The following is a 230,686-nucleotide window of genomic DNA, read 5'->3' on the forward strand; positions in this document are numbered from 1 at the left end:
TACATCCATGCCATAAAAGGCATCAAGAACAGACTTTGCAGCTTTTTCGCTATCAACTAAAACTACACCAACACCTTGTGTTCCTTCTAATATTTTCAAAACTAAAGGTGCTCCACCTGATAGTGCTATTACATCTTTTGCACTTGATTTATTTGAAGCAAATACTGTTTTTGGCATATCAACATCATTTTTTGAAAGAACTTGTAAACTTCTTAGTTTATCTCTACTTCTTGTAATTGCTAAATTTCCAGAAGTACTAAATACATCCATCATCTCAAAGTGTCTTACCATTGCTGCACCATAAAAAGTTCTACTTGCTCCAATTCTTGGAATAATTGCATCAGGAGTTGGTAATACTTTACCTAAATAATTTATGATAAGTTCACCTTTCATTATCTCAATAGTACATTTTAAATAATCAATTACTTTAACTTCCCAATTCTTTGCTTGGGCTGCTTCCACTAATCTTCTTGTTGAATACAACTCTTTATTTCTTGATAATATATAAACTCTCATTATTATTTTTCCTCTTTTTTATTACATAAATACTCTTGTGAAACATCAACTAAAAACTTATCTTTTAAAAATCTTCTTCCAATTAACATTGGAAATTTCATATCAGCTCTATTTGTCAGAGAAATGATACTTTTATATTTTTTACCAAAAAATTCTACACTTACTTTTATGGATGGTCTTATTTGAACTGTTCCATTTGAACTTTTTACACGTTTTATTTTATATATAGGTAAAGTTATTCTTTTACCATGATATGAAGCATGCACTTCATCAAGTAAAGTAAAACTTACTTTATTTTCTTCGATTTCAATATCATCACAATGTAAAGCATTTGAATCAGCACCCGTATCTACTTTAGCATCTAAATCAAACAATTCCAAGTCAAGTATTGAGATACTTTCTTTTCTGCCAACTATCTTTTTTTCGATGAAATATCCTTTATAGTTTTAAAAATTATATCATACTTTGGCATTAAATTATTAGGTGAATTTATTTGAAGAATTTTTGATTTAGAATTTTATTGTGAAATATTGAAAATGAAGTAATAGCAACTTTTAAATTTAAAGTTCTATTACTTCATTACTAAGTTCATTTATGTCATTTTCTTTTATTGGAAAATTTTCTATTAAGATTTCACTACAACTTTTTATTGCAGTTTTGTATCCTTCTTCAAATTCTTTATTTTTGACATCTTTTATAAATTGGTTTACTATTTCTTGCCAATATGTATCATCTATTTTTTCTTTTACATTTTTATCTGTAATTATTTCTACATATTTTTCTTCAATTGATACAAAAAACATGATTGTTAGTTTTGTTTGAGTGTCATAAAGTCCTTGATTAATAAACTCTTCTTTGGCCTTTTTTGATGCTTTGTTATACTTATATTTTTTTGGTAAAAGATATAAAAAGTACTGTTTAAAATTATGAAACATAAGTATAAAAAATGCAAAAGTTGATAATTGTATCTCAAAAAACATTATCGTACTTGCATTAAAATATAAACTAATAAGTGAAATCAAAAATGTAAAAACTAAAGAAAATATTAAAATCAATAGATTATAAGAAGATGAAAAGTCTGTAATAACAGCAACAAGTTCTGCTGAACTTTTCTCTTCAAGTTTTTTTATTTGTTTTTCTATAGATTCTTTTTCATCGTTATTTAAATACATTACCATCCTCCACTAGCGCCACCGCCACCAAAACTTCCACCGCCTCCACCGAAGCTGCCACCAAAACTACTAGAACCTGAACTAAAGCCACCACCAAAACCAGTTCCAAAACCAATACTATTATCGTATCTAGAACTATGATTTGAATTACTTGTTGAATTGACTATTTTACTATTTACTCTAAAGATTGTTAATGTAAAAAAGATAAAAGCAATAAGTGAAATGATAAAGCTACCTGTACCAATTGTAATAAAAAGTCCAGCAAACCCACCAAATATCATTGATTGAAAAACTCTTGATGTCTTTTTTAAGTTCATTTTAGCAAATATTGTACCAATAAATGGAGCTAAAAATATTATCATAAAGTATAAAATAAATAGCGGGAATATATTCCCACTACTACTAGTATGTGTTTTTTGTTTATATTCACCTTTTATTGAACTAATAATTGCATTAGTTCCTTCTAAAATCCCTTTATAATAATCACCTTTTTTAAAATATGGTTTGATTTTATATTCGATTATTTCGTGGGATCTAGCATCTGTTAAACTCCCCTCTAATCCATATCCAACTTCGATTCTGATTTTTTTTTCTTTCATTGAAACAATTAATAAAACACCATTATCTTTATCTTTTTGTCCGATTTTCCAATATCTTCCTATTTGATAACCATAATCTTCTATTTGATTACCATCAAGAGATTTTAATGTCAAAATAACTATTTGATTTGAAGTCTTTTTTTCTTGGGTATTTAATATATTTGTTAAAGTCTCTTTTTGATTTGAAGTTAAGATTCCTGCATTGTCAACTACTCTTCCTGTAAGTTTAGGAAAAGCAATATCTGCTACAAGTAGGCTTTGTAAAAGTAAGATACTAAAAAGTATAAAAACTATTTTTTTCATTTTAGAAGTTTACTTTTGGTGTTTCTTGTTCTTTTTGAGTAGCTGTAAAATTCTCTTTTACTTTAGCTTCAGGATAAAGAATTGCTGCAATAATTTTTCCAGGGAAAGTTCTTAATTCCATATTATATTTTTTTACACTTTCTATGTAATCTCTTCTTGCAACTGATATTCTATTTTCAGTTCCTTCAAGTTGAGATTGTAGTGCTAAAAAGTTTTTATCAGCTTTTAAATTTGGGTATTTTTCAACAACAACCATAAGTCTAGAAAGCGCAGAACTTAACGCCCCTTGTGCTTGTTGGAATTGTTGAACCAATTTAGGGTTTGATAACATCTCAGGAGTCAAAGATATTTTTCCTACATTTGCTCTTGCTTGAGTAACTTCAGTTAGAGTAGATTTTTCATGATCTGCATAACCTTTTACTGTTGATACTAAGTTAGGAATTAAATCTGCTCTTCTTTTATATTGATTTTGAAGTTGTGAAAAAGATGCTTTTACATTTTCATCTAAGGTTGGGACATTATTAACATTTGCAAATAAAATTCCAACAAATGCCAAAATAACAACACCTATAACTATTAAAAACGCTTTCATATTAAACCTTTATTTTAAAGTATTAGTATGGTATTGAAATTTTAATTAACAAGCAATGAAAAGAGTTTTTATTTTATTAATTAAAGTGTAAGAATAAGTTATACAATAAAAATAATTGTACATAAGTTTTTTGGTGCAGATGATGAGATTTGAACTCACACGACTCTCGCCACGAGCCCCTCAAGCCCGCGTGTCTACCATTCCACCACATCTGCATTTAAAATATCTAAATCTTTAATATATGATTATTTATTTTAAGTGCGGAATTATAGCAATAAAACCTTATAGATTTAATTAAAAAGAAATTTTTATGAAACTACTTGTTAAAACAATATTTGTCTTGACAAGTAATTTCAAAAAATGTATAGTAATGCATAAGGAGTGTATATGAATTTTGATATGAATAATTCCTTGGGTTTTGTTTTAAATAGAACTGCATTAGCTATGAAAACAGGGTTTAATAAGCAAATAAAAGAGTTTGATATCTCTCCTGAACAGTGGTCCTTGATTTTTAGGATTGTTGAAAATAATGGATTGACCCAAAAAGAATTGGCAAGTAGTACATATAAAGACCAAGCTAATATTACAAGAAGTCTTGACAGGCTTGAAAAAAAAGGCTTTTTGACTCGATTAGTAAATAGTAAGGATAGAAGAATTATAAATATTTTTTCAACATCAAAAGCAAAAGAGTTGGTTGAAATAATAGTTCCCATATCTAAACAATATAATCAACTGCTTTCAGCAGGTTTGAGCCAAGAAGAATATGAAAGTTTAATTGGCTTATTAAATAAAGTTTATACAAATATTGAAGAAGAAGGAGACTAGATGAATTTAGAGAATAAAACTGTATTTATTACAGGTGCAAATGGTGGTTTAGGTAGTGCATTTGTAAAAGAATTTTTAAATTATAATGTTAAAAAAATATATTGTAGTGCAAGAGATATAAGTAAATTGGATTCTATAAAAAAATTATCTAATAAAATAGAATTAATAGAATTAGATATTACTAATAAAGAACAATTTAAAAGTTTAGCATTAACTATTGGGGAAATAGATATTTTAATAAACAATGCAGGTGCAAATAGTGCTAAAAGATTGTTTGATAATGAAACTTTAGATTTTGATGTAAATTTATTTGGTACTTTGAATAGTTGTAGAATTTTATCAGAAAATATAAATAATGGTGGGATTATTATTAATATATCCTCTGTATTGGCACTAATAAATCTTCCTATTATGGCTTTATATTGTGCTTCAAAAAGTGCTTTACACTCTATAACACAAGCTTTAAGAGCAGAGTTGAAAACAAAAGATATATCAGTATATGAAGTATTACCAGGTCCTATTGATACAACTATGTCAAAAGATTTACAAATGCCAAAGACTTCCCCTAATGATATTGTAAAGGCGACTATAAATGGTCTAAATAGTGACGAATATGAAATATATCCTGATTCGTTTGCAAAAGTTATAAGACAAAGATTAGAAGAAGATAGAATAAATTTAGAAAATGAATTTGCTCAATCTATAAATTATTAGAAATAAAAAAAGGGTCAAGAGAAAAACTCTTGACCCTTTTTAGATTTTATTAAATCTGTAGATTTAAATATTAACCTAGGAATGGATTTGCATATAATGCAATCATTGCAACAACAAGTGCATAAATAACTTGTGCTTCGATCATCGCTAAAGCAATGAACATTGTTGTCATTAATTTTCCACCTAAACCTGGGTTTCTAGCAGTACCAGCAATAGTTGCAGCAGCAGTATTACCCATACCAATAGCACCACCAAGTGCAGCAAGACCTAAACCAATACCAGCAGCTACTACAGAGTAAGCTTTTAGTGTTTCATTTGCAACTTCACCGTCAGCAGCGAAAGCAGCACCAGCGATAGCTAGCATTAAAAGAACGATTTTTTTCATTCTATATCCTTATAATATATTTTGTTTACAAAGTCTGTTCGGATAGCGTAACCAATCTATAAATAGACTAGCAATACTTACATAAATGCAAATATTTCCCTACTTGTCACTTTGTTGGGGTGTATTGTACACTCTCTTAGGTTAAATTTTCTTTATAATGAGTTTTAAAATAATTAAATTATTACATTATGTAACAAAGTTTAAATTAAATGTTCAGGCTCATGCAAAAAATAGCCTTGTGCACAATCAATATCCAATGATTTTATTGTTTCAAATACTTCTTGTGAATCAACAAATTCTGCAACAACTTCTAATCCTAATTGTTTAGCAAAGTTTACAATAGTAGAAACAGTAATAAAAATATTTTTATCTTTATGTATATTTCTAATCAAAGAACCATCTATTTTTAAAATATCTACATTAAGTTTAATAATATATTCAAAGTTTGAATATCCTGTTCCAAAATCATCAATTGCAATTCTAACACCTAAGCTTTTCATCTTTTTTATAAAAGCTGTAACTTTTTCAAATTCATTTATCTGTTCAGATTCAACTATTTCTAATATAATTCTTTTATTTGTTTTAGTTTCAAGTAATACATTAGTAAGATACTCTACTGTTTCTTCATTTGTAATATCTTGTATTGTAAGATTAATAGAAAAAGAGTTTTCCTTGTCTTTAAAATAATCACAAGCTAGTCTTATCATTTTTCTTGTCATATCGTGATAAAGTCTTGCTTTTTTTGCATGCTCTAAGAAGAAGAAAGGAGATAGTATCTTATCATCTACTTCAAGTCTCATTAGCACTTCATATTTTATTTTACCGGTTATATTATGTATGATCTTTTGGCCATAAATTAAAAGATTATCATTTTTTAAGGCATATTTTATTTTATTTGTTAATTCTACTCTTTTTTTCAAAGTATCTTTATTTTTATTTTCTAGATTCATTACAAGAGTTTTGTTCTTATCTTTTGCTTCTTGCAGAGCCATTTCTGCTTCAACTAATAACCATTCTCTTCCAGTTGAAATACCAATAGTAAAGGATAAGTTTAATTCTTGATCTTTATATGTAATAGGATTTATTTTTACTTTATCTAAGAAATCTAGGCATAAGTTTTTTAAAGACTCTGTTGAGTAGTTTCCAGAAGCCAATATCCCAAAAATATCTCCACTAATTCTGTAAACATTAATATTGTAATCATTAAAAACTGATAATACATTTGAAAGTTCTTTTAGTATAAAATCTCCAACATCTATCCCATATACATCATTTATATCTCTAAAATGATTGATATTAATCATGGCTAGTTTAGGAAATAAAAGAATTTTAGAATCTTCTACAAGCTTTTGTCTATTTGGTAAACCTGTTAGATTATCAGTAAATTGTTTTGTGATTATTTCATCTTTTTCAAATAATGAAGTAACATCATTTCTAATGCCAATATATTCTTTTATTTCATTATTTGAATCTAAAATAGGAATAATTGTTGAGTTAACATAATAGATACTTCCATCTTTTTTCTTATTTGATATAATGCCTTTGTAAATATTTTTGCTTTCTAATATTTCCCACAAATTTTTAAAAAATTCTTTTGGAGTTTCAGGATTTCTAATTATGTTATGATTTTTACCTATTAACTCCTCTCGTGAATATCCAGAAATATAACAGAATTTATCATTTACATAAGTGATTATTCCCTTTGTATTTGTTTTTGAAACAATTGAACTCTCATCTAAGGCTTTTTTATATTCTTCTAAAAGCATTAGGGCTTCAGCTAAATCAGAATCTTTTATATCATTTAAAACATGATTTAAACTCTCAATTTGGCTATATTTTTCTTTTAATTCTTTGTTTTTATTCTCAATTGTTTTTTCTTTTTCTTTTTCTTTTGATATATCTCTCCATCCAGCAATAAAAATAATTTCATCATTTAAAGTAGATTTTTTCAGTGTCACTTCAACCCAAAACTCTTTATTATTTGAATCCGTATGCAACCATTCAAATCTTGAAAATCCATTATTAGAACATTCTTGGATGAGTAATTTTTCTTTTTCTGTTGATAATCTTCCATCAGGTTGATACTTTGGAGAAATTTGTGAAGGGTGAATATTGAATAGTTCGTCTTTATTTTTCATTTTAAGTATATCAATAGCAGCTTGATTGCAATCAATAAATTTATTGCCTTTTAAAAATAAAATGGGGTCTATAGAATTTTTAAAGATAATTTCATAATAATCTATATTTTTTAGATTCAATTCAAATTCCTATTTTTATATTAAAGTAATATAACAAAATAAATATAATAATATATTAAAGTGAAAAATAATAGTAATAATCAGTTCTGAAATTTAATTTGATTATAGTTTAAACATAGTAGTGTATAATTTAATAAATAAAATATTAAGGCTTCATAATGAAAAAACTTTTTTTTGGATTAACATTTTTAATTATTATTGTTCTTGTAGGAGCTTATGCTTTATTATTTACAACAACTGGTAATGGGATAGTCTCTTCATTAATAGAAAATAAAGTAAATGAACAAAAAGATTTAAATTTTAAAATAAATAAGTTTGTATTAACTACAAAAAATATTGAGTTCGATGCCTCATTAGATAAAAACTCAAATATAAAAATCATCGGTGATTTATTAATATTCTCAAAATCTGTTGATATCAAGTATGATATAAATATTTTGGACTTATCAAAGTTAGAAAAATACACAAAACAAAAATTAAATGGCAATTTCAGTACAAGTGGAACACTTAAAGGTGATAGTTCTTTAGCTACACTTGAAGGTATTAGTGATATTTTTAAAAGTAGTACGGATTATAAAGTACAATTAATAAATTTTGAACCTTCTAATATCTTATTTAATGTAAAAAATGCAAAAATAGATGAGATATTACATCTAATAAATAAACCTAAATACGCTATGGGAAACATAACAATTAATGGTGATATAAAAAATGCAAAATTAGATAAATTAAATGGAAATATAGATACAAAAATCGTAAATGGACTTGTAACAAATAGTTTAGTTAATAAAGATTTTAATACAAAATTAGTAGATAGGTTAACTTTTCGTGGAGATGTGCAAACAGATTTAGAACCAAATAAAGCTTTATCTAAAATTGATTTTTATTCAACAATGGCAAATCTTTTTGTAAAAAAAGCAGATGTTGATTTAAAAGATATGGTTATAAAAAGTGATTACTTTTTAAATATTGATGATCTTTCAAAGCTTTTTGATGTTACACAAACTAAGATAAGAGGGAAAATTGATGTTGCAGGTGATATCAAAAAAGACAAAGATTTACTTGTAAATGGTTATTCTGAATTATTAGACGGTAAATTAAGATTCAAACTATTAAATGATGACTTTTCAGCTAATATTGATGATATTGAAATTCTAAAAGTACTACACATGCTTTATTATCCAGAAATTTTTACCTCAAAATCAAAATTGAAATTGGATTATAATCTTGCAAAACAAGTAGGTGATTTAAAAGGTGATTTATTAAATGGGCAATTTAAGAAAAATGAATATTCGACTATAATAAATAGTTTCGCAAAATTTGATCTTACCAAAGAAGTTTATGAAAATATATCATTAGCTAGTAATATAAATAAAAATATAATCAAGTCTACGATTAATATGAAAAGTAACTTAACAACAATTAATGTTGATCCTTCTGTAATTGATACAAAAACAAAAGTAATAGATGCTTTGGTACAAACACAAATAAAAGGAATAACTTTTGATACAAAGATATCTGGAGATATATCAAATCCAAAAGTTAAAGTTGATACTAAAAAGCTTTTAGAAAGTGGCATAAAAGAAAAAGCCAAAGAGAAAATAGAAAAAACAATAGAAAAAAAGCTTGGAGATAAAGCAGGAAATTTATTAAAAAGTCTTTTTAAATAGATTTAATTTGACAAAATTAAATCTATTATCTCATTACTATCTTTTGAATTAGATAGTGCAATCTGTACTATAGTTTGTTCTTTGTTTAATATTTTAATATTATTATCAGTTAGTTTCTTTATAATATTTTTCGTATCAATTTTAAATACTTCTGATAAATCTATAAGAGAAGTGTTGATAATCTTTGAATAGAGTTTTTCATCTATCTTTGTATCTTTATTTAAATAAGATGAAGAAGCAAGAGTAATAATTGTAAAAATTGTTAATAGTAAAAATTTTATTTTCATGTAATATCCTATGTATAATTGAATTATATAGGCTAATATTTAATGAATAGTGTTGAAAAGTTAATAAATAGTTAATTGAAAAGGAAAAAAATGGAACAATTAAAAAAAGTATTAATAACAGGTGGAAATAAAGGAATAGGGCTAGCAGTTGTAAAAAGATTCATTGAACTTGATTATGAAGTTGTAGTAGTAGCAAGGGATTTTTCAAATTTTGAATTTAAAGATAATAAAAAAGTTAGATGCATAGAGTATGATTTATCAAATATGGCTGGGCTAAAAGATTTAGCAAAAGAAGTAGGAGAAATCGATACATTGATTAATAATGCTGGATATATGCAACCAAAATACTCTTATGATAACTATCCTCTTGAAGCAAAAGAGCATATTATGAATGTGGATTTGTATGCTCCTGTTGAACTTATAACACTATTTAGTGAAGATATGAAAAAAAGAAATTATGGAAGAATAGTAAACACAGCATCAATAGCTGGACAAATTGGACATCCTGATATTTGGTATGGGATTGCAAAAGCAGGGCTTATAAATGCAACTAAAATTTTTGCAAAACTTTTAGGTGGACACAATATTACAGTAAACTGTATATCTCCAAGTCCTGTTGAAACAGATATGCAAAAAGATAACTCAGAAGAGAGAAAAGCAGAATTTAAAAAAGCAGTTCCTTGTGGAAGATTTGCAGAGCCAGAGGAAGCAGCTGAAGTTATCGTTTGGTTAGCTACAGCTTGTCCTGAGTATGTAAATGGAAGTACAGTTGACTTTAATAATGGGTCATATGTAAGATAAAAAAGTCTTTTGACTTTTTTATTGGTTGGTTTTTTATAAATTCTAAATACATTATTTCAATCTTTTTTTCTCAAAAATTTTTTACTACTTCTTAAAATAAGTAAAAATAAAAAGTCCTAATATTGTAATTAATATAAAAATATTAGAAAATAAAAGAATTATGAAGAATAATAAAGTTAATAAAATAGAGCTAGTTTTTAAGAAACCTTTTTCAAAAATTATCATTGCTGTTATTAATCCAATTATTGCATTTGATATAAAAAATCCGTCTGCAAATGCTACAAGATTATCCAAACTTATGTATTTAAAATATACTAAAAATAAGATAGATATGATAATTAAAGATAAAAAATTTAAAGCCCCAATTGGTGTTCCATTTTGCATATGTTTACTTGTGCAAGATAAAAATTTAAGTGATGAAATAAGTCTTGCTGTACCACCAATAAAAAGTATTAATGTTCCAACACAGAGTATCATAGAAACAGTAGCCAATATTATATCTGAATAGCTTCCAAAAATTGGTTCAATAATCCAAACCAACTTAAAGTCAGTATCTTTTGGAAAATCACCAAAACATATAGAAATAGTTGTAAGTATATATACACTTGAAACAATTATTGCTGATAACTTAACTGCATTTGTAAGCATTTTTGTTTCTTTAACTTCTTGTGAATAGTTTCCAATAACTTCCCATCCAACTATTGCCCAAAAAACAAGTATAAGTGAATATCCGAACTCTTTAAATGATATAGTAGGTATAAAGAATATAAATTTATCTATGCCTAAAAGTATATTTATACTTGATATAAAAAATATAAATGTAATAATTGAACTAACTGTTAACATTAATTTTCCAAGAAAGTCTATTTTAGTAAGTAGTAATATATAAGTTAAAATATAAATATAAAATCCTAAAAGTTCTAAAGGAGTATTGGGAAAATATGCTTGAATAAATTGACCAGCAATCAATAAAACTGCGACAGACCCAAAAAATACAGCACATATAAGATAAAAAGAAGTTAGAAGTTGATACTTTTTACCTATGGTTTCTTTTGTTGCAAGACTTACCCCTCCATCACCTGGATAAAGAATAGCAAGTCTTCCAAAGATAAGTGCAAATATAAATCCAAGACTCAAAATAATAAGCCATATAATTAAAGAAAAATTTCCAACCATATTATATAAAAGAGGGGGAAGCAGTATAAGTCCAGAGCCTAAAATTGGACCAATAATAAGTCCTGATAAAGTAAAGGTATTTAATTTTTTATTTTCTATATGCACATTACTTTCTTTTAAATTTAATATTATTTAATATTTTTACTGCTAGTAAAGTAAGAGTTGTACCAATTATGATTGACAGACTTATTTTTTCATCTAAAAATATAACACTTAAAACAATAGCAAATAGTGGAACTAGGAAAATAAATGAACTAACTTCATTTGTTCCTAATTTTTCTATTCCTACAAAATAAATAGTTGTAGCAAAAGTTGTAGAGATAATTGAAATAGATAGAATATTTAACCAAAAAATCCAATCAAAAGCTTTATAATCAATATTTGGTAAATCAACAAAAAATATCATAACCAAAATGGTTGAAATAACATACATGTAAAATGTAAATACCATAGGTGAGATTTTTGTAGCCTTTGAACTTACAATTGTCAGTATTGGCCAAAGAATTGAAGCTAATACAAAATAAATATTTTTTTGTGAAAATATTTGTTCATGTGAAAAAGACCAAATATTAAGCATAGTTAGAACTCCAAGAGCTCCAAGAACTAAGGCAAAAATATCTTTTTTTTCTATTTTTCTTCCAAAAAACATTGCCATAATTAAAAAAGTATTTATTGGAATCATAGTAGTTACTAAAGCTCCACCAAGGCTTGCTGTTCCAAATTTTGTCCCTAAAAAATAGCATTTCATATAAGCTATCATTACAATTGAAGCTATAACAACTAAAATAAAACTTTTTAGATTTATATGAAAACTTTTCTTTGAATATAACAATACGGGAAGAAGTGTAATAATTGTAAATACATTTCTAAAAAACACTAATTCATATTCATTAATATAAGCACTTAAAACTTTTGCACTAACCCAAGATGCTCCCCATCCTGCCATGGCTAGGAACATTAGAGCATAAAAAATATTTTTACTTTTGTCTGTCATATCTCATCTTTTTTATTTGATAAGTAAATTGTATATAAATAAACTAAAAATTTATAGAATAAAATTGCTATTTTTTTGTAAATAAGAAGGTGTATATCCAAAATATTTTTTAAAATTACGAGTAAAATGGGATTGGTCATTGAATCCCACTTGAATACTTGCTTCACAAATGGATAAACCATTTTGAATTAGAGAGTTTGCTCGATTAAGTCTTTCATTTACAATAAAAGCATGGGGTGTAAGTCCAATATCTTTTTTAAACAATCTTAGAAAATGGAATTTACTAAGATTAACATTTTTTGCAAGTATATCAAGGGTAAAGTTTGTATCTATTGAATCATTTATAAATTCATAGGTCTGTTTTATAATTTTTTTATCTTCAAAAATTTTTTTATAATCTTTTGTATATAAAGTTGAATCTAAAATTAAACTAGATAGCGCTTCTATTAAATAAGCTTCAATCAATAATTCATCTTCTTTTTTAAAATATGCATCAAAGAAGTTGTGGACTTTTAGGAATAATATTTTGTTATCAACTATATGTCTTTGAAAATAGGGTATTTTCTTTTCATAAAATATTTGTTCATAAATATTTGAAATAATTTCTACCGTTGGATAAAAATTTGCGTGAGACCACTCTTTAGCTTTTCCACCATGAACTTCACCTGGATTATTTATTCTTATTGAATATTCATATGAATAATAACTTTGGTGTACATTAAAAGTTTTAATAAATCCTTTATAGGTTATTCCAATAGTGTATGTATCATGGTAATGTTTTGTAAAGTCTTCATTGGAATGGCTTACATTTTCAAATAGAATATTATTTAATATTTTTGACATGGCAAAATTATATCTAAAATAAAAAAGAAATATAGAAGAAAATTGCTATTTTACTATTTCTTCTAATGTTTCTTTTATTTTAGCTGGGTCTGAAAAATGGTCAACTTTTGCTCTAAACTTACCATCTTTATCAAAGATATAGATAAAAGAAGTATGTGAAACTGAATAACCCATTGCTGAATCTTTTAAATTTATTTTTTTATAGTATGTTTTATATCTAGATGTAATATCATCAATATTTTTTTTTGTTGAAGTTGCACCTATAAAATTTGGATGAAAATAATGTGCATACTCTTTTAGATTTTTAAGGGTATCTCTGTCTGGGTCTACACTTATAAATAATCCCACAAAGTCTTTAGCTTTTTCTTTTGGTAGTCTGTTTATTGCTTGTGCTAGCGAACTTAATGAAGTAGGGCAAACATCAGGACAAAATGTATATCCAAAATAAATAGCTAGATACTTACCTTTGAAGCTATCTTTTGTAATTTCTCCATCAATTGTATTTACTTTGAAAGCATATTGTTTATGCTCTTTATAATCTCGTACATAAGGTCTAGCTATTATAATTATCACAATTGCAATTGTTATTGCAATGAAAATTTTAAAAATCTTACTCATTATTTACCTGTTTTAAATTGGAATCTAGCTCCAATAGTTTTATTTATTTTTTCTACTCTTATATCTGCATTCCATATCATATTACCAACTGGACATGTAGGAAGAGTACCTATTGCTTCATAGTTTCCATTTCCTAGATTTTTAATTGGTAAATTAAAATCACCCATGAACATATTTGTTGCATATATATTTAAATGTAAACCTTTTAACTCTTTATTGTTACTTTTGATTTCAAATTTAAGGGCTTGCATAAGTGGAATTGATTTTGGATTTATGCTTAATTCAAAAGTTGTACCATCTTGAATTTTTACAATACAAGAATTTTGGTGTAAGTCACAGTTTGAATCTTGTGTTACAAATTTTGCTTCACCTTTAAAAGATTGATAAAGTGAAGAAAAGTCTATTAAAAAATATCCTGCAACAATAAAAAGTACAATTGCTACTTGTAGTATTGCACTTTTTAAATTGTTAGTTTTTTTTTCTTGTGGCATTAGTTAGTTACTTCCACATTTCCCTGTACCACAACTCATACCTTTTTTCTTGTCAGCACCACATTTGCCACTACCACAACTTCCCTTTTTCATATCTTTTTTCATCATTCCTTTCATTACACTTTTTACAGGAATAGTTATAGTTTTATTTTCTCCATTTGAAAAATTAAGAGTAATAGTTACTTTTTCTTTTTCTTTTAATGGTTTATGAAGTCCTATTAACATAACATGAAATCCACCTGGTTTAAGTGCTGTTTCCCCATTTGCAGGAATATCTATTTTAGGAACTTGATACATCTTCATTACGCCATCTTTCATACTATGTGTATGAAGTTCAACTACTTTTGAAATATCAGATGTAGCCTTTGTAAGAGCTATGTTTTTATCTGTTTTATTCTCAATAGTCATAAATGCAGCCGAATTCGGAAGTCCAGGAGGTGTTGCTCTAACATATGCATCTTTAACTTCAATATCTGAAGCAAATAGTGTTGATGCGCTAAGTAGTGCTAAAAGAAGAAATTTTTTCATTTTATACCTTTTTTTGATTTCCTAAATTTTATAATTTAAGTGTTAATTATGTGTTAAATCTTTTTTTAATAATATTAACAACACTCCAATTATAGCTGCAATAAATGAAGCTACAAATATCCCTAATTTTACAGCAGAAATTATGCTTTCATCAAGAAAAGCAAGGTGTGTTATGAAAATAGACATTGTAAATCCAATTCCCCCTAAAAATCCAACTGCGATAATTTCATACCATGAAATATTATCTGGTTTTTTAACTAGTTTTAGTTTGGTTGCTAGATATGTAAATCCAAATATTCCTATTGGTTTTCCAATAATTAAACCAAAGACAACACCTAATACAATCATTAAGTTTGCGCTTATTCCTGAGAAGTCTATTAGTACTCCAGCATTTGAAAATGCGAATAAAGGCATAATAAAATATGCAGATAATCCATGTAAACTATGTTCTAATCTCATAAGAGGATTTTGTACCTTATCATAGTTATCAGCAATATTTTCCAAAGCATCAATTTGATGATGGTTTAAAATAGATGTAGGTTCGATATTGTTTTCAAAAGTAGCTATGTCTTTTTTTGTATCTTCAACAAATGCATTTTCACCAATTTTTGATCTTATAGGAATAGCCAAAGCTAATAAAACACCTGCAACAGTTGCATGAATCCCAATTGCATGAATATATATCCATAAACCAATACCAAGAATTAAGTAAGGTAATAATTTAGTTACACCTTTTATATTTAATGCCCAAATTAAAGCGTAAATTACGCCTGCATGTAAAAAATACTGAGTATGAATTTCACTTGTGTAAACAGTAGCGACAACTAAAACAGCACCTAAGTCATCTACAACAGCAAGGGCAACTAAAAATAATTTTAAAGCTGGATTTACTTTTTTTCCTAAAAGCATCAAAATACCTAATGCAAATGCAATATCTGTGGCCATTGGAATACCAAATCCTAGTGGATTATCAGTATTTAATGCTACATATATCAATGCTGGAATAATCATCCCCCCAAGAGCTGCAATAATAGGAAATAAAGCCTTGCTTACAGATGAAAGTTCCCCAACACTCATCTCTCTTTTTATCTCTAATCCTACCATTAGAAAAAATAATGCCATAAGTCCATCATCAATCCAATAAGTCAAGGTCATAGAAATACTATGTTCACCAAGATTTATTCCTAATGGCATATGCCATAGATCATAATATGCTTGTCCTAAACTAGAATTTGCAGTTATTACTGCTGCTACAGTTGCTAAAAAAAGAAGTATTCCACTAAGTGCTTCTTTATTTATAAATTTGTCTAAGGTGACAAGTTTTTTTATCATAATATTCCTTTTTACAAACAATTTGGACATATTCCTTTAATAATTATATTCTCGATTTTGTGATTTTTTAAATTAAATCTAAAGTCCTCATGAAGGCATTCGATTTTAGAACAATTAGTACATATAAAGTGTGCATGTTTACTTTTTTTTATTTCAAAATATCTTTTTTTATCATTTGATTCAAAAGAATCAATAATATCTTCTTCTTCAAATCTAGTGATATTTCTGTAAAAAGTAGCCTTATCCATATTGATTGAAAATTTTATTTCTTCATAACATAAAGGTTTAGAAGAGTTTGATAGTACTTCTAGTATCTCTTTTCGTGAGCTTGTTAGTTTAATATTTCTATCTTGAAATAATTTGTTTATATTGTCCATATATAATTATAACACATGAAGCTTGCAACTAAGTTGCGTTAAAGCGAAATATCACTAAAATTCTAAAAATGCAACTTGGTTGCAATAAATAGGAGTTCTCTAAATGAAAAAAATCTTTTATATATTTTTAATAATATGCTCATCACTTTATGCACAAAAAACTGTTACTGTAAGTATTTTACCTCAGAAGTATTTTGTAGAAAAAATAGCAAAAGACAAAGTAAAAGTAAATGTTATGGTTCAACCTGGTTTTTCACCTGCTACATATGAACCTAAAACTTCTCAAATGAAAGAATTAATAAATTCTGATATTTATTTCTCTATTGGTGTTCCTTTTGAAGAATCTTGGTTGAGTAAATTTACAGATATTAATAAAAACATGTTACTTATAGATACCTCAAAAGGTATTAAAAAAAATAAAATGCTTGGACATCACCACCATGATGAAGTTAAACATGAAGAACAAGAACATCATGAAGAACATCATCATGATGAAGAGTCTTTAGATCCACATATTTGGTTAGATCCAATATTAGTGAAAACACAAGCAAAAAATATTTTAGACGCTCTAATAAAAGTAGATACAAAAAATAGAAAATTTTATTATGATAATTATAAAATTTTTTTAACAGAACTTGATAATTTAAATATGAACTTATCTAATATTTTAAAACAGATAAAAGGCAAAAAGTTTATGGTTTTTCATCCTTCTTGGGGATATTTTGCTAAAAGATATGACTTAGAACAAGAAGCAGTTGAAAAAGAAGGAAAAGAACCTAAACCAAAAGAGATGATAGCTCTTATAGAAGAAGCAAAAGATGAAGGTATAAAAGTATTATTTGTAGCTCCTCAGTTCTCAAAAGTAGCAGCAACTACAATTGCTGAAAATATTGGTGGAAGTGTTATTGAAATAGATCCTTTATCTTACAAATGGGAAAAAAGTTTACTTGACATCTCAAATAAATTGGTGAATACATATAAATAATGAAATTAATATTTATTCTTCTTCTAATAGCTCAAACAGTTTTTGGTTGTGCTTTATGTGCAGTATATTCTCCAAAAACTAGAGTTGTGCTTGATGTAAAGACAAATGATAGTTTAATAAAAGAAATTGATGTAAAATGGATAGTTACAAAAGCTTTTACAAAGACTTTAAATAATGTATACGATACGAATTTAAATGATAAATTAGATAAAGATGAGTTAGAAAATGTAAAGATAGCTTTTCGTAATTATGTTGAACCAAGAGATTTTTTAGTAAATATATCTTATGGAAAAAAAATAAATAAACTAAGATCAAATAGAATAAGAGTAAATGATTTAAAAGTTGATATTGAAAATGGTCTTTTGCATATTCAGTATAAAATATTATTAGATTACAAATTAGTAAAAGATGATATTTTATATTTTAATACAGATGATAAAGAAGGTTATTTTATTGTTACTATTGCAGAAAATGCTGTTAAGTATGATCCTACTGTATTTAAAAAAGAGACAATCGATGCAAATAGTGTAAGTTTTCATATTATTAAAGATATAGAAGAGCAAAAAAAAGAAGAAATTACTCCTGTTAAAAAAGTTGAAGTAAAAGAAGAGTTAAAAAAAACGCCTAAAGTTCAAGATGAGAACTACTTAACAAAGTTTTCAAAGCAAATAAAACAAAATCTTTTAAAAATAGAAAAAGGTGATAATTTTGCTTTATTTACACTTTTATTTATATCATTTATTTATGGAATTATTCATGCTATGGGACCAGGTCATGGTAAATCATTGGCATTTTCATATTTTATGAGTAACAAAAGTTCTTATACAAGAGCTTTAATTATCTCTCAATTAACTGCATTTATTCATATACTTGGAGCTTTGATTCTTGTTTTGATATCAGTATTTTTAATAACTACTTTTTTAAATAGTTTTGTAGATGATTCTATTAAAATTATTACAAAATTATCTGCTATATTTATTATGCTATTGGCAGTATTTATTTTGTATAAAAAAGTAAGAAAGAAAGAATCTTATTGTAATGTTTGTTGTTCTTCACACGCACATGATCACAATCACGAACATAATCATAATGAACATAAAAAAATAAAAAAACAAGATTTATTTTTTGTTTTAACAGCAGGAATTATTCCTTGTCCTGGTACTGTTATATTATTTTTATATGCTTTTGTATTGAAAACTTACTTTGCAGTTATTTTAGCATCTATTGCTATTAGTTTTGGGATGGGATTAGTTATTTTTGCTTCTTCATTTTTGAGCTTAAATTTAAACAAAGTGTCAAGTAAAGTAGAAAAATTTAGAAATTTTGTGGAAATAATCTCACCAATATTTATTTTCTTATTAGGGTTGTTATTATTTTTCAATGTAAATGTAATATAAATTATTAAATAAGGAGAGGTTAAATACTCTCCTCTTTTTCATTGTCTTTTTTTAGTTCTACTTTTTTAGCTTTTATATCATCTTTGCCTAAAAACTCTTTTTCATTTGCATTTTTAACTATTAGTTTTGATATATTGTCTGTAATTGCTGCTACCTCATGTGTATTTGCTGCAACCATCGCATTTTGCTGTGTTTGTCTATCTAGGATAGTAACAGTGTTATTAATTTGTTCAATTCCTTGATATTGCTCTTTACTTGCTGTTTCAATGTCTGTTATTAATTCTATTGTTTGAGAAATATTTGTATTTAATTCTCCATACCCATTAATCATATCAGAAGCAATAGTTTTACCTTCATTAGCTTTTTCCAATGCATTTTCAACTAAAGCCTTTATTTCACGAGCTGCTTCTGCACTTCTTGTTGCTAGGTTTCGTACTTCTTGTGCAACAACTGCAAAACCTTTTCCAGCTTCTCCTGCTGTTGCTGCTTCAACTGCTGCATTGAGTGATAAAATATTTGTTTGAAAAGATATTTGATCTATAACATTAATTGCCTCATTTATAGCAGTTACTTGTTTATTAATATCTTCCATTGCAATAGATGTGTTTGAAGCTAATTCTTGACCTTTTTCAACTGATACTGTAACGCTACTAGAAAGTTTAGACATTTTTTCTATATTTTCTGTATTATTTTTAATATTGCTTGTTATTTGTTCTAGTGCTGCTGAGGTTTCTTCTAAACTTGCAGCGGTTTGATTTGAACTTTGATTTAATTTATCAACATTTACTAATAATATATCAGAACTTTCATCTAGGGTTAAGCCATTTGATTTATTTTCACATAACATTTGTGTAGTTACATTTCCTAAATGATTAATTCCTGATGCAAGTTTTAAAAGATGCTCTTCTAGTCCCTCTTCATTTATTCTACCAAGATAGTTATATTTTGAATATTCTTCTACTATAAATAATACATTATTTATATTTGTTTCTATAGTTTGGGCCATATCATTAAGTACATCTTTTAATTTATTTAATGAAGGATTTGAAACATTCATTTGTATTCTTTGATATAAATCTCCTTGTTCAAATTTAGCTAAAACGCTTATTGCTTCATCAATTAATGCATTATCTTCTTCAAGACCTTTTTTTGTATTTATAATACTTACATTTACAACTTTTGCCATCTCTCCAAATTCGTCTTTCTTTTTATCATCAAGAAGTTCTATTTCATCTGTTTCTTTATTTAAATATGCAAAAAATGAAATTAAACCATTTTTAAAATTTTTTAAAGATTTAACAATTGTTTTTGAGATTAGAAAAGATATTAAACTAAATACAAGTATAGAAACACTAGCTAATATAATTAGTACAATATCTTGAAGGTATAAAGACTTTTCTTTAAATAACATAGCTTGGTCATGAATTTCACTTAATCCTCCTTCTATTGATTGAACTTTACTAATCATCACTCCTAACATTGATTGAAGTTCATTTGAATCATTAGTTACACCATTATCAAGATTATCAATTTTTGCCATTGAATACTTCTCAAATATATTTTGATATTTTTTAATATCAATAAGTAATTCATTAATTTGTTCAGAATCTTTTTGTAAAAAGTCTATTTTGATATTTTTTAATTCACTTACATCTTTATATAGATTTTTAAAAGAATCTATTACCATATCAGCTGTATCTTCATCCAAATCACTTGAAAATTGTTTTGAAGTGATTCTTGCGTGTAAAACTCTTATTATAATTTTGTCGATTTCCATTGCAGTATTTATACTTAATTTGGCTTTAGCAGAAAAATATCTATTAGTAAGACCAGATATTATAATAATGATTAAAAATAATAAAGGGAAAAAAAGAAGCTTTCTATTTGTAGAAATTGTTGGCATTATATGTATCCTCAGTTATAAAATAATTTATAAGGTAACATATAATATTTACAGAATGGTTACACTCCATAAAGTATAAAGAAAAATAATATTGATGAAAGGAGAGTTTAAAAACTCTCCCATTCATCATCATTTTTACTATTTGAAGTTATTACTTGTGGTTTATTATTAGATTGAACTTTTGGAGTTGTTGTTTCTTTCTTTTCAGTTTTTTCTTTAGGCGTTGGAACTTCTACTGTTTTATTTACTTTTTTAGGAGTAGGCGTAGGAGTTTGAACAGTTGATTTTGAACTAATGTTTACTTCTTTACTTTTTACACTCTCTTTACCCTCAAAATCTTTTTCATCAGCATCTCTTACAATCGCATTTGCAATATATTGTGTTTCATCAGCTATATCTTTTGTTTGATTTGCAATTGATGCATTTTGTTGAGTTTGTCTATCTAATAGACCAACTGCGCTATTAATTTGCTCAATACCCATTTGTTGTTCTTTACTGGCAGATTCAACTCCACCAATTAACTCTAATGTTTTAGAAATATTTTCATTTAATCCAAGATAACCTTTTATCATCTTATCAGAGATAGCTTTTCCATCATTTGCTTTTGTTGTAGCATTTTCAACTAACGATTTTATCTCTTTTGCTGCTTCTGCACTTCTTGATGCTAGATTTCTAACTTCTTGAGCAACAACTGCAAATCCTTTTCCTGCTTCTCCTGCCGTTGCTGCTTCAACAGCTGCATTAAGAGATAGAATATTTGTTTGAAATGCTATCTGGTCGATGACTGAAATAGCTTCATTTATTGCTGTAACTTGTTCATTAATACTATCCATTGCAACTGTAGTTTGAGATGCAAGATTTTCTCCTTCATTTGCTGACTTTTTAAGTTCATTTGCATTGGTTGACATTGCAATTACATTTTGAGTATTTGATGCAATATTTGAAGTAATTTCTTCTAATGCTGCAGCAGTTTCTTCTATACTTGCAGCAGCTTCATTTGATGAACGACTTATTAAATCAACACTTGATAATAATTTACTTGAACTTTTTTGAAGTGTTAAACCATTTGATTTATTCTCAACTAACATTTCATTAATTATTTTTGCTAAAGTATTCAATCCATCAACTGTTTTACCAGTTGCTGCTGTAATTCTATGTCTAAAGTTTAGTTTTTGATACTCTTGTAGTGCTTTCTCAATTGCATTTGTGTCATTAGAAATATTTTCAGAAATAATTTGTATCATTTCATTGAAGATTGTTTTTAACTCTTCTAAACCTTGATTATGGGTACTTTTTTCTATTTTTTTACTAATATCCCCTGTTTTTATAAGTTCAACTACTCTTTTAACATCATTGATTAATATCTCATCTTTTTCCAAAAGAGATTTAGTATTTGTAATATTCTCATTTACAATCTGAGCAATTACTGCTATTTCGTCATTGGCACTTGTGTCTAGTAGGTCTGCATTTGAAGACTCTTTATTCAAGTATTTGAAAAAATTTAAAAGACCATCTTTAAAGTTATTAATTGAATTATTGATATTTCTACTAAGTAAAAATGTAAATAATATCGCAAGAGCTATACTAATAATTGTTATGATAACAAAAGAAGCTAATGAGTTATCAATTAATTCAGTTGTTTCTTTTTCTTCATTTGCAATTACTTTATATGATTCTCCTGTAAAGAAATCAATTATATCTCTCATTTTTTCATAATCAACAAGATATGTATTAAAATAAAAAGTTTGAGCATTAGCATAGTCATTTGCTTTTACTAATTGAACAAGTTTTTGAGTATTTTTATTAGTTAAATCATATAATTTTTCAAACTCTTCAAATTTTGCACTATTTTCAGGCATTAACTTCTCTAGTAAATTTCTAAACTTTTCAAATCTTTGTTTAACTTGTTGGATATTATCATTTACACCTTTGTCAAGTAATTTTTGAGTTGCTGAATGATCAGGTGAACCAACTATTTGGGCTAAAGCAGCATTAGACTGATAAGAATCTCTATCAGCTTCTAATAAATAAGTTATCCCCGCTAAATTTATTGTTTGTGAAAGTGCTACATTTGATTGATAAGAATCTCTATCAGCTTCCAAAAGTACTGCAACCCCTGCAAAATCTCTTTCACTTAAGTCTTTTACATTTTTTTGCATGTGATTAATATTGTATGCTACATATGTACTTGAAACTAAGGTAACTATTATTAATACGAGAAAAGCCCCAATTATCTTGTGTTTAATTTTCATTTCTTTGATCTCCTTATTAGAATAAGTTAATATTCCGTTAATTAATTCTATTCTTTTTAGAATAAATTGAATCTTAATTTATTTATTAATAAATAATTGTTACAACTATTTAACTCAAAGGGAATACAATTTGCAAAAATCATTATAAAGATTTATAGATGAAATTAAATGAAATAAAATTAGAAAATGATTACTTTGAATTTGATGAAAAATTTTATCAAAGAATTAATCCAACTCCACTAAATAATCCTTTTTTAATCTCTTATAATAAACTTATGTTTGATGAAATATCTTTAGATTATGATGAAGCTAATAGTAAAGACTTTGTAAAGTTTGTAAATGGTGAAAAATTACTTGAAGGTTCAGAACCATATGCAAGTGCATATGCTGGTCATCAATTTGGATATTTTGTTCCCCAATTAGGTGATGGTAGAGCAATAAATCTAGGAAAGATTAATTCTTGGCATCTCCAAACTAAAGGTTCTGGCTTAACACGTTATTCAAGACAAGGTGATGGTAGAGCAGTTTTAAAATCTTCAATTCGTGAATATATTATCTCAGAAGCAATGCATGCTTTAAATATTCCTACAACTAGAGTACTTGCTCTTATTGGTTCTACTCATCCGGTTCATCGATACTATGGAGTAGTTGAAACAGGAGCAATTGTATTAAGAATGTCACCATCTTGGATTAGAATAGGTACATTTGAATATTTTACTAGAAGTAAAAATGCAAAAGAAAATGTTAAACAACTTGCAGATTATGTTATTAGAAACTCTTATGCCCACTTAATTAATGATGAAAATAAATATGAAAAGATGTATTATGAAATGGTTGATAAAACTGCTATTTTAATGGCTAAATGGCAAACTTATGGTTTCATGCATGGAGTGATGAATACTGACAATTTTTCAATGGCAGGACTAAGTATAGATTATGGACCTTTTGCTTTTATGGATTATTTTAATATTAACCAAATTTGTAATCATACCGATAGTGAAGGAAGATACTCTTATCTCAATCAACCATATGTTGGAAAATGGAATTTAGAAGTTTTAGCTAATAGTTTAAAAACAATTTGTGAAGTGGATAAATTAAATGAGTATTTAAAAACGTATTTTCATATTCAAGAAAAAGAGTATTTAACTCTTATGACACAACGACTTGGACTAAATATAGATAAAAGTAGTGATTCTTATGCTACTTTGATTATATCACTTTTGAAAGCTTTACAAACATCTAAAACAGATTATAATCAGTTTTTTTATGAATTAACAAAGTGTAAAAACTATGATGAAATTACAAAAGTAATTGATATCTCAATTTATAGACAAACTTTAGATAAATGGCTTGAAAAGTATATAAAGTTAAGAGAATTAGAGAATCAAGATTTTGAAAAAGTTCAGGAGAGAATCAAAAAAGTAAATCCAAAATATGTGATTAAAAACTATATGCTTCAAGAAGCAATTGACAAGGCAGAAGAGGGTGATTTTACTTTAGTAAATGATTTGCTAAATATTGCACAAAATCCATATGATGAGCATAATGAGTATGAAAGATACTCAAAAGCTACACCACTAGAATTTTCAAATATAAAACTTAGTTGTTCCTCATAAGATAAGTGCTTATCTTATTTAAATGGGATAATAAATTCAATATCCACATCAGAAAATGATTTGTTTTGGTGTAAAGCAGCACATTTTTTACTAAAAGCTATAAATGAATTTTTCATTCCAAAATCTAAAATATCAATACTCCCTTTTGCAACAATATTTCCATTTGTCATTTCATATTTCATAGGAATAGATTTAGATACTTCATTCATTGTAACATTTAATGTCAATTCTTTTGTAGATTCATTAACCTTTGTGATTGTTCCTTTTATCTGTTCTGCACTTACAAGTGAAAACAATGTAGAGGTTATATTTTTATTTCTAACTGGATTTTTAGACTCTAAAGAACTAGTTTGAATTGTAACCATAGCACTTTTTAGAAAAGTAGATAAATTATCAGATGATTTTATATCTGTTTTTATATCATTAAAGGTACCAGATACAGGAACTTTCTTTTCTGTTTTAAAGCCTGTCCATTTCACAGTTAAATTTCCGTTTAATTCATAGGCATTTAAGGAACATAATAATCCAACTGATAACAGTAAAGTTAAAAAAATCTTTTTCATAGGTAATCCTTTATTAATATTTAGCATAAAAGTACATCAATAAAAGTGAAACCTAAATTACAAGCTAAAATTAATATAATTTATTAAAAAAGAATCAAGTTTTCAATGGGTTATATTATACCGCTCCCATTAGAGCTTTTTTAGTATTTCCCATAAGAGCAATCATTTCATCATAACTTTTATCAATAGTATCTAGTGGAGTTGAAAGAATTTCCTCATAAACTTTTTCTATTTTCTCTTCGCTAGACAATTTTTTTAAATCGCTTTTCTCTAAAGAAGCAAAATCTAAAACTTCATTCCAGACAGAACTTTCATCTAACATAAAAGCTGAAAATTTAATACCTTCATATTCAAAAGTGCCATTTGCATCTAAATCAATTACATAAAGTAAGTTGATAGAATCTTTATCAAAGAACTCTCCATATTTTGAAAAAAAATCTTTAAAATATCCAAATGTTTCAAGTTCACATGCAAAGAATTTAATCTTTTCATTTTCACTTACCATAATAACTTGTCTTGCTTGAGATTTTGGGGGCATAACTCTTGTTTCAGATAATCGTTTACCCTCTTCAATAATTAAAGCACCTCTATATCCATGTAATGAAGAAGTAATATTTCCACTAAATGATGGTTGCCATTCTAGATTATTTTCTTTGATGTATTCAATTGGTGTCATTGAGTTTCCTTTTTTAAATATGGAACTTTATATACATTTATCGTTCCTTTAGATAAAAAGAGTTTAGACTTTTTTAAGCTTCTTCAACAAGAACTTTATTTCTTCCTTCATTTTTTACTTTGTAAAGTAATTTATCAGCAAGTTTATATATTTTTACACTAGTTGCATTTTTTGTACTAATTACGATACCTCCAATTGATACAGTGATATTTTTTGATGCTTCACTTTTAGAATGTTCTATATTCAAATCTTCAATATTTGTTCTTATTCTTTCTAATATTTTCCTAAAATTAGTAGTTGTAATATCCGTTGTCAATATTCCAAACTCTTCTCCTCCCAATCTAAAAGCAAAGTCATTAGCTCTAAAAATAGTCTCCCTTAAACATAAAGCAACACTTTGCAAAGCATAGTCACCTTTATCATGTCCGTAAGTATCATTGTATTGTTTAAAAAAGTCAACATCTAAAATAGCAAAAGCAATTGTTTTGTTATCCCTTTTTGCTCTTAGGATTTCTTTTTCTATTGTCAAATTAAAATATCTTCTATTGTACGTTTGAGTTAGTTCATCTGTAACTGACATTTTTTCGATTCTTTTTTTATCTGTTATATCTATAGCTACTAATGCATATCCCGTAATTGTATTGAGATTATTATACATGGGCGAAATTTTAGTATGGACATAATAAGTCTCACCATTTTTTTTAATATTTTTAATCTCACCTTCCCATTTTTTCCCTGAATAAATAGTATCCCACATTGAAAAATAGAATTCATTTGGTGTTTCTGGATGTCTTAAAATATCATGATTATGTCCAATTAGTTCTTCCTTTGAATAACCACATATCAAACAAAAAGCATCAGAAACATCTAAAATTTTGCCATTTATATCAACTTTTAAAGTAATCAAATAATCATTTATGATTTCAAGATATGTTTTGTTTTCTTCAAGTTTATCTTCAATCATTTTTTTGTTTTTTTTACTTTCTGTAAAATCAACAAATGATGCAATATAGAAAAAATCGTTAGCTTCTGTATATATTTTTGAAATACTAAGTTCCTCAGTATAAGGCATACCATTTTTTCTAATATTTGTTATTTCACCTTCCCAATGGAGATGTTCATTTAGATTATCCCAAATATTTTTATAAAATAACCTAGTATGGTATCCAGTTGATTTTAGTATCTTAGGAGTTTTATTTAAAATTTCTTTTTCTTCATATCCTGTGATTTTTGTAAAAGATTTATTAACTCTTTGAATTTTATTATCTTTATCTGTAACTAGAATTCCATCATGAGAGTTTTCAAACATCTTATCTGAAATTTTAAGTCTGAGTCTTGTCTCTTTTTCTCTAGTATTATAATTTGCAAAGATTATTGAAATAATCATTGCAATAAAAAAGTATAAAAATGCTAACCACATGATTGTTTTTAGATAAGTATTTACTCTATTTTCAATTAGATTATTATCAATTATTGTAATTAACTTTAGTGTTAGTGGTTGTATTTTAGGGTTTTTATTAATCCACGAAGTAAGATTAATCTCATTTACATTGACATGAAAATTATCAGTTTTAAATGTTCCTTTTAAATTGTCATTCAAATTATTAGATATTTCAATTGATAAGTTTTTGTAAATATTATCAAATGCAGAGTTTTTATCAAATATAAATTTAGAACTTAATTTTTGATTTAGTATATAATTATCTTTGTTTATAATTAGAGTTTCTAAATCAAAATTTGAATTTGAGAAGATACTAAATAATTCAGTTAAAGGATAATTAATTACCAAAAATCCATCAGGTTTATTTTTATCAAAAAGTGGTGTTATGACATTTAGAAATGGTATTTTAAAAGTAGTACGATTATTGCTTTCTTTTTCTATTTTTATTGGTGAGAGGTAAATATCACCTTTTTTTAGTTGTTTTATAATAGATGGATACTTATTATTTATAAGTTTACTCGTCGTCTTATTTCTTATTTCTAATAGTTTTGTTCCATCATTTTTTAAAAAACAAATTTCCAAATAAGAATTTTTTAATGCAAGTAAAGTTGATAACTCTTTTTTTATAGTTGAATAATCTTTGTTAAGTTCATACACTTCTGAAATATATAGTAAGTCTTTTTTTAAAGTCACAAAATTATTTTTTGCAGTTGTTATTTTCAAGTTTAATTCTGATTCTATGGAATTATTTATCTCTTTTTTATAAATATTTTCTAAGTTTTTTATATAAGTGATTGAAACTAATAAAAAAATAAAACTAAAAAATATTAAACTTTTTAAAAAAACATAACTTACATTTTTATTCAAATTGCCAATTCCTAATCAAAAGTTATTTATTATATCACTAAATTAATAATTTTTGATTAAGCCAATTTATTTTGTATCTATAGAATATCTCCCTGGTCCCATTATCATCAAAATAAAAGCATTGAACATATAGAAAAATTGTAATTCTAATGCTAATCCACCACTTTTGCTTAATGAAAATAAATCTGCACTATGAACTAGATATATTGCGAATACTATATTAATTATAATTACAAATGAAAAAAACCTAGTGTAATATCCAATTATAATAAAGATAGGAGCAACGATTTCTCCTATATAGACTCCATAAACAAGAAACTGTGGAAGGTTATTTCCTAATAAAGTAGATTCAATAAAAGATGTTCCATGAATAAGTTTTGCATATCCATGAAATATAAATAAAAAACCTAAAAATAGTCGTAAAAATAATTTTGCTAAATTTTCATTCAAAGAATTATCCATTGTTTGTCCCTTTTTAGTATAATATTTAAAATTAGTTAATGAATGGTTAATTAACTTGACCTTTGGTCAACCTTAAGACTAAATAAAGATTTTAAAGATATACTTTCAAACTTGACCGACGGTCAGTCAAATTATTTAAGGAAGTTTATGAGTCCTAAAAAAATCAATAAAGAAATTAAAAGAAGAGAAATTGCACTTGCGTGTTTTGATTTAGTTCATGATGCGAGAATGAGAAACTTAACAGTTGCAGATGTCGCAAAAAAAGCAGAGATAGGGAAAGGAACTATATATGAATATTTTGAAAATAAAGATGACATAATTTTTGAAATAATAAATATGCATATTGAGTTTCAACATAATGAGATAATAAATAATATTAAAAAAGAAAAAATTATAAAAAATAAGGTACTTCAACTTTTTAAGTTTGTAACAAATAGTTCAGAAGAAAATTTAAAGCATTTCAATGGATATAGAGAATACTTATCAATTGTATTAGCTGAAGAAAATATCAAAAGATGTAAGTTTAATAACTCATGTACAAATTTTTTTAGAAATCAATTAAGTTTGATAATTGAAGAAGGGATAAAAAATGATGAACTATTACCTATTGCTAGAAATTTTATAGATGGAATTATGATTTTTGAAAAAGGTCTTACTTTGATGAAAATGACACAGTTGGAATTTAATGCAGTAGATGCTTGTGAAAAGTTTTTAGATAATATTTTTGAAGTTATGGAGAAAAAAGATGATAAATAAAAAATATGCAAGAATAGTTTTTGCATTTTTTATGGCGCTAATAATGAGTTTTATAATGAGTTTTGTAATTACATTTATAAACTTAGATTTTGTAGAAGGATTTGTGTCCAAATGGATGGAAGCATTTGTTAAAGCATTTATCTGTGCTTTTCCTATTGTCTTTGTTGTAGCACCTCTTGTGCATAAAATCACTAATAAATTAATAAAAATAGAAGGATAGTAAATGTTTAAAAAATTAGTAATTGTAGTTCTTTCATCAATAACATTATATGCAGCTGGTGGACCCTCATTAGTTGAAACTACAAAGATAATAAAAGGGGAAGTAAATCCTTTGCAAGAGTTTGTAGGAACATTAAAATTTGATAGAAATTCTGTTTTAGCAGCACAAAACTCTGGGGTTGTTCAAAAAATAAATTTTGAAGTAGGGGATATAGTTAAAGAAGGTAAGACATTAGTTCAAATTGATGCTGATATCTTAAATGCGCAAGTTGAATCAGCAAGAGCAAATGCATTAAATGCACAAAGAGATTATCAAAGATATACAAAATTATTAGAGACAAAATCTATTTCGCAAAAACAATATGATGATATTAAATTAAACGCAATTACTACAAAAAGTACTTTGAATGAACTAGAAATAGAAAAAAAGAAAAAAAGTATTAATGCACCATATAGTGGTATAGTAGTTGAAAAATCAATAAACTTAGGAGAGTGGGTAAATGCTGGAACGGCATTACTTTCAATAGTAGACACATCAAAAGCTGAGATAACTTTTAATGTTCCTTTAAATATTTTTAATGGCTTAAAAAAAGGTGCTATTTATGATATTAATGTGGGTGAAAATATTTTAAAAGGAAAAATGAGTGGAGCAATTCCAAGTGGTGATAAATTAACTAGAACTTTCCCCGTTAAATTTAAAGCTAATACTAAAAATGTGTTTGTATTTGATGGGCAAGAAGCAAGTGTGAGTTTATCAAAGAATGCTAAACAAGAATCTCTTATAGTTCCAAGAGATGCCGTAATAAAAAGATTTGGAAAAAATATTGTCTTTATTATAGATGATAAAATGATTGCTCAAATGATTCCTGTACAAGTTATTGCATACTTAGAAAGTAAAGTTGCTATTAAAGCTGAAGGATTAACTGTTGGTCAAGATGTTGTTACTAAAGGAAATGAAAGAGTTTTCCCTAATTCACCTGTAAAAATAATAAACAACTAGAGATACTTGTTGTCTCTTTTAGGACTTGTTTCTTAAATGGAATTTTTCCATTGCTAAAAGAAATTAGAAATGAAAATGTTCCCTTAATCATGGGAACAATTAAAGGAATAAAAAATGGATTTAATTAAGTTTTCGATTAAAAATCCTGTAACAATTATTGTTTCAGTTTTAATCGTAGTATTGTTTGGTTTTTTATCACTTTCTAAATTACCATATCAATTAACACCTTCAGTTACAAAACCTGAAATTAAGATTACAACAACTTGGGCAGGTGCAACTCCTCACGAAGTTGAAAGAGAAATAATTGAAGAGCAAGAAGATGCTCTTAAAAGTTTGAATAATTTGGAAAAATATGAATCGTCAGCTAGTGATAATCAAGGTGAAATTACTTTAACTTTTAAATTATCTACTGATATTAGAGTTGCTTTGCAAGATGTTTCAAATAAATTAAATGAAGTAAGTTCATATCCTGATAATGTTGATGAACCAATAATTGAAACAGCAACAGCAAGTCCTGTTATTTGGATGATGTTGCAAACTATTGATAATAACCCAAGACATATAGATGAGTATAGAACTTTTTTTAATGATGAAATAAAGCCAGTTATAAAAAGAGTAAATGGTGTTTCAGGAACTATGGATATTGGTGGTAGAGAAAAACAAATGCAGATTGTATTTGATACCAATAAACTTGCTTCTTATAGTTTGACTATTTCACAAGTAATTTCAATTATTCAAAATGAAAATATTGATGTTTCTGCTGGTATTCAAAATATAAATAGAAGAGCCTACCGAATTAGAACTGTGAATAAATTTACATCACCTACAGATATTGAGAAAGTAGTTTTAATCTCAACAAGAGATAAAAAAGTCACTATTAAAGATATAGCAAAAGTTGATTTTGGTTATGAAACTGCAAATGGTGTTGCAATGTATTTAGGTGAAGATGGAATATTTTTAGGAGTTCAACCAAGTGCAGATTCAAATGTTGTTGAGCTTACAAATGAAGTTGAAGAAGTTGTAAATAGACTTAATGCTGGAATTTTAAAAGATAAAAAACTAAAAATACAATGGATATATGATCAAAGACCATATATAGTTGGTTCTGTTGACTTAGTACAGAAAAATATTATTATAGGTGGAGTTCTTGCAATATTTATTTTAATTTTATTTTTAAGAAGCATTTCTCCTACTGCTGTTATTTCTGTGGCTATTCCAATATCTATTATTGGTACATTTATTATATTAGATGCTATGGGGAGAAGTTTAAATACTATTTCTTTAGCTGGTATCTCCTTTGCTGTTGGTATGTTAGTAGATAGTGCTATTGTTGTTTTGGAAAATATTGACAGGCATAGAAAAGAGGGAATGAGTGTGGCAGATGCTGCATATAAAGGTGCAAGTGAAGTTTGGGGTGCGTTGATTGCTTCTGCACTTACAACTATTGCAGTATTTTTGCCAATTGTATTTTTGCAAGATGAAGCTGGACAATTATTTAAGGATATTGCTATTGCAGTAACAGCATCTGTTACATTCTCATTATTTGTCTCTATTTCAGTTATTCCAATGCTTTGGAAAAAATTTGCAGGAATGTCAAAAAGAGAGCCAAAAGATGCTGGTGCAATAGCAAATTTTGGTCATAAAATGGTTGATTTAATTATGTCTATTGTTACATTGTCATTAAGAAGTACATTTACAAAAGTAGTGACTATTTTATCATTAACAATATTTTCTATTGGTGCTATATATGTTCTTTTCCCAAAACTTGATTATTTGCCAAAAGGGAATAAAAATTTGATTTTTAATATTTTAATTACTCCTCCTGGTCTTTCATACGATGAAAGATATGGAATGGGAACTTATTTAATGAAACAAGTTGAACCTTATATAAATAAAGATGTGGGGAATACTCCAGGGCTTAATAGAGCTTTTTATGTCTCTTTTGGAGACTTTACTCTTTTTGGTGGAACTTCAATGCATGAAGATAGAGCGGCTGAACTAATACCAATGTTTATTCCAATAGTCAATTCAATGCCATCTGTTTTTGGAGTTTCTCTTCAATCAGGTGTATTCGAATCAGATATAGGTGAGGGGAATAGTGTTGATATTGATATAAGTGGTGAAAAGATTGAAGATATTGCAAATATTGGGGCACAACTTTTTGGAGCTACTATGGGAGCAATTCCAGGTAGTCAAGTTCGACCTGTGCCATCTATAGAATTACTTTATCCAGAAGCTAGAATCAAACCAGATAGAGATGCTTTAAAAGCATTAGATCTTAGCTCTCGAGAATTGGGTATTGCAGTTGATGTTCTTATGAGTGGAAGAAAAGTGGGTGATTTTGAACAAGATGGTAAAAAGAAAATTGACTTAATATTAAAAGCAGATGAAAATATCATCAAAACACCTGAAGATATTATGGTAACACAGCTTGCTTTACCTAATGGAATGGTTCTACCAGTCTCTTCTTTAGCTGAATATATTTCAACAACTGGAATTTCAGAAATTAGACATTTAAATGGGAAAAGAACAATTACTTTACAAGTTACACCACCAGAAGGTATGACAATAGACGAAGCTATGAAAATAATTGGTGGAATGTTAAAAGGAATGAAAGAAAAGGGAATTGTTAAAGATAGTGTTAAAATTGGTATTTCTGGAACAGCTGACAAGTTAACTGAGACCATAAAACTTTTAATGGATAATTTTATTTTAGCTTTAGTAATTGTGTATTTACTTATGGCTTCATTATTTGGTAATTTTTTATATCCTATAGTTATTATGTTCACTGTTCCTTTGGCAACAGCAGGTGGATTTATTGGATTAAAACTTACAAATACATTTATTGCTCCCCAACCCTTGGATATATTAACAATGTTAGGGTTTATTATTTTAGTTGGAATTGTTGTAAACAATGCAATTTTAATAGTTCACCAAAGTTTAAATTACATAAGAGATGAAGGAATGGAACATAAAAAAGCAGTAATAGAAGCTACAAGAACAAGAATTAGACCTATTTATATGAGTTCCTTAACTTCTGTATTTGGTATGTTACCTTTAGTCTTAATACCAGGGCCAGGAAGTGAATTTTATAGAGGTTTAGGTTCTGTTATAACAGGTGGGTTAGCATTTTCAACAATATTTACAATATTTGTTACTCCTGCGCTTTTAATGTTTTTTATAAAATTAGAACAAAGAGTAAAAAGAGGTAATAATAAGGGACCTGTTGATGTTAGTAAATCTTAAGGATAAAAATGAAAAGAATTAAATATTTAGTATTGTCATCTTTAGTTGCAACAAATTTATTTGCAATATCACTCGATGAGGTTTTAAATATCTCATTGGAAAAAAACTTAGATATTGCAATAAGTAATTATGAATATAAAGAGACAAAAGAAGATTATAATAAATCAAAATCGGCTTTTTTGCCAAAAGTTGATTTGTCATATTCTTATAATAATAGTAATAACCAAATACCTGGACAAATAAAAGAAGATTCAACTGCAAGTGCAATAGTTTCTTATAATCTTTTTAATGGTTTTAAAGATTTTAGTGAACTTTATAGTACTAAATATTTAAGAAATGCTTCGAAATTTTCTTATAATGCACAAAAGCAAGATATTTTATTAAGTACAAAAGAAGCATATATTGATTATTTAAATAAAAGAAAAAACCTTCTAACTCAAGAGGATTCATATAAACTATTTGAAAATCAATACATAGATGCAAAAAATCAGTTTATACAGGGATTAGTTTCGAAAAATGACTTATTAAAAGTTGAAGTTAATATGTTAAATGCTAAACAAAGTGTAATTCAAGCAAAAGGAGATTTAAATATCTCTTTATATACCTTGAGTAATATTTTAGGTGGTTATGATTTAACAAATGAAAAAATAGAAGAATTAAATATAAATCAAAATAAAATTTTTACTTATGATGTAGCACTTTTAGAAAATAGAAGTGAAATAAAAGCATATGAATTAAATTTAAAAAGTATAAAAGAACAATATTTTGGCTCAAGAAGTACTTTTATGCCAAAAGTTGATGCTTCTATCTCATATAATAAATATGGAGATGATAAAAATATTGGTGGAAGAGATTCCTATCCTGATTCACAAGAAGTGGTGAATGTAACTGCTTCATGGAATTTGTATAATGGGAATAGTAATTACAGTGATATTATTAAAAAAAATATTCAAGTAAAAAAAGCAGTGGCAAATTTAGAAAAAATTAGATTAAGTATAAAACTTCAATATCAAAATGCACTCTCTTCTCTTGCTGTATCAAAAGCTAATTTTGAGACCTCAGAATTAGCACTTAAACAAGCAAAAGAAAATTATACAATAGTTAAAAACAGGTTTCAAGAAGGATTATCCGATAATACAGATTTAATTGATGCAAACTACTTACTTAGTGCAGCAAAACAGAGTTATTATAAAGCTTATTATGATAAATATATTTCTATAGAAACTTTAAATAGAATTTTAGAGAAGTAGTTAAAATATATTATTATTTCCAAAACAAGGGCTTGTCTTTTTGCCCTTGTTCTCTTTGTTTTGGTTCAATTCTTTTTTCAGGTTTATAGTTATCATATTTAAAAGGGTTTCTAAATTGTAAAGAAGTAGGAGTTGGTCCTCCATCTTTTTCTACAGTTCTTGGTTTATATGTATCTCCTAAACTTGACCAACTTTTAGGTAAAAGAATATAAGCAACTACTAATATAATTATCACTAATGATATTATTATATATAGCCATTTATTACTTGATTCTTTTTCTTCCATTTAGTTCCTTTTATTTATTCTTATTATCCCAAAAAATTGGTTTTTTACCTTCTTCATTATCTTCCATTTGTTTTTGCATAAAAGTACTTTTTTTAGGGGGTTTATATTTGTCATATTGAAATCCACTTCTAAATTGTAATTTAATTGGGTCAGAACTTTTACTTGAACTTCTTAAACTATATGTATTACTAAAGTTATTTTGATTTAAAGGAATAAATAAATAACATAAAATTAGTATTAATAAAACAACAGCTATTTTTATATACTTAGACCACTTATTAGATGTTTTTTCCATATGAAATCTTCCTTATATACTCATTATATTGGAAAAATAATAAAATCTATATAAGGAAACCATTTGCTAACATTATATCTTTCCCATCATCTGTAACTTTACTTTTGTCCCATGGTGGATCAAAGGTAAGATTTACATGTACTTCTTCTATTTCTTCTATTACTTTTACTGCATATGATACATCATTGACTAAACTATCAGCAACAGGACAACCTGGACTTGTAAGAGTCATATCAACATTACATATAAGTATTTTTTCTTTTTCTTCTAAATCTATTTTATAAATTAATCCCAAATCATAAATATTAACTGGAATCTCTGGGTCAAATATATGTTTTAATTGTCCAATTACTCTTTCAGTTATTTCTTCTTTATTATAATTTCCCATTTATTTTTCCTTCGCATACTCTTTTATTTTTTTTATCATACCTTGGACACCACTTTGTCTATTTGGTGTTATTATTTCTGTTAAGTTTAATTTATCCAAAATATTTATATCTAGATTATTTATATCATCTTTTTTTTCATTTGAAAATATTGTTGTGATAATATAAACCAAACCTTTAACAATAGCTGCATTTGAATCTGCTCTAAAAACCAATTCATTATTTTTAACATCTTTTATAAGCCATACTTTAGAAGTACAACCTTGCACTAAATTTTCTTCAACCATCTCTTTTTCATCTAAAGGGTTTAGTTTTTTACCCAAATCTATGATAAATTGATATTTTTCAAGTTCATCATCAAAAAGTTCCAAATCATCTTTAAACTCTTCAATTTTTTTTTCAATACTCATCTTAATCCTTTAACATAGTTATGGCTTTTTTTAAAGCAATAATTAGTTTATCAATATCCTCTTTTTCATTATAAAAAGCAATACTAACCCGAATAGTTCCTTCTATGCCTAAACTTTTCATAATAGGTTGAGCACAATGATGTCCACATCTTAAAGCTATGCCCATTTTATCAACTAAAATACCCACATCTTCTGCCATAATATTTTTGATATTAAAACTAAGTGAACCAATAGAATTTTTTATGTCACTATAAAAAATAATATCATCTATTTTTGATAACTCTTCGTAAAGATATATGTAAAGCTCTATTTCTTTTTTTTCAATATTTTCATATCCAAGCTCTTTTATAAACTCAATTGCTTTTCCAAATCCAATGACACCTGCTATATTTTGAGTACCTGCTTCAAATTTAAAAGGAGAGTCAAGTAATATACTTCGCTCATAAGTAACATCATTGATTGTGGCTCCTCCTGTTTGGTAAGGCAAAATATCATTTAGTAAATTCTCTTTTATATAAATAGCTCCAACACCTGTTGGTCCAAAGGTTTTATGTGAAGAGATTGCAAAAAAGTCTATATCTAAATCTTGCACATCAGTTTTTTTGTGAGTTAAAGATTGCGCTCCATCAACTAAAACTTTTGCACCATATTTATGGGCTAAGCTAGTGATTCTTTTTATGTCGTGAATCTTTCCAAAGGCATTTGATATATGTGTAATAGATACAAGTGCCTTAGGATTTTCTTTTAATATATTTTCAAAATCTTCATAATCAAAATCAAGATTCTCATTGCATTTTACTACTTCAAAATCTATATTAGCTATTTGCCAAGGCACGATATTGGAGTGGTGCTCTAAAGAAGAGATTATCACTTTTTTAAATCTATTTTTTGCATATGAATTTACTATAAAATTAATACTTTCAGTCACACCTTTTGTAAAGATTATTTCATGTTTTTCTTTTGCATTTATAAAGGTTTTTAAAACTTCTCTTGTGTGTTCATAATTTTGTGTTGCTTTATTTGCATTTCCATGATTACTTCTATGTGTATTTGAACAATAATATGAATAATAATTTATAATTTCATCAATAACCACTTGTGGTTTTTGAGTCGTAGCAGCATTGTCAAGATAGACAATATTGCTATTTTTAAAATAAGGAAAATAATCTTTGAACATCATATCTCCTTTATTATATTTCTAATTTTCTCATTTGTTATTTTATCTAAAATTCTATACTCAATGGCTTCAAGCATCATTTTTGAAGCTTGTTTTTTAGATAATCCTCTTGATTGTAAATAATATAAAATATCTTCATCCAAACTTCCAGTTGTCGCCCCATGACTTGCTGTTAATTCATCAATAAATATCTCAAGTCTTGGATTTGCATTTATTATGGCATCATCACCTAGAAGTGTTGTTTCAGAGTTTTGTATTACTGCTGAATTATTTGCTTCATTATTTACTCTAGCTTTTACTTCAAATATTCCATGTGAATTTTCATCTAAAATATGGTTTGCTTTTACACTACTTGAGGTATTTTTACCATTGTGAATTGTACTTACTATATTTGCTATTTCTTGTTTTTTGGAAATATTTGTTAACGCTTCCATGTCAAAACTTGAGTTCAAAAAGTCTAAATTGATATCAAACTGATTGTAAGCATTTGATGAGCCAAAATTAAAATTAAAGAATTTTAACTTCGAATCTTCATGAATGACAGGTGTAAACTTAATATTTAAAAAATCTTCGAAAGAGAGTTTCTGTAAATATACATACTCCACATTTGATGAGTCATTTATGTCAAAATCTCTTTTTTGATTTATAAAGTTCTTTTTATTATTTGATATAAATATCTCAAATATTGTAATATCACTATCTTTATCAACTATATATTTTAAATCTTTTTCAAAAATTGCATTTTCATCATCATAATAGTTTAATACTACTATTGGGTTTTTACACTCTTTATTTATAATTATTGTGTTCTCTTCAAGAGTTATATTATCAACTAAATTTTGCTCTTTTATCTTCTCATTTGCAAAAAATATTGTATTAAAGTCTTCAATTTTTAAATAATCAAAATCAAAATTTGTCACATCTTTAAAACTATTTTCTTTAAACTCTAGTTCTGTGATATTTTTAACATTACATTTTCTAAACTCTTCAATTTTTTTATTTGCAATTGGGAAGTTTTTGATATCTAAATTTCTCATATTACACTCCTATTGCTTCGTAACCTTTTTCTTGAATAGTCTCTGCCAATGAATAATCACCACTTTGAATGATTTTCCCATCTTTTAAAACATGTACAAAATCAGGTTTAATTGCTTCTAATAATTTATCATAATGGGTTATCATCAATACTGATCTATTACCATCAAGAAGTGAGTTTATACCATTTGCCACAAGTTTTATTGCATCTACATCAAGTCCTGAGTCAATCTCATCTAGTAAAATTAAATCAGGTTTTAAAACCAATAGTTGCAATAATTCATTTCTTTTTTTCTCACCACCACTAAAACCAGCATTTAAATCTCTTTTTAAAATCTTATTATCAATTCCAAACTCGGCTGTTATAGCTTTTATCTCTTTTAAAAAACTAGCAGCATCAAGTTCTTCTAAACCTTGATACTCTCTTTTTGCATTAAGGGCTGATTTTAAAAAGTACATATTATTTACACCAGCTACTTCAATTGGATTTTGAAATGATAAAAATAGACCTTCATTTGCTCTTTGGCTGGCATCAAGTTCTAACAAATCTTTTCCATTGAATTCTACACTTCCCGATGTAACTTCACACTCATAATGGTCACATAAAGCTTTTACAAGAGTAGATTTTCCAGCTCCATTTATTCCCATTAGGGCATGTACTTCACCTTTTTTTATATCTAAACTAAAATCTTTTATTATTTCTGTATTTTCTATTTTTACATTTAAATTTTTAATATTTAGCATTCTAAATCCTTTTTCAAAATCTTTTATATTTTTATTCATTTTTTAACCAACACTACCTTCTAGTGAGATATTTAATAACTCTCTAGCTTCAACTGCAAACTCCATTGGAAGTTCATCTAGTACTTCTTTACAAAAACCATTTACTATTAATGATACTGCATTTTCTTCACTTAACCCTCTTTGTCTTATATAAAAGAGTTGTTCATCTGATATTTTTGAAGTTGTAGCTTCATGTTCTATTTTCGAACTGGCATTTCTTACTTCTTGATATGGGTAAGTATGCGCTGAACAGGTATTTCCTATAAGTAAAGAGTCACATTGTGAAAAGTTTCTAGAATTTTTAGCATCCTTTGCAACTCTTACTAATCCTCTATAGGCATTTGAACCATGCATTGCTGAAATACCTTTTGAGATAATAGTTGATTTTGTATTTTTACCTATATGCATCATTTTGGTACCAGTATCTGCTTGTTGAGCTAGGGAAGTAAGTGCTACTGAATAAAATTCTCCTACACTATTATCACCTTTTAAAACACATGAAGGGTATTTCCAAGTAATAGCAGACCCCGTTTCAACTTGTGTCCATGATATTTTTGAATTATCACCTTTACAAATACCTCTTTTAGTTACAAAGTTTAAAATACCACCCTTACCATCTTTATCCCCTGGATACCAGTTTTGGATTGTTGAATATTTTATTTGTGAATTTTTAAGAGCTACTAGTTCTACAACTGCTGCGTGAAGTTGTCTATTATCTCTCATTGGAGCAGAACAGCCCTCATTATATGATACATAAGAGTCATCATCACAAATTATTAGTGTTCGCTCAAACTGCCCAGTATTTAAGGCATTTATTCTAAAATAAGTTGATAATTCCATTGGACATCTAGTTTTCGGTGGAATATACACAAAACTTCCATCTGTAAATACTGCACTGTTTAAACAGGCAAAATAGTTATCTCCTATTGGTACAACAGAAGCTAAATATTTTTTTAATAGTTCAGGATGTTTATTTGCAGCATCACTAATTGAACAAAATATTATTCCAAGTTCTTCTAACTCTTTGTGAAAAGTAGTTTTTACTGAAACAGAATCAAATACAGCATCAACTGCAACTCCTGCTAACATTTTTTGCTCTTCAAGTGGAATTCCAAGTTTTTCATAGGTTTTTAAAATACTAGGATCTACTTCATCTAAAGAATTTAACTCTTTTTTTGGAGCAGAATAGTATGAAATATTTTGATAATCTATTTTATCTATTTGTAAACTTGACCATTTTGGCTCTTCCATTGTAAGCCATTTTTTATAAGCTTTTAAACGAAAATCACAAAGCCATTGGGGTTCATTTTTCTTTTTTGATATAGCTTTTATAACATTTTCATTCAAACCATTTGGAAATGTATCTGAATTTATGATTGTCTCAAAGCCCAATTTATAGTCATTTTTTATAACATTTTTAATTTTATTATTACTCATAAACTTCTCCAATTTTAAATAGGACTAATTTTGTCCTATTTGTAAATTTAACATATATATATTAATTAGCTGTTTAGTAATTTATATAACTTTATCTTTTAATCTTAGATTAATCTAATAGCAAATTTATAAATAAATTTAGCTATTTAATTTAATTAAGACAATTTTTATCCTATTTCTTTTATAATTCCAAAAAAAGTATAAAAAAGCTATAATTTCACGGAATAGCATTTGCATATGAATAAAGAAAAAGATAGGAATTAAAATATGGAAGTTTACTTAGATAATAATGCCACTACAAAAGTTGATCCAGAAGTTTTTAAAGCAATGGAACCATTTTTTTGTCACATTTATGGAAATCCAAACTCTTTACATAAATTTGGAGCAGGAACTCACCCAAAAATGGTTGAGGCATTAAATTATTTATACGAAGGTATAAATGCAGCTGATGTTGATGATATTATAATCACAGCAAATGCAACAGAGAGTATCAATACTGTTATAAAAGGTATTTGGATTGATAAAATTTTAAATGGTAATAAAAATCACATAATTACTTCAGAAGTAGAACATCCAGCTGTTACTGCAACCTGTAGATTTTTAGAATCACAAGGTGTAAATGTAACTTATTTACCTGTAGATGAGAATGGGACATTAGACGCATCTTTAATAAAAGAACATATAAAAGAAGAAACTGCTTTAGTATCTATTATGTGGGCAAATAATGAAACTGGTAAAATATTCCCAATCAAAGAAATTGGGGCAATTTGTAAAGAAGCAGGAGTTGCTTTTCATACAGATGCAACACAAGCTATTGGAAAAATCCGAGTTGATGTACAAGCCTGTAATGTAAACTATTTATCTTTTTCAGCACACAAATTCCATGGACCAAAAGGTGTAGGTGGTACGTATGTTCAAAAAGGTTTTGAATTAACTCCTTTGTTACACGGTGGTGAGCAAATGGGTGGTCATAGAGCAGGAACAGTTGATGTTGCTTCTATGGTTGGTATGGGTTTAGCTATGAAACTTGCAACTTCAGAAATAGCATTGGCTTATGAAGAGAATCATGTAAGAAAATTAAGAGATAAATTAGAAAATGCAATTTTAGAAATACCAGAAACATTAGTTATTGGTGGAAAAGAAAATAGAACTCCAAATACAACTTTAATCTCATTTAGAGGTGTTGAAGGTGAATCTATGCTTTGGGATATGAACCAAAAAACAATAGGTGCATCAACTGGAAGTGCCTGTGCAAGTGAAGATTTAGAAGCAAATCCAGTTATGAATGCTTTTGGAAGTGATAGTGAATTGGCTCATACAGGTGTTAGATTCTCTTTAAGTAGATTTAATACTGAAGAAGAGATTGATTATGCGATTACTGTGATTAAAAATGCTGTAAATAGATTAAGAAATATTTCTAGTTCTTATGCTTATACACCAAAAGATCACGTTTCACAATTATAAAAATATTAAAAGGAATATAAAATGGCTAAAAATGATTTAATAAGCGGTTCAATTTGGGATGAATACTCAAATCAAGTAATAAGAAGAATGGATGAACCAACTCACCAAGGTGAGATTACAGAAGAGATGGCTAAAGATGCTGGCGGAAAATTAATCGTTGCAGATTTTGGAGCTGAATCATGTGGTGATGCTGTAAGATTATATTGGGTTGTTAATGAAACAACTGATGTAATTGTAAATTCTAAATTCAAATCTTTTGGATGTGGAACTGCAATCGCTTCTTCTGATGTTATGGCTGAATTATGTATAGGAAAAACTGTTGATGAAGCAATTAAAATTACAAATATTGATGTTGAAAAAGCATTAAGAGATCATCCAGATGTTCCTGCTGTTCCACCTCAAAAAATGCACTGTTCAGTTATGGCTTATGATGTTATAAAAAAAGCTGCATCAACATATAAAGGTGTTGATATGGAGTCTTTAGAATCAGAAATCATAGTTTGTGAATGTGCAAGGGTTTCATTAGCAACTTTACAAGAAGTTATTAAATTAAATAATTTACAAACAGTTGAAGAAGTAACTGATTATACAAAAGCTGGAGCATTTTGTAAGTCATGTATCAAACCAGGTGGACATGAAGCAAAAGATATTTATTTAGTAGATATTTTAAAAGATGTTCATGCTGAAATGGAACATGATAAATTAAAACAAGCAGCAGATGCAAGTGCAGCTGGACAATCAAGCTTTGATAAAATGACAATTGTTCAAAGAATCAAATTAATCGATGAAGTTTTAGATGGTGAAATTAGACCAATGCTTGCAATGGATGGTGGAAATATGGAGATTATTGATATTAAAGAAAATACTCCTCATTATGATATTTATATTAGATATTTAGGTGCATGTAATGGATGTGCATCTGGAGATACAGGAACACTTTACGCTATTGAGTCTGTATTAAAACAAAAAGTAGATGAAAATATTAGAGTTTTACCAATCTAATCAAAAAGTAATATGAATTAAAAAGGGGAAAGAGTTTCTTTCCCCTTTTTTAGTATTTGATATATACAGTTTTTGTAGTTGTATAAAAATCACTGGCTGTATATGATTTTTCCCTTGAACCATAAGATGAATTTTTTCTACCACCAAATGGAACATGATTATCCATACCAGCTGTTGGAAGATTTATCATTACATTTCCTATTTCTGCATCATGTTTAAATTGCATAGATTTTTTTAAATCATTTGTAATAATTCCACCTGATAGTCCAAACTCTGTATCATTTAATACTTCAATTGCCTCATCATAATCTTTTACTTTTATTACACAAGCAATAGCTGCAAACATCTCTTCTTGGTTTATTCTCATAGAAGATTTTCCATCTATAAATAGCGCAGGTGAGAAATAAAATCCTTGGGTATCAGTTTTTATAGCTTCTCCTCCACAAACTAAAGTAGCTCCTTCTTCTTGTCCAAGTTTGATATACTCTAAGTTAGCATCTAATTGTTTTTTGTCAATACAAGGTCCAATTTGACTTGATGGATTCATAGCATTTCCTACAACTAATGATTGCATTTTATTTTTAAAAGCACTTATAAACTCTTCATAAATACCTTCTGTAACAATTAGTTTTGAACAAGAAGTACACTTTTGACCATTTGCATTATAAGCGCCTTTTATAGAAGCTTCAACTGCTGTATTAATATCTGCATCATCAAGTATTATAAGTGAATTTTTACTTCCCATTTCTAATTGTAATTTAGTCATAGAATCAATAGATTTTTTAGCAAGTTCTTTACCAACAGCAACAGAACCTGTGAAAGTTATTCCTTGCACTTTTTTTGATTGTGCTAAAGTATCACCTATTACTCCACCTTGCCCAAATGTCAATGAAAATACACCTTTAGGTAGTTTTGTTGAGTCAATTATTTTAGCTAGTATATATGCGATTGCTGGAGTATTACTTGATGGTTTTAATATCACGCTATTTCCATAGGCTAGGGCAGGGGCTATTTTCCAAGCTGGAATTGCTAATGGATAGTTCCAAGGTGTAATGACACCAATTACACCTATTGGTTCATGTATTACTTCTATATCAACATTATCTCTTGGTGAATCCATAAATGCACCTTTCATTCTAATAGCTTCTGCTGCAAAATAATTAAAAAATTCAGCTGATTTTACAACTTCATCTATTGCTTCTTTTATTGGTTTTCCAGCTTCCCTTGCTATTATTTCACCAAAGTAATCTTTATTATCAAGAAGTTTAATTGCTATATCTTTTAATACTTCTTCTCTTAATGAGATTGAAGATTTTGCCCAAGACTTTTGTACTTTTGAAGCAAACTCAATAGTTTGTGATACATGCTCATAACTTCCTTTATAATAAGTTGATACTATATCTGCAATATCAGAAGGATTTATATTCTGTGCAGTTTCATCACTTCCTTTCCATTCTCCACATATTAGGTTTTTCATTGGTTCATTTATATTTATTTCTAAATTATTAGATTTTATTATTTCATTTTGATTTAAATTTTTCATTTTTTCCCCTTGAATATTATCATAACATTATAATGACTTAAAACTTAGGCAAAACTTAAAGATTATAATGTTATAACAAATTTTGAGAGTGAAATATTTATTCTAAAGATGAATTAAATTCATCTTTAAAATTTGTTAGATTTGATTTGATTTTTTTGAAAGTGTTCTCTGTACAGCGTCTTTCCAGCCTGCATAAAGGTCGTATCTTTTTTCTTCACTAATAGTAGGTTTGAATTCTTTTTCTAGCTTCCAGCCTTTTGAGAACTCTTCTTTTAAAGGATAAAATCCTGTTTTCATTCCAGCAAGCCAAGCAACGCCAAGTGCAGTTGTTTCAAGTATTTCAGGTCTATCAACTGAAGTTCCTAACATATCAGATAAAAATTGAACAGTATAATCTGAAGCTGACATTCCACCATCAATTCTTAAAACAGAGTTTTTAGCACAATCAATACACTCTCCAAAATTATTCCAATCACTATACATAGCTTCTAATAAATCTTTAGTTTGATAGGCTACACTTTCTAAAGCAGCTTTTGCAAAATCTTCAGGTCCTGTATTTCTTGTAAGTCCATAAATAGCGCCTCTACACTGAGTATCCCAATAAGGAGCAGCAAGTCCTGTGAATGCAGGTACAAAATAGAGTTGCTCTGTTGGATCAGCATTGAGTGCTAGTTCTTGAGCCTCTTTTGAGCTTTTTATGATTTTTAACCCATCCCTTAGCCATTGGACAACGGCACCAGCTATAAAAATTGAACCTTCTAAGGCATAAGTTGTTTGACCATTAAATCTATATGCAATAGTTGTAAGCAGCCTATTTTTTGATAAAATCATATTTGAGCCAATATTTAAAATAGCAAAACACCCAGTTCCATAAGTTGATTTTACCATTCCTGGTTCAAAACAAGCTTGCCCTATAAGAGCAGCTTGTTGATCTCCTGCAACTCCATTGATAGGTACTTCTTTTCCAAAATACTCTTTACTAATATTTGCAAAATCATCTGCACAATCTTTAACTTCGGGTAATATACCCATTGGAATATCTAAAAGGGTACAAATCTCTTTGTCCCATTCATTTGTTTTTATGTTGTATAACATTGTTCTAGCAGCATTTGTAGCATCTGTAACATGGCTTTTTTTATTACTTAATTTCCAGATTAAAAAAGTATCAACTGTTCCGAATAATAAATCTCCATTAAGAGCTTTTTCTTTAGCACCTTTAACATTTTTTAAAATCCATTTTAATTTCATAGCAGAAAAATAAGGGTCAAATAATAAACCAGTTTTTTCTCTAATCATCTTTTCGTGTCCTGCTTCTTTAAAGACATCGCACTCTTTTGATGTTCTTCTATCTTGCCATACAATTGCATTATAAACTGCTTTTCCTGTATTTTTATCCCATACAACAGTTGTCTCTCTTTGATTAGTTATTCCAATAGATACAATATCTTCTATACTAGCATTCGCATCTTTTAATACATTTTTACAGCTATTTAAAACTGTATTAAATAAATCCTCAGGATTATGCTCAACCCAACCAGAATGAGGGAAATGTTGAGGAAACTCTTCTTGCGAAATTTTTTCTATTTTCATTTGTTTATTAAATAGAATTGCTCGGCTAGAAGTTGTACCTTGATCTATTGATAGTATGTATTTCATTTATTCTCACTTTAGAGTAACAAAAGTTGAGTCAAGCTCAACTTTTGTTTAGATTTATAAAATTATTTCCAAGATTTGATTAATTCATCATAAGAAATAGTTACTGGTGCTGGTTTTTCATTAGCTAATTTAGGTTTTGGAGCACCTGGTTGTTTTAGCCAATATTCAGCAGTTTTCTTTTCATTAAGTTTTGGTCCAATATCACCTTGGATACCAGCTCTTTCTATTCTTGATAGAATTTTCTCTTGAGCTAAACAAAGTGAATCTAAAGCCTCTTGTGCAGTTTTTGCACCTGATGATGCATCACCAATATTTTGCCACCATAATTGTGCCAATTTTGGATAATCAGGTACATTAGTTCCTGTTGGAGTCCATTGTGTTCTTGCAGGAGATCTGTAAAATTCAACTAAACCACCAAGTTTTGGAGATCTTTGTGTAAATGATTTATCATTAATACTAGATTTTCTTATAAATGTTAAACCAAAATGTGATTTTTTAACATCAACTGTTTTTGATGTAACAAATTGTGCATATAACCAAGCAGCTTGAGCTCTTTTTAGAGGTGTTGATTTCATTAAAGTCCAAGAACCAACATCTTGATAACCAACTTTCATTCCTTCTTTCCAATAAGCACCATGTGGTGATGGAGCCATTCTCCATTTTGGAGTACCATCAGCATTTACAACTGGAAGACCTTTTTTTACCATATCTGCTGTAAAAGCTGTATACCAGAAAGCTTGTTGTGCAACTTCACCTTGTGCAGGAACAGGTCCAGCTTCAGAGAATACCATACCAGCAGCACTTGGTAGAGCATATTCTTTCAACCATTTGTTGTATTTTTCAATAGAATAAACAGCAGCTGGTGAGTTTGTAGCTCCCCCTCTATCCATACAAGAAGCAACTGGTTGAGATTTTTCATTTACTCTAATTCCCCATTCATCTACTGGAAGTCCATTTGGTAAACCAGGATCACCCTCTCCAGCCATTGACATCCAAGCATCAGTAAATCTCCAACCTAATGAAGGATCTTTTTTACCATAATCCATATGTCCATAAACTTTTTTACCATCGATTACTCTTCCTGTAAAGAATTCTGCAATATCTTCATATGCAGACCAGTTAACTGGAACGCCTAATTCATAACCATATTTTGCTTTAAAATCAGCCATATTTTTTGGGTCCGTGAACCAATCATATCTAAACCAATAAAGGTTAGCGAACTGTTGATCTGGTAACTGATATAGTTTTCCATCAGGAGCAGTTGTAAAAGATAATCCCATAAAATCATTTAAATCTAAGTTTGGATTTGTAACAGCTTTACCGTCACCTTTCATCCAATCAGTTAAATTTCTAACTTGTTTATATCTCCAATGTGTACCTATTAAATCAGAATCATTTACATAAGCATCATAAATATTTTGCCCTGTTTGCATTTGTGTTTGTAGTTTTTCAATAACATCACCTTCCCCAATGAGGTCATGAATAACTTTTATTCCTGTAATATCGTAAAATGCTTTTGCCAAAGTTTTACTCTCATATGAGTGAGTTGTAAGACTTTCAGATACAACTTTTATAGTCATACCTTTGTAAGGTTTTGCAGCATCTTTAAACCAAGTAAGCTCATCTTTTTGTTGAGTTTTTGTCAATGATGAAGGTTGAAATTCATCAATCCATTTATTCATATCTGCACTAAAAGCACAACTACTTAGTCCTAATATTCCTACTACAAGTGAAGTAGTAATCTTATTTTTTATTTTCATTCTTTTCCCCTTCTTAAGTTAAATTGTTATAAATAAAATAAAATTTGATAATTTTATTTTAGTATTTTTATACCCAGCGAAAAACTGCTATAGCATAAAAAAGACAAAGAACCATTCCCCCGTAAATTGGAGTACCAAACATTGCTAAATAGCCAAGGCAAATAAATGCCGAGCCTAAAAGACTTAGAAAAAGTCGATCACCAGGAGTGGTTTTTATTCGTAAAATTCCTACTCTTGGTGCCTGCGGCCACTTAATGGCCCAGATAGTCATGATTATAAGTGCAACAAAGATACAAATGAAAAATATTGCAGTTCCACTTGTCCAAGCCATCCATGATAAATTCATACTAAACCTCCTTAAACTCGTCCAAGAGATAAACCCTTGGCAATGTGATTACGAACAAAATATATAACTATGGCACCAGGAACAAGTGTTAAAACACCTGCTGCTGCTAGAACGCCCCAATCAACTCCAGAAGCTGATATTGTTTTTGTCATAGTTACTGCTATTGATTTGGCATTAACAGCTGTTAATGTTCTACTTAAAAGTAATTCAACCCAAGAGAACATAAAACAGAAAAATGCACAAACACCAATACCAGAAGCAATTAATGGAGTGAAGATTTTTGTAAAAAATCCAAAAAAACTAAATCCATCAATATATGCAGTTTCATCTATTTCTTTTGGTACACCACGCATAAAGCCCTCCAAAATCCAAACAGATAATGGAACATTGAATAATGTATGAGCTAAAGCCACCGCAATATGTGTATCAAATAAACCAACACTTGAATAAAGTTGAAAGAATGGCAGCGCAAATACAGCAGGTGGTGCCATTCTGTTAGTTAATAACCAAAAGAACAAATGCTTATCTCCTAAAAATCTATATCTCGAAAAAGCATATGCTGCTGGAAGTGCTACTAAAACAGAAATAACCGTATTCATTACAACATATATCATTGAGTTGATATATCCCCAATACCAAGTAGGGTCTGTGAATATAACAATATAATTATGAAAAGTAAGATCATTAGGAAAAAGTGAAAAAGTTCCCAATATCTCTTCATTTGTTTTAAAACTCATATTTACTAACCAATAAACAGGTAACATCAAAAAGATAATATATATAAGCATAATAGTAGGAGATTTACTGCTAAAAAAGCCTTTTTTAATTGCTGTACTCATAAATTACTCCTCTTCTTTATCTATGTTTGTCATGATTGTAAAAAATGCCCAACATGTTAATAATATCACTAGAAAATATATTAGTGAAAAAGCTGCTGCTGGTCCTAAATCAAACTGACCAATTGCTGTTTTAACTAAGTCTATAGACAAAAATGTAGTAGAATTTCCAGGTCCACCACCTGTTACAACCATAGGTTCAGTATAAATCATAAAACTATCCATAAATCTAAGCAAACTAGCAATTAGCAATACTCCCATCATTTTAGGAAGTTGGATATATCTAAAAACACTCCATTTTGAGGCTTGGTCGATTTTTGCTGCTTGGTAATAAGCTGAAGGAATTGATTGTAATCCTGCATAACAAAGTAAAACAACTAACGAAGTCCAATGCCATACATCCATTACAATTATTGTAACCCATGCATCAAGTACATTTTGGGTGTAGTTATAATCAATCCCCATTGATACTAAAGTATGACCCAAAAGTCCAATATCAGTTCTCCCAAATATTTGCCAAATAGTACCAACAACATTCCAAGGAACAAGTAGTGGAAGAGCAACTAATATTAAACAAGCTGATGACCAAAACCCTTTTTTAGGCATATGTAAAGCAATAAAAATACCAAGAGGAATCTCTATTGCTAAAATAATTCCTGTAAAAAGTATCTGTCTTCCTAATGCTGCATGAATTCTCTCTGAGTGAAGAACTTCTTCAAACCATTGTAATCCAGCAGGGAAAAATACATTATTTCCAAAGGTATCTTGAACTGAATAATTAACAACTGTCATTAAAGGAATAACAGCTGAAAAACCAACAAGGATTAGTACTGGAAGTACAAGAAACCATGCCTTTTGATTTACAGTTTTTTTCATAGTGCTTCTCCTTGGACTATCCAATCATTTTCATATACATTGATTTTTTCTAAATCAAAAGTCATGCTACTCATTGTTGAAGTGATTTTTGTATCTTCTGAAACTATTATATTTATATTATTATCTTTGTATTTTGCTCGTACAATCTTATGGTGAGCCACATCTTCTATCCTGGTAATATCTATTTTGATTCCCTCTCCATCTTCACAAAGGTTTATGAATTCAGGTCTTATTCCTAATTGAATCACACCTTCTAAATCTTTATATTTAGAATTTAATTCAATTGTATAATCATCTAAAGTTGCTATGTTTCCATTAATTTTCACATCAAAAAGATTCATTCCTGGTGAACCAATAAAATATCCCACAAAGGTATGTGCTGGTTTTTCAAATAATTCTTCTGGAGTTCCTATTTGTAAAACTATTCCTTGGTTCATAACTACAACCTTATCAGCAAAGGTTAAAGCTTCTGTTTGGTCATGAGTTACAAATATCATTGTATGTTTTAGCTCTTTGTGTAAAGCTTTTAATTGAGTTCTTAATTCCCATTTCATATGAGGGTCAATCACAGTTAAAGGTTCATCAAATAAAATTGCATTTACATCTTCTCTTACCATTCCTCTACCTAAAGATATTTTTTGTTTGGCATCAGCTGTTAAACCACTTGCTTTGTTATCCAAAATATCTTCAACTTTTATTGCTTTTGCAATAGCATCAACTCTTTGTTTGATATATTCAGGCTTTTCTTTTCTATTTTTTAAAGGAAATTCTAGATTTTGTCTGACTGTCATTGTGTCATAGACAACGGGGAATTGAAATACTTGGGCAATATTTCTATGTGCTGTATCTTCCTTTGTAACATCTTTATCATCAAATAGAATTTTTCCCTCCGATGGAGTTATAATTCCAGATATAATATTTAGTAAAGTTGATTTTCCACATCCAGAAGGTCCAAGTAGGGCATAAGCTGCTCCATCTTCCCACTCATGATTTAAAGGTTGTAATACATAATCTTTATCTGAAATTGGATTTTCCATATAACTATGGGCTAAGTTTGAAAGAGTTATTTTTGCCATTTCTTCTCCTTCTATCTTTCTTCTACATAAGAGGCAGTTTTAACTAAATCGCCATCATGAGAAAATACAAAAATATGACGAGTATCTAAATACACTGATATTTCTGAGTTATATTCTAAGTCATGTACTCCATGAACTAGACCAATCCAAGTGTCTTCTTTATGTTGCATATGTAAAAAAGTCTCAGATCCTGTTATTTCTGTAACATCTAAGTGAGCTGAGAATTCAATTGCAGTTTCTGATTTTTTTGTAAGTTCTAGGTGATTTGGTCTAAAGCCTGCTAGATATTTTCCATCTTTTATATCTTTTAGCCCATTTGTAGCAAGTGCTTTTTGTCTATCTCCATAATAAAAGTAATCACCTTCTTTTTTTATATTTAAAAAATTCATTGAAGGGTTTGAGAAAACTTTTGCTGTAATAGCGGTATTTGGTTTGTGATAAACTTTTGTAGTTTCATCAAATTGTGTTATTTTACCTTCCCATAAGGTCACAACATTTCCACCTAATAAAAGTGCTTCTTCTGGTTCAGTTGTAGCATATACAAAAATTGCTCCAGATTTTTCAAACATTTTAGGAATCTCTTCTCTTAGTTCTTCTCTTAATTTGTAATCCAAGTTTGCAAGGGGTTCATCTAATAGTACCAATCCAGAACCTTTTACTAGTGAACGAGCTAGTGCGCATCTTTGTTGTTGCCCACCTGATAATTCTAAGGGTTTTCTATCTAACATATTTGTTAAACGCATAAGTGCAGCTGTTTCTCTAACTGCTTTGTCTATCTCATCTGAATCTTTTTTCATTATTCTCAAAGGTGCTGCAATATTTTCATATACACTCATTGAAGGATAATTGACAAATTGCTGATAGACCATCGCAACTTTTCTATCTTGAACTCTCATTCTAGTAACATCTTTCCCTTCCCACAGAATTTTTCCTGTTGTAGGTACATCCAATCCTGCCATTATTCTCATCAAGGTTGTTTTTCCTGATAAGGTTCTACCTAGAAGTACATTCATCGTACCTTTTTGTAGTGTTAGGTTTGTATTATAAATATGAGTTTGTCCATCAACTTTCATTGACACATTCTCAAGTTCTAATGACATTCAATCTCCTTGCTACAATTCTTATATTTATAAAATTATCAATGTAATAATTTTTACATCATAACATTATAATGTTGTCTTTAATAGTGACGTATAGAATTTTAAAGTATGCTTAAAAAGGTAACCATTTTTTTGTCTTTAATTAAAATCTTTTTCATCTTTAAACGTAGCAATAAAATAGCATTGCGATACGATGGTAGCTTGCTTGCTTTGACCTTATAAATTACTTAAAGTGGATTTTAAAAATTGTAAAAAAGTAGTTGTTTTTTAAGCTGAAGTTTTAAGAAGCATTTTTTATTATTATAATTTATTTAATATTCTTTTTATAGTTATATCATTATAATGTCTTCAATAACATTATAACCTTATAATGTAATCTATTTAAGGATAGTAAGATTATGGAAAGTAATAAATATGACATTATTATAATAGGTGGAGGAGCAACCGGAAGTGGAACAGCTTTAGATGCCGCATCAAGAGGCTTTACAACTTTAGTATTAGAAAAAAATGATTTTGCTGAAGGAACTAGTTCTAGAAGTACAAAACTAGTACATGGTGGAGTTCGTTATTTGGAAGCCGCTGTGAAGGGCTTGAATATGGACCAATTCAATTTAGTAAAAGAGGGATTAAAAGAGAGATCAAGACTTTTGAAAAATGCTCCTCACTTATGTTCTAGACTTACCCTTGTAACTCCTATATATAAATGGTGGGAATTACCTTATATGTTTATAGGTTTGAGTTTATATGATTTTGTATCAGGAAGAAGAGGTCTTGGTAGAAGTTCAATTGTATGTAAAGATAAGATGATAAATAACTTTCCAAGTATCAAAAAAAATGCCTTAGTAGGTGGAGTTAAATATTATGATGGAAGTTTTAATGACTCACGATTGAATGTAACACTACTTAAAACAGCTCAAAAGTTTGGGGCTGATTGTAGAAATTATAGTGAAGTTGAAGAGTTCTTATACGAAGAGGGAAAAATCTCTGGGGTAAAAGTAAGAAATAAAATTACAGATGAAACTTATATTGTAAACTCAAAAGTTATAATAAATGCAACGGGAGCATTTTCTGATAAGGTAAGAACTTTAGATAATAAAGAAGCAAAAAAAATGCTTGACTTAAGTTCTGGTATTCATATTGTATTAGACAAAAAGTATTTGCCTTCTGATGAAGGTTTGATGATTCCAAAAACTGAAGATGGAAGAGTTTTATTTATACTTCCTTGGATGGGTAAATGTTTAGTTGGAACTACAGATGAAAAAACAACTCTAAGTGAACATCCAGAGGTTTCTGCTGAAGATATAAAATATATATTAAAACACTTAGAAATATATTTTGATTTAAAAATTGATGAAAGTGAAATATTATCGTCATGGTGTGGAATAAGACCATTAGTAGCAGCGCCTAAAAATGCCTCAACAAAAAGTATTGTAAGAGAGCATATTATTATTAGCTCTGATTCTGGCTTAGTTAGTATTTTAGGTGGCAAATGGACAACTTATAGAAAGATGTCAGAAGAGCTTGTTGATTATGTGACTTCTAAATTTGCTTTAGAAAACAAAGAGTGCCAAACAAAAAAATTAAAATTAATAGGAAGTGAAAACTTTACAAAAGAGATGCAAGTTGATTGTTTAGATGAAGATATTAAAAATTATTTGATTAAGATGTATGGTGATAAAGCAAATGATGTTTTAAGTTGTACTAAAAAAATAGAGAGATTACATAAAGACTATGCACATACAAATGCAGAATTAATTTATACTATTAAAGAAGAATTTGTACAAAAACCTATGGATTATATAGTAAGAAGAACATCTTTGGCCTTGATTGATAAAAAAGCTGCAAAAGAGATTTTAGACAAAGTATTAGAAATAATGCAAAAAGAGTTAAATTGGGATGAAAAAAGAGTAAATATTGAAAAAGAAAAATCTTTGGAGTTATTAAATAATTCATTATAGCAAATATTAAGTGCACTTTAAAATTGAATTATGTAATATGCAATAATAAATAGAATATATTGTTATAATATATTACAAATCAATATTTATCTTAAAAGGAAATACTTTTGTTTGCTAAAAATGGTATACCATTATATCTTCAATTAAAAGAGAAATTATTGGAAGATATTAAGTTAAATTACAAAGCTGATGATATTATACCAGCTGAGGGCAAACTTGAAGAGAAATATCAAGTAAGTAGAATAACTGTAAGAAAAGCTATTGAAGAACTAGAGCGAGAAAATGTAGTTATTAAAAAACAAGGTAGAGGAACTTTTGTACAAGAAAAGAAAGTACTTTATGATGCAAATTCTATTGGTTCTTTAACTCAAAGGTTAGAAAAACAAAAACATCTTCTTACTACAAAATCTATATCTTTTGAAATAATTGAAGAGGGTGAAGAACATTTTGTAAAAGATATGCTAAATTGTGAGAAGCTACTGTGTATTAGAAGAACAAGATTATTAAATGAAGTTCCATTTGCCTTGATGATAAACTATTTTGATGTAAATACTGTACCTGACATTGAAAAAAAATTAAATCTTGAATCATTGTATGCCTTTTTAAAAGAAGAGTATAACATCGAGTTTTACAATGCAGAAGAGATAGTAGAAGCAAAAGCTGCAAATAAAGATGAAGCCAAAAGGTTAAATGTAAAAGAAGGTTTTCCCCTATTATCTTTAAAAAGACTCTCATATGATACAAGTAATAAGCCAATAGAGTACTCAAATTTAGTTATTAAATCAGATATGTATAAACATAAGATAATTTTATCAAATGATAAAATGTCAAATATATAAATCAAAGGAAATGATTATTGTTTAGTAAAAATGGTATTCCATTATATGTACAATTAAAAAATAAATTACTAAAAGATATTCAAGCTAATTATAAAGCAGGAGATCTGTTTTCTCCTGAAATAAAGCTAGAAAAAGAGTATGAAGTAAGTAGAATAACTGTAAGAAAAGCAATTGAGTTACTTGAAAGAGATAATATCTTAGAGAGAAAACAAGGCTCAGGTACTTTTATAAAAGAGCAAAAAATCCTTTATGATGCAAATTCTATTGGCTCACTAACTCAAAGATTAAACAAACAAAATCATAAACTAACTACTAAATCAATTGAATTCTTAGTTATAAAAAAAGAACATTATGTAAAAGAGTTATTAAAATGTGATACTTTATTATGCATAAAAAGATTTAGAGAGATGGATGGTATTCCTTTTGCTTTGATGTTAAATTATTTAGATTTTGACAAAGTTCCAAATCTAAAGAAAAAGTTTAATATAGAATCTTTATATACCTTTTTAAAAGATGAATACAATATAGAGTTTTACAATGCCCAAGAGACAGTGGAAGCAAAAGATTCTACAAAAGAAGAAGCCGAAAAATTAGGTATAAAAGAGGGCTCATCACTTTTATCTTTACATAGATTATCTTTTGATAAAGAGAATAATCCTGTGGAGTATTCAGATATTTTAATCAAAGCAAATATGTATAAACACCAAATCACACTTTCAAATGACAAAATCTCAAATTATTAATTAAATCTTGCAAATCCCATCATAATAAATCTTTTGCTATAATGCAAAAAATTTATGGCAGATTATAAAGGATAGATTTAATGGCAAATGACCAAATTTTAAAAAATACAAATGCAAAGCTTTTAGATGAATTTAATGCTTCAGTCATGTTTGATAAAGAGTTATATGCTCAAGACATAAAAGGTTCAATTGCTCACTCCCAAATGTTATGTGAACAAGGAATCTTGACAAAAAAAGACCAAGAAGATATTGAAAACGGGCTACTTCAAGTAAAAGAAGAGATAGAATCAGGAAAGTTTGAATTTAAAATAGAACATGAAGATATTCATATGGCAGTTGAGAGTAGGCTAACTGAGATTATTGGGGAAGCTGGAAAAAGATTGCACACAGCAAGAAGTAGAAATGATCAAGTTGCTACTGACTTTAGATTGTATGTTCAAGATAAAAACTTATCAATTAAATCACAGTTAAAAGAGCTTGTAAATACTTTTGTAGAAGTTGCTAAAAAGCACACTGAGACTTTAATTCCTGGTATGACTCACTTACAACATGCTCAACCAATTAACTTTGGATATCATTTATTAGCTTATGCAAATATGTTTAAAAGAGATTTTGAAAGATTTGAAAGCTCATATGAGAGAAATAATTACTGTCCTTTAGGAAGTGCAGCACTTGCTGGAACTCCACATAATATAAATAGATTTTCTACTTCTGAGAAACTAGGATTTAACTCTCCAACAATAAGTGCTCTTGATACAGTTTCTGATAGAGACTTTGCTTTAGAAATTTTATTTAATATAAGTACAGCAATGATGCATATAAGCAGAATATCTGAAGAGTTAGTTACTTGGTCATCTTATGAGTTCCAATTTGTAAGAATGAGTGATGAGTATGCAACAACATCTTCAATCATGCCACAAAAGAAAAATCCTGATGTTCCTGAATTATTAAGAGGAAAAACTGGAAGAGTTTATGGAAATCTAGTTTCATTGTTCACAGTTATGAAAGGTTTACCACTAGCTTATAATAAAGATACACAAGAAGATAAAGAGGGAGTTTTTGATTCTGTTAAGACTATTGAAATCTCTATTTCTATTTTAAATGAAGTTATAAAAACTATGATAGTAAATGTAGAGAAAATGGCAAATGCTTGTAAAATAGGACATTTAAGTGCTACTGATTTAGCTGATTATTTAGTTCAAAAACAAGCTATGCCTTTTAGAACTGCTTATTATATTACTAAAGATGTGGTGGCGGTTGCAAATTCTTTAAATAAAGATATTAGTGAATTAAGCCTTGAAGAAATTAGATCTGCTAATGATGAGGTAAAAAATATTGATGAAGAGATTTTGATGTATTTAGATTTAAAAGCTTCTATGAATGCAAGAACATCTTTTGGTGGAACATCTACTAAAAATACAAAAGAGCAAATCGAGATATTTGAGAAGTGGTTAAAAAATTAGATGATTTAAAATCATCTAATTTTTAGTTTAGGAATTCTCTAGATGTAGAGTATAGTGCTTGGATATCAGTTTTACCAATAAAGCCATCAACACCAATTTGTTTCATTTTATTTTTAACAGCATCTGTTGTCATAGATGAGTTTACAATAACAGGGATATTAGCATATTTATTACTTGATTTTATAAATTGTGCAACTTGGAATCCATCAGTTTCTGGCATTTCAATATCAGTAATTACTAAACCAACTTCTTCTGGGTTAATTTCTCTAATTCTATCTAATAAATCTGCACCATTATTATAAATTTCATATTTCAAATTTGCTTTTTTGAAAAATTTTCTTAAAACTTCTCTTGCTACATTTGAATCTTCCGCTGCTAAAACAACCTTTTTAGTAGTAAATGGAGCTTCAATATATTTATTCATAACATCATCGCCATCATTTACCCAACCAAGGTCTTTTAATAATTGCTCTGCATTAAATACTGTACATAATTCATCTTTATCATGTACTTTCACATATGTTGTATATGTGATTTTTGAATTTGTTTCTTCTGAATGTCTTAATTCATCAGTAGTTTTTTCAACTATATCAAGCATGTCTTTAATTAAAAAACCAACTTTTTTATGGTTGAATTCGCAGTAAATTATTAATTTATAATCAGCTAATTCAAGTGTTTTATTACCTAACCAAGCGTCAAGTTTTATTAAAGTAACTGGTTCCCCTCTAATAGTTGCAATACCTGCTATGATGTCAGTATCAGATGGAGTATCATTTATTGTTACTTCTTCAGTTATTACAAAAGCTTTTACTTTGGCAATATTAATTGCATAAATATTATTTTTACCAGTATAAAATACAGCTAATTGTTGCACATTTCTAAGATGCCCTTGAGTCATTTGCTCAACACTATTCATACCACTCATGTATTCCCTTTTTTGCAAATATTCTTATTATATTAATTTTTTTCTTATAGTTTATTGATTTTTTCTAATTAGCAATTATTTTTTGAATTGTAACAGAAGACATCATTAAACCAAAAGAACCAGTAACACCCTCAAAGCTGCCTTTTTCAATGCAATTTGGATTTTCACCTGAAAAGATTACTTTGAACTTCTTTTTAAAGCCTCTTTTTTTTAATTCATATCTGATTTTTCTAATAAATGGATCATTGTACGTATCCCAAATTGAAATATATTCAATCTTAGATGGATCGATTCTTTTTGCACTACCACTTGTACTTATAAGTTTATCGTAATATTTTTGAATTAGTCGAACTTTTGGTTTAATATCATCAATTGCATCCAAAATATACTCATATGAAGAAAAGTCAAATTCATCAACCCAAGATTCTGTAATTTTTTCATGTATGATTTGCACATTTGGGTACTTTTCTTTTAAAGCTTCAACTTTTACTCTTCCAATATTGCCTTCACTACCCATTTGTCTATTTAAATTTGATTCTTCATAAGTATCAAAATCTACTATAGTTATATTTGTTATTCCTGTTCTATAAAGTGAATCTAGCGCAAATGAACCAACTCCACCTACACCTAAAAGTATTATTTTTGTATTTTGAAACTTATCAAAATTATTATCTCCAAAAAGTTTTAGAGTTCTATCGTATTTTGACATACTACATCTTCTTTCGTAAATTTATTTTTTATTTTTTATTTTTTGGGTATTATAGCAGATTAAAATAGAAAATATATTTATGGAGAGGTTGATGGAAAAAGAACCAATGACAAATGTGGGGTATAAAAAAATTACAGGGGAATTGGATTTTTTAAAAAGTACTGAGCGTCCTGAAACTGTTATTGCCCTTGAAGAAGCAAGACAATTAGGGGATTTAAAAGAAAATGCTGAATATCATGCTGCAAAAGAAAAATTAAAATTAATAGATGTACAAATTGCAGAACTAGGTGCAGTATTAAGCAAAGCTGTAATTATTGATCCTACTTCTTTACCTCACGATAGAGTTTCATTTGGTTCAACTGTAAAATTAGTAAACACAGATACTGATGAAGAGTATGAGTACTCAATTGTAGGTGGTGTTGAATCTAATGCTGAAAAAGGAATGATTTCATTTAATTCACCTTTAGCTAAACAACTAATGGGAAAAGAAGAGGGTGATGAATTTAGTGCAACCTTACCAGGTGGAGTAAAAACTTTTGAAGTCTTGGAAGTATTTTACAAAGAACTTGAACTATAATGTTTAAATTAAACTTCTCATATTTTGCTTATGTTTCCTAGTATAAAAGAAAACGCTATTTTCATTGCAGACTCTCACTTCAATGAAAAAAGGTCTCAACTTTTAACTTTTTTTAAAAAATTAAAATCAAAAGAGATAGAGACTGAACAGTTATTTTTGATGGGTGATATGTTTGATTTTATCTCAGGAGAGAGTAAATATTTTATAAAAAGAAATAAAAAAGTAATCTCTTTAATAAATAAGTTATCACAAGATATTGAAATGATATATTTAGAAGGTAATCATGACTACAATTTGAAAAATTTATTCCCAAATGTAAAAATATACACAAGAGAATCACAGCCTATTTTTATGAATTATCAAAATCAAGAGGTAGCTTTAAGTCATGGTGATATATTCGTAAATGATAAATTTTATGATGCTTATTGTAAATTTATTAGAAATCATATATTTTTACTTTTTATGAATGCAATTGATTTTAAAAATTTTATCTCTAAAAAGATATATTATGGTCTTTTAGGGAAGAATATTTGTCATAATATTAAAAGTTTTAAAGATATTGTTTCAAAAAGAGTTAAGCACTATGATGCAAAAATAATCATTGAAGGACATTTTCATCAAGGAAAAGAGTATATTATCGATGAAAAAAGATATAAAAACATACAATCTTTAACTTGTAGTAACGAATATGTAGTTTTAGTGAATAATGAATTTATAGGAAAAAGTTTATGAGTAATCTGACTTTTGTATTAATTGTTTTTTTAATTTTGATAGTTGTATTTTTATTGACTCTATTTTTTTATAAAGTTAAAAAGATAAAAAGAGTTATAGGTTCATACCATAAAGAAGATACAAAAAAATATATTAATACAAGACTTATAACTCTACCTTCATCATTTGAATCTTTGAGTAATAATACTTTGAGGGAAGAATCAAAAGAATTATTTGAAATTTTCAAATTACTAGATTATAAAAATAAACATGAGGAATATGAAAAAAAATCTTGGCACTCTTGGCAAATGAGTTTTTTAGTTGCTATGTACAAAAGAGATTTGGAACTTTTTTTACCAACATGTAATGATGTTTTTCATGAAGAAATACTAAAAGATAGTTTAGAAAATCTTCAAATATCACTAAAACAAATAATGGCAAAATATAAAAAAGAAGTACGAGTAGATAAATCAAAAGATATCTTATCCAAACACCTAATTTGGGAAGGTAAAGAAGTAGAAAGATTGATGTATTATTTGTACAAATATAAAAACACTAGTAAGGAAGGATAAGTTATAGCAGAGTTTAAAGTTGAAAGTAAATATAGCCCAGCTGGAGATCAACCCCTAGCAATAGAAAAATTAAGTGAATCAATACTTGCAGGTAATCAATATAATACGCTACTTGGAGTAACAGGTTCAGGTAAAACTTATACTATGGCAAAAGTTATTGAGAAAACTCAAAAACCAACTCTTATTATGACTCATAATAAAACTTTGGCGGCCCAACTATATAGTGAATTTAAATCTTTCTTTCCTAACAATCATGTGGAATATTTTATCTCTTATTACGATTACTATCAACCAGAAGCTTATATTCCAAGAAGTGATTTGTTTATAGAAAAAGACAGTTCTATAAACTCAGAACTTGAAAGAATGAGATTAAGTGCAACAGCTTCTTTACTCTCTTTTGATGATGTTATTGTAGTAGCTTCTGTCTCTGCAAACTATGGTTTAGGAAATCCAGCTGAATATAAATCTATGGTGCAAAAACTCTCCGTAGGGTTTGAATACTCACAGCGCACACTTTTAATGAAACTTGTTGATATGGGTTATAAAAGAAATGATAAGTTTTTTGACCGTGCAGATTTTAGAGTAAATGGAGATGTTATTGATGTATTTCCTGCTTATTGGCAAGATGAGTTTATTCGTGTAGAGTTTTTTGCAGATGAAGTTGAAGCAATTTCTATTCATGAATACATGACTAATGTCAAACAAAAAGATGTACAAGATGTAACAATTTATTCAGTAAATCCTTTTGTTGTAAATAGTGAAAACCTAGCAACTGCAGTAAAAAAAATAGAAGAAGAGTTAGAAGAGAGATTAGCCTTTTTAAAGGCTGAAGATAGGCTTGTAGAGTATCAAAGACTAAAACAGCGAGTAGAGTTTGATTTAGAGATGATTGAAGGTACTGGTATGTGTAAAGGAATAGAGAACTATGCTCGGCATTTGACAGGATTGGAGCCTGGAGAAACACCTTACTCTATGATGGATTATTTTGAACAAATAGGAAAAGACTTTTTACTCATCGTTGATGAATCTCATGTATCCTTACCTCAGTTTAGAGGAATGCACGCAGCAGATAGGAGTAGAAAAGAAGTTCTTGTTGAGTATGGATTTCGATTACCAAGCGCTTTGGATAACCGTCCTTTAATGTTTGATGAGTTTATCAAAAAAGCACCACATTATCTGTTTGTAAGTGCAACTCCAAATGAATTAGAAACTTCAATGAGTTCAGTTGTAGCTGAGCAAATTATTAGACCAACTGGATTGTTAGACCCAACTATTGAGATTATGGATAGTGAATTTCAAGTTGAAAAACTTCATGATGAAATCAAAAAAGTTGCTGCAAAAAATGAGCGGGTTTTAGTTACTGTTTTAACTAAAAAAATGGCAGAAGAACTAACAGCATATTATTTAGACCTAGGTATTAGAGTAAAATATATGCATAGTGAGATAGATACTTTAGAGCGAGTAGAAATCATTCGGCAATTGAGATTGGGTGAATTTGATGTTTTAGTTGGAATCAATCTTTTAAGAGAAGGTTTAGATATTCCAGAAACTTCTTTGGTGGCTATTTTAGATGCGGATAAAGAAGGATTTTTAAGAAGTAAAACTTCTCTTATCCAAACTATGGGAAGAGGGGCACGAAATCAAAATGGACGTGTTATTTTATTTGCCAAAAGAGTAACTGATTCTATGCAGTTTGCTATAGATGTTACAAACAAAAGAAGAGAAGTTCAAGAAGCCCACAATAAAAAACATGGTATTACTCCAACTACTACTTCAAGAGTATTAGAAGATAACTTAAAACTTGAAGAATATGATGCTGTAGCATTGAAGTTAGATAAGCTAAATAAAATGCCAGCTGCTGAGAGAAAGAAGATGTTAATAGAGCTTAATAAAGCGATGACGAAAGCTTCGAAGGACTTGAACTTCGAAGAAGCGATAAGACTGCGAGATGAAATAGAAAAAATCAAAAAATTATAGATATAAAGTATCATCTTTTTCAAAATCTCTGCGTTGAAGTTTGAATTTTAGTCGTCACGTACTTTAGTACGCTCCTCATAAAATTTAAACTTTGCCTTGACCTTTTAAAAAATCTAATACTTTCTATCTATAATTAGAGATTAGCATTAAATCAAGAAAAATGATTGAAATAATTAATTTTTTCCGGAAGATTACAATTTCTATAGAAAAACAAGTCAACTTATTAAATAACTAGACTAAAAATTTTACTGATATATTTCTGCTTTACAAAATAAACTATCCCATCAACCTCTGAAATAAAATATCCTCTAAATTTTGTCTTGAATCAACTACTAATAAAATATAAACTGTTTGATTTTCTATTTTATAAATGATTCGCCATCGTTTGTGAATCATTTCTCTGTATTTTGAAATACCGATTTCATTGAGTTCTGGTACTATTCTGTTTCTTTCAGGAAAATAATAGAGCTTAGCACACTCTTCTTTTATTTCAAAGAATACTTTTTTTGCTATATTTACACTATCTGTTTTGATATATTCTATTATATTTAAAAGGTCGTTTTGGGCGATTTTTGTCCATTGTACTTCGTAGTTTTTCATTTAGTTGAATAGTTTATTTTCTAAATTATCGAACATTTCATCTTGGTTTATTAAGTTTTTGTTTTCTATGTCTTTTTCACTTAGAATTATTAGTTTCAATAAGTTAATTGAATTTTGCATATTTTCATAGCTTTTTATATCTTGTACTACAGCTTTCGCTTCGCCATTTTGCGTAATTATTATAGTTCTTTTATTTTCATTGACGCTATTGATTACATCAGCTGTTTTAGATTTTAGAAAACTTATTGGTTTTATATCTTGGCTTAAATACATGATATTCCTTTTTATATCTTAAATTGTACTAAATTTAGATTTAATTTGGTATTAAGAATATATATTATTTAGATTTTAATCCAATATTTAAAATAATACACTAAAATCTCATCATGAAAAAAGCAACTAAAAAAGATATTGAGATAATAAAAGAAGCCTTTGTTGAGAAATACTCTGATGCCGTTACAGAACTTAGTTATAAAAATGATTTTGAACTACTTATTGCAATCATACTATCGGCTCAATGTACGGATAAGAGGGTAAATATCATTACTCCTGCTTTGTTTGAGAAGTATCCTACTGCTTTTGATTTGGCTGAAGCAAGTTTAGAAGATGTGAAAAAATTGTTAAACTCATGTTCTTTTTTTAATAATAAGTCACAAAATATCATCAAGATGGCTCGAAGTGTGATTGAAAATCATGGTGGAGATATTCCCCATGATACAAAAGCCTTGATGAAATTAGCAGGAGTTGGAAACAAAACTGCAAATGTCTTTATGATAGAAGCAGAGGGTGCAAACTTGATGGCTGTTGATACTCATGTATTTAGAGTATCTCATAGATTGGGTTTAAGTGATGGAAAAACTGTTGAGCAAACAGAAGAGCATTTGGTAAAAAAACTAAAAGGTGATTTACATATTTTCCATCAAGCGATGGTTTTATTTGGGAGATATACTTGTAAAGCAGTAAAACCTGAGTGTGATAATTGTTTATTTCCTCATGTTTGCAAAACAAAACAATCTTTTAAGCCTGCTTAGACTTAAGAGACTATTGTTCTTTACACTCTTCAGTCCATTTATCAAAAATATATTCATCTTGGATTTTATTGATATTTACATTATTTGCTACACATAAATACTCTTTACCATTATTTTTAATTATATAGGTGAATTTATATATATAATGATCTTTTGAAGAGACAACTTTATTATTTAAAAGCTCGCTGGAGAGTTTTAATATTTCTATATTTTTTTCTTGTTTATACTTTTCTTTAAAAGCATTTGGAAAAAAATTTTCTTGATTTTTCTGATACATTGTAAAAACTAATATAACAACTATAACTATAGAAGATAAAAGAATGATCTCTTTTTTCTCAAATTTATTATTTAGTTTATATATAATAATTCCTATTAAAATAATAACTAGTATAATTCCTAAAAATATTTGCATAAGGTTTTCCTATTTAATTTTATTTTGTAGATTCTTTTTATAATCATCTTTTAGACTTATTGTACTATTTATTGGTACATCTGAAGATATAATTTTTCTTTTAATTGGATGTTTAGGTACATATTTAAAAGGTTTTTTACTTAATTTATTTTCATTTACATTTATAGTAGTAATAAGTTCACTTTTTATACTTTGTAATATCGTTAAAACAGTATCTAAATTTTTGTCTTCAATTTCTAATGTAATCTTTGCCATATTTATTCCATAAATTTATTTTAGTATATCATATTTGTCTTGGCATTATTATTTCTTACTTATTAAATAAAAATTAAATTTAATTATTAACACAAAATTAACAGACATACATAATAATACATTATAAAAATAAGGAGAGAGTATTGAAAAAGTCTATATGTCTGTTAAGTATTGTTGCTTCAACAGTTTTATTAGGGAATGAAGTTGAAGTACCAACAGTAAATGTTGCTGAAAAGATAAATACAAAAGTAGTTAAAGATATAAGTGAAGATCAACTAAAATCAGCGGATTTAGCGGAAGCTTTAAGTAAAAATGTACCTTCAATATCAATTGTAAGAAGAAATGGGATTGCAAATGATATTATTTTGAGAGGACAAAAGAAAGATAATATCAATGTGTTAATAGATGATGCAAAGATATATGGAGCTTGTCCAAATAGAATGGATCCAGTAACATCACATATATTAACAAATAATGTAGAAAGTGTAGAAGTAATAGAAGGACCATATGATGTTGAGAACTTTGGAACATTAAGTGGGAAAGTTCAAGTACATACAAAAGAGCCAACAAAAGATTTACATGGAGAAGTTAATTTAAATGCTGGAAGCTTTAATTATAGAAAAGCAAGTGCAACTATAAGTGGTGGAACAGATAGATTTAAATTATTACTTTCAGCTTCAACTGAAAAAAGTGACCAATATGAAGATGGAAATGGTAATAATTTTTACGAACAGCAAGTTAAAAAGGGAGTTCCTTCTACAAAACTTTATAGAAACTCTGATCAAAAAGCATATACTAAAAAAACACTTTTATCTAAACTAATTTTTAATATAGATGATAGTTCAGAAGTAAAACTTTCATATACAGCAAATAGAAGTGATAATGTTTTATATCCAGCTGGTGGAATGGATGCCGATTATGATGATTCAAATATTTATACTATTGGATATACAAAAAGAGATTTAGGTAAGTATTCAAAAGAGCTAAATTTAGATTATTATTACTCAGATGTAGATCATCCTATGAGTACAAAATTAAGAAATTCTACTATGATGTATATGACAAGTCACATGAAAACATCAATTTGGGGAACAAAATTAAAAAACAGTATGGAACTTGCTGATTCAATTTTAACAGTTGGATTAGATACAAGTGTTAGAAACTGGAGAAGTGATAACTATCAAACATCACGTATGACAGGGAAAAAAACTTCAACTGCTGATTCTTTTCCATCAACTGATACTAAAAATAAAGCAATATTTGCAAAATTAGAAAAGGATTTTGGTAAATTAAATTTAGATTTTGGTTCAAGATATGACCATACAAATATTGAACCAGATGGTAATACAAAAAATGAAAGAAAATACAATGCACTAAGTGCAAATGTTTTTGCTGTATATAATCAAGATGAATCTACTAAATATTTTGCTGGAATTGGTAAATCTTCTAGAGTTCCAGATGCAAGAGAACTTTATTTTTCAGGAATGGGTTCAAAAGGAAATCAAGACTTAAAACAAACAAAAAACTATGAAGCTGATATTGGTTTTGAAAAAACAATAGGTAATTTCAATATTAAATCGAAACTTTTTTATTCTGTGTTAAAAGATTATATTTATAACAATTCTACAAGTAAAAAGTTTGAAAATGTTGATGCTAAAATTTATGGTGCAGAAATAAGCGGTTTTTATCTATTTGGTGACTCTTTTTCAGCAGATTATGGAATTGCTTATCAAAGAGGAAAAAAAGATGAAGCACTAGATGGTCAAACAAATAAAAACTTAGCAGAAATTCCTCCTTTAAAAGCTAATATAGCTTTAAACTATGAGTATTCAATTCATAAACTAACAGCAGAAATGGTAGCTGTTGATAACTGGAATAAAGTTGATAGTGATAATGGTGAACAGAAGTTAGGTGAATATGCTCTTTTTAACTTAAAATATAAAAATAGCATAAGCAAAAATTTTGAAATAACTTTAGGTGTTGATAATGTATTTGATAAAACTTATGCTTCAACAAATACTTATAAAGATATTTCATATACAGTTATAGGCGGAAATCAGATTACTTTTAATGATCCAGGAAGATATGGATATATTAATTTAAGATATAAATTCTAATAAAATAAAAGGAAGAGTTCTTCCTTTTATTCAAAGTCCATTCTAACTTGAGTTTGACCTGTTGTTCCAAATGCTAGGTCGATTTTTGTAGCTATTTCTTTAAAATCTACACCTTGAACAGTTTTAAGGGTTTTTATAATTTCTTTTTTACCATTTACTAACTCTTTTGATTTTATACCATGAGAAATTGATAAACTAGCCTCAATAAAAGCTGATAATTTATCGCATTGTTTTAAGGCTTTTCCATCTATTGCATTATATTTATCAACATTGTATGATGCTAAACTATCATTTACAATTTGTATACTATCTTCATTGATTTTGTCTAAAAATTCATCTTTTATGCCATCATATAAACCTAAAAGATATGAAAATTCTTCTTTAATTTTTTCAGGAACATTTGGCATGATATCATCTTCTATTTTTATGATTTCATATTCACTAATTATTTCGGATAAATCATCAACACAATATTTTACAGGAGAAATAATGTCTCTTGTTAATGCTTCTGGTAAATCATGGAAAAGTGCTGTATAAAAGTTATTTTGCAATCTTTTATCACAAGCATTCACATCAAGGGAATAAAAGTATCCAAATAATGCAACTATTAACATATGCCCTAAAACAGAAGTTTCAGGGATTCTAGGAGTTTGTGACCATCTTTTTTGAAATCTAAGTCTTCCACTTAAATCAACTATTTTAGAAAGTTTTTTATTAAGGGCAATTTTTCTAACCCCTATTAATTCATAATAATCTTCAAGTTCTTCTTCAACACTTTTTTTCACATCTTCTACATCATTTAAAAAAGCACTTGTTTGGTATACAATAGAAAATTCCCATTTTGTAGCAAGATATGAAGCTGCTTTATTTATAAATCTCTCTTTTTTGTACATCTCTGGATTTTCTAAATATTCTTGAAATTTTTTTAAAAAATTACCACCATCAATATCTTTTATAGAATCATGAAGTTTTTCTATAACCCAAGCATTTATCTCTTTTGATTTTTTTTGTAAGGCATTTCTAAATACATCAGGTCTGATATCTGTTACAACAACTCGTCGTAAAAATTCGAATATCCCAGCTTCTATTAGGTGTGTGTAATTTATATCATCTTCAAGTTTTGCAATAAAATATGCAATAATGAATTTATGAGCTTGTTTATCTAATTCTACTAATTCAACCATTCTAGGATAGTCATTCCATCTTTGAATTGAAGCTGAAGTAAAAATATAATCTATAATTTTGTGGTTAATCATCTTTTTTATCTTTCTTTTTTGAGTCATCAAAAAATATCATTTTTTTGCCTATAAGCATAAGTGTTGTTACTGTTCCAACTACTACATAAGCTACCCATGGTTCCTGCATTTTAGACTCTTTATTTTTGTTTTGATTATCCCATAATATTAATAAATAGGTACTTAGAAAAAACTTTTATAATTTTTGACGCAAAATGCAAAATTAGGTGTATAATTTTGAAAATTTACACAAGGAAAAAGAAAAATAATGTCAACTCTGACAGTAAGTAATTATACTTTAAAACACTTTGATTTAAATGCAAAAGATGAAATGACAAAATACTTAAAATTAATAAATGTAGATGTTAGTGATTATACTTTTGCAGGTAATTATATCTGGTTATCAACTGCAACTGGATTTTATGCAATTGTAAATGATACCTTTTGTTTGTTTATTTTAAGTTCTGGTGAGTTATCTATGCTTTTACCTCCAATTGGTAAAAAAAGTAAGACTTATGATGCAATGTTACAATGTTTTGAAATAATGAATGCTCACAATAGTAATAGAAATTATTCTAAAATTGAGTATGTACATGAAGAATTATTAGAAGGCTTTGTTGATTATTTGGAAGAGGGTACTTTAGTATATGAGATGCTAAAAGATTTTATTATTGAAAAAAAACTTGTTGATTATATTTATAAAGTAGAAGATCTAATAGAGTTAAAAGGTGATTCTTATAAATCAAAAAGAAATGAGATAAATAAATTTAAAAAGATTTATCCAGATCATAGAATTGAAATTTTAAACAAAGAAAAACATGGTGCAGCAGTATTAGCTTTATTTAATAAATGGGTAAAAGATAGAACAACTTATATGCCAAAAGAAGAAGTAGAAGTTTTTATGGATGGTATATATTTTGAAAGATTTGCTATAAAAAGATTAATAAATGATTATGATAATCTTGATATCATTGGACTTGTTATTTATATAAACGATGAAATAAAAGGTTTTACAGTAGGTGATCAAATAAATGAACAAACAGCAAGTGTAATTATCGAGAAAACTGATTTCGAAATACTTGGTTGTGCACAATTTATATTTAGGGAGTTCACAAAAATCTTAAAAGATAAATTTAATGTGGATTATATAAATGTGGGTGATGATATGGGATTTGAAAATTTAAAAAAAGTAAAAATGTCATATAGACCAAATAAATTAGTACCAAAGTACACTATTTACCAAAGATGAAAATAGAAATTGCAACAACTTCTGATATAAAAGAGCTTTTTTTTATAGAAGAAGAACTTTTTTTTGGAGATAGTGCTGCTTTAACTAAAGCAGCTTTTAACTATCATTTAAAAAGAAATATAGTTTATAAGTTAGTAGTTGAAGAAAAAATTGTAGCTTATATTTTATGGCTTAAAAGAAAAAATCATTATAGGCTATATTCTCTTGCTATTTTAAAAGATTTTCAAGGAAAAGGCTTAGGTAAGTTTTTATTGGAGTTTTCTTTAAACAATTTAGATAAAGATATCTTTGAACTTGAAGTGAGAGTTAGTAATTTACCAGCTATAAAATTATATGAAAAGTTTGGATTTGAAAAAGTAAAGATTTTAGAAAAATTTTATGATGATGAAGATGGAATGAAGATGAGACTAAAGAGATAACTCTTTAGTCTTTAAGCTCTACAGCTACCAAAAAGCTTGTTTATTTTTTCAACTCTACCTTCATGTCTTCCACCTTGGAAAGTCGCCTTATCCCAAGCCTCAATAATAGCTTCTACCATTCCTAATCCTGAAACTCTTTCCCCTAAGCAAATTACATTAGCATCATTGTGCTCTCTTGCCATTTGTGCAGAGTATGCATTATGACAAAGAGCTGCTCTAATACCATCAAACTTATTAGCAGACATGCTCATACCAATACCAGATCCACAAATTAATATACCTTTTGAACCCTCATTTGCTAAAACTTCTTTACAAACTTTAGCTGCGAAATCAGGATAATCAACTCTATCTTTATTATTTGGGCCTAAGTCAATTACTTCATGACCTTTTGCTTCAAAAAGCTCTTTTACATAAGCTTTAATATCAATACCAGCATGATCTGCACCAATAAAATATTTCATTAGTAAATTCCTTTTTCGTGATTGATTTTGATTTCTTTTCCTTCTATATCTTTTTCTATACTTCCAACTGTTCTAAAAACTCTATCCCATCTTACTTCTTTGTTTTTGTCCCAAGAAAAATAGATAAACCAAGGAGTTCCTACGATATATTTATATTTAACAGTTCCCCAAAATCTTGAGTCATTTGAGTGGTCTCTATTATCACCCATCATAAAATATTCATTTTTTGGAACTTTTATTGGAGACATGTTAAATAGTTGTTGAGGATTAAATCCATTATCTATAACACTTGGATCATTATGAATTCCTGGATGATCTTTTCTATATGGATTTTTTACCCAAAGCTTCCCATCAAATTGAGCAATTTGCGTTATTGGATAATTTTTCTTAACATATTCATTACCTTCATGTGGATGTAAATATAAAATTTTATCTTGTAGTGCAACGATATCTCCACCAACTGCAATACATCTTTTTACATAATGAACTGTCTCTTCATTTGGATATCTAAATACAACAATATCTCCACGTTTGGGACCATCACCTGTGATTAGATGTCCATTATCATGAAACTCTGGAAGTATTTTTACCTCTAACCAAGGAATTCTTGGAGTTGGAATACCATATGAAAATTTTTTTACAAAAAGCATATCACCAATAAGAAGCGTATTTTTCATACTACCACTTGGGATTACAAATGCTTGTGCAACAAAAAATATGATACATAAAACAATTACAATTGTACCAGTCCAAGAACTAGACCAGTTATATATTTTTTTTAACATTTATTTACTTTCTCTTTTATCTCTTAACTTTGCAGCTTTAAGAGTATTTTTTAATAACATTCCAATAGTCATAGGTCCAACTCCACCAGGAACTGGAGTGATAAACGAACATTTGTCTTTACAATCTTCAAAATCAGCATCACCTGTTAATTTACCAGTATCAAGTCTATTGATACCAACATCAATAACAACTGCACCATCTTTTATCATGTCAGCTTTTAATAGGTGTGGAACTCCAACCGCAATTACAACAATATCTGCTTCTTTTGTATGAGCTTTTAAATCTTTTGTTTTAGAATTACATACAGTAACAGTTGCTTTTGCATTTATTAAAAGTGATGCCATTGGTTTACCAACAATATCACTACTTCCAATAACAACTGCATTTTTACCACTAAGTTCTATTCCATATTCTTCAAACATTCTCATAACACCAAAAGGAGTTGCTGGTAAAAAAGCATCAAGATTAGAAACCATTTTCCCAACATTATAAGGATGAAATCCATCCACATCTTTTAAAGGATTTATTGCTTCTAAAATAGTTCTTGTATCAATGTGTTTAGGGAGTGGTAATTGAACCAAAATACCATCAAGTTTTGGGTTATTGTTCATATTTTCAATCAACGCTAATAACTCTTCTTGAGTAGTAGATTCATCTTTTGTATGAACCTCAGAATAAATACCTGCTGCTTCGCATGATTTATGTTTGCTATTTACATAAGTTGCACTTGCTGGATCACTACCAACTAATACAACTGCAAGTCCTGGAGTGATTTGCTCATTTTTTACAAACTCTGCTACTTCAACTCTAACTTCTTCTTTTATTTTTGCTGATAATGCTTTACCATCTAATATAACCATCTAGTTACCTTATAACTGTTTAATTTTAGCTTGCTATAATACCCAAAAACAATTTATACAAAGGTTAAGTTTGATAATACCCAAGCTTGCGATTATCTTTTTGTTTGTAAACATAAGTTTTGCGAAAGATATTATAAATAACTCTTTTATCACAGAATATGAATATGGTGCCATGTTATATGAAAACCCAAGGGGAATAGGATGCAATAAGTGCCATGGAAATGGTGATAAAGCTCTTGTAATCGCAAAATATAAAGATAAGAAGAATATGACAAAAACATTAATGGCTCCTGCAATTAAAAATGTTCCTTTTGAAGATTATGTTGATGTTTTAACAACAAAAAGAGGTAGTTCAAATATTATGCCTTCATATTTTTTAACTAATGATGAGATAAAATCAATTTATTTTTATGTAAGAAACTTTAAAAAATAGTTTGTAACTTAAAGAAAGTTTAAACAATACTTTTGTATAATCCCCAACTTTAAAATTAAAACAAGGAATTAAAATGTTAGAGGGTATCGTAAGAGATAGTATAACTAAGCAAAATGCTAAGCAACTTAAAAGAGATGGTTACATTTTAGCTAATATCTATGGAAAAGGTGTTGAGAATATCAATGCTGCATTTAAAAGAAATGATTTCATTAGATTTTTGAAAAATAAAACAACTGTTGCATTTGATGTAAAAGTTGGTGACACTGTTTGTAAAGTAGTTGTAAAAGAGTACCAAAAAGCACCTATTACTTCTGAATTATTACATGTAGACTTAATGATGGCTTTACCAGGTGTAAAATCTAATTATTTAGTACCTGTAACTGTTAATGGAACTCCAAAAGGTTTAAAAAATAAAGGTCTATTTGTTTTCCATAAAAAAAGAGTTGCAGTAAAATGTGCAATTGAAAATTTACCAGAAAATTTTCACATCGAAATCGCTGATTTAGATACTGGTGATAACGTTTTAGTAAGAAACCTTACTATGCCAGAAGGTGTAACTTGTTATTTAGACCCAAGAGTACCAATTGTTGGTGTAATTAAAGCTAAGTAGTAAATATGTTTTTAATAGTAGGACTTGGAAATCCAGGGACTAAGTATGAAAACAATCGCCACAATGTAGGTTTTTTAGTTATCGATGAGATAGCTAAAAACCTTACAACTTCAAATATAAACAAATCAAACTTCAACGCAGATGTTTTAAAAGCATCAAATCAACTTTTAGTAAAACCAACAACATATATGAATAATTCTGGACTATCAGTTCATGCTATAAAAGAGTATTATAAACTAAACTTAGATGATATCATTGTTATACATGATGATTTAGATTTACCTTTTGGAACTGTAAAGTTCAAAATAGGTGGTGGTCATGGTGGACATAATGGATTAAGATCAATTGATTCTCATGTTGGAAATATGTATACAAGGGTTCGAATTGGTATTGGAAAACCTGAAAATAAAAATGATGTTGCCAATTATGTATTATCGGACTTTTCAAAAGAAGAATTAAATAAACTAGAAGGTATAATCTCTCATACTATCAATGCTATAGAATCTTTAAAAGTTGATTCAATAGATGAAGTAAAATCCAAATTTACAATGAAATAAATGAGAATAATAACAAAATATTTACTACGAAAATTTATTAGAAATTTTGTCATAGTTTTGATATCTTTACAGATATTTTTTGTGGGAATTGATTTTTTACAAAATTTTGACGAAGTTCCAAATTCTGCCAATTTACAATTATTATATATTTTATATAATAGTTTTTTTACACTAACTCTTACTCTGCCTTTGTCTTTAGTTTTTGGCTGGATTATAACTATTGTTATTATGGTTAAGACAAATGAAATGGTAGCTTCATTCTCTTTAGGTGTTGGGAATAGACAAATTTTTATGCCAGTTGTTAATGTGTCAATTATCTTAATAGTTTTATTAATAGGCTTACAAACGACTCCTTTAGCCTATTCATATGAATATAAAGAAAAGATTTTAAAGAATACTTATTTTACAAGTTCAAAAAGTGATATATTTGTTAAGTATAATGATTATTTTGTATATTTTAAAAAGTTATACCCTTTACAAAAATATGCAGATGATATTCATATTTATAAAGTTGTTGATGATGATATTGAAGAGGGGATTGTAGCAAAGAAAGCATATTTTCAAAATAATAGATGGTATGTTGTTGATGCAAAAATTACAAAAAAACCTAAAGTTATTAATTGGAATACTTCAAAAACAGAAATTCATAATGAAAAATTCTTATATACTTTGGAAGGTTTTAAACCAAAGATTTTAGATAGTGTTTATGAATCTACATCTTCTTTTTCTATTGTTGATGCAATTACAGCTTTGGCACTTCTAAATAATCAAGAAGTAAATACAAGTAAAATTAGGGCATCTTTGTATTATGAAATAGTTGCACCTTTGTATTTTGTACCTTTGATTGTTTTGATCTTTTCATATACATCTTTTAATAGTAGGTTTTTTAATATTGGAAAATTTACCTCATTTTCTATTGCATCAACTTTAGTAATTTGGGGAGTGTTTTTTATGCTTCATAAGTTTTCATCTGGAGGAGTATTAAATCCTGAAATTTCAATATTATTGCCAATATTTTTATGGTATATTATTACATACATTTTAATAAAGAAACAAATAGGTTATAAATAATGGCAAAAAAATATGCTTATGGTATATGTTTATACAAAATAGAAGAAAATGATATTAAAATATTATTGTGTAAGTCGGTAAAAAGTCTTAATAAATGGGGTTGCTTAAAAGGTGTAAAGACAAGTGCTGAGACAGCCTTACAATGTGCAAGAAGAGAATTCTATGAAGAGTGTAATATAAAAGTAGAAATTCCTGATTTTGAAGAATTTTTCGATCAAATAAATATAGATAAAGATATTGGTATCTGGTTAGTAAATGCAAATAAAGTAACAAACTTAGATGAGTATTTTTTTGAAGATAAACTATTAGATAATAACTTATCTTGGGAAAACTCAAAAGTAAAATTTTTTTCTATTTATAATTTACCAAATATCAGAACAAAACAAAGTAAGTTAATTTCAAAGATTATTGATTTTTTGCAAAATAAGAATCAACTCCATTAGCAATTCCATTTGCTAAAAGTCTTTGATATGAAGTTTCAAATAATCTTCTACCTTCTGTACTATTTGTAATATATCCAATTTCAATAAGAATTGAAGGCATTTGCGCCCCAACTAATACCCAAAAAGGTCCTTCCCTAACTCCACCATCTTCTATATCTTTATACTTTTTTCTAGCACTATATAATAGATTTTGATGAATATCTATTCCAAGTTTTTGACTTGCAGTGATTTTACTTTGATTTAAAATAGTTAAAAGTGCATTTTGTGAGCTATTATTCATAGTAGACATATCTGTTTTATTTTCTATTGCAGCAATTCTTTTAGCTCTTGAACTTCTTGCTGGGCTTAAGAAGAATGTTTCAATTCCTTTTGCTTTTTCCCATTGAGATTTAGGTACTGCATTTGCATGAATTGATATAAAAATATCAGCATTTTTTCTATTTGCAAATTTTGTTCTATCTCTAAGTTCTATGAATTTATCTTTGTTTCTTGTTAGATAAACAGTATAACCTCTTTTTTTTAAATCGTAATACAAATGTTTAGCTACTGTTAAAACGGTATTTTTTTCATATCTTTTTTTAGTTCCTATGGCACCTGAGTCTTTTCCTCCATGGCCTGGATCAATAACTATAACTTTATCTTTGTTATTTTGTATTTTTGGAATAGCTTTTGAATTATTTGTTTTTTCTATTTTTCTATTTAGGATTTTTATAATAACTCTTTTTTTGTTTATAATATATATTGCTTTTAAATTGAAACTATTTATAAGTTCTATTCTAAGTGTTCTATATTTATGTTGAGTTATTCTAATTCTATCAACACCATTCATTACTAATTTTGTTGGAGAAGCATCTTCAAATCTTCCATCAAAATCGAAAATATCATAATATTTTCCATTAATTTTTTCTTCAGAATAGTGAATATAATCTTTTTTGATATAGTGTTTAAAATCAATAATAATTTGATTTTCTTCTACTGTTACTTTACTAATATTATAGGCAGAATTTTTATATGTAGTTGTACTTTTTTTAGGAGTAGTCTTTTTTATTGTAGTTTTCTTACTTGTTGTATCTATTGAAGCTAATTTACTTAACTCTTTTTCATATGTATTGACATTTCTATTTAGTTTTTTACCTATTTTTACTAGGTTTTGTAAGTGTTGTTTCTCACTCTTCTTATCATTATTTAAGACTGCTCTTAAATAATCCATTTTGTTTGAAGTGTATTGATTTGTTAAATCAGTTGTTGAAGCAAAGAGACTAACGGAAAGTGAGACTAGAAGAATAAATTTAATAAAAATTTTATTCTCCTTTTGTCAATTTTTCCATAAGTTCATGAACTGTTGTCAACTCTTTAATTCTATATCCATTTGAACCTGAAAAAAACAATCCAGTATCAGTATCTCCTTGATAAGCAGCTCCAAGTCTATCAGCAATACAATATCCAACAGCTTTAGCTTCTACACCTCTATGACATGGAGCAACACAATTTGAAATACAAACAACTTTTGGCGCTGTTCCCTCACTCATAGATTTTTGTAAGTTAGTTTGAACTCCACGTGCAGGAAGACCAACTGGAGATTTCATAAGTTGAATATCTTCAGATTTTGCATTAATAATAACTTCTTTAAATGAATCAGCAGCATCACACTCAACTGTTCCTATAAATCTAGTTGCCATTTGAACACCTGCACATCCCATAGCAATAAATTTATCTATATCATTTTTATCCCAAATTCCACCAGCTGCAATAATAGGAGGATTTCCCCAGTTTTTTGCTTCTTCAATAACTGGTGGTACTATATTTTCTAAGTTATATTCTTCTTGAAAACATTGTTCATAAGTGAACCCTTGATGTCCACCACTTAATGGACCTTCCACGATTACAGCATCTGGAAGTCTATCGTATCTTTTCCATTTTTTACAAATTAATTTTAAAGCTCTTGCACTTGATACTATTGGTATTAATGCAACATCTGGATAATTTTTTGCAAATGCAGGCATATTTGTAGGAATTCCAGCACCTGTAATAATTATATTTATACCTGCTGCACAAGCATCTTCTACTATTCTTCCATAGTCATTACATGCATATAGGATATTACAAGCTAAGGGTGCATCACCACAAATTTTTCTTGCATTATCAATGATTCTTTTTAAAGCATCTTTACTATAAAAATTCATAACATCAACAGGTTTTTCTTTTTTCATTTTTATATCAAGACTTTCATTTTCCTTGTAATATCCTGTCCCTACACCTGATATTACACCTAGACCGCCTTCTTTACTTACTGTCCCTGCTAATTTATCCCAGCTTATTCCAACACCCATTCCACCTTGAATAATGTTGTGTTTAATTTCATATTTACCTATTTTCAAATTAGCCCTTTATATTATAACTATCTTAGCGAAACTTTTTTTACCCTTTTGTAAAATATATTCACCTTTTGACAAATTTAATTTGTGATCATTAATTTTTTCTTGATTTATCTTGACTGCCCCCGCTTTTATATCTCTTCTAGCTTGAGATGTAGAACTTACTAAACTAGTGTCTACTAAGGCTTGACAAATCCAAGTATTAACTTTTAATTCAAATTCTGCAATATCACTAGGGATATCTTTTTTTGCAAAAACTTTTTTAAACTCTTCTTGGGCTTTTAATCCTACCCCTTCACCGTGATATCTATCAACAAGTTCTATTGCCAATGAATCTTTAACTACTTTTGGGTGAATTGTACCTTTTTGTACACCTTCATGTAATTCTTTTACTTCTTTTAAAGATTTTGAAGATAAAAGTTCATAAAATCTCCACATAAGTTCATCTGATATAGATAATACTTTTCCAAACATATTATTAGCTTCATCCGTTACACCAATATAATTATTTAAGGATTTTGACATCTTTTGAACTCCATCAAGTCCTTCTAATATTGGCATCATTAAAACTGCTTGTTGTTTCCCAATATTATATGCTTTTTGTAATGTTCTACCCATCAGAAGGTTGAACTTTTGATCTGTTCCTCCAAGTTCTATGTCAGATTTCAAAAAAACTGAATCATAGCCTTGAAGTAGGGGATAAGTAAACTCACTTACAGCAATTGGAGTATTTGAGGCATATCTTTTTGAAAAATCATCTCTTTCTAACATTCTTGCAACTGTTAAGTTTGAAGCGAGATTTATAAGTCCTGCTGCACCTAAATCATTTAACCAATTTGAATTAAAAATTACTTCTGTCTTACTTTCATCTAGTATTTTAAAAACTTGATCTTTATAACTTTGGGCATTATCTAAAACTTGTTGTTTCGATAATATTTTTCTTGTCTCACTTTTTCCAGTAGGATCTCCAATACTCGCAGTAAAATCACCTATTAGGAACTGAACGATTCCCCCGAATTTTTGGAAAACTGATAATTTTTGAAGAAGAACTGTATGTCCAAGATGTAAATCAGGTGCAGTTGGATCAAAACCAGCTTTCACATAAAAATTTTCACCTTTTTCATAATAGTTTTTTAATAATTTTTCAATTGATTCAATATCAATTATTTCAAAGCTTCCTCTTTGAATCTCTGCTAATGCTTCTTTTATTTTATTTTCCATAATACCTCTTTAAATAATGGCTTATTATACTTTTTATTTATTAAATAAAAATTTAGTTTTTGTTATATGCATCTTTTTTTGAAAAAAACTCAATAACTTTTGCTTTTTTTTCTATAATTTTACGCACTTCATCTCTATTTTTTTTATCAATTTCAAACTCTATATCACAATATTGAATATAACTGTGTTGCTCTCTTCCATAGCTAACTGATAAAATATAACCCTCATATTGACTCATATAAATTAAAAGTTTTGCTAATTCACCTTTTGTATTTTGTAAACTAACAACCATTTTATATTGGTAAAGTTCATTTTCTACCCATTTACAAAAAATCATCTCTTTTTCAGCTTTTATCTTTTTATAAGCTTTATCACACATTTTATGGTGAATTATCGCTTTATTTCCTTCTTTGAAAGCTACAATATCATCACCAACTTTTGGATGACAACAGTGCTCAAATGAGACTGAATTAATTGAATAGTTAGAATAAATAAGAATATTCTCAAATTTATACTCTTTTAATTTTTTTGGAGTTAATTTAAATCGCTCTACAAAATTCATATTTTCTTGGATTTTTTTTTCAATCATTTTTTTTGTATGTTTTAAATAATCCAATAATAAAGGAATTTTATAGATATTTTCAATTTTATGATCTGCTACAATATATGATTTGTATTTTGAAAAAATAGTATTTAATATATTTCTACCACTATATTCATTTATCTCTTTATCCCTTTGTGTACACAAAAGTTTTATTTGTTTTTTGGCTCTATTTGTTTTTACCATATGTATCCAAGAGCATCTTGGAATATTATGATCTGTTGTATTAATAGAAACAATATCACTACTTTTAAGTTCTGTTAATAAAGGTTTTCTCACCTTATTTATATAGCAATCAACAGCTTTATTTCCCACATCTGTATGAATCATATATGCATAATCATATGCAGTTGCACTTCTAGGAAGAGTAAAAGTATCTCCTCTTGGAGAGTAAATTACCATATCTTCAGAATATAAATCTTCTTTAGCTTCACTATAAAACTCTTCTACATTTTCATTTGTATATTCTAGTGATTTTAACCAATTCAAATTAGGTGAGTGTTTGATTCCACTTTTATATTTCCAATGGGCTGCAATTCCATATTCTGCAACTTTATGCATTTCAAATGTTCTAATTTGCACTTCATGAATTTTTGAGTTAAAAAAAACAGTTGAATGAATTGTTTGATAACCATTCTCTTTAGGGGTTGCAACATAATCTTTAAATCTTGAGATTAAAGGTTTATATTCTAAGTGAATATGTCCTAAGACTTTATAACAATCAATCTCTTTGTTTACAAGAATTCGTATTGCCATAAGGTCTAAAATTTCATCTATAGTTACACCTTTTCTTTGTATTTTCATGTAAATAGAATAGTGGTGTTTAACTCTTGAAAATATTTTAATTTTGCTTTCATCATAACCATTTTTTTCAAGCAACATTTTTGTTGAAGAGATAAATTGATTAAAACCTATTTGGATTGTTTGTTGATTCTCTTTCATAAAGTCATCAATTTTTTTATATTCATCTGGATAAATGTAAAAGAATGCTAAGTCTTCTAACTCATTTTTAATAGTAGAAATCCCAAGTCTATGAGCAATAGGAACATAAACTACTAAAGTTTCTTCTGCTATTCTAAATTGTTTTTTAGGAGGTAATGCTGAAAGAGTTAGCATGTTGTGAAGTCTATCACAAAGTTTAACTACTAAAACTCTTGGGTCATCAATTGATGCTACTAATAATTTTCTAAAAGTTAACGCAGAAGTAACTATTTTTTTATTTGAATCTGAAGAAACTAATTCACTTTCTCTAATTTCATCAATCTTTGTTAGTCCATCAACAATATAAGAAATATCTTCACCCCATCTATCTTTAACAAATTCTAAAGAATATTGAGTGTCTTCAACCACATCATGAAGTAAGGCAGCTGCGACTATAGGTTCTTCTGCAGCAAAATGTGCAGTTATACAAGCAACCAATAATGGATGAACAGCATAAGGCTCCCCACTTTTTCTAAATTGACCTTCATGGGCTTCAATTGAAAAATCAATAATATCTTTTAATTTGGGAGTTATTTCTATTTGAGAGTTTAATTCAGCATAAGCACTTTTTATAGTATTTATATGCTGAATTTTATTTATATATGGATCCATATTTATTATTTATTTATTAAACCTTCAATAATTAATAAACCTTCTCCAATTTCATCAATTGCAATATCTGTGTATTTCATATGTTGAGTATTTTTTTCTAAAAGTGGTTTTGCACCTTTACTTAGTTCATCAGCTCTTTGACCAACTGCTAATGCAAGGATATATCTATCGTTGTTTACTTTTTTTAATGCTAGTGATAATCTCTCTTCTAATCTCATACTATTCCTTTATTTATTTTACTATTGAACATTGACTTAAATCACCATTTATGATTTTAAGTAAATTACCTTTTGTATACATATCAGCTACGACTATTGGAAGGCTATTATCTTTTGCAAGTGCAATAGCTGTATCATCCATAACTTTTATTGAATCTTCTAAAGCTCTATCATACGATAATGTTTCTAATTTAATCGCATCATCATATTTTGCAGGGTCTTTATCATAAACACCATCAACTTTTGTAGCTTTAATTAACATACAAGCACCAATTTCTGTGGCTCTTAAAGTTGCTGCTGTATCTGTTGTGAAAAATGGATTTCCAGTACCTGCACTGAAAATAACAACTCTTCCTTTTTCTAAATGTCTTTTTGCTCTTCTTACAATATATGGTTCAGCAATTTGTTCCATTTTAATAGCAGTTTGTAATCTAGCATTTAAACCTTTGTGTTCTAATGCTTCTTGCATTGCAATACCGTTTACAACAGTTGCTAACATACCCATATAATCTGCACTAGTTCTTTTAATAACACCATCAGCAGCTGCTGTTACGCCTCTGATAATATTACCTCCACCAATAACGATACCAACTTCTATATCATTATCAACTAATTCTCTTATCTCTTCTGCGATGTAATCAAGTATTTTTGTATCAATACCATATCCATCGCTACCAGCTAAAGCTTCACCTGAAAACTTAACAAGTACTCTTTTTTTCATAGGTAGGTGTCCTTATTATAATTTTTGGATTATATCTAAATAAAACTAAATACTCATTTAAATAAATTATTGTACTGCCCATTCATAAAAGGGCAAAATATTTATTTCTATTTTTTTGTACTTTATAATATCATTATTACCAGCTGTTATTATATATACTTGTTGAATATTTAAATCATCAATTGTTGAATATATTTTTTTAATAATTGTATTATTTAACAAAGTATTAAAAAAAGGAATTGCTAAAACTAAAGTTCTTTCTTCTTCAATTAAAAAATCAATTTTGTCTAAATAGTATATATTTTTATGCTCTTTTTGTAGTTGGAGAAAAACCATATTTGTAAATTCATTTTTAAATTTTTTATTATGGGAAATTGAGTTTAGAAAAGCATGATTGTAAGCATATATTTTTTTTGTAGACTTTTCATGATTGTATTTTTTTATAAAAAATATTAATTGATTTGCTTCGTAAAATTTACAAAGTTCATAAAATCTATCTTTTGATATTTTAATACTTTTTTTTAGTATTGTGTATAATTGATTTATTGATTTATTTTCATCAATTGATGAAAAAAGTAGTTTCAAAATTTCTACTTCAGTAGCGTCTTTACAAAAAAGTTTAATGATTTCTTGTAATCTATTTACTCTTTTATTCTCATCAATTACAATCATTTCAGGTAAATTACCATATTTTAAAAAATGATTGAAAGATGTAATTGAATTTTGGTACTTATTATCATGAAGTAAATACTCTTCAAAATCTAAACCATGTATAAAAATTGTTTTGAATCCATTTATCTCTTTATAATTTGAACTTGTGATTAAAATACTTTGTACTTCTGGAAGCTCAAAATCAAAATCAAAATTTTCTAAAACTAAAACTTTGATTTTTTTCTCTTTTATAAAATCATCTAAAAATAAAATAATTTCATCTTTGTGATTTCTAAAATCATTTAGATTTATATATAAATACTCTTCACTATTAAAATTTGATAAATAATCATAAATCAAATAACTTTTCCCAGTTTTTGGTGGACCACATACAATAGTTTTAGGATGCGTTATTTTTTCTTTTCTTTCTTGAAAATTTATTTTATTAAATTCTAACTCATAACAAGCATCTAAAATTCTCATGTGATTAGTTACTTAAGTTAATAGCTTCTTTTACTGCATTTACATAACTTTTTAAAGATACTTTAGAGTTTTTATAAGCTATATCAAAAGCAGTTCCATGATCTACAGAGGTTCTAATAATTGGAATATTTAAACTCACATTTATGCTTTGTTCAAAGTATAAAGATTTTAAAGGAATTAATCCTTGGTCATGGTACATACAAACATAATATTGATAATATTTTCTGTTCATTGGTGAAAAGGCAGTATCTGGTACTAATGGACCTTTAAAGATATTTTTTCCTATTTCTTTATTTGCTTTTTTTATAGCTTTTATAATCTCAACTTCTTCATCACCTAAAACCCCATTATCACTTGCATGTGGATTAAGGCCTAGTACTGCGATATTGTCTTGCTTTACATTCGCATAAAAATCTAATAAAAATTTAGTGATTTTTTCTTCTTCTATTTTTTTTGCTACTTTTCTAAGTGCAATATGTTCTGTATACAAAGCTACAAACAATTTAGAACATCCAAGCATCATAATTGCATCTTTACCAAAATAGTCCCTTAGAACTTCAGTATGACCTTTGTAGTGAATTTTTGCTCTATTCCAAGACTCTTTATTTATAGGTAAGGTTACTATTGCATCAACTTTTTTCTTTGAAGCTAGTTTAATTGCTGTTGTAAAAGAATCAAATGAATAAGCACCTGCATCTTTTGCTACGATTCCTGGTCTAATTACAAATTTCCCTTTTACTTTTTCAAGTTCGAAGTCTTTTGGAATGTCAAGATTTAATAGCTTAGCACCATATTTTAATATATCCCTATTTATACAATAAACTGGAGAACAGTATTTTTTTATTTTTTCATGTGCTTCCAAAGCAATTTGTAGTCCAATACCATTTAGGTCTCCAATTGATATTGCAACTTTTTTTTTACCAATTTCTGCGTTAGTTACTTTTGTCATACTTCTTAATCCTTGATAAGATTTTTCATCTCAATAATTGCATCTTTTAAGCCAGTAAAAACTGATCTTGCTATTATGCTTTGTCCAATATTTAATTCACTTATTTGTTTTATTCTTGAAATCATCGTTACATTTTGATAATTAAGACCATGTCCCGCAGCAACTTTCAAATTTAACTCTTTGGCAAATATTGAAGCTTTTTTAATCTCTTTTCTTACTTTTGTTAGTAGTTTTTTTAAATCTTCCCTTGGCAATTCTAACTCTTTGATACTATGGTGTGTATTATTTAAGTTCCCATGTAACATTGCATATACATTTGCAAAAGTTCCAGTATGAAGCTCTACCCACTCAACTTGTAGTTGTTGCGATAACTCTATCATATCTTTTGTAGGATCTATAAAAAGTGAAACTTCAATCTCATTTTCATGAAGTTTATTAACAGCATTTTTTATTTTTTCAAAGTTTGATTTTAAATCTAAACCACCTTCAGTTGTAACCTCTTGTCTATTTTCAGGAACAAGTGTTACACGAGAAGGTTTAAATTTACATGCAATATCTATGATTTTTTCATTAATTGAACACTCTAAATTAACTGGAAGAGTTGATAATTTAATAATATTTTTTGCATCATTATCATGAATATGTCGTCTATCTTCTCTTAAATGGATTGTGATTTGTTCAGCCCCTGCTAATTTACAAATTCCTAGGGCATCAAGTGGGTTTGGGTCATTTATTTTTCTGGCTTCTCTTAATACAGCAATATGATCTATGTTTACGCCAAGTAGCAAAATTTATCCTTTTAATATTGGTAGTTATTTTAAAATAACATCATATCCAATATTAATTAAGATAAATCTTTTAATATTTTATGATAAGTCTTTTAGTGTTGCAATATTAGCAGCAAGTTTATTCTGTACTTCCAAATACTCTAATTCTGGAACTGAATCTGCAACTACTCCTGCTCCTGCTTGGAATATTACTTTATCTTTTGTAAGCATTGTACTTCTAATAGTAATTGCACTATCCATATTTCCATCAAAACCAAAATAAGCAATACTTCCAGAATAGAAGTTTCTTTTAATTCCTTCATATTGCGCAATTAATTCCATTGCTCTTATTTTTGGAGCTCCTGTCATTGTTCCTGCTGTAAAAGTAGCTGCAAAAAGGTCAAACATGTCATATTTATCATCAATAACTGCTTCCACATCAGTTACCATGTGCATTACATGAGAATATCTTTCTACTCTCATCAAATCAGTTACTTTTACAGTTCCAGGTTTTGCACATCTCCCCACATCATTTCTTCCAAGGTCGATTAGCATAATATGTTCCGCTCTCTCTTTTATATCAGAAAGAAGTTCATTTTCCATTTCCAAATCTTTGTCTATGGTTTTACCTCTTTTTCTAGTACCCGCAATTGGTCTTAAAAGTATATGCCCATCAAGAAGTCTAATCATAACTTCAGGAGAACTTCCTGCAATAGAAAAATTTTCAAATTCAAGTAAAAAAAGATAAGGGCTAGGATTTTTACTTCTTAATGCCCTATAAAAACTTAAGTGGTCAACAATAGCTTTTTGAGTAAATCTATTTGACATAAGTATTTGAAAAACATCACCACTTCTTATCATTTCTTTTGATTTTGATACCATTTCAAAAAATTGTTCTTTTGTATAGTTGAATTTCCCCTCATCCAAAAGTTCAGCTTTTTTTAATGGTAAGAATTCATAAGGAGTAAATAGATTTTTTTCAATAATTTCTAAATCATTTTTATATTTTTCACAACTTGTAACAATTACAAGTTTAGAAGTTTTATGCGAAAACCCTAAAATAATTTTTGGTCGTATTAAGTCCAAATCTGGAATATTTAATTCATCAATCAATGGATCCATAAATGGTTTTAAAACTGGTTCAAACTCTTTACCAATATCATAACCAACATTTCCAATAAACCCATCAATTAATCCAATCCCTAACTCTAATGATTTTTGTTTATAAAACTTTTTGTCAAAGTTTTTGTAATACTCTTTTAAAAATTTAAGTGGATTTGAATCTACTTCTTTTATTTCAGCTTTTTCATTTTTGAAAAATGTTTTTGAATTTTCATGCCATACTCGCTCTCTTGCACCAACTAAAATATAAGAGTAGTTACCATCACTTGAATTGATAGTACTTTCAAATAAAAAAGTAATTTCATCTTTATAGATGTCCTTTACTTTTTTATAAATTGAAACAGGTGTAAATTGGTCTAAAAAAAGTTCTTTTGAAAAAATCTGCATAAATTTAGACCTTCATTAAAATTTTAAGATAAAAGCGCTATCGATTTTAAGTTTTGATTTAACACTATTCATATTATTGATTGCATCGCTTCTTGAATTATATGGGCCTACTAATACTTTTGTAAAAGTCGTACCTTTTACATTTACTTTATAAAATACATATTTAAGATTACTAGTTCTAAGATTATCCATATATTTTTTATCTATATTTCTCGAAAATGCTCCTACTTGAATAAAAGTACCATTTGGTTCATTTGTTAAAATTTTCTTTGTAGTTTTAACAACTGGTTTAGGAGTAGGTTTAGCCACTACTTTTTTAACAACTGGCTTTTTAACAATTGGTTTTGGTTTTTCTATTTCTTTTTCTACCGTTTTTGATTCTACATTGAAGATATCTTTTTTTAACTCTTTTGCTTTTTCAATATCGTTTTGCGAAGGCTCTGGTAAAGAGATTTTTTTCTCTTCTTTTTGGATATTATTAAGATCCATTGCTTCTGTTATATCTTTATTTTGCTTTTCAGTTTTGTTATTTAAATCTTCAATGCTTTTTAATTTTTCATTTACTATTTTTTGATACTGTTGTTCAATATTGTCATTTAAAGGTTTGTCTTGTTCAATTGTCTCTTTTTTTGTTAATGAATCATCTTCTACTTTAGTTTGGTTATCTAAAAGACGAAAGATTATAATCGTTATCAAAAATAAAACTGCTAAAACTAATCCTAAGACAATATATTTCTTTTTATTGTCTTTATTTTGTGAAGAATTATTAGCTCCCAATAAAATATCATCTAACTCAGATTCTGTTTTATTAACTTCTTCTTCATAAGTAAAATTATCATTACTTGCATAAGGATTATTTTGTTCATATGGGTTCTTCGAAGAAGAATTTATGTTTTTAGCTTGTGACTCTAGTTCCATCAATCTCTCCTCTAATTCTGTTTGTTCCCTTTTTATTTGAACATTTTTTATAAAATCTTCGCCTTTTATTTCCATAATAAGCCTTTATTATTATTTATTAATATGTAGAACTAGTATAAATAACGAAATTTTTAGCTAATTCTTCTAACTCTTTTTTAATTTTTGCTTGTAATTGGGTATTCTCAATATCATCTAAAACATCACAAATTTTATTTGCAATAATTTCAAATTCCTTTTCTTTCATACCTCTACTTGTAAGTGCTGGACTTCCTATTCTAACACCACTTGTAACAAAAGGACTTCTAGTTTCTCCTGGAACTGTATTTTTATTTACAGTAATCCCTGCATTTCCTAAAGCAGCATCTGCATCTTTACCACTAAATGGTTTATTTAAAAATGATACTAAAACTAGATGGTTATCTGTTCCATCACTTACTAAATCATATCCTCTTTTCATTAATACATCAGCTAAAACTTTTATATTTGCTTTAACTTGTTTTGCATAATCTTTCCAAGAAGGATCAAGTATTTCTTTAAATGCAACAGCTTTTGCAGCAATAACATGAACTAAAGGTCCCCCTTGAATACCTGGGAAAATTGCAGAATTAATTTTTTTAGAAATCTCTTCATCATCTGTCAAAATAAGTCCACCTCTTGGTCCTCTTAATGTTTTATGTGTAGTTGTTGTTACAACATGTGCATGAGGAAAAGGTGATGGATGTTCACCAGCAGCAACTAAACCAGCAATATGAGCAATATCTGCAAATAAAATTGCACCAACTGCATCAGCTATTTCTCTAAATTTAGCAAAGTCAAGTTCTCTTGCATATGCACTAGCACCACAAACAATAATTTTTGGTTGTGTGATTTTTGCTATTTCCATAACTTTGTCATAATTAATTCTACCATCAAGTTCTACACCATAATAAAATGCAGAATAGTTTTTCCCTGAAAATGAAGGTTTAGAACCGTGTGTTAAATGTCCACCATGAGATAAATCCATACCTAAAATTCTATCACCAGCATTTATTAATGCTGCATAAACAGCACCATTTGCTTGACTTCCTGAATGTGGTTGAACATTTGCAAATTTACAACCAAAAATCTCACAAGCTCTATCAATTGCTAATTGTTCAGCTTTATCAGCAAATTCACATCCTCCATAATATCTTTTATAAGGATAACCTTCTGCATATTTGTTTGTAAATACTGAACCCATAGTTTGCATTACAGCTGGGCTTGTAAAGTTTTCACTTGCAATCATCTCTAAGTGTGTAGTTTGTCTGTCTAACTCATTTTCTAAAATATCAAAAATCTCTTTATCTGCTTGCTCTAAACTATTATTACTAATATAACTCATTTTTAATTCTCCTGATTTATTATTTTATTGTTGGTCTTCTGAATGTAAATCTATTTCTTGTTTAACTGGTTTCATTGCTGGAAATAGTAATACATCTCTAATACTATGTTGATTTGTTAACATCATAACAAGTCTATCAATACCTATACCTTCTCCTGCAGTAGGAGCCATTCCATAAGATAGTGCGTTAACAAAGTCTTCATCCATCTCATGTGCTTCATCATCACCTGAATCTTTAGCAGCCATTTGAGCTTCAAACCGGCCCAGTTGATCTAAAGGATCATTTAACTCTGAAAAAGCATTTGCTATTTCTTTTCCAGCTATAAATAACTCAAATCTATCTGTTAAATGTGGTTTCTTATCATTTCTTCTTGCTAAAGGAGAAATTTCAACTGGATATTCTGTTATAAATGTTGGGTTAATCAATTTTTCTTCAACATATTCATCAAAAAGTTCACCTTGAAGTTGGCCAATATTCATATTTTCATTTACTTCAAGTCTATTTTCTCTCATAAATGTAATAATTTTATCTTTATCTTCAACTATATCTTGAGGAACTCCACCAATTTCATAAAGTGATTGGATTAATGGAATTTCAGAAAATTTATTAAAATCAATTTCAAAATCACCATATGGTAAGTTTGTTGGTAAATCTAAGTTTTCAAACAAGTATTCAAAATACTCTTTTGTAAGGGCTATTAAATCTTTATGTGTTTTATAAGCCCAATAAAATTCTATAGAAGTGAATTCTGGATTATGTGTTGCATCCATTCCTTCATTTCTGAAGTTTCTATTTATTTCAAATACAGCTTCAAATCCACCCACGATTAATCTTTTTAAATATAACTCAGGTGCAATTCTTAAAAACCTATCAACACCTAATGCATTGTGATGAGTAGTAAATGGTTTAGCATTTGCCCCACCTGCAATTGGATGCATCATAGGAGTTTCAACTTCTAAAAAACCTTTTGATTCAAAGAATCTTCTTGTAAGACTAATAACTTTACTTCTTATATGAAAAGTTTTTCTTACTTCGCTATTCATAATTAAATCTAAATATCTTTGTCTATATCTTGACTCTTTATCTTGAATACCATGGTATTTTTCAGGTAGTGGAGAAATTGCTTTTGTAAGTATTTGAACACTATCCACATGTAGTGATAATTCACCTTGACCTGTTACAAAAGGATATCCACCAACTTCAATAATATCTCCAACTTCAATATTCTTTTTAAATACATCGTTGTAAAAACCTTCTGGTAAATTGTCCCTTGCAAGATAAAGTTGCAACATTCCACTTTCATCTTCTATTTTTAGAAAAGATGCTTTTCCCATAAGTCTAAAAAATTTAATTCTACCACTTACTATATAGTGTCTTTTCTCATCTCTTTTATCTTCTTTTTGAAAAATATCGCTGTTTACATTTAAGTATTTTGCAATAGTTGTATTTCTTTTTGATTCATTAGCATAAGGATTTACACCAAGTTCTCTTAAGTTATTTGCTTTTTCAATTCTTTGTTGTATGTATGTATTTTCAAACAATATATAAGTCCTTTATTTCTCTTCATTTGCTGGTTTTGTAAGAGTATCTTTTATTATCTCTGTTCCAGTCTCTTTTACTTTTTGTACTGCATCACTTGTTGATTGAATAATTTTATCACCTAAAGTCTCTTTTTTAGGAGTTGCTTCAGGTTTTACTTCTTCTTTATCAATATTTGTTCCAGATTCTACATCTTTTTTTGTTTCATCTTTATTTTCTTTAGTAGTTTCAGCTACTGGCTCTTCTTTTGTTACTTCTTCATTACTTGGTAAAAATTTAGAAGTATCAAGCTTAACTATAAATCCACCTGTTTCTACTAAAAGAGGGAAAACTGTTGAATTTGCAAGTTTTTTATCTAATGAAGCTCTAAATGATTGAATTTGATATAAAGCATAAAAAATCACTGAAATAATTAAAAATATCTTAGCTGTACCAAAAACAAATCCAAACAGTCTATTTAGTGCACCAAGTCCGCTCATTTCACTCATTTTACTTAAGATTGAACCTGCAATATAAACTAAAATCCAAAATCCAATTAAAGTAACAACAAATCCGATTAATGATAATGTAGCATTACTATCAATTCCAATTAATGGCTTAATAAGGTTTCCAACTGTTTCTGATAATCTTGAAGCTATAAAAATACCCCCAATAATACCCACAAGTCCGAAAACTTCTTTTATAAAACCTTTAAAAAGACCTTTAAGTCCTAATACTACTGAAATCCCAACAATAATCATGTCAAAAGTAGAAAACTCTTGCATTTGGTTCCTTTTATATAATATTTGGCAATTATATCGAAAATAGTTAAAAGAAAAGTTAATGGTTTATTTGTTGAAATTTATAATAAAATTTGCACCAAAATATTCTTTTTTATTGTAAGTGAAAGCTTTATTTTCTACTTCCACTTTAAAATGCATATTTTTTTCTAAAATAATTTTTGCCATATATAATCCTATACCTCTTCCTTGACTTTTGTGTTTGGTTGTAAAGTAAGGTTCAAAAATATGTTCTATAATATCTTTATTTATGCCATTTGCGTTATCTTTTATTGATAAACTGTTTTCAAAAGTTGTAATAAAAATATATCTTTGGTCTTTTTTGTTTTCGATTAAAGCTTCAATGGCATTATTTATTATATTTAAAACAGCTCGTTGGAACTGTTTTTTTGTGGCAAATATTTTTATTTTTTCAACAATATTACTTACGATTTTTATATGTTCGTCTTCTAATTTATTTGTAATTATTTTTATATTTTGATTAATTATATCTTCTAACAAAAACTCTTCTTCTTTTTCATCTTCATTATAAAATATTCTAAAGTCTTCTATTGTTTTTGATAAAAATTTTGAACTTTCAACTATATGAGAACACAAAAAATCTAAACTCTCATCATCTAAAGAATTCATCTCTTTTTTTAGCAATATTGAACTAGCTGATGAGGATATTGCACTAAGAGGCTGTCTCCATTGGTGGGCTATATTATTTATCATCTCTCCCATAGCAAGCATTTTATTATGCTCAAAAAGTATTTCATCTTTCTTTTTATTTTTTAATATCTCTTTTTCTATTCTTATTTCAAGTGATTCATTTAGGTTTTTTAGCTCTTTTGTTTTTTCTTCAACTAAAAGTTCTAAATTATCATTTAAGAGTTTTAATTCTGATTTTTGTTTTATATCTAAAGTGATATCTGTAAGTGTAACTACAATATAAGGTATCTCTTCTCCACTAAATAAATTTAAACTAACATTTAATAAAAAATGCCTGATTTGTTCATCTTTTATCATGGCAGCTTTTAAATTTATTTTTGGATTTTCTAAGATAAATTGTGCCCAATTTTTACCATTATAATCTTTATCTGTTATATAATTCTCGTCATTTATATCCACAAACATTTCACAAATACATTTATGCTCTTTTTTGAACTCTTCTACAGAATGATATTGATTAAAGAAGTTTAAAAATTGTTTATTTGCATTGTTTAAAATTTCCCCATCAGTTAAAATAATAATATTTTGTTGTGAATCAAGTATTTGTTGTGCTTTTTTCTTTTCTATAATAACTTTTCTTGAAAAAATATAATAGAAAATCAGACTTAAAACAAAAGTTGAAAAAACAAGTAAAGAAATAGCATTAGTTATAAAGTTAGTTTTAAATTTGCTTATATTAGACATATCTATATCTTTTAGGTCTTTTGAAAAAATAATATAGCCAATAGTCTCTTTCTCCAAATCTTTTATTTTATAAGTACCTATAAATTTGTTGTCAACTATTATGTAGTTATTTGTTTTTAGTACTTTTTCTATTCCTATTTTTTTTATTAAGTTTATTAAATAATCTTTTGCATCTAAGTTTGAGATGTAATATTCATCTATAAAGTTATTAGTAAAAGGATATTTGATAGAATCAAAATACTTCTTATCTGCCAAAATAAGACTATGTGTATCAGATTTATTAATATCTTTTGCAATAGAATTGAAGTGTGTAATGACTTCAAATATTCCAAGAAACTCTTTTTGGTCATATATTGGTATTATTGAATGGAAAGTCATATCATACCGACCAACACTAATTGTAGTTGTAATTTTTGGATTTTTTAGTAGATCTTTAATGCCTTTTCTAAATATTAAAGTATCATTTTTGTGTTCAGTCCAACTTCTGTAAATACTTTTTCCATCTTTATCTATAAGCATAAACCAAATATTTTTAAAACTTGTATTCGCTCCAAGTTCTTTAGAAAAATTAGATAAATCTAAATTCTGTATATCTTTTGTTTTTAATGCATTTTTTATATTTTCAAATTTTGATGTTGCAATTGCAAGGGATAAAGTGGCTGTTTTTTTATCTTCAATTAAAAAATTAATATTTTTATTAATTTGGGTTGATAAAATATTATATTTGTTATTTAATAACTCTTTCTCATGGCTTTTTAAGTAATTAAAAGAGATATAAACAAAAGTAAAAATTATTATAGTAAATAAGACAATATAAATAGTTAAAGTTTTTTTATTCATGTATTTATTATATCCTTTCTTATATAAAATATTAAAAGAAATATTTATTTGAAAATTTATTTTTTTTTGCTACAATCCTGACATGATAAAAAGATACCCTACAAAAAAGATATTCGTTGGTAATGTTGCTATTGGTGGTGATGCACCAATCTCTGTACAATCAATGACTTATACAAAAACATCAGATATACAAGCTACTGTTGAGCAAATAAAACTATTGCATTTTGCAGGTGCAGATATAGTAAGAGTCGCTGTTCCTGATATGGAAGCAGCATTAGCTTTAAAAAGTATCAAAGAACAAAGCTCTTTACCTTTGGTTGCTGATATCCATTTTAACTATAAATTAGCACTTATTGCCGCTGAATCTGTAGATTGTATAAGATTAAATCCAGGTAATATTGGTAGTAAAGATAGAGTAAAAGAAGTAGTAAAAGCTTGTCAAAACAGAAACTTACCAATAAGGATTGGAGTAAACTGTGGTTCTTTAGAAAAAGAATTTGAAAATAAGTATGGGCAAACACCTGAAGGTATGGTTGCAAGTGCTGATTATAATATCAAATTTTTAGAAGACTTAGGTTTTACAGATATAAAAGTATCACTAAAAGCAAGTGATGTACAAAGAACGGTTCAAGCTTATAAAGATTTAAGACCTATGAATAATTATCCTTTTCATTTAGGAGTTACTGAAGCTGGAACACTATTTCACTCAACTATAAAATCTTCAATTGCATTAGGAAGTTTATTACTTGATGGTATTGGAGATACTATGCGTATTTCAATAACTGGTGAATTAGAAAAAGAAATAGAAGTGGGGCGAGCAATTTTAAAAGATGCAGGTCTTACAAAAGAAGGGCTTAACATAATATCTTGTCCAACTTGTGGAAGAATAGAAGCAGATTTAGTAACAGCAGTAGCACAAGTGGAAGAGAGAACAAAACATATAAGAACTCCATTGAATGTTTCAGTTATGGGATGTGTTGTAAATGCCTTAGGCGAAGCTAAAAGTGCAGATGTTGCAATTGCTTATGGAAAAGGTAGTGGTTTGATTATAAAAAAAGGTGAGACTATAGCTAAACTTCCAACAGAAGAACTTCTTGAAAGATTTTTAGAAGAGGTTGAAAAAGAAGTAGAAAACCAAAAAGAGTAAATTAACAAAACAATAATCTATTCTTAGCTAAAATATTATCCTTTAATTGGAGAAATAATGGATAGTATTTATAGTTTAAACATAGAACGAGCAGTATTAAGTTCGATTTTATTTAATCCCGATGAGATAGAAGATGTTTTAGGCGTTCTAAAACCAAAAGATTTCTATCTTCCTGCTCATCAGAAAATCTTTGCAGTTATGGAAAAACTCCATAATGAAGATATGCCAATAGATGAAGAATTTATTCGAAGAAGAGTAAATTCAAAAGATGTTGATGATGATATTTTAATAGAGATACTTTCTGCAAATCCAATAACAAACACTTTAGCATATACAAGAGAGATAAAAGATGCAAGTGTCAAAAGAGAACTTGCAACCCTAGCAACTACAATAAAAAAAGTTGCAATTGAAGATGATATCGCAGCAACAGAAGCTGTGGATACTGTACAAAATGCTCTTTATAAAATCACTACTGATTCAGCCTCAACAGAACTTAAAGATATACACGTAATCACTGATGACACTTTATCATACATAAAAAGAATGAAAGAACTTGGAGGAAAGCACCTTATTGGTGAAACTACAGGTTTTTATGAATTGGATAAAAAAACAACAGGTTTTAATGATGGAGATTTAATTATTATTGCAGCAAGGCCAGCTATGGGGAAAACGGCTTTAGTTTTAAATATGGCACTTAAAAATGTTGAAGCAAATAAAGGGGTGATTTTTTTCTCACTTGAAATGCCAGCAGAACAACTTATGCTAAGAATGTTAGCGGCTAAGACTTCAATTCCTTTACAAAACCTTAGAAAAGGTGATTTAGATGATGCTCAATGGTCAAATTTAAGTGGCGCATTTGAGGACTTAAATAAAAAAAGACTTTTTGTTGATGATGGGGGAAGTGTTAATATTAATCAACTTCGAGCAAGGGTGAGAAAATTAGCTCAAAATAAAGATAATAATATATCTTTAGTAATTATCGATTATTTACAACTTATGCAAGGGACTGGAAATAAAGATAGACACCAAGAGGTTTCTGATATTTCAAGGGGTCTTAAAATGTTGGCAAGAGAGATGAAAATACCAATTATTGCCCTTTCTCAGCTAAATAGGGGACTTGAAAATAGACCTGATAAAAGACCAATGCTAAGTGACTTAAGGGAATCTGGTTCTATTGAGCAAGATGCCGATATTATTATGTTTGTTTATAGGGATGATGTGTATAAAGAAAGAGATGAGGCTAGAAAAGAAAAAGAGGCAAAAGATAAAGGGGAAGATTATAAATCAACCTTTACAAATAAGCCAGTAGAAGAAGCTGAAGTAATTATAGGAAAACAAAGAAATGGACCAATTGGAACAGTAAGACTTGATTTCCACAAAGCCTTAACTAAATTTGTTGATAAAGAACATAGTGGTGAAGCACCTATTGAAGTTGTTTTTGAAACAGTTGCTGATAATCAAAAAGAGACAAATATTGATATTCCAAATATTCTTTAAGGAAAAAACTTGCTAGAAACAATAAATTTAAATGATATAAAAGATATTGCACTAAAAGCTAGCGAAGTAATAATGGAAATTTATAATAAAGATTTTGAAGTAGAGTATAAAGAAGATAATTCTCCACTTACCCAAGCTGATATAAAATCAAATGAAATTATTTGTAATAGTTTAATAAATTTATATCCAAATATCTCAATTATGTCTGAAGAGAATAAACAGACTGATTATGAGATAAGAAAAGATTGGGAGTATTATTGGTGTATTGATCCAATTGATGGAACAAAAGAGTTTGTCAAAAAAAATGGTGAGTTTACTGTAAATATTGCCTTAATACATAATCAAGAACCAGTTTTAGGAGTTGTTTATGCTCCTGCAATTGGTGTAATGTATAGTGCCAAAAGAGGGGTAGGTGCTTTTAAAAATACGCAAAAACTTCCAATAAAAAGAGATGATAGTAAATATATCATTGTTGCTAGTAAATCACATATGTCAGAAGAAACACAAACATATATTGATAACATAGAAACAACAAAAGAAAAAGAGCTGATTTCTATGGGAAGTTCATTAAAACTTTGTTTAGTAGCAGATGGTAGCGCTGATTGTTATCCAAGGGTTGCACCTACTATGGAATGGGATACAGCAGCAGCTGATGCAATAGTAAGATGTGCAGGAAAGATGACTTATCATTTGGAATTAGAAAAACCACTAATTTACAACAAAAAAGATTTGTTGAATCCAAATTTTGTGGTTAAATAATATATAATAAGTTATAAAGGAGTTAAAATGAAATATGATTTTTTTAATGATTTTGATTTTATACCATATGAATTGGCAATAAAATTTGATTATAGATTAGAAAATGTAACTAATAAATTACAAAATTTTTTTAAAAATGTAAAAATTGACTCCTTTGAAGATGAATATGTTGAGTTTTATTTAGCAGGATCATGTATAAAGGCTGATACATTTAGAGATATTGATATATTTTTATTTACAAAAGAAAAATTAAAAAGAGTATGTGCTAATTTAGATAGAAAATATTTTTTATATGAAAACAACTCAAATACTTATCTTTATGATACTGATTTAATTCAAATAGTATATAGGGAAAGATTTTTAGATAAAGATTTAAAATTTATTGTAGATATATTCGATTTTCATTCGACAAAAATAGGCTTTAAGTGTGTTTTAGATACTAAAAACTTTGAAATAACAGTTAATGAAGCTGATGTTAGAGAAGATTTTGTAAACTATGTACTTACAAAAAAGAATGGTTTGACAAGAGTAAACTTAAATCCTTTTGTAACTCTTCAACGGGCAATTCATTTTTTAAAAAGAGGGGATGATGTTCCTTTTTATGTCTTTTTGGAAATTTTCTCAAAAATCTCATTGATTGAAAAAGATGAACCAATAGAAAAATACTTTGATAGACTGCAAGGTGATGAAGACAAAGTTAAAGAAGTAAAAGATGCTATTTTTAAATATCTGTCATTTAAGAATAATTAAAAAGTAATTAAAAAATTTAATGATATAATTTATTTTATTATTAAAAAGGTAAAAAATGGTAAGTACAAAAGCTTTTTCATTACTTGAATTGATTTTTGCAATAGTTATAATAGGAATAATCTCAACAGTAGCAGTGCCAAAACTTTTAGATACAAAAGATAACGCAGAAGCTGCAATTGTTCAAAAAGACATAGCAACAATAATCTCATCAGTTAGAGCATATTATATGGTAAATAATAAACTTGATGATTTTAAAGAGGCTCTAACTTTGAATCCGAATACTTGGAATATAGAAGGTACAACAGCGATTTATAAAGATGACAATAGCTCTTGTGTATCTGTAAATATAGAGAATAAAAAATTAAGTGTAATCATAAATGATGAAAATAGTGGAAGTGTTTGCGAAAAAATTATAGCCTCTGGTATTTCTTCTTCTGAATATGATTTATAATAGGAATATAATGCAAAAAGCAATTTTTTTAGATAGAGATGGAGTTATTAATATTGAAAAAAACTATTTATATAAAGCTGAAGATTTTGAGTTTATAACTGGTGTTTTTGATACTTTAAAATATCTACAAGATAATGATTATAAACTTTTTATTATAACTAACCAATCAGGTATTGGAAGAGGATATTATACACAAGAGGATTTTAATAATTTAACTTCATGGATGATAGAGGAGTTTGTAAAAAATGGTATTACTATCTCTCAAGTAGAACTTTGTCCCCATGCCCCAACTCAAGAGTGCAATTGTAGAAAACCAAAAACTGGAATGATAGATAATATACTCAAAAATCATGAAATTGATTTGGAAAACTCTTGGTTAATAGGAGATAAAAAATCAGATATCTTATGTGCTAAAAATGCTGGTATTAAAAACACTATTCAAGTAAAAACGGGACATGACTTTGATGAATCAAGTAGCTTAGCAAATTTTGTTTGTGACTCAATAAAAGAAGTTAAAAATATAATTATTCCTGCTTCCTAACTCTTAAAAATGAAGCAAATTTTGGTTTACCATTTTTTGTTAAATCGTAATATTTAAATGTAATTTGTTCTCCTACTTTTGGTGGATTTAGTCTTTGTTTATCACTAAAACCATTTCCAAGATTAAAAATTATTCCATTATTTAGTTTTATTTCTAAACTTTTCATTTTTTCATTATTATAATTTATTTTTTGAACAATTCCCTCTTCATCATAAAACTTTTTTACTTTTAGAGAATTTTTACTTCTTTTGTTTACATATTCAAGGTTTGGATTTTTTATTATTACCCCTTCACCTTTTAATAAAACAATTTTTTCTAAAAAATCATCTAACTCTTTTTTATTTTTGCATTGTATTTGTTTGATTATATTTACTTTTATATTTGGATTTTTATCAAACCAATCTTTAATTTTTTCTAATCGCATGTAAAAGTTGCCTTTTGAGTTTGGAGCTTCAAAAATATTGTATGTTATTTCACTCCATTTTGAACTTGGTGCTTTATCTAAAACTATACTTTGAATATTTTCAAAATCATCTCTTTTGCTCCAAAGTTCACCATCAAGTTCAAAGGGTGGAAAATTATTGGTAAAAGAAGTTGGTGCAAATATTTTATTACCATTTTTTGTATATAAAGATTTTCCATCCCAATAGGCTCTTATTCCATCTAGTTTTTCACTCATAAGCCAGTTATTTATCTCTTGATTTTTATATATTTTGGGCTTTTCTAAATTTAGACTAAAGATATTTGAGATGATAAATATTAATATAATGAAAATTTTCATGTGAACTCCAAGAATAATATAAAAAATTATATTTTAAATTATCTGATTTTATTATAAAACCGTAACTTAATTTTCGATAGAATAAAGCCCATTTATGTAAAGTAGGTAAATATGAAATATACAGAATATGATTTTAATGAAAAAACGATATTAATTACAGGAGCCGCAGGATTTATTGGCTCAAACTTATGCTTTTATTTTCAAAACAATTATCCAAATTCAAAGGTTATTGCTTTAGATTCATTTAGAAGTGGTGAAACTTTAAGTAATGGTAACCTGAAGTCTTTTGGACACTATAAAAACTTATTAGGTTTTACAGGAACAGTTATTAGTGGGGATATCAATGATAAAGAACTATTAAATCAAATTGATGAAGATTACGAATTTGATTTTATTTTCCACGAAGCTGCTATTTCAGATACGACTGCAAGTGAACAAGACTTGATGGTAAAAACAAATGTTAATGCCTATGAAGATTTATTAAAAATGGCAATTAATCATAATGCAAACATTATTTATGCAAGTAGTGCAGCAACTTATGGGGATGCTGCTTCTCCTCAAACAGTTGGAAATGAAAATCCAGGAAATGTTTATGGCTTTTCAAAACTTATGATGGATAATATTACTTATGATTATTTAAAAAAAGATTTAGATATCTCTATTGTGGGGTTAAGATACTTTAATGTATATGGTCCAAGGGAGTATTATAAAAATAAAACAGCTTCAACTGTAATACAGTTTGGACATCAAATACTAGCTGGTAATACGCCAAAATTATTTGAAGGAAGTGATAAGATACTTAGAGATTTTATTTATATAGAAGATGTAATTCAAGCAAATATAAAAGCAGCAACTCCTAAAAAAAGTGGAGTTTATAATGTAGGAACTGGAAAAGCTAGATCTTTTCAAGACATAGCTGATATTTTACAAAAAGAGTTAGGTACAAATTTAGGAACAAATTATATTCCAAATCCATATATTGGACAATATCAATTCCATACAGAAGCAAATATAGAAGATACAAAAACTTATTTAGATTATGAGCCAAAGTATGAAATGGAAGATGGAATAAAAGATTATATTAAAGAGATAAAAAGAATATATGAGGTGGAAGTTAAATAATGGAAAGAATTTTACAAAATGAAAAAAAACCAAATATCTTAGTAATTGGTGATTTAATGGTTGACCACTATCTCTGGGGAACTTGTGATCGAATTTCACCTGAAGCTCCTGTTCAAATTATTGATATACAAAATGAGACAAAAGTATTAGGTGGGGCTGGTAATGTTATTAGCAACCTTTTAAGTCTTGGTGCTGAAGTTGGTGTTTTATCTGTTGTTGGTGATGATAGTGTTGCAGAAGAAGTAAAATATCTAATTGATGCAACAGATGCTAAAAGTTTTTTAATACTTCAAAAGGGTAGAAAAACTTCTAAAAAATCTAGAATTATGGCATCAAAGTCGCAAGTTGTAAGATATGACCATGAGAGTAAAAATAATATCTCATTTGAATCAACTGATAAAGTATATGCAAAATTACAACAAATAGTTAATGGCTATGATTTAATTTTATTATCAGATTATGGAAAAGGTGTTTTAACAAATGATTTAACACAAAGAATTATTAAAATAGCAACATTAAATAATAAAAAAGTAATAGTAGATCCAAAAGGCAAAAGCTACGCAAAATATGCTGGAGCATATTTTCTAACTCCAAATAAAAAAGAAGCAGAAGTAGCAACGGGAATAAAAATAGATTCTGAAGATAGTCTAAGAGATGCACTTAAAGAACTTCAAAAAATAGCTAGTTTAGAAATGTCAGTAATCACTTTAAGTGAAGATGGTATCGCTGTTTTAAAAGATAAAGAGGTTACTGTTAAACCAACTGTTGCAAAAGAAGTATTTGATGTAACAGGTGCTGGAGATACAGTTTTAGCATCATTAGGCTATGCTTTAGCTATGACTGAAGATATTTTTGCAGCTTTAGAGTTTGCAAACTTAGCAGCAGGAGTAGTTGTTGGAAAACTTGGAAGTGCAACAGTAACTCTTGATGAAATAGAAGATTATAAAGCAACGCTACATAAAAGCTCAATAGACCTGCATATTAAAACAGTTAAAGAGATAAAAAAAGTAGCAAAAAGATTAAGAAAACAAAATAAAAAAATAATCTTTACAAATGGTTGTTTTGATATTTTACATAAAGGTCATGTATCATATTTAAATAATGCAAAATCCTTAGGTGATATATTAATAGTAGGTTTAAATTCAGATGATAGTGTAAAAAGATTAAAAGGTGAAAATAGACCTATAAATAACCATGATGATAGAGCATATATTTTATCAGCATTAGAGTGTGTTGATTATGTAGTAATTTTTGATGAAGATACACCTTATGAATTAATAGAAAGAGTAAAACCTGATATTTTAGTAAAAGGTGCTGATTATGAAGGTAAAGAAGTAGTTGGCTCAGATATTGCAAAAGAGACAGTTTTAATTGATTTTGTAGAAGGTAAAAGTACAACTTCAACAATTGAAAAGATTTTAGGTAAATAATATGAAAAAAACAATTCAAAAAGAGTTTCAATCACATTTAGAAACAATTCAAAAAGTAATTGAAACGATGAGTGGGCCTTTAGAAAAAGCTTCAAAATTAGCAGTTGATACACTAAAAGCCGGAAATAAAATATTAATTTTTGGAAATGGTGGAAGTGCAGCTGATGCACAGCATATTGCAGCTGAACTTACAGGAAGATATAAAACTGAAAGAAGGGGTTTACCAGGTATTGCTCTCACAACAGATACAAGTGCCCTAACAGCTATTGGAAATGATTATGGTTATGATAGAGTTTTTGATAGACAAGTTGAGAGTTTAGCAAATGAGGGTGATTTACTTATAGGTATTTCAACTTCTGGTAATTCAAAGAATGTAATAAATGCTTTTGAAGTAGGGAAAGATTTAGGTTGTAAAATTATAGGACTAACAGGTCGTGATGGCGGAGAAATGGATTCTTATTGTGATGTTAACTTAATAGTACCATCAAGCGATACACCAAGAATACAAGAAATGCATATACTATTTGGACATACAATTTGTCAATTGATTGATGATGCATTCGAAGGAAACTAGATGAGTTTAACGCAAGAGCAAAGAGATTTAATTTTTAATTCTATAAGAGATATAAAAGATTTTCCAAAAGAGGGAATAATATTTAAAGATATTACAACTTTATTAAATAATAAAGAGGCCTATAAAACTTTGATGGATCATTTTGAAGAGAGATATAAATCTTATAATTTAGACTATATTGCTGGTATTGATTCAAGAGGTTTTATATTTGGGGCTGCACTTGCTGATAGACTTGGTATTGGTTTTGTTCCTGTTCGAAAAAAAGGAAAATTACCAGGAACTACTGTTTGTGAAAAATATGAATTAGAATATGGCTTTGATGAGGTAGAAATCCATCTTGATGCTTTTCCTATAAAAGATGCAAGAGTTTTATTAATTGATGATTTAATCGCAACAGGAGGTACTGCTAATGCTGCTGCAAAACTTATTAAACATGTTAATGCACAATTAGTTGAAGTATGCTTCTTATTAAATCTAAAATTTTTATCTGGGGATAAAAAAGTAGCTGAACATGCCCCTGTTTATTCAGTATTGGAGATATAATGCAAGAAATATATATACCTAAAAAAAGTAAATTTGATCCAGATGAAAATGGACATTTTGGTGAGTTTGGTGGAAGATATGTTCCTGAAACATTGATGCCTATTTTACTTGAACTAGAAGCTGAATACAAAAAATATAGATTTGACAAAGAGTTTTGGACAGAAGTAAATGAGCTATTAAGAGAGTATGTAGGAAGAGAAAATCCTTTATATCATGCAAAAAATATCTCTGAAGAAATTGGTGCAAAAGTTTATCTAAAAAGAGAAGATTTAAACCATACAGGTGCTCATAAGATAAACAATGTAATTGCGCAAGGTTTATTGGCTAAAAAACTTGGAAAAACAAAAGTTATTGCAGAAACTGGTGCTGGACAACATGGAGTTGCAAGTGCAACTATTGCTGCGCTTTTAGGTTTAGAGTGTACAGTATTTATGGGTGCAAAAGATGTAGAAAGACAAGAACTTAATGTATTTAGAATGAAACTTCTAGGTGCTAAAGTTGTAGCCGTTCAATCTGGAAGTAAAACTTTAAAAGATGCTATGAATGATGCAATTAGATATTGGGTTACAAATGCAAGAGATACTTTTTATATAATAGGAACTGTTGCTGGTCCCCATCCTTATCCTATGATGGTAAGAGATTTTCAAGCAGTTATTGGTTGGGAAGCAAGACGACAAGCTATACAAAAAGATGGAAGATTACCTGATTTCGTATTAGCTTGTATTGGAGGTGGTTCAAATGCCATTGGTATTTTTTCTCACTTTTTAGAAGATAAAGAAGTTACTTGTATAGGAATAGAAGCAGGAGGACTTGGAACAAGCACAGATAAACATGGTTGTTCTTTAGAAAAAGGAACTCCTGGAATATTACATGGACAATGTTCTTATTTACTTCAAGATGAAGATGGACAAGTTCTAGAAGCGCACTCTTTTTCAGCGGGACTTGATTATCCAGGAATTGGACCAGAACACTCTTTTCATAAAGATAATAAAACTGTGCAATATGATTCTATTACAGATGAAGAAGCACTTGATGCTTTTGTATGGTTAAGTAGAAAAGAGGGAATTATTCCTGCTTTTGAAAGTGCTCATGCAATAGCATACTTAAAAAAAGCAAAAGAGAAATTTCAAGGGAAAACAGTGATTGTGAATTTATCAGGTCGTGGAGACAAAGATATGGTTCAGGCAAAAGATTTATTAAATTTTGAATAGGAAAGTTTTTGAGAAATAGACTAAAAAACAACTCAGGTAAAATACTTTTTTTAGTAGTAGTAATATTCTTTTCTTTTATTGCTTACGAATTATACAAGGCACCCGTTAGCGGATTAGAAGATAAGTTTTTATATTTATTAAAAGCATATGGGTATATTATCCTCTTTGCTTGGTCTATTTTAGAAGGTGAACTAGGATTAATAATGGCTGGACTTATGGCTCATGATGGTTCTATGCACCTTTATTTAGCTATTTTTGTAGCTGGACTTGGTGGTTTTGTTGGTGATCAGATCTATTTTTATATTGGAAGGTTTAACAAAGCTTATGTACATAAGAAGTTTTCAGGTCAAAGAAGAAAATTTGCTTTAGCACACCTTTTATTACAAAAGTATGGATGGCCAATAATTTTTGCACAAAGATATATGTACGGAATGAGAACAATTATTCCTATATCTATTGGGCTTACCCGATATAGCGCTAAAATGTTTGCTTTTATAAATATTCTTAGTGCTTGGTGTTGGGCTGCTATTACAATAATTCCTGTGTGGTATTTTGGAGAAGAGATTTTAATTGTGATAAAATTTGCAAAAGAACATTGGTATTTTGCAGCACCATTTGCCGTTTTAATAGGTGGTGGAATAATTTATTATTTTAACCAAGCATCAAAAAGAAAGGAAAAAGTTAATGAAAATAACCCTAAGTAATGATAGCATCAAAAAATTAGACACAGCAGTTGAGATAAGTATTGTTTTAAATTTTGAAGATGTAAATAAATATGATAAAGAAATTTTAGATGATTTAAACTTTAAAGCAAAAGATGAAGAAGTAGTATTTTTAGTTGAATCAAAAAAAATATATGTAGGATGTGAAGAAGAGTCTTATGATGCAATTGCAATTGCAATATCAGCAGCGATGAAAAAATTTAATTCAACAAAATATAAAGATGCAAAAGTAGAAATTTTTGGTGAAGAAAAAGAGGCTTTAAAAGCTTTAGTTGAAGGTGCCATTTTAGGATCTTATACTTTTGATAAATATAAAAGTAAAAAAGAAAAAGAGTTAAAAAAAGAGTTAATTATTTGTTGTAAAGTTTCTAAAGAGTTAGAAGAAATTTTAGAACAATCAACTCATATTGCAAACTCTGTTAATAAAGTTAGAAATTATGTAAATACAACTCCACAAGACTTTTATCCAGAAGTTATGGCAAAAGAGGCAAAAAAAGTTGCAAAAGAAAATGACATAATTTGTAAAATTTATGGTGAAGAGTTCTTAGAAAAAAATGGAATGAATGCAATGTTAAGTGTTGCAAGAGCAAGTGTTCATGAACCAAAACTTATTCATATGGCATATAAACCAAAGGATGCAACTAGAAAAGTTGTACTTGTAGGTAAAGGTTTAACTTATGATTCAGGAGGATTATCTTTAAAACCTGCTGATTTTATGGTTACTATGAAATCAGATAAAAGTGGTGGCTGTGCAGTTATTGGTATTTTAAATGCCGTTGCAAAATTAAAATTACCAATTGAAGTTCATGGAATCATTGGTGCTGTTGAAAATATGATTGGTGGAGATGCTTATAAACCTGATGATGTTCTAACTGCTAAAAATGGAAAAACTATTGAAGTGCGAAATACAGATGCGGAAGGAAGACTTGTACTTGCTGATTGTTTATGTTATGCCCAAGATAAAATAAAAGATTTTGATTATATCTTTGATTATGCAACGCTAACGGGTGCTTGTGTTGTAGGTGTTGGTGAATATACAACTGGAATCATGGGTAATAATACAACTTTAAAAAGAGATGCTGTTTGTAATGCCTTAAGCTCTGGAGAATATGCAACAACTTTACCATTTAATAGATTCTTGAGAAAAACTATCAAGTCTGAGATTGCAGATATTTGTAATATTGCAAATACAAGATATGGTGGAGCAATTACAGCTGGGTTATTTTTAGATAACTTTATATATGATGAAAATAAAGATAAATGGTTACACTTTGATATAGCAGGACCTGCATTTGTAGAAAAAGCTTGGGGATATAATCCTCATGGTGCAAGTGGAGCAGGGGTTAGAATGACAGTTGAGTTCTTGAAGAACTTATTGTAAAAATTAAAAAAAGCTAGGGGGATTATAGAAGGATGATTGAGAAAAAAGGTTCAATATTGTCAGTAAGAGAAGACATAAAAGTATTTGATTGTACGATTAGAGATGGTGGATTGGTAAATAACTATCACTTTACAGATGAGTTTGTAAAAGCTCATTATGAAACTTGTGTTGTTGCTGGTGTTGATTATATGGAAATAGGAAAAAATAACTCTCCTTCTATTATGAGTGAAGATGAATATGGGGCTTGGAATTTCTGTAAAGAAGAAGATATAAGAAGAATAGTTGGTGAAAATAATACAGGCATGAAAATAGCAGTTATGTCAGATATTGGTAGAACTGTACCTTCTGAATTACTTCCAAAAAGTGAAAGTGTTGTTGATATGATAAGAATAGCAACATATATTCATCAACTTCCAGCAGCCATTGAGCTAATCGAAGAAGCTCATTCAAAAGGTTATGAAACAACTGTAAATATTATGGCTATATCTAAATCTTTTGATGATGAGTTAAACGAAGTATTAGAGCAACTAAGTAAAACAAATGTAGATATTATTTATATTGCTGATAGTTTTGGTTCTTTTTACCCTGAACAAATTAATAAACTTACAGAAAAATATCTTTCTTATGCAGAAAAAACTGGTAAGAAAATTGGTATTCATGCTCACAATAACTTACAACTAGCATATGCAAATACAATCGAAGCTATGATGTATGGAGCAAGTTTTTTAGATGTGACTATTTCAGGTCTTGGACGAGGAGCTGGAAATTGTCCACTTGAACTATTAATTGGTTTTCTAAAAAATCCAAAATATAAACTAATGCCAGTACTTAAATTCATTGAAGAGTATATTGTACCTTTAGAAAAAGAGCTTGATTGGGGATATAGTATTCCATATATGTTAACTGGTCAGTTAAACGAACATCCAAGAGCTGCTATGAAAGCAAGAGATGAGGGTGATACGAAGTACAGAGAGTTTTATAGAAACTTACTAGCTGAATAAAAGCAAAATGAAGAGTTTAACTCTTCATTTGTCATATTGCTTTTACTTCTTTTCTTTGGTTTATTTCATTTTGATAAATCAAAATTCCTGCTAAAATGAATACTACATTTTTTACAATATATTGTCCTACAAGTGTAAAGGCATATGGTGCATGGGTAAATGAGATATCTGGTAAGATAAATAGTGGTGTAAAAGTACAAATCATATGTGCTAGAAATAAAACAACCACATATCTTGTATATATACCAAAAATAAATCCTATACCAACAGTAACTTCCCAAATAGCTAATAGCTTGATTGATAAGGTGTCATTTATCAATCCAAAAAACAGTTTGTGAATAGTCGTAATTGCTAAGTCTTCTGCTGGACTTAATTGAGGGAAGAATTTTAACATCCCATACCATAAAAATATAATACCAAGTGAAACTCTTATGAGCTTTATTGTTTTTTCCATTGTCATTCCTTATAAAAAAATGGATTATAAAACAAATAAACTTTAGTATTAATTAATATTCATTATCATTATTGTTAAATATTTTTTATCAAAATAAAAGATAATTAATCTTAAACTCTTAACTTGATTGTTAAAGGAAATTTATGGCAAATATTACTGATAAACTTAGTAAACTTGATATAGAGTTTATAAAAAAACAAAAGATATTTTTTGTCTCAACTACTCCAAAAGATGGGAAAATAAATCTTTCACCAAAAGGTTTAGATGATACTTTTAAGATAATAGATAAAAATAAAATTTTATGGTTAAATTATTTTGGAAGTGGAAATGAAACGGCTGCTCATTTATTAGAAGATAATAGAATGACTATTATGTTTTGCGCTTTTGAGGGTACACCAAATATTCTAAGGCTTTATTGTAAAGCAAAAGCGATACAAAAAAGAGATGATGCATGGGAAGAATATATCTCTCACTTCTCTACAAAAAGAGCAGCAAGACAAGTTTTTGAAGTGACTATAGAGAATGTAAATAACTCATGTGGTAAAGGTGTTCCTTTATATGACTTCCTAGGTCAAAGGGAGGATTTACCAGTTTTATATAATAAAATGAGTGAAGAGGAGCATATTGCTTATATGAAGAAAAAAAATGTGCTTAGTTTTGATGGGAAGGAAACTAAACTTTTTGAGGATTGAATTTAATATTCTTTCTTGAAGAGGTGAACCTCTCCGCTTCTCTTACTTTTTGATCTCGAAAAAGTAAGCAAAAAAGACTGCCGAATTGATGAAGGCAAAGCTACTTTCCAGTTATATATTTATTTTCTGCCCTGTAAAACTCACTAAAATGACCGTTTAGGTCATTTCTTAACGTTCAAACAGTTTCGGGCTTTACAGAAAATAAACATCTAACTTCCAGCTTCATCAAAGGCAGAAAGAAATACCTATAGTTCAAATTTTTATTTATAAAGTAATATATAGACACCAAATAATATTGCTACATCTACAGGAGCCGAATGTTTATTTCTCTTTTCGGAAAAGACTTGTAATTGTTTGAACAGAACAAATATGCTAAAGAGCATATTTTTATGTGAGTTTTACAAGTCAGAAAAGATAAATAATAAATGAGGGAAGCTTTGCCTCCTAAGCCGTAGTTGTTTTTGCTTACTTTTCGTCAATACAAAAGTAAGAAAGCGGAGAGGTTTACCTCTTCAAGAGAGATTAATTATCTTGAATAAGTTAATAATATTTTTGTTACAATGAACTAATTTAATAATTGGACAATAAATGCAAGAGTCAACAATAGAAGAATTAGCATATTTACTAAAAGAGGCAAAAAAAGGAAATATTAACCAGCCAATAGTTTTTTTGGGTGCAGGTGCGTCAAAAAGTGGTGGTATACCATTGGCAGGAGATATTGTATCTGATATTCTAAAAGATTATAAAGATAATCCAACTGTAAAAAAAGATAAAGATAAAAGTTATACATCATTAATGAATTGTCTTCTTCCTCAACAAAGAAACAATTTATTAAAAGGATATATAGATAATGCAAAAATTAATGTAACTCATATTTATTTAGCACAATTAATTAAAAATGATTTTATTGATTATGTTTTAACTGTAAACTTTGATAATTTGATGTTAAGGGCATTAGCATTATATAATATTTATCCACCAACTTATGATATGGCAGTATTAAAAGATTTAACAACTTCTACTTTTCCAAAAAAATCTGTTGTTTATTTACATGGTCAACATCATGGATTATGGTTACTTAATACAGATGAAGAATTAAAAAAAGTTAATGAAGTAATTCCACCTATTTTAAATAGTATTAAAGATAGACCTTGGATATTTGTTGGATATAGTGGGAATGACCCAATTTTTAAACATCTAATTAAATTAGGACGATTTGATAATGGATTATATTGGGTTTCATATAAGGATTCAATTCCATCAGATTGTATACTAGAAAATCTTTTAGAAAAAGAAAATACTAATAGTTATTTGATAAAAGGATTTGATTCTGATTCTTTTATGATTAAATTAAATAGTGAGTTAAAATTAGACCAACCAGAAATATTAGAAGAACCATTTACATTTTTACAAAAATCACTTGATAATATTGTTGATATAGAAGATGAAGAAAACTTTAAAGGGGTAAAAGAGAGATTAGAAATAGTAAAAAAACAAGTTAATGAAGCTATAGATATATATGAGAAAGGAAATTCTTCAAAGAAAAATACTAAGGAAGAAATAGATATTGATTTACTTAAAAAAGAGATAATTGATATACTATTAAGTTATAATTTTGATGAAAATAAAATTAATAAATTATTATTAAAAGTAAAAAAAGTAAATAATTTTGAAATAAATAATTTAACATCTAATTTATTTAATTTGTGGGGTATAAATATCAAAAAGGTTGCAGAATCAAAAAATGATGAAAAGTTATATAAAGAGGCATTTAAAAAATATAAAAAAGCATCTGAATTAAATCCAAAAGATGATTCTATTTTTAATAATTGGGGAAATGCATTATGCAATTTAACAAAATCAAAAAATGATGAAAAGTTATATAAAGAGGCATTTGAAAAATATAAAAAAGCATCTGAATTAAATCCAAAAGATGATTTTATTTTTTATAATTGGGGAAATGCATTATACAATTTAGCAAAATCAAAAAATGATGAAAAGTTATATGAAGAGGCATTTGAGAAATATAAAAAAGCATCTGAGTTAAATCCAAAAGATGATTCTATTTTTAATAATTGGGGAAGTGCATTATCTGATTTAGCAGAATCAAAAAATGATGAAAAGTTATATGAAGAGGCATTTGAGAAATATAAAAAAGCATCTGAATTAAATCCAAAAGATGATTCTATTTTTAATAATTGGGGAAGTGCATTATCTGATTTAGCAGAATCAAAAAATGATGAAAAGTTATATAAAGAGGCATTTGAGAAATATAAAAAAGCATCTGAATTAAATCCAAAAGATGATTCTATTTTTAATAATTGGGGAAGTGCATTATACAATTTAGCAAAATCAAAAAATGATGAAAATTTATATAAAGAGGCATTTGAAAAATATAAAAAAGCATCTGAATTAAATCCAAAAGATGATTCTATTTTTTATAATTGGGGGACTACATTATCTAATTTAGCAGAATCAAAAAATGATGAAAATTTATATAAAGAGGCATTTGAAAAATATAAAAAAGCATCTGAATTAAATCCAAAAGATGATTCTATTTTTTATAATTGGGGGAATACATTATCTAATTTAGCAAAATTAAAAAATGATGAAAAGTTATATGAAGAGGCATTTGAAAAATATAAAAAAGCATTTGAATTAAATCAAAAAAATGATTCTATTTTTAATAATTGGGGAAATGCATTATCTAATTTAGCAAAATTAAAAAATGATGATAAGTTATATGAAGAAGCATATGAGAAATTACAAAAAGCAGTTGATTTAGGTGGAGATTCATATAATTTATCTTGTTATTATTCTCTTAGAGGTATAAAATCTAAAGCTTTAGAATTATTAGAAAAAAATCTAATTGATAAAGCTATAAGTGTAGAACAGATTGAGGAAGATGAAGATTGGGATAATTTTAAAGATGACAGTGATTTTATAGAACTATTAAATAAATACAAAAAATAAAAAGTTCAGTAACTAGTTATCTTATTAAGCTATAATCAAAAGAAATAAAGGAAAACACTATGTCAGGAAAAATATCGAATCTTCTTATCTCAAAAAGTATTGAAAGCCCTATGCAAAACGTAAATCAAGTAGTATTAGAAGTTGGTAAAGGAATCTTTGGTGATAGATATTATAACCAAGAAGGGACATTTTCTAATAAAGGTGAGATAGAACCTGATAGAGATGTAACCCTAATAGAAATAGAAAATATAAATGCATTAAATGAAGAACATAATCTTTCATTTACCCCTGAAGACTTTAGACGAAATATCGCAGTTACAAATTGTGATTTGAACTCACTAGTTGGAAAAGAGTTTCAAATAGGAGAAGTAATATTAAAAGGTATTAGATTATGTGAACCTTGTAAATATATAGCTGAAAAACTGGACGAGAAAAAAACACTAACTCAAATGGTGCATAAAGCAGGGTTAAGAGCTCAAATTATCAAGGGTGGAAGCATAGACCTAAACTGCCAAATTGAAGTATTATAAGGATTACTTTCCTTATAATATTTATAAATCAAAAACTATATCAAAGCTAGAACCATCATCAAAAGAGTATTTAAACTGTCCAAATAGTTGACCTTTTACAATATTTGAAATAATCTGTAACCCTAAAGTTTGAGTGTTATTTATATCAATATCTTTATTTAGTCCTATTCCATTATCCCTTACACTCAAATAGCATGTTTTATCAATACATTTAAAAGATACATCAATTAGTCCATCTTTACCATTAAATGCATATTTAAAACAATTTGTTATCAACTCCGTTATAATAAGTCCACAAGGCAGTGCATGGTCGATATCCATATTGATATCATCAATATCATTATTTATTTTGACATAATTTGTTTTATTGTAACTGAGTTCTATATCTTTTGTTAGGTCATTTATATATTTTTTTAGTGATATAAAACTTAAATTTTCTGATTCATATAGCTTTCTATGAAGTAATTCCATCACAAAGATTCTATCTTGGATATTTGTAAGAGAACTTTTTGTTTCCTCATTATTTATTTTTGATTTTTCTAGTTTTATTAGATTTATAGTGATAGCTAAATTATTTTTTACCCTATGATGAATCTCTTTTAATAAAGTCTCTTTTTCTTTTAAAGAATTTGTTAATTGTTTTGTTTTCTCTTCAACTTTTTTATCTAATTCATTGATGTTTTTTTCTAAAGAATCTAACATCTTATCAAAAGCATTTGCTAGCATGGCTATATCATCATTGCCTTTTAGATTATTTCTATGATTTAATTTCCCTTCATTTACTTGCTTTGAAGTATGTGTAAGAATATTTATACTTTTAAATAATCGTTTAAATAATAATGAACCAATTATAAGTGCAATAATAAAAGAAATAATCACAGCAGGTAAAACTTTTAACAATGAAGAATCGATACTTTGAATAAAATCCTTTTCATACACAGAAGTTATATAAAGAAATTTTTCTGTGGTATCACTACTTATTAATCTAACCCAAGTTAATGTGGGATAAATATAATTACCCGGATCTTCAGGCGAGTCAAGAAGGTGCTTAATAGGCTCTTTATCAATTGCATCTAAAATCTGTTTTCCTGTTAAAAGTCCAGTTTTAGGAAATCTAAACTTTGATAATCTACTTAAACAATATTTTGTATTATATTCTGAGTTATCATTCTTATTATATAAGATTTTATTATCTTGAGCATTTTTGATATTTAACCACATCAAATAAGTCTTACCCTTATGAAATCTTTCCAATCTTGAAAAACTAGTTTGAATATCAGTTTTAATATTTAGTTCAAGACCTTTGCCTTTTATGGGCATTTTATCTATATCGCTTGAAATTACAAGATATTTATTTAACTTAATTAATTTTTTTGTATAAAAGAATTTTCTAATTCCAGAAGAACATACATATTCATTTTTTTCATCATATCTTAAAAACTCATCTTCTTTTAATTTATCTTTTATTTTAGAAAAGTCTTCTTTTTCTACTTGAAAGATTACATTTTTATTTTTATCTAAAATTGAAATATTAAATATGGCTTCTTTATTATTTGTCTTATATTTAATAGCTGAGAAATCTTTTATCTTATTTGTTTTGTTTATTTTGTTATAAATTTTATTTGCTTCTAGTTCCATAATAGATTTTAATTTATCTCTTTTTATAATACCATTATTTTTGATTGCTTTTTCTGCAAGAATTAGTTGTTGAGTAGTTAGATATATGATATTTTCTATTTCATCAGATATGTGATTTTTTTGTTCATTTTGCATATTTGGAATAAGTTGTACTAATAATACACTTAATAAAAATAACCCCAATAGTATAAAGGTAATAAATATTTTTGTATTAAGAGAGTTTAGATTAACTTTAAACATCTATTTTATTTTCAACTTATATCCTAGTTCATATATATTTTCAATAATATTGCTTTCAATTTTTATTTTTAATCTATAAATTAGCGTTCTTAGTTTTGCTAAGTCATATACATCTTCTCTCCAAATATAAGTGCTTATTCTATTAAAATTTACAGGTTCATTTGGATAGTCACTTAATAATTGAATCAGTTTTACTTCATTGCCTGTTAGTTTCAAAGGATTGTCTTTTTTGTATAAAATACCTTTTGTTTTATCAAAAGAGAAATTATCTTCTAAAAAGATGGTTTGTATATTTTTGTCTTTTCCTATTATTTCTTTATTTTTAAAAAAATAATTATGTTTATGTAGGGTTGTTTCGATGGTAGCTCTTATCTCTTCATCTCTACAAGGTTTAAGTAAATAAGCATAAGGCTCGCAAATCATTGCTTCTTTTATTGTTTTGTTATCTCCATATGAGGTTAAAAAGATAATTGGTACTTTATAGTATTGCCAGATGTATTTGGCTGCTTCTATTCCATTCATACTATCTTTTAGATTGATGTCCATTAATATCAGATCTGGATGATTTTTTTTTACATGTTCTATTGCATTTCTTCCAGTTGTTTCTATTCCTGTTACATTGTAATTAAATTCATTTAATACACACTTCATACCCATTGCTAAAAGTGTTTCATCCTCTACAATTAAAATATTTATATCTTTTTGCGTTAAATTTGGAATTTTTGTCAATTTTCTTCCTAAAGTTATTTCATTGTCATTTCTATTGGTTATGATACTCAGTATCAATTTAAAAGGAGATTAAATGATTTTTTCTAAAAAATCGTTACTATCATTTGCAACAATAATTGCATTAAGTAATACTTTGCTTGCAAGTGACAAAATAAATGAAGACAGTACCTCATTGGGTTCAGTTGATGTTGTATCAAATAGTGATGATGTAACAGAGCATAGTAATTCATATACTATAGGTTCAATGTCTTCTGCAACAAAAATGAATCTTTCAATCTTGGATACTCCTCAAAGTGTATCTGTTATAACGCAACAGCAAATGAGAGATTTTGATTTAAATACAATAAATGAAGTATTAAATAATACTACAGGAATAGAAGTAGAACAACTTGAAAGTGATAGAACAAGATATACATCAAGAGGTTTTAATATTACTAATTTTTTAGTAGATGGAGTAGGTTCTAGCAATAATGGCTATATTTATGGTGATATGGATATGTTTCTTTATGATCATATTGAAGTTACAAGGGGAGCAACTGGACTTACAAGTAATCATGGAGATCCTTCTGCTACTATTAATATGGTTAGAAAAAGACCGACTAAAGAATTTCAAGCAAGTACCAAATTATCAGGTGGCTCTTGGAATAAAAGAAGAGTAGAAGGTGATGTTTCAGGGGCTTTAAATGAATCTAAAACCATAAGAACAAGAATCTTAGCAGCGTATGAAAAAGCAGATTCTTATTTAGATAGAAGAGATACTAAATCAACTGTTTTATCTGCAATGATTGATGGAGATATTAATGATAATAATACTTTAACTTTCGGATTAACAAGAGTTGAAGATAAAAATAATGGTTCTCAACATGGAGGATTTGATAGTCGTGAGTTGCAAGAAAAGAAATATGACATATCTATAAATCCAAGTTCAGATTGGTCATATCGAAATACTACTACAACTAATGCATTTTTAGAATTAGAATCAACTTTATCAGATAAGTGGAAGCTCAAATCAACTTATTCTTATAATAAAAATGAACAAGATAATGATGTGGCAAATTTAGATCCAGGTAAAGTTTGGGCTAATATATATGCTGATGATGAATACAAAACAAATTCATTAGATTTTACTTTAAATGGAGCATATTCTTTATTTGACAGAGAGCATGAAATTGTTTTAAATACAAATTATACTAAACAAAAATATAAAGGGAAAGGATTAAGAGAAGTAACAAAATATCCTGTAAATTTAAGTACATGGGATGGTTCAACGCCTCCTAGAAATTATGACCCTTCAACAGTTGAAAATACAGATTATACACAAAAAGAGTTATCTTTTACAGCAGCTACAAATTTTCATATAGTTGATAATTTTAGTTTATTAGTAGGTAGTAAAATAGCAAATTTTGATGAAGAAGGAACGGCATGGAACGGAGCATATAGTAAAAAAGATACTCAAGTTTTAACTCCTTATCTTTCTTTAGTTTATAAAATAACTGATGATATATCTACTTATGTAAGTTATACAACAACATATAATCCTCAAAATAATAGTGATGAAAGTGGAACTCAGTTGGATGCAGAAGAGGGTATTAATTATGAAGTTGGATTTAAATCTTCATTTTTTGATGGAGCTTTAAATAGTTCTTTTGCTTTATTTAAAACAGAAAAAGAAAATGTTGCAGAAGAAGCTGGTAAACGAGCTAATGGTGATAGTTATTATAAAGCTATAGATGGAGTTACAAGTAAAGGATTTGAAATAGAAGTTTCTGGTGATATTAATGATACTATAAACACTTCTGTTGGTTATACAAACCTTTCTATTAAAGATGCTAATAAAAAAGATGTTACAAGATATATTCCACGAAGAATGTTAAATGCTTCCCTTACTTATTCTCCTAAAGAAATTGCAGGTTTAAAAGTTGGTATATCAGCAAATTGGAAAAGTAAAGCGCATGATAGAAAATATGAAGATGTATCACAAAAAAGTTATACAATTTATAATCTAATGTCAAGTTACAAAATCAATAAAAATACAAATATATCTTTTAATGTAAATAATGTAACTGATGAAAGATATTTTTCTTCTTTAATGAAAGGTGGCTATACAATGTATGGAGCACCAAGAAGTTATGGAGTGTCACTTGAATATAGATTCTAGAAAAATAAAAAGAAGTTTTATCTTCTCTTTGATTTGTATTGTATTTCTTAGTTCATCATTATTTGCACTATCAAAACCTATTGTTTTAGAAGAGAAAATAAAAGCCCATAATGAAGTCTTATTTCCTTTGGATTTAAAAAAAGACTCATATATTATAGGTGGTTTTACTTTAAGTGCTAAAGTTGATAGAATTGAATTATTAGATAAAAATAAACATTTTGTAAGAAGATTAGATCAACTTAATAAACTTCAAAGTAGGTTAATATTTGTTACAAATGAGTCTGGTAAATATTACATAAACTTAAAAAATAAATCAAAAGATAATATTTTTAAATTAAGCATAGATAAGATTTTACCTGTAAAATTCAAAGAGAATAAAAAAGTAGAAATAATAAGTGAAATAATCAAAAAAGAAAAAAAGAACCTTTTAACAAATAAAGATACAAAAATGTTTTGGGAAAAAATTAGAAAACTAGGAACACCATTAGTGGAACCAATAAATGAAAGTGAGTCTATCTTAACATTTTTATATCAAGGTGCAAAACACAATGTACGATTATTTGGTGGACCAACTCATGAACATGTTTATTTTGATAGATTAGAAAATAGCGATATTTGGTTTAAGAGTTTTGTAGTTAAAAATGGTATTAGAATGTCATATCAAATCGCACCGGATGTTCCTATTATTGATGGAAGTAGTCGAGAAAAAAGAATGGCTATTTTAGCAACATCTCAAATGGATCCTTTAAATAAACATCCTTATAAGATGACAAAAGATTTAAAGCTAGATAAATATATGACTAATTCAACTTTTGAAATAAAAGATAAAAAATATAAAGACTGGGCAATAAAATCAAATAGTCCAAAAGGTTCAGTTGAAAATTACAAAATCAAAAGTGAAATATTAAATAATACTAGAAATATCAGTATTTATAAACCAAAAGGTTTCAATCCAAAAGAAGAATATAAATTGCTTTTTGTATTTGATGGTGTTGAATATCAAGTAAAAGTTGATACTCCTACTATACTTGATAATTTAATCTATGCAAATAAAATTAAGCCAACTATTGCTATTTTTATTGATAATCCAACAAGAAATTCAAGAGCTTTAGAATTGCCTTCAAATAAAAAGTTTGCAGATTTTATGGCAAAAGAATTACTACCTTTTGTTGAAGCAAAAACAAATATGAAATTTAAAGCAAAAGATACAACTTTGACAGGTTCTAGTTATGGTGGTTTAGCTTCTGCTTTTGTTGCTTATACTTATCCCCAATATTTTGGAAATGTTTTAAGTCAGTCAGGTTCTTTTTGGAAAGATTCTAACAATGACCCTGAACCAGAATGGTTAACACGACAAATTGCTAAAAGTAAAAAGAAAGATATCAGATTTTATTTAAATGCTGGTGTTTATGAGACAGGATATTTTTCAATAGATATTTTAGAAAGTAATAGACACTTAAGAACAGTACTTGAATCAAAAGGTTATGATTTTATATATAAAGAGTTTCAAAATGGGCATGATTATTATGCTTGGAAAGTTAATTTAGCTGATGGTTTAATATCTTTATCAAAAGATTAGATTAAATAAAAAGAGATAAAAGAGACCTTTTAAGAGGGCTCTTTATCATACTATTTAGCTGAATATAGTAAGTCTTCAAGCCACTTTGTAGCATCTTCTATATTTTCAAATCTTTTAGATTTTGCAACTTGGTCTTGTCCCTCATAAAATCTAACTCTAATCCCATCTTCAACATGATCAATCTTAGTTCTAGTGATCTTATCTAGATTTAAATGTACTCTTTCATTTAACTTTATAAACATTTTTTTCCTTTTGGTAAACTATTTTTTATAATTATACATAGTTATATATTAAATCCAACAAATATTTTCAGTAGAGATATTTATATAAATCTTATCCCCTGGCAATAATCTTTGTGTTTCCATATCTTTTCTAGAAATTTTACAATTAAAAGGAATACTTGCAATAAAAAACTCAATTAAAAGTAAATCTCCATCTTCTTGTTGATGTATTGAGTTAATAACCCCTTTTAATGTTTCATCTGTAATCATATGTTCACAATCTGTTCTACATATTTTTATGTAATCAGAATTTATCATTACAACAGAATCTCTTTTTTTATCAAATGAATTTTTAATAGTTAACTTTTGTCCATCACTAAAATTTTTCACTAGATTTAAATCTTCATCTTTTTCCCAAGGTGAAAAAAGAAGATTAACACTACCACTTTCCACTACATTTCCCTGAAAAAGAGCTATTTTTTTATCACAAATATTATTTAACCAATGGTTGTCATGACTTGAGATTAAGATAGTTGTATGCCATTTTTGTTTTGCTGATAATATTGCTTCTTTTATAAGTTGTGCTGAATTTGTGTCTACTCCTGAGGTTGGTTCATCAAGTATCAAAACTTTTGGCTTTAATATAAGTCTTGCAGCTAAAGCAACTCTTTGTGCTTCTCCCCCTGATAATTGACTCCACTTTCGTGTACTAAACGAACTTTCAAGTCCAACTAAAGATAAAGCTTCATTTACCTTTTTTTCTAAATTTTCTGTTTGGTCTCTAAGTCTTATTCCATAAGCGACATTTTCAAAAACAGTTCTTTTTAAAAGGTATGGATTTTGAGGTACCATTACAATATCTTTTTTGGTTTCCACATCAATCTTGTTATTTATAATACCATTAAAAAAGATATTTCCACTACTTGGCTTATCAATAAAAGATAAAAGAGAAAATAGTGTAGACTTTCCACTTCCATTTGGTCCAAAGAATCCTATTATTTGATTATCATTTAGTTTTAGATTCTCAATGTAAAGTACTTTTTTATTTTCATAATATTGCTCAATATTTTGAAGTTCATATAAGTGTTTCATTGAGTCCATTTCCTTTTCAATTGAGATAGTGCTATATTTACAATTAATGCAACTGCAAATAGAACTAATCCAAGTGCAATACCTGTCACAAACTCACCTTTACCCGTTTCTAAAGCAATTGCAGTTGTTACTGTTCTAGTGTGGTATTTGATATTACCACCAACCATCATAGAAATACCTATTTCTGTAATAATTCTTCCATAAGCTGTCATTGCTGCTGTCATAATTCCAAATCTTGCTTCAACAAGTGTTGCAGTTAATATTTGAAAAGAGTTTGCACCAAGTCCTTTAAGAGAGGTATAAAGTCTTTTATCTACTGCTTCGACTTGTGTTGCAGTTAAAGCTATAATAATAGGCAAACCAAGAACTATTTGACCAATTATTATGGCTTTTTGTGAAAAAAGAAGACCATATTCCCCAAATGGACCAACACGAGAAAGCATTGTATATGCAACTAATCCAATTACAACAGTTGGTAATGCCAATAGGGTATCCACTATAGTTCTAATAACTGCTTTTCCAAAAAAGTTGTAATACCCAAGGGCAAAGCCCAAAGGTAAGCCTATTAGTAAACTAATAAATAAAGACCAAGATGATACAGTTATTGTTGTACTAATAGCAGAGTAAACACTTTCGTTTCCTGCTACTAGTAACTCTACTGCCTCTTTGAAACCATCACGGAATAGATTCATTCTACTTTTTAACCCTTACTTTAATTTATTTATCTGCATTAGGAATAAACAGTGCTTGTCCTAATAATCTAAAATCAGCGATTACTTTTTGAGTTTCAGGTTTAGTTACCCAACTTGTGAATTCTGTTGCAAGTTCTGGTTTAACATTTGGACATTTTTCTTTGTTGATTGTTATAACTGAGTATTGGTTAAATAAAGTTTTATTACCTTCAACTACAACTTTCATTGTATTTTTATCACCTGTTTGTGACATATACTTAATCCAAGTTCCTCTATCTGTCATTGTATATCCATTTTTTTCAGCAGCCATATTGATAGTTCTTAACATACCTTGACCTGTTTGTACATACCAATTTGATTCAGCTTTTGCATCAACATTTGCATTTTTCCATAAAGATAACTCTTTTTTATTTGTACCTGAGTTGTCTCCTCTTGAAAAGAATTTTGCTTCCTTTGTTTTTATAACATTAAGTGCATTATCAGGGGTCATACCTGATACTTGTGCTGGATCAGATTTTGGTCCAATAATTACAAAGTCATTGTACATAACTTGTTTTCTATTAATTCCATATCCAGTAGCTACAAATTTTTTCTCACTAGCAGGTGCATGTACAAATAATACATCAACATCGCAGTTGCTTCCCATTTTAAGTGCTTTACCAGTTCCTGTTGCAACCCATTTTAGTGTTGTACCTGTGTCTTTAGCAAATTTTGGAGCTAAATAATCTAAAAGTCCTGTATTATCTGTACTTGTTGTTGTAGCCATCATAAGTGAATCTTTTGCAAATAATGAAGATGCTATAATCGCGCTTAATCCTAGTGTAAATAATGTTTTTTTAATCATATTGTTTCCTTTTTAGTTAAATATATTAATTTGTGTATTTTGTAATTTTTTATTGAATTCTATTACTCTAATCTCTTGATTTTCACTTATTAATGATGTGGAATCATTAGTAACTAAAATTGTGTTACTCTCATAAAGTGCTGTAATCATTCCTGATCCATATTTGTTGTTTCTTGTCACATAAAACTTCGCATTTTTAATCGTTCCTAATACTATATTTACCCTCCCTTTTTTAGTTTTAAATTCTGTTTTATTTTCAGCTTTTGATATATCATGGTAGTATTCATTTGCTCCTTGTAGTTTTTTTAACATAGGAATTACAAATAAATATATATTTACCATTGCTGTAAGTGGATTACCTGGCAAACAAATCACTACTGTTTTATCCATTTTCCCCATCATAATAGGTCTACCTGGTTTTATATTTACACCATGAAAAGCTGTTTCTAAACCATTTTGTAAGAATGCCTCTCCTACAAAATCAGCATCCCCCATTGAAATACCGCCTGTTGTAATTATTACATCATAGCTTTTTAGATTACTGATATATTCTTTTGATTTTTCTAAGTTGTCAGGAACTACACCACAATAAGTGGCATCAAATCCTTTTTCTTTTAGTTGAGAAATTAAAGCAAAAGAGTTACAGTTATATATCTCTTCTTCATCTGCATTTTCCCAAGGTTCTTTTATCTCATTTCCTGTTGAAACAATGGCGATAGATATTTTCTTATAAACTTCAACCATAACAATACCTTGAGAAGCTAAAAGAGTAACATGAGATGAATTTATCTCTTCTCCTTTAGTAAAAAGAATATTTCCTTCTTTTTGTTCTTCTCCTTTTAATCGTAGGTTTGACCCTTTTTTTATATCTTGAGGAACGGAAACACTCTCTTTTGTTACATTAGTACAATTTTCTATTGGAATAATAGTATCAGCATCACTTGGAACTTTTGCTCCTGTCATGATTTTATAACATTCATTATCTTTTAATGACTCTTTTACTTTTTCATTTTTATCACCTGCAAAAATCACTTTGTTGATTTTTAATGTTTTGCCTGCATCAGCAAACTTTATAGCAAAGCCATCCATAGCAGAGTTGTCAAAAGAGGGAAGGTTCTTTCTACAAATAATATCTTTTGATATTATTCTTCCTAAAGAAGATGAAAGAGGTACTATCTCTACTTTAGAAATTTTATTTACCAATTCTAAGCTTTTTGAAAAAGCTTCTTCAAAGTCTAAAAAGTTTAATTTTTGATTCATTTATTTTCCTTCATTTAAAACTTTTATTTGTCTATATTTTTTTGCTAGTTTTTTAACTATTTTTTCAACTTCTTCTTTAGTATATTCTCTATCAAAACTAAATGAAATAGAGTTTCGGCTAGTTGTTTCATCATATCCCATAGCTTGGATGATTCGTGAAGGTTTTGAAAGACCTAACGAACAGCCTTCACCATTTGTAATATGTATATTATCTAAGGCTAAGGTTCTTATTAATTCTCTTGCTTTTATTCCTTTAAGTGCAAAATGTAAAGAATAGGGTAGAGTTAGTTTATTATCTACAAAAAAGTAGATATCATCTTTTAAAACTTCTTTTAGATTTTCTTCAAATAGTTTTTTTGATGTTTCATTAAAAGTTTGATTTCTCAAAGCTTCATATATTAAATCAACTGCTATTGGATTTGTAAAACCTATTGATTTTTCATCAAATAATTCATCATCAAAAAGTATTACTCCATCAAATGAAAAGCCAGCAAGTTTATAACAATCAAAATATATAGCATCACTAGTTTTATCAATAGCTACACTTGCATTTGAGATTATTTTTGTTTTGGATAAACTTTTTATTTCTTCAAGGTTTATTTTGACAAAAGTATCCATTACATATGAAGATATAAAAGCAAAATCAATCTTTATATTTGAAATATCTTTTATATTTAGTGTGCCATTTTTTTGTAAATTTATCCAAGTTAATTTAAACCCTAATTCTTCAAACTCTTTTCCAGCTTCTACTAAACTTTGTGTTTCACCAACAGAAATAGCTATTTTACCTTTTTTATTTAATTGAATTAATAGGTCTAAAAATCCAGCTTTACAAAAAGAAAAAGTATTTAATCTAGAAAAATTATATTTTCCTAAAAATTCTTTCTCTAAATTTAAGTATTCAATATTATCACTTAGAATATTCAATTTTAATTCATCTCTAATATGGAAATTTTGCATATTATTATATTGCAAAATATTTAGTTTATGCATTTGTATTTTCCTTTGTGCTAATAATTTTATCCTCTTTTAGAATAAATAGTTCATTAAATCTTTTTTGAGCAAACTCTTTTATATCTTCATCAAGAGTTTTATACAAGTTTACTAATTCTTTAGCTTTTGGGGTTAGTTTAGTGCCACTACCTTCCCCTCTACCTTTTTGTGTAATAACTAAATCATCTTCTATATAATTCTCTAAGATTTTTATATGACTCCATGCTTTTTTGTAATTCATACCTACTTTTTGTGCAGTTTTTGAAATAGAACCTGTTAAGTCAATGTATTCTAATATTTCAGTTTTCCCACTTCCAAAAATAAGGTTTTTATTATCATCCTCAATCCAAACTTTAACTTTTATGTTCATTTTTTAAACCTTTCTTTTCTCTAAAGCATCCAAGTTGACAATGTGTAACTTCAATATCAGAATTTTTTACAGTAGAACCTACTGTTTTAAGTGTAGATTTTTGTGCTTCATCCCATAAAACTTTGCACTCTAAAGTTTTATGTCCCATATAGTTTTGTTTGATTCTGTTGTATACATTTATATTTGGATCTTTAAATTTTAGCTTTCCAAAAACTCCAAGCTCACAATTTGTAATTTTTATACCTAAGCTTTTTGTAATAGCAGACATCTCCATTGGTTTTCTTCCTATTTTTCTTGCCACTTTAAAAGCTTTTAGACAAGAGAGTTTCCCCTCTTCATCTAAGTTTGTATATAGAAACTCTTTTTGAGTATCATCAAGTTGTATATTTACTTTATCATCTATACTAGACATCTATTCTCCCACTATGAGTATATAAATTCATCTTTTTACCTCTAGCAAAACCAATTAATGTAAGTCCATGTTTATGAGCTGTTTGGACTCCAAGATAAGTTGGAGCTGTTCTTGAAACTATAATTGGGATTTTATGCATAACAGCTTTTGTAACCATTTCTGAACTTAATCTTCCTGATACAAAAAGTATAGACTTTGTTGTATCTAGTTTTTGAAGTTTACATTTCCCCATAACTTTATCAATTGCATTATGTCTTCCAATATCTTCTGCTGTAATAGTTGATCCTTCAAGCAAATAAATCATAGCTTTGTGTACACATCCTGTTAAATTATAAAGTTCACTCTCTTGATAAAACTTTTTAACTTCTGTATAAATAGTTTCAGGTTTTATTTTAAAAGCAGTTTGATTAAAGGGTATTTCTAAACTGCCTTCAATATTGCCAGTGACTCCACCACCACAGCCACTGACTAATGTTTTTTCTTTATATAAGTTTTGTAAAGAATTTTGGTCAATTTTAGCTTTTATGTCAACTCTTAAGCCATCTTTACTTACTTCTAAAACCTCAATATCATCTATACTTGATATAACATTTTCACTCATCAAAAAACCAATTGCATGAGCATCTTGATCTTTTGGTATAGTCATCATTGATATGGCTTTTTCTCCATTTAAAAATAGATTGAGACGTGCTTCTTCTATAGTCACATCTTCGAATTCATGAGCTTCATTTTCTATAAGTTTGTCAATTATTACTGTTTTTAAATATTTTGTGTTGTCATCCATATCTTTTCCTTAATATGCGAAATATGCATATTTTAAATTATCAAAACTAGTGAATGCTGTTATTCACTAGCTTTGAATATTATACTTTATTTTTTTAATTTTTTATAAAAAATACTATGAAGTATTTCTACTTCTTCTTCTTCTTTATATCCTGTAAACATGCTATGAATAGCACCTTTTATTGCAAATACTGACATGTAAACATGTGTAAAGAATAAAGCTACCATTAACATTCCCATTACATTGTGAAGTATTACGCTAACTCTCAATACATCAATTTGCATAATTCCCCATGATCTTAGTACTGCAATATGAAAATCTTGAAAATACATTATTGCACCTGTGATAATCATTAAAATACCACCAGCTGTACAAGTCCAAAACCACATTTTTTGTCCTGCATTAAATTTTCCTGCAGGAATAGGGTCTTTTCTTTTATTTAGGTATCCACCTAATATCTTAATCCATTGTATATCTGCTGCAATAGGTAACATTTCTTTGAACCACATTATAAGCATTGGAACAACTGCAATTGCAAAAACAATTGTTGAAACAGCATGTAACTCTTTACAAACTCTAACAAATTCTCCACCATGGAAGAAACTTCCAAATACCATTACCAAACCAGTTGGTATTAGCACTAAAAATGATATTCCTGCTAACCAATGTATTGTTCTATGAAAGAGAGTGAAAATAAAAATTTTCTTTCTATCATGTGAAAATATCATAGGTCCAATTATTGTATAATGAATAAAAAATACAACAGGAACACCAAAAGAAATAGCTAAAAATATAACAGAAAAATACTTAGCTTGCAAAATTGTAAAAATCATTGCTAAGTCTAAATTTCCTTCTTTTCCTTGATTTATTATATTAATTAATAAATCTTTCCCATAAATTGCACTATCTGCATTTGCATAAGTTGCAAATAGTAAAATAAAAAATGTCAACAAACTTTTTTTCATGAATCTCTCCTCAAAAATTCAATAAAACTTTAGTCATAAAAAAAATCTTATCAACTTATTAATTCAAATAAATTAAATAGCATAATAATATTTTGTCTTCAAACTATAATAATATAAATTTAATATAGTAAATAAGCTATCAAGCTTATTTACCTTCTATTTTTAATGTTTTATCTTCCAATAAAACATCGGGTCTTAACTGTTCTAGGTATTCAACTGGTAACTTACCAGTAATAACACCAGGAATGTATCCTTTTACAGATACAAAATAAGAGTAAATGGTCTCAAATGTAAAAAATGAAATAATTGCACTTCCCATAAAATGGAAGAAAAGAATAAATCTTTTTACTTGTATTGTTTGTGCATAAGTTGAAGCATCTGGAAATAAATACCAAATGATAAAACCACTTACAACCAATATTGAACCAAATGCTACAAACATGTAGTAATTGATTCTATCCATATGCTTATATTTTCCTCTTAAGAAAATCTTATTCCAAATTTTTCCACTAGGTCTAATAAAATATTTGTGGTCCTTAAAGGCTATTATTGTCATACAAAGCCATATTGGAATCCACCCAAGTCCTATTACCTCATGAGTTGCTCTCATCATTCTTGCGATATATCCACCACCTGTCCAGTTTCCAAATGTAATTGAAAACCCAGTGATAAATAGATAAATCATAAATAAAATATTTAAAAGAATTACAATTCTTTGAAAAATCGAATAAACTTGTATTTTTTCATTTTCTCTTGTAATTTTTGCTTGTTTTCTGCCTTTTGCTACAATGAACATCGTAAGAAATAGAAAAAACTCTACTGTAAAAACTATAGGTAGTAGATGTTGTCTCTCTTCAAATGCTCTTATAACTTCTGGTGCTATGGCGTCATACTTTGGTCCAAATAATCCTACTTCCATTTGTTGATAATGAGTTAAACTCTCAAAAGGAACAACTTGTCCTGTAAAATTACCTTGTGCCATTTGTAATAAAAACTGATATACATAATTTATATCCGCTATCGTTGCTAACCAAAAATACCAATATGTTAAAAGGATGAATAATAAGCCTATTCCTAAATAGGCTTTATATTCACTTAGAAAACTTTTATTTTCCATACGCTTTATCCCAACCATAAGGCATAGACTGTACTCCATGACCAAATGATAGTACTCTTTCTCTGTATATATCTGCTATAGATTCTGAATCACCAACTAATAGTGCTTTTGTAGAACACATTGCTGCACAAACAGGAACTTTACCTTCAGAAATTCTATTTTGACCGTAAAGTTCTCTTTCGTGTTCACTATTAGTTTCATCAGGACCACCAGCACACATAGTACATTTGTCCATTACACCTTTTGTACCAAATGCCCCATCTTTAGGGAATTGTGGTGCTCCAAAAGGACATGCATATAGACAATATGAACAACCGATACATTTATCTTTATCATGTAAAACGATTCCATCTTCTCTAATATAGAAACAATCTACAGGACAAACTTGTTCACAAGGTGCATCTGTACAGTGCATACAAGCAATAGATAAAGAAAATTCTAAACCTTGCTTACCTTCATTAACTGTTATTACTTTTCTTCTAGAAATCTCAACTGGTAACTCATGCGCTTCGGCACAAGCAACAGAGCAACCATCACAATGAATACATCTGTGTTCATCGCAGTAAAATTTCATTCTTGAAAAATCTACATTATTACTACTCATGTTACTTCTCCTACGCTTGTTCTATCTGACATAATCCACCTTTTGTTTCAGGAATTTGTGTAACAATGTCATAACCGTAGTTAGAAACAGTATTTCCACTTTCCCCAATTGCATAAGGTGCAGTTCCATCAGGATATTTATGTAATAAACTTTCACCTTCCATAACACCAGCAAAGTGTATAGGAATAAATACTCTATCAGGACTAACTGAATAAGAATAGTGAGCTTTTATTTTAATCTTAGTTCCTTGAGGTGAATGAATCCACATCATTGAACCATCTCTAATACCATATCTACCAGCTAAATCTGGATTAATATCACAGAACATCTCTGGACTTAATTTAGCAAGATATTTACTTGCTCTATTTTCCATACCTGCACCATTTAAGTTAACAAGTCTTCCTGTAATTAAGTTAATTGGGAAATCTTTCGCCCAATCTTGCTTACTTTGCTCAGAAATATATCTTGTATCAACTCTCCAGTGATTTGGTTTATCTGCAAAACTTGGATATTCTTTTGTTAAATCTGTTCTTGGTGAATGTAATGGTTCTCTATGTTTAGGAATTTCATCTGCCCATCCCCAAACTTTAGCTCTCGCTTTAGCATTTCCATAAGGAGCAATTCCAGCTTCCATACATTTTTCCGCAATAATATTTGATGTATCAACTTTCCAGTTTTTACCAATTTTAGATTTCTCTTCAGCTGTTAACTTGATTTTTAATACTTCTTCAATATTATCTTTTGTAATTTCTGGGTAACCATCTTTATTATTTGAATCTTTAGGTGCACTCCCTTTACCTGCAAGTAAATCTACACCATCATGTTCTAATCCAAATCTATTTCTGAATCCCATACCACCTTCTTTTACAGATCTGTTTATATTATATAAAACAGGACTTCCAGAATGTGATGTTGTCCAACAAGGCCATGGTAAACCATAGTACTCACCAGTCATTTCTCCATAACCTCTACCTGTAACTTGATCAAACATGTGCCAATTTTTTTGATGTTTTTTCAATCTATCAGCAGTCCAACCAGTTAATCCAATAGTTTTAATTGTTCTTGCTATCTCATTAGTTGCATCTTCAGGCCAAGTAAAGTCTTTACCTTTTCCCATTCCAGCAACAAATTGATCATAGAATCCAAATCTTTTTGCAAGTTCAAATAAAATATCTTGATCTGCTTTACACTCATACATTGGTTCAACAACTTTGTCTCTCCATTGAGCTGATCTATTTGTAGCAGTTAATGAACCTGAAGTCTCAAATTGAGTAGTTGCTGGTAAAATATAAACATCATTTTGTTTATCAGTTATAATAGCACCTTCATTTACGAAAGGATCACAGAACACTGCAATTTCCAAATTATCAATTGCTTCTTTTACTTTTTTTGTTTGAGCTGTTGATGTAATACCATTACCCATAACAACTAAAGCTTTTAATCTTGTACCTGCATTATGAATTGCATCTTCACCTGGATTTTCACCTAAAACACCAGCCCACCATCTAGCTAAAGAGAAACCTTTTTTACCCATCCAAGAAGCATCTTTAAATCGACCTTGTAGCCAATCAAAATCTACACCCCAAGCATTAGCAAAATATTTCCATGAACCTTCAGATAAACCATAATATCCTGGTAATGAATCAGCTAAACAACCAAAGTCAGTCGCACCTTGAACATTATCATGACCTCTTAAGATGTTTGTTCCACCACCTTCTAGACCCATGTTTCCAAGAGCAAGTTGTAAGATTGGAGCCATTCTTGTATTTGATGTTCCATTTGAGTGTTGAGTTAAACCCATAGCCCAAATTAATGTTCCTGGCGTACTTTTTGCATATAATTTTGTAATTTGTACAATTAAATCTGCTTTTACACCTGTAACATCTGCAACTCTTTCAATAGGCCAATTCTTAGCTTCTTTCATGATTTCATCCATACCATAAACTCTATCATTAATAAAGTTTTTGTCATGCCAACCATTTTCGAAAATAATTTTTAACATTCCATACATAAATGGAATATCAGTCCCTGGTCTAATTTGTGCATATAAATCTGCTTTTGCAGCAGTTTTAGTAAATCTAGGATCTATTACAATAATTTTTGCGTTATTTCTCTCTTTTGCTTTTAAAAAATGTTGAAATCCAACTGGGTGGTTAACCGCAGGATTCGCTCCAAAAATTATAATCGCTTTTGCGTTTTGAATATCTCCTAAAGAATTTGTCATAGCACCATAACCCCATGTATTTGCCACACCGGCAACTGTTGAGCTATGTCAAATTCTAGCTTGGTGATCTATATTATTAGTTCCAAACATTGCAGCAAATTTTCTGTAATAATAAGCTTGCTCATTATTGAATTTTGCTGAACCTAAAAACATTGTTGAATCTGGTCCATCTTTTTTTCTTAAATCTTCAAGTTTTGAAGCAATACCGTCTAAAGCCTCATCCCAAGTGATTCTTTTCCATTGACCATCTTTTTTCACCATTGGATGTTTAAGTCTAACTTCTGATCTAACCATATCAATCATATCTGCACCTTTACAACAGTGCCCTCCAAGTGATACAGGGTGATCTTGAGCGACTTCTTGTCTTACCCACACACCATTTTGAACTTCTGCTATAACACCACAACCTACAGAACAAGCAGTACAAACAGATTTAACCATTTTTGAACCTGGAAAAGGATTTTTAATCTCTTCTTCAGTTGCTTTTCTTGTAGCTGTAGTACTTGCAAAAGATGATGTCACTCCAAATGCAGTAGCAACTGCAGCCATTTTCATAAATGACCGTCTACCTACTTTTGCATTTAGAGATTCATATGTATTTGCTGACATACTATACCCTTATATACTATCTTGCGTTCTTGTAATATTCTTCCCAAGCCGCAGTTTTTTTGTAAAGAATCTCTTTATTTCTAGATTCTCCCACAACAACACCATTATTACTATCATCTTGACCTGATGATTTGCCAGTAGCAGCCAATACAGTAGTACCTGTAACAGCTACAGCACCCGCAGTAATCATTGCAGTTTTTTTTGCAAATTCTCTTCTGCTTTTTTGCACGACTGACCTCCTTATAGAAATTAAGCCCCTTTATTAAGAGACTTTATAAAAAGAGTTAAACTCTCTTTATAAAATCTCTAAAAAAGGAAAAAGCTTTTTTAGACTTCTGTTTCAGAAGCAGAGACATTATCTATAGGACAACTCTCTTCTTTTTTTGGCCCTAAAGCTTTAAGAGCTTTGTTTTTTGCTCTTCTTTCTAATTCTGCTTCAGAGATTTCTTCAACTTCAACTTTTTTAATAATTCTTTCTTTTTTAGGTGCTTTTGAAACATCTAAATATAGTCTTTCAAAGGCAATAAATGAGTGTAAAACTATTATTACTTCTTTGAATATTTTCGAACTATTATGTTCAAAAACATCTTTTGCAAACTCTTCTATAAATTCATTTATAATTTCTGCAAAGATACAATGAACAGTATTTTCATACTCTTTTTCACCATTTGCAATTGCATCACATAATGAAGCCATCAATGAAAAAATAAAAGCTACTGAATCTTCATATTCAAAATAGTTTTTTTCATCTCGTCTTAATTTTGTTTTTGCAACGAATTGAATCATTTCAACTCTTTTTTTACCAGATTCAACACCTTCATCATAGTATGATGCAGTTATTCTTACTTTTTTTGTCAAAGGATTATGAAATAAATCATCATATTCTTGAACTAAAGCTACATTAGAAGTAGGGTCTAACATTTGGGAGATATTATTCAATGCTTGACCAGACTCTGCATCTAATGGATTCTCTTTTAAAATATTTATTAATCTAACCAATTCAAAATAGTTTTCACTTTTTGTGCTTACAAAAAAGAAGTTTTCGAATAGATTGTAATAAAGAGCTCTTGCTTTATTTACAGTTTTATTGTCTTGCATCATTTTGTCCTTCATTTTTTTTATCAAAATAACTTTGCATCATTATTTTTGGTTTACAATCAGCACAGCAGTATAAACTTCTCTCCTTTACTGGATCACTTGAGAAAATTGGACCCATTATTCCTGCTATTTTCTCAATTGATTTTGTTGTGGCAAACTCTTTTCCGCACTCAACACAGGCAAAAAGAGTATCTTTTGCTAAGATGTTTTCTTTAAACCAAGTAGGCTCTAAATGAATTACATCTCTTTCAATTGTTAAACAATCAGCTTCTGGGCATGAAACTTCACAGTAACCACATGATGTACATAAACTTGGATTTAATCTTAAAGTATTATCAGTGGCATCTGCTTGTAGTGCATCTACATTACATGCACCAACACAAACTAAACATAATGTACAGTTTGCTTCATTTACTTTTACAAGTCCATAATGTACATGTTCGCCTGTTTTAACAACACCTAAGTTATCTTCACCAACTATTTTTTGTAATCTATGTGAAAAGATTTCTCTTTTTTTAAGTTCATCTTGATTGAAATTAAAATAAGAACCTTCTATAAAAGATACTTCTTCTAATGCAATAATTAGTTCTTCCTCATTTGCTGCAACAATAATTGCATCTTTTGCATATTTTTTTTGATAAATATCATTTAATATTCTAATTGAATCACCAGTTCCTTTTGAGATAAAATCAGTATAAAAGACAACTTGAGAACCTGACATTTGAAGAAGTGTTAAAAGTGTTTCTTCATGTAAGAATTTTTCACCTTCTATTGCAAAAGGTAAAACATCTTCTTTTAATGGAACATCTAAATTATCAAGTTCCATTTTTGAAGGAAGAATTAAAGGATATTTATTTTTAAAGAATTTACTTAATTCATAAATTGATTCTTTATTTGATGGAGCATAATCTAGTGCTCCACTTGGACAAACAGATATACAACCACCACAACCATGACAATCAATCTGTGAAAATTCTAAGGTTTTTGTTTTGTCATCTTTAACAATGGCAACGGTTGGACAAACTTCTTCACATTTGCTACAAATTTCTTCTCTTCTTCCATCATATTGACAGATGTTTTTATCATAAGTAGTAAACTTTTTATATGAGTATGAAGTAATATTATCTTTTAGAGTATTTATTATATTTTCTAATGAAAATTTATTTGGGTCAAAAGTTCCACTTTGTTTTAATCCTTCTTCTTTAGCATCAAACCAAACTATTTGAGAGACATTTAAAGTTACATCTTTCCCTTCATCATCAACTACAACACTTAAGTTTCCAATATGTCCTGATATTGATTTTAATATATCTTCTTTTATATAAAAAAGATTGAAATCTTCATTTAAAGTTTTTGCAACAAAATTATCATGGTCTTCTTTGTTATTAGCTATTAAAAGAATATCTTTTGATATTTCTTGGTCATAAGAAATATCTTGTGCAAAATCATATTTTGTTGCTGCTATTTCATAAAGTTTTGATACATTTTGGATTTTTTCTGATAAGTTATCTTTTGAATTTTTAATGTAAAAATCAACTTCTTTTGCTGTTAATTCACTATTTATAAGGTTTGTATTTGATATTAAAAATGATTTATCTTGAACTTCATTAAGATCAGTTGTTACTAGTATTTCATCACTAACTGGAAACTCAAGTCCATTAGGATTGTAATAAATAAATTCTTGCATAAACTATGCCCTTTGGTAAAATATATTTTACCTAATTTTAGTTATTTACAATTAAATTTAACTTAAAAGGTAAAATATAATTTAACTTTTTAATATTGGGTGTTACTTTATGGTAAAGCTAATTTTTTTAATTATTTTAGTAAACTTTTGCATGATTAAAAGAATTCCTATAATACTATTTATACTTCTTATTTGTTTTTATTATTTTAAAGATGAAGTCTTTACAAAAAATACCATAGTAGTAGGTTCTTCATTGCCTAAAACAGGAATAATTAAATCTTGGGGTGAGTCTGTTATTGTAGGTGCAGATGTTTATTTTAAATATGTCAATGAAAAAAAACTATTAGGTAATAATAAAATAAAGTTTATAACCTATGATGATAAGTATGAACCAGAACTTACTAAGGATAATACTAATAAATTAATTTATGAAGATAAAGTCTTTGCCTTATTTGGTTTTGTTGGTACTCCTACTATTAAAAAAATCTTGCCAATTATTTACGATGAAAATATACCTTTTATTGCTCCTTTTTCCGGAGCATCATTTTTAAGAAATAATCAAAACGAAAATTTCATTAATTTTAGAAGTTCTTATAAAGAAGAGATTGAAGGTTTGCTTTATTATTTACATGATAAAAGAGATTTAAGAAAGATTGCTGTTTTTTACCAAAATGATGATTATGGAGAAGAGGGTTATATTTCACTTTTAAAAAGTTTGAGAAGTAGAAATTTATCTTTAGCAGCAGAAGGTTCTTATAAAAGAAATACTTTATCAATTACACATGCTTTTAATGAGATAAAAGATGCTAAACCAGATGCAATTATTATGATTGGTTCTTATCAAGCCAATGCTTTATTTGTAAAAAAAGCTAAAGCTAATAAAAACTTTAAAAATACAATTTTTTGTAATATCTCATTTGGTGATGCTAATGCAATGGTAAAAGAGTTGAAAAATTATAATTTAGATACTAAAGATTTAATATTTTCTCAAGTTGTTCCTAGCTATACAGATACTTCTATTCCAATAATAAAAGAGTATCAAACTTTAATGAAAAAATATCATCCAGAAGCTGAGTTGGGATTTATTTCTCTTGAATCATTTTTAGCATCTAAAGTTTTAGTTAATGCTATATCTAGAATAAAGGGTGAGAGAACAAGAGAAAAGTTAATTTCTTCTTTACAAAGTACTCCAAGTAATCTTTTAAAAGGTATTCCTTTAAAGTTTAAAGGTTCCCAACTTTTAAATAAAACTTATTTTTTTCAATTCAAAAAAAATAAGTTTGTTGAGATAAAATAATGAAAAATATATTTTCAAAAATAACAAATTATTTTGATAAGTTAAGCTTTTCATATAAAACTTATTTTTTAATTTTTATTATTGCAAGTGGAATGATTTGTATAGTCTTGTTATCTCAAATCTCTATTTTTATTATAAAGGAAGACTTTGATAAATTTTTTAATAAAAGAACAATCTCTTTAATAAAACTAGAAAATATAAAAGATACTTACGTAATTAATATACAGGATACCCTAAGAGAATTGGATAGCGGAAATCTTAATTTTAAACAAGCCGATGAAGTATTAATTTTGGGAAAACAAATAATTAGAAAGAATTGGGAATTATATAGAATACAAAGTGCTTTAAATACAGATGAGATGATTACTTCTTTTATAAAAAAGTTTATAATATCAAGAAGTAAAGATATAGATAGTGAACTTTTAAAAAATAATATTATTAAAAATATAAATACAAAAATGTCAAGTATTGAAAGTGCTTTAAATAGTATCCATACTAAACCTAATTCTGAGCAATTAGATGATTTAAATTTAGATATTAATTCCATATCGATATATATAACAAGTTTGATAAACTATGATTTATCAATTGCAATAAATGAAAAAAATGATACTCAAAAAGTATTTAATACTATTATTATTTTTTCTATTATTTCAATATTTTTAGTTTTTGTATTTTCCATACTTTTATCAATTTTTGTTACTAATGATTTTAAACAATTAAATGATTCGCTAGAAAAAAATGTTGATGAAAAAACTAAAGAGTTAATAACTTTAAATGAACTTTTAGAGAAAAAGATTTCAAAAGAAGTTCAACAAAATAGAAAGAAAGATATTATTATGTTTCAACAAGCTAGATTTGCAAGCTTAGGTGAGATGCTTAATAATATAGCTCATCAGTGGAGACAACCTTTAGGGTCAATTACAATGATAGTGCAGAGTTTTCAAACAAAAATGCAATTAGGTAAATTGACTGATGAGTTTATTGATGATAAAGTAAATGATGCTTTATTACTTGCTAATAATATGTCAAATACTTTAGATGATTTTAAAAACTTCTTTTCACCTGATAAATCTAAAATAAAATTTGATATAGAAAAGTGTATTGAGCACTCAATTGAGTTATCAAAATATCTTCTTTCAAAGGAGAATATCAAGATTGAACTTATAATAAAAGATAAAATTACTTTAAATAGTTTTTATAATGAGATTTCCCATGTATTTTTAAATATTATTTCAAATTCAAAAGATGCTTTATGTTCTAATGTTGATAAAAATGATAGAATTATTAAAATTATGGTTAGTAAATATAAAAATAGAGCAATGATTAATATGTTAGATAATGGAGGTGGAATTCCTCCAGAAATCGTTCCAAAAATTTTTGAACCTTATTATACAACTAAATACAAAAGTGCAGGTACGGGAATAGGGCTTTATATGTCAAGACAAATTATTGAAAAACATATAAATGGTTCAATTAGTTATAAAAATATTGTACATAAAATTAAGGACAATAAAAACTATAATTGCTCACTTTTTACAATAAAAATACCAATAAATGATGAAGACAAAAACGCAGAATAAAACTTAAGTATTTTAAAAGGGTTTGTAAATAAAAAATTTGTTTAAATATGCTTTTTTGCATATTTAAACTTTAAAAGAAATCTATTAAAGACTTGTAACTTCGTCAAAATTTCTTTTTGCTCTTTTTACGAACTCTTTTCTTTTTTTATGAAATAACTCATGTTGAGTTCTTTTTTTATGTTCTTTAGGTTTTTCTACATTTAATAATGCTCTTTCTAATTCAATAAAAACTTTTAATAATATTGCACTGTTTTTATAAAAATCACTCTCTTCATGTTTATAAACATCATCAATAAATAAATCAATAAATCCATTTAAAATATTTGAAAAACACTCTAAAACTAAGGGGTTTTCAATGTTTTTGAAATCTTCTTCGATTAGTTTTTGAATAAAGTTCAATATAAAACAGATATGATCTTCTGCATCTTTAAAACTTATTGTATTTTTTCTGAAAGTTGATTTTAATACTATATTAGTCATTTCAACTCTTTTTTTGCCATCATCTCTATCTTCATTATAATAAGAAGCTGTTACAGGGATATAACTTGTACTTGGACTAAAGAAAACTTGATTGTTTTCTTCTTTTAATCCATGAAAACCTTTATCTTTTAAAAATTCATTCATTTTATTTAATGCTTCTTTACTATGTTCATCAATTGGACTACTTGATAATAGTTCAATTATTTTTTCTATATTTTTATACTCTTTATTATCATCTATAAATGAAAATAATGAACAGAACAATCCATAATAGATTGCTCTTGCTTTATTTAATTCTTCAGTTTTCATACTCTTTGATTCCTTATTTCATCATTTGCAAACATAACTTTTGGTTTACAATCTTCACAGCAATATAAAGTTTTTTGTTTTATAGGATTATTTGCAAAAATTGGAGACATTATAGTTGCGATTTTTTCTACTGCCTTTTTAGTTGCAAACTCTTTACCACATTCAGTACATGCAAAAAGTTCATCTTGAGCTACTACTCTTTCTAAAAACGACTGGCTATTTAATTCAATTATATCTTGCTCAATTGTTAAACAATCTTTTTCTGGACATGAAAGTTCACAATATCCACATCCCGTACAAATTAATGGATTTAATCTTAGTGTATTATCTTCTGGATATGCCTTAAGGGCATCGACATTACAGGCTCCAACACATGATAAACATAAGGTACAGTTATCTTGATTTATATTTACTTTTGCATAATGAACATTTTCACCAGTTTTAACAATACCTAAATCATCATTTCCCACAAGAGATGATAATCTAACAGCAAAAGCTTCTCTTTTCCTTTCATCTTCTTGATTATATGAAAATGTAGAACCATCAATTAAATCAACTTCTTCTAAGGCTTGTGATAACTCATCTTCATTTATTGCTACATATATAGCTTTTTTGCCATATTTTTTAGTATAAATATCATTTAAAATTCTAATAGCATCTGTACTTCCTTTAGATAAGAAGTCAGTATAAAATATAACTTGAGAACCACTTTCTTGTAGAATTGTTAAGAATGAAGTTTCATGTAAAAACTTTTCTCCATCTATTTTAAAAGGAAGTACATTTTCTTTTAGTGTTATATTTAATTGTGAAAGATTTATCTTTTGGGGAAGAATTAAAGGAATATTACCTCTAAACTTTTTTGCCATTTCATATATAGAATTTCTATTAATTGGGGCATAATCAAGCGCTCCAGAAGGACAAATTGAAATACATCCACCACATCCCTGGCAATCAATTTGTGAGAATTCCAAATGTTTTTTTTCATCAATTTTTATAATTGCAGTAGTGGGACATACTTCTTCACATCTTCCACAAACTTCTTCTCTTCTTTCATGATATTGACATATATTAGCATCGTATGTAATGAATTTTTTATACTCATACTCTTCAACATTTTTTCTTAAAACACTTAGCACTTCATCAATAGAAGATCCTTTTGGATCAAATCCTCCACTTTGTCTTAATCCTAATTCTTTAATATCAAACCATACAATTTGATCAACTTTTAAAGTGACATCTTTTCCCTCATCATCCACAATAACTGTTAAATTACCAATATGACCAGAAATTGATTTAATTATATCTTCACTTATTCTAAACATATCAAATTCATCTGAGTCTGTTTTTGAAATAAATTCTTTTGAATCATCATCATTTGCAATTAATAATAATTTATTTCCTATTTTTTGTGTATAAATGACATCTTGAGCATTATCAAATTTAACTGCAGCAATTTCATAAAGTTTATGAACATTTTGTATTTTTTTTGAAATCGAATCTTTTGTATTTTTAATATAAAAATCAATTTCGTCAGCACTTACTTCGCTATCTACTTCAGCACTATTTGAAATTAAGAATTTAATATCCTTTGTTTTCTCTATATCATTTGTAACAAATATACTTTCAGATAAAGGGAAATCCAACCCATCAGGGTTATGATATACAAACTCTTGCATATTTAGCCTTTCTTTTATAAATATAAGAAAAAAACCTCTCAAAAAAGAGAGGAATTTTAAAGTTTTTAAAGTTTTTTATCTTTTTTAAGTTCTTTGTAAAAAGTACTATGAAGAATTTCTACTTCTTCTTCTTCTTTATAACCACTTATTATGCTATGAATTGCACCTTTAATTGCAAATACTGACATATAAATATGTGTCATAAATAATGCTGCAACTGCAAATCCTAATATATTATGAATAATTGCACTTGCTCTTAATAAATCAATTTGTGTTAATCCAAGTGAGGCTATAAATTCTATTTTAAAATCTTGGAAAAACATTATTGCACCTGTGATTATCATTACGATTCCACCAAATGTACAAATGTAAAACCACATCTTTTGTCCAGCATTAAATCTTCCTGCTGGAATAGGGTCTTTTCTTTTGTTTAAATATCCACCAAGTATCATCATCCATTTTATATCATCACTTGTTGGAAGCATATCTTTAAACCACATCATTAGCATAGGAATTACTGAAATCACAAATAGTATTGTTGCTATTGAATGGACATCTTTACAAAATCTTATAAATTCTCCACCACCTAATGTTGTTCCAAATACGATTGCAAATCCTGTTGGGACAATTAAGATAAATGCTATTGCTGCTATTGTGTGTATTATTCTATTAAAGATAGAAAAAACATAAATTTTTTTTCTATCATGAGAAAAAATCATTGGTCCTATAATTTTATAGTGTATAAAAAAGACTGTTGGTACTCCTAATAATACGCCTAAGAATATAGGTTTAAAATATGTGCTTTGTAATAAAGTAAACCATTTACCTAAATGTAAAGATCCTTCTTTATCATATGCTAAAATATTTGGAATTAAATCTTTCCCAAATATTGCACTTTCACTGGCAAATGCCAGTGAACTTAGTGCTAAAAAGATTATTAATATATTTTTTAGTTTCATATTAACTCTTTCTTTATGATTTATATGCTGAACTCCATGCTCTTGTTGTCGCAGCATGGTTATGTCCTCTTGATAGAACTCTTTGTCTAAATATTTCAGAAACTTTTTCTGAGTCTCCTACTAATAATGCATTTGTAGAACATACTGCTGCACACATTGGTACTTTACCTTCTGCTATTCTATTTTGTCCGTAAAGTTCTCTTTCGTGTTCACTGTTTGTTTCTAATGGTCCTCCTGCACACATTGTACATTTATCCATTGCTCCTTTTGCTCCAAATGCTCCATCTCGTGGGAATTGTGGTGCTCCAAATGGGCATGCATATAAACAATATCCACATCCGATACATTTATTTTTATCGTGTAGTACTATTCCATCTTCTCTTATGTAAAAACAATCCACAGGACATACTTGTTCACATGGTGCATCTGTACAATGCATACAAGCTATTGATAATGAATATTCTAAATTTTCAATACCTTCGTTTAATGTTATTACTTTTCTTCTACTTATACCTGTTGGTAGTTCATGTGCTTCGGAGCAACCAACTGTACAAGCAAAACACTCAATACATCTATCTTCATCACAATAGAATTTCATTCTTGCCATTTCTCTCATCTCCTAGTCCTTTGCTTTCACAATTTTACATAATCCAGCATTGAATTCTGGTATTTGAGTAATGATGTCAAATCCATAGTTTGTAATTGTGTTTGAACTTTCACCTATTGCATAAGGTTTCGTTCCTTCTGGATAATTTGCACTCATATCAAAACCTTGCATTACACCTGCAAAGTTATATGGTAATGCGATTCTATCTGGCGTAACTCTATTACTGTATTGAGCTTTTACTTTAATTTTTGTTCCTTGAGGTGAATGTAACCACATCATATCACCATCTCTTAATCCATGTTCTGCTGCTAACTCTGGATTTATGTTTGCAAACATTTCAGGTGTAATATGAGAAAGATATTTACTTGTTCTTTCTATCATACCTGCTCCACTTAGGTTTACTACCCTCATAGTTACTAACATAGTTGGAAACTCTTTTGACCAATCTTGAGCCATTTGCTCTGATTTAAATCTCACATCAACTCTAAAGTTATTTGTTTGATCCTCATATGTTGGATACTTTCTAACTAAATCCATTCTTGGAGAGTGAATTGGTTCTCTATGTTTTGGTATTGGATCTGGGAATGTCCATACAATTGCTCTTGCTTTTGCATTTCCATATACACATACTCCAGCCTCATTACATTTTTCTTGAATAATTCCACTTAGGTCAACTTTCCAGTTTGCACCCATTTTTCTTTTTTCTTCTTGGGTTAATGTAATTCCTAAAACTTTTTCTATATTAGCTTTTGTAATTTCTGGATATCCACCTTTGATTTTAGAACCTTTTACACTTACTCTTTCATCTGGTAATTGTGAAACTCCATCATGTTCTAACCCAAATCTATTTCTAAATCCCATTCCACCTTTTAACATTGGTGTATCTACATCGTATAATATTGGACTTCCTGGGTGTTTTGTGTCCCAACTTGGCCATGGTAATCCATAATATTGACCTTTCATTTTCCCCGAACCTTTTAAAGTTATTGGATCAAATAAGTGCCAATTCTCTTGATGTTCTTTCAATCTTTTTGCTGTCCATCCACCAAGTCCAATTGTTTTTACTGTTCTTGCTAATTCATCTGATGCATCATCTGGCCAATTAAAGTCTTTTTTTACTACTTTATATTCACCATCAACAACATTCATTTTCATTGCTTTTACATATTCATCATAAAAACCAAATTTTTTAGCAAATTCAAACATTACTTCATGGTCAGTTTTACTTTCATATAGAGGATCAACAATTTTACTTCTCCATTGTGAAGATCTATTTGTTGCAGTTACACTTCCTTCTGTTTCAAACTGTGTTCCTACAGGTAATATATAAATATTATCGGTTTTATTTGTTATTACGGCTGCTTCATTTACAAATGGCTCTGCAATTACTAATAAGTCTAATTTATCAAGTGCTTCTTTTACTTTTGCAGTTTGTGCCATTGAAGTAATACCAGTACCTTGAACCCATAAAGCTCTAATAGGACTTGAAGAATATGTTTTTTCTTCTTGTAATACACCTTGCCACCATTTAGCAAGTGAGAATCCTTTTTCATTCATCCATTTTGGTGAGTGAAATCTTCCTTGTAACCAGTTATAATCAACACCCCATGCTTTCGCATAATATTTCCAAGATGCTTCACCTAATCCATAATATCCTGGTAAACTATCGGCTAGACAACACATATCAGTAGAACCTTGAACATTATCATGTCCTCTAATAATATTACATCCTCCACCTTCTTTACCCATGTTTCCTAATACTAGTTGAAGTATTGGTAGAATTCTTGTATTTGATGTCCCAGTACTATGTTGTGTAATACCTAATGCCCAAACAACTGTAGTTGGTTTTGTTTTTGCTAAAAGTGTTGCTAAGTGTATAATTTTTTCAGATGGAATTCCAGTAACATCTGCTGTTTCTTCTGGTGTCCATTTTTTAGCTTCTTTTCGTACTTCTTCCATACCATATACACGACTATCAATAAATTTTTTATCTTCCCAACCATTTTTAAAAATGATATGTAATAGTCCATAAATAAATGCTACATCTGTACCTGTTCTTATTCTTAAATAATGATCTGCTTTTGCTGCAGATTTTGTATATACTGGATCAACAACTATTAGTTTTGCATTATTTCTATCTTTTGCTTGAAGAAAATGTTTAAATCCAATTGGATTTGCAACAGCTGAATTTGCTCCAATCATTAAAATTGCTTTAGAGTGTCCGACAACATCACCAAAATGATTTGTCATAGCGCCATAACCCCATGTATTCGCCACACCGGCGACAGTTGCACTATGTCAAATTCTAGCTACGTGATCGATATTATTCGTACCCCACATTGCAGCAAACTTTCTAAAATAAAAAGCTTGTTGTAAATTAAATTTTGCTGATCCTAAGAACATTGCTGCATCTGGACCATTTTCTTTTCTAAAAGTTAACATTTTCTCAGAAATTTCATCAATTGCTTGTTTCCAAGAAATTCTTTGCCATTTCCCTGCCACTTTTTTAAGTGGATGTTTTACTCTTTGTTTACTTTTTACTAAATCTATTTGATCTATACCTTTACAACAATGACTTCCTTCACTTATAGGATGGTCTTGTGCTACATCTTGTCTTACCCAAACTCCGTTTTGTACTTCAGCTACGATTCCACATCCTGCCGAACATATACTACAAATAGTTTTGACTTTTTTTGATCCTGGGAAAGGATTTTTTACTTCATCTTCTGTTGCTTTTCTTACTGTATCTGTAGATGCGAACATTGATGTTGCTCCTACTCCTGCACCAATTGAAGCAAGTTTTAGAAAGTTTCTTCTTCCCATTTTCAAAGATATGTCGTTAAGTTCATTTTTGCCCATTATCTTTTACTCCTTAATAACTAGCTTTATAAAAAGCTTTCCATTCCTCTGTCTCTTTGTATAAAATCTCTTTTTTATTAGATTTTCCTACAACAACACCATTTGAACCATCACTTGTATTATTCTTAGTACTAGCCATTGCAACAGTTGCACCAGCAGCAGCTACAAGTGCGCTTGCACTCAGAGTTTTTTTAATAAAACTCCGTCTATTATCTTTCATGGTTTCCTCCAGATATTTTTTTCTTTAACATCTATAATATGCTATTTTTGCATATTAGTATTTAAAAAAATAATTTAAAAAGTTTATCTTTTCCCTAATATAAATAATATGCTATTTTTGCATATTACTATTTGAAAAAAAATAATTTAAAAAAGCTTATCTTTCTTTGCCATATCTAATATGCAAAAATAGCATATTAGTATTAAAAGATAAGATTTAATCGCTCTTTAAATACTATAAAATAGACACATAGATAAAATAAATTTTACACACATTTAAAAAGTAATTTTAAAATCTCTTTGGTAAAACTTTATTTACCGAATTTTATTGCTAAAATTCTTAACTTACACTTAAAAGTTAAAATTTAATTTACCAAATTAATTAAATCTTTAATTTAAGTAACAAAACAGCTTTAAATTTAATATCAGTATTTAATTATTTATCTAGTAAAATATACAATGGTTAAAAACTTTTAGTACTAATTCCAATTTTAAATATACAATATTTAATTTTTTAAGAAAAAGAATACACGGGTTTTACTATAAAACTTGGGAATCAGTGCCAAAAGCTGGAATAATTAAATCTTGTGGAGAGTCTGTCATTGGTGGAGACAGTTTTTGGCTTAATTACTATGAATGTACAAAGTTTCCAATCAAAATTATAATTGTTCACTCTTTACAATTAAAATACCAATAAATGATGAGGACATAGATGAAAAATAGAGATTTAGGAATCTTAAGAGATTTTAATATTTTGTATTTAGAAGACGATGAAAATTTATTAAAACATACATCTGATGTATTAGAAGATTTTGTAAATAATATATTCCTTGCAAAAACTTCATGTGAAGCAATGGAAATTTTATTAAATAAAAAAGTTGATGCTATAGTTACTGATATTTTATTAGAAGATGAAAATGGAATTGATTTTTTAAATCATATAAAAAGCAAAAACATTAATATTCCTACTATTCTTACAACTGCTCATACAGATACAAATTATTTACTTGATGCAATAAAACTAAAAGTTGAGAATTATATAGTTAAGCCGATAAATATAAAAGAGTTACTTAATACTTTACATGATATTTTATTGCCAATTGTTCAACAAAAAGAGATACAAAAAAGTAGAAGTGTTATAAGAACAATTGCTGCAATTACTGATAGTAAGCAAGTGGCTATTGTAAAACATATTATAAATAATTTAGATAATGAAAGTCATTTTACAGCTTCATATACAGATATTATGGAAGAGTTTTGTATATCAAAACCAACTTTAATAAAGCTCTTTAAAGAGCTTTCAGAGAAAAATATTTTAATAAAAGTTCAACATAAAACTTATAGGTTCAATGCTCCTTCTTTGGAGAGTTTATAAAAAAAACTACAAGTACGAAAATATTTAAGTGATAAAAGAATTAAATATTTTTTAATATTTTTATAAAAAGAGTTAGAAAAAGCTCTTTTTCTTTATCGCTAAGAATTGAAAAACAATTATTTTCATAAGTCAGAATATCTTCAAATACTTTTCTACAAATCTCTTCTCCTAAAGGGGTTATTTGTACTAATTTACTTCTTTTATCATATTCATTGTCAAGTCTAATTATAAACTTTCTATCTTCAAGTTTTTTTAATACTTTAGTGATTGCTGCTGAAGAAAAAATTAATTTTTCACTTAATTTTTTTGGAGAAATTGTTTGTTTTTCATCTCTAAGAGCTAAAATAGTAATCAGTGCATCAGTTTCACTATCACTTAAATTATAATTGCTATCTTCAATTTTAGAAATGTTTTTTTGTATTTTATTGTATGCCAAATAAAAAGGGAAAGTTAATTTTAATACTTCACTAAGGGGTGAAAGTACTATTTTCTTGTGTGCTGTAATATCTGCATTAAGGTCATTTATATTCATAAAAAATTATACCTTAATTTTGATAAATAAAACTTAACTAAAAAGTAATTTACTAGTAAGGTACTTGTAAGCCTCTTATTGATATTATTCCATGATTATTGAGAATAAAAATATGTATATATTGATTATATAAAGGAATAAAATGGAGAAAAAAGAAAGTTGCTGTATTTCATCAGAGTGTGATTATACAGATATTTCAAAATTAATGTTAAGATTTACAGTTGGTTTTTTACTTTTGTTTCATGGAATGGCTAAAATAAATTATGGTATATCATTTATAGAAGAATTATTGGCTAGTAAAGGACTACCAACTATTATTGCTTATGGTTCATATATTGGTGAGATTGTTGCTCCCATAATGTTAATAATAGGTTTTAGAGTAAGAATAGCTTCTATAATTATTTTCTTTACATTAATTATGGCAGTTTTTCTTGGACATTTAGATGACTTTTTTACATTATCAGAAGTTGGCGCATGGGCAATGGAAGTTCAAATATTTTATCTTATGGGTTCTTTAGCAATTTTTTTACAAGGTGCTGGGAAATATAGTATTGATGGCTGTACTAAGAATAAATAATATATAAAAAAAGCTTCACTTTAAAGGTGAAGCTTTTTTATTTTGTATATTTTGATGTAGATAAAACAACACCTTCATATGAAGTTGTTTTAATAGCTGCTAATATATCAGCTAGCTTAACTTTATCATCATAAATAACGGTTGCTTTTTTTGTATTTAGTTTAACACTAACTTTTTCTACACCATCAACTTTTTTAATGGCTTTTTTTACAGCAATAGTACATAAAGGACAATGCATTTTTTCAACTTTTATAATGCTAATATTTGAAGCAAAAATAAAAGAACATAAAGATAAAAATAAAATAAGTGTTTTCATATTCAATCCATAAATAGTGGTATTAGTTCAGGGTATAGTAATAAAAAAAAGATTAAAGAAAAAAATAGTGTTGCAAAGATAATGTGTATTGTTCTTTGTTTTTTTGTACATTTACATGATATTTTCTTTTTAAATCTTTTAACTGCAAAAAACAACAGTGCAAAGGTTATTATAACCATTGGAATTCTTAAAAAATCAAGCTCAGTAAAATAGGTCAATACTCCACTTGATATTCCAAAAAATAAGAATAAAAATGCTGGTAAACAGCATAGTGTTGATAAAAGGGCAGTTATTACTGCTCCTATTATCGGAATATTTATTTTATTCACTTATGTTCTTGCGAAATATAGCTATAAGAGAAGTTTTTCGCATCATAATAATCTAATGGATCTTCTCCATTTTCTGCATATGGATATCCTAACATATTAAGTGGATATTGTGCAGGTTTTGGATTTAGTACGAAATCTCTTGCGTAGTTAAATGCTACCCAATTCATTTCCCAATTTCCAAACATGAATTTTTTTGCATCTTTTACTTTTTGATCTTCATTTGTAAGTTTTTCTGCAAGTCTTACTTTTGTAACATCAGCAGGATCAGCAGGAACCCATCCTAAACCACTTATATAAAATTCAGCACGACAATGTTGACCACCAGTTATTTTTGCTAAACCATTTTCATCTGCTTTACCACAAGCTTTTGCGATTTTTGATTTACCAACTCTTATTCCAAATACTTCTCTTGCTGGAATATTTGCATTTCTAAGTAGTGTTACAAATACAGAACTAATATCTGTACATTTTCCACCATAAATTTTTTCTTCGATTGCTTTTTTAGCATCACCAACTCCACAACCAATTACACTATTATCTCTGTACATAGTTGTAACTGTCCAATCATAGATTGCTTTAGCTTTTTCAAGTGGAGTTTTTGCATCTTTGATTATATTATCAGTAAATGCTTTCATTTTATCACTTACTGGAATATGTTTAGTTCCTTCTAAGAATTTTTGAACATCTTTAGGATAGTTCATATTATTTTTAGCAAGTTTTAGATTATGTTCTTTTTGCATAGTTACCATGTCAATTTTAACAGTTAAGACTCTTGTTTCAGTCCCTTTGTTCCATTTTACATAAAGTACTTTTGTATCATAATCATTTTTTGCTATATATGCTTCTGCATAGTTTCCTTCATATTTTAAGTTTGCAACTTTTTGATAAGTAGAATCTAAAGGAAGTGGAACCCATAGTTGAGTCTCTTCATCACTTGGTTTGATTTCAAATTTATTTGTAATTGTAAATTTTCTAGTTCCTTCTTTGATTCCAAAAGCGTTTGTTTCTTTTGCACTTAAAAAGCTTGGACTTACAAGCATAGTTGTAGTAAGTAGTGCTGAACCTTTTAAAAATGTTCTTCTTTCCATGGATAATAACCTCTAATAGTGTTTTGTTCTATCAAGAGATAAAGTAAATAAATTCACATTAACTCAAACCATAACCTATGGTCTTGAACTATATTTATCTTGAAATATTATTGTAAGCTTCATAAACAAGTGCTTAAAAAGTAAAAAATATTTGACCTAGTTTAAACATTTATTAATATAATGAAGCGTAAAATTATTTTATATTAAACTATGTATTAGTTATACAAAAAGGTATAAAATGAAAACTATGAAAAAAACTCTATTTTTAAAATCAGATAAAATCGGTGATGGTGAATTAGGCTCAATGCTAACAAAAGGCTTTTTAAGTGCAATTCTTGAACAAGAAAATACACCTAAATCTATTATTTGCGTTAATAGTGCTGTTCTTTTGACTACAGAAAAAGAAGATAATGAGATACTTATTATCTTGAAAAAGATAGAAGAAAAAGGTGTTAAAATCTACTCTTGTGGAACTTGTCTTGATTATTATAATAAGAGAGATGATTTAAAAGTTGGAGTTGCTGGTAATGCAATGGATATTGTAAACTCTCTTCTAAGTGAAGATATAGTTACTTTTTAATTAATTTAATCAGCAGAGATTTTTCTCTGTTGATTAAAATCATATTTATTGAATAATCTCATATCCACAAAGAGCTGCACCAATTGCTCCTGTTAATTGAGGATATTTAGATGGAATAATAGTTTTTTCCAATTTTTCAGATAATAACTTTACTAAGAAATTATCTAAAGCACCTCCACCTGTAAAGAGTATAATCTCACTTTTACAAGCAAACTTGCTAGCCATAGATGCAAGTCTTGAAGCTATTGATTCATGTACTGCATAACAGATATTTGAAGCACTCTCTCTTTTTGCAATCAATGAAACTACTTCTGATTCTGCAAAAACAGCACACATACTTGAAATAGATAATTTTTTATTAGCATCAAATCCAATCTTTGAAAATTCATCTAGATTTAGACCCATTCTGTTTGCGGCTATTTCTAAAAACTTACCAGTTCCCGCCGCACATTTGTCATTCATCTTAAAATCTACAAAACCTCCACTTTTATCTAGAAGTATTACTTTACTATCTTGTCCTCCCAAATCAATAACCATTTGGGCATTGTTATTAAAAAAATATGCGCCTTTTGCATGTGCTTTTATTTCGCTTATTACAGGACATGAGAAGGTTTCTTCTATCATGTGTCTACCATATCCTGTGGAAACTAACATTTTTATATCTTTATCTTTTAGATATTTTTTTACTATTTCATCTTGATTTACAATAGTTGGAATAACACTCATTTCAACTATTTCTTTTTTTTCATTGATTCCACAAATTTTTGTATATGTGGAACCAACATCAACTCCCCAATACATTAGCTTTTTGATTTTAATTTAGTTGCTTTTTTCTTAAAAGAGATACTTTCTAAGAAAGCTTCAACTCTTGTTTTTATTTGTCCTGCATCTTCAGGAGAATAGTCTGATTCAATCACTAAACAAGGAATTCCAGCTGCTTCTAAAGCTTCTGTTACTAGGAAAGACTCTACATTATATGTATGGCAAAAAGATAGTGTATAATATATAACTCCATCTGCTTTTCTATCTTTGTACATTTTTAAGATTTTGTCAATTCTTGGTGTATTTGGAGTAAAACAGGCACAATCAACTGCACTATATCTTTTCATAAGTTCACTCATCAAATCATCTTCATTTTTGATATTATCGATATCTACATTGTCTTTATAATATCTATGTCCAATACATGACTCTTCATTTATAATAGCACCACCTGAACTTTCAACAGCAGTGTGAAGTTTCCAATTTGGTGGAGCAATAGGAGTTCCTAAAATCATAAGTCTTGGAGTATCTTTTTCAAATACTGAAATCTTATCTTCAACTCTTTTTTCTAATTCATCACAAAGTTCATTTACTTTTTGTGTATATCTTTTTGAATCATCTAAAAATCCCATTTGTGTAACAAATAGTGCATCTTTTCCTGTTATTGGCATAACTTCTGGATTTAGACCTCTTAGAGAATCAAGTCTTAAAAGTGCTTTTCTTTTTTCATTTATAATTCTTGTACCTTCTAACATCTCTTCAAGACTTAGTTTTTTTCCAGTAACTTCTTCAATATGTTCTTTAAATTCTCCTATCTCTTCTTTCCACATTTTTAAATCTTTATCTCTTTTCATATGTGGAATATTCATAACATGTACTGGATGATGTTTATTTAGTATTTCCCATGTTTTTTTCTTAGCTTCACAGGTTGTTTCGCCGTAAATAAAATCAGCAGATTGAGTATAAGCACAGGTTCTTTGAAGTTTAAATCCATGAGCTGATTTGATTAAAGGACAGATATTTCTAGGAAGTTCAGTCTCAGCATCTGCTATTGTTGCAGGGCTTCCTCCACATAAACCAAAACATGCACCACCAGCTCCTACAATAATCTCTTCTGGTACAAAGATACAAAATGTACCAACAGCTGGTTTCTTTTGCTTTTTAAGTTCATTGATTTCAGCGATTCTTTGACCTTGGATTTCACTCATAAACCAATCAAAGTATTTCATACCCTCTGGTCTATTTTTTTGAGACATAAATTGAGCCCTATAAGATTCAAGTCCCATATTCATCATTTTTGCATGTCTATCAACATCAACATTAATTTCTGAAAGTAATTTTCTGTGTTCTTCTACACTCATAATTTTTCCTTGTATTATAATTATTATTTATACATGAAAAAAAAGAAAATATTATAAACAAGCTTTTAAATCATGTATGTCTAAGCCTTAGACCGCAAAAAGCAAAAAATTTAATATTATTTTATAAGCTTAAATTTTACTTATTAAATAAAACTATATTCCATTCTTAATAAACAAGAGCTTAAAAAGTAAAAACAATTTTACTAATGTTAAATCTATATTTAACTAAAAAAAGATATAATCACACTAATTAATTTGCATTAACTCATGGGTTGGGTTTACATAAGATGTGATACTTTCTATTTCTACATAAACTAATCCATTAATGCATTCACAAGGGAAATAATGAACAACAGATATAAATTAACAAAATTTGTTCAAGCTGCTGGTTGAGCTGCAAAGATGGGTCCGGGTGATCTTAAACAATCTCTTTGTAATCTTAGACCGACAGATGAAAAAGTTTTAGTAAGTTTTGAAAATAGTGAAGATGCTTGTGTTTACCAAATAAGTGAAGACAATGCCTTAGTTCAAACACTTGATTTTATTACTCCAGTTGTTGATGATCCTTATATTTATGGGAAAATAGCTGCTGCAAATTCACTTAGTGATATTTTTGCTATGGGAGCTGAAGTAAAAACTGCTATGAATATAGTCGGTTTTGATGCAAAAAACCATGGAAGAGAAGTATTAGCAGAAATTTTAAATGGTGGAAATGAAAAAATAAAAGAGTGTGGTGGAGTTTTGATGGGTGGACATACTATTGAAAGTCCAGAAATGTATTATGGCTTATCAGTAACAGGTATGATTCATCCAAACAAAATATATAGAAATAATACTGCAAAAATAGGGCATGTATTGGTTCTAACTAAACCAATAGGAATGGGTATTTTAACTACAGCTATTAAAAGAGATTTATTAAGTGAAGAAAGAACATTGGAAGCTATAAAAATAATGGAGACATTAAATTATTTGCCATCAAAGATATTACGACAATATGATGTGAGCTCTTGTACAGATATTACTGGGTTTGGACTAATTGGACATGCCTTTGAATCAACAAATCCTACAACTACATTTGCAATACATTGTGGAGAAGTTCCTGTTATAAAAGATGCTTATGAATTAGCTGAACAAGGTGTGGTTCCTGGTGGTTCTAAGAGAAATTTAAAGTATCTTGAAGATAAGATGACAGTAATGTGTGCAGATGAAAAATGTAAACTTATGTATTGTGATGCTCAAACTTCAGGCGGCTTATTAGTTGCTATGGATAAAGATGATGCAAAAGAGTATATAAAAAAAGTAGAAGAGTTAACTTATGGTTATGCTGCAATTATAGGGGAAGTTATTCCAAGGGGAGTTACACCAATTATGATTTATTAATTGGCGAGAAGATGAAGGAATCGAACCTCCCACGGCGTATTACACATAAACCGTCAATCAGGGTTGAAGCCTGTGGTGCCCACCAGGTACACTTATCTCCCAAAGTAAGTGGGAATCTTACATTAAATATTTTTAAAAACATCTGAAAGGGTCAAAATGAGTTTACTCAAGGCTATTCCAAAAATTGATAAGTTTGTATCAAAGAAGAATTTTGATGGATATTCAATTAACTTAATTACTAAAATATCACAAGTGATAATTGAGAACTTGAGAAGTGAAATACTTCAAAAAAATATTAGTGAAATAAATGAAGATAAATTAGTAGAAGAAGTTCTTAAAACATATGAAGAATTAGTATCTCCTTCTTTACAAAAAGTTATAAATGCTACAGGAATAATAGTACATACAAATTTAGGTAGAAGTTTATTGAGTAAACAAAGTTTAGAAAAAGCTATAGAAATAGCAACTTCATATAATAATTTGGAATATGACTTAAAAAAAGGTCAAAGAGGTGAGAGATATGCCCATATTGTAAAAACATTACAAGCTTTGACTGGATGTGAAGATGCAATAGTTGTAAATAACAACGCAAGTGCAGTTTTTCTTATCATGAATACTTTTGCTAAAAATAAAGAAGTAGTAGTAAGTAGAGGAGAACTAGTTGAAATAGGTGGAAGCTTTAGAGTTCCAGAAGTTATGGCTCAAAGTGGTGCAATTTTAAAAGAGATAGGAACTACAAATAAAACTCACTTAAGAGACTATGAAAACGCTATCAATGAAAATACTTCTATGCTTATGAAAGTACATAAATCAAACTATACTATTGAAGGATTTAGTAGTGATGTGGAGTTTGAGGATATAGTAAAAGTTGCTTCACAAAATGAGGTAATAGATTATTATGATATGGGAAGTGGACATATGATTGACTTACCTTTTAATCTATCAAGTGCAGAACCATCTATTTTAAAAATTATGGAATACAATCCTAGCCTTTTAAGCTTCTCAGGAGATAAACTTTTAGGAAGTGTTCAAGCTGGTATAATCATAGGAAAAAAAGAGCTAATAGCCAAAATTAAAAAGAATCAACTTCTAAGAATGTTAAGAGTTGATAAAATCACTTTATCAATACTTGAAGACACACTAAATTCGTATTTAACTGATAACTTAGAAAATATTCCTACACTAAATATGTTATATACTAAAATAGAAGTTTTAGAGCAAAGAGCAAATAAATTAAAAATACTAATAGATACTATTTGTAAATGTGAAGTGATAAAAAATCAAACACTTATAGGTGGAGGAACAACTCCAAATAAAAAGATACCAACTATTGCATTAACATTGGAATATAAAGATTTTAAACCAAATAAAATAGAGCAGTTATTGAGAAAAAATAATTTAATCACTAGAATAGAAAATGAAAAAGTATTATTGGATTTTAGAACTATTCAAGAAGATGAGATAGAAGAAATAGAAAGTATAATTAAAAGGGTATTTAAATAATGTCAAATATCATTATAGGAACAGCAGGACATATAGATCATGGAAAGACAGCACTTATAAAAGCTTTAAATGGCTTTGAAGGTGATGATACAAATGAAGAGAAACAAAGGGGTATAACTATTGATTTATCCTTTTCTAATCTAACACGAGGACAACAAAATATAGCATTTATAGATGTACCTGGACATGAAAAATTAGTTAAAAATATGATTGCTGGGGCATTTGGATTTGATTATGTTATGTTAGTCGTAAGTGCTGTTGAAGGAATAAAACCTCAAACAGTAGAGCATATTGAAATCATAAATTTATTAGGACTAAAAGAGTTAATAGTAATCCTTACAAAAAAAGATTTAGTAAACCCTGAAGAGTTAGCTTTGAAAAAAGAACAGATATTGATGTTCTTGGAAACTTTTGATTTTGAAATAAAATTTGTAAGTGAAGTTTCAATATATGATGAAAGCTCAATTGAAAAACTAAAAAATCAACTTTTTACTATAAATAATAGTATTAAACAAGAAGAAAACTTCTTTAGATTTTATGTGGATAGAGTATTTTCACCAAAAGGTATTGGTACAGTTGTAACAGGAACTGTATTAGGAAAAAAAGTGGAACTAAATGAAAAAGTATTTATCAGCGAAAGTCAAAAAGAGACAAAAATAAAAAATATACAAGTTCACAATCAAAATGTAATAGAAGCAAATATATCAAATAGAGCAGCACTAAATTTACAAAATATAGATGTAAAAAGTATAACTAGAGGTGATTTGATTACAAAAAGAGGTTATGTAAGAGGATTTGATGGTATTGATATCTCTTTTTCTTGTCTAAAAGATAAAAAACTTTTGCATAATAAATCATATTCGCTTTTTATAGGTGCAAAAAAAATAGAGATAAAAGCTTTACTTTTTGATTCAATTGATTCATTAGAAGTTGGATTTGCTACATTAAAAGCAACAGAAAAATTATATACAGTTTTTGGTGAGAAGGTAATTTTACGAAATGGTAATGAGACAATATGTGGAGGGAAAGTACTAAATCCAGTAATTGATCCCATGAAAAAAAACCAAAAAAGAAAACTTTTAGAAGCTTTAGAAAAAAATGATTTTATAAATGCTTATTATGAACTTCTAAATGCTCATAGAAAAGGATTAGGGATAATCTCTTCAACTCAAAGATTTGCTTTAAGTCATGAAGAGGCTTTAGCGTTTGCAAAAAATCTTGATGAGGTATTTGTGGATGAAAAAGACTTAATTATTTATCCAAATGATACAAAAGTGGAATTAAAAGAATATATAAAAAATGTATATGAAAAAAATGCTTATGCTATGCTTTCTAATGCTTCTATTGCGCTAAGAGTAAAATGGGCAAGTGCTTCGTTTATAGATTCTGTTTTAGATGAACTTGAAGAAGAAAACTTTTTAATAAAAGAGGGTAATTTATATAAAAATGCCAATATAAAAGAGGATTTTCTAAAGGATTTAGAAGATATAGTCTTAAATAGACTAAAAGAAGAAGATTTTTCTCCTACGGCACCTTATAATATTTATGATGATTTAGATATTGATAGAAAGTTAGGAGATGAAATTTTAAAAGCTTTAACTTCTAAAAAACAAGTAATAAGACTACAACACAATCTTTTCATACATTTTGAAAGTTTGAACAATATTGTAAAAGCTATGAAAAATATCATAAAAGTAGATGGTTATATAGAAATAGCAAATTTCAAAGATAGATTTGAACTTAGTAGAAAATATTTAATCGCGTACTTAGACTATCTTGATAATTATTCAGAGATAAAAAAAGTAGAGACAAAAAGAGTTTTTGCATAGATGATTTGCCCTTTATGCAATAGTCCTGCAAAACTTTTTTATAAAAACACTCACTACAAATGTGAGTGTTGTGCTGGAGTATTCAAGTCAAAAGAGTTTCACCTAATAGGTGATGACGAAAAAAATATTTATGAAAAACATAAAAATGATTCAAATGATATAAGATATCAAAACTTCCTCTTTCCTATTACAAACTCAGTTTTAAATGATAAGTCAACAAAAAGCATTGGACTTGATTTTGGTTGTGGTAAAGATTCTGCAATTATAAAAGTACTCAAAGACAATGCTTATGAAATATATGGTTATGACTTGTTTTATTTAGATGATAAATCATTATTGGAACAAAAATATGATTACATTACAAGTAGTGAGGTTATAGAGCATTTTCAAGAACCAAATAAAGAGTTTGCTCTTTTAAAATCACTTTTAAAAGATGATGGAAGTCTGTATCTTATGACAGATATTTATGATGAAAGTATAGATTTTGATAAGTGGTATTACAAAAATGACCCAACTCATATTTTTATGTATCAAAGAAAAACTTTTGAGTGGATAAAAGATAATTTTGAGTTTTCTAGGGTTGAGATAGAGGGTAGGTTGATTCGGTTTTATTTGTAGTTTTATAATGGTTATTTTCTCATGAAGACTTAGCAGTCTTCGCTTCTCTTACTTTTTGGTCTCGAAAAAGTAAGCAAAAAAGACTGCCGAGTTGATGAAGGCAAGCTCCCTTCCAGTTATATATTTATTTTCTGCCCTGCAAAACTCACTAAAATGACCATTTAGGTCATTTTTTAACGCTCAAACAGTTTCGGGCTTTACCGAAAATAAACATATAACTTCCAGCTTCATCAAAGGCAGAAAGAAATACCTATAGTTCAAATTTTTATTTATAAAGTAATATATAGACACCAAATAATATTGCTACATCTACAGAAGCCGAACGTTTATCTTTCTCTTTTCTAAACAAGATTGGTAACTGTCTGAGTGTTTAAAAGTTGCTAAATGCAAGTTTTAATAAGCGAGTTTTACCAATCAGAAAAGATAAAAATAATAAGTGAGGGAACCTTTGGCTTCGCAGCCGTAGTTGTTTTTGCTTACTTTTCGTCAATACAAAAGTAAGAAGAGCGGAGAGGTTTACCTCTTCAAGAGAATGAACATAACAAAATGTTGTTTTATTACATAAATACAGTGGTAAACCATACATTTAAATATCAAAGAAATTCTTAAAAATACAACAATATTAACATCTTAGTAAAAATATTTTCTACAAAGTCCTAAATAATGGTTTTTATTTATCTAATAGTCCAACATGAATCATGTTATAAATATCACTTATTTAAGGCTATTTTATATAAAATGTATGATTAATAAGTAGTTAGATTGAGGTAGAAAATGAATTTAAGAAAAGAAATAGAAAAGTTATTATATTGGTATATACCAATATTTATTATTTCCGGTATTGCAGCATCTATAATGGGAACTTTTATTAAAAGTTTTAATGGAGAACCAATAAGGCTAACATCTGCATTAGTTACGCTTTCAATGTTTATAGGTTATTTAGATAATATTGTTGTAGGTGTATGGTTATATTTTATTGCAAAAAAGTATAATCAAAAATATATTTTATGGTCATTGTTTGGATTCGTTGCAAATATTTTTGGAGCTGTATTATTTATAGCATTATATATTTATGAAGAATCTAACAAAACATTGGAGAGAAATATTTGACCTTGTAGCTCAAATATTTCTCAACTCAAACGTTAAAGTTTTGAAAAGAGACTAACAACCTTTGTTTACTCTACACAAAAAAACAATAAAATCATTCCTAAAGTATAAAAATACAAAAGGAAGATTTATGAAAATAGATAAAAGTCACGACATATATTTTGCAAAATCAAGTAAAGAAAAAGAGACTAAGAAAGCCCATGATTGTAAGCTTATAATGACTTTGCTGATATGTTAAAACAAATCATGGAAAAAGATTTGGAAGATGAAAAGATAAGATTGTACTATACTAATAAAAAAATGACCTCACCTTTTTTTTGAAAAGAAAGTAGGTAAAAATAGAACTGATATATTTGATATTTTGATTGATATATAAATTTTGAAAGAAGAATTAATTTGTTATGATTTCATTTATAAAATGTCAACAGAGGTAAAAATGAGAATTTTACATGCTTTAGCACAACGACCTGGAAAAACGGGAAGTGGAGTTTTTTTACAACAGTTATTTAAAACAGGACATGAACAAAATCATGAGCAAGCAGTGATTGCGGGAGTTCCTATTAGTGAGCAAAATCCTGATATAGAAAATCTAAAGGCACAGAATTTTTATCCAGTATTATTTGAAAGTGATGAGTTAAATTTTCCAGTTGTTGGTATGAGTGATGTTATGCCTTATGTTAGTACTAAATATAGTGATTTAGATGAAGAAAGTTATGAGAAGTATGAAAAGGCATTTAAAAAGGTTATTCAAAAAGCTGTAGTTGAGTTCAAGCCTGATGTTGTGATTTGTAATCATATTTGGCTTTTATGTGGATATATAAAAGAGATGTTCCCTAAGCTAAAAGTTTTAGTTTTATGCCATGGTACAGATTTGCGACAGCTTGAACGCTCACCTAGATTAGTTCCTATTGTAAAAAAAGCTGTGCCAAAATGTGATTATCTTTTTGCTTTAAACTCTGCTCAAAGAGAAGAGATAGTAGAGCTTCATGATGTAAAGGATTCACAAGTAATTACAAGTGGAAGTGGATATAACCCCAATATGTTTTTCCCTATAAAAAGAGAAAAGAATAAAAAGATAAAGATAGCTTATGTAGGAAAAATTTGTAATTATAAAGGTGTTCCAAATTTACTTAATGCTATTGATAAAACTCAAAATTATCATAATATTGAGCTAAATTTGATAGGTCATGGAAATGTTGAAGAGAGCCAAGATATTATAAAAAGTCTAAGTAAAAGAAAGACAGAAGTTAATTATCTAGGAGCCATATCTCAAGATAAACTTGCTGTGTTTTTACGAACTTGTGATGTGTTTATTCTTCCTTCATTTTTTGAAGGTTTACCTTTGGTTGTGATTGAAGCCTTAGCTTCAGGTGTAAAAGTTATTTGCACAGACTTACCCGGACTTGATGAGTTTATGGGTGAGGAGTTAAAAGCCCTTGGTGCGATTAGATATGTAAAAATGCCAAGATTAAAAAATGTAGATACTCCTTATGCTGAAGATATAGAAGCTTTTGAAATGGAACTTAGCCAAAAAATAGATGAAGTTAGTGTAGAATTTTTAAATGATAATGAATATAAGATAGATGAAGTTCTAAGCCATTTGGAAGATAAGACTTGGAAGGGACTTTTTCATCGTTTGGAAAAATACTTTAAATAAATAGAAGGTTGAAAAACTTCTATTTACACTTTTTATCTAAATCTTTTAACTCTAGGTTTAGAGCATTTGATGAGATATATACTTCCCACAATGAAATGCACAAAGATAAACACATTGTAATCAAACTTAACCCAAATATTTGTTTACCTATATTCTTAAATTCTAAAAATAGTGAAAACATAGAAATAGTACATAAAAGCATTGATACCACTCCAAAAAACTGCATCCATTTTGTAAGTTCTAGTCTTCTTTTTAAGTTATCTATTTGTCCTCTTAATTCGCCTGTTTCTTGTTCTCTTGCTTGTCTACTAATTGAACGAATAAGTTGTCCAGTTGTTAAAAATCTATTTGTATATGCTAAAAGAAGTAGTGAAATAGCAGGGAAAAGTAAAGCAGGCGTTGATATCCCAATTTCCATAAAGTACCTTTATATTTTTTCGTATTGTAACAAAAAATAGCAAATTATATAATATATACACATAATAATATAGGTTATTAACAATAAAATATAGTAATAATATAGAAATTTGTAGTAAAAATTCAGTAAATTTATGCAAAAATGCGCACTAAATTATGAATTAATATATTATTATTAAATTTTTTGAGTAGATTATTTTAATCCTAGTCCTTTTTAAAGCTTAATTATAACTATAAAATATCTCTTCATAATTAATTTTTTTATTCAAGGAGAATTTTTTAATGAAAAATCTGCTAAGTCCTAAGTTACATATTTTTGTAATTTTGATTGTTATTATTTCGGATACTATAGGGATTTATAAAATTTCATTGGGTGTTGGTGCAATGATACTTTTACCACTTTTTTATTCTTTTATCTTAGCTACAATACTTAATGGAAATGTTGTAAAAATATCTTCAAAAATAATTGATAAAGTTAATTTAAAATCTGCTGTTCCCTTTGTAACAATTGCAATTATGCCATTTATCGCAAAATTTAGTATTGGGATTGGGCCTAAGATTAATGAAATTATTAATGCTGGTCCTGCATTAATTCTTCAAGAATTAGGAAATCTAGGAACTATGTTAATTGCTATGCCAATTGCAATTGTTTTATTTAAAATGGGAAGAGAATCAATTGGTGCTACACATTCAATTGCAAGAGAACCAAATATTGCATTAATATCTGATAAATATGGTTTAAATAGTCCTGAAGGTGTTGGTGTAATGGGCGTATATGTTGTGGGTACATTATTTGGTACAATATTTTTCTCTTTAATGGCTAGCTTTTTAGCTAGTTTAAATATTTTTAGCATACAAGCTTTAGCAATGGGATGTGGTGTAGGTTCAGGTTCAATGACAGCAGCTTGTTCTGGTGCATTAATAGGAATGAAACCTGAATTAGAAAGTACTATTACTGCATTTGCAGCAGCTTCTAATGTAATGACTTATGCTACTGGACTATACATGAGTTTATTTATAGCTTTACCTCTTTCTGAACGTATATTTAAAGCACTGTCAAAATCAAATAGTTTAGAAGAAGGAAATGCATAATGAAAAATCAAAATAGATCAATAAATTTAGTTGAAAGTGCAATTTTATTAATTGTAGTTTGTTTTATTGGATTGATTGCAAATCATATTTATGGGTTTACTAGTGATAACAAAGCTAGCATGTCAATACTTACACGTTTTGTAGAAGGGCCAAGTGGACTTATAAATGGGATGAGTGATGCATTTTATGGAATGCTAGTTATTTATTTAATTTCAATAGGTGGTTTGATAATAGCTAAATATATGCCATTTTATTTACCTTCTATTGCTTGGATTTCTGCACTTGCTATTTTAGCATCTTCTCCAATATCTCCTATTGCAGATTTTGTTGTGCAAACTACATCAAAAATACATTTCTTAGCTTTAACAACTTCTGTATTAGCATATGCAGGTTTTGCAATTGGTAAATTAGAAATTGAAACATTTAAAAAATCTGGATTAAAGATTGTAATTATAGGATTATTTGTTTTTGTTGGAACTTATTTAGGTTCTGTTTTAATTGCTGAAATTGTATTAAAAAGTACAGGACAAATCTAATGGAAAAATTAACTAGTAAAAGCTTTATAAGTGAAGTAACTTCTTGGAGACATCATATTCATAATAATCCAGAAACTGCTTTTGAAGAAGTTAATACAGCTGATTTTTTAGCATTAAAATTAGAAAGTTTTGGTTTAGATGTTCATAGAGGTTTAGCAAAAACAGGTATAGTTGCTACTTTAAATAAAGATAGTTCTGGTAAATCAATTGCTTTAAGAGCAGATATGGATGCCCTTGATATAAAAGAAGAAACTTGCCTTTCTTATTCTTCTAAAAATTCAAATAAAATGCATGCTTGTGGTCATGATGGGCACATGGCTATGCTTTTAGGTGCTGCAAAACTTTTATGTGAAGATTCATCTTTTAAAGGAAAAGTTCATTTTATATTCCAACCTGCTGAAGAGAATGTAGCGGGTGGTAGAGTGATGATTGCCGAAGGGTTATTTGATATAGTTGATTGTGAAGAAATTTATGGAATGCACAATTGGCCAGGTATTCCTGTAGGTGAAATAGGAGTAAAAGTAGGTCCTATAATGGCTTCAAATGATAATTTTATAATCAAATTAAATGGAGCTAGCGGACATGCTGCTTTACCCCATTTATCAAATGATGTTATTTCTGGTGGATGTAGCCTAGTTACAAGTTTAAATCAATTAGTTAGCAGAATTCAAGATACTCAACTACCAACAGTCTTATCTGTTACCAAAATTGAAGCAGGTTCTGCTTTTAATATACTTCCAGAAGAAATTCTTATTTGGGGAACAGTACGTACTTTTGATAAAAATTCTCAAGATTTGATAGAAAAAAATATTGAAAAATCAATTAAAAGTATTTGTTTGGAGTATGATTTAACATATACTTTTGAGTACAACCGATGTTATGTTCCTACTATAAATCATGAAAAACAAACAGAATTTTCTAAAAAGATTATAAAAAAAGTTACACAAAAAGAAGCTACAACTGTTTTACCTTCTATGGCAGCTGAAGATTTTGGTTATATGTTAGAGGAGAAACCAGGTTGTCTTGTGTGGCTAGGAAATGGTGAAAATAGTAAATCCCTTCATAATGCAAAATATGATTTTAACGATGATGCCTTATCTTATGGTATAAAATATTGGGTTGAATTAGCTAAAGAGTATTTTCAAAAATAACTATTTTCTCTTAAATTAAAAGCTAGTAAATGATTTTTTTGCTAGCTTTTTACTTGTGCTAGATATAAAAACAGTACAACTAAATATTTTCCTTTATCCTTATAACACAAAACTTTCTTGAATTAAAAACACAAATCCCATACCCATGTTTACCTAAAGTTACAACTTAAAATAATTATATAAATATGAATTATCTAATTATAGAGCTTTTTTTGTTTTGTACTTAAAAAATAAAATAATTTTCTTAAATCTTTTTATTACTACTGTAACCGTTTTGTAATTAAAGAAGATTAGAATTCTCTCACTAAATTAAAAAAAGGTAATTAACAAATGAAAAAAATCGCGTTATTAGCAGCAGCATTGCTAACAGTTTCTTCAGTTTCAGCAGCAGATTTAAAAGGTAGTGGAGCTTCTTTCCCTTATAGTGTTTATCAATCATGGATTGGTGCTTATTACAAAGCAACAGGTGTTCAAATTGATTATATTTCAAAAGGAAGTTCAGCAGGTATTAAAGATGCAAAAGCAAGAGCAGTTGACTTTGCAGGTACAGATGCGCCATTAAATCCTACAAAATTAGATAGTGCAAAATTATATCAATTTCCAGGTGTAGTTGGTGCAATTACTATGAGTTATAATATGCCAGATATTTCAAAATTGAGTTTAAGTAGATCTGCAATTGCAGGAATAGCTCTTGGAAAAATCAAATATTGGGATGATAAAATTATTACAGCTGAAAATAAAGGTGTAAAACTTCCTCATGAAAAAATTACTTTTGTTCACAGAGCTGATGGTTCTGGAACTACATTTAACTTTACTTATTACCTAAGTAAAATTTCTAAAGACTGGAAAGACTCTTTTGGAGCTAAAAAGTCTCTTAATTGGCCAGGTAATCACCATGTTGGTGGTAAAGGAAATACTGGTGTAGCTGCACTTATTAAACAAACTCCATATTCTGTTGGTTATGTTGATTATGCTGATGCAACAAACAATAAACTTCAAATGGCTTCTGTTGAAAATAAAGATGGTCACTATATTGCACCTGAATTAAAAGCTTTCCAAGCTGCTGCTGCAAAAGCTGCTCTTGATCCTAAGAAAGATTTTTATGCTGTAATTGCTGATCCTTCAGGTAAAGATGTATATCCAATCGTTGCTGCAACATTTATTTTATTACCAAAAGAAGCAACTGAAATGAATAAAAAAGTTACAGCTTTCTATGACTGGTCATATAAAAATGGACAAGCACTTGCAAGTGAATTAGGTTATGTTCCTCTTCCAAATGCATTAACAACTAAAATTAGTAAATATTGGGCTGACAAAGGTATTAAATAATATCGTCACACTAAACAACTTGAACTAAAGTTCAAGTTGTTTTTAGCTTATCTTAAAAGTATAAGTTTTCAAAAGTGTATTTTATGCATTTTTTAGAATTTATAAGTATTGGTTGTAAATGGAAAAAATTTTTAAAAATCTCTCTTTTATTAGTGCAAGTTTTGTACTAGTAGTTCTTATTGGAATATTTGTTAGTCTATTTAATTCAGCAAAACCTGCAATGGATGAATATGGCTGGGGCTTTATTACTGATTCTTCTTGGGCAAAATATGTTACTGTAGAAGAACCAGAACCAAAAGTTACAAAAAAAGAATCTACAAAAAAATCAACTGTAGCTGTTGAAGAAGAATCAGATGATGCGTTTGATGATATTTTAATTGATGATTCAGATTCATTGACTAAGACTATTTATGGTGGATTGATTCCTATTGTTGGAACTATTCTTTCAACTTTGATTGCAATGGTTTTTGCTCTTCCAATTGCTATGGGAATAGCCGTTTTTTTAGCAGAAATTGCTCCTAAAAATATCTCAAATATAGTAGGTATAGCAATAGAACTTTTAGCTGCAATTCCAAGTATTATTTTTGGTATGTGGGGTTTGTTTTATTTTGCTCCGATTGTTCAAGGTATTGTGGGTGGATATCAAGTGTCACTTTTAACAGCTGGACTTGTTCTTGGTGTTATGATACTTCCTTTTATGGCGGCAATTACAAGAGATAGTATGAGAACGACTCCTGATGTTTTAAAAGAGTCAGCTTATGCTTTAGGTGCTACAAAACTTGAAGTTATAAAAGATGTAATTTTCCCTTATTCAAAAAGTGGAATTATTGGTTCAATTATACTTGCTCTTGGTCGTGCTTTAGGTGAGACAATGGCAGTTGCCTTTTTGATTGGTTCTGTTTTTTCAATGCCAACAAAAATCACTGATCCTACTGTATCAATTCCAGTTGCTATGGCAAATAACTTTGGAGAAGCAACAGGGCTTACAATGTCATCATTGTTTTATTTAGCATTTTTACTTTTTGTAATAAGTTTTACAGTTATCTCAATTGCAAAAATTTATTTTCTTAGAAAGGTTAATTAATGAGATTGTTTTTAAATAAGTTTATATTAATTTTATCAACTATTTCGGCTTTGATTGGTTTAGCTTTTTTAGGTTGGATATTAATTACTTTAGTAATAAAAGGATTGAGTTCTTTTCACCTTTCATTATTTTTTAATGACTTAATAAATGGAGGACTTAGAAATCTAATTATTGGTCAATTTATTATTGCAGGTATTGCTTCACTAATTGGTATTCCTATTGGAATGTTAGCAGGTATTTATCTACAAGAGTATGGTGGTAAAAAATTTGTAAGAGTTATAAGAGACCTTAGTGATATTATGATGAGTGCACCGTCAATTGTAATTGGTGCTTTCGTTTATGCAATTATTGTTGTTCCAACGGGAGGAACAAGTGGATTTGCTGGAAGTATTGCTTTGGCTATTATGATGATACCAATTGTTATTAATACAACTGATAATATGTTATCTCTAGTTCCAAGAGAGTTAAGAGAAGCTGGTATGGCACTAGGTGCTAGTAAATATAGAGTTACCCTTGATATTGTTATAAAAGCGGCAAAAGTAGGAATTATGACAGGGTTACTTTTATCTTTTGCAAGAATTATTGGAGAAACAGCACCACTTCTTTTTACAAGTGAGACAAGTAACTATTTTAGTTTAGATTTAACAGAAGCTTTCCCTTCATTAACTGTTAGTATTTACAATCTTGCAAATGACCCAGTTACAGCAAGCCGAGATTTAGCTTGGGCAGCATCATTTATACTTACAGCATTGGTTTTAATGATAAACCTATCTGGAAGATACATTACAAGACACAAAGGATAAAATAAAATGTCAATTATGAGTATAGAAAAATTTGGTTTTAAATATGCCTCGGCACAAACTAAATCATTAAATGATATTAACTTAAAAATTAAAAAAAATTCAATTACAGCTTTAATAGGACCTAGTGGATGTGGAAAATCTACACTTCTTAGATCTTTAAATAGAATTCATGATTTATATCCTGGAAACGAATATTCTGGTAAATTGATGCTTTTAAATCAAAAAAAGAAAAAAATGGAAAATATTCTTGATTTGAAAAAAGAGAATAGTTTTATATCTTTAAGACAAAGAGTAGGAATGATATTTCAAAAACCTACACCTTTTCCAATGAGTATTTTTGATAATGTTGCTTATGGTTTAAGAATATCTGGTATTAAAAATAGAACTGAATTATCAGATAGAGTTGAGATGGCTTTAAAAGGTAGTGCTTTATATGGTGAAGTAAAAGATCGTATGAATAAAAGTGCTATGGGATTAAGTGGTGGACAACAGCAAAGATTGTGTATTGCAAGAGCAGTTGCTTTAAAACCTGAACTTTTATTATTTGATGAACCAACATCTGCTCTAGACCCTATTTCAACAGCTGCTATTGAAGAGTTGATAGTTGAACTTAAAAATGAAGTAAGTATTGCAATTGTTACACATAATATGCAACAAGCAAGTAGAATTAGTGAATATACTGCTTTTATGTATTTGGGAGATTTAATAGAATATGATGAAACATCAAATATATTCTTAAATCCAAAAGAGAAAAAAACAGAAGATTATATTACTGGAAGATTTGGATAATAAATAAGAGTTATTTTATATTATGAAAAAAGGCAAAGTTATTTAACTTTGCCTTTTTTTTAATCCCTTGAAAGTTTAACTAACTGCTTAATCATAATTTTTGCACTATCTTCAAGTAAAGGTTTTTCGTAAGTTGTTAATAGCTCTCTTGCTAAAATATTTGCACCTAAGTGTTGGAATTGTATTCTCATAGCTTGAAGACCTTTTTGTCCTCCACCTCCACTGTGAGTTGCTAATCCTACAATTTTTTCATTAAAAGCATCTCTCCATGATTCAGTTGCTCTTGATGTCCAAGCCATAGCATTATTAAGTACTGGTGGCATAACTCCATTATATTCAGGAGCAACGATAATAAATGCTTTTAGGGCTAAAATTTTGTTTGCTAACTCTTTTGCAGTATCTGGAATACCATTTCTTTCTTCTTCAACTGTACTATATAATGGTAAGTTTAAATCCACTAAATTAATAACCTCTGCATCAACACCTTCAATAGTTGCTAATTCTTTTAATTTATCACCTAATTTTCTATTATTATTTGCACTTGCAACTAATATTCCAATTTTTGACATTTTTATCCTTTATAATATTTTTTGAAATATACCATACAAAACTTTACTCTTTATAACGAAGAAAATCAATATAAAAACCTAATAATATTTTAAATATTAAAATTCATTTATTGCATCATATAATATAATGCTCCTGTAGTAGCAAAAGAGAATATAATACCATATCCTACAATTGCAGAACACAATCTTGGAGCTAATCCTGCCATAGATGCCATAGCACCTGCTGTTATCATAGCAGGCATTGCAGCCTCTATTATTGAAACTTTTGCTGGTAAGCCACTCCAACCAAATATAAAACAAATAAGAAAAGCAATTGCTGGACCAATAATAAGTTTTATAAAACTTGAAACAAAAAATGGCTTAATATCATGGGCTGGTATTTTAAATTGTAATTGTAAACCAACAGCTACTAAAACTAAGGGCACAATTGTATTTGAAAATATTTTTAATATGTGTATTACCATAGGTGAAAGAGTTGTTCCCATAAGTAAAAGACCAACAATCAATGAAAGAAAAGGAGGGAAAGTCACAACTTTGATAGTAATAATTTTAAAATTAGTTTTTCCACTACCTGAGTACAAAGTTAAAACAAAAGTTGCATAACTGATTAAAAATATGAAAGTACCAAGTTGATCATAAATAAGTAAATAAGCCATAGCCTCTTGCCCATAATAAGCATTTATTAAAGGAATACCTAAAAATGAAGTATTACCCAAAACAGTCACTAACATCAAAGCACCTGTAACTTCTTTCGTAAATTCAAGCCATCTTGAAACATAAAAAGTAATAACAGCAGTAATACTCATAACACTCCATGCAATTACTATTGGGATTATCATTGTAAGTGATATATTCATTGTAGGGATTTCAAGAAGTATCATAGCTGGCATCGATATAAAAATAACAAATTTATTTAAAATCTCAGGAGTATTTCCGGGGAATGCCTTAAGAATTTGAAATAAATAACCTAATCCAATACATAAAATAATAAGTATAAAATTTTCCATTATAATTGCCTTTAATAGAGTTCAGGCATATTGTATCTTCAAGAAGATCAGTAGTTGTTTTTAATGGTTTAGGTGAAAATAATAGAATGCCTAATTAGTATGTGAATAGTATCAAAAAAACAATTAATCTTTTAACTTAGATTTAACAGTATCCACAAATATTTTAAAAATCTTTAAATGTTGCTTTTTGTAAAAAAGATATTCAGGATGCCATTGTACTCCAAATATTAAATTATTTTCATCTTTTTTTGATATTGATTGAATAATATTATATTTATCAACTGCTTCTAATTTAAAAGATTCAGGTAGTTTTTGTACAGCTTGATGGTGTAATGTATTTATCTTTAAATTTGAAGTTTTTAAACATGTATCTAAAATACCACCTTTTGTTACACTTATAGTTTTCCAAGGTAGTGGAGTATATTTGTAATCATATCCATCTCTTCTTATGTCTTTGCAAAGTTCTCCTCCAAAAAATATATTTATTAGTTGATATCCTCTACATATTCCAAAAACTGGTTTATTATTTTCTACAGCTTTATTTAAAAGTGTATACTCTAAAACATCCCTTTTATAAGATATTACATCTTCTAATTTGCAAGTTTTATCTTCAATAAAAGCATTATATAAATCATTTCCTCCACTTATGAGTAATCCATCCATATCTAAATCATCATAGGGTTTATTGGGAGTGATTATTTTAGTACGAGCTCCACATAAAAAAAGAGAAAAGATTATAAAGAACCTAGATACAAATCCTTTTTTAGGACCTGTAACTATTATAGTAGGTCTGTTATGTAACCATGACATTGTTCTATCCATTCATTTTTATTAAATAAAGGTGAATCAAGTTGAATCAAAAACTCTTTACTCATTTTTGTAAATACTTTTTCATTGTTTGCTAAGATTTCAACTATTACCCATAATTGAAACTCTTGAGAAAGATTCCATCTAAATAGATTTACTTTTGAATTTGGTAATCGATAGTGATATGTAGGTCTTGGATTTATTTTCTCTTTTGGAAGATGTTTTCTTACTTCTTTTTCATTCCAAAAAGCTAATTGTGGCAACATATCTAAAATACGATTTCTTGTAGGATTATATTTTATGTAATCTTGCAGAAACTCTTCTTTTGTTGGTTTATAATCTAAATCAATAATTTTTTTAATATACTCTTTTGGAAAATCATTTATATAAGGTGAAACTTTTCTTGCAATATCAACTTCACTTTGTAGTTCTATCCATTTTTGAATAATTAAAAATGATTTAAAAAGTCTTAGTACATCTTCAATATTTTGACTTGGTGGCTCTATATTAAAATGAACTCCAAAGGCATAATAAAGTGAATGAGTAGTCCCTAATGCTCCATTTAACCTAAGACTTTCAATTAATCTATCAGCTTCTTTTAGGTCTTTAATTGGTATTGGAGGAGTTGCTATTTCAAAAGGTACAAATCGCTTTGATGTTTTATCTACAATATCATCTATGCTATGGGACATATTTCCTATAATGTTACTAAGTTTATCAAATAAATTATCAGTTTGCATTTTTTGGAGTAATTGTGCATCTAGTTCAAATTTAAAGTTTCCATATTTAGTATCTTTTAATTCAAGTTCATATTTTGTAATTTTTTCTAAATTTCCACCAAATAATTCAGACACAAGCTCAGCACTTTTTTCTAATGAAAGATTTGAGTACTCAATTTCAATACCTAGATGTCTTGGTTCATTTTTATTATTAAAAAAAAGTTTTGACAAATACTTCTTCTCTATTACTTCTTGGTGGCTTATTTGCATACTACTCCTTTTAATCTTTTTATTATAAAGATAACATAAGTTATTTAAACATAACTTAATTATTTTTTAAGATAGGATGTAATTATTTACAATTTTTTGGTAGTTTTATAGAAAATTGAGCACCTACATAAGTTTCATTGTTATATTGAAATTTTTCATTTGTCGCATTGATTTCTCCATTCATATTTGTAATGATTTGTTTACTCATATAAAGCCCAATACCAGTTCCACCCATGTCTTTTTTAGTCGTAAAATATGGTTTAAATACATCACTTAAAATATCCTTAGGAATACCACCATTAGTGTCTTTTATTTTAATATATAAAAAAGTATTGTCTTCAAAAACATCAATAAATACATATTGCTTTTGAGTTTTATGTGGAGATTTTATAAATTCATCTTTTGCATTCTTTATAATATTTATAAAAACTTGTAAAAGTTCATTTTGATAGCCACTTAGATATGTTTCCTTTATATTTTTAATAATTTCAATATTACTAGTTTTAAATTCTGAACTAATTAATTTTAATGTTTTTTCAAAAATAGTTTCTATATTAAAGTATGTTTTCTCTTTACTTGGATTGAAAAAGTTTCTAAAATCATCAATTGTAGTAGTTAAGTGAATAACTGAATTGTCAATATTATCAATTGCTTCGTTTATTTCTTCTTCAGAGTTATGACTTTCATCTTCTTTATTTAGCCTTAGAAGGCTATTTGACATGCTTATTAAGTTTAGTGGCTGTTTCCATTGATGTGCAATATTTCCAATCATTTCTCCCATAATTGCCATTTTTGATTGTTGAATTAATAGCATTTCTTTTTCAATTGTTTTTTTTGTTTCTAAGTCTAAGTTTTTTCTATATTCTTTAAATTTTGTAGCAATGATATTTGATACATAAAAAGAAATTGCTATTAAAAAAAGTGTCATAATACTACTAATAATTAGTATCTTGTTTATAACTTGCTTACTATTTTTCGTAAGTTCAACTTCTCTTTGTTTTATTACTTCATTTAACCTATCTAAATAAAAGCCATTTCCAATTACCCAATTCCACTTCTCAAAAAGTTTTATATAAGAGATTTTTGCAGATGATTTATAGTTTGCATTATAGGTTGATAGATAATCTAAATATCCTTCTTTATTAGTCTTTGCAAAATTCAATATATCTTTTACGACAAAATCACCTTTAGAATTTTTTACTTTTAGCCTATTTTGACCAATACATTCTGTTCTAATATCAGACAGACAATTACCATTTAAATCATATACAAAGATATATCCATTTTCGTTGTATCTAAATCTTGTAATCCATTCTAAAACTTTTTTCTTTACCTTCTCTTGAAAGTCCATGGTATATTCACCAGTACCAATAACTACATTATATGGTTCAAAATATTTGTAAAAACTTATTTTTTCGTAAGCTTGAGTTTTGTTATTTGGTTTATACCAATAGTACTTATCAAAGGCTTCATTTTTATTTTTAATTGTTTGGGTTATTTTTTTTACAAATTTATAACCTTTCGCATCTTCGTAATCAAGCATATTTTTTCCCTCAAACTCTTTATTAAAGGGTTGTAATATCTTAACACCATTTATGTCATCTATGAAAAAATAGCCTCTATTATTATTGTAAGACATTCCTGTTAATGCATGTTTTATAGTAGTTAGTATGCGTTTTTTTAATCTTGTTTGTTCGTTTGAAAACTCATTTGATTCTTCTGTATAAAGTATATTTGCTACTTTGTATGCTTCATATACTTTTTCTTTGATAGTTTTTTTTAAATTTTCTTCTGATTTACTTATTTCATCATTTATTAAAGAGATGATATTTTCTACTTCATATCTAACAATTTTTTTGTTTTCATTTAAATAGTTCGTTTTTAAAATATCAACTTCTTTTTTAACATCTTGTTTTTTTTGTTCAATAAATATGTATGTAATAATAAAAGAGAATATTATTACAGGTATTATTGCTCCATATTTAATTAAATTTAAAATATTTTTTTCATTATCAAAAAATTTCATAAGATTCCTACATTAAATAAATTATTTAATTATAGCTAAAGGAAATAAAAAGAAACTTTCGATTATTAAAAAATAATAATTTAGTTATAAAATTTTAGTGCTGAATCAATATCAGGTTTTAAAATTAATTTTTTTGAATCAAAAATAATCCCAAATTTATTTAATTTATTCATTATTCTCTTATTTACGCCAGTTATTATAAGAACTTTTTCATTTCTTTCAAAGTTCTCTATCATTGATTCTATTGCAACAAGAGCAGTCATATCTATCATTGTTACATGCTCCATATTTAAAATAACAATTTTTATGTCTTCTTTTGTAGAAATTAGTATTTTAAGAGCATTTTGTGCTGCACCAAAAAACATAGGTCCATTGATATTATAAATAGCAATATCATTTGGAATATTTTCATGAACAATAGAGTGCTCTTTATTAATAAGTTCAATAGAGTATAATTCTATAGTTCTTTTTATAAATAAAATAGAAGCAAGTCCCATTCCCACAGCAACAGCAATTTGCATATCAAGAAGTACAGTCAAAGAAAAACATACTAATAATACATAAACATCATGTTTGGGTGCTACTTTTATTATTTTTATAAAGTGTTTGACTTCTGACATATTCCAAGCAACAACTAAGAGTAAAGCAGAAAGTGAAGCCATAGGTAAAAATGATAAATATGAAGCAAAAAATAGTATTGAAAAAAGAATAAATATAGAATGAATAATCGAAGAAATTTTTGCTGTTCCACCTGATTTGATATTTACAACAGTTCTAGCAATTGCAGCAGTTGCTGGTATACCTCCAAAAAAAGGAACTACTATATTTGCTATTCCTTGTCCTATTAACTCTTTATTTGGATTTGTTCTATTGTTTGTCATTCCATCTGATATTACAGCACATAATAACGATTCTAAAGCACCTAATATGGCAATTGCAATACTATGTGGCAATAATTTATATAATAAATCTAAATTTAAATCATCCATCGAATAATTAGCCCAAGGAATATTGAACTGCAAAGGAATAGGGGGAATTCCGTTTCCTTTTATTTCACCTATTTGATAACTAAAAGTTGAAAAAATAGTCGATATTTGAATATCTGGATTATTTGAGTTAAATAAATAAACTCCTATTGTAACTATTGATAAAGCAATCAAAGGAGCTGGTATTTTAGTTTTTACTTTTGGCCATAATATTAATAAGCCCAAAGTTATTATCCCTACAATTAAGTCATTGATTTGAAATGTAGGAAAGGCTTTGATTAAAGTATAAACTTTTTCATAGAAATGACCAGTAAAAGATTCAATCTTTAAACCAAAAAAATCTTTTATTTGAAAAGTAGCAATTACTACAGCAATACCAGTTGTAAATCCAACAGTAACAGGATAAGGAATTAGTTCTATTAAGTTCCCAAGTTTAAATAATCCCATTAAAACAAGAATAAATCCTGACATTAATCCACACAATAAAAGTCCAACAAGTCCAAATTCATGTACAATTGGAATTAAGATGACTACAAAAGCAGCAGTTGGTCCTGAAATATTTATTTTACTGCTACCAAATATAGATGCTAATATACCAGCAATAATAGCAGTGTAAAGACCATTTTGTGGTGGAACACCAACTGCAATTGCTAATGCCATAGATAATGGCAATGCAATAATTCCAACGGTTAGACCTGAAAATATATTATTTTTCATTTGTTTTCTTTTTGATTAATTTTATAGGTAGTATTTTTTAGATCAGTATTTTTCATAATTTATTTCTTTTAAAATTTAAGCATATATTTCAGTAGTATAACTCGCAATAACTTGTTAAACCTTAGGTGAATAGATAAAGTAGTAATTTAATAATAAAAGAGCTAAACGCTCTTTTATTATTTACAAAGAAAAGTATAGTTTGTATTTATTTTAACTTCTAAAGAATTATCAATAGGTTTAGCAATACTAGATGTTTTACTCAAAGCTGAAGCTTCCATAAGCGTATTTCTAAGTACAGGTGTATATCTTTGATCTTTAGAAATATTAATATCTTTAATGCTACAAGTTTTATTAGAAAATAATTTTTCTAAATTTTTTGCATAATCAATTCCAAAAGTAAAAGCTTGATTTTCTAACTTTCTGTATGAAACTAACATCTCTTCTTCTGTAAGAATCGGATTAGAAGCACCTATTGATGTTTTATTTATATTTGATTTATTCAAATAATTTATGAATTCATTTAAACTTTTAGTATCATCATATGTACAAGTAAAATTTATATTAGAAATATACCCTTTATTTTCTTTTTTATTATTGATATAAACAATATTTGGATTTATCGAGTATTTGCCTCCACTACATTCTAAATTCTTATGTTCTTTTAAATCTTTTACTTTCTTTAATATTGATTCCATATTATTTTGTATAGTATCAAAACTTGGACTTTGATTTTCTGCTGAAACATTAATTTTGTAGCTTGTAGTTTTTGCAGTATTTGTAAAACTTTCATTCAACGAGATCGTTGTTGCATTTAGACTTAAAAATGATCCCCCAAATGCTAATATTAGTAGTGTTTTTTTCATAATATTCCTTATTTTTTATTTTTAAAACTCAAGTATATCATTTAAAAGATAATGCTTTGTAAATCAGTTTTATCTGTCTTTTCAAGAACAAAATATAGAATAACACAAATTTTATCTATTTCTTTGCCATTATCGTTTATAATGAGGTTAAATTAAAAAATAAATATTTAACATAAAAGGTAAACGATGGGATTAGGTGTCCCAGTACTTATATGTTTATAATTCCCTTTAAACTACCATAATATAAGACTTCTAATCCAATTTAAGTTTTAAATAAAATATAAAAGTCCTTGAATAGTTCTTGTCAAAATAATAAATTATGAGTAAATTAAAAAGTTCACTTTTTTCTTCCATAATCACTTAAGGTTTATGGAACTTTGCAGTTTTTACTTTTTGAACACTTTATGGAACACGGAAAACTTACTTGAGTACTTCGTGTTTCAAAACCTAGTGGTTAAGAAAGAGATTATTCAAAATTTTGTGTTCTATTTCTTGTTGATAAATCATACTATTATGGAATATATTAAACCAAACCTATTGATGATTAGATTATTAATATTTTAGTTAGGGGAAATTAGCAAAAATTAACAAAATTTTTAATCTATAGTTATAAAAGAAAAATTAGTCTATAATTATTAAAATATTATTTACATATAGCCAGTAAAAAAACTTTTGAAAAAATTTCCACAGAAAAAGGAATCTCTTCTTCTAAGAAGCTCCCAAATCCCATACATATAGCTTTAAATGTTGCAGTAGAATCTGAATGTATATAATAAAGTTTTATTTTTTTGTTTATTGCCTCTTTTTCAAGTATTTCCCAATTTATTTTTACAATAGGCACAATAACTATTGATAATCCACTTCCTTCTCTTAGTATTTTAATCTTATCCTTTAAATAAAAGAGTAAAGATTCTTTCATAATGTTATGTTTCTTTTTATTTAAAATTCTAGTTTTCCTTATGTGTTTTTCCCAATAACCATCTTTAATAAATAATTCAAGCGTTTTTTGTGTATCAATAGATACACCAGAGAAATGAAAATTAAATTTCTCTTTGTATAGTGGCAATAATATTGTTGGTAACACAAGATAACTAACTCTTAGAGCAGGAGAAAGAGATTTTGAAAATGTACCTGTATAAATAATACAATTATTATGGTTAATTCCTTGTAATGAAGGAATTGGTCGATTGTTATAACTTAGTTCACTATCATAATCATCTTCAATAATATAGGCATTATTTTTTGTAGCCCATTGTATAAGTTTAAAACGATTTGCAATAGGAATAGTTACTCCTGTTGGATATTGATGTGAAGGGGTAATATATAAAAGTTTACACTTATTTTTTTCTATATGTTCTAAACTAATACCATCAGAATTTATTGGAATATTTTCTATAGAATAATCAAGATTTTTGAATACTTTTTTTACTACTGAATATCCTGGAAATTCAATTCCTAATTGTGAAGTAGAAGATTTTAATATTGTAGCAATAATAAACATTGCATCTGAAAATCCACTACATATGACTATTTGATCAGGATTACATTGTACTCCTCTATTGTGACACAAATATTTTGATATTTGTACTCTAAAAGAATATTCACCTTGCATTTGAGGATAGCTTCCAAAATTAATCATATCTTTCATAATTTTATTATGTAATCTAGACCATAGTTTATTAGGGAAATTATCATTATGTAGTTGAGCAGGATAAAAATTATATAAAATATTTGTAGTAGTTGGTTTTAAAGCATGTTGAAATGTTTCTTTTAGTGGTAAATAGTTTTCTATATCTTTACTTACAAAATATCCACTTTGTGGATAACTTTCAATATATCCTTCTGCGAATAATTGACTATATGCAGATTCTACTGTGTGTTTACTTACTTGGTAATCTTGAGCCATTTGTCTAATCGAAGGAAGTTTTGTTCCTGCAGGCAAATTTTTTTCAATATTAATTTTAATTTGATTATATAGTTGGATATATAAAGGTGTTGATGAATTAATAAGCTTATATATAACTGTCCTTTTTATTTATCAATTTTTGTACCTTGAGTAAGTTACAGCTGTATGTTATTATAACACCTGAAAACTTAAATAAATAGAGTTATTGGAGGAATACTTGGAAACTAAAATAGCAAAAGTTTTATTTATTAAAACAGGAAGAGTTACTACACGAAATTTAGAAAATAATAAAAGGAAAAAAATTGTTTCGGCAATAAGAAAATATCCTGTAAAAAAAGCATTTCTTACAAGAACTGGATTTATGGATGATGAACAAGGTGATTTAAAACATCATGGAGGTGAAAACAAAGCACTATTCTTATTTTCACAAAAAACATATGAACAAATTAATAAACAGTTAAAAACAACTTTTGATATTGATGGTGTTGCACATTTTGGAGAGAATATAATTCTATCTGATATTACTGAAAGTGATATTTGTATAGGAGATATTTATCAACTGGGAGGATCAAGAATACAAATCACACAACCAAGACAACCTTGTTGGAAATTAAGTGCTAATACAAATAAAAAAGAGATGACAAAGTTTATTTTTCAAAGTGGTTTAACAGGTTGGTATGCAAAAGTTTTAGATGAAGGTGTAGTTTGTGTAAATGATGAGCTTATTTTAGAAAAGAGAAAATATCCCAACTTAAGTATTAAAAAACTTAATCAACTTATTGTAAATCCATTATTAGATGAAAAAATAACCAACGAAGCACTAAGTTGTAAAGTATTAGGAAAGCCATTTTTAAACTCATTGTCAAAAAGATATAAATTTAAAGATGAAGATGAACAGTTTTCATTTTATCATACTTAAAAGGGAAGAGATGAACGAAAACAATTATTTATTGCCATTATATAATAGATTAGATGTCTCATTTGTAAGAGGTAAGAATTCTATTTTATATGATGAAAAAGGGAGAGATTATGTTGATTTTTCTTCTGGAATTGGTGTGAATAGTTTGGGTTATTGTGATAAAAAAGTTGTTAAAACGATAACTAAACAAGCCAATAAAATTTTACACACATCAAATATTTACCATATAAAGTCACAAGAAAAATGTGCGAAAAAAATAGTTACATTAAGCACCTATGATATGCAGTGTTATTTTTGTAATAGTGGTGCAGAAGCAAATGAAAGTGCCATTAAACTGGCTCGAAAATATGGAAATACAGCTTTTTGTAAAACAAAGTATAAAATTATAACTATTAAAAACTCGTTTCATGGAAGAACAATAGCAACTTTAAAAGCAACAGCACAAGAGGGAAAACATAAATATTTTGGACCTTATCCTGATGGATTTGTTTATGCTGATAATATAAATGAGGCGATAAACTTAATAGATGATGACACTGTTGCAGTTATGCTTGAACTGATTCAAGGGGAAGGCGGCATTTTTATGCAAGATAAAGAGCAAGTAAAAAAGTTAAGTGAGGTATTGAAAAAAAAGAAATTATTATTGATAATAGATGAAGTTCAAACAGGTGTTTATAGAAGTGGAGAATTTCTAATGTCACATCATTATGAGATTAGACCAAATATTATAACTTTAGCAAAAGGCTTAGCAACAGGAGTTCCAATAGGGCTGATGATGACAGATTTAAGAAATGTTTTAAAGCAAGGTGATCATGGTTCAACTTTTGGAGGAAATCATCTTTCGACAACCGTGTCAATTAAGGTTTTAAATATTTTAGAAAAATATAAAAATAGTGGAAAACTTGAATCAAACATTAAATACTTTAATGATTATTTAGACTACTTTATAGAAAGATATCCATCTTTGTTTTTATCAAAAAATGGCTTTGGTTTTATGCTTGGACTCAAACTTAAAGATGGAACAAAGCTCAATGAGATTGTAAAGTTATCTTTAAAGCAGGGTGTTTTAGTACTAAAATCAGGAAAGGATATTGTTCGATTTTTGCCACCATTGAATATATCAAAAAAAGAGATAAAAATGGGATTTAAAAGATTTGAAAAGGTTGTAACAAAATTGAAAGGAAAAAATATATGAGACATAGAACAAAAACACATTTACTTACACAAGAAGAAGTTGAAAAGTTATTTATACGAGCTGAAGTTGGTCGTATTGGGAGTTTTGGAAAGGATGGTTATCCTTATATTGTACCTATGCATTTCGTATGGCATAATCAAAAGATATATTTACATGGATTACCAAAAGGAGAAAAAATAGATAATATAAAATTAAATCCAAATGTATGTTTTGAGATAGATGAAATGATATCTTTATTATATGATGGAGTGGAAAATCCATGTGATGTAAATACTGAATTTAATAGCATAATTTTACAAGGACACGCAACTATTGTTGAGGATTTTGATGAAAAGAAAATAGCACTTTTAAAAATAGTGGAAAAATTTACACCTCATTTAAAAAATAAAGAATTACCTCTAAATATGATAAATGGTACAGCAGTTATTGGAATAGATGTTATGAACTGTGTAGGAAGATATTATAAATAAGAAATAGCAATTTTTGGATTGTGTAATGTTGTTAGTTAGGTTATGATTTTAAAAGTAAATAAAAGGAGATAAAAATGAGTTTTATAAAAAATGAAAGTCTAGAAAAAGCAGATTATGAGGTATTTTCAATAATTGAAAATGAGTTAAAAAGAGAAACAAATCATCTAGAGATGATAGCATCAGAAAACTTTACTAGTCCTGCTGTGATGGAAGCAACAGGAAGTATTTTTACAAATAAGTATGCAGAAGGTTATCCATATAAAAGATATTATGGTGGATGTGAATTTGCAGATCAAGTTGAGCAGTTAGCTATCAATAGAGCTTGTGAAATTTTTGGTTGTAAATATGCAAATGTTCAACCACATTCTGGAAGTCAAGCCAATAGTGCTGTATATGCAGCATTGTTAAGTGCAGGAGATAAAATTCTTGGTATGGATTTAAGTCATGGTGGACATTTAACTCATGGAAGTAAACCATCCTTTTCAGGAAAAAATTATAATGCTTTTTCTTATGGAGTGGAACTAAATGGATATATTGATTATGATAAAGTTATGGATATTGCAAAAGTTATACAGCCAAAAATTATTATTTGTGGTGCAAGTGCTTATGCTAGAGAACTTGATTTTAAAAAATTCAGAGAGATAGCAGATGCGGTAGGAGCAATTTTGTTTGCTGATATTGCACATATTGCAGGACTTATTGCTGCTGGTGAACATATGTCACCTTTTCCTTATGCTGATGTTGTTACAACAACTACACATAAAACACTAAGAGGACCAAGAGGTGGTATAATTATGTGTAATGATGAAGAGATTGCTAAAAAACTTAACAGTGCAATTTTCCCAGGAACACAAGGTGGTCCTTTGATTCATGTTATTGCTGCAAAAGCAGTTGCATTTAAAGAGGTATTAGATGTTTCATGGAAAGAATATACAAAGCAAATAAAAGCCAATGCAAAAGTTTTAGAAAAAGTTTTAATCAATAGAGGATATGATTTAGTAAGTGATGGTACGGATAATCATCTTGTACTTGTAAGTTTCTTAAATAAAGACTTTTCAGGAAAAGATGCAGATACCGCACTTGGAAATGCAGGAATTACTGTAAATAAAAACAGTGTACCAGGAGATACACGAAGTCCATTTATTACAAGTGGTATTAGAATTGGAAGTCCAGCTTTAACTACACGAGGAATGAAAGAAAAAGAATTTGAAATAATTGCGAATAAAATATGTGATGTTCTAGATAATATTCAAGATATAAATTTACAAAAAAGAATTAATAAAGAGATGAAAGAATTAGCAAAAGGATTTGTTATTTATACTCAATCAACATTTTAATTAGACCTATTGAAAATCCTAATGGTAGTAGAAATATCTCATAAATTGTTATATTTGGAACTTTTAACTAAAACTTAAAGTTGTGTTCCAAATATAAGAGGTTTAGCAACTTAACGCTTGCAGCATGCGCGCCATTGGAATGGAGCAGAAGGAGCAATGTAAATGGCGTCGCTGTGCCTGCACTGGTTATGTAGCATCGACCAAACTCACGACTTTTGACATTATTACCTGCTGAATCTCGGGGTGAAATTCCTCATAGATGGTATTTGAGCGAACATTGTTCTTCTCTTTAGGCTTTGGGACAGTGAACCTTTCACGGCTTATCCAATTTATGCGTCTGCCTGCACTGACGATACCTTTGGTATCCTCTTCGTCAGTTAAAAGTTTATGATCAGCAACGAAGCCAATCCCCTTAACATGGATGTCTTTACTTCCGGCGGAGCAAGACTTGATGTAAACGATGTCTCCGACCTTCAGAGATGCTATGTACTGAAACAACTCCGGTGCTTCACCTTGCCCCCAGCCGGGGCCAGCGATTCCGTGATTAATAAATTCAGCGCTTACGTCCTCGCCGTAATATGCCCCAATTCCAAAAATTGCCATCTAATTCTCCTTGGCTGAATTTGCTACATAACTATTTATTGAACATACATTATATACAAGATAGCCTGAAAATCAACAAACAACATACACAATATGTGTCGTATATCAAAATGCCTATAAACACCTTAAATAAGCTATTTTTGTAAATATTAGTATAAAAAATATTGAAAATTGAGATGCTTCTAAAATAAATTTTAAATTTATGATATGCTTAATGTGGATATTTAGACGATAATAGTACATAATGTATGTATATTAAGGTGATATCGTAATAAACCTACATAATATTAAATATATTATGAGGAGTATGTTCAAAAAGCAAACTCTTTTTGGAACACGCTTTCCATTAGTAAAAACTGCTCCAAAAGTAAGAGGTTTAGGAACTTAACGTTTGAGTTGAGAAATATTTGTTAGGCATTTACCTTATTATTCCAAAATGATAGTGCAAGTACGGGATTTCCCCCAGCTTCTATTCTTCGGTAATTAACAAAAGCACTACAGTCTATAAGAGCTTTATATTGAGTTGGATATTTTGATGCAAATACAGTGCAGTCTCCCAAATCAAGAACCATCATTTGTCCTTTATCTACATAGATTGAAGTCATTCCATCATTTGGTTCATCAATATATGTCATACAATCAATCCATGCATCCATATTTTTACCGTAAAAATCAGGAAAGCCTAATATCTCTGTAAATATTTTATGAAAAGTTTCCCAGTCTTTGATTTTATTAACAGGTATTTTTACTATTTTCATTTTCTTAGCCTAACGTTTGAAGTAAGTGGACGTGATATCTTTCAGATTGTTAACATTACTTATAAATTTATTTTAAATGATAACTAAAATTATCTTTTAATCCTGTGGTATCTCGTTCACTTCTCTATTTTGTTATATATTTTGTCTGTATTATTATAATACTTCTTGATAAAAATATGCCACTTAAAGAGCCATACAGTAAACTAATAATAACAATGAATTCTATCTCATTTATTATAGATAATTCTCTCGCAACTACAACTCCAATAAAATACTTGATAAAGAATATAATTAAGATAAGAAACATTGGCATCCAATTGCGGTGGATGTGAAAATATCTTTCGATTTATCATATTTAGTATTTTTAGGAAAAGAGAGTTTTAATCCTATAATTAAAGATATAACACCTCCAACAAACCACACAATTGATGATATTAGACTTATTCCAAAAGCAGATAAAATACCAAACAATGATAATAAAATCATGGCTATGGGTAAGATAAAAATTCTTTTTAATTTAACTTCTCTATTTTTAGTTTGAGAATAACCTAAAAGAAACAATACTACAAATAATATAAATACCCAAATTGGTGTATGTTGAATTATTTCAAGAATCAATGTCATTCCTTTTTATATAACGCAAAGCTTTGGGTGGCTGAAGCGTAGACTAAGCCGTCCCAGCCACGATAGTGATGACAACAACGTATTGTTTGATTTTGCTAGCACTTCGACACTACCTCAGTTTAACGAATATATGGTTATTGTAGAATTGCCTGTTTTTGAATATTGCGTTTTTTAACACGGCTTCTTGCTTGAAACCAGATTTTATCAACAACTGCATTGATGGATTATTGCCTGAGAATACCGAAGCAAACACGCGAACAATATCAGTGTTTGAAAATACATACTCTAACATTTGCGTAATTGCAACTGATGTTATGCCTTGACGCCAATATTCTTTGGACAACCAATAACCCATCTCTCCAGACCTTTGGTACTCGAACTCGCCACGATTGACGCCAATACACCCAACCAAAATACCATTAAAGGAAATAGCTTTAATTAGGTCGCTCTTACTCCCTTCGTTTGCCCACCAAAGCGCATCTTCTTTAGTGTAAGGGGAAGGTATTTTAGTTGAAAGGAATTGAGTGACCGAATCATCGTTTAAGATGGCAACCAATCTTTCTATATCATTTTGTGTAAATTCTCGAAGTAAAATCACTCAAATCCTTTTGCTATTTAGAATAAATAAGTTTCCAAAAAATCTAACGGTTGAAGTGAGCTAATAAATTGCCTGAAGGTAATTTATTAGCTCTTCTGATTTGTTATATTTCTTGTTTATCAGCTATTCTTTTCATAGCTTTTACATATTTTTCCCATCTTTTCTCAATAATATCATTTTGAGCAGTTTTAATCATATCCTCAAGTGGATCCATTGGTATTTTTGACATTTTAATACTAATAATTGTAGATGTATCAACAGTATAAATATTTCCACTTGCTAATTCATTGTTTTTATACACTCGTATAGTATAAGTCCATCCATCAGATGTAATTCTTATTTCATATTCTTCATCTTCAAAAGTGAATTTTCTTATTTCTTTCATCAATTACTTTCCTTTAAATTAAGTTTTATATTTATATTATCCATAACTTGTTATGCATTATTTTTCAATTTTCTCTGAATCATAAGTTGTACACCATGTTTCATCTTTTAACATATGTACTTCTATTCCTCTCATACTATGTAGCATATCAATAAATATTGGTGCTTCAATATCTACAGAATCTGATATATATCTGTAAATTTCATCTTGATTCAGTTTGCCACAATCTTTATTGAGTAAATCAATAACTTTTGTTTTGACTATTGGAAATAAATCTCTTAAATGCTGTTGCCTTTTAATAATGTCCATCATCTCTGTTGGATTAGGTTGATAAGTGGCAAGTACTGCTTCATAGTATCCTGTATCTCTTAGTCGTATAAGATTATTAGATTGCAGTTTTAATATTATTTTTCTTAATGCATCGTCTTGAATTTCATTTTTTGGTAGAGAAAATGTAGTTATTTGTTGAGCCTCTGTAATATAGCCAACTTTAATATCTTGAAAGGTTGATAATTTGTTGTTTAATATGAATTCATAAACTGCAACTTCTTGCCACTTTTCAATTTTTGATTGTTCTGCATCTTCCCAGTAATTCCATAAACTAATTGCTAAAGCAAAAGCTGCAATTAATGCTGACAAAGCTCCAGCCCAATGAGAAATTTTTTCACTCATTTATTTCCTTTATATAACTATTTATTGAATATACATTATATATAAAACACCCTAAAAATCAACAAATAACATGCACAAAAAGTGTTGTATATCAAAATGCCTACAAACATCTTAAATAAGGTATTTTTGTAGATGTTACTATAAAAAAGATTGGAAATTGAGATGTTTATTAAATAAATTTTAAGTTTATGATATGCTTTTTATGTATGTTTAATGTGGATATTTAGACGATAATAGTACATAATGTATGTATATTAAAGTGATATCGTAATAAACCTGCAAAATGTTAAATATATTATGAGGAGTAATGTGGACAGAAAATTGCTACAAAGATGAGTTATAAAAACAAGTTCAACAACTTGTAAGTTTTGGAACTTTCTTTAAGTTCAAAATTAATTTATTGAACTATTATATAATTTCATTAACTATCAGTTATAGACATAAAACTATGAACGGTCTTATAAATGATATATTTTACTTATATAAAACAATCTATTAGTTTTTTTAATAGCTCTTTTTTATCTTCATTTGATTCAGTTTCTAATCTAATTGATAGTTGATCTTTTACAATTTTTATTGCATTGTCACATTCACTTATTGCTTCATTAATTTCTTTTTTTGTTAGATCACATGTTTGTATACCAAATCTTTCTATATACTTGTTGTCCCACCATTTTTTACTGCCAAGAAGTAATAATGCTGGAATATCATTTTTAATATATACTGTAGTTGATACTACATCATATGCTGGTGCTAATTTTATGTCATCTATTCCTGTGTAAATAAGCCCAAAGTTTTTGAGATGAGCATCACCATTTTTTAATAAAAAATTTAAATAAGTCATTTTAAAAAATTGAATAAGTGAAGATTTTTTGTGCTGCGGTGAAACAAAAGTTTTAATTGTTTTTACTATTTGTTCATGAGATCCTTCATATTTATCATCTCTTTGTTTACCCATTAAAACGCACATGTCTTCGAAGCCAATATATTTATCATCAACTTTATCAAATCGTTTCATTATAAAAAGCTTTTCATCATCAGATATATAAAACTCTGGAACTTCAATGTTTGATCTTCTAACTATTTCCATGCAGTAGTACTCATTTAAAGCAAGTTCTTTATAATCTACACCCCAAGATTTGACAATGTAATCATCAACTTTTAAAGTTGCTTTATTTTTAATTAGGGCTAAAACTTTTGGCTGAACTCCACTTAGTGCTGAGTTTAGTGCAAATTTAGTTACTAGTTCATCAAAAAGATTATCTTTTTTTGTATGTAATAAATCATCAAGACTTAAACTATCATCAGCTTTAATAAAATTTGATTCATAAGAAAGCCTACCTTTTATTGAGTTTGACATAACTTTTAATAAGCCAAAATCATCGGTTTTTGTGAGTTTTGAGAAATGTTTTTTAATAATTGATAATAGGTAGCCTTCTGGCAAATGCATTTCAAAAATAGGGTGAAGTTTATTATGGATAAATGGCTTACTTCTTACAGGCATAAGTAAAGAGATAAAATTGTTTTTTTCTTCACAATCATATGAGAATATAAATTCATTATCTTCTTTTATTAAGTTACCACTAGAATTTGAATTTACTTTTACATTTAATTTATCCATTTACAATATCCTCAAATACAGGGAATAGTGATTTTTCTTTTATAACTAACTCTTGTCCTAGATAGTCAGTCAATTGCAAAACTTTTTTAAGGCCAATGTCACTACTGGTTCCATTTTCAAAATTGCTAATAGTTGCTCTTGAAATATTTAAATCATTAGAGATAGTTTTCTGAGAAATACCTCTACTTTTTCTTAAAAGTGCTAACTCTTTACCAAGTTCAACAAAATTCATATAAATACCTTTTATGTATAAAATATTATTCATTATAGTAATAAAAGTTAATTTTGTCAAATATTTTATACATTATTGATCTTTTAATTATATTAGAGTACATTAATAATCAAATGTAGTGGAAAACAATCTCTTTATTTATAAATAAGTATAGTACCCATTATATCATCTGTATGTAGAATAATTTAAATTTTATCTATTTCTTTGCCATTATCGTTTATAATGCGATTAAAATAAAAAATAAATATTTAACATAAAAGGTAAACGATGGGATTAGGTGTAGGAATAGTAGGACTTCCAAATGTAGGTAAATCGACGACTTTTAATGCTTTGACAAAAGCACAAAATGCAGAGGCACAAAATTATCCATTTTGTACTATTGAGCCAAATAAAGCAATTGTTCCAGTACCTGATAAAAGATTAGATGCGTTAGCAAAAATAGTTATTCCAGACAAGATTCAATACTCAACTATTGATTTTGTTGATATTGCAGGACTTGTAAGAGGAGCTTCTAAAGGTGAGGGATTAGGAAATCAATTCTTATCAAACATTAGAGAAGTTGAAATGATTTTACATATGGTAAGATGTTTTGAAGATGGAAATATTACTCATGTGGAAGGTGATGTAAATCCTTTAAGAGATATTGAGATAATCGAAACTGAACTTATTTATGCAGATATTTCACAGTTAGAGAAAAAAATAGATAGACTTAAAAAACAAGCAAAAACTTCAAAAGAAGCGGCTTCTTCTTTAATAATTGCAGAAGAGTTATTTAAACATTTAGAAGAGTTAAATCCTGTAAAAACTTTCGAAAAATTAGAAGATGATGTTTTTATTGCTTTAGATAAAGAACTTAGATTTTTATCTAACAAAGATGTGATTTATGGAGCAAATGTTGATGAAGATTCACTAGCAGATGGTGGAAATAAATTTGTTGATGTTTTAAAAGAACATGCAAATAAAGTAAATGCTGATGTTATTATGCTTTGTGCAAAAATAGAAGAAGAACTTGTAGGTTTAGAAGATGAAGAGGCACAAGAATTTTTAACAGATTTAGGTGTTGAAGAGTCTGGATTAGAACAAATTATTCATAAAGCATTTGATAAACTTGGACTTCAATCATATTTTACAGCTGGTAAAATAGAAGTTAGAGCTTGGACTATTAAGAAAAATACAAAAGCACCACAAGCAGCAGCTGTGATTCATAATGACTTTGAAAAAGGTTTTATAAAAGCAGAAGTTATTGCCTATGAAGATTTTGTATCTTTAGGTGGAGAAGCTAAGTGTAAAGAAGCAGGAAAATTAAAACTTGAAGGTAAAGATTATATTGTGCAAGATGGTGATGTTATGCATTTTAGGTTTAATGTCTAATAGATTTATCATTATAAACTAACTTCAATTATTAAAATGTAAAGAAGAAAACTTCTTTACATTTACTAACTATATTTAACAAAAATCTAAAAGTCTAAAATTCAATAGAACAAATTTAATAATAATTTTAAAACTTTAATTTTGTATACTTTATATACAAAAATGTAAACTCTACTATACCTTAAAAATGTATAATTATTTTATATATTTTAAGGAACTAGAATGAATAATCAACTTATTAATTATAAAGGAATCGAGCTAAAACGGGAACTACTACAATATTTTAAACATATGTTTTTAGTGGAAGAGTATAGAGAAGAATTAGTATCATTATCAAAAAGTTGGGATAATCTATCTTTACTAAGTAACTTTGGAAATAATAGTGCAAATATAAATGAAACAAAAAATAACTTTTCAAAATTGACTTCAAAACTGCTAAATCATCTATCAAATGAACTTCTAGAAAAAACAATAAGACAAATGAAATTTAAATCACAAATCTCTATTGATATTCTTATTCGAAATCTTTATGAAAGAACTGCTGATATTGGATTTTTAGCTACAGATAAGGATATAAGAGAATTTTTAGAAAATAATAAAAATAAATATGAAAATGAATTTGCTGATAATGTAAAAATATTAAGAAATAGATTTTTAGAATATACGCAAAAATATAGTGTATATTATAACATTGTCCTAATGGACACAAAAGGTAATATCCTAGTCCAATTAGATAAAAGTGAGAAAATAAATAAATCTGAAGATGAGATTATTGATTTATCTTTAAGTAGTAATGATTATGTTGAATCTTTTAAATTTCATGATTTCATTCCAAGTAAAAAGAAAAGTTTAGTTTATGCCTCTAAAGTTACAAAAACTAATGATCCAAATTCAGAATCAATTGGAATTTTATGCTTATGTTTTAAGTTTCAAGATGAGATGAAAGGTATTTTTAATAATCTAAAAGAGACAAAAAATAAGGAGTGTTTAACAATTTTAGATAAAGATGGAGTAGTAATTGCTACTAGTGATAAGTATCATGTGAATTTAGGAACAATTTTAGAATTTAATCCAAATAGTAAATTCTCTTTTATTTCTCATGGAGGTAGAGATTATTTATCTAAAACATGTAAAACAAATGGTTATCAAGGTTATTTTGGGCAAGAATGGTATGGACATATTTTAGTTCCAATAGATTATGCTTTTGTTGAAGAAGATGATAATTTAAATATTGATCAAGATATTTTATTAGCAATCTTACAAGGAGGGGAGAGGTTTAGTGATGAACTAAAAAAAATCCCTCTTGAAGCAAATAATATTCAAGAGAATTTAAATAGATTAGTTTGGAATGGAAATCTCAACCGAGGTAATCAAGATAAAAGTGAATTAACAAAAAGCTTTTCTAGGGCACTTTTAAATGAGATAAGTCTAACTGGAGAGAAAACTAAAAAAATATTTGATTTATCTATTGCTAATCTAACTAAAACAATTATACTAAATAATGCAACTTATGTCGCTTCTTTGATGGTAGATATTATGGATAGAAATCTATATGAAAGAGCAAATGATTGTAGATGGTGGGCTTTAACTCAAGATTTTAAAGATGTCTTAACCTCTAGTTCTGTAGATAAAACTAATAATAGTAAATTGACAGAGATTTTAAAATATATCAATAATCTTTATACGGTTTATACAAATTTATTTATTTATGACAAAAATGGAATTATTCTTGCTGTTTCTAATGAAAAAGAAAAACATTTAGTAGGAATGCAATTAAATGATAACACCCTTGAAAAAACAATGAAAGTAACAGACAATAATGATTATTTTGTATCAAATTTTAAAAGAACAAAATTCTATAATGATGATTACACTTACATTTATTACTCTTCTATTAAATCAAATGACAATGTAGTAGGTGGGATTGGTGTAGTTTTTGATTCAAAAGTTGAATTAAAAGCAATACTTGAAGAATCAATTCCAAATTTTAAATCATCAGATGAAGAAAAAAGATTTGGTGTATTTATTGATAAAAAAGGATTAATAATCTCTTCTACAAGTGATGACTTAAAAGTTGGAACAACTTTAGATATTGATTTAAAACTTTTTAATATGGTAAATGGTGAATCTCATAGTGAAATAATAGTTTACAATGGTAACTACTATGCTATTGGAATAAAATGCTCGCAAGGATACAGAGAATATAAAGTTGCTGATAATTATTCAAATGACATTTTTGCAATATTTTTTTCTTATATAAGTTCTGCAGACTTGAAAATTTCTCATAGTAAAGAAATATTTAAAGAAATTAGTGGAAATAAATCAGAAGATACACAGGAAATAGGGACTTTTTTCATAGGTGGAAAGTGGTTAGGTATTGAAATAGAAAATTTAATTGAAGTTGTGAGTACCTCAAAACTAGACCTATCTCCTACAATGAACAATGACCACTATTTTAAAGGAACTATCCTTTATAATAATAGTGCTGTTGGGGTGATAGATATTAAGAATTTTTTAGATGAAAAAATTGAAGAAGAATATAAAGAAGTTGTTATTATAAAACATTTTGACAAAGATAGTGAGAATTACATAGGTATATTAGTAAATGAACTAGGAGATATTCCTGAGATTCCAAAAGTTAGAATCAAGAAGATTGATAATTATTTGTTAGGGAATTGTACATTAATAAACTCTGTTGTAGTTCCTTCTGAGGGTTCAAAAGAAGATAAGTTATTATCAATACTTGATATTGAGATGTTAAAAAATAATTTAGTAGAATAACAAAAGTAAAGACTTATATCCCTTGAAGTAAAATCTGCCAAATATATTCAACTTCTTCATCATCTAAGAAAATCAGTGATTTTTCTTTAAAAAGTTCATCTATTTTGTAAAATTCAAACTTTTTTGAATAAGTACAATTTGGATGTACTGGATGAAAACTTCGTACAAGTGAAATTTCATTTTCTATTTTTTGTTCACAAAGCAAACAAATATATTCGCTATGAAGTCTTCCTTCATGTTCTAGTAGTTTTATATAAGTTTCACAAATAGCTCGTTTGGCATCTTGTTTTATAAGTTTGTGAGCCAGTTCTTCTAATAGGTTAAAATAAAAATCATCTATATCTTCCACATCTTTTAAATGGGGATAAAAAAGTTTTAAAAATCTTTGCCAACAATAAAGCTTCTCTTTTACAAAAATCCAATTAAAACTTATTTGAAGTACATCTTTTAGTCTAGGCATTGTGCTTTTTAGATTTGATTCTAATTCAAAATCAATCTTATATCCAACATTAACTGTAGAGTGTCTTCCTCCATAAAATCTATATGTAGTATAAATACTATCATCTGTAAGAATAGTAACTATTAAGTCATCATCTCTTACAGATTTTATATCGATTATATAACCTTGCATCTATTCTTCAAGACTCTTCATATCAATTATTTCATCAATGATTTCTTGAGCTTCTTCATCATCAATCTCACCAGCTTCTAAGTCATCAATCAAATCTTGAAACTCTTTTCTCATCTCTTGCATATATTTTATTTCTTCTTTAGTTTTATCATCACTTTTTTTTGATGCAACTAATTCAAATAACTCATCTAAATAGTCTTCAACATCAGGTATAACTTCGTTGTGTACTAGATTTAAAAGTTTTTCTTGTATAGTCATATTATTTTCCTTTTAAATTTGAAAAAAAATTATAACAAAAGATTACTACTTGTTTGCTTCATAATTATACTTATGGTATTATTCTTGACATATTATAAAAAGGAAAATGTAGATGTCTGTGTTTGAAAATGTAAAAATAGCTAAAAAAGCAAATATTTTATATGAAGGTCATGTTACAAGTAGAGCAATAGAGTTTGAAGATGGTTCAAAAAAGACTTTAGGGGTTATGTTACCTGGAGAGTATGATTTTACAACTATTCATGAAGAACTAATTGATGTAGAATCTGGTGAATTAGAAGTATTATTACCTGCACAAGATTGGAAAAAGATTGTTGCACCACAAAGTTTTAAAGTACCTGCTAACTCTAAATTTAAATTAAAAGTTATTTCACTAGTTGATTATTGTTGTTCATTTAAAATACACTAAGATAGAAAGATTTTTCCTATCTTAGCTTATTTGTAAAAGCTTATATCCTACACCTCTTAGATTTAAAACCATTCCATTTTTTAGTTTACTTCTTAATTTATGAACGATAGTTCTCATGCTTACTGATTCCATCTCTTTACTATCCCAAACATATTCATGAATCATATCAATAGTGACTGTTTTATTTATGTTTTTAACTAAGAGTGATAAGAGTAGTTTTTCTTTTATTGTTAGTTCTATTTCATGTCCATGTTTATATAAAGTTTGGTTTATCAAATCGTAATTATACTCATAGCCCAAATCAATATTTAAATTCAGATCATTACTTTGAGATATGTGTTTTAAATGGTATTTTATTCTTAAAAAAAGTTCTTCAAAATCAAAGGGTTTTTTAATATAATCATTACAACCATAATCAAAAGAATTTTTGATATTCTCTATATCTATTTCAGCACTTATCATGATAACAGGACTGTTTGGATTATCTTTTCTTATTGTTTTTAATATTTCATGTCCGTTAAATCCTGGAACATTCAAATCTAAAATATACAAATCATATTTATTATTTATGATTTTACTAGCTGCTTCATATCCATCTGTACAGTTTTCCACAAAAAAACCTCTATTTTCTAGTGAGAGTTTTATGATTTTATTAAGTGAATAGTCATCTTCTAGTAAAAATATTTTCATTTTAAGAGCCTTTATTTATAAGGTTTTTTGGAAATATATATCTAAATGTTGTAAATTCATTTGAAAGTATTTCTATGTTTATATCATAATTCTCACAAATTGACTTTACGATATTTAGTCCTAGTCCAAGACCTATATTTTTTACTTTTTCTTGATAATATTTTTCAAAAACCAAAGAGGTATCTTGTATTTTTATTCCTTCATTTATTACTTCTACTTGATAGTTTTTAAGAGCAATTACTACAGTTGTATTTTCGTAAGAATATTTTATAGCATTTGAAAGTGTATTATCAATTATTCTCTCAAACTCATATTCATCCATTAAAACTTCAAATTCATCGCTTATCTCTAAGTCCAAAATGATATTTTTTGTTTTTGCAATTTCATCAAAAAAGATTATTCTTGAAGATAAAAAGTTTACAAGATTTATCACTTTTATTTGTTTTTGCATAGTTTGTTTTTTTGTTAAATAGTAAAGGTCATTATAAATAGAAGAGAGAGATTTTGAAGAGGCTTTTATGGCTTCAAATTGTTCTTTTGGTCCTAATTGTCGCTCTAAATTATCCACATTTAGTGAAATAATACTAAGTGGAGTATTCATTTCATGGATTATTTTTTTTAAGAAAAAATCTTGTTGTTGAAGAAGGCTTAAAATAGTTTGGTTATTTTCAAAAATTTTAAGTTGAGTTTTTATTCTAGCTAATACCTCTTCTTTTTCAAAAGGCTTAGTAATATAATCAACTCCACCTTGTTCGAAGGCTTTTACTTTTATCTCTATATCATCAATGGCACTTATGAAAATAATAGGGATATCTTTTAATTTATCATTTTCTTTAAATAATTTACAAACTTCAAAGCCATCAATATTTGGCATTTTAATATCAAGTAAGATTAAATCAGGAGGATAATTTTCTGACGAAGTTAAAGCAAAACTAGGATCAGTAGTGGCTCTAATATTATAATCATAAACTTTTAGTATGCTATTTAGATAATGAAGATTTTCATTTTTATCATCTATGATTAATATTGTATATTTTTTATGCATCATTTATCTCATTTTATATTGCTTTGTTGATAAGATTATAGAGTAAAAGATATAAAATCAAAATGAGGCACCTCCTTGAATCTAAAAAAACTCTTTATGTTACTTTTTATATTAAATACTATTTCTTTTATTAGTGTTGCAGTTGTCATAAATAAATACCAAAACTCTACAGTAAAACTAGAAAATGCCTATCAACTACAATACAAATCACTTATCCTTGCCCATGAGCTAAGACAAAGTAGTGATGACCTGACAAGGATGGCAAGAACTTATGTGATTACTGGAAATCCATTATTTGAAGAACAATATAAAACAGTATTGGATATAAGGAATGGGAAAAAGAATAGACCCAAAAGATATAATGGAATATTTTGGGATTTTTATACTTTAGATGGTACAAAGCCTATTTTAGATGGTGAAAAAGTTCCTTTAAGAGATCTTATGAAAAGGGCAAACTTCCCAGATGAAGAGTTAAATTTACTTTTTGCTTCACAAAATGAATCGGATGATTTAACAAACCTTGAACACAAAGCCATGAATGCAGTTAAAGGAATCTTTGAAGATGAAAATGGAAATTTTACTATAAAAGGAAAACCTGATTTTAAACTAGCAAGGGAACTTATGCACTCAGATGAGTATCACAAAGCAAAAATAAGAATTATGCAACCTTTGGATAACTTCTATAAAGCCTTTGAAAAAAGAACCCAAGAAAGAGTAAATGATGAGAGAAAGACCGTAAAACAACAAGAGTTTTATGTAAATGTGATAGTTCTTTTTTCAGTTATTTTTTTCTTGATGTCATTTTTTATAATTTTATTTAGAATCATTTACCCAATAGATTTATTAAGAGTTGCCATGTTAAAACTTTCATCAAATGATATGAGTGTGGAGTTGGATAAGAACAAGTATGATGATGAAGTGGGCGACATGATAGGTTCTGTTTCTATTTTCAAAGAAAATACTAAAAAACTAATAGAGAGTGAACACCAAATCAAACTTGCCATGGAAGAAGCAAAAAGTGCAAATAAAGCAAAATCTATATTTCTAGCAAGAATGAGTCATGAACTTCGAACTCCCCTAAATGCTATACTTGGATTTTCAAATATTTTAAAAAAATCTATGAATGCTACACAAGAAGAAAAAAACAATTTAAATATAATCAAAAGAAGTGGAGAACATCTTTTAAATATCATAAATGAAATTTTAGAATTATCAAAAATCGAAGCTGGAAAAATAGAAATTATTCCAAAAGTTTTTAATCTAAAAGAGTTAATAGAAGATATCAATTCAATTTTTGCCTTTAGATGTAAAGAAAAGGGCTTGGAGTTTAAAATTGTTTTAGATGATAATCTACCTGAAGTTGTAAAAATGGATGATTTAAGACTTCGGCAAATACTTATAAATCTCTTAAGTAATAGTTTGAAATTTACAAATGAAGGTGAAATATCACTATATTTATATGAAAAGAGCCAAAAACTATTTTTTGAAATAAAAGATAGTGGAATAGGTATTGATAATAAAGATTTAAAAAGAATATTTAAACCCTTTGAGCAAATTAAACATGAAGATTATAATAAAAATGGAACAGGATTGGGACTATCTATTACAAAAGAGTTAGTATCTTTAATGAATGGTTCTATTTATGCAAAAAGTAAAGTTAATCTTGGAACAGAGTTTTATTTTAGTGTTGATTATAAAAATGCAAATAGTAGTGATATTGATGCTCAGTTAAAATTAAAAGATATTATAGGAATAGAAAAGAATAAAAATAAAAAAACTATTCTTGTAGTTGATGATATTGAAGTAAATAGAAATCTATTAACACAAATATTAACTTCCCATGGCTTTGAAGTATTTCAAGCAAGTAGTGGATATGAGGCCATTGAACTTTTTGAAAAGCAAGAGTTTAATCTTATTTTTATGGATATAAAAATGAGTGGCTTAGATGGCTTAGAAACTATAAAGCTTATAAGAAAAGATGAAAAAGACAAAAATATACCAATAGTTGCAGTATCTGCAAATGTATTTAATGAAGATAAAGAAATAGCAATACAAAGTGGAGCAGATGGATTTTTAGCAAAACCAGTTGAAGAAAAAGAGTTATTAATTATTTTGGCAAAGTATTTTAATTTGAAATTAAAATATTTAGAAAATAATGAAGAAAAAGCTGATATTTTTGAAAGAATATCAAAACTTGATAAAGAGTTTTTTATAAAACTAAATGAATTCGCTTTGTTAATGGACTCTTCTAGTATTGAGCAGTTTTTAGAAAATAGTGATATTGAAAATGATTTAAAACTATATTTAAAAGAACTTGTGGAAAACTTCAAATATAAAGAGATAAGTGAAATCTGTATAAAAAATATACAGTAAACTTTTTAACTTTACAAAAAAACAACACTTAAACAACACTTCTATTTTATACTTCCCTTAGTAGTCAAAGAGACTAAATCTAAAGGAGAATAAATGAAAAGTAGATTCACAAAAGTTTTAGCTGCATCAGCAATTGTAACTATGAGTATGATGGCTCAAGCAGCTGATGTAATCAAAGTTGGAGTTTTACACTCACTATCTGGAACAATGGCAATTAGTGAGACAACTTTAAAAGATACAGTTTTAATGCTTATTGATGAGCAAAACAAAAAAGGTGGTTTGTTAGGTAAAAAAATAGTACCGGTTGTTGTTGACCCTGCATCAAACTGGCCACTGTTTGCTGAAAAGATGAGAGGACTTTTAACTAAAGATAAAGTTGATGTTACATTTGGTTGTTGGACATCAGTTTCTAGAAAATCTGTTCTTCCAGTTGTTGAAGAGTTAAATGGTTTACTTTTTTATCCTGTTCAGTATGAGGGTGAAGAGTCTAGTAAAAATGTATTTTACACAGGTGCTGCGCCTAACCAACAAGCAATTCCTGCAGTTGATTATCTTATGAACGATATGGGTGTTAAAAGATGGGTTTTAGCTGGTACTGATTATGTATATCCAAGAACTACAAATAAAATCTTAGAAGCATACTTAAAATCAAAAGGTGTTAAATCATCTGATATTATGATTAACTATACTCCATTTGGACACTCTGATTGGCAAAGTATTGTAAGTGAAATCAAAAAATTCGGAAGCGCTGGTAAAAAAACTGCTGTTGTATCTACAATTAATGGTGATGCAAATGTTCCTTTTTATAAAGAATTAGGTAACCAAGGTATTACATCTTCATCTATTCCAGTTATTGCATTCTCTGTTGGAGAAGAAGAGCTATCAGGACTTGATACTAAACCTTTAGTTGGTCATTTAGCTGCATGGAATTATTTTGAAAGTGTTTCTACTCCAGAAAATGACAAATTTATTTCAACTTGGCATAAATATATCAAAGATGACAAAAGAGTTACAAATGACCCAATGGAAGCTACATATATTGGATTTAACTTATGGGTAAAAGCTGTTGAAAAAGCTGGAACTACAAATGTTGATAAAGTAAGAGAGGCAATCGTTGGATTATCTGTTCCAAATCTTACTGGTGGAACTGCAACTATGCTTAAAAATCACCATATTACAAAACCTGTTTTAATCGGTGAGATTCAAGAAGATGGCCAATTTGAAACTGTATGGCAAACTGAAAAAGAAGTTCCAGGTGATGCTTGGTCAAACTACTTACCAGGAAGTAAAGACTTAATCTCAGATTGGACTAAACCAATCAATTGTGGAAACTACAACACTAAAACTAAAAAGTGTATGGGTGCTAACTAACAAAATTAAAATATGAGAGTTCAACTCTCATATTTTTTTGCTCTACATAATAAATGAAAGGTAATCATGAAAATTTTAAAAATAATATTGCTTAATTTATTAATTTTATCTTCACTAATTGCTTCAGATCTTCAAAGTGATTCACAAGAACTTTTGACAAATAGTTATTCTAAAAAAGAAATAGTTATATTAGATTTAACTAAAAAGTATAAAAGTGAAAAAAAGTTTGAGTACTTATTACAAAAACTTTTAGCAGGAGATTTATATTATACAAAAAGTGATAACCAAATTGTATTTTTAAAAAAGAAAAAAGAGAATAACTATCTTACAGTTGATGTTTTTTCTGGCGAGAAGTTAGGTGAAGCTTCAAAATATGATTTTAAAAAAGTTAAAATCAATAATAAATTAAGAAATATTATAAAAGCATCTTTGGCAAAAATAAATCTTTTTTCTACTGATGAAGATAAAAGGTTAAATTCTGTTAAGAACTTATTGAAAAATTTAAAACCTGATGATAAGGAGATTATCATTGAGGCTTTACAAAGCGAAAAGTCTTCAAATATTAGAGATGTTTTAGATGAAGCAAATACTATTTTAATTGCTTTATATGGAACGGCTGAAGAGAAATATAAAGCAGTGGATAAACTTGGAGGTTTTATTTCATCTAAAACTCTTGCAACACTAAAAGATGTACTTAAAAATACTAAAGATGAAAAACTAAAAGCAATAGCTGAAAGTTCACTTGATATAGTTGAGATAAAAAAGAGTATTTATTCATTTATCGAAACTGCATTTTTTGGACTTAGTATGGGTTCTGTTTTACTTTTAGCAGCTATTGGCTTAGCAATTACCTTTGGTGTTATGAAAGTAATCAATATGGCGCATGGTGAACTTATTATGATAGGTGCTTATACCACATATACGATTCAACAACTTTTCCCAAATCTTATTGAATACTCTGTGATTATCGCAATTCCTGCTGCTTTTATAGTGAGTGGAATTGTTGGAATCATAATAGAAAGATTAGTGATAAGACATCTGTATGGAAGACCGCTTGAAACACTACTTGCAACTTTTGGGGTAAGTTTGATTTTGCAACAGTTAGTTCGAACAATATATTCACCCCTTAACCAAGAAGTAAAAACTCCTTCATGGATGAGTGGTGCTTTGGAAGTAAATAGTTCACTGTTTCTTACATACAATAGATTATATATCGTGATATTTTCTGTAATGGTATTTTTAGCAATTTTGTATGTTATGAAAAAGACTTCTTTAGGATTAAAAGTAAGAGCTGTTTCACAAAATAGACCAATAGCAAGAGCTATGGGGATAAAATCAAGTTTTATAGATGCCGCTACTTTTGGAATAGGTTCAGGAATAGCAGGAGTTGCAGGGGTTGCTCTATCTCAACTTACAAATGTGGGACCAAATCTAGGACAAGCTTATATAGTAGATAGTTTTATGGTTGTTGTATTTGGTGGAGTTGGAAATCTATGGGGAACTTTAATAGCAGCCCTTACTTTAGGTGAGATTAACAAATTTATTGAGCCAATTTCAGGAGCAGTGTTAGCAAAAGTTATTATCTTAGTATTTATTATTTTATTTATACAAAAAAGACCTAGAGGATTATTTCCTCAAAAAGGTCGAGATGCACAGGATTAGAAAATGAAGAATAAATCTTTTATATTAAAAATTTTGGAAAATGACAAAGGTGGGAAGATAGTTTTATCAACTCTTGCAGTTGTAGTATTTGTAGTATCATTTTGTAATTTATTTGTACCAAGTAGTTCAGTATTTTATATCTCAACTTTTACAGTTACGATTTTAGGTAAATATTTAGCATTTGCTCTTTTAGCACTTGCATTAGATTTAGTGTGGGGATATTTAGGGGTTTTAAGCCTTGGTCATGGAGCATTTTTTGCCCTTGGTGGATATGGACTTGCCATGTATCTTATGCGTCAAATAGGCGATAGAGGAGTTTATGGGAATCCTGATTTACCAGATTTTATGGTATTTATGAACTTAAAAGAGTTACCATGGTTTTGGTATGGATTTGATAATCCTTTGTTTACTTTTATAATGATTATGCTCGTACCTGCAATCTTAGCTTTTGTTTTTGGGTGGTTTGCTTTCAAATCAAGAGTTACAGGAGTTTATCTTTCAATCATAACTCAAGCTATGACTTACGCACTTATGTTAGCATTTTTCAGAAATGACATGGGCTTTGGTGGAAATAATGGTTTGACAGATTTTAAAGATATTTTAGGATTTGATTTACAAGCTGATACTACAAGAGTAGGACTTCTTATAATTACTTTTTTAGCTTTGACTTTGGGATATTTGATTTGTAGATTTATTATCAACTCAAGATTAGGTCGTGTAATTATATCTATTAGAGATGAAGAGAGTAGGGTTAGATTTATTGGATATAAAGTTGAACAATACAAAGTATTTATATTTGTAGTTTCAGCAATACTTGCAGGAATCGCAGGAGCACTTTATGTTCCACAAGTGGGAATTATAAATCCAGGAGTTTTCTCACCACTCTTTTCTATTGAACTTGTTATTTGGGTAGCAATAGGTGGAAGAGGAACTTTATATGGAGCAATCATTGGAGCGATTATTGTAAATTTTGCAAGTACATATTTTACCTCTGCACTTCCAGAAGTTTGGTTATATGCTTTAGGTGGATTGTTTGTACTTGTAACTTTATATCTTCCACAAGGTGTAGTTGGACTTATAAGTAAAATCAATGGAAAACTTGGAAAGGCTAAATAATGAATCTATTAAGACATGAAAATGAACAAAATATTGGTAATCTTAAAATTGGAGATAGAATATTATTAGTTGATGGCGTTAGTGTTAGTTTTGATGGATTTAAAGCCTTAAATAACTTAAGTTTTTCCATAAACTATGGGGAACTTAGATGTATCATTGGAGCAAATGGTGCAGGAAAATCTACTATGATGGATGTAGTTACAGGAAAAACTAGACCTGATGAGGGAGAAGTTGTATTTGGTAATGCCGTAAATTTATTAGAACTAGATGAACCAACAATTTCTGAAATAGGTATTGGGAGAAAATTCCAAAAACCAACAGTATTTCAAAATCATTCAGTTTTCGAAAATTTAGAGTTAGCAATGAAAGATGATAAAAGATTTTTTAAAACACTTTTTTCGAAACTAGGAAGTGAGCAAAAAGACAAAATAGAAGAGACTATGAAATTAATTGGTCTAAAAGAGCTTTACAATATGGATGCTGGTATTTTATCTCACGGTCAAAAACAGTGGCTTGAAATAGGTATGCTTATCATGCAAGAGCCAAAGTTACTTCTAGTAGATGAACCCGTTGCAGGAATGACACCACAAGAGGTGGACAAAACAGCAGAGATTTTGACAAGTTTATCAAAAGAAAATGCTGTAGTTGTGGTTGAACATGATATGGAGTTTATACGAAGTATCGCTTCAAAAGTAACTGTGCTACATGAGGGTTCTGTTTTGGCAGAAGGTAATATGGATGCGATACAGAACAATGAAAAAGTGCGAAAAGTATATTTAGGAGAATAAAAATTCAAATTATGCCACTATTACGGCGTTGAAAACTTTTGATTTACTTATAGTAAACCTTCAAGTTTCCGCCTTGTACTAGCAACATACTTTGAATTTTTTTTAATTGAAGGGAAACAGATGTTAAAAATAGAAAATATAAATCAATTTTATGGTCAAAGTCATACCCTTTGGGATTTGAATTTAGAGATTAAAAAGGGAAGATGTACTTGTCTTATGGGAAGAAATGGTGTTGGAAAAACAACACTTAGTAAAGTTATTATGGGTTTACTTCCTATTCGTGATGGGCAAATCATTTATGATGGACAAGATATTTCAAAACTACCAGATCACAAACGGGCAAGTATTGCAATAGGTTATGTTCCTCAAGGAAGAGAGATATTTTCACAACTAAGTGTTTTAGAAAACTTACAAATTGGAGTTTTGGCAAATAGAAATAAAATCTCAAAAGTGCCTGAAAAGATATATGAACTTTTCCCAGTACTAAAAGATATGCAAAAAAGAAAAGGTGGTGATTTAAGTGGTGGTCAGCAACAACAACTTGCAATCGCCAGAGCCTTATGTATTGATCCAAAGTTTTTAATTCTTGATGAGCCAAGTGAAGGGATACAACCAAATATTGTAGCTCAAATTGGGGAAGTGATTGATTATCTTACAAAAGAAGAAGATATGACAGTTTTACTTGTGGAACAAAAGCTTCCATTTGCAAGACGACATGGAGATGATTTTTATGTAGTTGATAGGGGAAGTGTAGTTGCAAAGGGGGAAATCTCACAGCTAAGCGATGATATAATAAAACAACATTTATCAGTATAATTAGGAGAGAAATGAGCATAAAATTTAATTTTAAAGATGATAAATTTTCATTAGATAAATTAGAACTTCCTTCTCGCCACTACTATTTTCAAGATAAAGAGAATTATATAAAACTTCTAAACATAGGTGAAGGAATCTTTCCTAAAGACAAGATTAGAACTTCCCTTAAACTTGATAATTCAAATTTGATTTTAACAACTGAATCAGCTACAAAAATTTATCCATCAAAAAAGGAATATGGAATAAACAAAATAGATATAAGGATTCAAAACAACTCAAACCTAGAGTTTCTAAATGATGAACTTATTTTGTACAAAGACTCTAAATATATTCAATTTTTTAATCTAAAATATGATGATAGCTCGACTTTTTTTTACTCAGATATTTTAAGTAGGGGAAGAAGTTTTGAGGATTTTGATTTTTCAAATGTATTGATGAAAAATTCTTTTTATTCAAATAAAAAATTAGAATATATAGAAAAATTTGATGTAATAGGTGATGAACTAAAAGATTATATAATTAGAAAAAATAGTGAAAACTATATTTTTATTAAGATATATATCAAAACAAAAGATAATAATAAGTTCTTGGATATTCTAAAAGAAAAAGCTTTTGATTCATTTACTTATTCAAAATCAAAAGAGATAATTATAGGAACAATCAGTTCAAATAGTATGAATGATATTAAAAAAGAACAAAAAATTATTTGGAATATTTATAGAAATTATTTAGCTAAGAAAGAGTTTTCACTAGGGAAACAATAACTTATTAAGCCCTATGAATGGCTTAATAAGTTATTTATAATACTGAAGAAAGAAAATTTTGTAATTCAGGTGTTTGTGGATTTGCAAATACTTCATCACTTGGACCTGTTTCCCAAACTTTTCCATTGTGCATAAATACAACTCTATCACCAATATCTCTAGCAAAATTCATCTCATGAGTTACAAGAACTAAAGTCATACCTTCTTCTGCTAATTTTTCTAATACTTTTAAAACTTCACCAACAAGTTCTGGGTCAAGGGCTGAGGTGATTTCATCACATAATAATATCTTTGGAGACATAGCAAGTGAACGAGCAATAGCAACACGCTGTTTTTGACCACCTGAAAGACTATTTGGATATTGGTCAAACATTTGATCCATACCTACTTTTTTTAGACATTCTATTGCTAATTCTCTGCACTCATTATCTTTTTTACCTAAAACTAACTTCGGAGAGAGCATTACATTTTGTCCAGTTGTTTTATGGGGATATAAATTAAATCCTTGAAAAATCATACCACATACTTTACTTAGTTTTCTTAGTTGTATGTCATTTGTTGTAACTTCTAAATTATCTACAATAATATTACCATTTTGATAATTTTCTAGCCCATTAATACATCTAAGAAGTGTACTTTTCCCTGAACCAGATCTTCCAATTATAGAGACAACTTCTCCCGCTTTTATTTCAAGATCAATTCCTTTAAGTACATGTTTTTCTCCATAATACTTGTGCACATTGTCAATACTAACTAGAGACATTTAATTTCCTTTCTAAATATTTGCTATATCGTGTTAGGGGATAACAAATTACAAAATATAATATTGCAACCATTGTAAAAACTTTAAAGGGTTCAAAAGTTGCGTTGTTTAACATTGTTCCAGCTTTTGTAAGCTCAATAAATCCAATGATTGAAGCTAATGCAGTTCCTTTTACAACTTGGACTGAAAAACCAATAGTTGGAGCCGTTGCTACTCTTATTGTTTGTGGAATAATTACATGAATCATTGATTGATAGTAATTTAATCCCATAGTTTTACAAGCTTCCCATTGTCCTTTTGGAACTGAATTTAAACAACCAGTCCAAATTTCACATAAAAAAGCACTAGTAAATAAGGTTAAAGCTAAACTAGCAGCAGTCCATTCATTTATATCAATACCAATTAATGACAATCCAAAAAATGCTAGATATAACTGCATTAATAATGGTGTTCCTTGAAAAATCTCTATATATATTTTTATTAATATTGATAAAAAACGATTATTAGCCATTCTTAGTAATATTAAAATTCCTGCAAATATTCCTCCACCAATAAAAGCAATTAAAGACAATAATAGTGTCCATCTTGTTGCTAATAATAGATTATGAAAAATATCTAATGTTGAAATATCAGCCATATTAACTTCCTTCTTTAACAGCATTTGTTTTAAACAGTTTCTCACTTATAAGAGTAAGTATAAATCTTAAAATGATTGCAAAAACTAAATATATTGCTGTAACTATAAAATATGATTCAAAGCTTAAAAAAGTACGCGATTGAATGAAGTTAGCTGAAAAAGTTAACTCTTCTACAGAAATTTGTGATAAAACTGAAGAACCTAACATTACAATTACACATTGACTTACCAAAGCAGGTGATATTTTATGAAAAGCTTGTGGTAAAATTATATGAATAAATATTTGTGACCATTTTAGTCCCATTGTTTTACCAGCTTCCCATTGTCCTTTTCCTGTTGCTTCAACTCCAGCTCGTATAATCTCTGTTGAATAAGCTCCTAAATTAACAACCATCGCAATTATTCCAGCTTCCATGGCTGTTAATTTAAAACCAATTGCTGGCAAACCAAAAAAGATAAAAAATAGTTGTACTATAAATGGTGTATTTCTTATTACTTCAACAAAAGTGCTAACAAAACCTTTTAGAATTTTATTCTCTCCAATTTTTATTGCAGCTCCAAAAACACCCAATAATAGACCTAAAATTGTTGTAAAAATTGTTATTTCTATAGTTAGCTGTATACCTTTAATTATCACTTTATAATAGGGGAAAAGTCCCGCAAAATCAAATTGGTAATCCATAATTCTCTGCCCTTTTTACTTTTTAAATTAATGGTTGATATTTAAAATGAATTTAATTATCAACCATAAAATGGATTATAAATCTTTTGGAAGATCCATTTTGAACCATTTATTTGAAATTTTATTTAATTTACCATTTTCTTTATTTTCTTTTATAAATTTATTTATAAATGCCATAAGTTCTGGTTCATGTTTTTTAATTCCAATGTAACAAGGGTTATTAACAATCATAAATTTTGTCATAGCTTCTTCTTTTCCTGGATTTTTTCTAGCCATTTCACTTACAATTACATTACCTGTTGCGATTAATTTTACTTGACCAGAAAGGAAAGACGAAGTTGTCATATTATTATCTTCATATCTTTTAATAGTAACTGATGGATCAACTAATTTTGATAATTCAATATCTTCAATCGTACCTCTAGTAACACCTACTGTTTTACCTTTTAACTCTTCTGGAGATGAAACTTTTACATCTTTACTTCCAAATACACCTAAATAAAATATTGCATATGCGTCAGAAAAATCAATTGCTTTTGCTCTTTCTGGATTTTTACCTAAACTTGATATTGTTAAATTTACTTTTCCTGTTTGTAAATAAGGAATTCTATTTGCACTAGCAACTGGAACAAGTTCTAACTTTACTCCTAGTTTTTTTGCAATAAGTTTTGCAGTATCCACATCATAACCTTGTATGCTCATATCTTTCGAAACAGAACCAAATGGTGCAAAATCTTGAGGAACAGCTATTTTTATAACCCCTGACTTTTTGATATCAGCCAATTGATTTGCGTTTAATAAACTTACACTTAGTAGTGCTCCAATAGCTAGTACTTTTAATAAAACATTTTTAAACATGTATTTTCCTTTGAAAAAATTGTTGACAATAGTAAGTTATAATCTACAAGATTAAATCAACTTAGGTCAATCATGTGAACAATTCTAGGCGATAAATTATCCAATGTCAATCATATTACTGTATAAAAAGTATACAAATGGCAATTCAGGCAATTAATTAGAATAATTGTATATTTTATATACAATTAGTGTCTAATATAATTGTAGACAATATTGTACAATTGTATAATATATCAAGAAGGTGAAAATAATGGACAATAATATTGAAGAACTTACAATAGAAGAAACAATTATCAAATATGTCTTTGATGAAATCTTTGACAATAAATTTAAACCAGGAATGAAACTTTCAGAAAGTGTATTTGCACAAACTTTTAATGTAAGTAGAGATTCTGTAAGAAAAGCCTTTAGTCAATTACAAAGTATGGGTATTATGACTTATAAAAAGAATCAGGGATTTTTCTTAAGATGGCTTTCCCAAGAAGATGCAAAAAATGTTTATGAAGCAAGAACTATAATTGAAGTTGGAATTATTACTGTAGTTACTCAAAAATATTCTTTAGGATTACTTGAATTATCTTCTCTTGTTCGTGAGGTGGAGAGAGAAAAATATTTGAAAATATCATCAAGAAATGGTGAATATGTTAATAGTTCTTGCAATTTTCATCTAGAATTAGCTTTATTGACTGACAATGAACTTTTAATAAATGCAATAACTCCTTTAATTTCTTTAAGTATCTTAGCTAGATTAGTTTATGAAGATAGCAGCTGTCTTTTTAATTCTTATGATGAACATAATGAAATAATAACAGCAATTAAAACAAATGATGTGGAATATGCAAAAAGTGTAATGAATTATCACTTACGTCATTGTTTAGAAGCCTTAAACTTTAAAGAAGTTCCAAAGCAAACAAGCTCACTTATTAGTTTAAGAACTATGATGTAAAGATAGAATTATTATTTATAAATTTAGAAAAAAAATAAAAGGATTTTGATGATTAATGTTACAAGTTTAGATTTAGGAACAAAAATTTTATATGTCAGTGATGATTTTTTTGCAAATGCCCAAAGAATGTTAGAAGAGAGTGAAGCTGTATTTAAAGATGAGTATGATGAAAATGGGCATTGGATGGATGGTTGGGAAACTAGAAGACGAAGAGATAGTAAAAATGATTTTTGTATTATTAAATTAGGGGTAAGTGCTAAAATAAACTCTTTTGAAGTTGATACTGCACATTTTAAAGGAAATTATCCTTTAGCTGTTTCAATTAAAGCTTGTTATTCAAAAGATATAAATGACGAAGAGATTATTAACAATCCAGAAAACTTCCAATGGAAAGAATTACTTGTACAAAGTGATTTACAAGGAGATACAAAACATAATTTTGATTCTTCTTGTCAAGATGAAATAACACATATAAGAATGGATATTTATCCAGATGGTGGAATCGCTAGATTTAAAGCCTTTGGAACGATTTGTTTTGATGAGAAACTTTATGATATGGATAATATCAATGTAATTTCTATGTTAAATGGAGCACGAGCAGTTAGAACAAATAATGAGTTTTTTGGAGCGTTAAAGAATATCTTAAAAGAAAAAGACTCTTTATATATGGGTGATGGTTGGGAAACTAGAAGAAGAAGAACACCGGGATTTGATTGGGGAATTATAGAGTTGTCAAAACCAGCTATTATAGATAACATTATGATTGATACAAATTTTTTTAAAGGTAACTTTCCTGATTCTTTTTCTATTTGTAGCGCTTATATAAAAGAATCAACTGATAATTCAATAGAGACACAAAGTATATTTTGGGAAGAGTTAATACCAAGTCAAAAACTTGAAATGGATAATAAACACTATTATAATAAAAGTTTTTTATTACATAATAAACCAATTACACATATAAGAATAAATATTTTTCCCGATGGTGGAGTTTCAAGGTTAAAACTTTTTGGTAAGTTTATAAAAGATGAAGAGTTGAAATATTTAGTATGAGAAGAGTTATAAAACCAGAACTTCTTACAAAAGAAAGTTTTAAAAAGTATGGAGAAGTAATCTCTACAGAAAATAGTGCTTCAAAGATTATCAATGATGGCTTTGCCAAAAAACATTATGAACTTTGTGTTATGGACTCAAATGAAAATAATGGAAAATCAACCTTACATATATATGAAGCAAAAAAAAGAGAATTTCCTTTAAAGATATCTATGTTAGAAAAACATCCATATTTCTCACAAACTTTTATGCCAAGAAGTACAAAGCCATTTTTGGCTGTACTTGCATTGGGAGATGAAGAACCAGATTTATCTACTTTAAAAGCTTTCATGACAAATGGCAATCAAGGTGTTCATTATAATAGAGGAGTTTGGCATTTTCCTCTAATTAGTTTAGAAGATAATGAACAGTTTATTGTCATAGATAGAACCGATTGTGCTATACAAGAGAATAAAATAGAAGAGTGTATTGAACTTGAACTTAAAGGGGAAATATATCTTTTAAATGAATAGTTTTTATACAAATTAAAAAAAATAAGTCTGCTTAATAAGATATACTTAATACAATAAAATAGATTATCAAAAAAACATATTTTTAGAAGGAGGGCTAGATGTTTCTTACAAATCGGGAACAAGAAAGATTGATGATTTACACGGCTTCAAAATTGGCACTTGAAAGAAAAGAAAAAGGCTTGAAGTTAAACTATCCAGAAGCTGTTGCAATTTTGAGTTCATATATTCTTGAAGGTGCAAGGGAAGGTAAAACAGTTGCACAGCTTATGGTAGATGCTACAAAAGTTTTAGGTGAAGATGATGTTATGGATGGAATTGCATCTATGATGCATATGGTTCAAATAGAAGCTACCTTTGATGATGGTACAAAATTAGTTACTGTTCACAATCCTATTACTACAAGCAAAAAAGCAAAAATAGAGCCTGGTGAATATTTTGTAAATGAAGGTGAAATATCTTTAAATGAAAACAAAGAATTAACAACAATACATGTAGAAAACAAAGGGGATAGACCAGTACAAATTGGATCACACTATCACTTTTTTGAAGTTAATAAAGAGCTTGATTTTAATAGAGCTGACGCTTATGGTAAAAGACTTGATGTTCCTGCTGGAACTTCAGTGCGATTTGAACCTGGTTCTTCTAAAGAGATAACTTTAGTATCATATACAGGTAAACGATATATGAGTGGATTTAATGGTTTGGTTGAGGGATTTTTAGATGATGTTTCAACAAAAGAGAATGCCATGAAAAATTTAGAAAAGTTTTTAGGAGTATAAGATGAAAATATCAAAAGAAAAATATGCTTCAATGTATGGACCAACAACTGGTGATAGATTTAGACTCGCTGATACTTCTTTAATAGCTAAGATAGAAAAAGACTATACAACTTATGGAGAAGAGAGCAAATTTGGTGGTGGTAAAACAGTAAGAGATGGAATGGCACAAAGTCCAACGGCTGTTGATGTTGCTGATTTGATTATTACAAATGCTATTATCATAGATTATACAGGTATTGTAAAAGCTGATATTGGAATCAAAGATGGAATAATCATAGCTATTGGAAAATCTGGTAATCCAAATCTTTGTGATGGTATTACAGAAGGTTTAGAAATAGGGGCCAATACAGAAATACTATCAGCTGAAGGTAAAATCATAACTGCTGGTGGAATTGACTCACATATTCACTTTATCTCTCCTGGTCAAATTGATGTTGCACTAGCTAGTGGAGTTACTACCATGGTAGGTGGAGGAACTGGACCAAATACAGGAACCAATGCCACAACTTGTACACCAGGTCAGTGGAATATAGCTAAGATGATACAAAGTGTTGACAACTTACCTCTTAACTTTGGTTTTATGGGAAAAGGAAACAGCTCTTGTAAAGAGGCTTTGGAAGTTCAAATAAAAGCTGGAGCTATGGGACTAAAACTGCATGAAGATTGGGGAAGTACTCCAAAGGCTATTGATACTTGTTTAAGTGTTGCAGATGAGTATGATGTGCAAGTTGCTATTCATACAGATACATTAAATGAATCAGGATTTGTAGATAATACTGTTGATTCTTTTAAAGATAGAACAATCCATACCTTCCATAGTGAAGGAGCAGGAGGTGGCCATGCCCCTGATATTATGAAAGTGGCTGGTTTAGCAAATGTCTTACCATCAAGTACTAATCCAACTCTACCATATACAAAAAATACAATAGAAGAACATCTTGATATGCTTATGGTTTGTCACCATTTAAGTCCAAAGATTCCAGAAGATGTAAGTTTTGCAGAGAGTAGAATTAGAGGCAAGACAATTGCAGCTGAAGATGTACTTCATGACCTTGGAGCTATTAGTATCACAAGTAGTGATTCTCAAGCTATGGGAAGAGTAGGGGAAGTACTAATTAGAACTTGGCAAGTGGCTGATTCTATGAAAAAACAACGGGGTGCTTTACTTGGAGATGATGAGTTAAGTGATAATAATAGAATCAAAAGATACATCGCAAAATATACTATCAATCCAGCTATTGCTTGTGGAATAGATGAGTATGTGGGAAGTATTGAAGTTGGTAAAATGGCTGACTTAGTTTTATGGAATAGAGCATTTTTTGGAGTGAAACCTGAAATTATCATCAAAGGTGGATTTATAGCACTTAGTATGATGGGTGATTCAAATGCTTCAATTCCAACACCAGAACCAAATATGTATAGACCTATGTTTGGAAGTTTGGGAAAAGCAACTGCAAAAACAAGTGTTATTTTTACTTCTAAAGTAGCTTTAGATAGTGGCATTAGAGAAAAGTTAGAAATTGACAAATCTATGTTAGCAGTGAAAAATACAAGAAATATTGGTAAAAAAGATATGAAATTAAATGATTTTATTGGAGATATTGAAGTTAATCCAGAAACTTATGATGTAACAGTAAATGGAGAGTTAATAGAATCAAACTATGTTTCAGTAGTACCAATGGCAAAAAAATATTTTATGTTCTAGGAGGAAAGTTTGGAAAATTGCATGATAAAAAAAGTTGCAAAGATAAGTAAGGATATTGATGCAACTGATGAGGTTGAGCTATCTTGGTTTGATATGCAAAAACCAAATTTAACAGGGGTTAGTAAAAGTGGTATAAATTTTGTAGTAAAAGTAAAGTTTACTCATTTACATGAAAATGATATTTTAATATGTGAAGATGGTTATGCTATCAAAGTAAAACGAAGTGTTGATGAGGTTTTTGTTTTAGAGTTCTCAGATGCTTTAGTTTTTGCAAAAACAGCATATGAAATAGGAAACAGACATCAACCCATAATGATAGAAGATTATAAAATTACACTCTTAGATGATATTTCTATAGGTGATATTATAAAAGATTGTTATACAAATGAGAATATTAATGTAGAAAAAACAAAAGGGTACTTTAAACCAAATGGTAAAGCACATCACTCGCACTAATCTTAAATCTTTAAGTAGATTTTTGCAAATACTTGATGGAACTTTTCCCTCTGGTATGTTTGTGCACTCTTTTGGTTTAGAGCCTCATATTGTAAAAGAAGTGGTTTATGATGAAAAGAGTTTGAAAATTTATTTAAAAAACTTAATCATAGATCAATATTCAAAGATGGAGTTTGTTTATATCAAAAAAGTCTATAAAGCTTTAGAAAATGATAAATTAAATCTAATAAAAAAACTTGATAATGAGTATGGTTCATATTTGACTTATGAATATGCAAAAGCTTCAAAAGATATTGGTGAAAACTATTTTGCCCAAATTAAAAGTTTGCCCACAAAAGATATAGTAAAAAACTATTTTTTAAATATAGATAATAAAACTTGTGAAGCAAATGAAATCATAGTTTTAAGTGCTCTATCTTTTGACTTGGATATTTGTATGGAAGATTTTATTGTAATGTGGACTAAAAAAAATCTTATAAATATAGCAGCAACGACACTTAAAATATCCAGAATAAAACCCTCTCAAATACAAAAAATGCTTTTTGAATTTGATGAAATATTAGAGAATATTCTTTTTGAAGATATTGATAAAAAGATTACAAACTTTAATCCTCTTTTTGAAGAAGTCATTTTTTCTCACAAGAATTTAGAACCAAAGATGTTTATAACGTAAAGGAAAATAAGAAATGAGTTTAAAAATAGGAATAGCAGGACCAGTAGGAAGTGGGAAGACTTCACTAATAGAAAGTCTTACAAACATACTAAAAGATAAATATTCACTAGCAATCGTGACAAATGATATATATACAACAGAAGATGCAAACTATTTAAAAAGAACACTTGATTTAGATGAGAATAGAATCACAGGTGTTGAAACAGGTGGTTGTCCTCATACTGCCATTCGTGATGATATTTCTATGAATCAAAAAGCTGTACGAGAACTTGAAAAAAAGTTTAATCCAGATATAACATTTGTGGAAAGTGGAGGAGATAATTTAAGTGCAACTTTTTCTTATGAGTTGATTGATTATTATATGTATGTAATAGATGTGGCACAAGGGGCTGATATTCCTCGTAAAAAAGGTGCAGGATTACTTTTTTCTGATTTACTTGTAGTAAATAAAACTGACTTAGCTGTTTATGTTGGAGTTGATTTAGTATCTATGAAAAGTGATGTGGAAAATAATAGAAAAAATAAACCCTCAGTTTTTATTTCAAATAAAGATGAAAAAAGTTTAGTTCAAGTTATTTCTTGGATAGAGGCTTTATTATAAAAGGTAAATAAAGAAATATCTTTATTTACCTTTTTTATCAGTTAATAGTGAAATATTAAATAGCTCATGTTTTTGAAGTAAATCTAAAATCTTAATAACTCTTTCATATTTTACTTCTTTGTCTATTCTAAAGATAATATTTCTTTGCTTGTCTTTTATTTTACTTATCTCTTCTTCAAGATTAGATATTGAAACTTCTTTTCCGTAAATTGCTAATTTTCCTCTATCAAGTTCAATTATAATTTCTTTTTGTTTTAGTTCTATCTCTTTTGCACTTGAGGTTGGCAGATTTAAAACTAAGGCTAATTCATCTTTTTTAAAAACAGAAGATACAATAAAGAATATTAAAAGAATAAAAACAACATCAATAAGAGGCGTAATATCAGGAGTTAAAATCTCTCTTTTTTTCATATTCTTTTTAGAACCTCTTTTTGAATTTTTAGTTCAATATCATCTAATATTCCAATAATATAGTTGTACCCAATATAATGTGGAATAGCCACAATTAAACCTGCAACTGTTGTAATAAGAGCTACTGATATACCACTTGAGAAAACAGATGGATCACCCAAACCACTTTTAGTAATAGAGTCAAATGAGTTTAAAACCCCAATAACTGTTCCTAAAAGACCTAAAAGAGGAGCAATTGATGCAATTATTTTTACAGTATTTAATCCAAACTCTAATTTTCTTATTCTTCTATTTATTACATTTTCAACAGACTCTTTCTCAAATGAGCTGTTTGTAGTTTTTACAAAAGCTAATATATCTTGTACAATTTTTTCTTTTCCAGCTCTTGAAGATAGAATAACTACTAATTTCCAAAACATTATTGTAAATCCAATAATATTTAAAAAAATTAGAATGTATACTATAACTCCACCTCTATCAATGTAACTCATTAAATCAATACCCATGTATTTTAACTCCTAATAATTTGATATAAAACTGGAACTGTAATATTCCAAGAACTTTTATTTAGTTCTTGAGGAATTGGTTCAAAATGTTTTATTTTGTTTATAATTTCCATTGCTGCATTGTTTAATCTTTTGTATTTTGACTTTTCCATTATTTTGATATTTACAATATCTCCATTTTTTGCAATGGTAAAATTTAAGTATACTTTTCCTGTTTGATTAAGTCTTTTTGCACTATTTGGATATATTTTATTTTTTTCTATTAATTCTTTTAATTTTAATAAATATTCATTCTCTATAGCTTTTAATTTATCTAAATCAATGTTTTTAGTTTTATTTTTAGTTTTTTGTTGAACTTTATGTTCAACAATTTTTTCTTTAAAAGTTTTTTCAGGTTCTTTTTTATGAACAAGTTTTTTTATTGGTTTTTCTTTTTTAATAAACTTCTTTTTCTTTGTGTGTTTGATAATATTTTTACTTTTAGTTTTGTGAAGCTTTTTTCTTACGATTTCTTTCTTCTTAACTTCTTTTTTAACTTCGACTTTTTTAACTTCTTGTTTTTTTATTACTATCTTGTTTAATTTTATTTGTGTGGTAGAATTTGTAGGTTTTGGTGCTATAATTTTATTTTCCTCTGTATGTAATTGGGCAAATAAATAAATATGAGTACAAATAACAAGTATAAATATTGATAATAGACTTTTCTTTTTTTCCATTTGAGGATATTAACATAATATTGATAATGATTATCTTAATTGGTCTTTAAATTTAAATAATTATTTGAAAATTTGCTCCATAATTATGATTAAATACTTGTATATTGCCATTAAAATGAGATTCAATTATCATTTTTGACATATAAAGTCCTATACCACTTCCTTTTTGTTTTGTTGTAAAATATGGGTCAAATAAACATTCTAGGTATTTTTCTTCTATCCCTCCCGCATTATCCTCTATTGTTGTTATTATTGATTCATTTTCAATTTTGAGAATTATTTTGATTTTTGGGTTTTGGATTTTTCTTGATATTAAAACATCTTTTGCATTTGTTATAATATTTAGTATTACTTGAGCATATTCATTTTCATAGGCTAATATTTGTTTATCATTTTTTATAATAAATTCATATTCTATTTTATTCTCTTGCAATAATGGTTTCATTATGTCCATTACATTATTTATTGAATGACTGATAAAAAATAGATTTTTCTCTTTATTTATTTTGTAAAAATCTCTAAAATTATCAATAGTTTTTGACATAAAATTTAATTGTATTTTTGATTCTTCTATTTTTTCTTTTAAATATTTTGTATCGATATAATCATTTTTAATAGATAATTGTAAATTCATATTAATAAATCCTAAATGAGCAAGAGGTTGTCTCCATTGATGTGCAATATTATTAATCATTTCTCCCATGGAAGAGAGTTTATTATTATGAATTAAAAGTTTTTCTTTTTTATTTTTGTCTTCAATAATCTTTTTTAAAGTATATCCAAGTGCAAAACTAAATATTAATGATTCTATGGGTGTAACTAGATGAATAGTATAAATAGGACTTATAGAAATCAATTGATAAGAATTTAACACTAAGAAAAGAAAGACAAAAGACCAACCTAAGATATAAAAACAAGAGATATAATTACCTTTATAAAGTGAAATAATACCTGCTACAATGGGAATAAAAAAACAAACATAAAAATGCATATATTCATACAATATGGACTCTTTATATATAAATATAGCAAAAAGATCAACTATATTTAAAACAATAAAAATGATGAAAATAATATTGAAAATAGGCATTTGTTTTTTTGCGTTTAATATGTCTTTTGCAAAAAGAAGAGTAAATAAAAAGGCACTTGTTTCAAAAATATCTGTAATTGCTTGTTCGAAAATAGTTGGAAAAGATTTGTAACTTAAATAAACAAAAGCTATTAGGCTCAATAAAACAAATAATTGCATTAAAGAATAATATAAAAAATACTTTATACGAGTGGAAAAATATATTACCAAATAATATAAAAATGCACAAAATATTATTCCATAAGCACTTCCATAAACAAAGGCTTCATAACTAAATATATAATTATATTCAAATGAATTAATAACATTATATCTAAAGTCTAATCTTCCCTTTTTTTTATATTTATAATTTAAATATATTATATCTTTTGTATTTTTATCTAGTTTTACTACTAATATTTTATTTATTATTTCATATTTTGCATTTGTGTATACAAGATTTTCTAAGTTTGAAACTACTGTTAAATAAAATACTTGATCTTTTAATTCTTTTTTATTAATTTCAAATTTTGCTGATAGATTTTTTAATTTTTTAGTTTTTACTAACAGATATGCTTCATCTTCATTTTTAACTTCAATGTAATTTTTAAAATCTTCAGAATAAAAAGCTTTGTTGATAATACTAATATCTTTACAATACAAATTTAAATTTAAAATAAATAATATGATTAAATAACGCATTCTATATTATACAATTAATTACTTAATATTAATAGTTATTATCATAATTTATACTTTTTTTGATATAATGGGTTTATGAATAAAAAAGAGTTCGAAAGTATAAGTATACTATTTGTTGATGATGAAGATTATATAAGGTCAAATGCTATTTCCTATTTGGAAAATTTTTTTAATAATGTTTTTGAAGCGAGAGATGCTTTTGAAGCTTTTGAAATCATTGATAACAACAAAATTAATATTATAATTACTGATATAAATATGCCAAATATAAATGGCTTAGATATGATAAAAAAGATTAGAGAAAAAGATTTAGATATAAAAATTATTGTTTTAAGTGCTCATACTCAAACAGAGTATTTATTAGAAGCTATTGAATTAGGTCTAATAAAATATTTAGTAAAACCAATATCCCATGAAACTTTATATCCCATATTGTGTCAATGTTCAGAAAAGATTATAAGTGATAATTCAAACAAAACTTTATTTTCTATAGATTGTTATTTTGATGCATTTAATAAAAGATTGCAAAATAAAGGAATAAGTATCAAACTCACAAGTAAAGAGTTAGATCTTTTATCTTTATTGTGTGAACATAAAAATAAAGTTGTTCTTTATGAAATAATACAAGAAAAAGTTTGGAATGGATCTATAATGAGTGAAGATGCTATTCGTTCAGTTGCACGAAAATTAAGAAAAAAACTTCCAAATAACTGTTTAGAAAACTTCTCAAAAATTGGATATAAAATAACTACCTTATCTTGAAAATCAAAATAAATGTCTTAAAAATGTCCTACTAATGTCCTAGAAATGGCTTTTTGTCTTTATTGAATAATTATAAGATTTTTCAGGATTGATTAAGAAAAATATAGGTTAAATTCGAAATATTAATGATACTAATTATCATAATTATCAGAAGGAAACAAATGAAAGTAAATGGAAAAATAAAATTATCAATCTGTTTGATAATGTGTTTATCAAGTCAAGTTTATGCAGATAATAGTGCTACAACTACATTAAAAGAAGTTGAAGTTATGGGCGTGGAAGATAATACAAAATCTTATACTGTAAGTGGTCTCCGTACAGCTACAAAATTAGATTTATCAGCTAGAGAAACACCTCAGTCTGTATTGGTTTTTACAAAACAAAAATTAGAAGATCAAAATATAACCACATATCAAGAATTATTAGCAAAAACTCCAGGGGTAACTTTAAATCAAATGGATGAAAGAGTATATCCTACAGCAAGAGGTTTCACTATAGATTATTACTTATTTGATGGTATACCAACATATTCTGTTAGTGATAATGCAGATGATCCAGATTTATCAATTTTTGATAGAGTAGAAATAGTAAAAGGTGCAAATGGTCTTATGACTGGTGCAGGTAATCCAGCTATGGGAATGAACTTTATTAGAAAACATGCAAACTTAAAAGAGCTTAAAGGAAATATAGATTTTTCTGCTGGTTCTTGGAATAATTATAGTTCTACCGCTGATATACAGACTTCTTTAAATGAAGAGGGAACAGTAAGAGTAAGGGTTGTAGCTAAACATCAAGATCAAGATTCTTTTATGGATAAATATGAAAAATCTACAGATGTTTTATATGGTGTTCTTGATATGGATTTGACTAATACAACATTTTTATCTTTAGGTGCTAGTGTAGAAGATATAGATAGAAGTGGAATTAGATGGGGTGGATTACCTGCTTTTTATGGTGATGGTAGTAAAACGCATTTTGATAATTCAAATACTATTTCAGATGATTGGGCCGAATGGAATATAAAAACAACAAATTATTATGCAGATTTAAAACAATATATAATCAATGACAATTTTATTAATTTATCTTTATCACGAAAAGAAATTAGTTCTGATGGTAACTTAGTATATTATGGTGGAAGAGTAGACAAAAATACAGGTGGTCAAGTACTTGGTTCCTCTGATTATGGAGTTTATGGCTATGAATTTGCCAAAGATATAAAAGAAAATAATATTGATTTATATACTTCTATTCCCTTTGAAGTGGGAAAATTAGGACAAGAAATTATTATTGGAGCAATGTATAATAAATCTAAAACTAAAAAAAATGATTATGCAAGTAATTTAAACTGGAGTACAATAGATTTTAATAATATATCAATTCCAAAGCCAACTTATGGTACTTCGACTCATGATAATTTAGATGAAACAACACAAAGTGGAATTTATCTTGCTGGAAAAATTTCTTTAAGCGAAGATTTAAAATTAATTTCAGGGATAAGACTTTCATCTTGGAAATATGAAAATGATGATAGTACAAGAGATAGAGAGTATAAAAATGAAACGACACCTTATGTTGGATTGGTTTATGATATAAATAAAAATCATTCAATATATACAAGTTATACTAGTATCTTTAAACCACAAGATAAAAAAGACAATAGTGGTAATTATTTAGACCCAATTGATGGAAAAAATTATGAAGTAGGAATAAAAGGTGAATATTTTGAAGGTGATTTAAATACTTCTTTAACTTTATTTAGAATAGAACAAGATGGTGCCCCATCAGATACAGGAGAAGTAAATAGTAAATTAGAATCAATTTATGAAGCTAAAGAAGTTGTAAGTAAAGGATTTGAAATAAGTGTATCGGGGAAAGTGACAGATAATCTTGATCTTGATTTTGGTTTAGCTAATTTTCAAGCAAAAAATTCTGATGGTAGTAAATATAATACTACTTCTTCAAGAACAACAGCAAACTTATTTGCAAAATATTCAATAAAAGATTATAGAATTGGTGCAGGAATAAATTACAAAAGTAAAATTTACACAGATACAGATTATGGAAGAATTACACAAGATAGTTATGTTACTGTGGACTTGATGACAGGATATAAGGTAAATAATAATTTAGACTTCCAATTAAATGTTAATAATCTATTTGATAAAGAGTATTACAGTGGATTAGGGTATTCTGGAATGGTTTATGGATCACCAAGAAGTGCAACAATTAACATGAAATATAGATTTTAAGTAATATTTTAAATGAATAACAATAATTGGAGAAAACCTTTTTGGAAGCTGCATCTTTGGATGGGGCTTCCTTTTTGGCTTATAATATTTTTTATTTGTATAACAGGAACTTTAGCAGTTGTAAGTTATGAAATAACATGGCTTTTTAATCCCGGAGTAAGAGCTTCTGGTGATGCTATTTTTACTACTAGTGAATTAATTACAAAAATTCAAGAGCAAGTTCCTGGGGCAAAAATATATAGTATAGAAACTGTAGAACCTTATTTAGCACACTTAGCTTATGTTTCTCTTCCTGATAGCCCATTTGCAAGAGTTTGGATTGATGCTGGAACTGGAATAGTTGGCGAAGTATCTACAGGACATACATTTCAAAGTATTATTCGAGCAATTCATGGTTGGCTTATGATGCCAGAGATTGGAGGAGTTTTTATAGGTTGGTATATTGTCTGTATTTTCTCTATCCCACTTTTTATTTCTTTAGTAACAGGGCTTATAATATATAGAAAATTTTGGAAATCATTTACAAAACCAAAGATTCATACTAATAAAGGAACAAGACCATTATTAATTAGCCTACACAAAGTTGGTGGAGTTTGGGCTGTTTGGTTTGGATTAATTATTTCCATAACTGCAATTTGGTTTTTGGTTATGATGGTATTAAGGGAAATTAGTTTTCCTTTTGAAGATTTAAATAAACAAGTTGTTATTTCTAAAAAAGATCTACCTTTGCTAAAAGTAAATGAAAAAATGACCTTGCCTAATTTAGATATTTCTATAAAAAAAGCAAATGAAAAAATCCCAAATTTAGATTTAGTAACTCTTCCTTCAAATGCATATGAGCCTTTAAAAGTTTCAGGAGAGAAAAGAACTCTGTTTTTCAGAGATACAGTTTACATGAATCCATACAATAATGAGATTTTAGAAGTGAGACTAGGAACTAACAAAAGTTTTTTAAGTGCAACAGCTACTTTTATGAGAGCTTTACATGTGGGGAATTTTGGTGGTTTTTGGATTAAAATACTTTGGTTTATTTTTGGACTTATATTAAGTGGTTTGATATTAAGTGGAATGCTAATGTGGACAAAAAGAACAGCAAAAAGAGGGAATGAAGATGCAATATAAAACAAAAAAGAAAGCAATAAATTTTTCACTTATATTTGTTTTAATTCCTTTTATTTATTTAGCAATATATTTTTGGTATGGAGAAAGTGAACCTGATCACAAATATTACAAACAGAGATTTATTGATGATTTTAAAGTAGTTTTATTTGAAGAAAATACAAAAGCTCCTTATACAATATTTAATGGAACTAAAATGAAAGATTATGGGGTAGAATTTAATGTTGAAGATTTAGCACATTTTAGAATTATTAATTTACAAGTTTCAAAAGAACTTCCCAAAATAAGTTTAATAGAAGGCTTAGTTCATGGAAGTCCCTATGAACTAGATGCTCATGTTCCCTTTCCCAAAACAATTGCTAAAGATGATAAACTTTGGTTAATAATTGAAAAATGGGATGGAAAAATAATTCACATTTCTTGGCCTTTAAAAGAGGTTCTTTCTACTACTGATTAAAGAATAATTTTCTACACATAAAATATTTACGGGGAGAGTATAACATGAAGTGAATTTATGTTAAAATCCTCCCATGAATAAAGAAGACTTTTTTATAAAACAATTTAAAAACACTCATAAAAATATTATTGGTGATGATGGGGCAGTTGTTGGCTCACATGTATATAGTATGGATGCTTTTTTTGAAAATGTGCATTTTAAACGAGATTGGATGAGTTTAAAAGATATTGCAAGAAAAGCAATGATTGTAAATATCTCCGATGCAATAGTTATGAATGCAATTCCTAAGTATGCACTTATAAGTATAGCTATTCCTAAAGATTTCTCTAAAGATGATTTGAAAGAGTTAGCAAATGGCTTTAAAAATATTGCAAAGAAATTTGGGATTAAAATAATTGGTGGTGATACAATATCAAATATCAAACTTGATATTTCTATTACAATTATTTCAAAAACAAAAAAACCAATATTTAGAAAAGGTTTAAAAAAAGATGATTTTTTATGTTATACAGGAGAGCTAGGAACTTGCAAAAAAGATTTAAAATCTTTATTACAAGGGAAAGAAGTCTCTAAAAAATCTAAGTTCATAAAACCAAAACTAAAATCTGAATTTTTTTATGAAATATCTCCTTATATTAACTGTGCTCTTGATATTTCTGATGGTTTGTTTTTTGAACTTGAAAGATTATCAGAAATAAATAACTTAGGATTTGATTTTTTTGATAAAATTAGTAAAGACATAGGTTGTTCAGGAGAAGAGTATGAGATATTATTCTCTTTTTCTCAAAAAAACAGAGATATCATCTCTAAAATAGCAAAAAAACATGAAGTAAAATTAAACATCTTTGCAAAAGCAGTAGATGGAACATATAAAGGTGATTGTAAAAATCATCATTTTAATTAAGGGAAAATATTGGAAGAAAACACAAACTTAAACAAACACAATTTACAATACTATTTAAATCACTCAAAAATAGATGTATTATTTAAACAAAATAAAGACGATTTCGTAGTTACAGAAATACCTTTATATGACTTTGTAGGTGAGGGTGAGCATATAGTAGTAAAACTTAGGAAAAAAGATTTATCTACTTGGGATGCTTTACAAATTATTGCAGATAGTATTGGGTGTAAATTAAGAGACATTGGATATGCAGGATTAAAAGATAAAAATGCAATGACCATACAACATATCTCTATCCCTAAACAATTTGAAGAGAAAATAAATAGCTTTACTCATGAAAATATTAAGTTCTTAGAAACTATTAATCATAATAATAAGATTAGAATAGGTCACTTAAAAGGTAATAAGTTTTTTATTAGACTAAAAAGAGTTAGTCCAATGGATTCTAAAAAGATAGAACAAGCCTTAGGTAAGATTGCTACTTATGGTATTCCTAATTATTTTGGTGTTCAAAGATTTGGAGCCTTTGGTGATAATCATGAAAAAGGTCAACAAATAGTTGAAGGTACACTAAAAGAGAAAAGAAGAAACCTAAAACAGATGTACTTAAATGCATATCAAAGTTTTTTATTTAACTCTTGGCTTTCAAAAAGAGTTGAAATTTCTAAATTAATTGAGGCCTTTGAACCAAAAGAGATTTGTGAAAAAATTGGACTTCCTCAAGATATAGTAAAACAAATGAAAGCTCAAGAACACCCTTTTAAAATGCTTCCGGGTGAACTTATGAGTCATTATCCTTTTGGAAAAATATTTATAGCTGAAGAGTTAGAAATTGAAAGTGAAAAATTTTATAAAAAAGATAGAGTTCCTACTGGATTATTACCAGGCAAAAGAGTAAAAGTAAGTGAAGGTTTAGCTCAAGAATTTGAAAAAGAGTTTGATAAAAAAACATTTGAAGATGGAGCAAGAAGATTTGCTTGGGTATTTCCAGATGAAATAGAATCAAATTATAAAGAAGATAAAAATTGGTTTGAGATATCTTTTACTTTACCAAAAGGTTCATATGCTACACAAGTTATTTCAGAAATAATACATTAATAAATAATTAAGTGTAGATAACATTTTTAAGCTTAGCTTTGATAAACTTTAATTTAAATAAATTTAATGTTTTAAATAAAAGGTTTATCATGAATTATGAAGAGGTAGTTGTCGAATTAGACCATGTTATAAAGAGTTCTGAAAAGGTAGCTGTATCAGTTTTTGATAAACTAGAATTAGCTTTATCATATACAAAAGAAAAAGAATCAAGTGATTTGATTATGGAAGTTATGAATACAATACAAGAAGAAGATATCTTCAGACAAAAACTTGAAAGAGTTGTGAATTGTATTTGCGAAGCTCAAGGTATAGATGGGACTAGATTTAATATAGCGCCAACTGCGAAACATATTTCAGGTGATAAATATGATGATGAAATATCTCAAGAGGATATCGATAAAATGTTTGCCAATATCAATAAATAGAAAGTTCAAACTTTCTATTTATTACATACTTCTTTTTTAAGAGTATTTAAAGTACCAAATATTCTTAAAGATTCAATCTCTATTTCTTTTGCTTTCTCATTTAAAACATTATTTGCTTCATTATTTGCATTTGCATCAGTTAATGCTTGTATCTTTCTTGCCAATGAACTATTTAAAGTTTTAAGCTCTTCAAGTGAATTAGATGCTTCAATATTATAAGTTGCTTCAAAATTACTAATAAATGTAGAAAGAACTTCTGAAGGCGTTGCACTCCATTTAGTTTTTTCACCCAATCTAGAATAAGCTTGATCTTTTAATTCTAAAACATTTACTTTTACTTTTGCTGCATCATAGACTAAGTCTACATTACATACTTGTTCTCTCGCATCTTGAATAAAACTAGCTCTTGAGGCAGCAGTAACAAGAGAATTTGACATATTAGCAATCAATCTTGACATATTAGATATATCTTCTGCTACTCCTGCATTTTGTTGTGTCGCTTGATCTAAAGTTGTAACAGCATCATTGATTTGTCTAATACCAGCTTCTTGTTCTTTTGCTGCATTTGAAACATTATCAATCATTACTATTGTATCAGTAACATTTTGATTTAATTCATTATATCCTTCAATCATTTTATTTGAAATATCTTGTCCGCCTTTTGCTTTCATTGAAGCAGCTTCAACTATATCTTTTATCTCTTTAGCAGCTTCTGCACTTCTTGATGCAAGGTTTCGCACTTCTTGAGCAACCACAGCAAAACCTTTACCAGCTTCCCCTGCAGTTGCAGCTTCTACAGCAGCATTAAGTGAAAGAATATTTGTTTGAAATGCAATTTGATCAATTATTTCAATAGCATCATTTATTGAACTTACTTGTTTATTAATATCTTCCATTGAATTAGCAGTTTGATTTGCTAAATCTTGTCCATTTTTTGCAGAAGCAGTAAGTTCTTGAGATAATAGCTTCATTTTACTAGCTGCTTCATTTGTTCCTTTTATGTTAGAAGTTATTTCTTCTAATGCAGCAGCTGTCTCTTCTAAAGATGCAGCTTGTTTATTTGATGATTTAGATAAATTGCTTGCAGCATCTGATAATGTTTGAGTATTTTCATTTAATGAATCACCCGTATTCATAATCATTGCTAAGATTTCAGAAGTATTATGTCCTACAAGTTTTATTCCAGCAGTTAGTGAACCTAAATCTCCATAAATACCCTTATCATCAATTTGTGCATCAAATTTTGATTCAGAGTAGTGTTTTAAAGTAGCATTTATTTTTTCTAGGGTAGCTCTAGTTCCACTAATCATAGTATTAAGTTTATTTTTTAAATCTTCAACATGTGGATTTGCAGCTTTAGAATTAACATTATATACAAAAAATCCATTACCTGTTTTTTCTAAAACATCATTTGCTTCTTCAATAACTTTGGCATCAAGTGCAAGACCTGCATTAACTTTATCCATATATGAGTTAAATAAATCAGCAACTTCAGAAATTTCATCTTTTGATTGAACGCTTAATCTTATATTTGTATCATTTGATTCAATTAAGTTTGTAAAACCTGATTTTAAAGACTCAATTGGGTTTGTAGCTCTTTTAACTAAAAAGAAAATTAATACAATAGTCAATATACTAAGTATAAGTGAAGTAGTAGAAATACTTACAACTAAATCAACTAGTTCTCTATCTGAATCTTGTAGTGAAAAAGTTAAGTCCATTACTCCAATTACATCACCAACTTGTTGATTTGCATGACACATAATACAATCTTGTTCAGCAATCATAGGTTTGATCATTCTTATTTCATGATTACCATTATCTGTTGTTTCAAATAATTGAGAATTTTTAGTTTCAAAAGATTTTAATATATTGAGATCTTCTGTATATTTTGCATTAGGTGCATACATTTCGATTAGGGGTTTACTTTTTGCAACAGTTAAATTTTTAACACCTTTTATGGTTGCTGCATCTTTTTCTGCTTTTTGGATAGTAGCAACATCCCCCGTTGACATTGCATTTCTTAAACTTTGAAACATTGCTGTATTTAACATTTCTAAGTATTCTTTTGTAGTATTTAAAGAATCTCTTTTTACTTCCGTTGTAGTAAAGTAAATTACTGAAGTACTACTAATTGCCATTAAAATAATTAGTGCAAATATTATTTTATTGCTTATTTTTTTCGATATAAATCCAAACATTTACTAACCTTAATCTTTAAGTTGTAATAGTATATAATTAAATCTATTTATAAACAATAAAAACTTAAAGAGATTTAAAAAAATAATGATAGTTGGAATAAACGGAAAAATAATAAGAAAAGAGCCAACCCTCTTACACATCGATGTTAATGGGTTAGTTTATGAAGTCTTTGTATCTGTTAACTGCAGTTCTAAGATAACAGAAAATAATATTTCATTACACACTACATACATAATAAGAGAGGATTCTCAGGCTTTGTATGGATTTATTGATGTAAATGAAAAAAAACTTTTTGATACAGTGATAAAAATAAATGGAGTGGGACCAAAAGTAGCACTTGCAATTTGTTCAACTTTTACTCCAAGTTCTTTTTCTCAAATAGTAAGTTCAAATGATATCTCTATGTTAAAAAGAGTTCCCGGAATTGGTCCAAAAGGAGCTAGTAGAATTTTGGTTGAGTTATCTGGATTTGTTATTGATGGAAATAGTGATGAAGATTCAATGGGAACAAATATGATGGAAGCATCTATGGCATTGGAATCATTAGGATTCAAAAAAGATGTTATAAGTAAAGCATTAAAAAGCTGTAGTGCTACAAATACAAGTGACTTAGTAAGAGAAGCACTTAAAAGATTACAAAAATAGATTTAAAGGTTAGATAAGAATGAAGATTGCTATAGTTTTTGGTGGAAGTAGTTATGAACATGAGATTTCAATAGTATCTGCTATTGCTATGAGAGATGTTATTAAAAGTGAATTAGAATATATATTTTTAGATGAGAACAGAGATTTTTATCATATTCCTACTAAAACAATAAAATCAAAACTTTTTAGCACAGGTGAATATAAAAAGTGTGATAAATTAACTATCAAAAAAGGTGGCTTTTCAAAAAAAGCTATGTTTGGAGAAAAAAATGTAGAGTTTGATATTGTTTTAAACTTAATTCATGGTGGAGATGGTGAAGATGGAATAGTTGCTTCACTATTTGAATTTTTTGATATAAGATACATAGGTCCTAGAGTTGGAGCTTGTAGCGTAAGTTTCAATAAGTTTTTAACAAAAGGATATGCTTCATCTTTAGGAATTAAGACAATACCTTATCAATATTTTACAAAATTTGATGAAGTAAGTGTAGAACAATTTCCAGTAATTGTGAAACCAGTTACTTTAGGAAGCTCGATTGGGGTTAGTATTGTAAAATCAAAAGAAGAGTTAAGTTATGCCCTTGATGTTGCTTTTGAGTTTGATAATGCAGTTTTAATAGAGACTTTCATACCAAATATTAAAGAGTACAATCTAGCAGGTTATAAAATAGGGAATGAAATCAAATACTCAATAGTAGAAGAGCCACAAAAAGCTGACTTTTTAGATTTTGATAAAAAGTATCTTGATTTTGCAAGAACAGAGCGAGTAAGTGTTGCTAATATTAGTGAGGAATTAAAAGATAAGTTGAAAAAAGCATTTGAGACTATTTATAATACTACTTTTAATGATGCAATGATTAGATGTGACTTTTTTGTAATAGATGATGAAGTGTATTTAAATGAGATTAACCCAATCCCTGGTTCTATGGCAAACTATTTGTTTGAAGATTTTGATGCAAGTATAAAAGAACTATCAAAATCACTAAGACTAAAAGATAAAATCAAAATCTCATATGACTATGTAAACAAAATCCAAGCGGCTAAGGGTAAATAAACCTTGGCTTTAAAATCAATTCAATACGATAATAAAACTTTTGATATCTCATATGAAATAATAAATCAATCTTCAAAAAAAGATATTGTTATTCTTCATGGTTGGGGTTCAAATAAAGATATCATGAGTAAAAACTTCAAAAGCTATTTGCCAAGTTTTAGACAAATATATGTTGACCTACCAGGTTTTGGAAAAAGTCCTACTCAATATGTACTTACAACAGATGATTATACAAATATTATGGAGATATTTTTAAAATCTATTTCTGCTTCAAAAGATACAATTATAGGACACTCATATGGTGGAAAAGTTGCCACAAAATTAAATCCCAAAAATCTTATACTTCTAAGTAGTGCTGGAATAGTAGAAGAAAAATCAGCAAAAGTAAAAAGAAAAATCAAAATGGCTAAGTTATTTAAATCCTTAGGATTAGGTGGTATTACTAAGATTTTTAGAAGTAAAGATGTGGATAATATGAGTGAAAATATGTATGAGACTTTTAAAAATGTACTAAATGAAGATTTTACAGAAGAGTTTAAAAACTTTTCTGGAAAAGCATATATATTTTGGGGGAAAAGTGATACTGCTGTTTCTTTAGAATCTGGTAAAAAAATTGCCTCACTTATAAAAAACAGTGAATTTAAATCATATGAAGGGACTCATTTTTTCTTTGTTGAACATGCAAAAGATATAAGTGAGAGAGTAGAAAATGGAATACTTTAATATATTTACACATTTAGTTTTAGTTATGTCACTTGGTTGGTATTTGATTACCAATTTACAATGGTATAGCTATAAGTTAGAAAGAGTTGTCTTTAAGCATCATAAACTGCATTGGCATATCATATATTTTGTAACACCTTTTGTAATGTATTATTTATTGCCATCCTTATACTTTTTGATATATTTTTATGCTTTATATTTACCTTTATTGATTTTATGGAATATGAAACTTGATAAACCTTTGGTTTTAACTTCACGGGTTCAAAGATTCTTGGCGATACTTTTATTTGTAACATTTAGTATAAGTCTTTTATGTTTTGTAAGTGAAAATTGTAAATCTGCTGGTATTTTTATTCCACTATTTATAGCTTATTTGGTCTCTTTTTCATTGGAAAGAATATTTTTTATCTCTTTTAAACATAGAGCTAAAAAAAGACTTCAAGGTATAAAGAATTTAAAAATCATAGCAATTACTGCATCATATGGAAAAACATCTATAAAGAACTATTTATACCAAATACTTAAGTCAAAGTTCAATGCCTATAAAACTCCAAGAAGTGTAAATACCCTAGCAGGACTTGTTTTAGATGTAAACAGAGACCTACCTGAAAATACACAGATATACATAGCAGAAGCAGGGGCTAGAATGCAAGGCGATATAGAAGAGATATCAAACTTCTTGCACCAAGATTATGCGATCTTAGGACAAGTAGGTGAACAACATATAGAGTATTTCAAAACCTTAGATAATATTATCCACACAAAAATGGAAATTCTAAAATCACCAAAAATGATAAAAGCTTTTGTACATGAATCTGTACCAATTTTAGACTATTCAAAAATAGAAAAGTTCCCAAATGATTTAAACATAACAAAAAGTAATCTAGATGGAATCTGGTTTGATGTTAATATTGATGGGAAACAAGAGCATTTTTATGCACCAATACTTGGAAGTTTCAACGCAGTAAATCTAACAGCTTGTATTCTTATGGCAAAAGAGTTAGGTATGAGTATAGATCAAATCAAAATAGCCCTAGATAAAATTAAGCCAGTAGAACATAGACTTCAAAAAATAGAAGCTGGTGGAAAAGTAATCATTGATGATAGTTTTAATGGAAATTTTGAAGGTATGCTTGAAGCTGTAAATCTTTGTAGTGAATACAAAGGAAGAAAAGTAATCATAACTCCAGGTCTTGTAGAATCAACAGATGAGACAAATATACTTTTAGCAAAAGAGATAAATAAACACTTTGATTTTGTTATTTTAACTGGTTCATTAAATACTCATCTTTTTAGTGATAATATTGATAAAAATAAACAGTTTATCTTAAAAGATAAATCGAAAATGGAAGAGACTTTAGCAGAAAAAACAAGAGCAGGGGATTTAATCCTTTTTGCAAATGACGCTCCAAACTTCATATAGGAATTATTATGGAAAGAATTTATGCACCTTGGCGATTTGAGTATGTAACAGAAGATAAGATTGAGGGGTGTGTATTTTGTCACATTTATGAAAATCCAAATGATGATGAAAAACTAGGTGTTGTTTTTAGAGATAAAAACTGCTATGTGGTTATGAACAAATACCCATACACTCCGGGTCATATGATGGTAATCCCAAACTTTCATACAGAAAATATAGAAGATTTAGATGATGAAGTATGGATTGAGATGTCTTTACGTGTTAAACAAGCTACAAAGATGTTAAAAGAGGTTTTAAATGCTGAGGGTATAAATATTGGTATGAATCTTAGCAAAGCTGCTGGTGCTGGTATAGCAGAGCATGTTCATTATCATCTTGTTCCAAGATGGGGAGGGGATACTAATTTTATCACTACTATAGGAGATACTAGAGTTTATCCTGTAGATTTTGGGAAGATTTATAAGAAATTTTGTGAGAATTCAGATAAATATTTTAAAGAAAATTAATTTTATTTGTAAGTATAATTTTACTACATGCAGAGGATGAAATTTTGGAAAATGAAAATATAAAAGAACTTCCTAATTCTTATATACAATATATTTTAAACTTGTGAAGATAGAAAAAATATGGCAAATACTTGGAATATTCCTTTATGGTTAGAATTAGAAGTTAAGCAAAGAGATAAAAAATGTGTTTATTGTAGCGTAGAGTTTACCTCTTCAAAAGTTTCTAAAAAAACTGCTCCAAGTTGGGAACATATTATTAATAATGCAAAAATAATCACAAGAGAAAACATAGCTTTATGTTGTTGTAGTTGCAATGCAAGTAAAGGACAAAAAGAACTTTCTATTTGGCTTGAATCAAAATATTGTAAGGAAAAGAGTATTAATAAAGATACTGTTTCTTTGATAATAAAACAAGCACTTGAGAATAATTAAAAATATTTACTATATTTTTTCATGAACACCTGTCGGTCTTCGTATCTCTTACTTTTTGATCTCGAAAAAGTAAGCAAAAAAGACTGCCGAATTGATGAAGGCGAAGCTACCCTCCCAGTTTTAAATTTATTTTCTAGTCTGCGGGACTCATAAAAAAGAGTGAGTTTATCACTCTTTTTTATTCCAAACAAGTCCTCGACTTTTTCCGAAAAAAATTTAAAACTACTCGGCTTCATCAAAGGCAGGAAGAAATTCCTGTAGTTCAAACTTAAAATTCATAAATTAATATTTAGACACCAACTCATATTACTACATCTACAGAAGCCGAGCGTTTATTTCTCTCTTTTCTAAACAAGATTGGTAACTGTCTGAGTGTTTAAAAGTTCCTAAATGGAAGTTTTAATAAGCGAGTTTTACCAATCAGAAAAGATAAAAATAATAAGTGAGGGAACCTCTGGCTTCGAAGCCGTAGTTGTTTTTGCTTACTTTTCGTCAATACATGCGGGAACGAAGTGACTAAATCCTGAAAGGTAAAAGTAAGAAAGAGAAGAGGTTTACCTCTTCAAGAGAGAAACTTATTATTTTCAAGCCAATATAACTTTACAATGCTATACTTAATACATAAAAACTCAATACAGGAATTAACTATGATAATTAGAAAACAATTAAATGATAGAATGAGTCAAATTGTTGAATACAATGGCGTTATATACTTAGCTGGAATTGTATCTGATGATAAAGACTTAGATATAAAAGGTCAGGCTCAAAGGGTATTGGCTATGGGAGAAGAAAGATTAGCTGAAGCTGGAAGCAATAAAGACCATATCTTACGAGCTGAAATATTTGTAAAAGACATCGCTAGAGATTTTGCAGACTTTAATGAAGTCTGGGATGCTTGGGTATCAAAAGAACAACCACCTGCACGTGCTTGTGTTGAAGCAAATATGGCAAGTTCTAATACACTAGTAGAGATAATATTTACAGCAGTAAAGAGTAGAATATTATAGTAAAAAGATTTTTTCTTTTTGCTAAACATTAAAGAAATTTATTACATCTTATTTCTTCTTGAAGTATAATACTTGCATAGTATTATTTCAAATAAAATCTGGAGAACTATTTATGAAAAGAGACACTATTATTATCGGCGCTGGAGTTGTTGGACTTATGTGTGCTTATCATTTACATAAAGCTGGACGAAAAGTAACTATTATCGATGAAGGTGATATTACTGATTGTACATCGTTTGGAAATGCTGGATTATTATCTGCTTTTGATAAAGGATGTTTAGCTTATCCTGGTGTTATTACAAACACAATGAAGCAGATGATAAAAGGTGAATCTCCAGTAAAAGTTCATCCAAAACTTGACCCCAAACTATTTAATTGGCTTTTTAGATTTGCAGCAAGTGCAAATGAAAAGAGATTTAAAAGAACAGTTATGCTTTTTGAAAAGTATGGGGAAGATACTTTAAAATTATATGAAAAGATGCAAAAAGAGGATAAACTAGATTTTGACTATCACAGAAAAGGTATGCTTTCTGTATTTACAGAAGATGCAAGTTATGAGAAGAAGTTAAAAGAGTGTGAATTAAAAGATAAAAAAACATATAAAATATTATCAAAAGAAGAGACAAAAGAGTATTTACCTTGTGGAAATGAGAAAATAAAAGGTTCAATTTTATTTAATAGAAATGCTCACCTTGACCCTAAAAGAGTTATGTTTGAAACAAAAGAATTTTTAAAAAAAGAGGGTGTTGAGTTTATATTAAATGAAAAAATCATAGATATAAAATTTTCAAATAAAAAAGTAAAATCAGTAAGTTCACTTACAAACACTTACGAAGCAGAAAACTTTATACTTTCAACTGGTTATCAAACACTTTTAGCTGATATTAGAAAAAAAAGTTTGATGATGACACCTGCAAAAGGTTATAGTATCACTTTTTCTATGCCAAGTGAATTTAAGCCAAAAACATCAACACTGTTTAGTGATTTGTTTATAGTGATGACTCCAAGACGAGATAGTGTAAGACTTACCTCAAAATTAGAACTAGGTTCTACTGATACAAAAGTAGTAAAAGAGCAAATAGATAGTATAAAATCAAACTTTGAAAAATACACACTTCCCTTTGAGATGAAAGAGATAAAAGAGTGGACAGGATTTAGACCACTTACTCCAAATGATATACCACTATTTGGAAGAGATGAAGAGTATAAAAACTTAGTATATGCTATGGGAATGGGTTGGCTTGGTATGACTTTTGCTCCTAGTATTGGGAAAATAGTTAGAAAAATTATCACAAAAGATTTAGAGAATAAAAATAGCGATGATGTTTTACTTTTCTCAGGTTTTTATCAATAAAATAAAATATAAAAGGTTATAGATGTATTCAAAACTACTATCTAAAAAGAAATATTATGGTGAAGGTAAAATCTCAGAATCAAAAAATGAAGAGTTTTATAGAAGTAGTTTCCACAAAGATTATGATAGATTAATATTTTCAAAGTCATTTAGAAGACTTTCAAAAAAAACGCAAGTTCATCCTTTATCTAAAAATGACCATGTGCATAATAGATTGACTCATAGTTTAGAAGTTGCAAGTGTGGGAAGAAGTTTAGGATTAAGAGCTGGAGAGATATTTAAA

The 230,686-nt window shown here is 28.1% G+C and carries 230 protein-coding genes, 1 tRNA gene and 1 pseudogene (2 of these 232 only partly in view); 106 read left to right on the forward strand and 126 right to left on the reverse strand.

Translation table 11 applies throughout. From position 1 onward, the window contains the following. The 6 genes from rimK to ACNI3D_RS04385 all read right to left on the reverse strand — a co-directional run. A protein-coding gene (rimK, locus tag ACNI3D_RS04360) for a 30S ribosomal protein S6--L-glutamate ligase (protein ID WP_129100145.1) crosses the window boundary here: on the reverse strand, positions 1 to 516 show its 5' portion. The gene continues 417 nt to the left of window position 1, outside the view; the window shows 516 of its 933 coding nt (coding positions 1–516); it begins with the start codon at positions 514 to 516; its stop codon lies beyond the left edge, outside the window. A 2-nt stretch (positions 517 to 518) separates the two neighbouring features. After that, positions 519 to 944 (reverse strand): ATP-dependent zinc protease family protein, encoded by a 426-nt coding sequence (locus ACNI3D_RS04365; RefSeq protein WP_419768979.1) that lies wholly within the window; start codon positions 942 to 944, stop codon positions 519 to 521. Positions 945 to 1,076: 132 nt separating this feature from the next. Next, a complete protein-coding gene (locus ACNI3D_RS04370) occupies positions 1,077 to 1,688 on the reverse strand; it encodes a TPM domain-containing protein (RefSeq protein ID WP_419768380.1) in 612 nt (203 codons plus the stop codon). After that, positions 1,688 to 2,590: a TPM domain-containing protein gene (locus ACNI3D_RS04375; RefSeq protein ID WP_419768381.1), complete on the reverse strand. Its 903-nt coding sequence runs from the start codon at positions 2,588 to 2,590 to the stop codon at positions 1,688 to 1,690. Before ACNI3D_RS04375 ends, ACNI3D_RS04370 begins: the two co-directional genes overlap by 1 nt. Position 2,591: 1 nt before the next feature. Next, complete coding sequence (locus ACNI3D_RS04380; protein ID WP_419768382.1) at positions 2,592 to 3,182, reverse strand: LemA family protein; 591 nt, start codon at positions 3,180 to 3,182, stop codon at positions 2,592 to 2,594. A gap of 131 nt (positions 3,183 to 3,313) precedes the next feature. Then, positions 3,314 to 3,397: transfer RNA gene (locus ACNI3D_RS04385), tRNA-Leu, on the reverse strand. 172 nt (positions 3,398 to 3,569) lie between these two features. On the opposite strand from ACNI3D_RS04385, the gene ACNI3D_RS04390 reads away from it, so the two are divergent. Together ACNI3D_RS04390 and ACNI3D_RS04395 are read left to right on the forward strand one after the other, a co-directional pair. Further along, the gene (locus tag ACNI3D_RS04390) at positions 3,570 to 4,007 is read left to right on the forward strand and encodes a MarR family winged helix-turn-helix transcriptional regulator (protein WP_419768383.1); all 438 of its coding nucleotides are present in this window, start codon (positions 3,570 to 3,572) and stop codon (positions 4,005 to 4,007) included. Continuing rightward, on the forward strand, positions 4,008 to 4,721 hold the full coding sequence (locus ACNI3D_RS04395) for an SDR family NAD(P)-dependent oxidoreductase (RefSeq protein WP_419768384.1): 714 nt from the start codon (positions 4,008 to 4,010) through the stop codon (positions 4,719 to 4,721). 70 nt (positions 4,722 to 4,791) lie between these two features. Here ACNI3D_RS04395 and ACNI3D_RS04400 read toward each other — a convergent pair whose 3' ends face one another. Both ACNI3D_RS04400 and ACNI3D_RS04405 read right to left on the reverse strand, forming a co-directional pair. Continuing rightward, positions 4,792 to 5,106 carry a F0F1 ATP synthase subunit C gene (locus ACNI3D_RS04400; RefSeq protein ID WP_129100152.1) on the reverse strand — a complete coding sequence of 105 codons (315 nt, stop codon included), beginning with the start codon at positions 5,104 to 5,106 and terminating at the stop codon, positions 4,792 to 4,794. A gap of 200 nt (positions 5,107 to 5,306) precedes the next feature. Beyond that, positions 5,307 to 7,364, reverse strand: a complete 2,058-nt coding sequence (locus ACNI3D_RS04405) for a bifunctional diguanylate cyclase/phosphodiesterase (protein ID WP_419768385.1) — start codon at positions 7,362 to 7,364, stop codon at positions 5,307 to 5,309. A 158-nt stretch (positions 7,365 to 7,522) separates the two neighbouring features. On the opposite strand from ACNI3D_RS04405, the gene ACNI3D_RS04410 reads away from it, so the two are divergent. After that, a complete protein-coding gene (locus ACNI3D_RS04410; protein WP_419768386.1) occupies positions 7,523 to 9,034 on the forward strand; it encodes a hypothetical protein in 1,512 nt (503 codons plus the stop codon). A 2-nt stretch (positions 9,035 to 9,036) separates the two neighbouring features. Here ACNI3D_RS04410 and ACNI3D_RS04415 read toward each other — a convergent pair whose 3' ends face one another. Next, on the reverse strand, positions 9,037 to 9,321 hold the full coding sequence (locus ACNI3D_RS04415) for a hypothetical protein (protein ID WP_419768387.1): 285 nt from the start codon (positions 9,319 to 9,321) through the stop codon (positions 9,037 to 9,039). A gap of 90 nt (positions 9,322 to 9,411) precedes the next feature. On the opposite strand from ACNI3D_RS04415, the gene ACNI3D_RS04420 reads away from it, so the two are divergent. Further along, entirely contained in the window at positions 9,412 to 10,122 is a 711-nt protein-coding gene (locus ACNI3D_RS04420) for an SDR family NAD(P)-dependent oxidoreductase (RefSeq protein WP_419768388.1), read from the forward strand. Between the two features lie 84 nt (positions 10,123 to 10,206). Here the strand turns inward: ACNI3D_RS04420 and ACNI3D_RS04425 are convergent, their stop codons facing one another. The 8 genes from ACNI3D_RS04425 to ACNI3D_RS04460 are packed head-to-tail and all read right to left on the reverse strand — an operon-like array spanning position 10,207 to position 16,481. Then, a complete protein-coding gene (locus ACNI3D_RS04425; RefSeq protein ID WP_419768389.1) occupies positions 10,207 to 11,403 on the reverse strand; it encodes an APC family permease in 1,197 nt (398 codons plus the stop codon). A 1-nt stretch (position 11,404) separates the two neighbouring features. Next, positions 11,405 to 12,292, reverse strand: a complete 888-nt coding sequence (locus ACNI3D_RS04430; protein WP_419768390.1) for a DMT family transporter — start codon at positions 12,290 to 12,292, stop codon at positions 11,405 to 11,407. Between the two features lie 51 nt (positions 12,293 to 12,343). Then, positions 12,344 to 13,135: a helix-turn-helix transcriptional regulator gene (locus ACNI3D_RS04435; protein WP_129100158.1), complete on the reverse strand. Its 792-nt coding sequence runs from the start codon at positions 13,133 to 13,135 to the stop codon at positions 12,344 to 12,346. A 45-nt stretch (positions 13,136 to 13,180) separates the two neighbouring features. Continuing rightward, positions 13,181 to 13,753 (reverse strand): SCO family protein, encoded by a 573-nt coding sequence (locus ACNI3D_RS04440; RefSeq protein WP_129100159.1) that lies wholly within the window; start codon positions 13,751 to 13,753, stop codon positions 13,181 to 13,183. Beyond that, a complete protein-coding gene (locus tag ACNI3D_RS04445; RefSeq protein WP_419768391.1) occupies positions 13,753 to 14,244 on the reverse strand; it encodes a hypothetical protein in 492 nt (163 codons plus the stop codon). Before ACNI3D_RS04445 ends, ACNI3D_RS04440 begins: the two co-directional genes overlap by 1 nt. Positions 14,245 to 14,247: 3 nt before the next feature. After that, positions 14,248 to 14,772, reverse strand: coding sequence for a copper chaperone PCu(A)C domain-containing protein (locus ACNI3D_RS04450; RefSeq protein WP_419768392.1), 525 nt, complete (start codon positions 14,770 to 14,772; stop codon positions 14,248 to 14,250). Between the two features lie 42 nt (positions 14,773 to 14,814). Then, the gene (gene nhaA / locus ACNI3D_RS04455) at positions 14,815 to 16,104 is read right to left on the reverse strand and encodes a Na+/H+ antiporter NhaA (RefSeq protein ID WP_129100162.1); all 1,290 of its coding nucleotides are present in this window, start codon (positions 16,102 to 16,104) and stop codon (positions 14,815 to 14,817) included. 11 nt (positions 16,105 to 16,115) lie between these two features. After that, a complete protein-coding gene (locus ACNI3D_RS04460) occupies positions 16,116 to 16,481 on the reverse strand; it encodes a Fur family transcriptional regulator (protein WP_129100163.1) in 366 nt (121 codons plus the stop codon). 103 nt (positions 16,482 to 16,584) lie between these two features. Between ACNI3D_RS04460 and ACNI3D_RS04465 the strand changes: the two genes are divergently transcribed. Further along, complete coding sequence (locus ACNI3D_RS04465; RefSeq protein WP_129100164.1) at positions 16,585 to 17,466, forward strand: metal ABC transporter solute-binding protein, Zn/Mn family; 882 nt, start codon at positions 16,585 to 16,587, stop codon at positions 17,464 to 17,466. Then, entirely contained in the window at positions 17,466 to 18,863 is a 1,398-nt protein-coding gene (locus ACNI3D_RS04470; RefSeq protein ID WP_419768393.1) for a nickel/cobalt transporter, read from the forward strand. The genes ACNI3D_RS04465 and ACNI3D_RS04470 overlap by 1 nt, the downstream gene beginning before the upstream one ends. Positions 18,864 to 18,882: 19 nt before the next feature. Here ACNI3D_RS04470 and ACNI3D_RS04475 read toward each other — a convergent pair whose 3' ends face one another. Continuing rightward, positions 18,883 to 20,766 (reverse strand): methyl-accepting chemotaxis protein, encoded by a 1,884-nt coding sequence (locus tag ACNI3D_RS04475; RefSeq protein ID WP_419768394.1) that lies wholly within the window; start codon positions 20,764 to 20,766, stop codon positions 18,883 to 18,885. Between the two features lie 107 nt (positions 20,767 to 20,873). Next, positions 20,874 to 23,018 carry a HAMP domain-containing methyl-accepting chemotaxis protein gene (locus ACNI3D_RS04480; RefSeq protein ID WP_419768395.1) on the reverse strand — a complete coding sequence of 715 codons (2,145 nt, stop codon included), beginning with the start codon at positions 23,016 to 23,018 and terminating at the stop codon, positions 20,874 to 20,876. A 158-nt stretch (positions 23,019 to 23,176) separates the two neighbouring features. On the opposite strand from ACNI3D_RS04480, the gene ACNI3D_RS04485 reads away from it, so the two are divergent. Further along, positions 23,177 to 24,634 (forward strand): protein adenylyltransferase SelO, encoded by a 1,458-nt coding sequence (locus ACNI3D_RS04485; RefSeq protein WP_419768396.1) that lies wholly within the window; start codon positions 23,177 to 23,179, stop codon positions 24,632 to 24,634. 14 nt (positions 24,635 to 24,648) lie between these two features. Here ACNI3D_RS04485 and ACNI3D_RS04490 read toward each other — a convergent pair whose 3' ends face one another. The 4 genes from ACNI3D_RS04490 to ACNI3D_RS04505 form a co-directional block, all read right to left on the reverse strand. Next, a complete protein-coding gene (locus tag ACNI3D_RS04490) occupies positions 24,649 to 25,197 on the reverse strand; it encodes a YceI family protein (RefSeq protein ID WP_129100168.1) in 549 nt (182 codons plus the stop codon). A gap of 115 nt (positions 25,198 to 25,312) precedes the next feature. Beyond that, positions 25,313 to 25,873, reverse strand: coding sequence for a hypothetical protein (locus ACNI3D_RS04495; protein ID WP_419768397.1), 561 nt, complete (start codon positions 25,871 to 25,873; stop codon positions 25,313 to 25,315). Positions 25,874 to 25,946: 73 nt separating this feature from the next. Next, entirely contained in the window at positions 25,947 to 28,181 is a 2,235-nt protein-coding gene (locus ACNI3D_RS04500; protein WP_419768398.1) for a sensor domain-containing diguanylate cyclase, read from the reverse strand. A 66-nt stretch (positions 28,182 to 28,247) separates the two neighbouring features. Continuing rightward, the gene (locus ACNI3D_RS04505) at positions 28,248 to 28,643 is read right to left on the reverse strand and encodes a DoxX family protein (protein WP_129100171.1); all 396 of its coding nucleotides are present in this window, start codon (positions 28,641 to 28,643) and stop codon (positions 28,248 to 28,250) included. Between the two features lie 147 nt (positions 28,644 to 28,790). On the opposite strand from ACNI3D_RS04505, the gene ACNI3D_RS04510 reads away from it, so the two are divergent. The 5 genes from ACNI3D_RS04510 to ACNI3D_RS04530 all read left to right on the forward strand — a co-directional run bounded on the left by ACNI3D_RS04510 (position 28,791) and on the right by ACNI3D_RS04530 (position 35,114). After that, positions 28,791 to 29,399 carry a TetR/AcrR family transcriptional regulator gene (locus ACNI3D_RS04510; protein ID WP_419768399.1) on the forward strand — a complete coding sequence of 203 codons (609 nt, stop codon included), beginning with the start codon at positions 28,791 to 28,793 and terminating at the stop codon, positions 29,397 to 29,399. Then, the gene (locus ACNI3D_RS04515) at positions 29,389 to 29,619 is read left to right on the forward strand and encodes a DUF2798 domain-containing protein (protein WP_419768400.1); all 231 of its coding nucleotides are present in this window, start codon (positions 29,389 to 29,391) and stop codon (positions 29,617 to 29,619) included. The genes ACNI3D_RS04510 and ACNI3D_RS04515 overlap by 11 nt, the downstream gene beginning before the upstream one ends. A 3-nt stretch (positions 29,620 to 29,622) precedes the next feature. Next, positions 29,623 to 30,618 carry an efflux RND transporter periplasmic adaptor subunit gene (locus tag ACNI3D_RS04520; protein ID WP_419768401.1) on the forward strand — a complete coding sequence of 332 codons (996 nt, stop codon included), beginning with the start codon at positions 29,623 to 29,625 and terminating at the stop codon, positions 30,616 to 30,618. A 114-nt stretch (positions 30,619 to 30,732) separates the two neighbouring features. After that, positions 30,733 to 33,864, forward strand: coding sequence for an efflux RND transporter permease subunit (locus ACNI3D_RS04525; protein WP_419768402.1), 3,132 nt, complete (start codon positions 30,733 to 30,735; stop codon positions 33,862 to 33,864). An 8-nt stretch (positions 33,865 to 33,872) separates the two neighbouring features. Continuing rightward, on the forward strand, positions 33,873 to 35,114 hold the full coding sequence (locus tag ACNI3D_RS04530; protein WP_129100176.1) for a TolC family protein: 1,242 nt from the start codon (positions 33,873 to 33,875) through the stop codon (positions 35,112 to 35,114). Between the two features lie 13 nt (positions 35,115 to 35,127). On the opposite strand, the gene ACNI3D_RS04535 is transcribed toward ACNI3D_RS04530, so the two are convergent. Genes ACNI3D_RS04535 through sufB form a run of 8 tightly spaced genes read right to left on the reverse strand, consistent with a single transcriptional unit; the run spans position 35,128 to position 40,923 of the window. After that, positions 35,128 to 35,400, reverse strand: coding sequence for a hypothetical protein (locus tag ACNI3D_RS04535; protein ID WP_419768403.1), 273 nt, complete (start codon positions 35,398 to 35,400; stop codon positions 35,128 to 35,130). 10 nt (positions 35,401 to 35,410) lie between these two features. Continuing rightward, positions 35,411 to 35,695: a hypothetical protein gene (locus tag ACNI3D_RS04540; RefSeq protein WP_129100178.1), complete on the reverse strand. Its 285-nt coding sequence runs from the start codon at positions 35,693 to 35,695 to the stop codon at positions 35,411 to 35,413. A gap of 46 nt (positions 35,696 to 35,741) precedes the next feature. Beyond that, a complete protein-coding gene (locus tag ACNI3D_RS04545; RefSeq protein WP_419768404.1) occupies positions 35,742 to 36,083 on the reverse strand; it encodes a metal-sulfur cluster assembly factor in 342 nt (113 codons plus the stop codon). Then, on the reverse strand, positions 36,084 to 36,491 hold the full coding sequence (locus tag ACNI3D_RS04550) for a SufE family protein (protein WP_375723058.1): 408 nt from the start codon (positions 36,489 to 36,491) through the stop codon (positions 36,084 to 36,086). A gap of 1 nt (position 36,492) precedes the next feature. Continuing rightward, positions 36,493 to 37,668 (reverse strand): aminotransferase class V-fold PLP-dependent enzyme, encoded by a 1,176-nt coding sequence (locus tag ACNI3D_RS04555; RefSeq protein WP_419768405.1) that lies wholly within the window; start codon positions 37,666 to 37,668, stop codon positions 36,493 to 36,495. Then, positions 37,668 to 38,705 (reverse strand): SufB/SufD family protein, encoded by a 1,038-nt coding sequence (locus tag ACNI3D_RS04560; RefSeq protein ID WP_419768406.1) that lies wholly within the window; start codon positions 38,703 to 38,705, stop codon positions 37,668 to 37,670. The genes ACNI3D_RS04555 and ACNI3D_RS04560 overlap by 1 nt, the downstream gene beginning before the upstream one ends. A gap of 1 nt (position 38,706) precedes the next feature. After that, complete coding sequence (gene sufC, locus ACNI3D_RS04565) at positions 38,707 to 39,486, reverse strand: Fe-S cluster assembly ATPase SufC (protein ID WP_419768407.1); 780 nt, start codon at positions 39,484 to 39,486, stop codon at positions 38,707 to 38,709. A gap of 3 nt (positions 39,487 to 39,489) precedes the next feature. Further along, positions 39,490 to 40,923 carry a Fe-S cluster assembly protein SufB gene (sufB, locus tag ACNI3D_RS04570; RefSeq protein ID WP_419768408.1) on the reverse strand — a complete coding sequence of 478 codons (1,434 nt, stop codon included), beginning with the start codon at positions 40,921 to 40,923 and terminating at the stop codon, positions 39,490 to 39,492. A 267-nt stretch (positions 40,924 to 41,190) separates the two neighbouring features. Here sufB and ACNI3D_RS04575 point away from each other — a divergent pair, with 267 nt between their 5' ends. Further along, entirely contained in the window at positions 41,191 to 42,387 is a 1,197-nt protein-coding gene (locus ACNI3D_RS04575) for a NifS family cysteine desulfurase (RefSeq protein WP_419768409.1), read from the forward strand. A gap of 21 nt (positions 42,388 to 42,408) precedes the next feature. After that, complete coding sequence (locus ACNI3D_RS04580; RefSeq protein WP_129100184.1) at positions 42,409 to 43,389, forward strand: iron-sulfur cluster assembly scaffold protein; 981 nt, start codon at positions 42,409 to 42,411, stop codon at positions 43,387 to 43,389. A gap of 49 nt (positions 43,390 to 43,438) precedes the next feature. Here ACNI3D_RS04580 and ACNI3D_RS04585 read toward each other — a convergent pair whose 3' ends face one another. From ACNI3D_RS04585 to ACNI3D_RS04620, 8 genes are all read right to left on the reverse strand, one after another. Beyond that, on the reverse strand, positions 43,439 to 44,932 hold the full coding sequence (locus ACNI3D_RS04585; RefSeq protein WP_419768410.1) for an aldehyde dehydrogenase family protein: 1,494 nt from the start codon (positions 44,930 to 44,932) through the stop codon (positions 43,439 to 43,441). 135 nt (positions 44,933 to 45,067) lie between these two features. Continuing rightward, positions 45,068 to 46,588, reverse strand: a complete 1,521-nt coding sequence (gene glpK / locus ACNI3D_RS04590; RefSeq protein ID WP_419768411.1) for a glycerol kinase GlpK — start codon at positions 46,586 to 46,588, stop codon at positions 45,068 to 45,070. A gap of 62 nt (positions 46,589 to 46,650) precedes the next feature. After that, complete coding sequence (locus tag ACNI3D_RS04595; protein WP_419768412.1) at positions 46,651 to 48,348, reverse strand: ABC transporter substrate-binding protein; 1,698 nt, start codon at positions 48,346 to 48,348, stop codon at positions 46,651 to 46,653. Between the two features lie 67 nt (positions 48,349 to 48,415). Further along, positions 48,416 to 48,694 (reverse strand): DUF2160 domain-containing protein, encoded by a 279-nt coding sequence (locus ACNI3D_RS04600; protein WP_129100188.1) that lies wholly within the window; start codon positions 48,692 to 48,694, stop codon positions 48,416 to 48,418. An 11-nt stretch (positions 48,695 to 48,705) separates the two neighbouring features. Beyond that, a complete protein-coding gene (locus ACNI3D_RS04605; protein ID WP_129100189.1) occupies positions 48,706 to 49,533 on the reverse strand; it encodes a carbohydrate ABC transporter permease in 828 nt (275 codons plus the stop codon). Between the two features lie 3 nt (positions 49,534 to 49,536). Next, the gene (locus tag ACNI3D_RS04610; protein WP_129100190.1) at positions 49,537 to 50,406 is read right to left on the reverse strand and encodes a carbohydrate ABC transporter permease; all 870 of its coding nucleotides are present in this window, start codon (positions 50,404 to 50,406) and stop codon (positions 49,537 to 49,539) included. Further along, positions 50,403 to 51,482, reverse strand: coding sequence for an ABC transporter ATP-binding protein (locus ACNI3D_RS04615; RefSeq protein ID WP_419768413.1), 1,080 nt, complete (start codon positions 51,480 to 51,482; stop codon positions 50,403 to 50,405). Before ACNI3D_RS04615 ends, ACNI3D_RS04610 begins: the two co-directional genes overlap by 4 nt. A gap of 11 nt (positions 51,483 to 51,493) precedes the next feature. Beyond that, positions 51,494 to 52,582: an ABC transporter ATP-binding protein gene (locus ACNI3D_RS04620; RefSeq protein ID WP_419768414.1), complete on the reverse strand. Its 1,089-nt coding sequence runs from the start codon at positions 52,580 to 52,582 to the stop codon at positions 51,494 to 51,496. 398 nt (positions 52,583 to 52,980) lie between these two features. Here ACNI3D_RS04620 and ACNI3D_RS04625 point away from each other — a divergent pair, with 398 nt between their 5' ends. From ACNI3D_RS04625 to argH, 4 genes are all read left to right on the forward strand, one after another. Further along, positions 52,981 to 54,540, forward strand: coding sequence for a glycerol-3-phosphate dehydrogenase/oxidase (locus ACNI3D_RS04625; RefSeq protein ID WP_419768415.1), 1,560 nt, complete (start codon positions 52,981 to 52,983; stop codon positions 54,538 to 54,540). 107 nt (positions 54,541 to 54,647) lie between these two features. Beyond that, positions 54,648 to 55,379, forward strand: coding sequence for a GntR family transcriptional regulator (locus ACNI3D_RS04630; RefSeq protein ID WP_375723071.1), 732 nt, complete (start codon positions 54,648 to 54,650; stop codon positions 55,377 to 55,379). Between the two features lie 17 nt (positions 55,380 to 55,396). After that, on the forward strand, positions 55,397 to 56,122 hold the full coding sequence (locus ACNI3D_RS04635; protein ID WP_375723072.1) for a GntR family transcriptional regulator: 726 nt from the start codon (positions 55,397 to 55,399) through the stop codon (positions 56,120 to 56,122). Positions 56,123 to 56,202: 80 nt separating this feature from the next. Continuing rightward, the gene (gene argH, locus ACNI3D_RS04640; RefSeq protein ID WP_419768416.1) at positions 56,203 to 57,585 is read left to right on the forward strand and encodes an argininosuccinate lyase; all 1,383 of its coding nucleotides are present in this window, start codon (positions 56,203 to 56,205) and stop codon (positions 57,583 to 57,585) included. Positions 57,586 to 57,607: 22 nt separating this feature from the next. Here argH and ACNI3D_RS04645 read toward each other — a convergent pair whose 3' ends face one another. Both ACNI3D_RS04645 and ACNI3D_RS04650 read right to left on the reverse strand, forming a co-directional pair. Further along, positions 57,608 to 58,510 (reverse strand): chemotaxis protein CheV, encoded by a 903-nt coding sequence (locus ACNI3D_RS04645; protein ID WP_375723074.1) that lies wholly within the window; start codon positions 58,508 to 58,510, stop codon positions 57,608 to 57,610. Between the two features lie 64 nt (positions 58,511 to 58,574). Continuing rightward, the gene (locus ACNI3D_RS04650; RefSeq protein WP_375723075.1) at positions 58,575 to 59,219 is read right to left on the reverse strand and encodes a ThiF family adenylyltransferase; all 645 of its coding nucleotides are present in this window, start codon (positions 59,217 to 59,219) and stop codon (positions 58,575 to 58,577) included. A gap of 91 nt (positions 59,220 to 59,310) precedes the next feature. Between ACNI3D_RS04650 and greA the strand changes: the two genes are divergently transcribed. The 4 genes from greA to uvrB are packed head-to-tail and all read left to right on the forward strand — an operon-like array spanning position 59,311 to position 63,056. Continuing rightward, positions 59,311 to 59,796: a transcription elongation factor GreA gene (gene greA, locus ACNI3D_RS04655; protein WP_375723076.1), complete on the forward strand. Its 486-nt coding sequence runs from the start codon at positions 59,311 to 59,313 to the stop codon at positions 59,794 to 59,796. A 30-nt stretch (positions 59,797 to 59,826) separates the two neighbouring features. Further along, complete coding sequence (locus ACNI3D_RS04660) at positions 59,827 to 60,528, forward strand: UDP-2,3-diacylglucosamine diphosphatase (RefSeq protein WP_419768417.1); 702 nt, start codon at positions 59,827 to 59,829, stop codon at positions 60,526 to 60,528. After that, positions 60,525 to 61,079, forward strand: coding sequence for a hypothetical protein (locus tag ACNI3D_RS04665; RefSeq protein ID WP_375723078.1), 555 nt, complete (start codon positions 60,525 to 60,527; stop codon positions 61,077 to 61,079). Before ACNI3D_RS04660 ends, ACNI3D_RS04665 begins: the two co-directional genes overlap by 4 nt. Positions 61,080 to 61,082: 3 nt before the next feature. Further along, entirely contained in the window at positions 61,083 to 63,056 is a 1,974-nt protein-coding gene (gene uvrB / locus ACNI3D_RS04670) for an excinuclease ABC subunit UvrB (RefSeq protein ID WP_419768980.1), read from the forward strand. Between the two features lie 276 nt (positions 63,057 to 63,332). Here uvrB and ACNI3D_RS04675 read toward each other — a convergent pair whose 3' ends face one another. Continuing rightward, the gene (locus ACNI3D_RS04675) at positions 63,333 to 63,656 is read right to left on the reverse strand and encodes a type II toxin-antitoxin system RelE/ParE family toxin (protein WP_419768418.1); all 324 of its coding nucleotides are present in this window, start codon (positions 63,654 to 63,656) and stop codon (positions 63,333 to 63,335) included. Beyond that, positions 63,657 to 63,929 (reverse strand): type II toxin-antitoxin system Phd/YefM family antitoxin, encoded by a 273-nt coding sequence (locus ACNI3D_RS04680; RefSeq protein WP_419768419.1) that lies wholly within the window; start codon positions 63,927 to 63,929, stop codon positions 63,657 to 63,659. A gap of 113 nt (positions 63,930 to 64,042) precedes the next feature. On the opposite strand from ACNI3D_RS04680, the gene nth reads away from it, so the two are divergent. Beyond that, positions 64,043 to 64,687, forward strand: coding sequence for an endonuclease III (nth, locus tag ACNI3D_RS04685; RefSeq protein ID WP_419768420.1), 645 nt, complete (start codon positions 64,043 to 64,045; stop codon positions 64,685 to 64,687). A 10-nt stretch (positions 64,688 to 64,697) separates the two neighbouring features. Here nth and ACNI3D_RS04690 read toward each other — a convergent pair whose 3' ends face one another. Both ACNI3D_RS04690 and ACNI3D_RS04695 read right to left on the reverse strand, forming a co-directional pair. Continuing rightward, on the reverse strand, positions 64,698 to 65,099 hold the full coding sequence (locus tag ACNI3D_RS04690; RefSeq protein WP_419768421.1) for a hypothetical protein: 402 nt from the start codon (positions 65,097 to 65,099) through the stop codon (positions 64,698 to 64,700). Positions 65,100 to 65,108: 9 nt separating this feature from the next. After that, entirely contained in the window at positions 65,109 to 65,354 is a 246-nt protein-coding gene (locus tag ACNI3D_RS04695) for a hypothetical protein (protein ID WP_419768422.1), read from the reverse strand. A 143-nt stretch (positions 65,355 to 65,497) separates the two neighbouring features. Between ACNI3D_RS04695 and ACNI3D_RS04700 the strand changes: the two genes are divergently transcribed. Next, positions 65,498 to 67,471 carry a TonB-dependent receptor gene (locus tag ACNI3D_RS04700; RefSeq protein WP_419768423.1) on the forward strand — a complete coding sequence of 658 codons (1,974 nt, stop codon included), beginning with the start codon at positions 65,498 to 65,500 and terminating at the stop codon, positions 67,469 to 67,471. 26 nt (positions 67,472 to 67,497) lie between these two features. Here the strand turns inward: ACNI3D_RS04700 and ACNI3D_RS04705 are convergent, their stop codons facing one another. Next, on the reverse strand, positions 67,498 to 68,727 hold the full coding sequence (locus ACNI3D_RS04705) for an HD domain-containing protein (protein ID WP_129100208.1): 1,230 nt from the start codon (positions 68,725 to 68,727) through the stop codon (positions 67,498 to 67,500). Between the two features lie 247 nt (positions 68,728 to 68,974). On the opposite strand from ACNI3D_RS04705, the gene ACNI3D_RS04710 reads away from it, so the two are divergent. Further along, the gene (locus tag ACNI3D_RS04710; RefSeq protein ID WP_129100209.1) at positions 68,975 to 69,955 is read left to right on the forward strand and encodes a DUF2156 domain-containing protein; all 981 of its coding nucleotides are present in this window, start codon (positions 68,975 to 68,977) and stop codon (positions 69,953 to 69,955) included. Then, positions 69,952 to 70,374 (forward strand): GNAT family N-acetyltransferase, encoded by a 423-nt coding sequence (locus tag ACNI3D_RS04715; RefSeq protein WP_129100210.1) that lies wholly within the window; start codon positions 69,952 to 69,954, stop codon positions 70,372 to 70,374. Before ACNI3D_RS04710 ends, ACNI3D_RS04715 begins: the two co-directional genes overlap by 4 nt. A gap of 11 nt (positions 70,375 to 70,385) precedes the next feature. Here the strand turns inward: ACNI3D_RS04715 and rpiB are convergent, their stop codons facing one another. Genes rpiB through folD form a run of 3 tightly spaced genes read right to left on the reverse strand, consistent with a single transcriptional unit; the run spans position 70,386 to position 72,481 of the window. Next, complete coding sequence (gene rpiB / locus ACNI3D_RS04720; protein WP_419768424.1) at positions 70,386 to 70,835, reverse strand: ribose 5-phosphate isomerase B; 450 nt, start codon at positions 70,833 to 70,835, stop codon at positions 70,386 to 70,388. After that, entirely contained in the window at positions 70,835 to 71,620 is a 786-nt protein-coding gene (lepB, locus tag ACNI3D_RS04725; protein WP_419768425.1) for a signal peptidase I, read from the reverse strand. The genes rpiB and lepB overlap by 1 nt, the downstream gene beginning before the upstream one ends. Further along, positions 71,621 to 72,481, reverse strand: coding sequence for a bifunctional methylenetetrahydrofolate dehydrogenase/methenyltetrahydrofolate cyclohydrolase FolD (folD, locus tag ACNI3D_RS04730; protein WP_419768426.1), 861 nt, complete (start codon positions 72,479 to 72,481; stop codon positions 71,621 to 71,623). 70 nt (positions 72,482 to 72,551) lie between these two features. Here folD and ACNI3D_RS04735 point away from each other — a divergent pair, with 70 nt between their 5' ends. From ACNI3D_RS04735 to ACNI3D_RS04755, 5 genes are all read left to right on the forward strand, one after another. Further along, positions 72,552 to 72,914: a hypothetical protein gene (locus ACNI3D_RS04735; protein WP_419768427.1), complete on the forward strand. Its 363-nt coding sequence runs from the start codon at positions 72,552 to 72,554 to the stop codon at positions 72,912 to 72,914. Between the two features lie 73 nt (positions 72,915 to 72,987). Then, positions 72,988 to 73,524, forward strand: coding sequence for a 50S ribosomal protein L25/general stress protein Ctc (locus ACNI3D_RS04740; protein WP_129100214.1), 537 nt, complete (start codon positions 72,988 to 72,990; stop codon positions 73,522 to 73,524). Between the two features lie 5 nt (positions 73,525 to 73,529). Continuing rightward, positions 73,530 to 74,081, forward strand: a complete 552-nt coding sequence (gene pth / locus ACNI3D_RS04745) for an aminoacyl-tRNA hydrolase (RefSeq protein ID WP_419768428.1) — start codon at positions 73,530 to 73,532, stop codon at positions 74,079 to 74,081. Then, positions 74,082 to 75,152: an LptF/LptG family permease gene (locus ACNI3D_RS04750; RefSeq protein WP_129100216.1), complete on the forward strand. Its 1,071-nt coding sequence runs from the start codon at positions 74,082 to 74,084 to the stop codon at positions 75,150 to 75,152. Next, the gene (locus ACNI3D_RS04755; RefSeq protein WP_129100217.1) at positions 75,152 to 75,595 is read left to right on the forward strand and encodes an NUDIX domain-containing protein; all 444 of its coding nucleotides are present in this window, start codon (positions 75,152 to 75,154) and stop codon (positions 75,593 to 75,595) included. Before ACNI3D_RS04750 ends, ACNI3D_RS04755 begins: the two co-directional genes overlap by 1 nt. On the opposite strand, the gene ACNI3D_RS04760 is transcribed toward ACNI3D_RS04755, so the two are convergent. The 15 genes from ACNI3D_RS04760 to ACNI3D_RS04830 all read right to left on the reverse strand — a co-directional run bounded on the left by ACNI3D_RS04760 (position 75,558) and on the right by ACNI3D_RS04830 (position 93,515). After that, the gene (locus ACNI3D_RS04760; protein ID WP_419768429.1) at positions 75,558 to 76,805 is read right to left on the reverse strand and encodes an N-acetylmuramoyl-L-alanine amidase family protein; all 1,248 of its coding nucleotides are present in this window, start codon (positions 76,803 to 76,805) and stop codon (positions 75,558 to 75,560) included. The two genes, ACNI3D_RS04755 and ACNI3D_RS04760, sit on opposite strands and share 38 nt — an antisense overlap. A gap of 91 nt (positions 76,806 to 76,896) precedes the next feature. After that, positions 76,897 to 77,973, reverse strand: a complete 1,077-nt coding sequence (locus ACNI3D_RS04765; protein ID WP_419768430.1) for a nitronate monooxygenase — start codon at positions 77,971 to 77,973, stop codon at positions 76,897 to 76,899. A gap of 9 nt (positions 77,974 to 77,982) precedes the next feature. Beyond that, on the reverse strand, positions 77,983 to 79,191 hold the full coding sequence (gene tyrS, locus ACNI3D_RS04770; RefSeq protein ID WP_419768431.1) for a tyrosine--tRNA ligase: 1,209 nt from the start codon (positions 79,189 to 79,191) through the stop codon (positions 77,983 to 77,985). A gap of 52 nt (positions 79,192 to 79,243) precedes the next feature. Continuing rightward, positions 79,244 to 81,385 carry a RelA/SpoT family protein gene (locus tag ACNI3D_RS04775; RefSeq protein ID WP_129100221.1) on the reverse strand — a complete coding sequence of 714 codons (2,142 nt, stop codon included), beginning with the start codon at positions 81,383 to 81,385 and terminating at the stop codon, positions 79,244 to 79,246. Positions 81,386 to 81,390: 5 nt separating this feature from the next. Then, a complete protein-coding gene (locus tag ACNI3D_RS04780; RefSeq protein WP_129100222.1) occupies positions 81,391 to 81,603 on the reverse strand; it encodes a DNA-directed RNA polymerase subunit omega in 213 nt (70 codons plus the stop codon). 13 nt (positions 81,604 to 81,616) lie between these two features. After that, positions 81,617 to 82,324 carry a UMP kinase gene (pyrH, locus tag ACNI3D_RS04785; protein WP_129100223.1) on the reverse strand — a complete coding sequence of 236 codons (708 nt, stop codon included), beginning with the start codon at positions 82,322 to 82,324 and terminating at the stop codon, positions 81,617 to 81,619. A gap of 66 nt (positions 82,325 to 82,390) precedes the next feature. Next, positions 82,391 to 83,458 (reverse strand): ATP-binding protein, encoded by a 1,068-nt coding sequence (locus ACNI3D_RS04790; RefSeq protein ID WP_419768432.1) that lies wholly within the window; start codon positions 83,456 to 83,458, stop codon positions 82,391 to 82,393. A gap of 4 nt (positions 83,459 to 83,462) precedes the next feature. Further along, positions 83,463 to 84,407 (reverse strand): 4-hydroxythreonine-4-phosphate dehydrogenase, encoded by a 945-nt coding sequence (pdxA, locus tag ACNI3D_RS04795; RefSeq protein ID WP_419768433.1) that lies wholly within the window; start codon positions 84,405 to 84,407, stop codon positions 83,463 to 83,465. Between the two features lie 5 nt (positions 84,408 to 84,412). Next, positions 84,413 to 85,195 carry a pyridoxine 5'-phosphate synthase gene (locus tag ACNI3D_RS04800; protein ID WP_419768434.1) on the reverse strand — a complete coding sequence of 261 codons (783 nt, stop codon included), beginning with the start codon at positions 85,193 to 85,195 and terminating at the stop codon, positions 84,413 to 84,415. A gap of 78 nt (positions 85,196 to 85,273) precedes the next feature. After that, positions 85,274 to 86,683: an anthranilate synthase component I family protein gene (locus tag ACNI3D_RS04805; RefSeq protein WP_129102005.1), complete on the reverse strand. Its 1,410-nt coding sequence runs from the start codon at positions 86,681 to 86,683 to the stop codon at positions 85,274 to 85,276. Positions 86,684 to 86,698: 15 nt separating this feature from the next. Further along, positions 86,699 to 87,676 (reverse strand): SPOR domain-containing protein, encoded by a 978-nt coding sequence (locus ACNI3D_RS04810; RefSeq protein ID WP_129102006.1) that lies wholly within the window; start codon positions 87,674 to 87,676, stop codon positions 86,699 to 86,701. Between the two features lie 22 nt (positions 87,677 to 87,698). Further along, complete coding sequence (locus tag ACNI3D_RS04815; protein ID WP_129102007.1) at positions 87,699 to 88,961, reverse strand: serine hydroxymethyltransferase; 1,263 nt, start codon at positions 88,959 to 88,961, stop codon at positions 87,699 to 87,701. 24 nt (positions 88,962 to 88,985) lie between these two features. Then, on the reverse strand, positions 88,986 to 90,503 hold the full coding sequence (gene lysS, locus ACNI3D_RS04820) for a lysine--tRNA ligase (protein WP_419768435.1): 1,518 nt from the start codon (positions 90,501 to 90,503) through the stop codon (positions 88,986 to 88,988). Between the two features lie 12 nt (positions 90,504 to 90,515). Continuing rightward, positions 90,516 to 91,265: a CvpA family protein gene (locus tag ACNI3D_RS04825; RefSeq protein ID WP_419768436.1), complete on the reverse strand. Its 750-nt coding sequence runs from the start codon at positions 91,263 to 91,265 to the stop codon at positions 90,516 to 90,518. Positions 91,266 to 91,328: 63 nt separating this feature from the next. Next, positions 91,329 to 93,515, reverse strand: a complete 2,187-nt coding sequence (locus ACNI3D_RS04830; protein ID WP_419768437.1) for an ATP-binding protein — start codon at positions 93,513 to 93,515, stop codon at positions 91,329 to 91,331. An 82-nt stretch (positions 93,516 to 93,597) separates the two neighbouring features. Here ACNI3D_RS04830 and ispG point away from each other — a divergent pair, with 82 nt between their 5' ends. Genes ispG through gmhB form a run of 6 tightly spaced genes read left to right on the forward strand, consistent with a single transcriptional unit; the run spans position 93,598 to position 98,660 of the window. Then, positions 93,598 to 94,662, forward strand: coding sequence for a flavodoxin-dependent (E)-4-hydroxy-3-methylbut-2-enyl-diphosphate synthase (gene ispG / locus ACNI3D_RS04835; protein ID WP_419768438.1), 1,065 nt, complete (start codon positions 93,598 to 93,600; stop codon positions 94,660 to 94,662). 57 nt (positions 94,663 to 94,719) lie between these two features. Continuing rightward, complete coding sequence (locus ACNI3D_RS04840; RefSeq protein ID WP_419768439.1) at positions 94,720 to 96,159, forward strand: replicative DNA helicase; 1,440 nt, start codon at positions 94,720 to 94,722, stop codon at positions 96,157 to 96,159. 9 nt (positions 96,160 to 96,168) lie between these two features. Then, the gene (gene cysQ, locus ACNI3D_RS04845; protein ID WP_375723111.1) at positions 96,169 to 96,918 is read left to right on the forward strand and encodes a 3'(2'),5'-bisphosphate nucleotidase CysQ; all 750 of its coding nucleotides are present in this window, start codon (positions 96,169 to 96,171) and stop codon (positions 96,916 to 96,918) included. A 27-nt stretch (positions 96,919 to 96,945) separates the two neighbouring features. Beyond that, positions 96,946 to 97,668 carry a Gabija anti-defense Gad2 family protein gene (locus tag ACNI3D_RS04850; protein ID WP_419768440.1) on the forward strand — a complete coding sequence of 241 codons (723 nt, stop codon included), beginning with the start codon at positions 96,946 to 96,948 and terminating at the stop codon, positions 97,666 to 97,668. Positions 97,669 to 97,723: 55 nt separating this feature from the next. After that, positions 97,724 to 98,119: a prepilin-type N-terminal cleavage/methylation domain-containing protein gene (locus ACNI3D_RS04855; RefSeq protein ID WP_375723113.1), complete on the forward strand. Its 396-nt coding sequence runs from the start codon at positions 97,724 to 97,726 to the stop codon at positions 98,117 to 98,119. Between the two features lie 10 nt (positions 98,120 to 98,129). Then, a complete protein-coding gene (gmhB, locus tag ACNI3D_RS04860) occupies positions 98,130 to 98,660 on the forward strand; it encodes a D-glycero-beta-D-manno-heptose 1,7-bisphosphate 7-phosphatase (protein WP_419768441.1) in 531 nt (176 codons plus the stop codon). On the opposite strand, the gene ACNI3D_RS04865 is transcribed toward gmhB, so the two are convergent. Then, positions 98,644 to 99,441, reverse strand: coding sequence for a DNA ligase (locus ACNI3D_RS04865; RefSeq protein WP_419768442.1), 798 nt, complete (start codon positions 99,439 to 99,441; stop codon positions 98,644 to 98,646). The two genes, gmhB and ACNI3D_RS04865, sit on opposite strands and share 17 nt — an antisense overlap. A 111-nt stretch (positions 99,442 to 99,552) precedes the next feature. Between ACNI3D_RS04865 and rfaD the strand changes: the two genes are divergently transcribed. The 8 genes from rfaD to ACNI3D_RS04905 are packed head-to-tail and all read left to right on the forward strand — an operon-like array spanning position 99,553 to position 107,425. Next, a complete protein-coding gene (rfaD, locus tag ACNI3D_RS04870; RefSeq protein ID WP_419768443.1) occupies positions 99,553 to 100,563 on the forward strand; it encodes an ADP-glyceromanno-heptose 6-epimerase in 1,011 nt (336 codons plus the stop codon). Continuing rightward, complete coding sequence (gene rfaE1, locus ACNI3D_RS04875; RefSeq protein WP_419768444.1) at positions 100,563 to 101,993, forward strand: D-glycero-beta-D-manno-heptose-7-phosphate kinase; 1,431 nt, start codon at positions 100,563 to 100,565, stop codon at positions 101,991 to 101,993. The genes rfaD and rfaE1 overlap by 1 nt, the downstream gene beginning before the upstream one ends. Before the next feature lies 1 nt (position 101,994). Then, a complete protein-coding gene (gene gmhA / locus ACNI3D_RS04880; RefSeq protein WP_419768445.1) occupies positions 101,995 to 102,567 on the forward strand; it encodes a D-sedoheptulose 7-phosphate isomerase in 573 nt (190 codons plus the stop codon). Continuing rightward, positions 102,568 to 103,110 (forward strand): adenine phosphoribosyltransferase, encoded by a 543-nt coding sequence (locus ACNI3D_RS04885; RefSeq protein WP_129102092.1) that lies wholly within the window; start codon positions 102,568 to 102,570, stop codon positions 103,108 to 103,110. Further along, positions 103,110 to 104,321, forward strand: coding sequence for a tryptophan synthase subunit beta (gene trpB / locus ACNI3D_RS04890; RefSeq protein ID WP_419768446.1), 1,212 nt, complete (start codon positions 103,110 to 103,112; stop codon positions 104,319 to 104,321). Before ACNI3D_RS04885 ends, trpB begins: the two co-directional genes overlap by 1 nt. A gap of 8 nt (positions 104,322 to 104,329) precedes the next feature. Continuing rightward, entirely contained in the window at positions 104,330 to 105,025 is a 696-nt protein-coding gene (locus ACNI3D_RS04895; protein ID WP_129102093.1) for a DedA family protein, read from the forward strand. Then, the gene (locus ACNI3D_RS04900; RefSeq protein ID WP_419768447.1) at positions 105,006 to 106,424 is read left to right on the forward strand and encodes a leucyl aminopeptidase; all 1,419 of its coding nucleotides are present in this window, start codon (positions 105,006 to 105,008) and stop codon (positions 106,422 to 106,424) included. The genes ACNI3D_RS04895 and ACNI3D_RS04900 overlap by 20 nt, the downstream gene beginning before the upstream one ends. A 56-nt stretch (positions 106,425 to 106,480) precedes the next feature. Next, positions 106,481 to 107,425: an aldolase catalytic domain-containing protein gene (locus ACNI3D_RS04905; RefSeq protein WP_419768448.1), complete on the forward strand. Its 945-nt coding sequence runs from the start codon at positions 106,481 to 106,483 to the stop codon at positions 107,423 to 107,425. 31 nt (positions 107,426 to 107,456) lie between these two features. Here the strand turns inward: ACNI3D_RS04905 and ACNI3D_RS04910 are convergent, their stop codons facing one another. Next, positions 107,457 to 107,879 (reverse strand): DoxX family membrane protein, encoded by a 423-nt coding sequence (locus ACNI3D_RS04910; protein WP_419768449.1) that lies wholly within the window; start codon positions 107,877 to 107,879, stop codon positions 107,457 to 107,459. Between the two features lie 143 nt (positions 107,880 to 108,022). On the opposite strand from ACNI3D_RS04910, the gene ACNI3D_RS04915 reads away from it, so the two are divergent. The 3 genes from ACNI3D_RS04915 to ACNI3D_RS04925 all read left to right on the forward strand — a co-directional run bounded on the left by ACNI3D_RS04915 (position 108,023) and on the right by ACNI3D_RS04925 (position 112,074). Beyond that, positions 108,023 to 108,571, forward strand: a complete 549-nt coding sequence (locus ACNI3D_RS04915) for a pyridoxamine 5'-phosphate oxidase family protein (protein WP_419768450.1) — start codon at positions 108,023 to 108,025, stop codon at positions 108,569 to 108,571. 588 nt (positions 108,572 to 109,159) lie between these two features. Beyond that, a complete protein-coding gene (locus ACNI3D_RS04920) occupies positions 109,160 to 111,544 on the forward strand; it encodes a TPR end-of-group domain-containing protein (protein ID WP_419768451.1) in 2,385 nt (794 codons plus the stop codon). A gap of 59 nt (positions 111,545 to 111,603) precedes the next feature. After that, entirely contained in the window at positions 111,604 to 112,074 is a 471-nt protein-coding gene (locus tag ACNI3D_RS04925) for an MOSC domain-containing protein (protein ID WP_419768452.1), read from the forward strand. Between the two features lie 21 nt (positions 112,075 to 112,095). Here ACNI3D_RS04925 and ACNI3D_RS04930 read toward each other — a convergent pair whose 3' ends face one another. Together ACNI3D_RS04930 and ACNI3D_RS04935 are read right to left on the reverse strand one after the other, a co-directional pair. Next, positions 112,096 to 113,952: a histidine kinase dimerization/phosphoacceptor domain -containing protein gene (locus ACNI3D_RS04930; RefSeq protein WP_419768453.1), complete on the reverse strand. Its 1,857-nt coding sequence runs from the start codon at positions 113,950 to 113,952 to the stop codon at positions 112,096 to 112,098. Beyond that, a complete protein-coding gene (locus tag ACNI3D_RS04935; protein ID WP_419768454.1) occupies positions 113,953 to 114,681 on the reverse strand; it encodes a response regulator in 729 nt (242 codons plus the stop codon). 73 nt (positions 114,682 to 114,754) lie between these two features. Here ACNI3D_RS04935 and ACNI3D_RS04940 point away from each other — a divergent pair, with 73 nt between their 5' ends. Together ACNI3D_RS04940 and ACNI3D_RS04945 are read left to right on the forward strand one after the other, a co-directional pair. Beyond that, the gene (locus tag ACNI3D_RS04940; protein WP_419768455.1) at positions 114,755 to 116,839 is read left to right on the forward strand and encodes a TonB-dependent siderophore receptor; all 2,085 of its coding nucleotides are present in this window, start codon (positions 114,755 to 114,757) and stop codon (positions 116,837 to 116,839) included. Beyond that, the gene (locus tag ACNI3D_RS04945) at positions 116,793 to 118,418 is read left to right on the forward strand and encodes an alpha/beta hydrolase-fold protein (RefSeq protein WP_419768456.1); all 1,626 of its coding nucleotides are present in this window, start codon (positions 116,793 to 116,795) and stop codon (positions 118,416 to 118,418) included. Before ACNI3D_RS04940 ends, ACNI3D_RS04945 begins: the two co-directional genes overlap by 47 nt. A 50-nt stretch (positions 118,419 to 118,468) precedes the next feature. Here ACNI3D_RS04945 and ACNI3D_RS04950 read toward each other — a convergent pair whose 3' ends face one another. The 16 genes from ACNI3D_RS04950 to ACNI3D_RS05025 form a co-directional block, all read right to left on the reverse strand. Then, positions 118,469 to 118,660: a sodium-dependent tyrosine transporter gene (locus ACNI3D_RS04950; RefSeq protein WP_129101490.1), complete on the reverse strand. Its 192-nt coding sequence runs from the start codon at positions 118,658 to 118,660 to the stop codon at positions 118,469 to 118,471. A gap of 48 nt (positions 118,661 to 118,708) precedes the next feature. After that, entirely contained in the window at positions 118,709 to 119,731 is a 1,023-nt protein-coding gene (locus tag ACNI3D_RS04955; RefSeq protein ID WP_419768457.1) for an energy-coupling factor ABC transporter ATP-binding protein, read from the reverse strand. Continuing rightward, positions 119,728 to 120,423, reverse strand: coding sequence for an ABC transporter permease (locus tag ACNI3D_RS04960; protein ID WP_129101488.1), 696 nt, complete (start codon positions 120,421 to 120,423; stop codon positions 119,728 to 119,730). Before ACNI3D_RS04960 ends, ACNI3D_RS04955 begins: the two co-directional genes overlap by 4 nt. Positions 120,424 to 120,448: 25 nt before the next feature. Then, positions 120,449 to 121,267 carry an ABC transporter substrate-binding protein gene (locus ACNI3D_RS04965; protein ID WP_419768458.1) on the reverse strand — a complete coding sequence of 273 codons (819 nt, stop codon included), beginning with the start codon at positions 121,265 to 121,267 and terminating at the stop codon, positions 120,449 to 120,451. 12 nt (positions 121,268 to 121,279) lie between these two features. Next, positions 121,280 to 122,527: a molybdopterin molybdotransferase MoeA gene (locus tag ACNI3D_RS04970; RefSeq protein WP_419768459.1), complete on the reverse strand. Its 1,248-nt coding sequence runs from the start codon at positions 122,525 to 122,527 to the stop codon at positions 121,280 to 121,282. Next, positions 122,528 to 123,520, reverse strand: coding sequence for a cysteine desulfurase (locus ACNI3D_RS04975; protein ID WP_419768460.1), 993 nt, complete (start codon positions 123,518 to 123,520; stop codon positions 122,528 to 122,530). Continuing rightward, a complete protein-coding gene (locus ACNI3D_RS04980) occupies positions 123,513 to 123,890 on the reverse strand; it encodes a winged helix-turn-helix domain-containing protein (protein ID WP_129101484.1) in 378 nt (125 codons plus the stop codon). The genes ACNI3D_RS04975 and ACNI3D_RS04980 overlap by 8 nt, the downstream gene beginning before the upstream one ends. Next, positions 123,874 to 124,302, reverse strand: a complete 429-nt coding sequence (locus tag ACNI3D_RS04985; protein ID WP_129101483.1) for a ModE family transcriptional regulator — start codon at positions 124,300 to 124,302, stop codon at positions 123,874 to 123,876. The genes ACNI3D_RS04980 and ACNI3D_RS04985 overlap by 17 nt, the downstream gene beginning before the upstream one ends. Beyond that, positions 124,295 to 125,086: a formate dehydrogenase accessory sulfurtransferase FdhD gene (gene fdhD, locus ACNI3D_RS04990; RefSeq protein ID WP_129101482.1), complete on the reverse strand. Its 792-nt coding sequence runs from the start codon at positions 125,084 to 125,086 to the stop codon at positions 124,295 to 124,297. Before fdhD ends, ACNI3D_RS04985 begins: the two co-directional genes overlap by 8 nt. A gap of 86 nt (positions 125,087 to 125,172) precedes the next feature. Then, positions 125,173 to 126,051: a formate dehydrogenase subunit gamma gene (locus ACNI3D_RS04995; RefSeq protein WP_129101481.1), complete on the reverse strand. Its 879-nt coding sequence runs from the start codon at positions 126,049 to 126,051 to the stop codon at positions 125,173 to 125,175. Between the two features lie 145 nt (positions 126,052 to 126,196). Beyond that, positions 126,197 to 127,168: a cytochrome b/b6 domain-containing protein gene (locus ACNI3D_RS05000; protein ID WP_258238715.1), complete on the reverse strand. Its 972-nt coding sequence runs from the start codon at positions 127,166 to 127,168 to the stop codon at positions 126,197 to 126,199. Then, positions 127,158 to 127,772, reverse strand: coding sequence for a formate dehydrogenase FDH3 subunit beta (fdh3B, locus tag ACNI3D_RS05005; RefSeq protein WP_419768461.1), 615 nt, complete (start codon positions 127,770 to 127,772; stop codon positions 127,158 to 127,160). Before fdh3B (ACNI3D_RS05005) ends, ACNI3D_RS05000 begins: the two co-directional genes overlap by 11 nt. A 10-nt stretch (positions 127,773 to 127,782) precedes the next feature. Next, on the reverse strand, positions 127,783 to 130,605 hold the full coding sequence (locus tag ACNI3D_RS05010; RefSeq protein ID WP_258238714.1) for a formate dehydrogenase subunit alpha: 2,823 nt from the start codon (positions 130,603 to 130,605) through the stop codon (positions 127,783 to 127,785). Positions 130,606 to 130,621: 16 nt separating this feature from the next. Next, positions 130,622 to 130,834, reverse strand: coding sequence for a Tat pathway signal protein (locus ACNI3D_RS05015; RefSeq protein WP_129101478.1), 213 nt, complete (start codon positions 130,832 to 130,834; stop codon positions 130,622 to 130,624). Between the two features lie 98 nt (positions 130,835 to 130,932). Next, a complete protein-coding gene (locus ACNI3D_RS05020) occupies positions 130,933 to 131,703 on the reverse strand; it encodes a TorD/DmsD family molecular chaperone (RefSeq protein WP_419768462.1) in 771 nt (256 codons plus the stop codon). Then, positions 131,690 to 133,390: a 4Fe-4S dicluster domain-containing protein gene (locus ACNI3D_RS05025; protein WP_129101476.1), complete on the reverse strand. Its 1,701-nt coding sequence runs from the start codon at positions 133,388 to 133,390 to the stop codon at positions 131,690 to 131,692. The genes ACNI3D_RS05020 and ACNI3D_RS05025 overlap by 14 nt, the downstream gene beginning before the upstream one ends. Positions 133,391 to 133,541: 151 nt before the next feature. Between ACNI3D_RS05025 and ACNI3D_RS05030 the strand changes: the two genes are divergently transcribed. Continuing rightward, the gene (locus tag ACNI3D_RS05030; RefSeq protein WP_129101475.1) at positions 133,542 to 134,687 is read left to right on the forward strand and encodes an ABC transporter substrate-binding protein; all 1,146 of its coding nucleotides are present in this window, start codon (positions 133,542 to 133,544) and stop codon (positions 134,685 to 134,687) included. Beyond that, complete coding sequence (locus ACNI3D_RS05035; RefSeq protein ID WP_419768463.1) at positions 134,687 to 136,270, forward strand: sensor histidine kinase; 1,584 nt, start codon at positions 134,687 to 134,689, stop codon at positions 136,268 to 136,270. The genes ACNI3D_RS05030 and ACNI3D_RS05035 overlap by 1 nt, the downstream gene beginning before the upstream one ends. A gap of 84 nt (positions 136,271 to 136,354) precedes the next feature. On the opposite strand, the gene ACNI3D_RS05040 is transcribed toward ACNI3D_RS05035, so the two are convergent. The 6 genes from ACNI3D_RS05040 to ACNI3D_RS05065 form a co-directional block, all read right to left on the reverse strand. Beyond that, a complete protein-coding gene (locus ACNI3D_RS05040) occupies positions 136,355 to 137,059 on the reverse strand; it encodes a TorD/DmsD family molecular chaperone (protein ID WP_419768464.1) in 705 nt (234 codons plus the stop codon). Further along, positions 137,056 to 138,735 carry a 4Fe-4S dicluster domain-containing protein gene (locus tag ACNI3D_RS05045; RefSeq protein WP_419768465.1) on the reverse strand — a complete coding sequence of 560 codons (1,680 nt, stop codon included), beginning with the start codon at positions 138,733 to 138,735 and terminating at the stop codon, positions 137,056 to 137,058. Before ACNI3D_RS05045 ends, ACNI3D_RS05040 begins: the two co-directional genes overlap by 4 nt. A gap of 65 nt (positions 138,736 to 138,800) precedes the next feature. After that, positions 138,801 to 139,694, reverse strand: a complete 894-nt coding sequence (locus tag ACNI3D_RS05050; protein WP_419768466.1) for a formate dehydrogenase subunit gamma — start codon at positions 139,692 to 139,694, stop codon at positions 138,801 to 138,803. 13 nt (positions 139,695 to 139,707) lie between these two features. Further along, positions 139,708 to 140,310: a formate dehydrogenase FDH3 subunit beta gene (gene fdh3B / locus ACNI3D_RS05055; RefSeq protein ID WP_419768467.1), complete on the reverse strand. Its 603-nt coding sequence runs from the start codon at positions 140,308 to 140,310 to the stop codon at positions 139,708 to 139,710. A gap of 3 nt (positions 140,311 to 140,313) precedes the next feature. Beyond that, positions 140,314 to 143,160, reverse strand: a complete 2,847-nt coding sequence (locus ACNI3D_RS05060; protein WP_419768468.1) for a formate dehydrogenase subunit alpha — start codon at positions 143,158 to 143,160, stop codon at positions 140,314 to 140,316. 13 nt (positions 143,161 to 143,173) lie between these two features. After that, on the reverse strand, positions 143,174 to 143,380 hold the full coding sequence (locus tag ACNI3D_RS05065; RefSeq protein WP_419768469.1) for a twin-arginine translocation signal domain-containing protein: 207 nt from the start codon (positions 143,378 to 143,380) through the stop codon (positions 143,174 to 143,176). A gap of 711 nt (positions 143,381 to 144,091) precedes the next feature. On the opposite strand from ACNI3D_RS05065, the gene ACNI3D_RS05070 reads away from it, so the two are divergent. After that, complete coding sequence (locus ACNI3D_RS05070) at positions 144,092 to 144,754, forward strand: response regulator (protein ID WP_419768470.1); 663 nt, start codon at positions 144,092 to 144,094, stop codon at positions 144,752 to 144,754. Positions 144,755 to 144,794: 40 nt separating this feature from the next. Here ACNI3D_RS05070 and ACNI3D_RS05075 read toward each other — a convergent pair whose 3' ends face one another. Further along, positions 144,795 to 145,286: a MarR family winged helix-turn-helix transcriptional regulator gene (locus tag ACNI3D_RS05075; RefSeq protein WP_129101465.1), complete on the reverse strand. Its 492-nt coding sequence runs from the start codon at positions 145,284 to 145,286 to the stop codon at positions 144,795 to 144,797. Between the two features lie 142 nt (positions 145,287 to 145,428). On the opposite strand from ACNI3D_RS05075, the gene ACNI3D_RS05080 reads away from it, so the two are divergent. Further along, the gene (locus tag ACNI3D_RS05080; RefSeq protein ID WP_419768471.1) at positions 145,429 to 145,863 is read left to right on the forward strand and encodes a DoxX family protein; all 435 of its coding nucleotides are present in this window, start codon (positions 145,429 to 145,431) and stop codon (positions 145,861 to 145,863) included. 37 nt (positions 145,864 to 145,900) lie between these two features. On the opposite strand, the gene ACNI3D_RS05085 is transcribed toward ACNI3D_RS05080, so the two are convergent. Genes ACNI3D_RS05085 through ACNI3D_RS05095 form a run of 3 tightly spaced genes read right to left on the reverse strand, consistent with a single transcriptional unit; the run spans position 145,901 to position 147,596 of the window. Beyond that, a complete protein-coding gene (locus tag ACNI3D_RS05085) occupies positions 145,901 to 146,179 on the reverse strand; it encodes a heavy-metal-associated domain-containing protein (protein ID WP_419768472.1) in 279 nt (92 codons plus the stop codon). A 2-nt stretch (positions 146,180 to 146,181) separates the two neighbouring features. After that, positions 146,182 to 146,508: a hypothetical protein gene (locus tag ACNI3D_RS05090; RefSeq protein WP_419768473.1), complete on the reverse strand. Its 327-nt coding sequence runs from the start codon at positions 146,506 to 146,508 to the stop codon at positions 146,182 to 146,184. Continuing rightward, on the reverse strand, positions 146,505 to 147,596 hold the full coding sequence (locus ACNI3D_RS05095) for a transglutaminase-like domain-containing protein (RefSeq protein ID WP_419768474.1): 1,092 nt from the start codon (positions 147,594 to 147,596) through the stop codon (positions 146,505 to 146,507). The genes ACNI3D_RS05090 and ACNI3D_RS05095 overlap by 4 nt, the downstream gene beginning before the upstream one ends. A gap of 238 nt (positions 147,597 to 147,834) precedes the next feature. Here ACNI3D_RS05095 and yedF point away from each other — a divergent pair, with 238 nt between their 5' ends. Beyond that, positions 147,835 to 148,176, forward strand: a complete 342-nt coding sequence (yedF, locus tag ACNI3D_RS05100) for a sulfurtransferase-like selenium metabolism protein YedF (RefSeq protein WP_129101460.1) — start codon at positions 147,835 to 147,837, stop codon at positions 148,174 to 148,176. 45 nt (positions 148,177 to 148,221) lie between these two features. Here the strand turns inward: yedF and ACNI3D_RS05105 are convergent, their stop codons facing one another. Then, the gene (locus ACNI3D_RS05105; RefSeq protein ID WP_419768475.1) at positions 148,222 to 148,977 is read right to left on the reverse strand and encodes an acyl-CoA dehydratase activase; all 756 of its coding nucleotides are present in this window, start codon (positions 148,975 to 148,977) and stop codon (positions 148,222 to 148,224) included. Then, positions 148,977 to 150,299 carry a double-cubane-cluster-containing anaerobic reductase gene (locus ACNI3D_RS05110; RefSeq protein ID WP_419768476.1) on the reverse strand — a complete coding sequence of 441 codons (1,323 nt, stop codon included), beginning with the start codon at positions 150,297 to 150,299 and terminating at the stop codon, positions 148,977 to 148,979. The genes ACNI3D_RS05105 and ACNI3D_RS05110 overlap by 1 nt, the downstream gene beginning before the upstream one ends. Before the next feature lie 345 nt (positions 150,300 to 150,644). Between ACNI3D_RS05110 and selD the strand changes: the two genes are divergently transcribed. From selD to ACNI3D_RS05140, 6 genes are all read left to right on the forward strand, one after another. Continuing rightward, positions 150,645 to 151,679, forward strand: a complete 1,035-nt coding sequence (gene selD, locus ACNI3D_RS05115; protein ID WP_419768477.1) for a selenide, water dikinase SelD — start codon at positions 150,645 to 150,647, stop codon at positions 151,677 to 151,679. A gap of 156 nt (positions 151,680 to 151,835) precedes the next feature. Further along, positions 151,836 to 153,182, forward strand: coding sequence for an L-seryl-tRNA(Sec) selenium transferase (gene selA / locus ACNI3D_RS05120; protein WP_419768478.1), 1,347 nt, complete (start codon positions 151,836 to 151,838; stop codon positions 153,180 to 153,182). Next, a complete protein-coding gene (gene selB / locus ACNI3D_RS05125; protein ID WP_419768479.1) occupies positions 153,182 to 155,011 on the forward strand; it encodes a selenocysteine-specific translation elongation factor in 1,830 nt (609 codons plus the stop codon). The genes selA and selB overlap by 1 nt, the downstream gene beginning before the upstream one ends. Then, a complete protein-coding gene (locus ACNI3D_RS05130; RefSeq protein ID WP_419768480.1) occupies positions 155,012 to 155,629 on the forward strand; it encodes a class I SAM-dependent methyltransferase in 618 nt (205 codons plus the stop codon). A 774-nt stretch (positions 155,630 to 156,403) separates the two neighbouring features. Next, positions 156,404 to 156,739: a hypothetical protein gene (locus tag ACNI3D_RS05135; RefSeq protein WP_419768481.1), complete on the forward strand. Its 336-nt coding sequence runs from the start codon at positions 156,404 to 156,406 to the stop codon at positions 156,737 to 156,739. A gap of 433 nt (positions 156,740 to 157,172) precedes the next feature. Further along, a complete protein-coding gene (locus ACNI3D_RS05140; protein WP_419768482.1) occupies positions 157,173 to 158,393 on the forward strand; it encodes a glycosyltransferase family 4 protein in 1,221 nt (406 codons plus the stop codon). Positions 158,394 to 158,412: 19 nt separating this feature from the next. On the opposite strand, the gene ACNI3D_RS05145 is transcribed toward ACNI3D_RS05140, so the two are convergent. Then, positions 158,413 to 158,811: a DUF2721 domain-containing protein gene (locus ACNI3D_RS05145; RefSeq protein WP_419768483.1), complete on the reverse strand. Its 399-nt coding sequence runs from the start codon at positions 158,809 to 158,811 to the stop codon at positions 158,413 to 158,415. A 281-nt stretch (positions 158,812 to 159,092) separates the two neighbouring features. Between ACNI3D_RS05145 and ACNI3D_RS05150 the strand changes: the two genes are divergently transcribed. The 7 genes from ACNI3D_RS05150 (at position 159,093) to pstB (ending at position 165,594) form a co-directional block, all read left to right on the forward strand. Continuing rightward, positions 159,093 to 159,902 carry a DUF3100 domain-containing protein gene (locus tag ACNI3D_RS05150; RefSeq protein ID WP_419768484.1) on the forward strand — a complete coding sequence of 270 codons (810 nt, stop codon included), beginning with the start codon at positions 159,093 to 159,095 and terminating at the stop codon, positions 159,900 to 159,902. Continuing rightward, a complete protein-coding gene (locus tag ACNI3D_RS05155) occupies positions 159,902 to 160,438 on the forward strand; it encodes a hypothetical protein (RefSeq protein ID WP_419768485.1) in 537 nt (178 codons plus the stop codon). Before ACNI3D_RS05150 ends, ACNI3D_RS05155 begins: the two co-directional genes overlap by 1 nt. Then, on the forward strand, positions 160,438 to 161,589 hold the full coding sequence (locus ACNI3D_RS05160; protein ID WP_419768486.1) for a M20 aminoacylase family protein: 1,152 nt from the start codon (positions 160,438 to 160,440) through the stop codon (positions 161,587 to 161,589). The genes ACNI3D_RS05155 and ACNI3D_RS05160 overlap by 1 nt, the downstream gene beginning before the upstream one ends. Positions 161,590 to 161,919: 330 nt before the next feature. Then, on the forward strand, positions 161,920 to 162,918 hold the full coding sequence (gene pstS, locus ACNI3D_RS05165) for a phosphate ABC transporter substrate-binding protein PstS (protein ID WP_419768487.1): 999 nt from the start codon (positions 161,920 to 161,922) through the stop codon (positions 162,916 to 162,918). 118 nt (positions 162,919 to 163,036) lie between these two features. Next, positions 163,037 to 164,002: a phosphate ABC transporter permease subunit PstC gene (pstC, locus tag ACNI3D_RS05170; RefSeq protein WP_419768488.1), complete on the forward strand. Its 966-nt coding sequence runs from the start codon at positions 163,037 to 163,039 to the stop codon at positions 164,000 to 164,002. After that, positions 164,002 to 164,805 (forward strand): phosphate ABC transporter permease PstA, encoded by an 804-nt coding sequence (gene pstA, locus ACNI3D_RS05175; protein ID WP_419768489.1) that lies wholly within the window; start codon positions 164,002 to 164,004, stop codon positions 164,803 to 164,805. The genes pstC and pstA overlap by 1 nt, the downstream gene beginning before the upstream one ends. A 6-nt stretch (positions 164,806 to 164,811) precedes the next feature. Further along, a complete protein-coding gene (pstB, locus tag ACNI3D_RS05180) occupies positions 164,812 to 165,594 on the forward strand; it encodes a phosphate ABC transporter ATP-binding protein PstB (RefSeq protein ID WP_419768490.1) in 783 nt (260 codons plus the stop codon). A gap of 59 nt (positions 165,595 to 165,653) precedes the next feature. Here the strand turns inward: pstB and ACNI3D_RS05185 are convergent, their stop codons facing one another. The 8 genes from ACNI3D_RS05185 to pdxR all read right to left on the reverse strand — a co-directional run bounded on the left by ACNI3D_RS05185 (position 165,654) and on the right by pdxR (position 175,593). Continuing rightward, positions 165,654 to 166,163, reverse strand: coding sequence for an NADPH-dependent FMN reductase (locus ACNI3D_RS05185; RefSeq protein WP_419768491.1), 510 nt, complete (start codon positions 166,161 to 166,163; stop codon positions 165,654 to 165,656). Positions 166,164 to 166,270: 107 nt separating this feature from the next. Beyond that, on the reverse strand, positions 166,271 to 167,170 hold the full coding sequence (locus tag ACNI3D_RS05190) for an AEC family transporter (RefSeq protein WP_419768492.1): 900 nt from the start codon (positions 167,168 to 167,170) through the stop codon (positions 166,271 to 166,273). A 123-nt stretch (positions 167,171 to 167,293) separates the two neighbouring features. Beyond that, positions 167,294 to 167,980, reverse strand: coding sequence for a gamma-glutamyl-gamma-aminobutyrate hydrolase family protein (locus ACNI3D_RS05195; RefSeq protein ID WP_164969787.1), 687 nt, complete (start codon positions 167,978 to 167,980; stop codon positions 167,294 to 167,296). Next, complete coding sequence (locus ACNI3D_RS05200; RefSeq protein WP_419768493.1) at positions 167,950 to 168,966, reverse strand: amidoligase family protein; 1,017 nt, start codon at positions 168,964 to 168,966, stop codon at positions 167,950 to 167,952. The genes ACNI3D_RS05195 and ACNI3D_RS05200 overlap by 31 nt, the downstream gene beginning before the upstream one ends. 82 nt (positions 168,967 to 169,048) lie before the next feature. Continuing rightward, a complete protein-coding gene (locus ACNI3D_RS05205) occupies positions 169,049 to 170,992 on the reverse strand; it encodes a sensor histidine kinase (RefSeq protein WP_419768494.1) in 1,944 nt (647 codons plus the stop codon). Positions 170,993 to 171,072: 80 nt separating this feature from the next. Continuing rightward, entirely contained in the window at positions 171,073 to 172,695 is a 1,623-nt protein-coding gene (dauA, locus tag ACNI3D_RS05210) for a C4-dicarboxylic acid transporter DauA (protein ID WP_419768495.1), read from the reverse strand. A gap of 176 nt (positions 172,696 to 172,871) precedes the next feature. Further along, a complete protein-coding gene (locus ACNI3D_RS05215) occupies positions 172,872 to 173,558 on the reverse strand; it encodes an SIMPL domain-containing protein (RefSeq protein WP_419768496.1) in 687 nt (228 codons plus the stop codon). A gap of 643 nt (positions 173,559 to 174,201) precedes the next feature. Next, positions 174,202 to 175,593: a MocR-like pyridoxine biosynthesis transcription factor PdxR gene (gene pdxR, locus ACNI3D_RS05220; RefSeq protein ID WP_375725344.1), complete on the reverse strand. Its 1,392-nt coding sequence runs from the start codon at positions 175,591 to 175,593 to the stop codon at positions 174,202 to 174,204. Between the two features lie 88 nt (positions 175,594 to 175,681). Between pdxR and ACNI3D_RS05225 the strand changes: the two genes are divergently transcribed. The 4 genes from ACNI3D_RS05225 (at position 175,682) to ACNI3D_RS05240 (ending at position 179,385) form a co-directional block, all read left to right on the forward strand. Further along, on the forward strand, positions 175,682 to 176,383 hold the full coding sequence (locus ACNI3D_RS05225; protein ID WP_129102060.1) for an MOSC domain-containing protein: 702 nt from the start codon (positions 175,682 to 175,684) through the stop codon (positions 176,381 to 176,383). 10 nt (positions 176,384 to 176,393) lie between these two features. After that, the gene (locus ACNI3D_RS05230; protein ID WP_419768497.1) at positions 176,394 to 177,578 is read left to right on the forward strand and encodes an acetylornithine transaminase; all 1,185 of its coding nucleotides are present in this window, start codon (positions 176,394 to 176,396) and stop codon (positions 177,576 to 177,578) included. Further along, on the forward strand, positions 177,575 to 178,048 hold the full coding sequence (locus ACNI3D_RS05235) for a pyridoxamine 5'-phosphate oxidase family protein (protein WP_419768498.1): 474 nt from the start codon (positions 177,575 to 177,577) through the stop codon (positions 178,046 to 178,048). Before ACNI3D_RS05230 ends, ACNI3D_RS05235 begins: the two co-directional genes overlap by 4 nt. A gap of 74 nt (positions 178,049 to 178,122) precedes the next feature. Next, on the forward strand, positions 178,123 to 179,385 hold the full coding sequence (locus ACNI3D_RS05240) for a serine hydroxymethyltransferase (RefSeq protein ID WP_419768499.1): 1,263 nt from the start codon (positions 178,123 to 178,125) through the stop codon (positions 179,383 to 179,385). Between the two features lie 186 nt (positions 179,386 to 179,571). Here the strand turns inward: ACNI3D_RS05240 and ACNI3D_RS05245 are convergent, their stop codons facing one another. The 8 genes and pseudogenes from ACNI3D_RS05245 to ACNI3D_RS05280 all read right to left on the reverse strand — a co-directional run bounded on the left by ACNI3D_RS05245 (position 179,572) and on the right by ACNI3D_RS05280 (position 184,878). Continuing rightward, entirely contained in the window at positions 179,572 to 179,988 is a 417-nt protein-coding gene (locus ACNI3D_RS05245; RefSeq protein WP_129102056.1) for a hypothetical protein, read from the reverse strand. A 410-nt stretch (positions 179,989 to 180,398) separates the two neighbouring features. Continuing rightward, positions 180,399 to 180,746 carry a barstar family protein gene (locus ACNI3D_RS05250; RefSeq protein ID WP_419768500.1) on the reverse strand — a complete coding sequence of 116 codons (348 nt, stop codon included), beginning with the start codon at positions 180,744 to 180,746 and terminating at the stop codon, positions 180,399 to 180,401. Between the two features lie 124 nt (positions 180,747 to 180,870). Next, positions 180,871 to 181,370 (reverse strand): annotated as a pseudogene (locus ACNI3D_RS05255) (DUF6622 family protein). A 109-nt stretch (positions 181,371 to 181,479) separates the two neighbouring features. Continuing rightward, a complete protein-coding gene (locus ACNI3D_RS05260) occupies positions 181,480 to 181,968 on the reverse strand; it encodes a GNAT family N-acetyltransferase (RefSeq protein ID WP_419768501.1) in 489 nt (162 codons plus the stop codon). A gap of 103 nt (positions 181,969 to 182,071) precedes the next feature. Beyond that, complete coding sequence (locus tag ACNI3D_RS05265) at positions 182,072 to 182,353, reverse strand: hypothetical protein (RefSeq protein ID WP_419768502.1); 282 nt, start codon at positions 182,351 to 182,353, stop codon at positions 182,072 to 182,074. A gap of 57 nt (positions 182,354 to 182,410) precedes the next feature. Continuing rightward, positions 182,411 to 182,992: a hypothetical protein gene (locus ACNI3D_RS05270; protein WP_419768503.1), complete on the reverse strand. Its 582-nt coding sequence runs from the start codon at positions 182,990 to 182,992 to the stop codon at positions 182,411 to 182,413. 511 nt (positions 182,993 to 183,503) lie between these two features. Next, positions 183,504 to 184,646 (reverse strand): type II toxin-antitoxin system HipA family toxin, encoded by a 1,143-nt coding sequence (locus ACNI3D_RS05275; RefSeq protein ID WP_419768504.1) that lies wholly within the window; start codon positions 184,644 to 184,646, stop codon positions 183,504 to 183,506. Further along, positions 184,639 to 184,878, reverse strand: coding sequence for a helix-turn-helix domain-containing protein (locus ACNI3D_RS05280; protein WP_419768505.1), 240 nt, complete (start codon positions 184,876 to 184,878; stop codon positions 184,639 to 184,641). The genes ACNI3D_RS05275 and ACNI3D_RS05280 overlap by 8 nt, the downstream gene beginning before the upstream one ends. Positions 184,879 to 185,145: 267 nt before the next feature. Between ACNI3D_RS05280 and ychF the strand changes: the two genes are divergently transcribed. Both ychF and ACNI3D_RS05290 read left to right on the forward strand, forming a co-directional pair. Next, positions 185,146 to 186,249 carry a redox-regulated ATPase YchF gene (gene ychF / locus ACNI3D_RS05285; protein WP_419768506.1) on the forward strand — a complete coding sequence of 368 codons (1,104 nt, stop codon included), beginning with the start codon at positions 185,146 to 185,148 and terminating at the stop codon, positions 186,247 to 186,249. Between the two features lie 222 nt (positions 186,250 to 186,471). Then, a complete protein-coding gene (locus tag ACNI3D_RS05290) occupies positions 186,472 to 189,030 on the forward strand; it encodes a chemotaxis protein CheW (protein ID WP_419768507.1) in 2,559 nt (852 codons plus the stop codon). Between the two features lie 13 nt (positions 189,031 to 189,043). Here the strand turns inward: ACNI3D_RS05290 and recO are convergent, their stop codons facing one another. Next, a complete protein-coding gene (recO, locus tag ACNI3D_RS05295; RefSeq protein WP_013134856.1) occupies positions 189,044 to 189,661 on the reverse strand; it encodes a recombination protein RecO in 618 nt (205 codons plus the stop codon). After that, positions 189,662 to 189,919 (reverse strand): hypothetical protein, encoded by a 258-nt coding sequence (locus ACNI3D_RS05300; RefSeq protein WP_013134857.1) that lies wholly within the window; start codon positions 189,917 to 189,919, stop codon positions 189,662 to 189,664. 112 nt (positions 189,920 to 190,031) lie between these two features. Here ACNI3D_RS05300 and ppnP point away from each other — a divergent pair, with 112 nt between their 5' ends. Next, entirely contained in the window at positions 190,032 to 190,346 is a 315-nt protein-coding gene (ppnP, locus tag ACNI3D_RS05305) for a pyrimidine/purine nucleoside phosphorylase (protein ID WP_129102103.1), read from the forward strand. Between the two features lie 21 nt (positions 190,347 to 190,367). Here ppnP and ACNI3D_RS05310 read toward each other — a convergent pair whose 3' ends face one another. Together ACNI3D_RS05310 and ACNI3D_RS05315 are read right to left on the reverse strand one after the other, a co-directional pair. After that, positions 190,368 to 191,036, reverse strand: coding sequence for a response regulator transcription factor (locus ACNI3D_RS05310; RefSeq protein WP_375723181.1), 669 nt, complete (start codon positions 191,034 to 191,036; stop codon positions 190,368 to 190,370). 1 nt (position 191,037) lies between these two features. Beyond that, on the reverse strand, positions 191,038 to 192,084 hold the full coding sequence (locus ACNI3D_RS05315; RefSeq protein ID WP_419768508.1) for a hybrid sensor histidine kinase/response regulator: 1,047 nt from the start codon (positions 192,082 to 192,084) through the stop codon (positions 191,038 to 191,040). A gap of 72 nt (positions 192,085 to 192,156) precedes the next feature. On the opposite strand from ACNI3D_RS05315, the gene ACNI3D_RS05320 reads away from it, so the two are divergent. From ACNI3D_RS05320 to ACNI3D_RS05350, 7 genes are all read left to right on the forward strand, one after another. After that, positions 192,157 to 194,454: a response regulator gene (locus ACNI3D_RS05320; protein WP_419768509.1), complete on the forward strand. Its 2,298-nt coding sequence runs from the start codon at positions 192,157 to 192,159 to the stop codon at positions 194,452 to 194,454. 93 nt (positions 194,455 to 194,547) lie between these two features. Then, a complete protein-coding gene (gene urtA / locus ACNI3D_RS05325; protein ID WP_419768510.1) occupies positions 194,548 to 195,825 on the forward strand; it encodes an urea ABC transporter substrate-binding protein in 1,278 nt (425 codons plus the stop codon). A gap of 66 nt (positions 195,826 to 195,891) precedes the next feature. After that, positions 195,892 to 197,487 carry an urea ABC transporter permease subunit UrtB gene (gene urtB, locus ACNI3D_RS05330; RefSeq protein WP_419768511.1) on the forward strand — a complete coding sequence of 532 codons (1,596 nt, stop codon included), beginning with the start codon at positions 195,892 to 195,894 and terminating at the stop codon, positions 197,485 to 197,487. A 3-nt stretch (positions 197,488 to 197,490) separates the two neighbouring features. Then, positions 197,491 to 198,603, forward strand: coding sequence for an urea ABC transporter permease subunit UrtC (urtC, locus tag ACNI3D_RS05335; RefSeq protein ID WP_419768512.1), 1,113 nt, complete (start codon positions 197,491 to 197,493; stop codon positions 198,601 to 198,603). Beyond that, entirely contained in the window at positions 198,603 to 199,391 is a 789-nt protein-coding gene (urtD, locus tag ACNI3D_RS05340; RefSeq protein ID WP_129101788.1) for an urea ABC transporter ATP-binding protein UrtD, read from the forward strand. The genes urtC and urtD overlap by 1 nt, the downstream gene beginning before the upstream one ends. A gap of 120 nt (positions 199,392 to 199,511) precedes the next feature. Beyond that, the gene (urtE, locus tag ACNI3D_RS05345) at positions 199,512 to 200,207 is read left to right on the forward strand and encodes an urea ABC transporter ATP-binding subunit UrtE (protein WP_375723187.1); all 696 of its coding nucleotides are present in this window, start codon (positions 199,512 to 199,514) and stop codon (positions 200,205 to 200,207) included. An 11-nt stretch (positions 200,208 to 200,218) separates the two neighbouring features. Continuing rightward, positions 200,219 to 200,971 (forward strand): urease accessory protein UreD, encoded by a 753-nt coding sequence (locus ACNI3D_RS05350; protein WP_419768513.1) that lies wholly within the window; start codon positions 200,219 to 200,221, stop codon positions 200,969 to 200,971. A gap of 34 nt (positions 200,972 to 201,005) precedes the next feature. Here the strand turns inward: ACNI3D_RS05350 and ACNI3D_RS05355 are convergent, their stop codons facing one another. From ACNI3D_RS05355 to ACNI3D_RS05370, 4 genes are all read right to left on the reverse strand, one after another. Then, a complete protein-coding gene (locus tag ACNI3D_RS05355) occupies positions 201,006 to 201,734 on the reverse strand; it encodes an amino acid ABC transporter ATP-binding protein (protein WP_419768514.1) in 729 nt (242 codons plus the stop codon). Further along, complete coding sequence (locus ACNI3D_RS05360) at positions 201,721 to 202,371, reverse strand: amino acid ABC transporter permease (protein ID WP_419768515.1); 651 nt, start codon at positions 202,369 to 202,371, stop codon at positions 201,721 to 201,723. Before ACNI3D_RS05360 ends, ACNI3D_RS05355 begins: the two co-directional genes overlap by 14 nt. A 1-nt stretch (position 202,372) precedes the next feature. After that, positions 202,373 to 203,053: an amino acid ABC transporter permease gene (locus ACNI3D_RS05365; RefSeq protein ID WP_419768516.1), complete on the reverse strand. Its 681-nt coding sequence runs from the start codon at positions 203,051 to 203,053 to the stop codon at positions 202,373 to 202,375. 75 nt (positions 203,054 to 203,128) lie between these two features. Then, positions 203,129 to 203,911: a transporter substrate-binding domain-containing protein gene (locus ACNI3D_RS05370; protein WP_419768517.1), complete on the reverse strand. Its 783-nt coding sequence runs from the start codon at positions 203,909 to 203,911 to the stop codon at positions 203,129 to 203,131. 250 nt (positions 203,912 to 204,161) lie between these two features. Between ACNI3D_RS05370 and ACNI3D_RS05375 the strand changes: the two genes are divergently transcribed. From ACNI3D_RS05375 to ureG, 8 genes are all read left to right on the forward strand, one after another. Next, positions 204,162 to 204,857 carry a GntR family transcriptional regulator gene (locus ACNI3D_RS05375; protein ID WP_419768518.1) on the forward strand — a complete coding sequence of 232 codons (696 nt, stop codon included), beginning with the start codon at positions 204,162 to 204,164 and terminating at the stop codon, positions 204,855 to 204,857. Between the two features lie 48 nt (positions 204,858 to 204,905). Then, complete coding sequence (alc, locus tag ACNI3D_RS05380; RefSeq protein WP_419768519.1) at positions 204,906 to 205,910, forward strand: allantoicase; 1,005 nt, start codon at positions 204,906 to 204,908, stop codon at positions 205,908 to 205,910. Then, a complete protein-coding gene (locus tag ACNI3D_RS05385; RefSeq protein WP_419768520.1) occupies positions 205,907 to 206,422 on the forward strand; it encodes an ureidoglycolate lyase in 516 nt (171 codons plus the stop codon). The genes alc and ACNI3D_RS05385 overlap by 4 nt, the downstream gene beginning before the upstream one ends. A gap of 98 nt (positions 206,423 to 206,520) precedes the next feature. Further along, positions 206,521 to 207,201, forward strand: a complete 681-nt coding sequence (locus ACNI3D_RS05390) for an urease subunit gamma (protein ID WP_419768521.1) — start codon at positions 206,521 to 206,523, stop codon at positions 207,199 to 207,201. Between the two features lies 1 nt (position 207,202). Then, the gene (gene ureC, locus ACNI3D_RS05395; RefSeq protein WP_419768522.1) at positions 207,203 to 208,906 is read left to right on the forward strand and encodes an urease subunit alpha; all 1,704 of its coding nucleotides are present in this window, start codon (positions 207,203 to 207,205) and stop codon (positions 208,904 to 208,906) included. Between the two features lie 21 nt (positions 208,907 to 208,927). Next, on the forward strand, positions 208,928 to 209,362 hold the full coding sequence (locus ACNI3D_RS05400) for an urease accessory protein UreE (protein ID WP_419768523.1): 435 nt from the start codon (positions 208,928 to 208,930) through the stop codon (positions 209,360 to 209,362). Further along, positions 209,337 to 210,035: an urease accessory protein UreF gene (locus ACNI3D_RS05405; RefSeq protein ID WP_129101794.1), complete on the forward strand. Its 699-nt coding sequence runs from the start codon at positions 209,337 to 209,339 to the stop codon at positions 210,033 to 210,035. Before ACNI3D_RS05400 ends, ACNI3D_RS05405 begins: the two co-directional genes overlap by 26 nt. A gap of 13 nt (positions 210,036 to 210,048) precedes the next feature. Further along, complete coding sequence (gene ureG, locus ACNI3D_RS05410) at positions 210,049 to 210,636, forward strand: urease accessory protein UreG (protein ID WP_129101795.1); 588 nt, start codon at positions 210,049 to 210,051, stop codon at positions 210,634 to 210,636. Positions 210,637 to 210,657: 21 nt separating this feature from the next. On the opposite strand, the gene ACNI3D_RS05415 is transcribed toward ureG, so the two are convergent. Genes ACNI3D_RS05415 through ACNI3D_RS05430 form a run of 4 tightly spaced genes read right to left on the reverse strand, consistent with a single transcriptional unit; the run spans position 210,658 to position 214,040 of the window. Next, positions 210,658 to 211,047, reverse strand: a complete 390-nt coding sequence (locus ACNI3D_RS05415) for an ExbD/TolR family protein (protein ID WP_129101796.1) — start codon at positions 211,045 to 211,047, stop codon at positions 210,658 to 210,660. After that, entirely contained in the window at positions 211,044 to 211,553 is a 510-nt protein-coding gene (locus ACNI3D_RS05420; RefSeq protein ID WP_129101797.1) for a MotA/TolQ/ExbB proton channel family protein, read from the reverse strand. The genes ACNI3D_RS05415 and ACNI3D_RS05420 overlap by 4 nt, the downstream gene beginning before the upstream one ends. A gap of 5 nt (positions 211,554 to 211,558) precedes the next feature. Continuing rightward, a complete protein-coding gene (locus tag ACNI3D_RS05425; RefSeq protein ID WP_419768524.1) occupies positions 211,559 to 212,269 on the reverse strand; it encodes an energy transducer TonB in 711 nt (236 codons plus the stop codon). Positions 212,270 to 212,321: 52 nt separating this feature from the next. Further along, complete coding sequence (locus ACNI3D_RS05430) at positions 212,322 to 214,040, reverse strand: 7TM diverse intracellular signaling domain-containing protein (protein WP_419768525.1); 1,719 nt, start codon at positions 214,038 to 214,040, stop codon at positions 212,322 to 212,324. A gap of 75 nt (positions 214,041 to 214,115) precedes the next feature. Here ACNI3D_RS05430 and ACNI3D_RS05435 point away from each other — a divergent pair, with 75 nt between their 5' ends. The 7 genes from ACNI3D_RS05435 (at position 214,116) to ACNI3D_RS05465 (ending at position 221,057) form a co-directional block, all read left to right on the forward strand. Continuing rightward, entirely contained in the window at positions 214,116 to 214,802 is a 687-nt protein-coding gene (locus tag ACNI3D_RS05435; protein WP_419768526.1) for a response regulator transcription factor, read from the forward strand. Positions 214,803 to 214,963: 161 nt separating this feature from the next. Beyond that, complete coding sequence (locus ACNI3D_RS05440) at positions 214,964 to 217,054, forward strand: TonB-dependent siderophore receptor (RefSeq protein ID WP_419768527.1); 2,091 nt, start codon at positions 214,964 to 214,966, stop codon at positions 217,052 to 217,054. Between the two features lie 12 nt (positions 217,055 to 217,066). Then, positions 217,067 to 218,176, forward strand: coding sequence for a PepSY-associated TM helix domain-containing protein (locus tag ACNI3D_RS05445; protein WP_129101990.1), 1,110 nt, complete (start codon positions 217,067 to 217,069; stop codon positions 218,174 to 218,176). Then, positions 218,166 to 218,630 (forward strand): hypothetical protein, encoded by a 465-nt coding sequence (locus tag ACNI3D_RS05450; protein ID WP_129101991.1) that lies wholly within the window; start codon positions 218,166 to 218,168, stop codon positions 218,628 to 218,630. The genes ACNI3D_RS05445 and ACNI3D_RS05450 overlap by 11 nt, the downstream gene beginning before the upstream one ends. A 73-nt stretch (positions 218,631 to 218,703) precedes the next feature. Next, entirely contained in the window at positions 218,704 to 219,534 is an 831-nt protein-coding gene (locus ACNI3D_RS05455) for a thiamine-phosphate kinase (protein ID WP_419768528.1), read from the forward strand. Positions 219,535 to 219,543: 9 nt separating this feature from the next. Then, a complete protein-coding gene (truD, locus tag ACNI3D_RS05460; RefSeq protein ID WP_419768529.1) occupies positions 219,544 to 220,632 on the forward strand; it encodes a tRNA pseudouridine(13) synthase TruD in 1,089 nt (362 codons plus the stop codon). Positions 220,633 to 220,721: 89 nt separating this feature from the next. Continuing rightward, entirely contained in the window at positions 220,722 to 221,057 is a 336-nt protein-coding gene (locus ACNI3D_RS05465; protein ID WP_419768530.1) for a hypothetical protein, read from the forward strand. Positions 221,058 to 221,071: 14 nt separating this feature from the next. Here ACNI3D_RS05465 and ACNI3D_RS05470 read toward each other — a convergent pair whose 3' ends face one another. After that, complete coding sequence (locus tag ACNI3D_RS05470) at positions 221,072 to 223,258, reverse strand: methyl-accepting chemotaxis protein (RefSeq protein WP_419768531.1); 2,187 nt, start codon at positions 223,256 to 223,258, stop codon at positions 221,072 to 221,074. An 85-nt stretch (positions 223,259 to 223,343) separates the two neighbouring features. Between ACNI3D_RS05470 and ruvA the strand changes: the two genes are divergently transcribed. The 9 genes from ruvA to ACNI3D_RS05515 form a co-directional block, all read left to right on the forward strand. After that, positions 223,344 to 223,904 (forward strand): Holliday junction branch migration protein RuvA, encoded by a 561-nt coding sequence (gene ruvA / locus ACNI3D_RS05475; RefSeq protein ID WP_375723210.1) that lies wholly within the window; start codon positions 223,344 to 223,346, stop codon positions 223,902 to 223,904. Between the two features lie 19 nt (positions 223,905 to 223,923). Next, entirely contained in the window at positions 223,924 to 224,958 is a 1,035-nt protein-coding gene (locus ACNI3D_RS05480) for a D-alanine--D-alanine ligase (RefSeq protein WP_419768532.1), read from the forward strand. Between the two features lie 3 nt (positions 224,959 to 224,961). Next, complete coding sequence (estV, locus tag ACNI3D_RS05485) at positions 224,962 to 225,681, forward strand: EstV family lipase (protein ID WP_419768533.1); 720 nt, start codon at positions 224,962 to 224,964, stop codon at positions 225,679 to 225,681. Continuing rightward, positions 225,668 to 227,104, forward strand: a complete 1,437-nt coding sequence (locus ACNI3D_RS05490; RefSeq protein ID WP_419768534.1) for a Mur ligase family protein — start codon at positions 225,668 to 225,670, stop codon at positions 227,102 to 227,104. The genes estV and ACNI3D_RS05490 overlap by 14 nt, the downstream gene beginning before the upstream one ends. An 8-nt stretch (positions 227,105 to 227,112) precedes the next feature. Beyond that, positions 227,113 to 227,610, forward strand: coding sequence for an HIT family protein (locus ACNI3D_RS05495; RefSeq protein ID WP_419768535.1), 498 nt, complete (start codon positions 227,113 to 227,115; stop codon positions 227,608 to 227,610). Positions 227,611 to 227,730: 120 nt separating this feature from the next. Continuing rightward, on the forward strand, positions 227,731 to 228,042 hold the full coding sequence (locus tag ACNI3D_RS05500) for an HNH endonuclease (RefSeq protein WP_419768536.1): 312 nt from the start codon (positions 227,731 to 227,733) through the stop codon (positions 228,040 to 228,042). A gap of 647 nt (positions 228,043 to 228,689) precedes the next feature. Beyond that, a complete protein-coding gene (locus ACNI3D_RS05505; protein ID WP_419768537.1) occupies positions 228,690 to 229,049 on the forward strand; it encodes a RidA family protein in 360 nt (119 codons plus the stop codon). A gap of 112 nt (positions 229,050 to 229,161) precedes the next feature. Then, entirely contained in the window at positions 229,162 to 230,403 is a 1,242-nt protein-coding gene (locus tag ACNI3D_RS05510) for an NAD(P)/FAD-dependent oxidoreductase (RefSeq protein WP_419768538.1), read from the forward strand. A 22-nt stretch (positions 230,404 to 230,425) separates the two neighbouring features. Further along, positions 230,426 to 230,686: the 5' portion of a deoxyguanosinetriphosphate triphosphohydrolase gene (locus tag ACNI3D_RS05515; protein WP_419768539.1), read on the forward strand. The gene runs 1,071 nt beyond the window's last position; the window shows 261 of its 1,332 coding nt (coding positions 1–261); the start codon lies at positions 230,426 to 230,428; its stop codon lies beyond the right edge, outside the window.

Origin of the sequence: Arcobacter siniprincipis (SeqCode) (assembly GCF_048571125.1) — a bacterium.
Taxonomy (GTDB): domain Bacteria; phylum Campylobacterota; class Campylobacteria; order Campylobacterales; family Arcobacteraceae; genus Arcobacter; species Arcobacter siniprincipis.

Coding starts and splice junctions, on each gene's coding strand:
- ACNI3D_RS04370 (WP_419768380.1), bottom strand. CDS start 1,688: ATGTATTTAAATAACGATGAAAAAGAATCTATAGAAAAACAAATAAAA.
- ACNI3D_RS04375 (WP_419768381.1), bottom strand. CDS start 2,590: ATGAAAAAAATAGTTTTTATACTTTTTAGTATCTTACTTTTACAAAGC.
- ACNI3D_RS04380 (WP_419768382.1), bottom strand. CDS start 3,182: ATGAAAGCGTTTTTAATAGTTATAGGTGTTGTTATTTTGGCATTTGTT.
- ACNI3D_RS04390 (WP_419768383.1), top strand. CDS start 3,570: ATGAATTTTGATATGAATAATTCCTTGGGTTTTGTTTTAAATAGAACT.
- ACNI3D_RS04395 (WP_419768384.1), top strand. CDS start 4,008: ATGAATTTAGAGAATAAAACTGTATTTATTACAGGTGCAAATGGTGGT.
- ACNI3D_RS04400 (WP_129100152.1), bottom strand. CDS start 5,106: ATGAAAAAAATCGTTCTTTTAATGCTAGCTATCGCTGGTGCTGCTTTC.
- ACNI3D_RS04410 (WP_419768386.1), top strand. CDS start 7,523: ATGAAAAAACTTTTTTTTGGATTAACATTTTTAATTATTATTGTTCTT.
- ACNI3D_RS04415 (WP_419768387.1), bottom strand. CDS start 9,321: ATGAAAATAAAATTTTTACTATTAACAATTTTTACAATTATTACTCTT.
- ACNI3D_RS04420 (WP_419768388.1), top strand. CDS start 9,412: ATGGAACAATTAAAAAAAGTATTAATAACAGGTGGAAATAAAGGAATA.
- ACNI3D_RS04430 (WP_419768390.1), bottom strand. CDS start 12,292: ATGACAGACAAAAGTAAAAATATTTTTTATGCTCTAATGTTCCTAGCC.
- ACNI3D_RS04435 (WP_129100158.1), bottom strand. CDS start 13,135: ATGTCAAAAATATTAAATAATATTCTATTTGAAAATGTAAGCCATTCC.
- ACNI3D_RS04440 (WP_129100159.1), bottom strand. CDS start 13,753: ATGAGTAAGATTTTTAAAATTTTCATTGCAATAACAATTGCAATTGTG.
- ACNI3D_RS04445 (WP_419768391.1), bottom strand. CDS start 14,244: ATGCCACAAGAAAAAAAAACTAACAATTTAAAAAGTGCAATACTACAA.
- ACNI3D_RS04450 (WP_419768392.1), bottom strand. CDS start 14,772: ATGAAAAAATTTCTTCTTTTAGCACTACTTAGCGCATCAACACTATTT.
- nhaA (WP_129100162.1), bottom strand. CDS start 16,104: ATGATAAAAAAACTTGTCACCTTAGACAAATTTATAAATAAAGAAGCA.
- ACNI3D_RS04460 (WP_129100163.1), bottom strand. CDS start 16,481: ATGGACAATATAAACAAATTATTTCAAGATAGAAATATTAAACTAACA.
- ACNI3D_RS04465 (WP_129100164.1), top strand. CDS start 16,585: ATGAAAAAAATCTTTTATATATTTTTAATAATATGCTCATCACTTTAT.
- ACNI3D_RS04470 (WP_419768393.1), top strand. CDS start 17,466: ATGAAATTAATATTTATTCTTCTTCTAATAGCTCAAACAGTTTTTGGT.
- ACNI3D_RS04475 (WP_419768394.1), bottom strand. CDS start 20,766: ATGCCAACAATTTCTACAAATAGAAAGCTTCTTTTTTTCCCTTTATTA.
- ACNI3D_RS04480 (WP_419768395.1), bottom strand. CDS start 23,018: ATGAAAATTAAACACAAGATAATTGGGGCTTTTCTCGTATTAATAATA.
- ACNI3D_RS04485 (WP_419768396.1), top strand. CDS start 23,177: ATGAAATTAAATGAAATAAAATTAGAAAATGATTACTTTGAATTTGAT.
- ACNI3D_RS04490 (WP_129100168.1), bottom strand. CDS start 25,197: ATGAAAAAGATTTTTTTAACTTTACTGTTATCAGTTGGATTATTATGT.
- ACNI3D_RS04495 (WP_419768397.1), bottom strand. CDS start 25,873: ATGACACCAATTGAATACATCAAAGAAAATAATCTAGAATGGCAACCA.
- ACNI3D_RS04505 (WP_129100171.1), bottom strand. CDS start 28,643: ATGGATAATTCTTTGAATGAAAATTTAGCAAAATTATTTTTACGACTA.
- ACNI3D_RS04510 (WP_419768399.1), top strand. CDS start 28,791: ATGAGTCCTAAAAAAATCAATAAAGAAATTAAAAGAAGAGAAATTGCA.
- ACNI3D_RS04515 (WP_419768400.1), top strand. CDS start 29,389: ATGATAAATAAAAAATATGCAAGAATAGTTTTTGCATTTTTTATGGCG.
- ACNI3D_RS04520 (WP_419768401.1), top strand. CDS start 29,623: ATGTTTAAAAAATTAGTAATTGTAGTTCTTTCATCAATAACATTATAT.
- ACNI3D_RS04525 (WP_419768402.1), top strand. CDS start 30,733: ATGGATTTAATTAAGTTTTCGATTAAAAATCCTGTAACAATTATTGTT.
- ACNI3D_RS04530 (WP_129100176.1), top strand. CDS start 33,873: ATGAAAAGAATTAAATATTTAGTATTGTCATCTTTAGTTGCAACAAAT.
- ACNI3D_RS04535 (WP_419768403.1), bottom strand. CDS start 35,400: ATGGAAGAAAAAGAATCAAGTAATAAATGGCTATATATAATAATATCA.
- ACNI3D_RS04540 (WP_129100178.1), bottom strand. CDS start 35,695: ATGGAAAAAACATCTAATAAGTGGTCTAAGTATATAAAAATAGCTGTT.
- ACNI3D_RS04545 (WP_419768404.1), bottom strand. CDS start 36,083: ATGGGAAATTATAATAAAGAAGAAATAACTGAAAGAGTAATTGGACAA.
- ACNI3D_RS04550 (WP_375723058.1), bottom strand. CDS start 36,491: ATGAGTATTGAAAAAAAAATTGAAGAGTTTAAAGATGATTTGGAACTT.
- ACNI3D_RS04555 (WP_419768405.1), bottom strand. CDS start 37,668: ATGTTCAAAGATTATTTTCCTTATTTTAAAAATAGCAATATTGTCTAT.
- ACNI3D_RS04560 (WP_419768406.1), bottom strand. CDS start 38,705: ATGAGAAATTTAGATATCAAAAACTTCCCAATTGCAAATAAAAAAATT.
- sufC (WP_419768407.1), bottom strand. CDS start 39,486: ATGAATAAAAATATAAAAGATTTTGAAAAAGGATTTAGAATGCTAAAT.
- sufB (WP_419768408.1), bottom strand. CDS start 40,923: ATGAGTAATAATAAAATTAAAAATGTTATAAAAAATGACTATAAATTG.
- ACNI3D_RS04575 (WP_419768409.1), top strand. CDS start 41,191: ATGGAAGTTTACTTAGATAATAATGCCACTACAAAAGTTGATCCAGAA.
- ACNI3D_RS04580 (WP_129100184.1), top strand. CDS start 42,409: ATGGCTAAAAATGATTTAATAAGCGGTTCAATTTGGGATGAATACTCA.
- ACNI3D_RS04585 (WP_419768410.1), bottom strand. CDS start 44,932: ATGAAAAATTTAAATCAAAATGAAATAATAAAATCTAATAATTTAGAA.
- glpK (WP_419768411.1), bottom strand. CDS start 46,588: ATGAAATACATACTATCAATAGATCAAGGTACAACTTCTAGCCGAGCA.
- ACNI3D_RS04595 (WP_419768412.1), bottom strand. CDS start 48,348: ATGAAAATAAAAAATAAGATTACTACTTCACTTGTAGTAGGAATATTA.
- ACNI3D_RS04600 (WP_129100188.1), bottom strand. CDS start 48,694: ATGAATTTATCATGGATGGCTTGGACAAGTGGAACTGCAATATTTTTC.
- ACNI3D_RS04605 (WP_129100189.1), bottom strand. CDS start 49,533: ATGAGTACAGCAATTAAAAAAGGCTTTTTTAGCAGTAAATCTCCTACT.
- ACNI3D_RS04610 (WP_129100190.1), bottom strand. CDS start 50,406: ATGAAAAAAACTGTAAATCAAAAGGCATGGTTTCTTGTACTTCCAGTA.
- ACNI3D_RS04615 (WP_419768413.1), bottom strand. CDS start 51,482: ATGGCAAAAATAACTCTTTCAAACTTAGCCCATAGTTATATGGAAAAT.
- ACNI3D_RS04620 (WP_419768414.1), bottom strand. CDS start 52,582: ATGTCATTAGAACTTGAGAATGTGTCAATGAAAGTTGATGGACAAACT.
- ACNI3D_RS04625 (WP_419768415.1), top strand. CDS start 52,981: ATGGAAAGTAATAAATATGACATTATTATAATAGGTGGAGGAGCAACC.
- argH (WP_419768416.1), top strand. CDS start 56,203: ATGGCAAATGACCAAATTTTAAAAAATACAAATGCAAAGCTTTTAGAT.
- ACNI3D_RS04645 (WP_375723074.1), bottom strand. CDS start 58,510: ATGAGTGGTATGAATAGTGTTGAGCAAATGACTCAAGGGCATCTTAGA.
- ACNI3D_RS04650 (WP_375723075.1), bottom strand. CDS start 59,219: ATGTCAAAATACGATAGAACTCTAAAACTTTTTGGAGATAATAATTTT.
- greA (WP_375723076.1), top strand. CDS start 59,311: ATGGAAAAAGAACCAATGACAAATGTGGGGTATAAAAAAATTACAGGG.
- ACNI3D_RS04660 (WP_419768417.1), top strand. CDS start 59,827: ATGTTTCCTAGTATAAAAGAAAACGCTATTTTCATTGCAGACTCTCAC.
- ACNI3D_RS04665 (WP_375723078.1), top strand. CDS start 60,525: ATGAGTAATCTGACTTTTGTATTAATTGTTTTTTTAATTTTGATAGTT.
- ACNI3D_RS04675 (WP_419768418.1), bottom strand. CDS start 63,656: ATGAAAAACTACGAAGTACAATGGACAAAAATCGCCCAAAACGACCTT.
- ACNI3D_RS04680 (WP_419768419.1), bottom strand. CDS start 63,929: ATGTATTTAAGCCAAGATATAAAACCAATAAGTTTTCTAAAATCTAAA.
- nth (WP_419768420.1), top strand. CDS start 64,043: ATGAAAAAAGCAACTAAAAAAGATATTGAGATAATAAAAGAAGCCTTT.
- ACNI3D_RS04690 (WP_419768421.1), bottom strand. CDS start 65,099: ATGCAAATATTTTTAGGAATTATACTAGTTATTATTTTAATAGGAATT.
- ACNI3D_RS04695 (WP_419768422.1), bottom strand. CDS start 65,354: ATGGCAAAGATTACATTAGAAATTGAAGACAAAAATTTAGATACTGTT.
- ACNI3D_RS04705 (WP_129100208.1), bottom strand. CDS start 68,727: ATGATTAACCACAAAATTATAGATTATATTTTTACTTCAGCTTCAATT.
- ACNI3D_RS04710 (WP_129100209.1), top strand. CDS start 68,975: ATGTCAACTCTGACAGTAAGTAATTATACTTTAAAACACTTTGATTTA.
- ACNI3D_RS04715 (WP_129100210.1), top strand. CDS start 69,952: ATGAAAATAGAAATTGCAACAACTTCTGATATAAAAGAGCTTTTTTTT.
- rpiB (WP_419768424.1), bottom strand. CDS start 70,835: ATGAAATATTTTATTGGTGCAGATCATGCTGGTATTGATATTAAAGCT.
- lepB (WP_419768425.1), bottom strand. CDS start 71,620: ATGTTAAAAAAAATATATAACTGGTCTAGTTCTTGGACTGGTACAATT.
- folD (WP_419768426.1), bottom strand. CDS start 72,481: ATGGTTATATTAGATGGTAAAGCATTATCAGCAAAAATAAAAGAAGAA.
- ACNI3D_RS04740 (WP_129100214.1), top strand. CDS start 72,988: ATGTTAGAGGGTATCGTAAGAGATAGTATAACTAAGCAAAATGCTAAG.
- pth (WP_419768428.1), top strand. CDS start 73,530: ATGTTTTTAATAGTAGGACTTGGAAATCCAGGGACTAAGTATGAAAAC.
- ACNI3D_RS04750 (WP_129100216.1), top strand. CDS start 74,082: ATGAGAATAATAACAAAATATTTACTACGAAAATTTATTAGAAATTTT.
- ACNI3D_RS04755 (WP_129100217.1), top strand. CDS start 75,152: ATGGCAAAAAAATATGCTTATGGTATATGTTTATACAAAATAGAAGAA.
- ACNI3D_RS04760 (WP_419768429.1), bottom strand. CDS start 76,805: ATGGATTATTTAAGAGCAGTCTTAAATAATGATAAGAAGAGTGAGAAA.
- tyrS (WP_419768431.1), bottom strand. CDS start 79,191: ATGGAAAATAAAATAAAAGAAGCATTAGCAGAGATTCAAAGAGGAAGC.
- ACNI3D_RS04775 (WP_129100221.1), bottom strand. CDS start 81,385: ATGGATCCATATATAAATAAAATTCAGCATATAAATACTATAAAAAGT.
- ACNI3D_RS04780 (WP_129100222.1), bottom strand. CDS start 81,603: ATGAGATTAGAAGAGAGATTATCACTAGCATTAAAAAAAGTAAACAAC.
- pyrH (WP_129100223.1), bottom strand. CDS start 82,324: ATGAAAAAAAGAGTACTTGTTAAGTTTTCAGGTGAAGCTTTAGCTGGT.
- ACNI3D_RS04790 (WP_419768432.1), bottom strand. CDS start 83,458: ATGAGAATTTTAGATGCTTGTTATGAGTTAGAATTTAATAAAATAAAT.
- pdxA (WP_419768433.1), bottom strand. CDS start 84,407: ATGACAAAAGTAACTAACGCAGAAATTGGTAAAAAAAAAGTTGCAATA.
- ACNI3D_RS04805 (WP_129102005.1), bottom strand. CDS start 86,683: ATGCAGATTTTTTCAAAAGAACTTTTTTTAGACCAATTTACACCTGTT.
- ACNI3D_RS04810 (WP_129102006.1), bottom strand. CDS start 87,676: ATGGAAATAAAAGGCGAAGATTTTATAAAAAATGTTCAAATAAAAAGG.
- ACNI3D_RS04815 (WP_129102007.1), bottom strand. CDS start 88,961: ATGAGTTATATTAGTAATAATAGTTTAGAGCAAGCAGATAAAGAGATT.
- ACNI3D_RS04825 (WP_419768436.1), bottom strand. CDS start 91,265: ATGCAAGAGTTTTCTACTTTTGACATGATTATTGTTGGGATTTCAGTA.
- ACNI3D_RS04830 (WP_419768437.1), bottom strand. CDS start 93,515: ATGAATAAAAAAACTTTAACTATTTATATTGTCTTATTTACTATAATA.
- ispG (WP_419768438.1), top strand. CDS start 93,598: ATGATAAAAAGATACCCTACAAAAAAGATATTCGTTGGTAATGTTGCT.
- ACNI3D_RS04840 (WP_419768439.1), top strand. CDS start 94,720: ATGGATAGTATTTATAGTTTAAACATAGAACGAGCAGTATTAAGTTCG.
- ACNI3D_RS04850 (WP_419768440.1), top strand. CDS start 96,946: ATGAAATATGATTTTTTTAATGATTTTGATTTTATACCATATGAATTG.
- ACNI3D_RS04855 (WP_375723113.1), top strand. CDS start 97,724: ATGGTAAGTACAAAAGCTTTTTCATTACTTGAATTGATTTTTGCAATA.
- gmhB (WP_419768441.1), top strand. CDS start 98,130: ATGCAAAAAGCAATTTTTTTAGATAGAGATGGAGTTATTAATATTGAA.
- ACNI3D_RS04865 (WP_419768442.1), bottom strand. CDS start 99,441: ATGAAAATTTTCATTATATTAATATTTATCATCTCAAATATCTTTAGT.
- rfaD (WP_419768443.1), top strand. CDS start 99,553: ATGAAATATACAGAATATGATTTTAATGAAAAAACGATATTAATTACA.
- rfaE1 (WP_419768444.1), top strand. CDS start 100,563: ATGGAAAGAATTTTACAAAATGAAAAAAAACCAAATATCTTAGTAATT.
- gmhA (WP_419768445.1), top strand. CDS start 101,995: ATGAAAAAAACAATTCAAAAAGAGTTTCAATCACATTTAGAAACAATT.
- ACNI3D_RS04885 (WP_129102092.1), top strand. CDS start 102,568: ATGAGTTTAACGCAAGAGCAAAGAGATTTAATTTTTAATTCTATAAGA.
- trpB (WP_419768446.1), top strand. CDS start 103,110: ATGCAAGAAATATATATACCTAAAAAAAGTAAATTTGATCCAGATGAA.
- ACNI3D_RS04900 (WP_419768447.1), top strand. CDS start 105,006: ATGAAAATAACCCTAAGTAATGATAGCATCAAAAAATTAGACACAGCA.
- ACNI3D_RS04910 (WP_419768449.1), bottom strand. CDS start 107,879: ATGGAAAAAACAATAAAGCTCATAAGAGTTTCACTTGGTATTATATTT.
- ACNI3D_RS04915 (WP_419768450.1), top strand. CDS start 108,023: ATGGCAAATATTACTGATAAACTTAGTAAACTTGATATAGAGTTTATA.
- ACNI3D_RS04920 (WP_419768451.1), top strand. CDS start 109,160: ATGCAAGAGTCAACAATAGAAGAATTAGCATATTTACTAAAAGAGGCA.
- ACNI3D_RS04925 (WP_419768452.1), top strand. CDS start 111,604: ATGTCAGGAAAAATATCGAATCTTCTTATCTCAAAAAGTATTGAAAGC.
- ACNI3D_RS04930 (WP_419768453.1), bottom strand. CDS start 113,952: ATGTTTAAAGTTAATCTAAACTCTCTTAATACAAAAATATTTATTACC.
- ACNI3D_RS04940 (WP_419768455.1), top strand. CDS start 114,755: ATGATTTTTTCTAAAAAATCGTTACTATCATTTGCAACAATAATTGCA.
- ACNI3D_RS04945 (WP_419768456.1), top strand. CDS start 116,793: ATGGAGCACCAAGAAGTTATGGAGTGTCACTTGAATATAGATTCTAGA.
- ACNI3D_RS04950 (WP_129101490.1), bottom strand. CDS start 118,660: ATGTTTATAAAGTTAAATGAAAGAGTACATTTAAATCTAGATAAGATC.
- ACNI3D_RS04955 (WP_419768457.1), bottom strand. CDS start 119,731: ATGAAACACTTATATGAACTTCAAAATATTGAGCAATATTATGAAAAT.
- ACNI3D_RS04960 (WP_129101488.1), bottom strand. CDS start 120,423: ATGAATCTATTCCGTGATGGTTTCAAAGAGGCAGTAGAGTTACTAGTA.
- ACNI3D_RS04965 (WP_419768458.1), bottom strand. CDS start 121,267: ATGATTAAAAAAACATTATTTACACTAGGATTAAGCGCGATTATAGCA.
- ACNI3D_RS04970 (WP_419768459.1), bottom strand. CDS start 122,527: ATGAATCAAAAATTAAACTTTTTAGACTTTGAAGAAGCTTTTTCAAAA.
- ACNI3D_RS04975 (WP_419768460.1), bottom strand. CDS start 123,520: ATGCATAAACTAAATATTTTGCAATATAATAATATGCAAAATTTCCAT.
- ACNI3D_RS04980 (WP_129101484.1), bottom strand. CDS start 123,890: ATGAACATAAAAGTTAAAGTTTGGATTGAGGATGATAATAAAAACCTT.
- ACNI3D_RS04985 (WP_129101483.1), bottom strand. CDS start 124,302: ATGTCTAGTATAGATGATAAAGTAAATATACAACTTGATGATACTCAA.
- fdhD (WP_129101482.1), bottom strand. CDS start 125,086: ATGGATGACAACACAAAATATTTAAAAACAGTAATAATTGACAAACTT.
- ACNI3D_RS04995 (WP_129101481.1), bottom strand. CDS start 126,051: ATGAAAAAAAGTTTGTTGACATTTTTTATTTTACTATTTGCAACTTAT.
- ACNI3D_RS05000 (WP_258238715.1), bottom strand. CDS start 127,168: ATGGAAAATAAAAGTTTTCTAAGTGAATATAAAGCCTATTTAGGAATA.
- fdh3B (WP_419768461.1), bottom strand. CDS start 127,772: ATGAGTAGTAATAATGTAGATTTTTCAAGAATGAAATTTTACTGCGAT.
- ACNI3D_RS05020 (WP_419768462.1), bottom strand. CDS start 131,703: ATGCAAGACAATAAAACTGTAAATAAAGCAAGAGCTCTTTATTACAAT.
- ACNI3D_RS05025 (WP_129101476.1), bottom strand. CDS start 133,390: ATGCAAGAATTTATTTATTACAATCCTAATGGACTTGAGTTTCCAGTT.
- ACNI3D_RS05030 (WP_129101475.1), top strand. CDS start 133,542: ATGATTAAAAGAATTCCTATAATACTATTTATACTTCTTATTTGTTTT.
- ACNI3D_RS05035 (WP_419768463.1), top strand. CDS start 134,687: ATGAAAAATATATTTTCAAAAATAACAAATTATTTTGATAAGTTAAGC.
- ACNI3D_RS05040 (WP_419768464.1), bottom strand. CDS start 137,059: ATGAAAACTGAAGAATTAAATAAAGCAAGAGCAATCTATTATGGATTG.
- ACNI3D_RS05045 (WP_419768465.1), bottom strand. CDS start 138,735: ATGCAAGAGTTTGTATATCATAACCCTGATGGGTTGGATTTCCCTTTA.
- ACNI3D_RS05050 (WP_419768466.1), bottom strand. CDS start 139,694: ATGAAACTAAAAAATATATTAATAATCTTTTTAGCACTAAGTTCACTG.
- fdh3B (WP_419768467.1), bottom strand. CDS start 140,310: ATGAGAGAAATGGCAAGAATGAAATTCTATTGTGATGAAGATAGATGT.
- ACNI3D_RS05065 (WP_419768469.1), bottom strand. CDS start 143,380: ATGAAAGATAATAGACGGAGTTTTATTAAAAAAACTCTGAGTGCAAGC.
- ACNI3D_RS05070 (WP_419768470.1), top strand. CDS start 144,092: ATGAAAAATAGAGATTTAGGAATCTTAAGAGATTTTAATATTTTGTAT.
- ACNI3D_RS05075 (WP_129101465.1), bottom strand. CDS start 145,286: ATGAATATAAATGACCTTAATGCAGATATTACAGCACACAAGAAAATA.
- ACNI3D_RS05080 (WP_419768471.1), top strand. CDS start 145,429: ATGGAGAAAAAAGAAAGTTGCTGTATTTCATCAGAGTGTGATTATACA.
- ACNI3D_RS05085 (WP_419768472.1), bottom strand. CDS start 146,179: ATGAAAACACTTATTTTATTTTTATCTTTATGTTCTTTTATTTTTGCT.
- ACNI3D_RS05095 (WP_419768474.1), bottom strand. CDS start 147,596: ATGGAAAGAAGAACATTTTTAAAAGGTTCAGCACTACTTACTACAACT.
- yedF (WP_129101460.1), top strand. CDS start 147,835: ATGAAAACTATGAAAAAAACTCTATTTTTAAAATCAGATAAAATCGGT.
- ACNI3D_RS05105 (WP_419768475.1), bottom strand. CDS start 148,977: ATGTATTGGGGAGTTGATGTTGGTTCCACATATACAAAAATTTGTGGA.
- ACNI3D_RS05110 (WP_419768476.1), bottom strand. CDS start 150,299: ATGAGTGTAGAAGAACACAGAAAATTACTTTCAGAAATTAATGTTGAT.
- selA (WP_419768478.1), top strand. CDS start 151,836: ATGAGTTTACTCAAGGCTATTCCAAAAATTGATAAGTTTGTATCAAAG.
- selB (WP_419768479.1), top strand. CDS start 153,182: ATGTCAAATATCATTATAGGAACAGCAGGACATATAGATCATGGAAAG.
- ACNI3D_RS05130 (WP_419768480.1), top strand. CDS start 155,012: ATGATTTGCCCTTTATGCAATAGTCCTGCAAAACTTTTTTATAAAAAC.
- ACNI3D_RS05135 (WP_419768481.1), top strand. CDS start 156,404: ATGAATTTAAGAAAAGAAATAGAAAAGTTATTATATTGGTATATACCA.
- ACNI3D_RS05140 (WP_419768482.1), top strand. CDS start 157,173: ATGAGAATTTTACATGCTTTAGCACAACGACCTGGAAAAACGGGAAGT.
- ACNI3D_RS05145 (WP_419768483.1), bottom strand. CDS start 158,811: ATGGAAATTGGGATATCAACGCCTGCTTTACTTTTCCCTGCTATTTCA.
- ACNI3D_RS05150 (WP_419768484.1), top strand. CDS start 159,093: ATGAAAAATCTGCTAAGTCCTAAGTTACATATTTTTGTAATTTTGATT.
- ACNI3D_RS05155 (WP_419768485.1), top strand. CDS start 159,902: ATGAAAAATCAAAATAGATCAATAAATTTAGTTGAAAGTGCAATTTTA.
- ACNI3D_RS05160 (WP_419768486.1), top strand. CDS start 160,438: ATGGAAAAATTAACTAGTAAAAGCTTTATAAGTGAAGTAACTTCTTGG.
- pstS (WP_419768487.1), top strand. CDS start 161,920: ATGAAAAAAATCGCGTTATTAGCAGCAGCATTGCTAACAGTTTCTTCA.
- pstC (WP_419768488.1), top strand. CDS start 163,037: ATGGAAAAAATTTTTAAAAATCTCTCTTTTATTAGTGCAAGTTTTGTA.
- pstA (WP_419768489.1), top strand. CDS start 164,002: ATGAGATTGTTTTTAAATAAGTTTATATTAATTTTATCAACTATTTCG.
- pstB (WP_419768490.1), top strand. CDS start 164,812: ATGTCAATTATGAGTATAGAAAAATTTGGTTTTAAATATGCCTCGGCA.
- ACNI3D_RS05185 (WP_419768491.1), bottom strand. CDS start 166,163: ATGTCAAAAATTGGAATATTAGTTGCAAGTGCAAATAATAATAGAAAA.
- ACNI3D_RS05190 (WP_419768492.1), bottom strand. CDS start 167,170: ATGGAAAATTTTATACTTATTATTTTATGTATTGGATTAGGTTATTTA.
- ACNI3D_RS05195 (WP_164969787.1), bottom strand. CDS start 167,980: ATGTCATGGTTACATAACAGACCTACTATAATAGTTACAGGTCCTAAA.
- ACNI3D_RS05200 (WP_419768493.1), bottom strand. CDS start 168,966: ATGCAAATAAGCCACCAAGAAGTAATAGAGAAGAAGTATTTGTCAAAA.
- ACNI3D_RS05205 (WP_419768494.1), bottom strand. CDS start 170,992: ATGAAATTTTTTGATAATGAAAAAAATATTTTAAATTTAATTAAATAT.
- dauA (WP_419768495.1), bottom strand. CDS start 172,695: ATGAAAAATAATATATTTTCAGGTCTAACCGTTGGAATTATTGCATTG.
- ACNI3D_RS05215 (WP_419768496.1), bottom strand. CDS start 173,558: ATGAAAAAAACACTACTAATATTAGCATTTGGGGGATCATTTTTAAGT.
- ACNI3D_RS05230 (WP_419768497.1), top strand. CDS start 176,394: ATGAACGAAAACAATTATTTATTGCCATTATATAATAGATTAGATGTC.
- ACNI3D_RS05235 (WP_419768498.1), top strand. CDS start 177,575: ATGAGACATAGAACAAAAACACATTTACTTACACAAGAAGAAGTTGAA.
- ACNI3D_RS05240 (WP_419768499.1), top strand. CDS start 178,123: ATGAGTTTTATAAAAAATGAAAGTCTAGAAAAAGCAGATTATGAGGTA.
- ACNI3D_RS05245 (WP_129102056.1), bottom strand. CDS start 179,988: ATGGCAATTTTTGGAATTGGGGCATATTACGGCGAGGACGTAAGCGCT.
- ACNI3D_RS05250 (WP_419768500.1), bottom strand. CDS start 180,746: ATGAAAATAGTAAAAATACCTGTTAATAAAATCAAAGACTGGGAAACT.
- ACNI3D_RS05265 (WP_419768502.1), bottom strand. CDS start 182,353: ATGAAAGAAATAAGAAAATTCACTTTTGAAGATGAAGAATATGAAATA.
- ACNI3D_RS05275 (WP_419768504.1), bottom strand. CDS start 184,646: ATGGATAAATTAAATGTAAAAGTAAATTCAAATTCTAGTGGTAACTTA.
- ACNI3D_RS05280 (WP_419768505.1), bottom strand. CDS start 184,878: ATGAATTTTGTTGAACTTGGTAAAGAGTTAGCACTTTTAAGAAAAAGT.
- ychF (WP_419768506.1), top strand. CDS start 185,146: ATGGGATTAGGTGTAGGAATAGTAGGACTTCCAAATGTAGGTAAATCG.
- ACNI3D_RS05290 (WP_419768507.1), top strand. CDS start 186,472: ATGAATAATCAACTTATTAATTATAAAGGAATCGAGCTAAAACGGGAA.
- recO (WP_013134856.1), bottom strand. CDS start 189,661: ATGCAAGGTTATATAATCGATATAAAATCTGTAAGAGATGATGACTTA.
- ACNI3D_RS05300 (WP_013134857.1), bottom strand. CDS start 189,919: ATGACTATACAAGAAAAACTTTTAAATCTAGTACACAACGAAGTTATA.
- ppnP (WP_129102103.1), top strand. CDS start 190,032: ATGTCTGTGTTTGAAAATGTAAAAATAGCTAAAAAAGCAAATATTTTA.
- ACNI3D_RS05310 (WP_375723181.1), bottom strand. CDS start 191,036: ATGAAAATATTTTTACTAGAAGATGACTATTCACTTAATAAAATCATA.
- ACNI3D_RS05315 (WP_419768508.1), bottom strand. CDS start 192,084: ATGATGCATAAAAAATATACAATATTAATCATAGATGATAAAAATGAA.
- urtA (WP_419768510.1), top strand. CDS start 194,548: ATGAAAAGTAGATTCACAAAAGTTTTAGCTGCATCAGCAATTGTAACT.
- urtB (WP_419768511.1), top strand. CDS start 195,892: ATGAAAATTTTAAAAATAATATTGCTTAATTTATTAATTTTATCTTCA.
- urtC (WP_419768512.1), top strand. CDS start 197,491: ATGAAGAATAAATCTTTTATATTAAAAATTTTGGAAAATGACAAAGGT.
- urtD (WP_129101788.1), top strand. CDS start 198,603: ATGAATCTATTAAGACATGAAAATGAACAAAATATTGGTAATCTTAAA.
- urtE (WP_375723187.1), top strand. CDS start 199,512: ATGTTAAAAATAGAAAATATAAATCAATTTTATGGTCAAAGTCATACC.
- ACNI3D_RS05350 (WP_419768513.1), top strand. CDS start 200,219: ATGAGCATAAAATTTAATTTTAAAGATGATAAATTTTCATTAGATAAA.
- ACNI3D_RS05355 (WP_419768514.1), bottom strand. CDS start 201,734: ATGTCTCTAGTTAGTATTGACAATGTGCACAAGTATTATGGAGAAAAA.
- ACNI3D_RS05360 (WP_419768515.1), bottom strand. CDS start 202,371: ATGGCTGATATTTCAACATTAGATATTTTTCATAATCTATTATTAGCA.
- ACNI3D_RS05365 (WP_419768516.1), bottom strand. CDS start 203,053: ATGGATTACCAATTTGATTTTGCGGGACTTTTCCCCTATTATAAAGTG.
- ACNI3D_RS05370 (WP_419768517.1), bottom strand. CDS start 203,911: ATGTTTAAAAATGTTTTATTAAAAGTACTAGCTATTGGAGCACTACTA.
- ACNI3D_RS05375 (WP_419768518.1), top strand. CDS start 204,162: ATGGACAATAATATTGAAGAACTTACAATAGAAGAAACAATTATCAAA.
- alc (WP_419768519.1), top strand. CDS start 204,906: ATGATTAATGTTACAAGTTTAGATTTAGGAACAAAAATTTTATATGTC.
- ACNI3D_RS05385 (WP_419768520.1), top strand. CDS start 205,907: ATGAGAAGAGTTATAAAACCAGAACTTCTTACAAAAGAAAGTTTTAAA.
- ACNI3D_RS05390 (WP_419768521.1), top strand. CDS start 206,521: ATGTTTCTTACAAATCGGGAACAAGAAAGATTGATGATTTACACGGCT.
- ureC (WP_419768522.1), top strand. CDS start 207,203: ATGAAAATATCAAAAGAAAAATATGCTTCAATGTATGGACCAACAACT.
- ACNI3D_RS05400 (WP_419768523.1), top strand. CDS start 208,928: ATGATAAAAAAAGTTGCAAAGATAAGTAAGGATATTGATGCAACTGAT.
- ACNI3D_RS05405 (WP_129101794.1), top strand. CDS start 209,337: ATGGTAAAGCACATCACTCGCACTAATCTTAAATCTTTAAGTAGATTT.
- ureG (WP_129101795.1), top strand. CDS start 210,049: ATGAGTTTAAAAATAGGAATAGCAGGACCAGTAGGAAGTGGGAAGACT.
- ACNI3D_RS05415 (WP_129101796.1), bottom strand. CDS start 211,047: ATGAAAAAAAGAGAGATTTTAACTCCTGATATTACGCCTCTTATTGAT.
- ACNI3D_RS05420 (WP_129101797.1), bottom strand. CDS start 211,553: ATGGGTATTGATTTAATGAGTTACATTGATAGAGGTGGAGTTATAGTA.
- ACNI3D_RS05425 (WP_419768524.1), bottom strand. CDS start 212,269: ATGGAAAAAAAGAAAAGTCTATTATCAATATTTATACTTGTTATTTGT.
- ACNI3D_RS05430 (WP_419768525.1), bottom strand. CDS start 214,040: ATGCGTTATTTAATCATATTATTTATTTTAAATTTAAATTTGTATTGT.
- ACNI3D_RS05435 (WP_419768526.1), top strand. CDS start 214,116: ATGAATAAAAAAGAGTTCGAAAGTATAAGTATACTATTTGTTGATGAT.
- ACNI3D_RS05440 (WP_419768527.1), top strand. CDS start 214,964: ATGAAAGTAAATGGAAAAATAAAATTATCAATCTGTTTGATAATGTGT.
- ACNI3D_RS05445 (WP_129101990.1), top strand. CDS start 217,067: ATGAATAACAATAATTGGAGAAAACCTTTTTGGAAGCTGCATCTTTGG.
- ACNI3D_RS05450 (WP_129101991.1), top strand. CDS start 218,166: ATGCAATATAAAACAAAAAAGAAAGCAATAAATTTTTCACTTATATTT.
- ACNI3D_RS05455 (WP_419768528.1), top strand. CDS start 218,704: ATGAATAAAGAAGACTTTTTTATAAAACAATTTAAAAACACTCATAAA.
- ACNI3D_RS05465 (WP_419768530.1), top strand. CDS start 220,722: ATGAATTATGAAGAGGTAGTTGTCGAATTAGACCATGTTATAAAGAGT.
- ACNI3D_RS05470 (WP_419768531.1), bottom strand. CDS start 223,258: ATGTTTGGATTTATATCGAAAAAAATAAGCAATAAAATAATATTTGCA.
- ruvA (WP_375723210.1), top strand. CDS start 223,344: ATGATAGTTGGAATAAACGGAAAAATAATAAGAAAAGAGCCAACCCTC.
- ACNI3D_RS05480 (WP_419768532.1), top strand. CDS start 223,924: ATGAAGATTGCTATAGTTTTTGGTGGAAGTAGTTATGAACATGAGATT.
- ACNI3D_RS05490 (WP_419768534.1), top strand. CDS start 225,668: ATGGAATACTTTAATATATTTACACATTTAGTTTTAGTTATGTCACTT.
- ACNI3D_RS05495 (WP_419768535.1), top strand. CDS start 227,113: ATGGAAAGAATTTATGCACCTTGGCGATTTGAGTATGTAACAGAAGAT.
- ACNI3D_RS05500 (WP_419768536.1), top strand. CDS start 227,731: ATGGCAAATACTTGGAATATTCCTTTATGGTTAGAATTAGAAGTTAAG.
- ACNI3D_RS05505 (WP_419768537.1), top strand. CDS start 228,690: ATGATAATTAGAAAACAATTAAATGATAGAATGAGTCAAATTGTTGAA.
- ACNI3D_RS05510 (WP_419768538.1), top strand. CDS start 229,162: ATGAAAAGAGACACTATTATTATCGGCGCTGGAGTTGTTGGACTTATG.